The sequence below is a fragment of the Mycolicibacterium sediminis genome, from assembly GCF_010731735.1.
Lineage (GTDB): Bacteria > Actinomycetota > Actinomycetes > Mycobacteriales > Mycobacteriaceae > Mycobacterium > Mycobacterium sediminis.
Genome location: NZ_AP022588.1, coordinates 5,192,043 through 5,422,728, shown reverse-complemented (window position 1 = coordinate 5,422,728; position 230,686 = coordinate 5,192,043). Strand labels below are relative to the sequence as shown.

Genomic DNA, 230,686 nt, shown 5'->3' with positions numbered 1-230,686 from the left:
GATGTTCCCCTGGTACATCCAGTGGCTGCCCAACGCCATCTGGAAGACGTTCGACCTCTTCGTCGGCCTGATCCAGGCCTTCATCTTCTCGCTGCTGACGATCCTGTACTTCAGCCAGTCGATGGAGCTGGAGCACGAGGATAGCCACTAGCGGCTCGCACCACCCGATACCCGCAGGACTACACAAACCACTGGTAGGAACCACTACCAGCTATCAAGGAGGATGGAAAATGGATCCCACAATTGCTGCCGGCGCACTCATCGGCGGTGGACTGATCATGGCTGGCGGTGCCATCGGCGCCGGTATCGGTGACGGTATCGCCGGTAACGCCCTGATCTCCGGCATCGCGCGTCAGCCCGAGGCTCAGGGTCGACTGTTTACCCCGTTCTTCATCACCGTGGGTCTGGTCGAGGCGGCGTACTTCATCAACCTCGCCTTCATGGCGCTGTTCGTCTTCGCCACCCCGGTCGGCTAAATCAGCGACATGGGTGAATTGACCGCAACGATCCTCGCCGCCGAAGAAGAGGGCGGGGGAAGCAGCAACTTTCTGCTGCCCAACGGCACCTTCTTCGCCGTGCTGCTCATCTTCCTGATCGTGCTCGGCGTGATCACGAAGTGGGTCGTGCCGCCGGTCAGCAAGGTTCTCGCCGAACGTGAGGCCATGCTGGCCAAGACTGCTGCGGACAACCGCAAGTCTGCGGAGCAGGTCGCGGCCGCCGAGGCCGACTACGAGAAGGCTATGGCGAATGCACGCGGCGAGGCCTCCGCGATCCGCGACGAGGCCCGCAACGAGGGCCGGCGCGTGATCGAGGAGAAGCGGGCCGAGGCCGGTGGCGAGGTCGCCGACACCGTGCGATCAGCGGACGAGCAGCTGTCGCAACAGGGTTCGGCCGCACAGTCCGAACTCGAGTCATCGGTCGACAGTCTCTCGGCCAAGCTGGCCAGCCGAATCCTCGGTGTCGACGCCAAGACGGGCGGGAATTCCTAAGTGTCAACCTTCATCGGACAGCTCATCGGGTTCGCGGTCATCGCGTTCATCATCTACAAGTGGGTCGTCCCACCCGTGCGCAACCTGATGCAGAAGCAGCAGGACGCAGTTCGCGCAGCGCTCGCCGAGAGCGAGGAGTCGAGCCGCAAGCTCGCCGACGCCGATGCCATGCACGCCAAGGCGCTGCAGGACGCGAAGGCCGAGTCGGAGAAGGTCACCGACGAGGCCAAGCACGACTCGGAGCGCATCGAGGCTCAGCTCAAGGAGCAGGCGTCCGCCGAGGCGGAGCGCATCAAGGCTCAGGGCGCACAGCAGGTTCAGTTCATGCGTCAGCAGTTGATCCGTCAGCTGCGGGCCGGCCTCGGTGACGAGGCCGTGCAGAAGGCGGCGGAGTTGGTGCGCGCACACGTCTCCGATTCAGAGGCGCAGGCGGGCACCGTCGATCGCTTCCTCGGTGAACTCGAGGAGATGGCGCCCTCGGAGGTCTCCCTGGAGACCGGCGCCTCGGCTCGGCTGCGTGCGGCCAGCCGCGATGCCCTGGAGGCGCTGACCAACGAATTCGACTCGGTGGCAGCCGATCTCGATGCCGACGGTCTCACCACCCTGGCGGACGAGCTGGTGTCGGTGGCACGGCTGCTGCTGACCGAGCCGACGCTCAACAAGCACTTCGCCGGGCCGTCCGACGACAACTCCGCCAAGGTGGCGCTGGTCGATCGACTGCTGTCCGGCAAGGTGGGCGACCCGGCACTCGCACTGCTTCGTACCGCCGTCTCGCAGCGGTGGTCGGCCGTGGGCGATCTCGTCGACGGCATCGAGCACACCGCACGGTTGGCGCTGCTCAAGCGTGCCGAAGCGGCCGGAGAGGTCGACGAGGTCGAGGATCAGCTCTTCCGGTTCGGCCGGATGCTCGACTCCGAGCCGCGACTGTCAAGCCTGCTGAGTGATGACACGACCCCGGTCGACGGTCGGATCGAGCTGCTCGACAAGGTGCTGACGGACGGCGCGGACGTCAACGCGACCGCCGTTGCGCTGCTGAAGCAGACCGTCGGACTCCTCCGCGGCGAGCGTGCCGACGGAGCCGTCATCGATCTCGCAGAACTGGCGGTGGCTCGTCGCGGCGAGGTCGTCGCGCACGTCACCGCCGCCGCAGAACTGTCGGATGCCCAGCGCACCCGGCTCACCGAGGTGCTCACCCGGATCTACGGGCACCCCGTCGCCGTTCAACTCACCGTCGACCCGGAACTGCTCGGCGGTCTGACGATCGCCGTCGGCGACGAGGTCATCGACGGCTCCATCGCATCGCGGCTGTCGGCCGCGGAGACGCAGCTTCCGGACTGACGGGCGCTCGCGCGAGACCGATGGCACTGACTCACACGCTTCATCAAGGACAAAGGTAGGAAGACGAGAACATGGCAGAGTTGACAATCTCCGCTTCTGACATCGAAGGCGCCATCGAGGACTACGTATCCTCGTTCACCGCCGACACGGAGCGTGAAGAGATCGGCACCGTGATCGACGCCGGTGACGGCATCGCCCACGTCGAGGGCCTGCCCTCGGTCATGACCCAGGAACTCCTCGAGTTCCCCGGTGGTGTCCTCGGTGTGGCGCTGAACCTCGACGAGCACAGCGTCGGCGCGGTCATCCTCGGCGACTTCGAGAAGATCGAGCAGGGCCAGCAGGTCAAGCGGACCGGCGAGGTCCTCTCTGTTCCCGTGGGCGACGGCTTCCTCGGCCGCGTCGTGAATCCGCTGGGGCAGCCGATCGACGGCCAGGGCGACATCGAGACGGACAAGCGCCGCGCGCTCGAACTGCAGGCACCGTCGGTGGTGCAGCGTCAGGGCGTCGAGCAGCCGCTGCAGACCGGCATCAAGGCCATCGACTCGCAGACGCCGATCGGCCGCGGCCAGCGTCAGCTGATCATCGGCGACCGCAAGACCGGCAAGACGGCAGTCTGCGTCGACACGATCCTCAACCAGCGTCAGAACTGGGAGACCGGTGATCCCGAGCAGCAGGTGCGCTGCGTGTACGTCGCGATCGGTCAGAAGGGCACGACGATCGCCAGCGTCAAGCGCGCGCTCGAAGACGGTGGCGCGATGGAGTACACCACCATCGTGGCGTCGCCGGCCTCCGATCCCGCCGGCTTCAAGTGGCTCGCGCCCTACACCGGTTCGGCCATCGGCCAGGAGTGGATGTACGACGGCAAGCACGTCCTCATCGTGTTCGACGACCTGTCCAAGCAGGCCGACGCCTACCGCGCGATCTCGCTGCTGCTGCGCCGCCCGCCGGGCCGCGAGGCGTTCCCCGGTGACGTCTTCTACCTGCACTCGCGTCTGCTCGAGCGGTGCGCCAAGCTGTCCGACGAGCTGGGCGGTGGCTCGATGACCGGCCTGCCGGTGATCGAGACCAAGGCCAACGACATCTCGGCGTTCATCCCCACCAACGTCATCTCGATCACCGACGGTCAGTGCTTCCTGGAGTCGGACCTGTTCAACCAGGGCGTGCGTCCGGCGATCAACGTCGGTGTCTCTGTGTCCCGCGTCGGTGGCGCCGCGCAGATCAAGGCGATGAAGGAGGTCGCGGGTTCGCTCCGCCTCGATCTGTCGCAGTACCGCGAACTCGAGTCGTTCGCCGCCTTCGCATCTGACCTGGACCCCACGTCCAAGGCCCAGCTCGAGCGCGGTGCCCGCCTGGTCGAGCTGCTCAAGCAGCCCCAGTACAGCCCGCTGTCGGTCGAGGAGCAGGTCGTCGCGATCTTCCTCGGCACCAAGGGACACCTCGATTCCGTTCCGGTCGAGGACGTGCAGCGGTTCGAGACCGAGTTCCTCGAGCACGTGCGCGCATCGCACGAGGACACCCTCACGCAGATCCGGGAGACCAAGAAGTTCCCGGAGGATGCGCAGGAGGCGCTCGAGAAGATCGTCAACGAGTTCAAGAAGGGCTTCTCCGCCACCGACGGCAGTTCGGTCGTCGTCAACGAGTCGGAGACCGAAGCCATGGACCCCGATGACGTCGAGAAGGAATCGGTCAAGGTTCGCAAGCCGGCTCCGAAGAAGAACTAGGTAACCGATGGCAGCCACACTGCGCGAGCTACGCGGGCGCATCCGTTCCGCCGGGTCGATCAAGAAGATCACCAAGGCCCAGGAACTGATCGCGACGTCGCGAATCGCCAAGGCGCAGGCCCGAGTCGAAGCGGCTCGGCCCTACGCCAGCGAGATCACCAACATGCTCACCGAGCTGGCGGGTGCCAGTGCACTCGATCACCCACTGCTCGTCGAGCGGGAGTCACCCAAGCGCGCAGCCGTGCTGGTGGTGTCCTCTGATCGCGGGCTGTGCGGCGCGTACAACGCGAACGTGCTGCGCCGCTCGGAGGAACTGTTTGCACTGCTGCGAGACGAGGGCAAGCAGCCGGTCGTGTACACCGTGGGCCGGAAGGCGCTCGGGTACTACAACTTCCGTGGTCGCGACGTCATCGAGTCGTGGAGCGGCTTCTCGGAGCGCCCCACCTACGAGCAGGCCAGGGAGATCGCGGAGGTTCTCGTCTCGGCGTTCATGTCCGGCCAGGACGACGACGGCGACGACGCGGGCGACGACGGCATCCTTGGTGTCGACGAGTTGCACATCGTCTTCTCGGAGTTCAAGTCGATGCTGTCGCAGTCGGCGGAGGCGCGCCGGATTGCGCCGATGGTCGTCGAGTACGTCGAGGATGCACCGGACGAGGGCCCACAGACCCTGTTTTCGTTCGAGCCCAACGCGGAGTCCCTGTTCGACGCGCTACTGCCGCGGTACGTCGCCACCCGCGTCTACTCGGCGCTGCTCGAGGCCGCAGCGTCCGAATCCGCTTCGCGCCGTAGGGCGATGAAGTCGGCCAGTGACAATGCCGACGACCTGATCAAGGCACTCACGTTGGAAGCCAACCGCGAGCGCCAGGCCCAGATCACCCAGGAAATCAGCGAGATCGTCGGTGGCGCCAACGCGCTCGCCGACGCCAAGTAAGCCCCCGAGGAAGCGAAGAAGAGAAATGACTGCCACCGCAGAAGATTCCAAGACCGCAGGGCGCGTGGTCCGCATCACGGGCCCGGTCGTCGACGTCGAGTTCCCGCGCGGCTCCGTGCCGGAGCTGTTCAACGCGTTGCACGCCGAGATCACCTACAAGGAGATGGCGAAGACGCTGACCCTCGAGGTCGCGCAGCACCTGGGTGACAACCTCGTGCGCACCATCTCGATGCAGCCGACCGACGGACTGGTCCGGGGCGTCGACGTCACCGACACCGGTGCCTCGATCTCCGTACCCGTCGGCGACGGCGTCAAGGGTCACGTGTTCAACGCCCTCGGCAACTGCCTCGACGAGCCCGGCTACGGCGAGGACTTCGACCACTGGTCGATCCACCGCAAGCCGCCGTCCTTCGACTCCCTCGAGCCGCGCACCGAGATGCTCGAGACCGGTCTGAAGGTCGTCGACCTGCTGACCCCGTACGTCCGCGGCGGCAAGATCGCGCTGTTCGGCGGCGCGGGCGTGGGCAAGACGGTGCTCATCCAGGAGATGATCAACCGCATCGCCCGCAACTTCGGTGGCACCTCGGTGTTCGCCGGCGTGGGGGAGCGCACCCGCGAGGGCAACGACCTCTGGGTCGAGCTCGCGGACGCCAACGTGCTCAAGGACACCGCACTCGTGTTCGGTCAGATGGACGAGCCGCCGGGCACCCGTATGCGCGTCGCGCTGTCGGCGCTGACGATGGCGGAGTACTTCCGCGACGAGCAGGGCCAGGACGTGTTGTTGTTCATCGACAACATCTTCCGCTTCACGCAGGCGGGCTCCGAGGTCTCCACGCTGCTCGGCCGCATGCCGTCCGCCGTGGGCTACCAGCCCACGCTGGCCGACGAGATGGGCGAGCTGCAGGAGCGCATCACCTCGACCCGTGGTCACTCGATCACCTCGATGCAGGCCGTGTACGTGCCCGCCGACGACTACACCGACCCGGCGCCAGCGACCACGTTCGCCCACCTCGACGCCACCACGGAGCTGTCGCGCGCGGTGTTCTCGAAGGGCATCTTCCCGGCGGTGGACCCGCTGGCGTCCAGCTCGACGATCCTGCACCCCAGCGTCGTTGGCGACGACCACTACCGGGTCGCGCAGGAGGTCATCCGAATCCTGCAGCGTTACAAGGACCTGCAGGACATCATCGCCATCCTCGGTGTCGACGAGCTCTCCGAGGAAGACAAGCAGCTGGTGTACCGCGCCCGCCGCATCGAGCGCTTCCTCAGCCAGAACATGATGGCGGCCGAGCAGTTCACCGGTCAGCCTGGTTCGACGGTTCCGCTGAAGGAGACCATCGAGGCGTTCGACAAGCTCACCAAGGGCGAGTTCGACCACCTGCCGGAGCAGGCGTTCTTCCTCATCGGTGGCCTCGACGACCTGGCGAAGAAGGCCGAGAGCCTCGGCGCCAAGCTCTGATGAGCGCACGAATCCTCCGGAAGGCGGTGCGGCATGGCTGAGATACACGTCGAGATCGTGGCCGTGGAGCGTGAGCTGTGGTCGGGTGACGCGACGTTCGTGTTCACCCGCACCACGGCGGGCGAGATCGGGATACTGCCGCGGCACATCCCGCTGGTGGCTCAACTCGTCGACGACGCGATGGTTCGCGTCGAGCGCGAGGGCGAGGACGACCTGCGCATTGCGGTCGACGGGGGATTCCTGTCCGTCACCGACGAAGCGGTGCGAATCCTGGTCGAGAACGCCCAGTTCGAGTCCGAGGTCAACGCCGACGAGGCGAAGCAGGACTCGGAATCCGACGACGAGCGCACTGCGGCCTGGGGCCGTGCGCGGCTGCGTGCCGTAGGCCAACTCGACTAGCCGCCGATGAGCGCGTCCATGTGGTTCATGGTCGCGCTGGTCGGCGTGCTGCTCCTGGTCGTCGCTGCGCTGTCCTACCGGCTGTGGAAACTCCGTCAGGTGGGCGGCACTGCCGCCATCCTGCGTGATACCCCTGCCGTCGGCGGTCACGGCTGGCGCCACGGCGTCATGCGGTACAAGGGCGGCGAGGCGGGCTTCTACCGGTTGTCGAGCTTCCGCTGGTGGCCGGATCGACGGTTGCCACGTCGAGGACTCGAGGTGGTCGCCCGACGGGCGCCTCGAGGCGACGAAACCGACATCATGAGCGACCAGATCGTCGTGCTCGAACTACGCGACACGGGCACGGACCGCGGTCGGGGCTACGAGATCGCACTCGACCGCGGAGCCCTGACCGGGTTCACGTCATGGCTGGAATCGCGTCCCTCGCCGCGCGCCCGCCGTCGGTCGAACTAGGTCCGCTTCCCGCCCGGTTGCCACAGGACGTCACCGTCCGGGTTGGTGACCCGCGACAGGATGAACAGCAGATCCGACAACCGGTTGAGGTACTTCGCCGGCAGCACGCTGATCGACTCGCCGTGCCGCTCCACCGCACGCCACGCCGACCGCTCGGCTCGCCGCGTCACCGTTCGTGCGACATGCAGTAGCGCCGACAGCGGTGTCCCGCCCGGCAGGATGAACGAGTTCAGCGCAGGAAGTGCGTCGTTGAACTCGTCGCACCAGCCCTCGAGGCGGTCGACGTAGTCCTGACGCACCCGCAGCGGCGGGTACTCGGGGTTCTCGACGACGGGCGTCGACAGGTCAGCGCCCGCGTCGAAGAGGTCGTTCTGGATCTGGCGCAGGACCGCCAGTACCCGGTCGTCCGGGGCGCCGAGCGACACCGCGACGCCGATGGCGGCGTTGGCCTCGTCGCAGTCCGCATAGGCCTCGAGCCGCGGATCGTTCTTCGACACCCGGCTGAAGTCACTCAGACCGGTCGTGCCGTCGTCGCCGGTCCGGGTGTAGATGCGGGTCAGGTGGACTGCCATGGTGAAACCGTACCGCCGGGCCTGCGTCGCGCGGATCGCCGACGGCGCTCGGCACCGGCTGGGCTGCCCTAAACTGAGCCCCGTGACCGAGCGATTCGTGGTGACCGGTGGCCACCGGTTGTCTGGCCAGGTCGCCGTCGGAGGGGCCAAGAACAGTGTTCTGAAGCTCATGGCGGCGGCGCTACTGGCCGAAGGCGTCAGCACCATCACGAACTGCCCCGACATCCTTGACGTGCCACTCATGGCCGAGGTACTGCGTGGCCTTGGTGCCACCGTCGACCTGGACGGGTCGACCGTCACCATCACCTCACCCGACGAGTTGAAGTACGACGCCGACTTCGCCGCGGTCCGCCAGTTCCGCGCGTCGGTGTGTGTCCTGGGCCCGCTCGTCGGCCGGTGCAAGCGGGCGCGTGTGGCGCTCCCCGGCGGCGACGCGATCGGGTCGCGCCCGCTGGACATGCACCAGGCCGGCCTCCGCCAGCTGGGGGCGCGCTGCAACATCGAGCACGGGTGTGTGGTCGCCGAGGCCGACCATCTCCGTGGGGCGGAGATCCAACTCGAGTTCCCCTCGGTGGGGGCGACCGAGAACATCCTGATGGCGGCCGTCCTCGCAGAGGGCGTGACGACGATTCACAATGCCGCGCGCGAACCCGACGTCGTCGACCTGTGCGAGATGCTCAACCAGATGGGTGCGCAGATCACCGGCGCCGGTTCGCACACGATGGTGATCACCGGGGTCGACAAGCTGCATCCCACCGAGCACCGGGTGATCGGGGACCGCATCGTGGCGGCGACGTGGGGGATCGCCGCGGCCATGACGCGTGGCGACATCTCGGTGACCGGCGTCGATCCACAGCACCTGCAGTTGGTCCTGCACAAGTTGCACGACACGGGCGCGACCGTCACCCAGCACGACAACGGGTTCCGCATCGTGCAGTACGAGCGTCCGAAGGCGGTCAACGTGGCGACGCTGCCGTTCCCCGGCTTTCCCACGGATCTGCAGCCGATGGCGATCGGACTGGCGTGCATCGCCGACGGCACGTCGATGATCACCGAGAACGTCTTCGAGGCGAGATTTCGCTTCGTCGAGGAGATGATCCGCCTGGGTGCTGATGCACGGACCGACGGTCACCACGCGGTGGTGCGTGGTCTGCCGCAGCTGTCGAGCGCTCCGGTGTGGGCGTCGGACATCCGTGCCGGCGCCGGCCTGGTGCTGGCCGGTCTCGTCGCCGACGGTGACACCGAGGTGCACGACGTCTTCCACATCGACCGGGGCTATCCGTTGTTCGTGGAGAACCTGGCGGCCCTCGGCGCCGAGATCGAGCGCGTTCACTAGCACGCGAAACAGCTGTCTCTCAGGGGTTTTGGGACTTTGGACTTCTGTGTGTAAGGTTGTGTTCAAGCCCAGCGGCCCGGACCTCACGGAAAGGAGCCAGGGGGCTTGACTCCGCTGAGTCCGAGGTAATAGACTGGCGGGGTTGCCCGAAAACCGGGTGTGTTGTTTGAGAACTCAATAGTGTGTTTGGTGGTTTTTGTTTGTTGTTTTGCTGTGTCTCCTTTTTTCTCGTTTAGGGGGGCATGGTTTTTTGGATGCCAGTTTGTTTGGTGTTCTGGTTTGTTGATCGGATTTTTCTGATTGCGAATTCACCTGACCTGTTGGGTTGGGTTGTTTTTGTTTGGAGAGTTTGATTCTGGCTCAGGACGAACGCTGGCGGCGTGCTTAACACATGCAAGTCGAACGGAAAGGCCCTTCGGGGTACTCGAGTGGCGAACGGGTGAGTAACACGTGGGTGATCTGCCCTGCACTTTGGGATAAGCCTGGGAAACTGGGTCTAATACCGAATACACCTCATTGACTGCATGGTTGGTGGGGGAAAGCTTTTGCGGTGTGGGATGGGCCCGCGGCCTATCAGCTTGTTGGTGAGGTTACGGCTCACCAAGGCGACGACGGGTAGCCGGCCTGAGAGGGTGACCGGCCACACTGGGACTGAGATACGGCCCAGACTCCTACGGGAGGCAGCAGTGGGGAATATTGCACAATGGGCGCAAGCCTGATGCAGCGACGCCGCGTGGGGGATGACGGCCTTCGGGTTGTAAACTCCTTTCAGCACAGACGAAGCGCAAGTGACGGTATGTGCAGAAGAAGGACCGGCCAACTACGTGCCAGCAGCCGCGGTAATACGTAGGGTCCGAGCGTTGTCCGGAATTACTGGGCGTAAAGAGCTCGTAGGTGGTTTGTCGCGTTGTTCGTGAAAACTCACAGCTTAACTGTGGGCGTGCGGGCGATACGGGCAGACTTGAGTACTGCAGGGGAGACTGGAATTCCTGGTGTAGCGGTGGAATGCGCAGATATCAGGAGGAACACCGGTGGCGAAGGCGGGTCTCTGGGCAGTAACTGACGCTGAGGAGCGAAAGCGTGGGGAGCGAACAGGATTAGATACCCTGGTAGTCCACGCCGTAAACGGTGGGTACTAGGTGTGGGTTTCCTTCCTTGGGATCCGTGCCGTAGCTAACGCATTAAGTACCCGCCTGGGGAGTACGGCCGCAAGGCTAAAACTCAAAGAAATTGACGGGGGCCCGCACAAGCGGCGGAGCATGTGGATTAATTCGATGCAACGCGAAGAACCTTACCTGGGTTTGACATGCACAGGACGCTGGTAGAGATATCAGTTCCCTTGTGGCCTGTGTGCAGGTGGTGCATGGCTGTCGTCAGCTCGTGTCGTGAGATGTTGGGTTAAGTCCCGCAACGAGCGCAACCCTATCTTATGTTGCCAGCGCGTCATGGCGGGGACTCGTAAGAGACTGCCGGGGTCAACTCGGAGGAAGGTGGGGATGACGTCAAGTCATCATGCCCCTTATGTCCGGGCTTCACACATGCTACAATGGCCGGTACAGAGGGCTGCGAATCCGTAAGGTGGAGCGAATCCCTTCAAAGCCGGTCTCAGTTCGGATCGGGGTCTGCAACTCGACCCCGTGAAGTCGGAGTCGCTAGTAATCGCAGATCAGCAACGCTGCGGTGAATACGTTCCCGGGCCTTGTACACACCGCCCGTCACGTCATGAAAGTCGGTAACACCCGAAGCCGGTGGCCTAACCCCTCGTGGGAGGGAGCCGTCGAAGGTGGGATCGGCGATTGGGACGAAGTCGTAACAAGGTAGCCGTACCGGAAGGTGCGGCTGGATCACCTCCTTTCTAAGGAGCACCACGAGACTCGGCCCCGCCCACATCGTGTGGGGGTTCGGTGCGCCGGGCGATTCGTTGGATGGCCCCCAAGACTCGACATTCCGTTGGGTCGTGCCTGTAGTGGGTGGGGGTCTGGTGCACATGGCAAGCAGTGCGGGTACCGGTAGGAGAAGATGCCGGCCCGCGAATCACCAACACACTATTGGGCTTTGAGACAACAAGCCCGCGGCGCGTGTACGCCACCCCGAATGTAAGACCGTTCCCTGTGTGGGGATGGTCGGGGGTGGGGTCGGGGCGCCGGCTCGCACGAGAGTGTGGGTGGTTTGGTTGTTGCCCCAGGTTTTGGTGGTGGGGTGTGGTGTTTGATTCGTGGATAGTGGTTGCGAGCATCAAGCTGGCATGCGTCGTGGGTTCCGTTCCCGTCATGGGGGTGGCGCCTGCACTGAGTGTGTCGGTTTGTTGTGGTGTGATTTTTTCTTTGTTTATGGTTTTGTGCTTTGTAAGTGTTTAAGGGCGCATGGTGGATGCCTTGGCATCAGAGGCCGATGAAGGACGTGGGAGGCTGCGATATGCCTCGGGGAGCTGCCAACCGAGCGTTGATCCGAGGGTGTCCGAATGGGGAAACCCAGCACGAGTGATGTCGTGTTACCCGTATCTGAATACATAGGGTGCGGGAGGTAACGCGGGGAAGTGAAACATCTCAGTACCCGTAGGAAGAGAAAACAACAGTGATTCCGTGAGTAGTGGCGAGCGAAAGCGGAGGATGGCTAAACCGCATGCATGTGATACCGGGTAGGGGTTGTGTGTGCGGGGTTGTGGGACCCATGTTTCCAGTTCTATCCGACTGGAGGGCAGTGAGAAAATGTCGTGGTTAGCGGAAGTGGCTTGGGATGGCCTGCCGTAGACGGTGAGAGCCCGGTACGTGAAAACCCGATGTCTGCCTTGTGTGGTGTTCCCGAGTAGCAGCGGGCCCGTGGAATCTGCTGTGAATCTGCCGGGACCACCCGGTAAGCCTGAATACCTTCTGATGACCGATAGCGGATTAGTACCGTGAGGGAATGGTGAAAAGTACCCCGGGAGGGGAGTGAAATAGTACCTGAAACCGTGCGCCTACAAGCCGTCAGAGCCTTCGATTCGTCGTGGGGTGATGGCGTGCCTTTTGAAGAATGAGCCTGCGAGTCAGGGACATGTCGCGAGGTTAACCCGTGTGGGGTAGCCGCAGCGAAAGCGAGTCTGAATAGGGCGTATCCGCACAAGAGTGTGTGGTGTAGTGGCGTGTTCTGGACCCGAAGCGGAGTGATCTACCCATGGCCAGGGTGAAGCAGCAGTAAGATGTTGTGGAGGCCCGAACCCACTTAGGTTGAAGACTGAGGGGATGAGTTGTGGGTAGGGGTGAAAGGCCAATCAAACTCCGTGATAGCTGGTTCTCCCCGAAATGCATTTAGGTGCAGCGTTGCATGGTCCTTACTGGAGGTAGAGCTACTGGATGGCGGATGGGCCTCACAAGGTTACTGATGTCAGCCAAACTCCGAATGCCGGTAAGTCAACAGTGCGGCAGTGAGACGGCGGGGGATAAGCTCCGTGCGTCGAGAGGGAAACAGCCCAGATCGCCGGCTAAGGCCCCTAAGCGTGTGCTAAGTGGAAAAGGATGTGCAGTCGCGAAGACAACCAGGAGGTTGGCTTAGAAGCAGCCACCCTTGAAAGAGTGCGTAATAGCTCACTGGTCAAGTGATTGTGCGCCGATAATGTAGCGGGGCTCAAGCACACCGCCGAAGCCGCGGCATCCGCAAGGATGGGTAGGGGAGCGTCCTGCACGCCGATGAAGCAGCCTAGTGATGGAGCTGTGGAGGGTGTGGGAGTGAGAATGCAGGCATGAGTAGCGATAAGGCAAGTGAGAACCTTGCCCGCCGAAAGACCAAGGGTTCCTGGGCCAGGCCAGTCCTCCCAGGGTGAGTCGGGACCTAAGGCGAGGCCGACAGGCGTAGTCGATGGACAACGGGTTGATATTCCCGTACCCGTGTATGCGCGCCCGTGATGAATCAGCGGTACTAACCGCCCAAAACCACGATCACCGATCACCTTCGGGTGTGAGGGTTCGTGGGGCTGCGCGGGACCTTCGCTGGTAGTAGTCAAGCGATGGGGTGACGCAGGAAGGTAGCCGTACCAGTCAGTGGTAATACTGGGGCAAGCCCGTAGGACGACATCTAGGCAAATCCGGATGTCACACAAGTCCGAGAGGTGATGCATAGCCGATTGAGGCGAATTCGGTGATCCTATGCTGCCAAGAAAAGCCTCTAGCGAGTGCAGACACGGCCCGTACCCCAAACCAACACAGGTGGTCAGGTAGAGAATACCAAGGCGTACGAGTGAACTATGGTTAAGGAACTCGGCAAAATACCTCCGTAACTTCGGGAGAAGGAGGACCCCTTACTGTCATGGCCCTCGCGGCCGGCAGCGGTGGGGGGTGGCACAAACCAGTGAGAAGCGACTGTTTACTAAAAACACAGGTCCGTGCGAAGTCGCAAGACGATGTATACGGACTGACGCCTGCCCGGTGCTGGAAGGTTAAGAGGACCGGTTAATGCCCTTCGGGGTGTGAAGCTGAGAATTTAAGCCCCAGTAAACGGCGGTGGTAACTATAACCATCCTAAGGTAGCGAAATTCCTTGTCGGGTAAGTTCCGACCTGCACGAATGGCGTAACGACTTCTCAACTGTCTCAACCATAGACTCGGCGAAATTGCACTACGAGTAAAGATGCTCGTTACGCGCGGCAGGACGAAAAGACCCCGGGACCTTCACTACAACTTGGTATTGGCGCTCGGTACGGTTTGTGTAGGATAGGTGGGAGACTGTGAAACCCGCACGCCAGTGTGGGTGGAGTCATCGTTGAAATACCACTCTGATCGTATTGGGCTTCTAACCTCGAACCGTATATCCGGTTCAGGAACAGTGCCTGGTGGGTAGTTTAACTGGGGCGGTTGCCTCCAAAAAAGTAACGGAGGCGCCCAAAGGTTCCCTCAACCTGGACGGCAATCAGGTGTTGAGTGTAAGTGCACAAGGGAGCTTGACTGCGAGACGTACATGTCGAGCAGGGACGAAAGTCGGGACTAGTGATCCGGCACCCCCGAGTGGAAGGGGTGTCGCTCAACGGATAAAAGGTACCCCGGGGATAACAGGCTGATCTTCCCCAAGAGTCCATATCGACGGGATGGTTTGGCACCTCGATGTCGGCTCGTCGCATCCTGGGGCTGGAGCAGGTCCCAAGGGTTGGGCTGTTCGCCCATTAAAGCGGCACGCGAGCTGGGTTTAGAACGTCGTGAGACAGTTCGGTCTCTATCCGCCGCGCGCGTCAGAAGCTTGAGGAAACCTGTCCCTAGTACGAGAGGACCGGGACGGACGAACCTCTGGTCTACCAGTTGTCCCACCAGGGGCACCGCTGGATAGCTACGTTCGGACAGGATAACCGCTGAAAGCATCTAAGCGGGAAACCCCCTCCAAGACCAGGCTTCTCACCCATTAAGTGGGATAAGGCCCCCCGCAGACCACGGGATTGATAGACCAGACCTAGAAGCCCAGCAATGGGTGCAGGGAACTGGCACTAACCGGCCGAAAACTTACACACACAACCACCCCCACGGGGGTTCAAAGGAAACGTGTAAGTCACACCACAACACGCGTACGCAACCACGCATCCACACGAGGATCAGACAGACCACACCCCACCACCAAATAACACCAAAATACGGGGCTGAAAATAAAATAGAGTTACGGCGGTAATAGCGGCAGGGAAACGCCCGGACCCATCCCGAACCCGGAAGCTAAGCCTACCAGCGCCGATGATACTACCCCTACGGGTGGAAAAGTAGGACACCGCCGAACACCTTTTAAGTCCCGTGGCCCCCAATTTCGATTGGGGGCCACGGGCATTTTCTTGTGTAATTGCAATATCCGGCGCGACGCTCAATCGAAGAGCGTCGCAATAGGTGCCATTCGATTGCGTTCCATGTCGAGTAGGTGTCGTTTCTTTTCTATTCCGCCGCCATATCCGGTGAGTCCGCCATTCGCGCCAATGACGCGATGGCACGGCACGATGATTCCCACGGGATTACGGCCATTGGCGAGACCGACAGCGCGAAAGGCGCCGGGCGAGCCGATCTGATCGGCAATCTGGCCGTACGTGCGCGTATCGCCAAGCGGAATGGTGAGCAGAGCGCTCCAGACCTTCTGCTGGAATTCGGTTCCCGGGAGATCGAGGGCTACGTCGAAGTCGACCAGGCGGCCGGCGAAGTACTCTTCGAGCTGAGAAACCACGTCTGCGAATGCGTCATCATCGCTCACCCAGCCCTCGCGGCTCGGCTCGTGCGTTTGATCGACCATCCGGAGGTGCCGAAGCCGGCCATTGGACCCGGCCAGGGTCAATGGGCCGACGGGACTGTCGACCGTCCGGCACAGGATTGCGCTCATGACGTCTCCTTCGGTGGCCACACGTTGACGTCGTGATCCAGCGCCGTCCACAGATGCTGGGTGGCGTATGCCCGCCAGGGGCGCCAGCGGGAACTGTGCGCGACCAGGGCGCGTGCGTCGAAGGGCAGATCGAGCTGCTTGGCGGCGCTGAGCACGCCCAGGTCGCTGGCGGGGAACGCGTCGGGATCCCCGAGTCCCCGCATCGCTATCACCTCCGTGGTCCACGGCCCGATGCCGGGCAGCGCCAGCAGCTGCTCGCGTGCAGTGTTCCAGTCACTACCGGGCCCCAGGGAGACGAATCCGTCGAGGAGGCCGCGGACGAGGCCCACCAACGTGCGCTGCCGCGACTTGGGAAAGGCCATGAGTGCAGGGTCGATGTCCGCGAGTTGCGTCGAGTCCGGGAAGACGTGGGTGAGGCCGCCCTCCACGTCGTCGATGGGCGATCCATACGCCTCCACCAGCCGCCGGGCATGGGTGCGGGCCGCCTTGACGGACACCTGCTGGCCGAGCACGACCCGCACGGCCAGTTCCTCGGCATCGACTGTCCCGGGAAGCCGCTGGCCCGGAGCCTTGGCGACCACCGCGGCCAGGTGCTGGTCGGCGCCGAGATGGTCGACCACCGCCTCCGGATCGGCGTCGAGATCGAGCAGTCTGCGGGTGCGGGCGATGGCCGTGGACAGGTCCCGGACGTCGTCCAGCATCAGGTCGCACCGGACGTGGTCGGGATGCGGCCGCAGGGAGACCACCGCATTGCCCGACGGCAGCCGCATGGTCCGGCGATAGGCGCCGTCCCGGAACTCTTCGACACCGGGGATGCCACTGGCGGCGAGGTGCCCGAACAGTCCCTCGTAGGCGAACGGCCGACGCACGGCCAGTTTGACCGACATGAACCCCGCCCCGGTCGTCGTCCCCGCGCGCCTCGGCGTCCGCGCCTGCAACCGAAGCTCGGTGGGGGTTGATGCGCACGCGGCGCGCACGGTGTCGTTGAACTGCCTGATGCTGGCGAACCCGGCCGCGAACGCCACGTCACCGAATGGCATGTCCGTTGTCTCGATGAGCATCCGCGCCGTCTGCGTGCGCTGCGCACGCGCCATCGCCAGCGGGTTGGCGCCCACCTCGGCCTGCAGCAGCCGTTCGAGTTGGCGGGTGGTGTACCCGACCCGGGTCGCGAGGCCGGTGACACCCTCCCTATCGACGGTGCCGTCCGCGATGAGGCGCATCGCCCTCGCCACCGCGTCCGTGCGGACGTTCCACTCGGGGGAGCCTGGCGAAGCGTCGGGCCGGCAGCGTTTGCAGGCGCGGAATCCGGCGCCCTGAGCGGCAGCAGCCGTCGGCAGGAACCGGACGTTGCGTGCTCGGGGCGGTCGTGCCGGACAACTCGGTCGGCAATAGATGCCCGTCGTCAGCACCGTGGTGACGAACCAGCCGTCGAACCGGCCGTCCTTCGATTGGACGGCTCGGTAGCAGCGGTCGAAGTCGTCGTACATGCTTCGACGATTACACGATGGCACCGACAGCACTGGCGGAAAACCGACATCGCGGCTCGATGGCCACCTGAGCGGCAGAGAGCCGAGTACGCAAGCGCGAGCGGCGGTCGGGTGCTCGTGGGTATGGTGCGGACCATGAGGCTCTCGAGAGCCACCACACCGCGCCGCCGCAGGGCCGTGTGCGTGCTCTCGGTCGGGCTGCTGGTGATCGCTCTGGGGTGCGGGTCGAACTCTCCCGGACGGTTGCATACCCGTGGCGGCGCGGCGGGGGACGATCCCCAGCACCGGCTGGGAGTCCACGGTACGTCGCTGACGCTCGACGGCAAGCCGTGGTGGCCTATCGGAATCAACGCGTACCAGCTGGGGACCGACTGGAAGATCAACGCCGGCTGCGGCGCCGAGGTCGACCTGGAACGCTACTTCGGAAGCCTTCCATCGGGCTCACTCAGCCGCGTCAACGTGTACTCGGCCTTCGCCGTCAACAAGCACACCGGGCAACTCGACTTCTCCCGGCTCGATGCGATCTTCGCCGCCGCGGAACGTCACGACCAGCTGCTCATCGGCGTCCTGACGGGCGGCGACGGTGGTTGCGAGAACGACTACTTCAAGAACGAGGATTGGTACCGGTCGGGATGGCGTTCCGAGGTATCGCACGGACTGCCGATGCCGTTCGAGGCGTGGCTGAACGTCGCCGTGCAGCGCTGGAGTTCGTCACCGGCGCTCGCCGGTTGGACACCCGTCGGAGAGCCCGAGCCGTCGTCGTGCACCGACGCGTCCTGCACCTGGCAGACCCGGCTCTGCCCGCCGGACGCCGCCCTGGTGCTACGGACGTTCTTCGACGAGGTCGGATCGCGGATCCGAAGCCTCGACCGCGACGTGCTGACCTTCAGCGGACACACCGGCGGGAGCCAGTGCGGATCCGCCGCTGACGAGTACCAGATGGTGGCGGCCTCCGCCGGGATCGACGTCGTCGAATACCACTTTTACGAGGCCTCCGACTACGTCCCCGGCAACCCGCGAGACGGCCTGCGACGACGGGTCGAGCAGGCGCGGGCGGTGAACAAACCGCTGTTGGTCGCCGAGATCGGCGTGGCGGCGGGGGCCTGCAACACGTTGGAGGACCGCAGGCGGGAGGTGTCGTCCCTCGTCACCGCTGCGCGCACGCACGGCGCGGCCGGCGTGATGTTCTGGTCGTACGTCCCCGATCCGCGTCTCGACCAGTGCACGTTCGACATCGGACCCGACGACCCACTGCTGGACATGGTCGGAACCGGCGCGTGACCGTCCGATGCGACACCGCCGACGGACGGATTGGTCGTCGCCGTCCGCGGCGGCCATGATTGACCCATGAGCATCTTCCCGGCGCCGACCCGCGTCCTCAGCGACTACGAGGTGGCCTGCGTGCTGGCCCGCGCCGTCGGCATCATCAATCCGCTGTTGGACCTGCTCGCATCCGACCCGGTCGGCCTCAAGGAGCGCACCCGTGACCTGGCTGCGGACGGCGCGGCGGGCAAGGTGCTGGACGCCGCGGCGTGGGTGCTCGACGCCGCGGACGTGCCGGGAACCAAGGCGTGGGAGGACATGGACACCGACGCGCGGGTGCACTGGTGGGTGCGACGGGTCGGGGCGGTCGACACGATCATCGTGGCGTTCCCGGGAGTGCTCGGCGTGATCGCCGACCGACTGCCGCTGCAGGACTTCCTCGGGTTCGCCAATCAGGCGGTCATCCTGTGCGCGGTGGCACGCGAGCATGGCATCACCGACCGACGCCAGCAGGTGCGACTGCTGGCCTCCGTCATGTGCGACCGGGAGGTGAGCCCCGACGAGGACGTCGCGGTGCCGGCCGAGCCGGAACAGGATGCCGTCGAGTGGTCCTTCGCCGGGGTGGGCAAGGCGCTGTGGCAGCTCGCCGGGTTGATGCGCGCCATCGGCGACGAGCTGGTCAAGCGGCACCGACCCAGGGGCATCTACCGGTACCTCGGCATGCTGCCCGGTGCGGGCGCGGTGGCCGACTACTTCGGTGAGTTCGGCGCGCTGAACCGCGCCGCCAAGGAGGGGCGCGGCTGGATCGACCGGCATCCCGCGGTCACTACCTGATCTTTCGGGTCTCGACGACCTGAGGCTGCCGCCTAGACTCCCGAGTCGTGGCTCTACTGGTGCAGGAGTACCTCGACCGCATCCGCGCGGAGCACGCCGACGCCGCCGATGGCGCCCTCGCGGACTACATCCCCGAACTGGCTCGGGTCGATCCGGCGGGGTTCGGTGTGAGCCTGTCGTCGTCGGACGGCTTCGTCTACGAATCGGGTGATGCCGGAGTCGAATTCACGATCCAGTCGATCTCGAAGGCCTTCACGTACGCGCTGGCCCTCGACCGGATCGGCGAGGTGGCGGTCGACGCGCGCATCGGGGTCGAGCCGTCGGGTGAGGCCTTCAACGAGATCAGCGTCGACGAGACGACGCGGATGCCCAAGAATCCGATGATCAATGCGGGCGCGATCGCGGCGGTGTCGCTGATCCCCGCCGGATCGGCCGACGAGCGGTTCGCGCTCATCCACGACTTCTACTCCGCGTGCGCGGGCAGGAGGCTCGACCTGGACGTCGACGTGTACGAGTCGGAGAAGGCCACCGGCAGCCGCAACCGCGCGATCGCCTACATGCTGCAGAGTTTCGGCGTCCTCGACGACGATCCCGACGAGGTGCTCGACGTCTACTACCGACAGTGTTCGCTACGGGTCACGACCACCGACCTGGCGCGGATGGCGGCCACCCTGGCCCGCGGCGGCTCGAACCCGATGACCGGACGGCGGGTGACCACGTCGGCGGTGGTCAAGAGGACGCTGTCGGTGATGGTCACCTGCGGGATGTACGACGCTGCCGGCGACTGGGTGAGCGCGGTGGGGATGCCCGCCAAGAGCGGTGTCGGCGGAGGCATCGTGGCCGTCCTGCCGGGACAGCTGGGGATAGGGGTGTACTCGCCGCTGCTCGACGACAAGGGCAACAGCGTGCGTGGAGTCCGCCTGTGCCGCAGCCTGTCCGAGCAACTGGGGCTGCACTTCCTGGCCGTGTCACGTGAGTCGCGGGCGGCCATGCGAGCGGTCTACGAACCGCTCGAGGGCGTGCGGGTGTACGAGACGCACGGCGACCTGTCGTTCTGTGGCGCCGAGCAGGTGGTACGCACGGTGGACCGAGAGATGAGAGGCTTCGACGTCGTCATCCTCGACGTGTCGCGGGTCGACGACATCGACGACGCCGCGCGCGGTCTGCTGTCCGGTATGTCGAAAATTCTGCGCGCACAGGGCAAGACCGGTTACGTCGTGGATCCGGGCGGCATCATGACCGACACGGAAGCGGAGTCCGACGGCGTCCGCTTCCGCACCGTCGACGACGCCGTGGCGGCTGCCTCGTCGCGCTGACGTCAGGCGCGTTGACGTCAGGCGTGCTGGATCGGGCAGGCGATGTCGACGGATACAGGACTGGTGGTCGTGGGATCCGACGACGGATCGCCCGGATTGTGAATGGTGGTCACGACGCAGGTCGTCAGCAGCGACGTGTCGCCACTGGGGAGACCATTGACCGTGACGTCGAAGCCCTCTTCCCGCAACTGGTCCACCACGGCTGCGGCCGACTCGCCGTCGATGTCGGGATCCGTTGTGGCCGTTGGCGCAAGCGTGATTGCCGCAGCAACGGCGATGAACATCGGCGCGAGGTATCGCGGTGTGCGTGACATGTCGGAGCCTTCCCGCCCGCTCAGGTTCCTGAGTCGTGCCTGTGAGAACGCTCAGACGCTAACCGTCGGTGGAACCCGCGTCGGCGTTCTCGACGGGCGTGGCGAGTGTCGTTGCCTCATCGTGACCGCGCAGTGTCACACTCTTGCCCAACGTCCACTTGGCGCTCTCCTCGTCGCCCGCATTGGTGACGGTCTCGGCCGATGCGACGAGGTTGCCCTCGATCTCCTTGGACAGTTCGCACAGACGTGCGGCTTCGTTGACCGGTGCGCCGATGACGGTGTACTCGAACCGTGCCTTGGCGCCCACGTTGCCCGCGACGACCTGACCCGCGGCGACGCCGATGCCCGCCTTGCACTCCGGTACCTCGGCGCGCAGCCGGCGCGCCATGGCACGGGCCGCCGACAACGCTTCCTCCTCGGCGTTGTCCAGCGACACGGGCGCCCCGAAGACGGCGAGGACCGCGTCGCCCTCGAACTTGTTGACCAGGCCGTGGTGCAGGTCGACCTCGTCGACGATCACGGCGAAGAACCGGTTGAGCAGTTCGACCACCTCGACGGCGGGCCTGCTGGTGACCAGTTGGGTCGAACCGATGATGTCGACGAAGATGACTGCCGCGTGCCGTTCCTCGCCGCCCAGCTCGGGGCGTTCCTTCTCGGCGAGCAGCGCGACCTCGCGACCGACGTGCCTGCCGAACAGGTCGCGCACCCGCTCCCGTTCGCGCAACCCGTGCACCATCCGGTTGAAACCACGTTGCAACTCGCCGAGTTCGGTGCCGTCGAACACCACGAGGTTGGTGTCCAGGTCCCCGCGCTCCACGCGGTCCAGCGCGTTGCGCACGGACCTGACGGGGGTCGCGGTCAGCCACGACAGGATCCACATCAGGATGAAGCCGAAGGCCAGCGCGAATACCGCGAGGATCATGACGGCGACGGTGAACTGGGTCGGCGACACGATCTGCAAGGTCAGCGTGATGATCGCGGCCAGCAGGATCCCCAGCACCGGGACGCCCGACCCCACGGCCCACACCGTCAGGGTGCGGCCCATGATCCCGGGGGCGAAGCGTCGTGGCGGCGGCCCCACCTCCAGTGCCTGCGCGGCCACGGGCCGGAGGGCGAACTCGGTGAACAGATAGCAGCTGGCGGATACGACGATGCCGGGAAAGCTGATGCCCAGCAACACCTTCGGAATGTAGTCGGTGTTCTGCAGGCCGTAGAGCAGCGTCAGCAGGATGGTGCCGCCGCTCCACAGCACCAGCAGGACGCGCGTCAGGCGCCACGGCGCGAAGAACGTGTTGCGCTGATCCTTCGGCGTGGGGATGCGCTCCTCGATGGACCACCGGACGTTGCGGATGACGCGACTGGTGGCCCAGATGACGCCGACGATCAGCGCGGAGCCGATGTACGCCGGAGCGACGGCGGCGGTGATCCACAGCACCCCGGAGTCGAAGACGCTGGGCACCGGGAAGGTCACGGTGATCACCAGCAGGGCGACGCCGATGCCGATGAGGTTTGCGATGACGACGAACGTGGTCAGGATGAGCTGGATGCGGATGCGCCGACGATGCTGGCTCTCCGAGACGCGGCCCAGGATCCACGACCCGTACTCCGCGGACGCCGATCCATGACTGCTCTGACTGGTCACCCGCGCGAGGACCCCGCCGAGCCGTTGTGCGGTGCTCTTCTGATGCCTCATCGTGGCGTCAGCCTAGTGACCCCTGCTCGGCAATCTATGGTGGTTCGGTGCGGCTCGTCATTGCTCGGTGCACCGTCGACTACGTCGGCCGGCTCACCGCCCATCTCCCCTCGGCTCGGCGACTGCTGCTCATCAAGGCGGACGGGTCGGTCAGCGTGCACGCCGACGACCGCGCCTACAAGCCACTGAACTGGATGAGTCCACCGTGCTGGATCGTCGAGGAGAACGACGGACCGGCACCGGTGTGGGTGGTGGAGAACAAGGCCGGTGAGCAGCTCCGCATCACCCTCGAGGACGTCGAACTCGACTCCGTGCACGAACTCGGCATCGATCCCGGACTGGTCAAGGACGGCGTCGAGGCGCACCTGCAGGAGCTGCTGGCCGAGCACGTCGAGCTGCTGGGCGTCGGTTACACGCTGGTGCGCCGCGAGTACATGACGGCCATCGGTCCGGTCGATCTGCTGTGCCGTGACGAGACGGGTGGATCGGTGGCCGTCGAGATCAAGCGCCGTGGCGAGATCGACGGCGTCGAACAGCTCACCCGCTATCTCGACCTACTCAACCGGGACAGCGTGCTGGCCCCCGTGGCCGGGGTGTTCGCCGCGCAGCAGATCAAGCCGCAGGCCCGCACGCTGGCGGTCGATCGTGGGATTCGTTGCGTCACCCTGGATTACGACGCGATGCGGGGCCTGGACAGCAACGAGTTCCGGCTCTTCTGAGGGAGTGGGAACACACCTCGTGCCCAGACGCCGCCCCGAACCCCGACGTCGGCCGTCCCTGCCGCCGACGTTTCAGCGACGACTGGAGACGGGGCCGGACGGCTTCGAGTACGAGGTGAAGGCCGTTCCGGGATCACGCGCGGTGAAGACCTACCGCTGCCCCGGGTGCGATCACGAGGTCAGGCCCGGCACGCCGCACGTGGTGGTGTGGCCGGCCGATCACGGTGGCGAGGTCGACGACCGTCGACACTGGCACACGCCCTGCTGGACGAACCGCGGCAACCGGGGCCCGACGCGAAGGTGGTCCTAGGCGCTCAGTGCGCCTCGGCCTCCGCGGGCTCGACCAGTTCGACGAGGACGCCGCCGGCATCCTTCGGGTGGATGAAGTTGATCCGGGAGTTTGCCGTGCCACGCCGGGGCTCGTCGTACAGGAGCCGGGTGCCTTGTTCGCGGAGACGCTCGGTGAGTGCGTCGATGTCGCTGACCCGGTACGCGAACTGCTGCAGCCCCGGACCGCGCTTGTCGAGGAACTTGGCGATGGTCGAGGTCTCGTCGAGCGGGGACATCAACTGCACCTGAGCGCTGCCCTTGGGCGCGCCGCGCACGGCGAGCATCGCCTCGCGAATGCCCTGCTCCTCGTTGACCTCTTCGTGCAGCACGATCATGCCGAGGTGGTCGTGATACCACTTGATCGCGACGTCGAGGTCGGGGACCGCGATGCCCACGTGATCGATGGCCGTGACGAGTGCGCTCGCGAGCGTCGGACGGGCGTCTACGTGCTCGGTGGTCATCTCCTAAAGGTAACCTTCAGGGGAATGTCTACGGAATGTGTGATCGGCCACACACCCCGGAAGTCCACACCTGGAGGTATCGCATGACGACGTCGGTAATCGTTGCTGGAGCCCGCACTCCCGTGGGCAAGCTCATGGGTTCGCTGAAGGACTTCTCGGGCAGTGACCTCGGGGCGATCGCCATCCGGGGTGCGCTCGAGAAGGCCGGTGTGGCGGCGTCGGCGGTCGACTACGTGATCATGGGCCAGGTGCTGACGGCGGGTGCGGGTCAGATGCCCGCCCGTCAGGCCGCCGTCGACGCGGGCATCGGCTGGGACGTGCCGTCGCTGACGATCAACAAGATGTGTCTGTCGGGCATCGACGCCATAGCGCTGGCAGATCAGTTGATCAGGGCCGGCGAGTTCGAGGTCGTCGTGGCCGGCGGCCAGGAGTCGATGACGAAGGCGCCGCACCTGCTGATGGACAGCCGGTCGGGTTACAAGTACGGCGACGTGACGGTGCGCGACCACATGGCCTACGACGGACTGCACGACGTGTTCACCGACCAGCCGATGGGTGCGCTCACCGAGCAGCGCAACGACGTCGACCAGTTCACCCGCGAGCAGCAGGACGAATTCGCGGCGCGCTCGCACCAGCTGGCGGCCGCGGCGTGGAAGGACGGGGTGTTCGCCGACGAGGTGGTGCCGGTCTCGATCCCGCAGCGCAAGGGCGACCCGATCGAGTTCACCGAGGACGAGGGGATCCGGGCCAACACGACCGCCGAATCGCTGTCGAGCCTGAAGCCCGCGTTCCGCAAGGACGGCACGATCACCGCCGGGTCGGCGTCGCAGATCTCCGACGGCGCATGCGCGGTCGTGGTGATGAGCAAGGCCAAGGCCGAGGAGCTGGGTCTCGAGTGGCTGGTGGAGATCGGCGCGCACGGCGTGGTCGCCGGGCCCGACTCGACGCTGCAGAGCCAGCCCGCCAACGCGATCAAGAAGGCGATCGCCAAGGAGGGCATCACCGTCGACCAGCTCGACGTGATCGAGATCAACGAGGCGTTCTCGGCCGTGGGGCTGGCGTCGACGCGGGAACTCGGCATCGACGCCGACAAGGTCAACGTCAGCGGGGGTGCGATCGCGATCGGACACCCGATCGGAATGTCCGGTGCCCGCATCACGCTGCACGCGGCGCTGGAACTCGCGCGCAAGGGCTCCGGTTACGCGGTGGCGGCGCTCTGTGGCGCCGGCGGACAGGGCGACGCGCTGATCCTGCGCAGGCCCTGAGGCCGGGTTGGCGCCGGCAGTCAACGACGCCGCGTAGTAGCTTCGCGCGGCGTCCGGCACAATGGCAGGCATGACAGGCACGTTCAGCGTCCAGCGCAACGGGGCGAAGGTCGCGAGTTGGTTCCGGGTGATCGCGTTCGCGGAGGCGGTCAGTTGGGCCGGCCTGCTGGTCGGGATGTTCTTCAAGTACGCGGGCTCACCTCGTACGGAGGTCGGGGTGAAGATCTTCGGCCCGATCCACGGCGGCGTGTTCGTCGCCTTCGTGATCGCGGCGATCCTCGTCGGCATCGCCCACCGGTGGCGTCCGGGCACGTGGGTCCTGGCGTTGCTGGGCAGCATCGTGCCGCTGGGCAGTGTGATCTTCCTCATATGGGCTGATCGGACGGGTCGGATGAGTGCTGCCGGAGCCTCTCCGGCCGCCACCTCGGTTCCCGAATCGACGTGACAGAATCGTGGACGTGACGCGTCCACGACCCATAGGGCCCGCGCTGGCCGGAGCGATCGACCTGTCGGCCCTCAAACAGCCACCTCCTTCACCCGCAGCCGCGGACTCCGCTGCCGCGGTTCCCGGCGCCGTTGAGGTCACCGAGGCGAACTTCGAAGCCGAGGTGCTCGCGCGGTCCAATCAGGTGCCGGTGGTCGTCCTCCTGTGGACGCCCCGAAGCCCGTCGAGCGTTCAGCTCGCCGAGGTGTTCGCCGCACTCGCCGCCCAGGACGGGGGCACGTGGGCGTTCGCGCGAGTGAACGTCGACGTCGTGCCCCAGATCGCGCAGGCCTTCGGGGTGCAGGGCGTCCCGACCGTCGTGGCGCTCGCGGCCGGTCAGCCGCTGTCGAGTTTTCAGGGCGCGCAACCACCCGACGAGCTGCGGCGCTGGGTCGACTCGCTTCTCGAGGCCACCGCGGGCAAGCTCGCGTCCGGAGAGGAAGGCGAACCCGAGGCCGTCGACCCCGAGGTCGAACGTGCGCGTGCCCTCATCGACGCAGGCGACTTCGATGGGGCGCTGGCCGCCTACCAGGCCATCCTGGAGTCCACGCCGAATGACGAGGAAGCCAAGGGTGCGGTCCGTCGGTTGACGTTCGAGAAGCGCGCGGGCTCGCACCCCGAGGATGCGGTGGCGCGCGCGGACGCTGCTCCGGACGACGTGGCAGCGGCCTTCGCGGCCGCCGACGTCGAGGTGCAGCAGTGGAACCTGGCCGCCGGGTTCAACCGGCTCATTGCGCTGGTGAAGCGCACGGCAGGAGACGACCGCACCGCGGTTCGGACGCGCCTCATCGAACTGTTCGAACTCTTCGACCCGGCCGACCCGGACGTCGTCGCGGGCCGGCGCAACCTCGCCAACGCGCTGTACTGAGCCGCGCGAACAGACACGAAATCCCCTGATTACCGAATAATCAGGGGATTTCGCGTCTGCTCGCCGGGACTAGCCCGCGGCCTCCGGTGGGGCAGGCTCGAACCAGAGCGCAGCCAACGGTGGCAGCACCATCAGCGCCGACGCCGGCCTGCCGTGCCACGGTTCGTCGGTCGCCTCGACGGCGCCGTAGTTGCCGATGCCCGAACCGTTGTAGTTCGACGCGTCGGTGTTGAGCACCTCGCGCCACGTCCCCGCGTGGGGGAGGCCCAGGCGGTAGCGGGCGTGTTCGGACCCGGAGAAGTTGAAGACGCACGCCAGCGTCGACCCGTCGTCGCCGAAGCGCAGGAAGCTCAGGACGTTGTTCCCGGAGTCGTTGGCGTCGATCCACGAGTAGCCCTCATGGCTCGGGTCGCGCGACCACAGTGCGCGCCGGTCCTGGTAGACGGCGTTCATGTCCCGGACCATCCGCTGGATGCCGCCGGAAAAGCCCTGCTCCTCGAGCTGGAACCAGTCGACTCCGCGTTCCTCGGACCACTCGGCGCGCTGGCCGAACTCCTGGCCCATGAACAGCAGTTGCTTGCCGGGGTGTGCCCACTGGTAGGCCAGCAGGCCGCGCAGGCCCGCGGCCTTCGCGTGGTCGTCGCCCGGCAACCGGCCCCAGAGCGTGCCCTTGCCGTGTACGACCTCGTCGTGACTGATCGGCAGCACGAAGTTCTCACTAAACGCGTAGATCATCGAAAAGGTGATCTCGCCGTGGTGGAAGCCGCGATAGATCGGGTCACGCGCGACGTACTCGAGCGTGTCGTTCATCCAGCCCATGTTCCACTTCATGGAGAACCCGAGGCCGCCGAGATTGGTGGGCCGGGTGACGCCGGGCCAGGACGTCGACTCCTCGGCGATGGTGACGATGCCCGGCGTCACCTTGTGCACCGTCGCGTTCATCTCCTGCAGGAACTGCACGGCCTCGAGGTTCTCCCGGCCGCCGTAGACGTTGGGAGTCCATCCGTCCGCTGGACGGGAGTAGTCCAGGTACAGCATCGAGGCGACGGCGTCGACACGTAGACCGTCGACGTGGAACTCCTGCAGCCAGAACAGCGCGTTGGCCACGAGGAAGTTGCGCACCTCGGCCCGGCCGAAGTCGAAGACGTATGTGCCCCAGTCGAGTTGCTCGCCGCGACGCGGATCGGAGTGCTCGTAGAGCGGGGTGCCGTCGAAGCGACCCAGCGCCCATGCGTCCTTGGGGAAGTGCGCGGGGACCCAGTCGACGAGCACGCCGATGCCGGCCTGGTGCAGTGTGTCGATCAGGAACCGGAGGTCGTCGGGAGTGCCCGGACGGGGCATCGGCGCGTAGTACGAGGTCACCTGGTAGCCCCACGACCCGCCGAACGGGTGCGCGGCCACCGGGAGCATCTCGACGTGGGTGAAGCCCTGTTCGAGGACGTACTCGGTGAGTTCGACGGCCAACTCGCGGTACGTCAGTCCGGGACGCCAGGAGGGCAGGTGCACCTCCAGGGTGCTCATCGGCTCGAACACGGGGTTCTTGAGCGCGCGCTGGGTCATCCAGTCGTCGTCGCTCCAGGTGTAGTCGCTCACGGTGACCCGCGACGCGGTCTGCGGAGGCACCTCGGCGGCGAAGGCCATCGGGTCGGCCCGGTCGGTGACCGAGCCGTCGGCGCCATGGACGCGAAACTTGTACAGCCCGTCGGCGGGGAATTCGGGCCAGAACAGCTCCCATACGCCCGAGGAGCCGAGGACGCGCATCGGGGCGTCGTTGCCCCAGTGGTTGAACTCGCCGATGAGGTTGACGCCCTTGGCATTCGGCGCCCACACCGCGAACGAGACGCCCGTCACCGGGCCGTCGGGGGTGGTGTAGGTGCGCGGGTGGGCACCGAGGACGTCCCAGAGCCGCTCGTGTCGGCCCTCGGCGAAGAGATGGAGGTCCATCTCGCCCAGCGTCGGCAGGAACCGGTACGGATCGGCGACGGTGTGGGAGTGAGGGGTGTCGCTGCCGGACGGATAGCTGACCTCGAGGCGATAGTCGATCAACCCGGTGACCGGCACCGCGACGGCGAAGAGCGCATCCTCGACGTGGTCGAAGGTGTGGCGTTCACCGCCGATCAGGGCGGTGACCTCGAGCGCGTTGGGCCGCAGCACGCGGATCACAGTGTGATCGGCGTACTCGTGCGCGCCGAGGATGGAATGGGGGTCGTAGTGCTCGCCGGCGAGGAGCCGGCCCAGGTCGGCGGCGTCGGGCCGCAGGTTCTCGCTGGTGAACGGGTTCGTGCGGGTCATGGTGTTCACTCCCTCCGCAACAGGTTGAGTCTCTGGTCATAGGGGATCGAGGGCATGTTCAGCACGTGGGCCACGGCTCGCGCCGGATCGATGCGCACGTAATTCGCCTGCCCCCACTGGTATTCGTCACCGGTTATCTCGTCGCGTACCCAGAATCGGTCCCAGTCCGACATGCCGAGGGCCGCCATGTCGAGCCAGAGGGTGCCGTCCTCGGGGCCGAACGCGTTGAGTGTCACGACGACCAGCACGCAGTCACCGGTGATCGGGTCGAACTTGCTGTAGGCCAGCAGTGCGTCGTTCTCGACGGCGTGGAACTTGATGGTGCGCATCTGCGCCAGTGCGGGATGCAGACGCCGGATCTCGTTCAGGCGGCCCAGGAACGGTTCCAGCGACTGGCCGCTGGCCAGTGCGCCGTCGAAGTCGCGGGGCCGCAGCTCGTACTTTTCGGAATCCAGGTACTCCTCGCTGCCCTCGCGGACCGCCCGACCCTCGAACAACTCGAACCCGGAGTACACGCCCCAGGTGGGACTCATCGTCGCCGCCATCACGGCCCGGATGGCGAACATCCCCGGCCCACCGTGCTGCAGGCTCTCGTGCAGGATGTCGGGGGTGTTGGTCCACAGGCTCTGACGGGCGTAGTCGGCATGCTTCGCCAACGACTCCCCGAACTCGGTCAGCTCCCACTTCGCCGTGCGCCAGGTGAAGTAGGTGTAGGACTGCGTGTAACCCAGCTTGGCCAACCCGAACAGGCGGGCGGGACGGGTGAACGCCTCGGCCAGGAACAGCACGTCGGGGTCGTCGCGCTTGACCTCGCCGATCAACCAGGCCCAGAAGTTCGGCGGCTTGGTGTGCGGGTTGTCCACGCGAAAGACCTTGACCCCGTGCGAGACCCAGAACCGGACCACGCGCAACACCTCGGCGTACAGCCCCGCGGGATCGTTGTCGAAGTTCAGCGGATAGATGTCCTGGTACTTCTTCGGCGGGTTCTCCGCGTAGGCGATGGTCCCGTCCGGTAGCACGGTGAACCACTCCGGATGGGTGGCCGCCCACGGGTGGTCGGGTGCGCACTGCAGAGCCAGGTCGAGTGCGACCTCCAGGTTCTGCTCCCGTGCCGCGGCGACGAAGGCATCGAAGTCGTCGATGGTGCCGAGGTCGGGATGGACCGCGTCGTGGCCGCCCTCGTCGCTGCCGATCGCCCAGGGCGATCCGACGTCGTCGGGTGCGGCGGTGACGTTGTTGTTCTTGCCCTTGCGGTGCACCTTGCCGATCGGATGGATCGGCGGCAGGTAGACGATGTCGAAACCCATCCGTGCCACGCGGGGCAACGCCTGGGTGGCGGTCGCGAACGTGCCGTGCACGGGCCTGCCCTCGTCGTCCCACCCGCCGGTCGAGCGGGGGAACAGTTCGTACCAGGCGCTGAACCGCGCGAGCGGCCGATCCACCCACACGCCGTGCTGCTCACCACGGGTGACGAGTTCGCGCAGCGGATACTGCTCGAGCAGGTCGGTCACGTCGGACGCCAGTGCCGCACCGGCCCGCGCGAACGGGTCGCCGGGTTCGCGCAGCCGTGCGGCCGCGTCGATCAGCGGGAACCGATCCTGACGGGGGACGCCGGTGGCGGCCCGCTCGATCAGCTGCGCGCCGATGACGAGGTCGTTGTCCAGTTCGGCCTCGGTCTGGCCGGCGTCGAGCTTCGCGATGACGGCCTTGCGCCACGTGCTGATGGGGTCGCCCCAGCCGTCGACGCGGAAGGTCCATAGCCCCACGGCGTCGGGGGTGAACTGACCGTGGAACACGTCGGGCGCGCGCCCGGGCAGCATCGCGAGGTGCTGTCGTCGCACCTTGTTCGCGGGGGGAGCGACGACGTCCTCGATGGGTACGGGCGTGGCCTCGGACGATACGCCGGGGGGCGCTGCGGCCAGGGCCGGATAGTTGGTCCCGTGGTAGCGCACGACCAGGGTCGCCGCCACCGCGTCGTGGCCCTCTCGCCACACCGTCGCCGAGACGGGAAGTACCTCGCCGACCACCGCCTTCGCCGGATATCGTCCCCCGGACACCACGGGTTCGACGTCGTCGATACCGATACGACCGGCCACCAACCAGCTCCTCGCGTTGGCGCAGCCCCACTGGGCCGCGCGGTAATCGTCTGCTCCGTTACAGCCTCGTCGCTCTATACCCACCGTAGTGTCCGACTGAACCCCAGGAGGGGGATGCATCCGTCGCAGGGCACTCTTTCGCCCCTTTCGCACCACGGGTGGGTCAGTAAGGTCGGATCACGTGAAAGCACTTCGTCGGTTCACCGTGCGTGCCCACCTTCCCGAACGTCTTGCCGCGCTCGAGCGCCTCTCCGTCAACCTGAGGTGGTCCTGGGACGCACCGACCCAGGAACTGTTCGCCGCCATCGACCCGGAGCTGTGGACCCAGGCCCACGGCGACCCGGTGGCGCTGCTTGGACTGGTCAGTCCGTCGCGTCTCGACGAGCTCGCCGAGGACCAGTCGTTCCGCGACCGGGTCAACCAGGTGGCCGCCGATCTGGACGACTATCTGAGCCGTCCGATGTGGTACCAGCAGCGCGGCGCGGACGGTGAGGTGCTGCCCACCGGAATCGCCTACTTCTCCATGGAATTCGGCGTCGCCGAGGTGCTGCCCAACTATTCCGGCGGACTCGGGATCCTTGCCGGCGACCACCTCAAGTCGGCGTCCGACCTCGGCCTGCCGCTCATCGCGGTGGGCCTCTACTACCGGAGCGGCTACTTCCGGCAGTCCCTCACGGCAGACGGCTGGCAGCACGAGAACTACCCGTCGCTCGACCCGCAGGGCCTGCCGCTGCGGCTGCTGACCGATGCGGAGGGACGGCCCGTCCTGGTGCCGCTGTCGTTGCCCGGAGCCGGTGAGTTGAACGCCCGCGTCTGGATCGCCCAGGTCGGGCGGATCCCGCTGCTGCTCCTCGACTCGGACACACCCGAGACCGAACACGACCTCCGCGGCGTGACGGACCGGCTGTACGGCGGCGACCAGGACCACCGCATCAGGCAGGAGATCCTGGCCGGAATCGGTGGGATCAGGGCGATCCGGGCGTTCACCGCCATCGAGGGTTTGCCCGAGCCGCAGGTGTTCCACATGAACGAGGGCCATGCGGGCTTCCTCGGACTGGAGCGCATCCGCGAACTCGTCACCGACGGCGGACTCGACTTCGACACCGCGCTCGCGGTGGTCCGGTCGTCGACGGTGTTCACGACTCACACCCCCGTCCCGGCGGGCATCGACCGCTTTCCCGTGGACATGGTGACCCACTACTTCGGGACCGCGTCCGGCGGCGACGACGCCGACGCCGCGGATCCGGCCGAGGAGTCACGACTGCTCCCCGGTCTGCCGTTGGACCGCATCCTGGCGTTCGGTGCGGAGGACGACCCGACGAAGTTCAACATGGCGCACATGGGATTACGGCTGGCGCAACGCGCGAACGGCGTGTCGCTGCTGCACGGTCAGGTCAGCCGGGGAATGTTCAACGAGCTGTGGCAGGGCTTCGACGAGGACGAGGTGCCCATCGGGTCGATCACCAACGGCGTCCACGCCCCGACGTGGGCGGCGCCGCAGTGGGTGGAGCTGGGCCGGGAACTGCTGGGTTCCGACGACCTCGGATCGCTGAGCGAGCCCGACACGTGGCAGCGTCTACAGCAGGTCGACCCGGGCCATCTGTGGTGGATCCGCTCGCAGCTGCGCGCGCTGCTCATCGACGACGTCCGGGCGCGGCTGCGCCGGTCGTGGCTCGAGCGCGGCGCCTCGGAGGCCGAACTGGGTTGGATCGCAGGGGCATTCGATCCCGACGTGCTGACCATCGGCTTCGCCCGCCGGGTGCCCACCTACAAGCGGCTGACGCTGATGCTGCGTGATCCGGAGCGGCTCGAGCAGTTGCTGCTCGACGACGCCCGGCCGGTGCAGCTCATCGTGGCCGGCAAGTCGCATCCCGCCGATGACGGCGGCAAGGCGCTGATCCAGCAGGTAGTGCGCTTCGCCGACCGGCACGAGGTACGGCACCGCATCGCGTTCCTGCCGGACTACGACATGTCAATGGCACGGTTGCTGTACTGGGGTTGCGACGTCTGGCTGAACAATCCGCTGCGGCCGCTCGAGGCGTGCGGGACCTCGGGGATGAAGAGCGCGCTCAACGGCGGGCTCAACCTGTCGATCCGCGACGGCTGGTGGGACGAGTGGTACGACGGCGAGAACGGCTGGGAGATCCCGACCGCGGACGGACTGGCGGACGAGACGCGTCGGGACGACCTGGAGGCCGCCGCGCTCTACGGTCTGCTGGCCAACTCCGTCACCCCGAAGTTCTACGACCGCGACGAGCACGGCGTGCCGACGCGCTGGGTCGAGATGGTGCGGCACACGCTGCAGGTGCTCGGCCCGAAGGTGTTGGCGTCACGCATGGTTCGTGACTACACCGAGAAGTACTACGCGCCCGCCGCCAGGTCGCTGCACCGCACCATCGAGGCGCTCGACGGCGTACCGTTCGGCGCCGCCCGGGACCTCGCGGACTACCGCAGGCGCGCCGAGCAGGCCTGGCCGGGCATCAGGATCACCGACGTCGACAGTTACGGCCTTCCCGACACCCCGCTGCTCGGTTCGGAGTTGACCCTCACCGCGACCGTCGACCTGGCGGGAATGGGTGCCCACGAGGTGGCGGTCGAGGCGGTCGTCGGCCGCGTCGACGCCACGGACGGCCTGGTCGAGCCGTCGACGGTGCAGATGGAGCACGTTGGCACCGCCGACGGTGGGCGGGAGCTGTTCTCGACCACGACGCCGCTGCCGGTGGCAGGGCCGGTCGGTTACACCGTCCGGGTGCTGCCGCACCATCCACTCCTCGCGGCGGACGACGAACTCGGCCTCGTCACGCTGGCGTGAGCAGGATCCTGGAGGTCCCCGTCGAGGGCGGGCCGTACGGCCTCGCGGCGGGGTCCGACGGAGCGATGTGGGTCACGCTGGTGCACGGCGGTGCCGTGGCGCGCGTGACACCCACCGGGGAACTGCGCACGTTCGCGGTCGCCGCGGACGCCAAGCCGTCGCAGATCACGGCCGGGCGTGACGGGGCGATGTGGTTCACCCGCTCCGGTGACGACCGCATCGGGCGGATCACCACCGACGGTGTCCAGTCGGTCGTCGAATTGAGTTCCGGCAGTGCACCGTTCGGCATCACGGTCGGGCCGGACGGGGCCATCTGGTTCACCACGATGAGCGGTGGCACGGTCGGCCGGATCGACGACGACGGGGGAGTCGACGAGTGGCCCGTCGGCGGTCGACCGTCCATGATCACCGCCGGCCCCGACGGTGCGCTGTGGTTCACGATGAACGGCGCCAACGCCATCGGCAGGCTCGACGCCTCCGGCGGGCTGACCACGCGAGAGCTGCCCACCCGGGGTTCCGGTCCGGTCGGCATCACCGCGACGCACGACGACGCCGTCTGGTTCACGGCGATACTCGCCGACAAGATCGGCCGGATTCCCATGAACGAAGCGATCCAGGAGTTGGACCTGCCCGGCAAGCCGCACGCCATCGTTGCGGACCCGACCGGCGGGGTGTGGGTGAGCCTGTGGGGCGCCGATCAACTGGCGTGGGTGAGCGCCGACGGCGAGCTGTCGACGATCGACCTGCCCGCGGGAAGCGAGCCGCACGGCGTCGCCATCGACCGCGAGGGTGCGCTGTGGGTCGCCCTCGAGGCGGGTTACGTGCTGCGGATGCCGTTGTGACGACGATTCGACGCCGTTTCGCAACCTGACCCGGCGAGGTGTCGCCTCGTCGGCCGAGTTCGGCGGCGATAGGTTCGGCCCCAACCACAACCCTGGGGGTCCGTCCGTGCCGGCTCGTCGCTTCGCCGTGCTCACCGCGTGCGTGGTGGTCGGTGTGTTCGGCGTGCCGTCGGCGGCGGCCGAACCCGGGCCGGTGCCCCCCGACTCCGCGCCGGGCGGCGACGGGCGGGTCCCCTCGGCGCCGATGGCGGTTCTCAACACGCCCGACGGGTGGACACTCGCCCTCGCCGCGAAGGACGAGACGCAAGTGGCCAATGCGCCCCTGACCACCGCGCTGTCCTCCCGTGAATACGTGGTGGGCGGCACCTTCGACGGCACGCTGCGCGGACCCGCCGACCCCGAGGAACCCATCGGGACCATGGAGGTCGGCTACCAGATCGGGTGCGGCATCGACATGAGTACCTCCAACGGCGTCTCACTGACCGGCACCACGGGCATCTCGCCGTCGGTGGGCTTCGCCGGCGTCGACGTCGCCTCACCGTTGCCCGAGGGGCTGATACCGGTGGTGACCACACCGGTCACCGGCGGCGTCACCGTCGGCCTCAAACCGGGGATCATCAACGTCGTCCCGGTCACCAAGAAGGACTTCTCGGGCTTCGACCCGTGGGTCATGATCAGCAACTTCCACGTCAAGATCGACGGCTGCGTCGGTCAGTCCTTCATCCGGTCCTACGCGTTCCTCACCCGCTCGACCAAGTCGTCCGACGCCATCCTGGCCTGGTACGGCATCACCACGGTCGTCTAGTCGAAGCGCCTGAAGCACCGGTCGGTGTCGCCGAGGACACCGACCCGGAAGGCGTCGATGCGCGAGAAGCCCGAGGGCACCGACTCGCCGTTGACGTCGCTGGCCACCAGGCCATTGAGCAGGATGCCGGACACCGCCTCGTCGACGTCACCGGCCGTCAGCGCAATGGTGTCGCCGTCCGGCGTGGTCACCGACTCGGTCATCCGGGACGTCGCGACACCCGTGAGGCACGCGGTGCGCAGGGCGGCCTCGGCGTCGTCGAGCGTCACACCGCCGCGCTCGCGCTGCAGCGCCTGCATGTAGCGGGAGACGAGGATCGAGTAGGCGGTGTTGTCACCGCTGGCGAGCCCGCCACCGTCCTCGTCCTCCGAGGGGACGCCCACCGCCTGCAAGGCAGGTAGGTCGACGACGATCGTGTTGGTGGCGGGACAGTACGCGGCGGGCGGATGCATGCGGGCGTCGTCGCACGGTTGGTCGTCGAAGGTCAGCGCGGGCGGGTTCGCCGGCTCGAACAGGATCGTCATCGCATCGACGATCGACCGAACCGAGTCCCCGGTGACGGCGAGTTCGCCGGTCTCGTCCTCGGGCAGCAGCACCGGCAGGTCGCCACGCCGCTGCTCGATCTCCTGGGAGTCGATGGCGGCGCACGAGGTCGGGCCGTCGGTGAAGCCGAACTGGAACGCCGACACCCGCTCGAACGCCGAGCCGTGTTCGTCCTCCGTGGCCTCGGGATCGTCCTCGTTGACCAGCGGGTCCCGGAACGCGATCATCGCGGCCAGCAGGTTGTTCAGGCCGTCACCGGTGTTGAGGGTGAACCGGGCGGAATTCCCCTCGGCCACCCAGCGCATGTACGAGCCCGCCAGGCAGTCGGCCTGCTGTTCGCCCACCAGCGTCGGGGTGTCCGGTTCGATGAGGCCGGCCTGGTGCTGCACGGCGTGGCCGTACTCGTGCGCCAGCACCATCGGGACGGCCATGTCGCCATTCGCGCTTCGCAGCGACGGCAGCAGTTCGCCGCGGTCCCATCCGATGGTCTCGTCGTCGAAGCAGTAGCCGGCGTTGACCAGTGCGAAGGTCTCGGATCCGCAGAAGACGCCGTCGAATCCGTTGCTGTCCCAGGAGTACACCTCCCGAACGGGGGTGAACGCACCGCCGAACGCGTCACCGTAGGCCGAGCCCCAGAACTCCTCGATGTCGCTGATCGCCTGCTCGCCCAGGTGGTCGATGTCGCTGCCGTCGGTGCCGACGGCGACGCGCGTCGGTTGGGGTGCGTCGTCCCGCAGCCCCGTGGGCCCGTCGGTGGCGGGCATGCCCGCGACGCTGAACGGATCGCTGAACACCGAGACCGCGGTGCCCTGCAGCGTGCTGGTGCAGGCGGACAGCAGCACCGCTGCGCAGGAGACGATGCCGATCGGCAGGAGATGACGTCGACGCATGGACGCTGCCTTTCGGGTCGCCCTGCGGCCGGCGGCGCGCACACGAGGATGGGTGTCGAGACTAGTGACCCGGCGGGCTCCGCAGGACGGTAACGGGCGTCAGCCGTCGCGGAGCCGCTCCAGCGCGGCGCGGACGCGCACGCCGTCGGTGGTGGCCCAGTACGGCGGGAGGGACGCCCGCAGGTAGCCGGCGTAGCGTGCCGTCGCCATCCGGGAGTCGAGGACGGCGACGACACCGCGATCGTCGACGCTGCGCAGCAGTCGGCCCGCGCCCTGGGCGAGCAGCAGCGCGGCGTGACTCGCGGCCACGGCCATGAACCCGTTGCCGCCGTGCGCCGCGATCGCACGCTGACGGGCGGTGACGAGGGGGTCGTCCGGCCGTGGGAACGGGATGCGGTCGATCAGCACCAGGGTCAGCGACGGGCCGGGGACGTCGACGCCCTGCCACAGCGACAGGGTTCCGAACAGCGACGTCTCGTCGTCCTCGGCGAATCTGCGCACCAGCGCCGACGTGGTGTCCTCGCCCTGGCAGAGCACCGGCGTGTCCAGTCGGCCGCGCATCGCCTCCGCCGTCGCCTTCGCCGCGCGCATCGACGAGAACAGACCCAGCGTCCGGCCGCCCGCCGCGGTGACGAGCCCGGCGATCTCGTCGAGCTGCTCGGCGGATCCAACGCCGTCACGACCGGGCGGCGGCAGGTGTGCGGCGACGTAGAGGATGCCCGACTCGGCATGCGAGAACGGCGATCCCACGTCGAGGCCGCGCCACTTCGCCCCCTCGTCGTCGTCGCCGAACTTCAGTCCCCACGACCTCGCCATCGCGTCGAAGGTGCCGCCGACCGTGAGCGTCGCGGAGGTGAGGATGACCGTCGACTGGTCGAAGATGCGGCCGCGCAGCAGGCCCGCCACGGACAGCGGGGCCACCCGCAGCACCACCCTGACCTGCCCCCGAATTTCGTCGCGATCCAGCCACACCACGTCGGTGCGGTCGGGAATGGCCGGACCGTAGGACGACAGGACCCGCGTCGCGATGTCACTGACGTCGGACAGCGCGGTCACCGCCTCGTTGCGGGCGGACGCCGCCTTCGGATCGCTCGGCGAGGTGTCGATCGACGAGCGGACCTTGTCCGTCGCGTCGCGCAGCACCACGAGGTAGGCGGTCAGCTCCTCGTCGAGATGGTCCTTGCGGCCGGGCTCCTCGTCGTGCAGCGCGGACGTGAAGGTTGCGATGGCGGCCTCCAGTCGCTGTGCCACTTCGGGATCCACCAGTCGCGAGGCTCGTCGGTGCGCGATGCCGAGCGAGGTGGCGGACAGCTCACCGGTCGCAACGCTGGTGACCCGGTCGACGAGTTCATGTGCCTCGTCGACGACGAGCATGTCGTGCTCGGGAAGCACGTTGACGTCGGCGATCGCGTCGATCGCCAGCAGGGCGTGGTTGGTCACGACGACGTCCGCGGTGCCCGCCTTCGCACGTGCCTTCTCGGCGAAGCAGTCGGTGCCGTAGGTGCAGCGGGTCGCGCCGATGCACTCGCGCGCCGACACGCTGACCTGACTCCACGAACGGTCGGGCACCCCTGGGGTCAACTCGTCGCGGTCACCGGTCTCCGTGTCGGACGACCAGTCGTTGAGTCTCTTGACGTCGCGGCCGAGCTGCGTCGACGCGACGGCGTCGAACAGCTCCTCCTGCGGTCCGTCGTAGGACTCGCGGCCGGCCCCACCGTGAATCTTGTTCAGGCAGAGATAGTTTCCGCGCCCCTTCAGCAGGGCGAACTCGGGTCGACGTGGCAACTCGGCGGCCAGTGCGTCGGCCAGGCGGGGCAGGTCGCGGTCGACGAGCTGACGTTGCAGAGCGATCGTCGCCGTGGAGACCACCACGGGATGGTTCGACTCGACCGCATGCGAGATGGCGGGGACCAGGTACGCCAGCGACTTGCCGGTCCCGGTGCCGGCCTGCACGGCGAGGTGCTCACCGGACGAGAAGGAGCGCTCGACGGCCTGCGCCATCTGGACCTGACCGTCTCGCCGGGCGCCGCCCAGCGCCGTGACCGCGGCCGCCAACAGGTCCGAGACGCGTGTCGGGGCCGTGGTCGGTTCAGTGTCTGCGGCCACGGATCACCCGGCCCCCACCATCCGGGTGGGCACGGCCGGCTCGCCCGCGGAGAGTTTGAGGCCATCCCACGGCAGGCTGCGCAGCCCGGCCGCGACGCGGGCACGCGCGTCGGCCAGCGACGGCTCGCCGACGACTCGACCCTCGCGGACCAGGGGGATCGCCAGCTCGCGGGCCACCAGACCGTCGGGCGCCTGCGGCGCCGTGCCCGCCGGATGGATCACTTCCTCGACGATCGTGCCGGACTCCTTGGCGAGGCGCAGCGCATGCTTGCGACCGCCGTGGGATTCCTTGTGGCTGCTGCGCTTGGCCACCGGGATCCCGTCCACCTCTACCAGCTTGTAGACCATGCCCGCCGTCGGCGCACCCGAGCCCGTGACCACGGACGTGCCGACGCCGTAGCTGTCGACCGGGACGGCGCTCAGCGAGGCGATCGCGAACTCGTCGAGGTCGCTCGACACGACGATCCGGGTGCCCGTCGCCCCGAGTCCGTCGAGTTGGCTGCGGACCTGCCGGACCAGGACGCCGAGTTCGCCGGAATCGATGCGGACGGCCCCGAGTCCGGTCCCCGCGGCGGCGATCGCGTTCTCGACCCCGGTGGTGATGTCGTAGGTGTCGACGAGCAGCGTGGTGTCGACGCCGAGCGCCTCGACCTGCGCGGTGAAGGCCGCTCTCTCGTCCGGACCGTCGACGCCCGTGTGCAACAGGGTGAACGCGTGTGCACTGGTACCCAGCGCGGGCACGCCGTGACGCCGTTCGGCGGCGAGATTCGACGATCCGGCGAAGCCGGCCAGGTAGGCGGCGCGCGCGGCGGCGACGGCCGCCTCCTCGTGGGTGCGTCGCGAGCCCATCTCGATGAGCGGCCGGCCCTCGGCGACGCTGACCATGCGCGCCGCGGCCGAGGCGATCGCGCTGTCGTGGTTGAGGATGGACAAGGCCAGGGTCTCGAGGATGACGCACTCGGCGAACGTGCCGTGCACCGACAGCACCGGTGAACCCGGGAAGTACAGCTCGCCCTCGGGATAACCGTCGACGTCGCCGCCGAACCGGTAGTCGGCGAGGAACGCGAGCGTGTCGGGGTCGAGGAAGCCGCCGAGCAGCTCGAGCGCGGCCTCGTCGAACGTGAACTGCGGCAACGCTTCCACCAGCCGACCCGTACCTGCGACGACACCGTACCTGCGGCCGGCGGGGAGCCGGCGCGCGAACACCTCGAAACTGGTGCGGCGATGGGCGGTGCCATTGCGCAGGGCAGCCGCGAGCATCGTCAGTTCGTACTTGTCGGTCAGCAACGCCGGAGACAACGAGGTCACCCGCCAACCGTAGCGGCTGGGCGTCGCCCCGGGTCGCAGCGATGCGACGCGCCGTGCGCTCCCACCCGTCGTTTCCCACCCCGGGTCGCCGCGCTCCTGCCGCGCACGCGTGGACAGCCCGCAGAACCCCACTCGCTATCCTTGGCTCCATGGTCACCCCAGCGCGGACCCGTCCGGGTACCAGCGAGGAGAGCGTCGTCGACGCTGCCGAGGCCACCGAGAGCCCCTGGGTCACGATCGTCTGGGACGATCCGGTGAACCTGATGTCGTACGTGACCTACGTCTTCCAGAAGCTGTTCGGCTACAGCGAGCCGCACGCCACAAAGCTGATGATGCAGGTCCACGAGGAGGGCAAGGCGGTCGTGTCGTCGGGAACTCGCGAGTCGATGGAGGTCGACGTCGCCAAACTCCATGCTGCGGGCCTCTGGGCGTCCATGCAGCAGGACCGCTGAGGGCTGGGGATCGACGGGTGCGGAAGTGGAAGCGCGTCGACACGGCCGACGGTGCGCGGTACCGATCGGCGCTCGCGGCGCACGAGTCGGCGCTGCTGACCAATCTGGTCACGTCGCTGATCGAGATGCTGACCGATCGCGAATCCGATTCGCCGAGAGACGCACTCGAAGAACTCACCGGGATGAAGACGGGCAACTCGACGCCGCCCGAGGACGACACCATGCGTCGTCTGCTGCCCGACTTCTACCGTCCCGCAACCGAACACCCGGCGGGGTCGAACACCGCCGACAGTCTCAACTCGGCGCTGCGCAGCCTGCACGAACCGGCGATCATCGACGCGAAACGCGAAGCCGCGCAACGGCTCCTGGACACCGTTCCCACCTCGGGTGGGAAGTTCGAATTGACCGAGGAGGACGCCCACTGCTGGGCGGCGGCGGTCAACGACGTGCGGCTCGCGCTCGGCACCATGCTGGAGATCGGCGCGGACGGGCCGGACCGGCTGCCCCCGGAGCATCCGATGGCCGGCCATCTCGACGTGTACCAGTGGCTGACCGTGCTTCAGGAGTACCTGGTGCTGACGCTGTTGAACTCGGCGCGGTGAGCGGGTCGATCACCGACGTGGCAGGCATCCTCGTCGGGCAGCATCACCGCCTCGACGACGACGCGACGCTGGGCTCGGGCTGGGCGAGTGGCACCACCGTCGTGCTCGTGCCGCCGGGGACGACCGGCGCCGTCGACGTGCGCGGTGGGGCGCCGGGGACTCGCGAGACCGATCTGCTCGACCCGTCGAACAGCGTCCGCTACGTCGATGCGGTCGTGCTGACCGGCGGCAGCGCCTACGGACTGGCCGCCGCCGACGGCGTCATGCAGTGGCTCGAACGGCAGGACCGCGGCGTCGCGATGGACGGCGGAGTCGTCCCGATCGTGCCGTCGGCGGTCATCTTCGACCTACCGGTCGGCGGGTGGCAGTGCCGGCCCACCGCCGAGTTCGGTCGGCTGGCGGCCGAATCCGCGAGCCGCGACGTCGCGGTCGGCACCGTCGGCGCGGGCGTCGGCGCGCGCGCCGGAGTGCTCAAGGGCGGTCTCGGGACCGCGTCCATCCGGCTGGACGACATCGGGGTGACCGTCGGCGCGATCGTCGCGGTGAACTCGGCGGGCAACGTCGCCGATCCGCGCACCGGTCTGCCGTGGATGGCGGAGTTCGCCGCCGAGTTCGGCCTCATCCCGCCACCGGCGGAGGAAGTCGCGGCGTACGCCGCCCGGGAGGCGGAACTCTCGCCGCTCAACACCACCATCGCCGTCGTCGCCACCGACGCACTGCTCAGCCCCGCCGCATGTCGCCGTGTCGCCGTCGCCGCGCAGGACGGTCTGGCGCACACCATCCGGCCCGTGCACACCCCCCTCGACGGCGACTCCGTGTTCGTGCTGGCGACGGGCGCCATCGAGGTGGAACCGGCCGCCGACACCCCGGCGGCGATGTCCCCGGAGACCGCGCTGACCACCGCCGTCGGTGCGGCCGCCGCCGAGTGTCTGGCCCGTGCGGTCATGGTCGGCGTGCTCGCGGCCACCTCGGTCGCCGGAATACCCACCTACCGGGACATGGTTTCCGGAGCGTTCCCGAGCGGAGGTGACGCCTGACGTGCTGGTGATTCGCAACGACCTGGTCGACGCCATGGTCGCTCACGCGCGCGCCGACCATCCCGATGAGGCATGCGGCATCATCGCAGGCCCCGAGGGTTCGGACCGACCGGAGCGCTTCGTCGCGATGGTTAACGCCGAGCGGTCGCCGACGTTCTACCGGTTCGACTCCATGGAGCAGTTCCGGGTGTGGAAGGCGATGGACGAGGCCGACGAGGTCCCCGTCGTCGTCTATCACTCGCACACCGGCACCGAGGCCTACCCGAGCCGGACCGACGTCTCGATCGCCGCGGAACCGGACGCGCACTACGTCCTGATCTCGACCAGGGACCCCGACCGCCACGAACTGCGCAGCTATCGGATCGTGGACGGGACCGTCACCGAGGAGCCCGTGGAGATCGTCGAGCAGTACCAGAGCCCGCACCGAGAGGATCGACCATGACCGTCAACGTCTCCATCCCGACCATCCTGCGCACCCACACCGGTGGCGAGAAGCGCGTGACCGCCACCGGGGACACCCTCGGCGCCGTCATCGCCGACCTCGAGGCCAACTACTCCGGCATCACCGAGCGCATCGTCGACAAGGAGAACGCGGGCAAGCTGCACCGGTTCGTCAACGTCTACGTCAACGACGAGGACGTCCGCTTCTCCGGTGGCCTCGACACCGCGATCTCCGACGGTGACTCGGTGACGATCCTGCCCGCCGTCGCGGGTGGGTCCGTCGGGGGCTGATCCATGGCCCGCTACGACTCCCTGCTCCAGGCTCTGGGCGGCACGCCGCTGGTCGGGCTGCAGCGCCTCTCGCCGCGCTGGGCGGACGGGCCGGACGGTCCGCACGTCCGACTGTGGGCGAAGCTCGAGGACCGCAATCCCACCGGCTCGATCAAGGACCGGCCGGCGTTGCGGATGATCGAGCAGGCCGAACGGGACGGGCTGCTCGCGCCCGGTGCCACGATCCTGGAACCGACGAGCGGCAACACCGGCATCTCGCTGGCGATGGCGGCCGTGCTCAAGGGCTACCGGCTGATCTGCGTGATGCCGGAGAACACGTCGATCGAGCGGCGCCAGCTGCTGGAGCTGTACGGCGCGGAGATCATCTACTCGCCTGCCGAGGGCGGCTCCAACACCGCCGTCGCCACCGCCAAGGAGTTGGCGGCCGAGCACCCCGAGTGGGTCATGCTCTACCAGTACGGCAACCCGGCCAACGCCGCCGCGCACTACGACGGCACCGGTCCCGAACTGCTGGCCGACCTCCCCGAGATCACGCACTTCGTCGCCGGGCTCGGGACCACCGGGACCCTGATGGGCGCGGGCCGGTTCCTGCGCGAGCACGTGCCCGGCGTCCAGATCGTCGCCGCCGAACCGCGCTACGGCGAAGGCGTGTACGCGCTGCGCAACATCGACGAAGGTTTCGTACCCGAGCTGTACGACCCCGAGGTGCTCACCACCCGGTACTCCGTCGGGGCGTTCGAGGCGATCAAGCGGACGCGCGAGATCGTGGAGGTGGAGGGCATCTTCGCGGGCATCTCGACGGGCGCGATCCTGCACGCCGCGCTGGGGATGGGCGCGAAGGCCATCAAGGCCGGCGAGCGGGCGGACATCGCCTTCACGGTGTGCGACGCGGGATGGAAGTACCTCTCGACCGGCGCGTACACCGGTAGCCTGGACGATGCCGAGGACTCGCTGGAGGGGCAGCTATGGGCATGACGGTGAGGTACGACTCGAGCGTGGGCCGCCCGTGACCATTCCGGGGTATCCGCCGCCCGCGTCGCCGGGGCCCACGAAGCGCCCCACGTGGCTGGTGGGCGGAGCGACCATCGTCAGCTTCGTCGCCCTGCTCTACGTCATCGAGGTCTGGGACAACCTGACCGGGCACCGACTGGACTACAACGGCATCCGGCCGCTGGAGAGCGACGGCCTGTGGGGCATCGTGTTCGCGCCGCTGCTGCACTCGAACTGGGAACACCTCATCGCGAACACCGGCCCGGCCCTGGTGCTGGGCTTCCTGATGACGCTCGCCGGAATGGCCCGCTTCATCTACGCCACGGCGATCGTCTGGATCCTCGGCGGCTTCGGGACTTGGCTGATCGGCAACTCGGGTGCCCCTCCGGGGGTGGAGACCAATCACATCGGAGCGTCGGGGCTGATCTTCGGCTGGCTGACGTTCCTGATCGTGTTCGGGTTCTTCACCCGCAAGGTGTGGGAGATCGTCGTCGGGGTGATCGTGCTCTTCGTCTACGGCAGCGTGCTGCTCGGCGTCCTCCCGGGGACGTTCGGCGTGTCGTGGCAGGGCCACCTCTGCGGTGCGATCGCGGGCGTCGTCGCCGCCTACCTGCTCTCCGGGCCCGAACGCGAGGAACGGCAACGGCGCAAGGGCTCGGCGGCACCCCGACTCGGTGTCTGAGGAACCCTCGCGGTAATTTGCTGAAATGACGCGCACCGCACCACTCCGCGAGGCGCGATCGGCCGCTTCGTACGCCCAGACGCCACGTGCGAATTCGCCGAGGCGGCAATTCCCGGGACTCGCCGCAGAAAGCGATGATGTTTTCGTCACACGCCGTCGGGGCATGGCAAGCTAGTGGGCGTGCGAATCACCGTACTGGGCTGCTCCGGAAGTGTGACCGGGCCTGATTCGCCTGCCTCGGGGTATCTGCTGACCGCCCCCGACACACCGCCCCTGGTCCTCGACTTCGGTGGGGGAGTCCTCGGTGCGCTGCAGCGTCATGCGGATCCCGGGACCGTCAGCGTGCTGCTCTCGCACCTGCACGCCGACCACTGCCTCGACCTGCCCGGTCTGTTCGTGTGGCGTCGTTACCATCCGACCCCGCCGCAGGGTCGCGCGCTGATGTACGGGCCCGAGGCGACATGGGCGCGACTCGGTGCGGCGTCGTCGCCCGAGGGACGCGAGATCGACGACTTCACCGACATCTTCGACGTCCGACGGTGGGTCGACGCCGAGCCCGTACAGATCGGGACCCTCAGTGTCCTGCCGCGACTGCTGTGTCACCCGACCGAGTCCTACGGCATGCGGTTCACCGATCCCGACGGCGCGACCTTCGTCTACAGCGGCGACACCGGATACTGCGACGAACTGATCGACCTGGCCCGTGACGCCGACGTCTTCCTGTGCGAGGCGTCGTGGACGCACACCCCCGACAGGCCGCCCAAGCTGCACCTGTCGGGCACCGAGGCCGGTCGCGCCGCGGCGAACGCCGGCGTGAAGGAACTGCTGCTCACGCACATCCCGCCGTGGACGTCGCGCGAGGACGTCATCGGTGAGGCGAAGGCGGAGTTCGACGGCCCGGTGCACGCCGTGGTGTGCGACGAGACCTTCGACGTCGTCGCGCACTGACCCGTCCGCCCGATTCCGGCGCGCCGCCGTGCCGGGCCGCCCGATAGGGTTGGCGCGTGTCCAGACGAGAAGACGGCCGCCTCGATGACGAGCTGCGCCCGGTAACCATCACCCGCGGGTTCACGACGCATCCGGCGGGGTCGGTGCTGGTGCAGTTCGGCGAGACGCGGGTCATGTGCACCGCCTCCGTCACCGAGGGCGTGCCGCGGTGGCGCAAGGGATCCGGGCAGGGCTGGCTCACCGCCGAGTACGCGATGCTGCCCGCCGCCACGCACGACCGCTCCGACCGCGAGTCGGTCAAGGGCCGCGTCGGCGGCCGCACCCAGGAGATCAGCCGCCTGATCGGCCGGTCGCTGCGCGCCTGCATCGACCTCGGTGCGCTGGGCGAGAACACCATCGCGCTCGACTGCGACGTCCTGCAGGCCGACGGTGGGACCCGCACCGCGGCGATCACCGGCGCCTACGTCGCGCTGTCCGACGCGGTCACCTACCTGGCCGCCGGCAACAAGCTGTCCGATCCGCGGCCGCTGTCGTGCGCGATCGCGGCCGTGTCCGTCGGCGTCGTCGACGGCCGCGTGCGCGTCGACCTGCCCTATACCGAGGATTCGCGCGCCGAGGTCGACATGAACGTCGTCGCCACCGACACCGGCACGCTCGTCGAGATCCAGGGCACCGGCGAGGGTGCCACCTTCCCGCGGTCCACGCTCGACAAGATGCTGGACCTCGCCATGGCCTCCTGCGAGCAGTTGTTCGTCATCCAGAACGCCGCGCTGGCACTGCCGTACCCGGGCGTGCTGCCCGAACCGACGGGACCGACCAAGAAGGCGTTCGGAAGCTGACCGCCCTGCTGGTCGCCAGCCGCAACGCCAAGAAGCTGGCCGAATTGCGCCGCGTGCTCGATGCCGCGGGCGTCACGGGTCTGCACCTGCTCCCGCTGGACGACGTGCCCGCCTTCGACGAGGCGCCAGAGACCGGCGCGACGTTCGAGGAGAACGCGCTGGCCAAGGCGCGCGACGCCTTCCGGGCCACGGGCCTGGCCGCGGTGGCCGACGACTCGGGCATCGCGGTCGACGCACTCAACGGCATGCCGGGCGTCCTGTCGGCGCGGTGGTCCGGCGTGCACGGCGACGACGCGCGCAACACCGAGTTGCTGCTGGGGCAGCTGCGGGACGTCCCCGCCGAGCGGCGCGGGGCGGCCTTCGTCTCGGCCTGCGCGCTGGTGTCCCCCGCGGGGGAGACGGTGGTCCGTGGCGAATGGCCGGGTGCGGTCGGCGTCGAACCGCGCGGCTCGGGCGGCTTCGGCTACGACCCCGTGTTCGTCCCCGAGGGCTCGTCGCGGTCGGCGGCCGAACTGACCCCGCAGGAGAAGGACGCGGCATCGCACCGCGGCCGCGCCCTGGCGTTGCTGGTTCCCGCACTGCGCGCGCTGGTGTGACGCGGCGCCGCCGTTTTCCATAGTTCGACTAACGATGTAGTGTCGCGACGTGGCTGGTCGCGGTGTCCTTCGGTCGGCGATGTCGCCGTCGTCGGTCCACCCGTCGCTGCTCATCGCGGTCCTGGCCGCGGCGGGCATCAGCGTCTCGCTGATGCAGACGCTCATCATCCCGCTGCTTCCCGAGCTGCCGAAGCTGTTGGACAGCAGCGCTTCCGACGCATCGTGGGCCATCACGGCGACGCTGCTCACCGCGGCCGTGGCGACGCCCGTGTTCGGTCGGCTCGGCGACGTGTACGGCCCCAAGCCGATGCTCGTCACGTGCGCGCTGATGCTCATCGCCGGCTCGCTGATCGCTGCGACGACGAGTTCGCTCGTCCCGCTGGTCGTGGGCCGCGGCCTGCAGGGGTTCGGGATCCCGATCATTCCGCTGGGCATCAGCGTCCTGCGCACGTGCGTGCCCGCCGAGCGCGTGGGAAGCGCCATGGGACTGATGAGCGCCTCGCTCGGGGTCGGCGGCGCACTCGGTCTGCCGCTCTCCGCGGTCATCGCGCAGCACTACGACTGGCACATGCTCTTCTGGTTCGCCACCGCACTCGGCGTTCTCGCGCTGGCGATGTTCACCTTCCTGGTCCCGCACGTGCCGTCGCGGTCGACCGACCGGCTCGATCCGCTGGGCGCGCTGCTCCTCGCGGGCGGTCTGGTGACGCTGCTGCTGGGCATCTCGAAGGGGCAGACGTGGGGGTGGACGAGCGGTCCGACGCTCGCCATGTTCGGGTCGTCGGCGGTGATCCTGGCGGTGTTCGTGTGGTGGCAGCTTCGGGTGGCGTCGCCGACCGTCGACCTGCGCACGACGATGAGGCGACCGGTGCTGGCGACCAACGTCGCGTCGATCGCGGTGGCCTTCGGCATGTTCGGGCTGTCGCTGGTGGCACCGCAGATCCTCGAGATGTCCATCGACACCGGCTACGGCTTGGGCCAGTCCATGCTGGCGACGGGTCTCTGGATGGCGCCGGGTGGGCTGGCGATGATGGTGACGTCGCCGATCGCCGCCCGGATCGCCGCGGTGCGCGGTCCCCGGTTCACCCTGGTGATCGGCGCGGCGGTCATTTCGGCCTCCTACGCCGCCGGTCTCTTCCTGCTCGCCGCGCCGTGGCAGGTGATGGTGCTCAACGTGCTGGTGTCGGTGGGCGTCGGCTTCGCCTACGCGTCGATGCCGGCACTGATCATCGCGGCGGTCCCCGTGTCCGAGACCGCCGCCGCGAACGGGATCAACGCGCTCGCCCGGTCACTGGGGACCTCGATCTCCAGCGCGGTGATCGGAGCGATCCTCGCGGGGATGACGGTGTCCCTCGCGGGCCGCGACGTGCCGTCCATGGCGGGTTTTCGCACGGCGCTGGTGGTGGCCGCGGTCGTCGCGGCACTGGCCGCCGTCCTCGCGCTGCTGATCCCGGTCACCCGGGCCGAGGTCGAGGCGGCCGAGTCGTGGGAGCCGTCCGATCCCGGCACGGCTTCGTCGCTGATACTGCTGGGCCGACATTCCGACGCCGAGGCGATCGACACGGCGTCGCTCGACGGACACTCGAACCTCGTGATGCGCCGCATCGACGAGGCGGGCTCGCTCTCGCTGCACCAGTTGGCCACGGCGACCGGCCTCGACGTTCCCACGGCGGGCAGACACGTGACGGACCTGCTTCGGCACGGCCTCGCCTCGGGCACCGGTCGGGTCCAGCCGGGGGGTTCGCCGGTGTTCTACCTGACGCCACGGGGATTCGAGCGGCTCCATCGCCTGCGGGATACGAACCACGATGAAGCGCAGGGCTGGTCGGCGTTCGACGTCGAGGCGTTGTCCGCGTACGCCGACCGTCTGGCCGTCAGCATCGACGCCGACCATGGTCGCGTCGGCGGGGCGGCGCCGCCCGTCGCCCAGCCCTGACCTGTCGTACCCCCTTGCCACAATGGCCGGACGAGGACGACGAGGGGGAGACCATGGCCATCGTGCTGCAGGACGATTCGATCGAGTTCCACTTTCCGGAGGTCCATCCGTCCGCGCGGATGGAGGTGACGTTCCATCGCACCGTGCGCGTGCCCGACGACGGCGTCGGGTACGGCCTGCCCGCCGGACTCGGCCACTTCCCGCTCCGGCGGGTTGCCGACCTGCCGGCGGCGCCGGGTCCGTTTCAGCGCACCGGGGGTCTGGTGATGCCGATGTGGCAGTCCGAGGCGTGCTGGCTGAGCTTCTCCGCGCGAGGCGGATACCCGTTCGCGGTCACGGTCGGCGCGGGCGGGGTGAACGCCGTGACGGGCGGAACCTGGTCGCCGACGCCCGATTTCGAGGCCGAGGACTACTTCGAGGTGCCCGAGCAGCCGTGGCTGGACGGATTCTGCACCGGTAGCGGTGTCGTGCGCCAGTTCGTCGCCATGCCGCTGGGTTCCGGCTACACCGTGGAGGAGCAGGTCACGCGGACCGCCGCCGTCGGGGGGATCCAGATCGCGGTGATGCCGTTGAAGGGCTCGGTGTACGACGAGCGCTACGTCGAGCCGGATGCGGATTGCTTGGACGGCAGCCTGTGCATGGCGGCGCCGGCCGGAGCTGCCATGGGGATGGGCGCGGGCGGGTCGATCACGCAGTCGATCGCGACGCCCGTGGAGCCCTCGGAGAACTGGGAGTCGACGAGCGCCTCTAGCGTGTCGGTGCACCTCGCGAACAGTGTGCACTGGCTGGAGATGACCGGTGAGGAGCCGCCGACGTTGCCGCTCAGCGCGGCGGATTACACCCGGCAGGGGATGCCGTGGTTCGACTGGTACGACGACACTCTGGCGCGTGCGGGGTCGGCCACGCTGGCCGGCGTCGTCGGCGTCGCGGAACTGGGGCGCGAACTGGGCGAGCGGCCGCTGCCCGAGAACGAGTCGTTCGAGCCGCCGGAGCCGGTCGTGCTGGGCCCCGCCCTGACCGCCTGACGGCGCTCACACGCCGAAGTCGGCCTTGATCCTCTTGGTCTGGAAGTGCTCGACGACGATGCCGAGCAGCGGGATCGTGCCGGCGAGCAGGACGCCGACGGTCTTGCCGATGGGCCAGCGCACCTTGACGGCGAGGTTGGCGGCGAAGAGCAAGTAGACGAAGTACACCCAGCCGTGCACGACGGCGATCCAGCTCAAGGAGTCGTCACCGAAGCCGTACTTCAGCACCATCTCGTAGCAGAGGGCGATCAACCAGACGCCCGTCACCCAGGCGAAGATCCGGTAGCCCTTCAGCGCCTTCCGGATCGAGTCCGTGGAGGCGGACGTGACCGTCGCGGGCGTCGTGTCGGTGCGGGACTCGGGCTCGGGAGTGGTCATGGCGTAGTCCTGTCGTCGGCGTCGCGGTCGGATTGGGCGGCGAGTTCGGCCAGGTAGGCGTTGTACTCGGCGAGGGTCGGGTCGTCGTCGGTCTGCGTCGGTTTCGGCCGCTCGGGAAGCAGCCCCGCCGGGATCTCGGTGATGCCGTCGCGGTGCGTGCTCGGCGGCGGGGCCTCTTCGTACCGCACGAACTTGAAGTAGGCGTAGAAGCAGAAACCAGCGAACATCGGCCACTGCAATGCGTAGCCGAGGTTCTGAAAGCTGCCCGAATTGGACTCGTAGCGGGTCCACTGCCACCAGGCGAGGGCCATGCAGCCCGCGGCGCCGAGGCACACCAGCAGGATGAGTGCCGGCCTCCTACGCCGTGTAGTGGACATCCGTCCACGGTACCGCGAGGGCCTTCGGTCCGATGAACGCGTCGAGCGCGGTGGTGTCGGCCTTGCGATAGATCGAGACGGTGTGGTCGTCGGATCTCGTCCAGTGAATGCCCAGCCGGTCCAACGCCGCGGTGAACAGCCCGATGATGTCCTCGGAACGGTTCGAGAAGTGATAGCGGACGCTTGTCACGCCCCGGTCGTTGGCGACGACCCGGCATCCGTCGCTGTGGATGAGGCCGCGGACGAACTCCTCGGTCGCCTGATCGACGAGGTCCTGTTGCCACGGCTCGAGGGCTATCAGGCGGGTGTGCTTCCGCCCGGGGCCGTGTTGCGGGAACAGGCACGGCCAGTGCTTGGAGTACATCGAGACCTGCACGCAGTTCTTCGGAAGTCGTTGAACTGCCGCCCGTTGGCCCGGCATCACCAGATTCATCGACGTGCGACACAGATCGATGATGCCCGGGTACTTCGCGTCACATGCGATGCGCAGACGCCAGACCCGTCGTGCCCGCGATATGCAGCCGTCCCCGAGATAGACGCCCAGAAGATACGCGTATTGCGCAGCGGGCAGCGTCGAAAAGTCATGGCCTACACCGCATGGCGACGATCCACGGGGACGGCGAACAGACAGTGGTGGTCGCGTGCGCCATCCATGGACCGTCGTTCTCGGGATGCCGGTCGCGCGTGAGATGTCGTCGTCGCTCTGCCCAGCCGAGATGAGACGCTGCACCTCGTCGAATTCTTCAGCTGACCGCATGCGCCCCCGGTAGTTCGTCGACCCAGGCTACGAACGGGCACCGACGAGCCCCGCTGAACGATTGACGGGGTACGCTTTCCGGGCTGCGGGCGTGGCGCAATTGGCTGACGCGCCGGCTTTAGGTGCCGGTGTTCGAGAGAACGTGTGGGTTCGAGTCCCATCGCCCGCACTACCGATGTTCACCGGCCTGCTCGAGTGTGCGTCTGGCGACGCGACACGCGGGTCGGGCGTCGTGAGATTCACACTGAAGCCGTTTCCTGGCCGGGAGACCCACTCGAGTGTGCATCTGGCGACGCGACACGCGCATGAGGCGTCGCGAGAGTCACACTCGGGACGAGCCAGCCTCAGTCGTCGGCTGCGGCGACCAGCGAGCCCAGTTCGATGTCCGGGTTGTCGCGTTGGAAGCCCTCGAGCCGCCACTTCGTCGAGAACAGCGCGAGCATGACCCCGTCGGTCCGGGTCATCACCTCGGTGGAGTGCTGCCGCTGCATGAACTCGGCGTCCTTGGGATCGATCACCCGGGCGACGGTGTAGGGCAGTGATTCCAGCTCGATCGGCGCGCTCAGCTCGCTGGCCATCCGGTGGGTGGCGACCTCGAACTGCATCGGCCCGACGGCGGCCAGCACCGGCGCCTGGTCACCGCGGCGGTCGGAGCGCAGCACCTGCACCACGCCCTCCTGCTCGAGCTGTTCGATGCCGCGGCGGAACTGCTTGTGCTTGCTCGGGTCCTTGCCGCGGGCCACCGAGAAGTACTCCGGCGAGAAGCTCGGGATCGGCGGGTACACCACGGGGATGTCGCGGTACAGCGTGTCGCCCGGGCGCAACGCGTTGGCGTTGGCGAGGCCGATGACGTCACCGGGCCAGGCGGTGTCGAGCGTGGTGCGCTCCCGGCCGAAGACCGACTGCGCGTACTTGGTGACGAACGGCTTGCCAGTGGTGGCGTGCGTCAGCACCTCGCCACGCTCGAACGTTCCCGAACACACCCGCGCGTAGGCGATGCGGTCGCGGTGCGAGGAGTCCATGCCAGCCTGCACCTTGAACACGAACGCGCTGAATGGCGCCGCGGGCGGACGGCGGGTGCCCTCGACGGAGACCTGACCGCTGGGCGGCGGGGCGATCTGCACCAGGACGTCGAGCAGCTGGTTCACGCCGAAGTTGAGCGCCGCGGATGTGAACAGCAGCGGCGACGACTCGCAGCCGAGGAAGGTGTCGCGGTCGTAGTCGGCGCCATCGGCCTCCAGCAGTTCAGACTCCTCGACCGCGCGGTCCCAGTCGATGCCGGCCGATTCGTGCGCCTTCTCGGGCGTGAGGTGCTCCTCGGGCGCCGCGGTCGCGCCGCCCGCGGTGCGGGTGAACCGGATGAAGTTGCCGGTCCGCCGGTCCAGGACGCCCTTGAAGTCGCCGGCGATGCCGACCGGCCACGTCAGCGGGGTGGGACGCAGCCCGATCCGCTCGTTGATCTCGTCGATCAACTCCAGGGGGTCGCGGCCGGGGCGGTCCCACTTGTTGATCACGGTGATGATCGGGATGCGGCGGTGGCGGCAGACCTGGAAGAGCTTCAGGGTCTGCGGCTCGAGGCCCTTGGCGGCGTCGATGAGCATGACCGCGCAGTCGACGGCCGTGAGCACGCGGTAGGTGTCCTCGGAGAAGTCCGCGTGGCCCGGCGTGTCGAGGAGGTTGATGACGCAGTCCTGGCCGGCCGTGGCATAGGGGAACTGCAGCGCCGTCGAGGTGATGGAGATGCCGCGGGCCTTCTCCATGTCCATCCAGTCCGACACGGTGGAGCGGCGGCCGGACTTGCCGTGGATGGCGCCGGCCTCGGTGATGGCGTTGGCGTGCAGGACAAGGGCCTCGGTCAGCGTCGACTTGCCCGCGTCGGGGTGGCTGATGACGGCGAAGGTCCTGCGGCGGCGCGCCTGGGCGGCGACGCGCTCGGCGGCCGGTCCGTCGACGGCCGGAGCATCGGCAGCGATATCTGTCATGGGTACTTCCATGATATTGGCGGCCGGCGTCAAACCCGTAATCGTCGTACCCGGACGGATCAGATGCGGCGCCGGATCCTTCCGACGACCTCGCGGACCAGCGACTCGGGTACGGCCGGCCTGCGGTCGACGTACGGCCACGGCCGGTTGCGCTCGGGCACGGACTCGGCGCGGGACTGCTTCAACCGGGTGCGCAGATGACGGCGCACCTCGAACAGGTCGGGGTCGGTCCAGCGGTTCTGCGCCTCGACGGCGTCGTCGGTGAGGTCGTACAGCTCCCACTGGTCGTCGAGCGGCTCGGTCCGGTATGCCTCGCCCGCCAGGCCGTTGGCCTCCAGGTGGCGGACTCCGGGTTCGGTCCACGTCGACGGGTCGTCGAACGTGCGGACCAGCTTCCAGAGGTGGCCCGCCCCGCCGGGGGCGTCGGCGTCGTCCACCCGCACCACGAGTCCCTCGAAGTTCGCCGCCACGTAGGCGGGGACCTGGATCCGCAGCGGCGCCGGCGGACTCTTCTCCAATCCCAGCTGACGTGCCCCGGCCGAGGCGCCGGTGTCTCCTTCGAGCACGTTGTCGCGCGTCATCAGGTACACGGCGCGGTCCTCGTCGGCCGATGCGCCGTCGACGACGGGCATGAGGTCGCGGCCGGGTAGTCGGTGGACCTCGGTGAAGGACGCGGCGAGGCCCGCGGCCACCGCGTCGACGTCCACCCCGGCGGCGCCAAGCAGGGTCGGCACCAGGTCGACGTGCGAGGTGGGTGCGGTGACCCGCCGGGCCGTCGTCGCGCCGTCGCCAATCCTGGCGATCACGAACGGGACCCGGGTGGCCTCGTCGTACAAGTTGAACCACTTCTGGTGCAGTCCGCCGTGGGCGCCGAGCAGGTCACCGTGATCGGCGGTGCGGACGAGGACGGCCCGCTCGGAACCGCCCTCGGTCACGGCGCGACGCACCCGGTCGATGGGGTCGTCGACCTCGGCGTGCAGCCGGTAGTACAGATCGCGGTAGCGCTGGGCGTTGCGGGTGTAGGCCCGTTCGACCATGGGGCCGGCGCCGTAGCCGGTGTAGTACGCCTCGCGGAACGCGATCTGCGCGGCGGGCTTGCCCGCGAGGTCCTCGTCGGCGGTGGGTGCGGGCGGAACGTGCGGCGGTTCGGCGGCCGACGGCGGCAACGGGTTGCGCCGCAGCCACGCAGGGAACAGCACGATGTCGTGCGGGTTGACGAAGCTGGCGACCAACAGGAACGGGCGCCGGGCGTCCTCGTCGCCCGTGCGGCGGCGCTCGTAGCGATCGGAGAGCCACGCGACCACTCGGTCGGCGATCAGTGGATCGCGTCGAAACCCGCTGTTGGACAACAGCGCACCGTGCGGCTCGGGACCGACCCAGCCGGCGAAGCCGAAGTCCGCCAGCGGGTCCGCGTCGAGGTAGCGCTGAACGGCCGCGGCATCGACGACGCCGTCGTCGTCGTTGGTCGCCAGGGATCCGCCGGTCTCGGGGTCGGTGAGGTCGGCGTGCGAGACGTGCCACTTCCCGTCGTAGTGCGTGTCGTATCCGGCGGCGCGGAACCAGTTGCCCAGCGTCGGCACCTCGCCGCGGCGCAGCCACCGCAGCCGGGAGTCGTCGAAGCGCTTGCCGATGCCGTCGGTCTGGGTGACGCCGTGCAGGTCGGGGTAGTGACCGGTGAAGATCGTGGGGCGGCTCGGCACGCACGCCAGCGACCCCGTGTAGTGCCGGTCGAAGCGGACGCCGTGCTCGTCGAACCAGCGTCTCCCCGGCAGTGCGCGTTCTCGCCAGGCCAGCACGTCGGCGGACTCGTAGGGCGGCGTCGCCCTCTCCTCGTCGGTCATGATGATGACCACGTCCGGGGCGTCGTGGAAGTCAGCCATGATTGTCCTCCAGTCGGCGCGCTAGGCCGTCGAGCATCGCGTCGGACTTGCGCGCCATCACCCGGCTGACGGCGGCGGCCACGATCCGGCCGAGCGGACCGCCGACGGGAGAGACGGTGGACGTCAGCGTCACCTCGGTGGCCCCGGTCGACGGTCGCAGCGTCCAGCGGTTGTTCAGCCGGCCGGCGAGGCTGGGCAGTCCGACGATGTCGTAGCCGATGGTGTGTGGCGCGTCGGCGACGGTGATGGTCTCCACCAACGCGTTTCGGCCCATCTGGACGCGCCGGGACGTCCCGAGGAGCCCGTCGGCACCGTGGCGGAGGATCGACGAGTGGTCGGCGTCGTCCACCCAGGTGGCCAGCGCACCGAAGTCGGCGAGGACGTCCCAGACGTCCTGCTGCGACGCGGCGATGGTTCGGCGACGACTGATCTCGGCCACGCAGTCATCCAAGCACCACCGGCTGTCGCCCGGCGCGGATTGCCCGTGGACGGGGTCAGATCATGTCGTTCTTGGTCAGCCAGCGCATGACGGGCCACCCGATGAACACCGGCAGCCAGCAGGTGAGCACGCGGTACAGCAGGACCGACGGCACGGCGATCGCCGCGGGAACGCCGAAGGCGGCGAGGCCGCCGATGAGTGCCGCCTCGACGGCGCCGACGCCACCGGGGGTGGGAGCCGCCGACGCCAGCGTTCCGCCGATCATCGTGACGACGGTGACCGTGACGAACGACGTGTCGCCTCCGAACGCCTCGATGCTCGCCCACAGGGCCAGTGCGGCACCGAGAGTCGTTGCGCCACAGCCGAGGACGATCAACGCCAATCGCTTGGGTTCACTCGCCAGCTCGACGAGGTCGTGGGCGACCTCGCTGAGCCGAGGCCGGACGGCGGTGGCCAGCCACCGGCGGGCGGTGGGGAGGAAGAGGAAGGTGCCGACGATGCCGAGTGCGGCGCCGCCGATCAGGTACAGCACCGTCGTGGACGGCACGAAGTGCGACAGGTTGGCCGACGCGCCCGCGACGGCGGTGAAGAAGACGAGCAGCGTCAGGTGCGTGATGACCTGGACCGACTGCTGCAGGGCGACGGCGGCGGTGGCCCGCAGCGCACCGAGTCCGGACTTCTGCAGGAAGCGGGTGCTGAGCGCGAGTCCGCCGACGCCCGCGGGGGTGGTGGTCGCGGCGAACGTGTTGGCCACCTGCATGATCGTCAGGTTCCGGAAGTTCACCTTCTCGGATGCACACGCCCACAGTGCCGCCGCCGCGCCCACGTACGTCAGCGCGGACACCGCGAGGCCCAGCAGTGCCCACCACCAGTTCGCGGTGCTCAGTTCGGAGAAGAACGCGGGCACGGTGCTGATGAACGGGTAGGCGACGTAGACCAGGGCGACGAGCAGCACCATCTGGATAAGCTGGCTGCGGCTGAACCTGGTGATGGTCTCGGCCCGGATGCGATCGGCCCCGGTCTGTCCCTTCACCTCGTCGCGGGCACTCGACATGACTGTCTTGACGTCCGGCACGGACTGCCGGAGGCGTTGCGGCATGGCCGATTTCGACAGCCGGGCGGATGCGTCGAGCACGGCGTCGCGGCCGAACGTCTCGATGGCCGAGGTGACCGTGGGTTCGGCGCCCCACAGCGCGGTCGAGGTGACGAGCAACTGCGCGACGTCGGACTGGAGTTGGGTGTCCGACGCGCCGTACTCGGCGTTGCCGAATCCGCCGAACAGCGCCGTGTCGTCGGAGACCGTGATCGCGACGGCACGCAGATCGCCGTGGGAGATCTGGTGCTCGTGCAGTCCCCGCAGCGACGTCCACGCGGCCGCGACGGGGGCGGCCCGGCTCAGCACCTCGCCACGGGCCTCGCTGTGCGCGTACAGCGTCCAGCCCCGGTCGAGTGCGGCCACCGCGAGCGTCCTGGTGTTGGACAGCCCGAGGTCGTCGACGGCGATCGCCATCAGTGCCCGGTGTTCGACGGCACGGCGCATCGACGTCTGCAGGGGTGCCGTCTCGTCGTTGCGCAGCGTCAGGAACCGCCACAGCTGCCGGAGTGCCCCGCCGCTGCGCTGATTCGGCCCGTACAGTTCGACGACCGCGGACGAATCGCCGTCCATGCAGTCGGCGGACAGCACCAGCGGTCCTGGCCCCGCGGGTCGCACGACCCGTAGCGCGGACACGGTGCACGCGCGGCGGCCCAGCGCGCGGACGGCTCCGACGAGTGGCACCTCCAGCGCGGGTGTTCCGACGATCAGCACCGTCAGCGCGCCGACGAACCATCCGACGGACAGCCCGAGCAGTGTCCGTGCCGGTACGACGGCGCTGACGACGAGGTGGATGGGCACGAACGCGAGCAGCAGCGTCCACCACCAGCGGCGCCAGCGGGCGGGCACCCATGGCCCCGACACCGTGAGGACGGCGGCCAGCATCGCGATCCAGCGCGGGTCGTCGAGGAACTGCGACAGGGTCGTGTTCAGCCGGTCGGACAGGTCGAAGTGCCAGCGCGGTGCGGCGATGCCGTTGGCGGTGATCGACAGCGCGAGGATCGCGATCAGCCCCGCCGCCGCGTAGGCGCCGAGCAGCTTGTACTGCCGCGTGACGATCAGCCCGATGAGGATGACGAACGGCAACGCCATGATGGCGATGCCGTAGACGAGGTAGACCAGGTTGGACTGGGTGGGCGTGAGGACGCCGACGATGTCGGAGATCGATCGTTCCAATGCCACCCAGTCCCGGCGGGTGACGAGCGAACTGGTCACGATGACGACGAGGAAGACCAACGCGAACGTCAGCCGCAGGATGTCGTTGGTGCGTCGGTGCAGCGGTTGCAGCAGGCTGCCGGAGACGATGATGTCCCGGCCGTCGACGCGCATGGCCCCCAGCTTCCCCGGCCCGGCGCCGCGCAGCCGCGCGAAACGCCGCTCAGCCGGCAACGGCGGGCCGTAGGAAGTCGCCGGTGATCGTGACGGCGGGCGTGGACGTGTCGCCGCCCACGACCAGGGTCGCGAACGCGATGTCCCCGACGATGCCGGCAAACCAGCCGTGTGAGCTGGTGTTGTCGCCGAACTCGGCGGTGCCGGTCTTGCCGCCCAGGCCCGGCACGTCGCGCAATGCGGTGGCGGTGCCGTCGGCGACGGTCTGGGTCATCATCGCCCGCAGGCTGTCGACGACGGTGGGCGGGATCGGCTGGGACTGGGTGTCCGCGGTGGTCTTCTCGTCGACGACCAGGGTCGGTGTGATCGTGGAGCCGTGGCCGAGACTGGCCTCGGCCACGGCGAGCCCGAACGGGCTGACGGTCACGGTGCCCTGGCCGATGCCGTTCTCGACCTTCTGGGCAGGGGTGTCGGCGTTCGGCACGGTGCCGGTGATGGTGGTGAGGCCGGGGACGACGTAGTCGACGCCGATGCCGAAGAGCTTCGCCATCTTCGGCAGGGCGTCGGCGGGTAGTTCGTCGGAGAGCACGGCCATGGTGGTGTTGCACGACTTCGCGAAGGCGGTCGTCAACGGCACCGTGCCGAGGTCGAACTCGTCGTCGTTGGGGATGGTCCGGTTCTCGACGGTGACGCGGCCGGGGCAGGCCTGCGGGCTGTCGGGTGTGGCGATGCCCGCCTCGAGGGCGGCCGCGGTGGTGATGGTCTTGAACGTCGAGCCCGGCGGGTAGGAACCGGAGAAGGCGATGGGGCCCTGCGCGTTCGCCGCCGCGTTCTGCGCGGCGACGAGGATGCCGCCGGTGCCGGGGGAGATCGCGACGATGACCGCCGGGCGGGGTTCGGTGGCGACGGCCTGCTGCGCGAGGAGTTGCATTCGGAGGTCGAGGGTGGTCCGGACGGGTGGCGTGTCCCTGGGCGGCGTCGAGGCGAGTTGGTCGGTGGGTCGGCCCTCCTCGTCGACGAGCATCACCGACCACCCGGCGGCCGCGTCGATCCTCTGCTGCCAGATCTCCTGCAGACCGGCGATGGCCGGTGATGACAGGTCCCGGTTGTCGGTCAGCAACGCACCCTGCTCCGCGACGGTGACCCCGGGGATCTGCGCCAACTGGTCCCGCACGACGTCGAGGTCGGTCTTGCGCAGCCGGACGACGGTGACCGCGTCGTCCTGGGTGCCCGCGAACTGCTCGGCGATGGTGGCGTCGGTGATGGTGGGGGCGAACTGCTGCAGCAGCGGTGCCAGTTGAGCCGCCGACGCGAGGTTTGCCCGGGTGAGGGTGACGACGCCGACCGTCTGCCACGACATGAGCGGTTGGCCGTCGCGATCGGTGACCGGGGTCAGGTAGTTCTTGTCGTCGCTGTACTGGAACGTCTTGCCGGGCGCCAGGTCGGGGTGCAGCACCGTCGGTGTCCACTGCACCCGCCAGTCGTCGCCCTGCTGCGTGGCGGTGGCGTTCACGTCGTACCGCAGGCTCTTGTCCGGTCCGAACGTCCACGTGTAGGTGAGGGTGGCGCGGTTCTCGTCGTCTCCCGCCTCGGCGGACTGGACGGTGAGGGTCGCGTTCTTGCCCATCCCGTCGAACATCCACGTGATCACCGGTGCCGCCGCGTTCGGGTCGCTGGTGTCGGCCGCGGCGGCTCCCGCGTCCTTGCGCTGCACCGCGTCGGCGAATGCGGCGAACGCGTCCTGCGGACCCTTGCCGCCGAAGAGCGAGCACCCCGCCGAACCAAGGAGGAGGGCACACAGCAGCAGGGTCGAGAGGCAGCGTCGAGTCATGTCCTCCCGAGGGTAACGACGCCGACGCCTCTCACCCGGGTGGCGCGACCCGGGTGTCGGGGGTCAGGAGCCGGTCGGTGTCAGCGGGTCGCTTCGGGGACGGACCGTCCCGGCCTGCCCGCGACCAGGTAGGCGGCGACTGCCAGCGTGCTGGTGCACAGCATGACGATCGCGGCGGGGACGGCGGTGTGCTCGCCGGCGATGCTCACCAGCGGTGAGACCGCTGCGGCGACGCCGAACTGGAGGGCGCCCAGCACGGCCGAGGCGGTCCCGGCGGCTCGCGGCGCCGCGCCGAGCGCCAAGGCGGTGACGTTGCCGAAGACCAGGCCCATGCTGCCGACGATCACGAGCAGCGGGAGGGCCAGCCATCCGGCGGGGACGCCCGACAGCGACAGTGCCAGCAGCACGACCGTGGCGATGGAGATCGACGCGACGCCGACCGCCGCCACCCTGCGCACCTCGACCCGCGACGCCAGTCGCGCCGACAGTGCGCTCATCGCCAGCAGCGCAAGCGCATTCACACCGAACATCGCCCCGTACTGACCGGCGCTGAGACCCATCATGGTCTGGTAGATGAACGGTGAGGCCGAGATGTAGGCCATCATCGTCGCGAAGGCGCCGCAGAACGCGAGTGCGTGACCCAGATACGCCCTGCCGAGGAGGTCGCGCAGCGGGGATCCCAGCGTGGACCGTGACTCGCGCAATGCCGCGCGGCGGTGTTCGGTGTGGGTCTCGCGGACGACGAGGAGCACGGCGAGCAGCATCAGGGTGGACAGGACGAGGATGACCGCGAGCGCGCCGCGCCACCCGATCGGCCCGACCAGGAAGCCGCCGGCCAGCGGTGCGATCACCGGCGCGACACCGCCGACGATCATCATCAGGCTGAATGCCCGCGCCGCGGCCTTGCCGGTGGCGAGGTCGGCGATGATCGCGCGGCCGATCACCATGCCCGCGGCGCCTGCGACGCCCTGCGCGAAGCGGGCGCCGATCAGCACCTCCACGTTCGGCGCGAACACGGTTGCGGCACTGGCGAGTACGCACACCGCCGCGCCGGCGAGCATGGGTCGGACCCGGCCGTAGCGGTCGGACAGCGGGCCGAACAGCAGCTGTCCGACGGCCAGGCCGAGCAGGAAGGCGGTGAGCGTCAGCTGCACGGCGGTCGCGGACGTGTCGAGGTCGGCGACCATGGCCGGGAAGGCGGGGAGGTAGAGGTCCGTCGCGAAGGGTGCGACCGCCGACAGCAGGGCCAGCGTGACCAGCAGGGCCGGCGTGATCGCCTGGGTGGCGTTCGGCCCGGTCCGCGTGGGTGCGGGGTGGGCGTCGAGCGGGGTGTCCACGGGCACGGAACTCCTCGAGTAGTTATCAAAGGATATTTATTAGACTACAACCATTTTGCTAGGATGCACCAGATGAGCGCGAGCGACGATGATCACATCGACGGCAGGTACGCAGACCTGGCCGACGTCGTCCTGGCGCTCGCCCGCACCATCAGCGCGGACGCGCACGCCGACCCCGGGGTCGTCGACCTCACCGCGACGGAGATCAACGTGATGCGCTTCGTCGATCGCCATCCCGGTGCCTCGCCCAGCACCGTCGCGGCGGCCACCGGCCTGCATCGGAGCAATCTCAGTCGTGCGCTGCGCGACCTCGAGGCCAAGGGCATGATCGACCGGGTCGCCGACGCGGCCGACGGCAGGCAGGCCCGACTCGTCCCCACCGACCGGGCGGCGCGCAATCTCGCACGGCTGCGCGCGAGTTGGTCACGGCTGCTGTCCTCGGCGGGTGCCGACGACGACGACCTCGGGTCGGCCCTGCGCCTCCTGACCCGGCTCGAGACCGGGCTCGCGCGCTCAGCGCAGCGTGAAACCGGCGTCTAGCGGCCACGACGTCCCGGTGATGAACCGCCCCGAGTCCGACACCAGCCACGCCACCGCCGCCGCGATCTCCTCGGGTGCCACCAGGGCGATGGGCAACGCGTTCTGCTGGGTCCCGAGCCACGGGTCGTTGGCCGCGGCCAGCGCCATGGTCGCCTCGTTGAGGATCATGTCGGTGGCCACTCCGCTGGGGTGAATGGTGTTGACCCGGATGGAATGTGGCGCCAACTGCATGGCCCAGCCCTGCATGAGCGCCACGAGCGCGCGCTTGGACGCCGCGTACGCCTGCAGGCCCGGACGGTCGGTGCCGGACGCCTTGATCCCCTGGGTGGAACTCGTCAGCACGATCGATCCGCCGCGTCCGCCGTCGACCAGCGCGGGGATGCAGGCGTCCACGGTGTTCCACACGCCGACGAGGTTGACGTCGACGATCTCGCGGAACGTACTCCGTCGGTCGTCGGCGTCGGTGACGCGAATGATGCCCGCGTTGGCGATGACGACGTCGAGGCGGCCGAATTCGGCGAGTCCGTCGGCGACGACCGAGTCGACGGCGTCGACGTCGCGAACGTCCGCCTGCCGGGCCAGGATCCGCCGACCCAGGCGTTCGACGAGTTCCACGGTGGTCGCCAGGTCGTCGGCGGTCGCCCCGTGGTAGTCGGTGGAGTCGAACTCCGCGCAGACGTCGAGGGCGATGACGTCGGCGCCCTCGCCGGCCAGTCGCACCGCGTGCGCCCGACCCATGCCGCGGGCGGCACCGGTGACGAAGGCGACCTTGCCGTCGAGAGTGCCCGCCGTCACGACGGCCTCGGGAAGTCGACGTCCTTCGTGACGGACTCCCACTCGTCGATCGAGGCGGAGAACGCGGCGAGCTTGTCGCGCACCGCCTTCAGGACGTCGCGGCCGAGCAGCAGGCGCAGCGGCGGTTCGTCGAGCGTGGTCACCATCAGCACGGCCTCGGCCACCTTGCGTGGATCGCCGGGCAGGTGGTTGGCGAACTCCTTGATCAACGTCTTGCGGGCACCGACGTTCTCGTCGTAGGCGGAGATCGGGGTCGACGACTCCCACATGGACCGGGCGGCCCAGTCCGTGCGGAAGGCGCCCGGCTCGATGGCGGTGACCTTGATGCCCAGCGGCTCGACCTCCTGGGCCAGCGCTTCGGTGAGCGCCTCGAGCGCGAACTTCGTCGACGAGTAGTAGGCGTTGGGCGGATTGGCCACCAGACCCGTCATCGACGAGATGTTCACGATGTGCCCGGACCTTTGGGCGCGCATGCCGGGCAGCACGGCTTTGATCGTGTCGACGACCCCGAAGTAGTTGGTGTCGAACAGCTTCCGGACGAGATGGTCCTCGCCCTCCTCGATCGCCGACAGGTATCCGTTGCCGGCGTTGTTCACCAGCACGTCGATGCCGCCGAACGCGTCCTCGGCGGCGCGGACCGCCGCGGCGATCTGGCCGGAGTCCGTGACGTCGAGCGCGACGACGACGGCGCGGTCGCCGAAGTCGTCGGCGAAGTCCGACACCGACTCGGTCCGTCGTGCCGTCACCACCACGGAGTGACCGGCGTCCAGTGCGGCGCGCGCGATCTCGCGACCGATTCCGGTGGAGCATCCGGTGATCAACCAGCGGGCCATGTCAGGCCGTCCACTCGGGTAGGCGGCGCAGATAGGCCGCGCGACGGTCGGCCAGTTCGGTCTGCCGTTCGGACGGCGACACCCGGCGCAGGCCGGGCACGTCGCGCTCGAGGTCGTCGAGTCGGACCACTCGTCCGCGGGCACCCAGGTCCTCGGTCGGACCTTCCGGGCCGAACTCGGCCATCCGCAGCGTCAGGATCCCCTCGGTCATCCCGTCGGAGTCGATCCAGTTGGCGACGCCGGGGTCGGTGGGGGAGATGACGTAGGTGTACCCGCCGTCCTCGCCGGCGACCGACTGTGCCTTGTTGAGGCTGCCGGTGCGGTCGACGACGTCGAGCGTCGTGCCCCAGACGTTGCTCAGCGGGACCGTGAAGTACTCGGCGCCACCGTCGTGGACGTCGACGACGAACGCCTCTCCCGGAGCGAGGTCGAATCGTCCCATCACGTAGACCTGGTTGCGCATCGCGCCCACCGTGTCCGCCGACCACGCGAGGTCGAACTGGTTGGGCGCCATCTTGTACACGCCGTGGCTGAGCTTGCCGGTGAAGTTCGCGAAGTACGCCATCATGTCGGCGGTGGCGTCGGCCTGCTCGTCGACGGTGCGTGCCGGTCGAGTCGGTGCGCCACCCAGTCGACGAACCGACAGGTGGTTGGGGTCGTCGCGGCCCCAGTCGAGGAGGACGTCGCGGATGTAGAACTCGCGCGCCTCCGGCGTCGACTGGACGTGGTTCGGTCGATCGCCTGCGGGGTCGGAGTCCACGGTGACGGTGAAGCCGCCGTCGGAGTCGACCTCCATCGTCCGTCCGTCGAGGACCGCGACGGTACCCATGTTCGCGTCCCAGAGGGTGAAGTAGTTCTCGGTCATCCGGTGCTCGCCGACGCTGCCGTGGATCTCGTAGCGCTCGTCGCCGGAGATGGGGATCACGCGGTAGACGCTGTCGGGATTGTCTATGCCCCAGCGTGATCCGGGGATGCGACGGCCGTCCAGGGGGTGGCCCAGGCGGGTGATGCAGCTGACCTTGGGCCGCAGCTCGTCCTGATTGGACGACCAGACGGCCGCCGAGAACATGACCTCGGCGAACGCCGCGTCGAAGCACGACCGCATCTGGTCCGACGCCTTCGCCCGGCCCAGCCAGGTCTCGGCGACGCTGCGGTAGGCGGCCGTGACCGTCGGGTGCTCGATCAGTTCGAGCGCCGCGATCTCCTGCTCGTGCTGTGACGCCGTCGCGACCGGGTGATCGTCGTGCGGATTCATCGTCGTCTCCTCGAAGAGTGTGCAGCGGTGCGGAATCGGGCGTCGTAGGCGGTGAAGCGGTCGTCGATCATGCCGTCGGTGAGGCCGAAGTCCGATGCGGTGTACGGCGCTCTCGCGGGTTCGCGTGGCCGCTCCTCGAGCCACCGCCGCATCGCGGCCTCGGCCTCGGCGGTCAGGGGTACGCCGATCGCGTCGTAGACGCGGCGCACCTGACCGATCGGATCGGCGACGGCGTCGGCGAAATCGACGTCGGTGCATCGCCGGGCCTCGTCGGACCAGGCGTCGCGCGCTGCCATCGCGCGGTCGTTGGTCCAGGCCATGCGCCCGAGCCACTGCGCGCCGACGCGGTCGCGGTCGACGTGGTCGGAGTGCATGGCGTGCAGGGTCGCGTTCAGACCCGCGCCGGACGGGATGGTCTCGCGGGGATCGCGGTGCATGTGCACGACGTGCAGGTCGGGGAACCGTGTGCGCAGGGTGTCGAGGTAGCCGAGGTGCGCGGGAGACTTGAGCACCCAGCGCCGTGCGGTACCACACACTTGCTTCTTCTGCCACTGCAGGAATTGGAGCATCCGGTGCAGGTGGTCGTAGGCCGGCGTGAAGTCCTGCTCGTCGAGCCACGCGCGGTAGGTCGGCAGGTGCGCACCCGACTCGGGGACGTGGGACAGGAATGCGTCGGACAGGAAGACGATCTCCTCTTCGGGCTCCCTGGCGTACATGGGGTGTATGGCGAACAGTTCGGGGGCCATCTCCCGCGTCGTCGACTCGCGCTTCTCGCTGATGGCGATGCGGGGATCCTCCAGTCCGGACCACCGGTGGTCGAGCTTCGGGGCGACCTCGACGACCTCCCACCCGTACGCGCAGTGGAAGCGACGGTCGGCCGCGAGCAACCGCTGCAGCAGTGTGGTGCCGCTGCGCATCATGCCGACGACCACGACGGGCGCCACGATCCGCTCGTCGGCGATCTCGGGGTGACGCCGGAACCACTCCTGGGCGCGCAGTCGCATGCGCAGACCGTGGACCAGACCGGAGCGCAGGATGTGTCCGCCGACGTCGGTGAGGTCGGCGACCGTGTAGTCGTCGGTCAGCACCGACAGCGGCGTCTCGAAAACCGTTGTGCCGAAGTCTTCTAGGCCCTCCTTCGTCTGCGCGGCGTTCATCAGCGTCCGGGCGTCGAAGGGATGGCGCACGCGGTCAGAACTTCAGATGCCGGGTGGTGTCGCCGACCTGGTCGACGTACATGGTGCGGGAGTCGAACCACCAGGCGCCGTCGATGCGGTGGAACGTGTCGCGGTAGTGGCCGGTCACGATGATCTGAAGCGGCAGGTCCGGAGTCGCCTGTGTGACGCAGTAGTAGGCGCTGCCGTGCGCCGTCTCGAATCCCTCGTCGACGTAGATCTGGACGTTGCTGGTGAAGTGCTTGGTCTTCGGGGTGCCGTCGTCGTACAGCCGGGTCGCCATCTCGTACATCTGGCGTACGCGGGTGGTGCCCTCGAACACCGTCTCCGGCGGACCGTCCTCCATGCCGCAGATCCGGCCGTGCGCGAACAGTTCCGCCACCCCGTCGAGGTCGCCCGCGTCGATTCTGTCGGCGTACCGGTACACCAGGTTCTCGATATCACGGGCGTGATCGGTCACGCTGCCCCCGCATCGACGTCGACGTCATTTGCCGTAGACAACCAGTCGACCTGACGGATGTCAACGGTGCGCGCGGGTCAGCCGGCGTCGCTCCTGTCGAGGACCCAGCGGATGCCGCCGACGAGCGTTCTGCCTGCGACGCGGACGGCGGTGGCTTCGACGGGGGGAAGGTAGGGCAGTCGCAGCGGTGCCCGGGCCCAGGCGGGCAGCATGGCCACCGAGGTCGCCGCCAGTACGCCGTAGGGGGGCCTGGCGAGCAGGGGCAGCGGCGGCGTCAGCAGCAGGAACTTCGCGGCGTCACGGGCGGCGGCGGTGCCGTGCAACTCGGGCCGGTAGTCGGCGATGCGTTGCTGCAATTCCCGCTCGGTGCGCGGCGGGTCGGGCACCCCGAGAGCCTCGGCGACGCGGGAGGTGTCCGCCACGTACCCGTCGCGCCCCTGCTGATCGAGCGGGTTGGCCCCGTACCGCTGGTGGGCCAGCAGGAAGCTGTCGATCTCCGCGATGTGCACCCACTCCAGGAGGTGGGGGTCGGACGCGTCGTACGGACGTCCATCGGCGGCGATGCCGCGCACCCGGTGGTGGATGCCGCGCACCTTGTCGACGGCGCGCTGCGCGTCCGACGCGGGCCCGAACGTCGTGACGGCGAGGAAGGTACTCGTGCGCTGCAGCCGTCCCCACGGATCGCCGCGGTAGTCGGAGTGGCCCGCGACGCCCGCCATCGCCAACGGGTGCAGCGACTGCAGGAGCAGCGCGCGCAGTCCGCCGACGAACATGGAGGCGTCGCCGTGCACCCGCCGAATCGGGCGGTCGTCGTCGAACCAGCGGGGACCGGGGGTGTCGTGGATGCGGGCGCGGTTGGCCGGGCCGTCGGGGCCGGCGACCATGCCGAACAGCCGCTGGCTCAACCCCTCGCGCACACTGGTCAAACCGGGCAGGGTCACGTATTCGACAGTACGCGCGCGGTTGCCGGGTGGGACGTCGGTCGCGCCTCAGCCGTACCGCGTCGCCAGCGTCCTGCGGTGCTCGGCCGGTGACCCGTAGAGGGATCGATTGAGCGTGGCGCGCTTGAGGTAGACGTGCACGCCGCTCTCCCAGGTGTAGCCGATTCCGCCGTGCAACTGCATGGCCTTGCCGACGACGTCGACCGCCATCGACGTCGCGTAGGACTTCGCCATCGCGCTGGACGTCGACGCATCCCGCCCGGTGGCCAGGTCCGCGGCAGCCGCCGCCACGAGCTGCCGGGCCACGGCGATCTGAACCAGCATGTCCGCGCAGGCGTGCTTGACCGCCTGGAAGGATCCGATCGGTCGGCCGAACTGGTGGCGCACGCTGGTGTAGTCGACGGTCCGCGCCAGCATGGCCTCCGCAAGTCCGAGGCTGTCGCAGGCCACGGCCACGGCGGCGCGCTGCAGGATGACCCGACCACCGTCCGGCAGTGGCCACGACTGCGCTATCCGGGACCCGTCGGCGATGACGGCGGCGAGCCGGCGGGTCTCGTCCACGACGGGCTGCGGCGCGACGTCGACACCCGTCGCGATCATCACGGCGTCGCCGCCGACCAGCAGCAGGTGGTCGGCGCCGTCCGCATCGGGCACGAACTCCGCCCTGCCGGAGACGACGCCACCGTCCGCGATGAAACCCGTGGCGACCGAGGCGGTCTCACCCGCCGCGAGCCGCTCGAGGAGGTCGTCACGTGAGTCGGTGGGGGACAGCTGGGCCAGGACGCCCATCGCCAGCGTCGACCCGAGGTAGCGGGTGTCGGCGGCGGCGCGGCCCAGTTCCTCGAGGACGATGGCGGTCTCGACGAAGGACGCGCCCGAGCCGCCCCGGTCCTCGGGCGCCTCCAGGCCGGTCCACCCTGCGTCGACCACCCGGCGCCAGTCCGGCGTGCCGTGGGAGAGGACGTCGCGTGCCACCGCACGCAACTCGTCGTGGAGGTCACCGAAGTCGGTCACGTCGCCACCGGATCCCGCGGCAGCCCGAGGCCGCGTTCGGCGATGATCGTCCGCTGGATCTCGCTGGCCCCGCCGGGAATCGTCCACTCCCACGAGCCGATGAAGTCGAGCACCCAGGCGCCCGATTCCCAGCCGCTCGACATGGGCTTGGTCAGCACGGCGTGGGCGTCGAGCCCGCCGATCTGGACGCCGAAGTCGGTCATCCGTTGCAGCAGTTCGCTGTAGAACAGTTTGACGATCGACGGGTCCGCCGGCCCCACCGCGCCGCCGTCGTGTCCCTCGACGACGTCGCGGCACAACCCGCGAAGACCGCTGATCTCGATCTCGAGGCGGGCCAGTCCGTCGCACACCACCGCGTCGTCGAGGGGTCGGGTTCCGTCGGCACGCGTCCGGCCGCATTCCTCGACGAGCCACCGGAAGCCCGCGTTGCCGAGCCGCTCCGCCAGTTCCAGCATCGTCATGCCGCGCTCGGCGCCCAGCGTCGCCTGCGCCACCTGCCAGCCGCCGTTCTCGGTGCCGATGAGGTTGGCCTCGGGAACGACGACGTCGTCGAAGAAGACCTCGCAGAAGTGCGAATCGCCCACGGCGTTGCGGATCGGCCGGACGTCGATACCGGGTGATGCCATGTCCAGCAGAAAGTACGAGATGCCCTTGCGCTTCGGGGCATCCGGGTCGGTGCGAGCGAGCAGCAGGCACCAGTCGGCGTGCATGCCGCCGCTGGCCCAGAGCTTCTGCCCGTTGACGACGAACGCGTCGCCGTCTCGTCGGGCCGTGGTGCGCAGCGCCGCGAGGTCGGATCCCGCCTCGGGTTCGGAGAAGCCCTGCACCCAGATCTCGCCGTCGAGAATGGCAGGCAGGTGCCTGCGGCGCTGCTCGTCGGTGCCCGCCACCAGCAGCGTCGAGGCCGCGTGGTGGATGCCCACGAACGCCAACACGAGCCGCGGCGCATCGTGGGCGGCGAGTTCCTGGTACAGCACGATCTGTCGTCCGACGGACATCCCGCCGCCCCACTCGGCCGGCCAGTGCGGGACCGCGAAATCCGCGGCGTGCAACTGGGCGAACCAGTCCTTCTGGAAGGCGACGAACCGTTCGTCCGTCGCGCCGGTCTGGGCCGTACGCCACTCGGCGGGAACGTGTTCCGCGCACCACTGCCGCACGTGGGCGCGGAACTCCGCCAGGTCCTCGGTGTCTTGCTCTTCGCGCGAGCGCTCATCGGTGCTCACCGCGCGGCCTCCCGTTCCGGGGTGTACAGGCCGGCCAGCCCACGCCGGTCGATGCGCGCGGTCAACTGGTCGCGGGTCGCCGACAGGCCGAACGGTAGGCGCCGCGGCGGCTGGCTGTAGCGCGACAACCACGACAGGGTGGTTTCGTCGCAGAACCCGACGGCGCCGTGCAGTTGGTGCGTCACGCGGAACACGATCTCGGCGGCCTCGAGTGCGGCCATCCGCAGAGCGAGGGCGTCGTCCAGGGCGTCGGGGCTGCCGGTGCCGACGCTCCACAGCGTGTACTTGGCGAGCACGTCCAGACCCGCCCGCTCGACCTCCGCGTCGGTCAACTGGAACTGGACGCTCTGGAACCGCGCGAGCGGCTGGCCGAACTGCTGGCGCATCTGGACATGGGCGATGGTGAGGTCGATGGCCCGGTCCAGCATCCCCAGCAGCGTCCAGCACGGCAACGTCAGCGCCAGGGGCAGATCCGAGATGCCATCGGCGTCCAGCGGCTCCAGGTCGAGGGTGCTGACGAACGCCGGTCCGGGATCCGACACGCCGGTCACGCGATGCCGCGTGCCGTCGGAAGCGACTGCGATCCAACGACCTTCGAGGCCGCCGATCGCCGCCGACGGCCGCGTCGAGGACACCACCAGCAGACCGTCGGCGTCGAGCCCCGTCGGCACGGCGAGCCGTTCGGCGACCGGGTAGGGCAGCGCCCAGTAGCCCGCGCTGCGACAGAGGGCGGCGGCGGCCTCGAGGGAATCCGCGTCCTGCGCCGGTTCGAGGTCCCACGCCCCGAGGTCGGCGAGCACCGGTCCGGCGAGCGCCTCGCGCGCAGTGGGATCCACTTCGGCACGCTGGAGCAGGTCGTCGCCACCGGCGGCCTCGAAGGCACGCCGCGCCGCGACGCCGAACTCGATGGCTTCGGGGCTGAGGTCGACGTTCATCGTGCCGCCAACAGGTTTCGGGAAAGCAGAATCCGCTGCATCTCGATGCTGCCCGAGGACACGGTGGAGGCCTGTGAGTACTTCCAGTGGTCCTCGACCTCGCGTCGGAACACCTCCGCGACACCGGCCGTCGTGACGGGCAGGTCGGCGGCGATCTCCGTCAGGACCTCGGCGCTGTCCTGATCGAGCTTGGTCACCGCGATCCGGTAGGCCGCCGCGTCGGTCGGCGTCACCCGACCGGTCGCCTGCAGTGAGACGACGCGGTAGGCGAGGAGGCGGGCCCGGCGACAGTGGGTCAGCATCCGTGCCCATCGGCCGCGGAGTTCGGCGGGCAGCGAGTCCCACCGGTCGCCGAGCGCGCCGGGCGCCATGTGCAGCAGGCGTTCACAGCGCGCGTAGCGGGCGATCCCCACGCGTTCGAAGGCGAGCACGTTCTGCACGATCGACCACCCGTCGTCGACGGTGCCGAGGACGTCGGCCTCCGTCACGCGTAGGTCGTCGAAGAACACCTCGTTGAGATGGTGCGGTCCCATCATGCATCCGATGGGGCGCACCGTGATCGCGGGATCGGACATCGGGACGAGGAAGATCGTCAGCCCCTGCTGCTTCTTCTCCCCGCGGGTGGTGCGGGCCAGCAGGAAGCACCACTGCGCCATGGTCGCGTAGGAGGTCCAGATCTTCTGTCCGTTGATCCGCCAGCCGTCGCCGTCCCGCGTGGCGGTGGTGCGCAGCGACGCGAGATCCGAACCCGCCTCCGGCTCGCTGAAGCCCTGGCACCAGATCACCTCCCCGCGTGCGATCGGTGGCAGGTGGGTGCGCTGCTGCTCTGCGGTGCCGTGGCGCATCAGGGTGGGGCCGACCCAGTTGACGCCCATGTACTGCGCGCCGCGTGGTTCGTGGTGGGCCCACATCTCCTCGCGGACGACCGTCTGCTCCCATGCCGACGAACCGCGTCCACCGAACTCCGGCGGCCACGACATGCACAGCAGCTCCCGCTCGGCGAGCAGCCGGCAGAACGCCTGTGCCGTCTCGAGATCGGCGGGGTCCGAGGTGAAGGCGCCCAGGAAGTCGTCCGGCACGTGCTCGCGCACCAGGTCGCGAAGCTCACCGCGCAGCGTCGTCGCAGCAGCGGTCATTTCGAAGTCCACGGCTCGATCGTAGGGCAATCCTTATAAGGATTGCTAGCATTGGATCATGACGCCTCCAGGGCACACCCCGCAGCAGCGGATCGCCGAGACGGTCGCGGCCGAGTTGCGGGAGCGCATCCTCGGCGGATCCGACGCCGATCGGCTGCCCACCCAGGACCAGTTGGTCAGGGAGTTCGGGGTCAGCTACCCGTCGGTGCGGGAGGCGTTGCGAATACTGGAGACCGAAGGCCTCGTCACGGTGCGCCGGGGCAGCGTCGGTGGCGCCGAGGTGCACCGTCCCGACCAATCGTCGGCCGCCTACCACCTGGGCCTGGTGCTGCAGGGCGCCCGCGTGACCCTGGGGGATCTCGCCGAGGGTCTGCTGCGGCTCGAACCGCTGTCGGCCGCGGAGGTGGCGCGTCGGCCGGATCGGATGACGGCGGTGGTGCCGGTGCTGCTGGCCAACGTCGAGGCGTCGGCGGAGGCGGTGTCCGACGGCGTCGCCTTCACCCGTACCGCGCGCGAGTTCCACGATCTGCTGGTGGCATTCACGCCCAACGACACCATCCGCTACGTCGTGCGGAGTCTGGTCGCACTGTGGTCGGCGCAGGAGCAGCAGTGGGCTGCCCTGGTCACCCGCCGCGGCGAGTATCCGTCACCAGCGGAGGCTCGGGGCGCGGTACGCACCCACCGGAGGTTGGTCGAGGAGATCGCCGCAGGACGTGCCGACGAGGTGCAGCGCCTCGTCCGGCGGCATCTCGCGGCGACGCAGGCGGTCCTGCTCGAACGCTTCGCCGGTGACGTCGTCGCGGCCAGCCCCGCCAGGACCGCGCGGGTCCGCGCCTGATCGACTCGAGTCAGTCGCTCGCGGGCAGCGGCTTGGCTTCCTTGATGGACAGGGGCGTCGTGCCGATGCTGAGGGTGCCCTTGCCCGCCTTGGTCACCAGCACCTCGGCGCCGCCGTCGTCGACGTAGCGCTTGCCCATCAGGTTGCCGCCGGCCAACGAATCGTCCAGCGACAGAGCGGCGTCGGCGTCGTCCCCGATCGGAATCATGGGCGCGCCCCCCGCCCGCAGGTCGTCGAGGCCGTCGGCGCTGCGCACCACGATCACCTGGGTGTCGCAGACCTGGCTCTGCAAGCGGCTGCCGTTCTTGATCACAGTGACTCCTTCGTCGTCGCGTTCAGTTCACCGACCAGATCGCGGCGCAACACCTTGCCGGTCGCATTGGTGGGCAGCTCGTCGCGGAACACCACCCGGTCGGGGGTGCGGCTGCCACGCAGTTGGGCGCGGACGTGGGCCCGCAGGTCGTCGACGTCGGGATCGGCGCCCGGCTGCGGGACGACGACGGCGACGATGATCTGACCCCACTCGGGATCGTCGGCGCCCACCACCGCGCAGTCCCGTACGTGCGGATGCTCGACGAGGACGTCCTCGATCTCGGCCGGCGCGATGTTCTCCCCGCCGCGGATGATGGTGTCGTCCGAGCGGCCGCCGATGAACAGGTAGCCGTCCGCGTCGAGATGGGCGACGTCCCTGGTGGGGAACCAGCCGTTCTCGTCGAGCACCGAGCCGACCCCGGTGTAGCGGCCGGACACCTGCTCGCCGCGCACGAAGAGTTCGCCCGGCTCGCCGGCGCCGAGCACGGTGCCGTCCTCACCGCGAATCTGCACCTCGATGCCGGGAACGGGCTGGCCGACGGATCCGAGCCGGCGGATTGCCGCGTCGTCGGCGGCCGACAGGGCGGCGCGGTGGTCGTCGGGGGTCAGGACGGCGATGGTCGAACTCGTCTCGGTCAGGCCGTAGGCGTTGACGAAGCCGACGTCGGGCAGCAGCGAGAGCGCCCTGCGAACCAGGGGGAGCGCGACCTTGGAACCGCCGTAGGCAAGGGTGCGCAGCGACGGCAGCGCCACCTTGTCGGCGTCCAGGATGGTGACGATGCGGTCGAGCATGGTGGGTACCACGGTGGCCGAGGTGACGTTCTCGGTGCCGACCAGACGGATCCATTCGCCAGCGTCGAAGTTGGTGAGGTACACCATCTTCCGGCCTGCGTACAGGTTGGACAGCGCGGCGCTGACCCCGGCGATGTGATAGGGCGGGACGCAGATCAGCGCGGCGTCACCGGGATCGGCCGCGCCGAACTCGACGGTGCCGGTGATGTAGCTGGTGAGGTTCGCGTGCGTCAGCTCGACGGCCTTGGGAGTGCTCGTCGTCCCCGAGGTGAACAGCACCACCCCGACGGCGTCGGGATCGGCGAACTCGGCGACGGGCTCGGCCGTGCGCGCCCCGTCGAGGAACTCGGTGGAACCCAGCACGCGATAGCCGTCGCCGACGGCGTCGCGATACTCGTCGTCGACCACCACCAGGGGGTCGGGCAGCCGGTCGAGCAGGGCCCGCAGGCCATCGGCCGACAACCGGTAGTTCAGCGGGGTGACCGGGACGGCGGCGCGTGCGGACGCGAACAGCAGCAGCGGCAGCATGGCCCCGCCCGTGCCGACGTAGGCCACGTGCTGGGCGCCGGATCCGGTGATGATCCCCGCGCCACCGTCGGCCAACGTACTCAATTGCTCTGTGGTGAGCCGGATGTCGTCGGCCACCACCGCCGTCCGATCCGGATCGGACGAGGATGCCATCTCCAGCAGCAGCGAGATACTCATGACTTGTCCAGGAAGATATCCCACATGGGGTCGTCGCCACCGCCGTACGGGGACAGGTCGGTCACACCGGCGGCGGCGAGGACGTCGGCGTCGACGAAGCACTGGCCGTTCACCTCGGCGGCGGTCCTGGTGAGGATCGCGACCGCGGCGTCGGACATGACGTCGACGCTGCGCGACCGCGCGACGAGTTCGTCGCCCGCCCGAAGGTTGGTCACCGCCGACGTCGCGATGTAGGTCTGTGGCCACAGGCAGCTGAAACCGATGTCGCTCGTGGCGTACTCGCTCGCCCAGCCGAGCGACAGCAGGGTCATCCCGTACTTCGACAGGGTGTACGACGGATGTGCGCCCAGCCAGTGGGCACTGAGGTTGAGCGGCGGCGCAAGCGTCAGCACGTGGGCGTGGGGCGACCTCCGCAAGTGGGGCAGCGCAGCCTTCGTCAGGAGGAAGGTGCCACGGACGTTGACGTCCATCATCAGGTCGAACTTCTTCGCCGACAGGTTCTCGGTCGAGTCGGTGGCGATGGCACTGGCGTTGTTCACGACCACGTCGACGCCGCCGAAGCGTTCCACCGCCGCATCGACCGCACGTGCGACGTCCTCCTCGTTGCGGACGTCGCCGACGACGGCGAGGCCCTTGCCGCCGGCGGCCTCGACCTCGGCGACGGCGGTGTGGACGGTCCCGGGCAGCTTCGGATGGGGCTCGGACGTCTTGGCGAGCAGGACGACGTTGGCCCCGAGTCGCGCCGCACCGAGCCCGATGGCCAGGCCGATCCCACGGCTGCCGCCCGACACCACCACGGTCCGGTCGGCCAGCGGGTGCTGATCAGTCACGCGCGCTCACACCCCGCTCGTCGGTTCCCCGTCATGACCCCTCCTCGGTGGCATCGATGATACGCGAATGACAGTGGCATTCTCATTTTTGGCAAGTGTCATGCTCGCACATCCCACAGGTGTCCTGGTTAGCGGATACGAGACCTCGGACCGATCCGGCCCGGACGACGACCGATACCGCTCGATCCATGGTGTTTCCGCTGTGCGGTATTGGCATTCTCATTTTTAGCAAGTACGTTATCGACTGATGAACGACGCCGTCCGGACCCCGTCGGGTCTCCCACTGCAGCCCGTCTACGGTCCCTCCGACCGTTCGGGCGAGCCGCCGGCGCCCGGCGAATACCCCTTCACCCGCGGCAACTTCGCGTCCGGGTACCGCGGGAAGACGTGGACCTTCCGCCAGTATTCGGGCTTCGGGACCGCCGAGGAGTCGAACCAGCGATATCGCTATCTGCTCGGTCAGGGCGGCACGGGGCTGTCGGTCGCCCTGGACCTTCCCACGCAGTGCGGGTACGACTCCGACGACGCCGAGTACGGCGAGGAGGTCGGCCGGGTCGGCGTGGCCGTCGATACCCTCGCCGACGCCGAGATCCTGTTCGACGGCATCCCGCTCGATCAGATCAGCACCAGTTTCACCATCAACGGCACTGCCGCGATCCTGCTGGCCTTCTACGTGGCCGCCGCCGAGAAGAAGGGCGTGCCGCGGGAGAAGCTCACCGGCACGATCCAGAACGACATCCTCAAGGAGTACGCGTCCCGGGGGACCTGGATCTGGCCGCCGGAGCCGTCGCTGCGGCTCATCGCCGACACCATCGAGTTCTGCGCTGCCGAGGTCCCGCGGTTCAATGCGATCTCGGTGGCGGGAGCGCACTTCCGCGATGCCGGCGCCAACGCCATCCAGGAGATGGCGTTCACACTGGCCGACGGCGTAACCTATTGCGACACCGTCGTCGAGCGCGGCCGGATGACCATCGACAAGTTCGCGCCGCAGATCTCGTTCTTCTTCTACACCCACGGCGACTTCTTCGAGGAGATCGCCAAGTACCGGGCCGGACGGCGCCGCTGGGCCACGATCGTGCGGGAGCGGTACGGCTCCACCAGTGACAAGGCGTCGATGTTCCGGTTCGGCTGCGTCTCGGGTGGGGCGTCGCTGTATGCGCCGCAGGCCCAGAACAACCTGGTGCGCGTCGCCTACGAATCCCTGGCGTCGGTGCTCGGCGGCGTGCAGTCGATGTTCACCGCCGCCTGGGACGAGCCGTTCGCGCTCCCCAGCGAGGAGTCGGCGACGCTGGCACTGCGCACCCAGCAGATCCTCGCCTACGAGACGGGGGTGGCCAAGGTCGCAGATCCGCTCGGGGGGTCCTACTTCGTGGAGGCGCTCACCGACGCCACCGAGGAGAAGATCGTCGAGATCATGGCCGACCTCGAAGCGCACGGCGGCATGGTGCGCTGCATCGAGGACGGCTACCTGCAGGGCCTGATCGCCGACGAGGCCTACAAGATCCACCGCGAGGTCGAGTCCGGCGAGCGGCCCGTGGTGGGCGTCAACAAGTTCGTCGTCGACGAGCCGGCGCCCGACCTCGCCACCTACGAACTCGACGCCGAGGGTCGTGACCTCCAGCTCAAGCGGCTGGCCCGGGTGAAGGCCGAGCGCGACGACGTCGAGGTGAAGGATGCGCTTGCAGCGCTTGCCCGTTCGGCGGAAGGCGACGACAACCTGATGCACCGACTGATCGACTGCGCCAACGCGTACTGCACCGTCGGCGAGATGGTCACCACGTTGAAGTCAGTGTGGGGCGAGTTCCAGCAGCCGGTGGTGTTCTAGTGAGCGACACCGCCTCTCCGGCGCGCGTACTCGTCGCCAAGCCAGGCCTCGACGGACACGACCGTGGCGCGAAGATCGTCGCGCGCACGCTGCGCGACGCCGGCTTCGAGGTCATCTACACGGGTATCCGGCAGCGGATCGAGGACATCGTCTCCATCGCACTGCAGGAGGACGTCGCGCTGGTCGGGTTGTCGATCCTGTCGGGAGCGCACGTCGCGTTGACCGCACGGACCGTCGACGCCCTGCGGGCCGCCGACGCGGGCGACATCGCCGTCGTCGTGGGTGGCACGATTCCGGGCTCCGACGTGCAGAAGCTGCTCGATGCCGGTGCCGCAGCGGTGTTTCCGACCGGCACGCCGCTCGACACGCTGGTGAGCGACGTCCGGGCACTGACGGAGAAGGCGCGACGATGACCGGCCGATTGTGAGCCCACTGCGGAATCTCACCGGAATCGTCGCAGTGGCGTCACGCTCGCGGACCGAGGAACTGGAGTACGCATGAGACTGGGCGTGATGATCGGGGCCGAGCGCGGCGACATGGCGCGCAAGGTGGCCAAGCTGGTGGCCGACGTCGAGTGGGCCGACGCCGCGGGCATGGACACCGCGTGGATGCCGCAGGTGCCCGACGACTTCGACTGCCTGACGATGGTCGCGCTGATGGCGGCGCACTCGTCGCGCATCGAACTGGGCACCGCCGTCGTTCCGCTACAGGCTCAGCACCCGATCGCACTGGCGCGCCAGGCACTCTCGGTGAACGCCGTCGCCGGTGGCCGGCTGGCGCTGGGGGTCGGCCCGTCACACCACTGGATCATCCGGGACATGCTCGGGCTGCCCTACGAGAAGCCGGCCGGCTACACCCGGGACTACCTCGAGGTGCTGAACGCCGCGACCGCCGGACCGGGTGCGGTGGACGTCGAGAACGACTCGTTCACCGTCCACAACCCGACCGCACTGGGCGTGGCGACGCCGATGCCCGTCCTGGTCGCCGCGCTCGGACCGGTGATGCTGCAGATCGCCGGCGCGCACGCCGACGGCACGGTCCTGTGGATGGCCGACGAGAAGTCGATCGGCGACCACATCGCACCCAGGATCACCAAGGCCGCCGCCGAGGCGGGCCGCCCGGCGCCGCGCATCGTGGCCGGCATCCCCGTGTGTCTGTGCGCAAACTCCGAGATCGACGCCGCCAAGGACCGGGCCAATCGCATCCTGGCCGAGGCCGAGACGTCGCCCAACTATCAGAAGCTGCTCGACCGTGGCGACGCGCGCAACGTGGGAGACCTCTGTGCCGCGGGTGACGAGGAGTCGATCCTCAAGCGCTTCAAGCAGTTCGCGGACGCCGGCGTGACCGACCTGTCGGTACGGCTGCTGCCGATCGGCGACACCCGCGACGAACTCGTCGCGTCGAAGTACCGCACGCGCGAGGTGATCGCCGAGCTCGTCAAGGCCGTCAAGTGACGTCGGTGGGCCCGCTTGCCGGCATCCGCATCCTCGAGGTGGGCGTCATGCTCGCCGGTCCCTACGCGACCATGATGCTGGCGGATCTCGGCGCCGAGGTGATCAAGGTGGAGCCACCCGGCGGCGAGATCTCGCGTCAGGTCGGGGCGAGTTACTTCGCCAGCCTCAACCGCAACAAGCGGAGCGTCTGCCTCGACCTCGCCTCCGACGACGGACGTCGGCGACTCGGCGAACTCGTGACCGAATCCCATGCGCTGCTGGTCAACATGAAGCCGTCGGTGATCCGCAAGCTGGGCCTGACGTACGAGGCGCTGTCGGAGTTCAATCCGAAGATCGTGTGCGTCGCGCTGACCGGCTACGGCCTCGACGGCGGCGACGATCCGGCGTTCGACTACGTGGTGCAGGCCGCCACGGGGGTGGCCGCGATGACCGGTGACCCGGACGGTCCTCCGACGCTGCCGGGGTACTCGTCGGCGGACAACTCCACGGGTCTGACCGCGGCGCTGGGTCTGCTCGCGCAGATCGTGTCGGGACGCGGTGGTCAGGTCGACGTCTCGCTGCGCGACGTGATGCTCTCGCAGCTGAACTACCGCGCGTCGGCGTACCTGAACGATGGGGTGGTGCCGCGACGGCATCCGCACGGCGCGCACTCGTACTACGTTCCGGCGCAGCTGTTTCCGACCAAGGACGGCTACCTGGCGCTCTTCATCACCCACGACGGCTTCTGGAGGTCGTTCGCGCAGGAGGCCGGCCTCGGCGGTTTCGGACTGATGGCGGAGCGGTCGGCGCGCCGGGACGAGGTGCTGGCGCTGGTGACGGTGGTGCTCGCGACGGATACCGCCGTCGGCTGGCAGGAACGGCTTGCACCTCTGGGGATTCCCGCGGCAGCCGTCCGGTCACTACCCGAGGCGCTGGAGGCGACGCCCGACGCGGTGGTCACGGCAGGCGACTTCCGTCTGGTCGGGGGCTCGGTGAAGGTGGCCGGGTACGAGCCGGAGTACCGGGCCGCACCCGAACTCGACGAATACTCGGCTCAGTCTCAGTCGTCGTAGGAGACGTAGACGTCCGTGGTGTCGGGGACCGCCTGGCAGGTCAGTACGTACCCGTCCTCCACCTCGTCCTCGTCGAGTGCGTCGTTGACGCGCATCGTCGCCCGGCCCTCGACCAGCTTGGCCATACAGGTGCCGCAGTTGCCCGCCTCGCAGGAGAAGGGCGGTCCCATCCCGGCACGCCGGGCGGCTTCGAGCAACGTCTCGCCGGGCACCATCTTGACCGACGCAGTCTTCCGGTCGAGGAGGATCTTGACCTCGCCGGCCTCGCCCGACGGCACCGGATCTGCACCCATCACACCCACTCCTGGTATTGAGATTCTGTTCTTGCGAGAATACTATTCTCCATTATTGATAGGCTATTCTCAACCAACGTCTGCGAGCCATCGTCCACTGTCGGGCGACCAGCGGGAAGGGCCGAGCAGTGACCGAGACCGCCCTCCTCGCATACGGCGACCGGCAGTACACCCGCGCCGAACTCGACGCCCTCACCAGCGGCATGGCAACCATCCTGGAGCAACGCGGCGTGCGTACCGGTGACCGGGTGGCGTTGATGTCGTCCAACCGGCCCGAATTCGTCGTCGCGATGCAGGCCATCTGGCGCCTCGGCGCGGCCGTAGTGCTGCTCAGCACGTCGTGGAAACGCGCCGAGGTGGACCACGCCCTGGCGCTGACGACGCCGTCGCACGCGGTGGGCGACAATCCCGTGCTCGCCGAGGCCATGCCGATGCTCGACCTCGACTCCCCGGTCACCCCGGGCCGTCGCGAATTCGACACGCCCGCGCCCGGTTCGGACGCACTGTTCGTCTTCAGTTCGGGCACCACCGGCATGCCCAAGGCCGTCCGGCACACGCATGGTGGCTTCGCGGCGGCCGTCGCACATTGGCGGGCGGCGTTGGGGCTGACGCCGAACGACCGGATGCAGATCCTGACGCCGCCGTCGCACATCCTCGGACTCCTCAACATCGCCACCGCCTTCGACGCCGGGGCATGGATCCGGCTGCACCCCCGCTTCGACGTGGAGACCATGTTGCGGCACATCGAGGCCGACCGCATCACGATTGAGATGGCCGTGGCGCCCATCGCGCTGGCGCTGGCAGCACATCCCCGCCTCGAGGACTACGACCTGTCGTCACTGCGCTACGTCGTGTGGTGCGCGACGCCCGTGACCCGAAGCGTCGCCGACGAGGTGACACGCCGGGCGGGCGTCACCTGGGTGACCGCCTACGGCGCCAGCGAGCTACCCGTGATCACGTGCAACGTCCTGGACGGCGCGGAACTGGACACCGTCGGCCGAGCCGTGCCCGGGGTCCGGCTGCGCATCACGTCGCCGGAGACCGGCGAACCCGTGCCGATCGGAGACGACGGCGAGATCTGGGTGTCGTCGCCCTCGGCGATGGCGGGTTATTTGCCCGACGACGCCACCGAGTCCGCCTTCGTCGACGGCTGGTACCGCACGGGCGACGTCGGGCACCTCGACGCCGACGGCTGGCTGCGGATCACCGACCGATCCAAGGAGATGATCAAGGTCCGCGGATTCCAGGTGGCGCCCGCCGAGATCGAAGCGGTGCTGCACGGCCATTCCGCCGTCGCGGACTGCGCGGTGTTCGGGGTGCCCGACCCGGTCAGCGGCGAGGCGATCGTCGCCGCCGTGTCTCGTTGCGGTGCAGTCGAATCAGACGAGTTGACCGGCCTCGTCGCCGATTCATTGGCGTCGTACAAGCGACCGAGCCGGGTCGTCTTCGTCGAGGAGATCCCTCGACTTCCCTCCGGAAAGGTGTTGCGCCGAGTGCTGAAGGACCGCGTGATGAGCGACTCCGCCAAGAGCGAAGCGATCTGATGGACGTCCGTCTGACGTCCGAGCAGCGGCAACTGCGCGACGCTGCCGCCAAACTGGCAGACGACCTCGGCCCCGGGTCGGTCGCCGACCTCGACGACGGTGGCCGCGTCGCCCGACTCGAGAAGAACGTCGACGCCACGGGTTGGCGGACCCTGCGCTCGGACGAGGCGTCGGGAGTCGAGGTCGCCATCGTGGCGGAGGAGTTCGCCCGAGGCTTGGTCGACGTGCCCTTCGTCGGACCGGTGCTGGCCGACGACCTGTCGCGACGGCTCGGCCGCGAGGTGGCCGTGCCTCCGTCCGATGGACCGTCGATCGATCTGACGCACGGCCTGGCCGGTGTGGCGGAGTCGCCGGTGGAACTCGGAGACCTGGCCGACGAGGACGCCGCCCGCTGGTACGCGCTCGCCCTCGCCGCGACGACGGCCGATCTCGTCGGTGCGGCGCGGGGAACGCTGGCGCTCGCCACCGAATACGCGAAGGTGCGCGAGCAGTACGGCGCGACCATCGGCTCCTACCAGGCGGTGCGACATCTGCTCGCCGAGAGCCTGGCGCTGATCGAGGGTTCGATCAGCGTGTTGCGGCACGCCGCATGGGCCGTCGACGAGCTGCCCGTGGTGGAGGCGGTCGAGGCGGGCAGGGTCGCGAAGATCTATTGCGCCCGTTCTGCTCTCACCGTCTGCGAGACGTCGATCCAGGTGCACGGCGGCATCGGCAACACCTGGGAGTGCCTCGCGCACGTCTACCTGCGTCGCGTCCTGACCGCCACCGAGACGTGGCCGGTGAAGCTGGAGGAGTTGACCGTTGGACTTTCGTGACTCACCGGAGGAGGCCCAGTTCCGCGCGAAGCTGCGCACCTGGTTGCTCGAGCAGAAGGGCATGTTCCCGACCTCGGGGGACGAGTACTGGGCGGCGCAGGGTCGGTGGCACCAGGCGCTGTTCGCGGCGGGGTTCTTCGGGACCACCTGGCCCGCCGCCTACGGTGGACGGGACCTGCCCGCGGTCTACGACGTCATCGTCGACGAGGAGATCGCCAAGGCCGGCGCACCCGCACGTCCGAGCCTCGGGTACCTGGTCGTCGGCCTCAGCCATCACGGCAGTGAGCAACTGCGCCAACGGTTCCTGCCCGGCATGATCGACGGGTCCGAGCGGTGGTGCCAGGGCTTCAGCGAGCCGGGCGCCGGGTCTGACCTCGCGTCGCTGACGACGACGGCCGTCGCCGACGGGGACGAGTACGTCATCCATGGTCACAAGATCTGGACCAGCTACTCCGACGTCGCCGACTGGTGTCTGGTCCTCGCGCGGACCGACCGGGACGTGCCCAAGCACAAGGGGATCTCGGCGTTCATCGTGCCGATGCACGAGGAGGGCATCGTGCAGCGACCGCTGAAGATGATCAGCGGTGTCACCAAGGAATTCGGGCAGGTCGAGTTCGACGGTGCGCGGGTGTCCGCCGACAACATGGTCGGTGCTCCCGGCGACGGGTGGAAGCTCGCCATGACGGTCGTCAGCCACGAACGCGAGCCGTCGACCCTCGGGTTCTCGGCGCGCTACGGAAAGCTGGTGCGGCAACTGGCCGGCCGGGTCGACGGCACGCCGCCCGACGAGTTGTCGTGGGCGTGGGTGCAGACCGAGATGTTGCGCCTGCACGTGCGGCGGCGTCTGTCCGAGCAGTTGGACGGGATCGTGCACGGGCCGGACGGTTCGCTGGACAAGCTGCTGATGACGTGGGTCGAGCAATCGGTGGGACATGCGACGCTCGCGACCCTCGGCACCAGCGACGAGGAACTCTTCGGCGCCTACCTGTACAGCCGCGCGCAGAGCGTCATGGGCGGCACGTCGCAGATTCAGAAGAACATCATCGCGCAACGCATTCTTGGATTGGGAGCCTGACGTGTACGACATGCCGGACGAGATCGACGTCAAAGCCGATGGCGCGTTGCGGATCATCACGCTCAACCGCCCCGATGCGCTGAATGCCGTCAACGACGATCTGCACGTCGGGCTCGCCAAGATCTGGGAGGCGCTCAACGAGGACGCCGGTGCGCGCGTCGCCGTGATCACCGGAGCGGGCCGCGCGTTCTCGGCGGGCGGCGACTTCCACTACCTCGACGAGTTGCGCAGCAATGAGGCGTTGCGGCAGAAGACGATCAAGCACGGTCGGGACCTCGTCATCGGCATGGTGAGGTGCCGCATCCCGGTGATCGCCGCGGTCAACGGGCCGGCCGTCGGCCTGGGTTGCAGCCTGGCCGCGCTGTCGGACATCGTCTACATGGCAGAGACCGCGCACTTCGCGGATCCGCACGTGCAGATCGGGCTCGTCGCCGCCGACGGGGGACCGCTGGTGTGGGGCTCGCAGATCAGTCTGCTGCTGGCCAAGGAGTTCGCGCTGACCGGCGTGCGGATCAAGGCGCCGCGGGCTCTCGAACTCGGTCTCGCCAACCACGTCGTCGCCGATCCACTGGCCGAGGCCATCGCGGCGGCGAAGAAGATCCTCGAGCTGCCGCAGCAGGCCGTCGAGGCCACCAAGCGTCTGATGAACATCCAGCTGGAGCGTTCGGTGATGGCGTCGCTCGACTACGCCAACCTCGCCGAGTACGTGTCGTTCGGCACCGCTGACTTCAACCGCATCGTCGACGGCCTGATCGCGAAGGGCTAGGGGCCGACCTCCGGCGAGCGTGCGTGTCTGCAGACGACACGCCGGTCCTGAGCGGGAGTTTGCGCACGCTCGCGAGGATGGGCACGCGGTCGTGTGCCGTCGCCCCGGTGATCACGGCGGCAGCCAGCCTCACCGACCGTGCGCTAACTCGGGTTCTAACTCGGCGTGTCGGCCGCAGACACGCACGCTCGCGGAAGACGTTGAGGCGCTCAGGCGGGCAGGGACTCGGAGCGCTGGACGGTTCCGGTGATCCCGGAGGCGTCCTGGCCGGCCAAGAGCACGGCAGCCCTGCCCATCGCCTCGGGCGGCTCGACCATCTCGGGTGGGATCTCCATGGCCATGCCACCGGCCTGCCACCCCTCCGTGAGGACGACGCGTGACGGGCTCAGGCAGTTGACGGCGACGTTGTCACCGCGAAGGTCCGCGGCCAGGCCGAGGTAGAGGCGTTCGGCGGCGGCCTTCGACACCCAGTAGGCGTTGGCACCGGAGTCGACCATCCCGACGCCGGTGGTCGTCACCGCGATCAGCGATCCGCCGGCGCGCGCCCGCACGTGCGGGATGACGGCCTTGGTGACGAGGAAGACGCCGGTCAGGTTCACGTCGAGGCACAGCTGCCAGCGTTTGAGCGGGGTCGACTCGATGGGGCCGAACCACAGCACGCCCGCGTTCGCGACCAGCACGTCGATGCCGCCGAACTCGGTCACCGTCGCTGCCACCGCGGCGTCGACCGACTCCTCGCTGGTGACGTCGCACGCCACCGCGAGCGCCCGCCCGCCGGCGTCGGTGATCTCCGCGGCGACCGAGCCGATCGTGCCGGGCAGCTTGCCTCGCTCCTCGGAGCGCGCAGCCACCGCGACCGCTGCGCCCGCGGCGGCGAGGTGGCGGGCCACCGTCGCACCGATGCCGCGGCTGGCACCGGCGACGAACGCAACCTTGCCGTCGAGCGGCCCGCCCGTCGTCACGGGATCACCTGGGTGGGAAGCGCAGAGCACCGTCGAGGCGGATGACCTCGCCGTTGAGGTAGTCGTTCTCGATGATGCTCTGCGCCAGCTGTGCGTACTCGGTCGACCGTCCCATCCGCTTGGGGAACGGGACCTGCGGCGCCCAGTACTGCTCGAGTTGATCGGCGGCCTTGCCGTACGCGGGCGTGTTGATCGTGCCGGGAGCGATCGACACGACGCGGATGCCGAGCGGGGACAGGTCCCGCGCCGCGACCAGCGTCATCCCCAGCACGCCGCCCTTGGCTGCGGCGTAGGGGAGTTGACCGACCTGGCCCTCGTAGCCTGCGATGGACGCGGTGTTGACGATGACGCCCCGGGCACCCTCCTCCAGGGGCTCGGTGGTGGCGATCGCCGCGGCCGACAGGCGCATCACGTTGAACACCGCCGTCAGGTAGAACTCGATGGTCTTCTTGAAACCGTCGAGGTCCAGCGGCGAACCGTCCTTGCCGACCAGTCGCCCCCCGCTCGCGGGGCCACCGTGGGTGTCCACCGAGATGCGTAGCGGCGCAAGGGCTTGCGCTTCCGCGATCGCGGCGTTGACCGACTCCTCGGACGTGGCGTCCGTGTGGACGTAGCGCACGCCCAGCTCGGACTCGAGTTCCCTGCCCTTGTCGTCGGCGACGTCGGCGACGACCACCTTGGCCCCCGCGGCGTGGAGGCGGCGGACGGTGGCCTCCCCGAGTCCACCCGTTCCACCGACGACGATCGCCGAGCTTCCTGCGATCTGCATGACGCCCTCCTTGCAACGTTGACTCTCGAAACGAGAGAATAACATTCTCATGAGGACGGGAAGGGGTATGCCGATGCGCCGCCGGAGCCATGCGCCGTCACTAGTGTGAGCGGCGAGATGACCATCGCCGAACTCCTCGCCAACGCGCACAACGGATCCACGCGTGCAGTCGGCCGCCTGCTCAGCCTCGTCGAGAGTGACCGGCGTGACGAGGTGCTGGCGCTGCTCGGTGACCGGACCATGCGCGTCATCGGCGTGACCGGTCCGCCCGGTGCCGGCAAGTCGACGACGATCGCCGTGCTGGTGTCGGCCTACCGGCGACGCGGGCTTCGCGTCGCGGTGCTCGCGGTCGATCCGTCGTCGCCGTACAGCGGGGGAGCGTTGCTCGGCGACCGCATCCGGATGGCCGCGCACATCGACGACGCGGACGTGCTGATCCGATCGGTGGCCACCCGCGGTCACCTCGGAGGACTGGCGGCCGCAGTGCCCGCGGCGGTGCGTCTGCTCGCCGACCTGTCCTACGACGTCGTGCTTCTCGAGACGGTCGGCGTCGGACAGTCCGAGATCGAGATCTCCGCAGTTGCCGACCCCGCCGTCGTCATCCTCAACCCCGGTGCGGGCGATGCCGTTCAAGCCGCCAAGGCTGGGCTGCTCGAGGTCGCCGACATCGTGGCGATCAATAAGGCCGACCGCGACGGCGCCGATCAGACGGTTCGCGACCTGCACGCCGAGACCGCCGCGCCGATCCTGAAGATCGTCGCCGCCCGCAACGAGGGCATCGACGAACTCGTCGAGGCGATCGAGGCGCACCACCGGGCGGACGACCCCGTGCGGCGGGCGGCCCGTGCGCGTGCGCAGATCCTGTCGCTGGCGCAGAGCGCGTTGCGCGCGCACGGTGGGCTCGACGAACTGGCCGGTGCCGTGGCCGAGGGTCGCCTCGACGTGTATTCCGCCACCCGCGCGCTGCTCTCCGATGCGGGCCAGGAACCGCCCGCCGGCCCGCCGGACGACCGCCTCGATCCGTCCTGACGGACCGATGAGAATGATCTTTCCGCTTTTCGCAAACCGTGTTGTACTGTTTCGTGAACGTATTCTTGATCCGCGATGTCTCAGTGCCGAGGAGCCCCGATGCAGAAGGCGATCGATCCGACGATCTCGACCTGGCCGGACGAGAGTCCACAGCTGATCGGCAGCACGTGCGGAGCTTGCGCGGCGACCGTGTTCCCGCGACAGTCGCACTGCCCCAAGTGCAGCCGGGCGCAGATGACCGACGCCCTGCTGCCGCGCCGCGGCACGGTGGTGGCCTGGACGACGCAGGGATTCCCGCCCGGAGCGCCCTACGCGGGGCCGACGGGCAAGGACTTCGTGCCGTTCGGCGTGGGCCTCGTCCAGCTCGGTGACGACATCCGCGTCGAGGGTCGGCTCACCGAGAACGATCCCGCCAAGCTCGGATTCGGCATGGACGTCGAGCTGACCTTCATCCCGTTCGCCACCGACGCCGAGGGCAACGAGATCGTGACGTTCGCCTTCCAGCCGATTTCCCGATGAGCGCTTGCGCGAAGAGCCACAGGTAAGGGGCACCGACATGACCAACGACGTAGCCATCATCGGCGTCGGCATCCATCCGTTCGGCCGGTTCGAGAAGTCAGCCGTCGAGATGGGCGCCGAGGCCATCCACGGCGCGCTGGCGGACGCCGGTCTCGAGTGGCAGGACATCCAGTTCGGCTTCGGCGGAAGCTACGAGGTCTCGAACCCCGACTCCGTCACGCGCCTGGTCGGACTCACCGGCATCACGTTCACCAACGTCTTCAACGCCTGCGCCACGTCGGCGAGCGCCATCCAGCAGACCGCCGACACGATCCGGCTGGGCAAGTACGACATCGGCATCGCGGTCGGACTGGACAAGCACCCGCGCGGCGCGTTCACCGACGACCCGGCCAAGCTCGCGCTGCCCCAGTGGTACGCCGAGAACGGACAGTTCGTCACCACCAAGTTCTTCGGGATGAAGGCCAACAAATACCTCCACGACCACAACATCAGCGAGGAAACCCTCGCCAAGGTGGCGGCGAAGAACTTCCGCAACGGGGCACTGAACCCCAACGCGTTCCGGCGCAAGCCGATCTCCGAAGAGGACATCATGGCGTCGCCGGTGCTCAACTACCCGCTGCGGCAGTTCATGTTCTGCGCGCCCGACGAGGGTGCGGCGGCCGTCATCATGTGCCGCGGCGACCTGGCGCACCAGTACACGGACAAGCCGGTGTTCGTGCGTGCCAGCGAGATTCGCACCCGCCGGTTCGGCGCCTACGAGGTGCATGCGACGTCCGCTCCGCTGGACGCGGATTCGTCGCCCACCGTCTACGCGGCGAAGGCGGCCTACGAGGCGGCGGGCATCGGGCCCGAGGACGTCGACGTGGCACAGCTGCAGGACACCGACGCCGGTGCGGAGGTCATCCACATGGCGGAGACGGGCCTGTGCGCCGACGGCGACCAGGAGAAGCTGCTGGCCGATGGGGCCACGGAGATCGGCGGCTCGATGCCGGTCAACACCGACGGCGGCCTCATCGCCAACGGCGAGCCGATCGGCGCGTCCGGGCTGCGGCAGATGCACGAGCTGGTCCGCCAGTTGCGCGGCGAGGCAGGAGAACGTCAGGTTCCGGGCAACCCGCGGGTCGGTCTGGCGCAGGTCTACGGAGCGCCGGGAACGGCCTCGGCGACCATCCTCTCGCTCTGAGTCGACGGCGCCACCCCGTCCGGTAACGCCGTTCTCCAAGGAATAGAGTGCGCTCCATGGCCGACTACCGCTTCGTCACCTACGAGACCCTCGACGAGGGCACCATCGCCCGGATCATGCTGAACCGTCCCGAGCAGCGCAACGCCCAACAGCGCGGCCTGCTGGTCGAATTGGGCGACGCCTTCCTTCGGGCCGAGGCCGACGACGACGTGCGCGTCGTGATCCTCGGGGGCAACGGGCCGATGTTCTCCTCGGGTCACGACCTCGGTTCCAAGGCGATGATGCAGGAGTACCAGCCGGGACCGGATCAGCACCCGAGCTTCCGCGAGAACGGGGCGACGCGCGCGGGCGCCGAGAAGCTGCTCCTGCAGGAGTGGCACTACTTCTTCGAGAACACCCGTCGCTGGCGCGATCTGCGCAAGATCACCGTGGCCTCGGTGCACGGTGACGTCTACGCGGCGGCACTGATGCTGATGTGGTCCTGCGACCTGATCGTGGCCGCGGACAACACGACCTTCGCCGACGTCGTCGGCACCCGCCTGGGGATGTGCGGCGTCGAGTACTTCGCCCACCCGTGGGAGTTCGGTGCGCGAAAGACCAAGGAACTCATGCTGACCGGTGATTCGCTGTCGGTCGAGGAGGCGTACGCCCTCGGCATGGTGTCCAAGGTGTTCCCCGCCGACGAGCTGGCCGACAAGACGCTCGACTTCGCGCGGCGGATCGCCAAGGTCCCCACGATGGCTGCGCTGCTCATCAAGGAGTCGGTCAACCAGACCCAGGACAACCAGGGCTTCCACAACTCCCTCAACGCCTGCTTCACGATGCATCAGCTCAACCACAGCCACTGGTCGCAGGTGCACGGCGGCGGGTTCCCGGTCGCCAACGAGTCCGACGGCCTGCCGAACTGGCGCGAGGCGCCGCCCATTCAGCCGTCGGTCAGGGACCAGCCCTAGACCGTCCGCGAGACTGCGGAAGATGACGGAGAACCGGCGAAATCCGTCACCAACCGTGGTGTCGGCGCAAGACTCTCACGTACTGAGCGCTCGGCCCGCCCGATAGCCGAACACCATCGCGGGTCCGAGCGTGCCACCCGCGCCGCCGTAGGCCTTGCCGGTGACGCCGGCCATCGCGTTGCCGACGGCGAACAGCCCGGCGATCGGTTCGCCCGACACGTGCAGGACCCGCCCGTCCCCGTCGGTGCGCGGGCCGCCCTTGGTGCCCATGGCGCCGACGGTCACCGGGACCGCGTAGAACGGCGCGGTGTCGATCGGACCGAGGGTCTGGAGCGCGGGCGAGGACGCGGAGGTGTCTCCCCAGTAGCCGTCGTATGCGCTCGATCCGCGGTGGAAGTCGGGGTCGTGTTCCTCGGCGACGGCCTCGTTCCAGCCGTCGAGCGTGCGTGCGAGGCCCTCGGCGTCGATGCCGGTCTGCTCGCCGAGTTCGGCGAGGTCGGCCGACTTGCGGAACCACTCGGGTGCCTCCGCGTCGGGGTCGACGCCGAGGAAGCCGTACTTCTTGAGGTGTAGCGAGTCGAAGACGATCCACGCCGGGTCGTTGAGGTAGCCGAACCGCGGGTCGAGGTGGTGGAACGGGCCGGCCATCGAGTTGTACTCTCCGGCCTCGTTGAGGAAGCGCTTGCCCGCGCGGTTGACGATGATGCTGCGCGGCCGGGTGCGTTCGAGTCGCACACTTCGACTGCGCGGGTGGCCGTCGATGGTGTCGCCGGGGATCTGGACGATCGGCACCCACCACGCCTCGCCCATGTTGGCGAGGTCGGCGCCGTGGGCCATCGCCATCCGCAGGCCGTCGCCGGTGTTGTTCGGCGGCGAGACCGGCCCGTGCATCGGACCGCGCAGATACGCCTCGACGAGCGTCCGGTCCCATTCGAACCCGCCGGTGGCCAGCACCACGCCGCGCCGCGCGCGGACGTGAACGTCGTTGCCATCGAGTGACAGTCGCACCCCTCCGATCCTGCCGTCGACCACCAGCAGCTCGACCGCCCGCGCCCCCGTGACGGGCTCGACGCCGCGGTCCAGGAGGCCCTTGAGCAGGCCGGCGATCAGCGCGGTACCCGCCACGCACGGCTCGGCGAGCGACGCGTCCACGTTGGCATGGATGCGTGCCCGCGTCTCGGCGTCGATGCCGACGTTGCTGAAGTCGACCGGGAAGGAGGTGATCCGCGAACCCCACTCGCCGAGGCGGGCGAGGTCGACGGGTCGGGCGTTGTGGGAGCGGCCGCCGGACGGGCGACCGCCGGGCAGTTCCGGCTTGTAGTCCGGGAAGCCCGCGGCGATCTCGAACTGCAACTCGCTGTGCGCTTCGACGAAGTCGAGCATCTCGGGACCGGTGCGCACGAAGGTCTCGACCAGGTCGTCGTCCATCGCACCGAGTGACTGCGCCTCGAGGTAGCGCATGGCGTCCTCGATCGTGAGTTCTCCGTCGGGGGAGCGGTGGTGTGCCGGTATCCACACGATGCCGCCGGACACCGCGGTGGTGCCGCCGACGGTGGCCGCCTTCTCGTAGACGGCGACGGTGGCCCCGCCCGCGGCAGCGGTCAGCGCCGCGGTCAGTCCCGCGCCTCCCGTGCCGAGGACGACGACGTCGACGTCGCGGTCCCACGTGAACTCCGAATCGGTCGCCATCGCAACCCCTTCCGTCAACCGAGGATGTTCGACAGCTGCCTGGCCGCCGCGATCACCGCATCGCGCCCCTCGATGAGGACGTCCTGGCGGTGCGAGATGAGGTTGATGCACGTCGGCGGCGACGGCGGCTTGCGCCGGACGGGCACGGCCAGACCGTAGGTATCGGGTTCGACCTCGCCGTGGGTGATGACCCAGCCCTGTTCCCGGGTCTGTGGCACCAGGTCCCGCTCGCCCGGCCGGGGCGGCATGCTGGCCAGCAGTGCGAGGCCCGCCGACCCGCGCTCGAGCGGGTAGCGGCTGCCCTCGTGGAACGACAGCTGATAGAAGACGAGCGTCGGCACGATGACCGCGACGGCCACCTGCTGGTCGCCCTCCGCCACGAGCAGTGACACCGTGGCGCCGAGATCGTCGGCGAGGGTCCGCAGGGTGGGTACGGAGAGCGCGCGCAAGTTGTTGTCGAACGATGCGCCGAGCACCGCGAGTGCGGCCGCCGGCCGATAGCGTCCGTCCTCGGCCTTCACGATGAACCGTTGCTGCGCAAGGGTGCTGAGCAGCCGGTAGGCGATGGTCCGGTGCACCCCGACGTGTTCGGCGACCTGTTGCGCGGTGATGCCGGCCGGAGAACTCGCCACGGCCTGCAGCGCCGACAGGCCGCGGGCCAGTGTCTGTGATCCCGCCGCGACCCTTTCGGCGGGTCCGCCGTCCTTGACAGACATCATCGCGGAAGTGATGCTCTATGGATAGTGCACATTGTTGTGCGATATTAGCACACATTGATTGCCGCACAAGAGAATGACATTCTCAACGGTGAGCCGGGAAGGGGCCTCGTGGCGGAGTTCGAAAGCGTGTGGAGCGATCTACAGGGCGTCCCCTTCTCGCAGGGCTTCCTGGACGCCGGAGGAGTGCGGACGCGCTACCTCCACGCAGGCGACGCGGACTTGCCGACGCTGGTGCTGCTGCACGGGTCCGGCGGCCACGCCGAGGCGTACGTGCGCAACCTGGAGGCGCACGCCGAGCACTTCTCGACCTGGTCGATCGACATGCTGGGGCACGGCTACACCGACAAGCCCGGCCACCCACTCGAGATCCCGCACTACGTCGAGCATCTTCTCGCCGTCTTCGACGCGATCGGCAGCGACCGGGTGCTGCTGTCCGGCGAATCGCTCGGCGGCTGGGTCGCCGCGCGCGCCGCGTCGGACCACCCCGACCGCATCGACCGGCTGGTGCTCAACACCGCCGGCGGATCCCAGGCCGACCCCGAGGTGATGAAGCGGATCATCACCCTGTCGATGGCCGCCGCGGAGGACCCGTCCTGGGAGACCGTCGGTGCACGCATCAGGTGGCTGATGGCCGACAAGTCCAAGGACTACGACGACATCGTCGCCAGCAGGCAGCGCATCTACCGTCAACCCGGCTTCGTCGCCGCGATGAGCGACATCATGGCCCTGCAGGACCCGCAGATCAGAGCGCGGAACCTGTTGGGACCACGGGAGTACGGTGCCATCACCGCGCCGACCCTCGTCCTCTGGACCAGTGACGACCCCACCGCAGACGTCAGCGAGGGTAACCGAATCGCCTCGATGATCCCCGGCGCGCGATTCGAGGTCATGCCCGACTGCGGGCACTGGCCCCAGTACGAGGACGCCAAGACCTTCAACCGGCTGCACGTCGACTTCCTCCTGGGGCGGACCGATGGCTGAGCGCGTCGACGTCCTCGTCGTCGGCGCCGGACCCGTCGGCCTCACCCTGGCCAACGTCCTGGGCGCACAGGGAGTCCGGACGCTGGTGGTCGACGAGCGCGACACCCTGATCGACTACCCGCGCGGTGTCGGCCTGGACGACGAGGCGCTGCGCACCTTCCAGTCGATCGGCCTCGTCGAGCGCGTCCTGCCGCACACCGTGCCCAACCAGATCCTGCGGTTCTACGACGGCAACCGGAAACTCCTCGCCGAGATGGCCCCGCCCGACGCACGATTCGGCTGGCCCAAGCGCAACGGCTTCGTCCAGCCCATGGTCGACGCCGAACTCCTGCGCGGCCTCGACCGCTACGAGGCCGTCGAGGTCGCCTGGAACACTCGGATGGAGTCGTGCACGCAGGAGGCGGACGGCGTGACGGTCGGCCTCGACGGCAGACCTCCCGTGACCGCCCGCTACGTCGTGGGATGCGACGGCGGCCGCAGTGCCACCCGGCGTCTGGCGAACGTGACGTTCGAGGGCACCACCTCGCCGACGCGGTGGCTCGTCATCGACGTCGCGACCGACCCCCTCGGGCATCCGAACAGCGAGGTGGGCGCGGACCCGGCCCGGCCCTACGCGTCGATCTCCATCGCACACGGAATTCGCCGCTTCGAGTTCATGATTCACGCCGACGAGACCGACGAGCAGGTCGAGCAGCCGTCCTTCATCACGCGGATGCTCGAACCGTTCCTGCCGCACCCGGACCGCGTCGACGTCATCCGGCACCGCGTCTACACCCACCACTCCCGCATCGCGAGCGCGTTCCGGACCGGTCGGGTGTTCCTCGCCGGCGATGCCGCGCACCTCATGCCGGTCTGGCAGGGGCAGGGCTACAACAGCGGCATCCGGGACGCGGCCAACCTCGGCTGGAAGCTGGCCGCGGTCATCAACGGGCATGCGGGGGACGCGTTGCTCGACACCTACGACGCCGAACGCCGCAAGCATGCGAGGGCGATGATCGACCTGTCGACCATGGTCGGACGGGTGATTTCGCCGACCAACCGGCACGTGGCGACGTTGCGCGACAGACTGATCCGATCGGCCTCGGTGGTACCGACCCTGAAGCGCTACGTCCTGGAGATGCGCTTCAAGCCGATGCCCCGCTACGACCAGGGTGCCGTCGCGCACCTCGACGGCGTCGCGCGCGACGCCACGTCTCCCACCGGGACGCTGTTCATCCAGCCGCGCGTGGACACCCGCACCGAGCAGAACGTGCTGCTCGACGACGTGCTCGGTACCGGCTTCGCGGTGCTCGCCTGGAACAACGACCCACGCCGGCTGCTCGGTGACGTGGCGTTCCAGCGGTGGAGGACTCTCGGCGCCAGGTTCGTCGCCGTGCGGCCGCAGACCCAGCTGCACTGGACCGGACACGACGACCCCGACGTCGTGATCGTGGGCGACCGCACCGGTGCGCTCAAGTCCTTCTTCGACGCGCACACCGAGTCGGTCCTCTTCGTCCGGCCCGACCGGTGCATCGCCGGCGCCTGCATCGCCCAACTCGCCCCCGAGATGAGCACCGCACTGTTCGGAGTCCTCCACGTGACGAAGGGAGGACCGCAATCCCATGAACACCGAGACGTCGCTGGCGCTGTGCTGCATGTCGCACAGCCCGCTGCTGAATCTGCCGGGACCGTCACCCGAACTCCTTGACGACGTCGAGGCCGCACTGACGACGGCGCGAGAGTTCGTGCGCGCCTTCGATCCCGAATTGGTGGTCATCTTTTCGCCCGACCACTACAACGGGTTCTTCTACCGCCTGATGCCGTCGTTCTGCATCGGCACCGCGGCCACCGGCGTCGGCGACTACGGCACCCACGCCGGGCCCCTCGACGTGCCCACGGACGTCGCGACCGCCTGCGCCGAAGCGGTCTGGGCGGCCGACGTCGACGTCGCGCTGTCGTCGAGCATGGACGTCGACCACGGCACAGTACAACCGCTCGAGACGCTCTTCGGCGCAGTCGATTCGGTGCCCGTGATCCCGATCTTCATCAACTCCGTCGCCACCCCGCTGGCCCCGATCCGACGCGCGCGGGCGCTGGGCACCGCCGTCGGCGACTTCCTCGCCACCCTCGGCAAGCGCGTCCTGATCGTGGGATCCGGTGGGCTGAGCCACGATCCGCCGGTGCCCACGCTGGCAACCGCGCCGCCCGCGGCGCACGGCCGCATCGTGCACGGCGAGCCGATGTCGGCCGAACAGCGCGCGGCCCGGCAGAGCGCCGTCATGGCGGCTGCCCACGACTTCGCGCACGGCGCGAGCGCACTTCGACCCCTCAACCCGGACTGGGACGACGCCTTGCTGGAACTGCTCGACACCAACCGCGTCGCCGACGTCGACGGCTGGACCAACGCGTGGATCGCCGCCGAGGCCGGAAACTCGGCGCACGAGGTGCGGACCTGGATCGCGGCCTTCTCGGCGATGGCGGCCCGTGGCCGGTACGAGACGGGTTCGCGGTACTACCGCGCGGCGCCCGACCTGATCGCGGGCTTCGCGGTGCGGACGGCGGTGCACGTCCAGTGAGCACCGACGCAGCCTTCGACCACGAGATCGACGTCCTCGTCGTCGGATCGGGCGGCGGCGGCATGACCGCGGCGCTGACGGCGAACGCCGACGGCCTCGACACGCTGGTGGTCGAGAAGTCCTCGCGGTTCGGTGGGTCCACGGCGCTCTCCGGTGGCGGCATCTGGGTGCCCGGCGCACCGTCGCAGCGCCGGGCGGGCTATACGCCCGATCCCGACGGCGTCTTCGACTACCTCAGGACGATCACCGGCGGGCTCGTCGGCGACGCGCGGTTGCGCCGGTACGTGGACGCCGCGCCGGAGATGATGGAGTTCCTCGAGCGGTCCAGTCCCTGGTTCGACTTCGTGTGGAAGCCGGGATATGCCGACTACTACCCAGAGTTGCCCGGCGGCTCCGAACGTGGCAGCACCATCAACGTGCCGGAGATGGACCTGCGGGCACTCGGCGACGAGGAGGCCAACATGCTGGCCCCGTTGGCGCTGGCGCCCAAGGGCATCTGGTTCGCCCCCAAGGACCTGCGGCTGTTCTACCAGGTGCGCCAGAACTGGCGCGGCAAGGCCGTGATGGTCAAGCTCATCTGGCGGATGGTCCGCGCGCACGTCTTCGGCGACCGCATGGCGGCCATCGGCCAATCACTGATGGCGCGGATGCGGCTGGCGCTGGCCGAACACGACGTGCCGCTGTGGCTGGACTCGCCGATGACCGAGCTGATCGCCGACGTCGACGGCCGCGTCGTCGGCGCCGTCGTCGAGCGCGAGGGCCGGACGCTGCGGATCCGGGCGCGACGCGGTGTGATCATCGCCAGCGGTGGGTTCGACCACGACATGGCGTGGCGGCGCGAGCACCTGCCCGAACTCGAGAAGGACTGGAGCTTCGGCAATCCCGCGTCGATGGGCGACGGGATCAGGGCGGGGGAGAAGGTCGGCGCGGCCACCGAACTCCTCGACGAGGCGTGGTGGTTCCCCGCGATGTGCTGGCCGGACGGCCGACTGCAGTTCATGCTCAACGAGCGGATGATGCCGTCGCAGTTCGTCGTCAACGGGGCCGGTGAACGGTTCGTCAACGAGGCGGCTCCCTACATGGACTTCGCCCACGCGATGATCGACGGGCAGCGCACCGGCGTGGACCACATCCCGTGCTGGCTGATCACCGACATCCGGTCGTTCCACCGCTACGTCGTGGGCGGCCACCTGCCGATCCCCAAGATCCCGTTCGCGCCGGTGCCGACCGGACGGAAGGTCCCCGAGGCCTGGCTGGAGTCGGGAATCGTCAAGCAGGGCGACAGCTTCACCGAACTCGCGCATCAGATCGGGGTCCCCGCCGCGACGCTGCGGGCGACCGCGGAACGCTTCAACGAGTTGGCCCGAACGGGTCACGACGACGACTTCGGTCGCGGGGACAGCGCGTACGACAACTACTACGGCGACCCGACACTGCCGAACCCGAACCTGCACCCGCTGGGCAAGCCCCCGTACTACGCATTTCAGATCATCCTGGGCGACCTCGGGACGTCCGGCGGGCTGCGCACCGACGAATTCGCGCGGGTGCTGCGCGACGACGACTCGGTGATCGACGGTCTGTACGCGACGGGCAATGCCAGCGCAGCGGTGATGGGCCGCAGCTACGCGGGCGCCGGCGCCACGATCGGGCCGGCGATGACCTTCGGGTACGTGGCCGCCCGCCACATCGCGGCCGAGGAATCCACGACGGTGCCCTACTCCCCATGACGTCCAACACCTATCGGAGGTAATGATGAAGATCTCACTGTTCTACGAGTTCCCGCTTCCCCGGCCGTGGTCGGACGGCGACGAGCACCAGCTCTTCCAGCACGGTCTGGACGAGGTCGAGGCGGCCGACAAGGCGGGGTTCTCGACCGTGTGGCTGACCGAGCACCACTTCCTCGAGGAGTACTGTCACTCGACCGCGCCGGAGATGTTCCTGGCCGCGGCGAGCCAGCGCACCAGGGACATCCGCCTGGGCTTCGGCGTCATGCACCTGCCGCCCCCGATCAACCACCCGGCGCGCATCGCCGAACGGGTCGCCACGCTGGACCACCTGTCCAACGGCCGGGTGGAGTTCGGCACCGGTGAGGGGTCCTCGGTCGCGGAGCTGGGCGGCTTCGACATCGACCCCGCCGACAAGCGCACGATGTGGGAGGAGGCGCTCGAGGTCTCCATCCGCTGCATGACCGAGGCGCCGTTCACCGGCTTCAAGGGCGAGCACGTCCAGATGCCCGCCCGCAACGTGATCCCCAAGCCGCTGCAGTCGCCCCACCCGCCGGTCTGGGTCGCGTGCACCCGCCCGTCATCGGTGCAGATGGCGGCCCAGAAGGCCATCGGCGCACTGAGTTTCGCCTACACCGGACCGGAGGCGCTGAAGGACCGCGTCGACGGCTACTACCGGACCTTCGAGGACGAGGGCGCGCCGGTGACACCGGCCATGAACCCCAACATCCTGGCCATCGGTGGCGACCTGTCGATGATGGTGGCGAAGTCCGACGACGAGGCCCTCAAGCGTCTCGGAACCGGTGGCGGCTTCTTCTCGTTCGGGATCATGCACTACTACCTCACCGGGATGCACACCCCCGGCCGCACCGGCGTCTGGGACCTGTACCAGGAGGCGGTCAAGGAGGACCCGACACTCGCCTACGGGCCGGGCCGCGGTGCCATCGGATCCCCGGACACCGTGCGCGAATTCCTGCGCGGCTACGAGGCCAGTGGTGTCGACGAGATCATCCTGCTGCTCAACCCGCGCAGCCACGAGGGCACGATGGAGTCCATCGAGATCATGGGTCGCGAGGTGCTGCCCGAGTTCATCGAGCGCGACGCGAAGGCCGTCGCAGCCAAGGCCATCCGGCTCGCACCGGTGATCGAGAAGGTGGAGGCGCGCCGTCGCCCGTCGGAGGCGCCGCTGTTCGACGAGACGTACGCGTTCGGCGGGCTGCCGACGGGCAAGGGCGGGAAGTTCACCGCCGGTGAGATCCCCGAGGCGATGGCAGAGATCAACGAGGGCCGGGTGAAGGCCGCCCAGCAGGAGAAGGACGCCCGGGAAGCCGTGAGTTCCGCGGGCTCGTGACGGCATCGGAGGATCTGCTGGGGTACGCCGGCCGGCGCATGGTCGTCACCGGCTGCGCGTCGGGTATCGGCGCGGCGCTGGTCGGTCAGCTCACCGGGCTCGGCGCCCACGTCGTGGGTCTGGACGTGCGGCCGCCCTCGGTCGAGGTCGACGAGTTCCATCCTTTGGACCTGTCGGACACGGCGTCGATCGACGACGCCGTCGTTGCGGCCGGCGGTCCGGTCGACGGTCTGTTCAACGTGGCCGGGGTGTCGTCCGGGATCAAGAATCCGTTGCGGGTGGTGACGATCAACTTCCTGGGCACCCGTCGGTTCACGGAGGGGATGATCCCGTCGATGCCGCCGGGTTCGGCGATCGCCGGCGTCTCGTCGCTCGCCGCATCGCGGTACCTCGAGAACGCCACGGTGACCGCGGGTCTGCTGGGCACCAAGACCATGCCCGACGGCGTGGCCTGGTGCGAGCGCAATCCGGATGCGCTCGCCGACGGCGGCTACCGACTGTCCAAGGAGGCGCTGATCCTGTACGGCATGGCGAACGTCGGCATGCTGGGAGCCAAGGGAATCCGCATCAACTGCACGGGACCGGGCGTCACGGACACGCCGATCCTCGATCAGCTGCGGGCCGCCTACGGGCAGGACTTCCTGGATTCCTTCCGGACCCCGCTGGGCCGGGTCGCGGGACCCGACGAGCAAGCCGCCGCGCTGGTCTTCCTCAACAGCGCCGCGGCGAGTTACGTCACCGGCCAGGTGCTCTGGGTGGACGGCGGTACGGTCGCGGAGAACGTGTTCGGCGATCTCGCCGACGCCCGCGCACTGACGGAGGGACCCGACCATGGCGACGCTTGACGACTTCCGCCGAGTCGCCGACGACGTCCGCAATTGGGGCCGGTGGGGAGACGACGACGAACTGGGCACGCTCAACCTCATCACCGCCGAGAAGGTCGCCGAGGCGGCCGCGACGGTCACGAAGGGCACGGTCATCCCGCTCGGCGGCGACTTCGGCTCGTCGGGACCGCAGGGGGCGTTCAAGTTCCGGCAGAATCCGGTTCACGTGATGACCGTCGACGGCGGTGACGCCGAGACCCTGGTCCGGTACGGCCCGCAGTGGCTGCGCAACGCGGTCGCGGCCGACGTCAGTGCATTCTTCGCCGACAATCCGTTCCGCTTCAACGACGACATGATCGTCATGCCGCTGCAGGCGGCCACGCAGTGGGACGCGCTGTCCCACGTGTATTACGAGGACAAGCTCTACAACGGATTTCCCGCCGACTCGGTGACCAGTTTCGGCGCCTTTCACTGCGGCATCGACAAGGTCGACGTCAAGGGCATCACGTCGCGAGGAGTGCTGCTGGACGTGGTCGCCCACCGCGGCGAGGACGTGTTCTGCCGGCCCGGGACTCCCATCACGCCACAGGAATTGGACGACGTCGCCGCCGCGCAGGGCGTGTCGATCGGCTCGGGCGACGTCGTCGTCGTGCACACCGGATGGTGGACGCGGTTCCTCGACACGGGCGACGGCGCCGAGCCCGGCGCGGGTCTGGACTGGACGTGTGCGTCGTGGCTGCACGACCTCGACGTCGCCGCCGTCGCCGCGGACAACCTGATGGTCGAGGACCCCGACCCGGCCAACGGGGTCGAGGGCACGTTCCTGCCGATGCACATGCTGTGCCTGCGCGACATGGGTCTGATGCTCGGCGAGTACTGGAACCTCGCGGGACTCGCCGCGGACTGCCGCCAGGACGGCGTCTACGAATTCCAGCTGATCGCGCCGCCGTTGAAGGTGGTCGGCGCGGTCGGCGCGCCCGTCAACCCGATCGCGATCAAGTGAGGCACACGTGACACCTCGACCTCAGCCCCTCATCGTCGGACTCGGCGGCACGCTCCGGACGAACTCGTCGACCGAACGAGCGCTGCGCCACTGCCTCTCCGCGGTCGAACAGCGTGGTGGACGGACCGCGCTCTTCTGCGGCGACGACATCGATCTGCCCATGTACAACCCGCACGAGCCGGCCCGCACCGACAAGGCCACCGCGCTGGTCGCCGCACTGCGCGACGCCGACGCCGTCGTGGTCGGCTCGCCCGGGTACCACGGCGGGGTGTCCGGACTGGTGAAGAACGCCCTCGACTACATCGAGGATCTGCGCGGTGACGCCAGGGTCTACCTCGACAACACGCCGTGGGGGTGCATCAGTTGCGCCTACGGATGGCAGGCCGCCGTCGGGACGCTCGGCCAGCTGCGGGTCATCGGCCATGCGCTGCGGGCGTGGCCCACCCCGCTGGGCGTCGCGATCAACTCGGCCGACCAGATCTGGGGCGAAGCCGGGGAACTGGTGGACGACGCCATCAGCGGCCAGCTGGACATGCTCGCGATGCAACTCGTGGCCGGCGCGGCGCGGGCGGCGTGACCACACCACTGCGCCGAACGTGCCGGTACGGCGAGGAATCGGCGAAATACGCGCCACCACCGCGCGTTCGACGTCGTCGCCGGTGTCCGCGGTGACGAGCACGTTCGAGCGGAAGTCGATCGTCGTCGACGGTCTGATCACCGGCTACCTCGAGGCGGGCTCGGGTGACACCGTCGTCCTCCTGCACGGCGGCGAGTTCGGTGCCAGCGCAGACCTGGCCTGGGAGTGCACGATCGGCGCGCTGGCGAGCCGGTACCGCGTCCTCGCCCCGGACATGCTGGGCTACGGCCACTCCGCCAAGGTGGTGGACTTCGTCGACGGCCGCGGCCTGCGCATCCGCCACGTCGCCCGCTTCTGCGCGACGATGGGCGTGACGTCGGCGCACTTCGTGGGCAACTCGATGGGCGCGATCAATCTGCTCGTCGACACCACGTCGGCGTCTCCGGCACTCCCGGTCCGCAGCCTGTCCCTGATCTGCGGCGGCGGTGCGATCCAGCGCAACGAGCATGCCGATGCCCTCTACGACTACGACGGCACGGTGGCCGGCATGCGCCGCATCGTCACCGCGTTGTTCGCGGGCCTGCAGTGGCCCGACGACGACGCCTACGTCACGCGCCGCCACGAGTCGAGCGCCATGCCGGGAGCGTGGGAGGCGATCGCCGCGGCCAGGTTCCGTCGTCCGGGTGCGACGGCGCCGCCCACGCCGTCGACCGACCGCGCGTACGGGCGCATCGGAGTGCCCACGCTCGTCGTCGAGGGAGCGGGGGACAAGCTGCTCCCGTCCGGGTGGGCCGCCGACGTCGCGGGACGCATCGGCGGGGCGCGCTCGGTCGTCGTCGACGACGCCGGGCACTGCCCCCAGATCGAACGGCCCGAGGCCGTCAACCACCTGCTGTTGGACTTCCTGGAGGGGAGCACCGTGTCGTGAGCGCGGAACTGGAGGGCAAGGCCACCATCGTCACCGGTGGCGCGTCGGGCATCGGCCGGGGCATCGTCGAGCGGTTCGTCGCCGAGGGCGCGCACGTCGTGATCGCCGACGTGCAGACCGAATTGGGCGAGGCGCTCGCCGCCGACCTCGGTGACGCCGCGATCTTCCAGCGGACCGACGTCGCCGACCAGGACGACGTCGCGCGGGTGGTGGCGCGCGCCGTGGACGAGTTCGGCGGCCTGGACGTGATGGTGAACAACGCGGGCCGGTCGAGTCCGCTCAAGAAGGGTCTCTTCGACGAGGACTTCGCCGAGTTCGACAGCGTGATGCGGGTGAACCTGCTCGGCGTGATGGCGGGTACGCGAGATGCCGGCCGGTACATGGCCGACCATGGCGGCGGTGCGATCGTCAACATGGCCTCGATCGGAGGCATCCTCGCCGGCGGAGGCGTCGCCAGCTACCGCGCGTCCAAGGCCGCCATCATCCAGTTCAGCAAGTCCGCCGCGATCGAGTTGGCGCATTACGACATCAGGGTCAACTGCATCGCGCCGGGCAACATCCCGACCCCGATTCTGCGGTCGGCGGCCACCGACGAGGACCGGGAGCGGCTCGAGAAGTTCGAGGCGCGCATCCGGCAGCAGATGCGCGACGACCGGCCGCTCAAGCGCGAGGGCGCCGCGAGCGACGTCGCCGAGGCGGTGCTGTACTTCGCCACCGACCGCTCGCGCTACGTGACCGGCACGGTGCTCCCCGTGGACGGCGGCACCGTCGCGGGAAAGGTCATGGTGCGCAAGCCGAATCGGGACGGGTCCGGCGCGAGGTGATCGACCGCCCCGGTGCGGTGTCCAACCACCGCGAACGATTAAATCAATCGCTTGACTTAATACCTCGAGCCGCGTTGACTGGACACGTGACGGTGATCACCAGCAAGGCCCCGCGGGCCGACCGTGCCAGCACCACGCGCGAGGCCATCCTGACCGCCGCCGAACGGCTCTACGCCGAGCACGGTGTCTTCGCCGTCTCCAACCGGCAGGTGAGTGAGGCTGCGGGACAGGGCAACAACGCCGCCGTCGGTTACCACTTCGGCACCAAGACCGACCTGGTCCGCGCCATCGAGCAGCGCCACCGCGCCCCCGTCGAGAAGCTCCGCGACGAGATGGTGGCGGCGGCAGGCGGCTCCACGGATCTGCGCGACTGGGTGGCCTGCCTCGTCCGTCCCCTCACCGACCACCTCGAGGCACTCGGCAACCCGACGTGGTACGCGCGGTTCGCCGCGCAGGCGATGACGGACCCGGCCTACCACGGCATCGTCGTCAAGGATGCCCTGAGTTCGCGCTCGCTCGTCGAGGTCGTCGACGGCATCAACGCCTGCCTGCCGGACCTGCCACTCGACATCCGCTTCGAGCGCAACATCATGGCCAGGAACCTGCTGATGCACAGCTGCGCCGACCGTGAGCGCGCGCTGGCCAACGGCGCCACCGTCGCCCGATCGTCCTGGCGGGCAGCCGGATCCGGACTGATCGACGCCATCGTCGGAGTGTGGCTGGCGCCCGTGACCGGAGAGGGCGACACCCCGTGAGGGTCACCGTCGATCAGGACAGGTGCGTCTCGTCCGGCATGTGCGTCATGAACGCCCCGGACGTGTTCGACCAGCGCGACGACGACGGCGTCGTGCAACTGCTCACCGACAGCCCCGGTGACGACCGGACGCAGGACACCCGTAGCGCCGCCACGGCATGCCCCGCCCTGGCCATCCACATCGAGGAGTGACGATGACCGACACGCTCGCCAAGGACCACGTGTCCGCCGAGGTGCCCGAGTATCCGATGGAGCGTGCGGCCAGGTGCCCGTTCTCGCCCCCGCTGGAGATGCTCGAGATGAACCACGCCGCACCGCTGTCGCGGGTGCGGATCTGGAACGGCAGCACGCCCTGGCTGATCACGGGACATGACGTCGCGCGCACGCTGTTCGCCGACCCCAGGGTCAGCGTCGACGACCGGATCGACGGCTTCCCGCACTGGAACGAGCACATGCTCTCGACGGTCGACAAGCGGCCGCGCTCGGTGTTCACCTCCGACGCCGAGGAACACACCCGATTCCGCCGGATGCTGTCGAAACCGTTCACCTTCAAGCGCGTCGAAGGGCTCCGGTCGGCGATCCAGGCGGTCACCGATGAGTGCATCGACACGATCCTGGCGGGGCCCCGACCCACCGACGTCATCACCCAGCTCGCACTGCCGGTGCCCACCACGGTGATCAGCGAGATGCTCGGCGTCCCCTACGCCGACCACGAGTTCTTCCAGCATCACGCGAACGTCGGGCTGGCCCGCTACGCCTCTGCCGAAGACGGGCAGAAGGGTGCGATGAGCCTGCACAAGTACCTCATCAACCTCGTCGAGCAGAAGATGGCCGACCCGTCCGAGGACGCGGTGTCCGACCTCGCCGAGCGGGTCACCGCGGGCGAGATCAGCGTCAAGGAGGCCGCGCAGCTCGGAACGGGCCTGCTCATCGCCGGCCACGAGACCACCGCGAACATGATCGGCATCGGGGTGCTCGCGCTGCTCGAGAACCCCGAACAGGCGGCGCTGCTGCGGGATTCCGACGACCCGAAGTTCATCGCGAACGCCGCCGAGGAACTCATGCGCTACCTGTCGATCATCCAGAACGGACAGCGACGCGTCGCCACCGCCGACATCGAGATCGGCGGCGAGACCATCCGCGCCGGCGAGGGCATCATCATCGACCTCGCGCCGGCCAACTGGGACGGCGCGGCCTTCGCCGAACCGGACCGGCTCGACTTCACCCGCAATGCAGGTCAGCAGTTGGGGTTCGGGTACGGACGCCACCAGTGCGTCGGCCAGCAGCTCGCGCGCGCCGAGCTGCAGATCGTGTTCCACACGCTGCTCCGTCGCATTCCGACTCTCGAACTCGCCATCCCGTTCGATCAGGTGCCGTTCAAGCACGACCGCCTCGCCTACGGCGTGTACGAACTCCCGGTCACCTGGTGACCACCACACAGCCACGTTCCACCAGCCCAGCCCGATTGGAGTGTCAACGATGACCGCGACCACCGAAGCGCCGTCCCTGTATCCGCCCGAGGGTTTCGGGGCGCCCAAGCACCGCAAGGGTCACGCGACCGGCGATTTCGGACTGCCAGCGGGCACCGTGGTCTTCTCGGCCGACAATCACATCTCCGTCGCCGACGACATCTTCTACGACCGCTTCCCCGAGGACATGAAGGGAGCGGCGCCGCGCATCTGGTACGAGAACGGCGCCTACATGGTCGGCATGAACGGCAAGGCGTGGACCGGTGGTGACTTCGGTCGCGTGCTCATGCAGTACGACGACCTCGCCGGTGCGGCCACCAACGACATCGAGGCGCGGATCCGGGAACTCGCCGAGGACGGCATCGAGAAGGAACTGGCGTTCCCGAACGCCGTACTCGCGCTGTTCCACTACCCGGACAAGGCGCTGCGCGAGCGTGTGTTCCGGATCTACAACGAGGTCATGGCCGACCTGCAGGAGCGGTCGAACGGACACTTCTACGGGGTGGGCCTCATCAACTGGTGGGATCCCAAGGGCACCGAGAGCACGCTGACCGAGCTGAAGTCGCTCGGCCTCAAGACCTTCCTGCTGCCGCTCAATCCCGGCAAGGACGACGACGGCAACATCTTCGACTACGGCAGCACCGACATGGACGCGGTGTGGGACGTCATCGAGGACTCCGGCGTGCCGGTCACCCACCACATCGGCGAGACCCCGCCGAAGACGCCGTGCCAGAACAACAGCGTGGTGGTCGGGATGATGGTCAACGTCGACTCGTTCCGCGAACAGTTCGCCAAGTACGTGTTCTCCGGCATCCTCGATCGTCACCCCACGCTGAGGATCGGGTGGTTCGAGGGCGGCATCGCCTGGGTGCCGACGGCGTTGCAGGACGCCGAACACATGCTGGCGTCGTACCGGCACATGTTCAACCACCAGCTCGAGCACGATCCTCGCTACTACTGGGACAACCACATGAGCGCCTCGTTCATGGTGGATCCGCTGGGGCTGCGGCTGATCGACGAGATCGGCGTGGATCGCGTCATGTGGTCCAGCGACTACCCCCACAACGAGAGCACCTACGGCTACTCCGAGAAGTCGCTGGCATCGGTGGTGCGGGCGGTGGGGCCGGAGAACGCGGCCAAGATCGTCAGTATCAACGTGCAGAAGTTCCTGGGGATCGCGTGACGGCGACCATTCCCGGCACGATCGGCTCGGCGATCGACATCCCGGAGCTGCCCGACCGCGCCCGGATGTACCGCGAGTGCGGCGACCGACTGCGGAACTTGATGCGAGACAGAGGTATTGCCGCACTGGTCCTGCTCGGCAACGGCAACGTCGTCTACGCGACGGGTGTCAGCTGGCCGCTGCTGGACGCCGGCCTGTCCCACGTCGAGCGGCCGGTGGCGGTGGTCCTCGTCGACGACCCGCACCCGCACGTCTTCATGCCGCTGCGCGAGGGGTCGAACTCCCACCTCGAGGTGCCCGCCGATCACGTCCACCCGCCGCTGTACCTCGAATTCGACGAGGGCGTCGAGCGTCTCGAGCGGGCACTGGCCGACCTGGTGCCCGCCGGCGGCGCGGTCGCCGTCGACGAACTGACCGGTGCGATGCGACGCGCGCAGGCGCGACTGTTCCCCGCCGGTCCGCCGTCGGACGCAGCTCAGGTGGTCGGGCCGGCCAAGCTGGTCAAGACCCCGGATCAGGTGTCCTGCATCCGAAAGGCCTGCCGCATCACCGAGGAGGCGGCGGCCGAAGTGCAGCGGTCGCTTGCGCCCGGCGTCCGGCAGGTCGACCTGTCGGCGGCGTTTGTCCGCAGGGCGTTCGAACTCGGCGCCACCGCCAACATGCTGGAGGCCATCTGGCAGGTCATGCCGACGACGCGGGTGAGCGGCAACGTCTGGACGACCACCGGCGACCTGGCGCTGCCACTGCTGACCACCGAGCGCGAACTGCTCGACGGCGACGTCCTGTGGACCGACGTCAGCATCACCTATCAGGGGTACTGCTCGGACTTCGGTCGCACCTGGGTGGTCGGTGACCGGGTCACCGATCGGCAGCACGCCCAGTTCGAGCGGTGGCGCGAGATCCTCGACGCGGTGCTCGCCGTGACGAAGGCCGGCGCGACCTGCGGCGATCTCGCGCGTGCGGCGATCGCCGCCAACGGTGGCACCAAGCCGTGGCTGCCGCACTTCTACCTGGGCCACGGCATCGGCACCAACGCGGCCGAGATGCCCATGATCGGAACGGATCTCGGTGCCGAGTTCGACGACAACTTCGTCTTCCCCGCCGGGATGATGCTGGTGCTCGAACCGGTCGTCTGGGAAGACGGCACCGGCGGCTACCGCAGCGAGGAGATCGTGGTCATCACCGACGACGGCTACCAGTCGATCACGGACTACCCCTACGCGCCGTACGGGAGGAACTGACCGATGGCTATGCAGATCCTGCCCGATCCGGCCGCGCTGCGCAGGGGACGCCGCGACCGTGCGCTGGCCCAGATGGACGCCCACGACATCGACATCCTGGTACTGGGACGTCAGGCCAACGTCCGGTACGTGACCGGCGCCCCGCAGCTCTGGGTGGCCGGTACCCGCCCGTTCGGACCCATCTGCGAGGTGATCCGGTCCACCGGTGAGATCCACCTGAACAGCACGTGGGACGAGGGCATCCCCGACGAGATCAGCCACGACCACCTGTACGGCCTGGCGTGGAATCCGATGACCCTCGTCGACGTCCTCAAGGCCCTGCCCGGGGCGGCGACCGTACGACGGGTCGGAACCGACTCGCTGACACCCACGTTCGCGCAGTTGCTGCCGCTGGCGTTCCCCGACGCCGAGTTCGTCGACGCGGAGCCGGCGCTGCGGGTGGCCCGCCGCATCAAGACCCCCGACGAGATCGCCGTGCTGCGAGGCGCTCTCGGGATCGCGGAGACCGCACTGGAGGTGGCGCGGCGCGAACTCGCGCCCGGCATCACCGAGCAGTCGCTGACCGGCGCCATGATGGAGGCGATGGCGGCCGGTGGCGTCACCACACCGGCCACCCAGGACGGTGCGTGGATCACGCCGAGGCAACACTCGTGGCGCCGTGACGAGAGCGACGGCCGCGTCCGCGACGGCGACCTGGTCGCGCTCAGCGCGGGGGCGCTGGCGGACGGCTACGTCGGCGAGGTGGGCCGGACCTGGCCCGTCGGCGACGCGCCGGGATCGGCCGAATTGTTCGACCGGTCGGATGCGCTGTGGGACAACCTGTTGCGGGTCTGCAGGCCGGGATCTGCCGGCGCCGACCTGCTCGGCGCCTACGAGGCGTCCGGTGAGGCGTTGCCCGCCACCCCCGTCGCGCACGGGCTCGGGCTGGGCTTCGACCCGCCCGTGATCTCGGCCGACCTACCAGTCACGAATGCCGCCGAGCGATTGGAACCGGGGATGGTCCTCGCGGTCACCGGGTACGTGTGGGAGGCCGGCGTGGGCGCCGTCTTCACCAGGGACGCGGTGCTGATCACCGAGGACGCCCCGGAGGTGCTGACGTCCGGCATCGCGCGCAGCCGTGCGTCCGTCGGATCGAACTGAGGACGGCGATGTCGAAGAGCAAGCGGCCGGCGGCCGACGAGATCATCCGGTACGAGAAGGACCGCAAGACCCGGATCGCGACCATCACGTTCGACCGGCCCGAGTTCCTCAACGCCCCGACGTCCGACGCACGCCTGCGGTACGCCGACGTCATCCGCGCGGCGAGCGTGGACGACGACGTCAAGGTGGTCGTCATCCGCGGTGTCGGTGACGATCTGGGCAGCGGGGCGGATCTGCCCGAGTTCATGGAGGGCATCGACGAACCGGAGAAGCGGTTGCGCGAACTCCGCGTCGACGATCCCGGACTCGGCGTGAACTACCCACCGAAGAACACGTTCCGCAACGGCGCCACGATCAGCGGCTGGTATGCCAACGTGCAGGCGGGCAACCGGCCGCTGCAGGAACTCAAGAAGATCAGCATCGTCGAGGCCAAGGGGTACTGCTACGGCTGGCACTTCTACCAGTGCGCCGACGCCGATCTCGTCGTCTCCTCGGACGACGCACTGTTCGGGCACCCGTCGTTCCGCTACTACGGGTGGGGTCCGCGGATGTGGACCTGGGTGCAGATGATGGGGCTGCGCAAGTTCCAGGAGATGGTGTTCACCGGTCGACCGTTCACCGCCGAGGACATGGAGAAGTGCAACTTCCTCAACAAGGTGGTCACGCGCGACCAACTCGAGGCCGAGACGCAGAAGTACGCGCTGGCGTGCGCCAGGAACCGTCCCGTCGACACCGTGTACATGCAGAAGGTGTTCTTCGAGATCTACAAGCAGCACCAGGGCGAGTACATGGGCAGCCTGCTGAGTGCGTTCTTCGAGTCGATGGGCAGCGGCGTCGCCAACGACGACAGCGGAGACCTCGACATGATGGAATCCATCGACAGCGGCCTGGCCGCTGCTGTCAACGCCAACGACGACAAGTTCCCACCGGACTTCCGGCTCAGCAAGAAGAACCGCAAGAAGCCCAAGTAGTCTCGACGTGACGGCCCCCCTGGACGGCTACGTCGTCGTCGACCTGTCCACCGGCGTCGCCGGCGCCTACTGCACCAAGCTGCTCGCCGACGGCGGCGCTGACGTCGTGAAGATCGAACCGCCCGAGGGCGATCCGCTGCGCCACTGGTCCGCCTCGGGCGCGGACACCGCGGGTGACGGTGCGCTGTTCGCCTTCCTGTCCGGCGGGAAGCGAAGCGTGGTCGCCGATCCCGTCCGGGAGGCCGACGTCGGGCTCGTCGAGAAGCTGATCGCCGCGGCCGACGCGGTCGTGTGGTCCCGCGGATCCGCGGTGGCCGAGCACGACCGGTTCGGCCCCGCGGCCGTTCGCGCCCGGCACCCGCACCTCGTCGTCACCTCGATCACGTCGTTCGGCCTCGACGGTCCGTGGCGGGACAGGCCGGCCACCGAGTTCACCCTGCAGGCGTGGTCGGGCGGCGCAATCGGCATCGGCCGGGGCTCCCAGGACCGGGCGCCGGTACACGTCGGCGGCCAGGTGGGGGACTGGCTGGCCGGTGCCTACGCGGCGGCGATGACGCTGGCGTTCCGGCACCGCGCACTGCGTGACGGCCACGGCGAGCTGATCGACCTGTCGATGCTCGAGGCGCAGATCCTGGGCCTCACCTACTATCCGGTGACCTATCACGAGATGCTCGGTCGCCCGTGGCGTACCGAACGCAGACCGACGGTCCCCGGGGTCGCGCAGGCGGCCGACGGGCTCGTCGCCCTCGGCTGCGGTACCGCGCAGCAGTGGTTCGACCTGTGCGCCATGTCCGGCCACGACGAGTGGATAGACGAGACCTCCTCGCTGACGATCACCGAGCAGGCCAACCTGCACGCCGATGACCTGTACGCCTGGCTGCGCAATCAGAACGTCGACGACGTCCGCGACCTCGCGTCGGCGTTCCGGATCCCCAACTCGCCGGTGGGCAACGGCGCCAACGTCACCGGAATGGACCACTACGTCGCGCGCGGCACGTTCGTTCCCAATCCGCGCGGACACTTCGTCCAGCCCGGCCACCCGTATCGGCTGAGCGGCGTCACCCTGCGGCCGCCCGCGCCGGCGCCGACACTGGGCGAGCACACCGAGGCGGCTCGCGCCCTACCCGCTGCGCCCAGGCAGGCTGCTCCCACGAACGAATCACCGCGGGACCCGTTGCCGTTCAGTGGTCTTCGGGTACTCGACATGACCACCTTCTGGGCGGGCCCGTCGTGCACCCACGCGCTCGCGATGCTCGGCGCCGAGGTGATCCACCTGGAGTCGACACCGCGCCCGGACGGCACGCGCCTGATCGCGGGCATCCCGGCGACCGTCGAGCAGTGGTGGGAGCGGTCCCCGATCTTCTCGGCCCTCAACACCAACAAGCTGGGGATCACCCTCGACTTCCAGACCGAGGCCGGCCGAGACCTGCTGCGGCGTCTCATCGCTACGTGCGACGTGATCGTCGAGAACTTCACGCCCCGGGTGATCGACCAGATCGGGCTCGACTTCGACTCCGTACGAGAGTTGCGCCCCGACGTCATCATGCTCCGGATGCCCGGCTTCGGACTGGACGGACCCTGGCGGGACAACCCGGCGTTCGCCTACATCATCGAGGACGCGTCCGGATTGAGCTGGCGAACCGGGTATCCCGATCGCAACCCGTACGAGCCGTACTCCATCGGCGATCCCAACGCGGGCATCCATGCGCTGACCGCGGTACAGCTGGCCCTCGAGCATCGACGCCGCACGGGTGAGGGAGTGCTCGTCGAGGCGGCCATGGTGGACGCGGCCCTCAACGTCGCCGCCGAACAGGTCATCGAGTACACCGCCTACGGCGCGCTGTTGCAGCGCGACGGGAACCGCGGGCCCGCCGCGGCGCCGCAGAACGTCTACAAGGTCTCCGGCGTCGACGAGTTCGGACGCGAGGACTGCTGGGTTGCGATCGCCGTCGCGACCGACGGGCAGTGGGATTCGTTGTGCGAGGCCCTCGGGCGTCCGGCGTGGGCCGCGGATCCGGCACTGCATGACGCGGCCGGCCGGCGCGGCAGTCACGACGCGATCGACGAACACCTCGCGGCGTGGTGTTCGTCCCGCAGCGGCGACGACGTGGTCGAAACGCTGGGCGACGCCGGCGTTCCCGTCGCCAAGGTGATGCAACCGCACCGGCAGACGGAGATCGACCAGCTGACGCACCGCGGGTTCTTCGAGCGGGTGGAGCATCCGGTGAACCCGACGGCGTCGCACAGCACGCTGCCGATCCGCCTCGACGACGGGCCGGCGTCGTTCCACCGGTCCCCGGCGCCTCTGCTCGGCCAACACACCGGTGAGCTGCTGATGGGCCTCGGCCTCACCGACGACGAACTGCGCGTACTGGTCGAGGAGCGCGTGATCGGTACCGCGCCGGGGCCGGGCGGTCGTCGGTCGACGGCGTGACGCGGCCGCATCTGGCAAACTGCGAGCGGGTGCTACCGATGAGGTGGCGGTCATGGCAACCATTTCATGCCGAATGCACAGAAGGGGCCAAACCCGATTCATGCCGACTTCACGGAATGTCGCCAATCGGTCGCCGAATGGGTTCCATTCCAAGAATGCGAAAGAGCCGCGGAATCGTCCCCGATGGGAACGGCTCCGCGGCTCCGGGTTCGCGGTGGGGGTCTAAGACCTCCCACGTGCCGCGGCTCAGTCAAAGAACATGAACGGTGCCGGGGACGAGAACTGGCCGTAGCTCCGAGGCTCGGACACCACCGGTGGCCTGGCATCGATGTGCACGTGGCCGTCACGCTGAGTGATCGTCGAACCCGTGGGGGCCGTGTCGGCGATCGGTGCGGCGGCGGCGGCCGGGGCGGCTGCGATCGCTGCGGCGGCGGCACCAGACGCGAGCAGTGTGGCGACGTAACGCAATTTCATCTTCTTCTCCTATGTGGCGTTGCATTGGTCTGCGAGTGCCTCCGGTCGAATTCCCCGGTGGCTACGAATTCCAATGTATTCGCATTCTGGACGAAAGCCAGTTCCTCATAGGAGACGCACATGACCGCGGTGTAGACCGCCTGAGCGATCGGTTCTGGCAAACGATGAATGCCGGGGTCAGGTCTCGAGTGAATCGAGCATCTGACCGAGGCCGTGGGTCTCCCACAGGTTGAGCACGTTGGTCAGCATCTGCAGCCGGCAGCGCACGCTCTCCACGTCGCGGATGGCGGCGTCCATCCGGGTGGTGGCCGCGCTCAGGCCGGGCACTGCGGAGCGCACGTGGGCGGGGACGTCGAGCAGCCACGTCATTCCCATGACCGATGCGTAGAGCAGCACGTGCCGGATCATGCGATCGACGTCCAACGACCCTCCGCCGGACCGGACGAACTCGTCGCCGAACGCCGCGCACAGCTCGGGGAGGTGGTCGTCCCACATCGCGGTCTCGGCGCCGGACATCGCACCCCAGACCGCCATTGCCACGTTCATGGGCCCGACGCCACCCCAGTCGAGCAGCCCGCACCGCAGCGTCCCGTCCGCGTCACGCCAGAACCAGGCGTTGTCCACGTTGGCATTCCAGTGGCACAGCGCCACGAGTTCCGGGTGTGCGCCGAGTTCGCGCGAGACACGTGCCTCGGCGGCCAGCAGACGCGGCAGGTGGTCGTGCAGGCCCGACAGGAACGATGCGGTCCGTACGTTGGCGGGGAGCAGACCCGGATGGTCGGATGCGAACTCGGTCAGGCGGTCGAGCCGGCGATGCAGGCGGTCCGCGTCCAGGTTCGGCCGGTCACCGACGGCGGGCGCATCGCCGCCCAGGTCGTGGGTGATCGCACCGGCGCGGTCCGCGGCCGCCAGTCGGGCGACGGCGGTGAACAGAGCGCGATAGTGCCCCAGCTGATCGTCCATGTCGTAGTCCGCGCACTTGACGTGCTGCGGCTCGATGCCGTTGCGGCCGAACGTGATGCGCTCCGTGACGAGGATGCCCGTCCCGGACTCGCGCTGGTAGTCGGCGAACATGGTCGTGGGCACGGTGATCGGGAAGCCGGGGCGGGTCGAGAGTGTGGCGAAGGCGACTTCGGGTGCCATCTGGGTGCGGCCGTGGTCGCGAGCGGGATCGGTCGGGTCGCGGGAGAACTTCACGAACAGTTCCGTCTGCGGGCCGGGACGGCGGTAGGCGACCGTCAGCGTCAGCTTGCGGCCGGTACTGCCGCCCACCACCTCGACGCACTCGGTGATCGCGGTGACCTCGTTCGTCGGCGGCAGTGAGCCGAACCGGCGGAACGCGTCGGTGAGGAAGCGCGGACCGCCGTCGATCAGGGCGGCGGCGTCGGCGGGGATGGGAGCCGACGTCCCGTCGCCGAGAACCCACACGGGGTCAGCCGATGACCGGGAAGCGGCGTTTGCGGGCCAGTTCGTCGAGCGCCGACTGCATCATCGACCGCACGTACACGTCGACCTCGGCCACGTCCGGGTCGGGCCCGAACCGCGCGATGAGATCGATCGGCTCCAGGACCTGCGTCACGATCTTCGTCGGCAGCGGGAGATTGGGCGGGATGAGGACGCTCAGACCGAAGGGGAAGCCGAACGTGACGGGCAGGATGTCCATCCGGATCTTGGGCAGTCCGAGCAGCTTCGCGAGCCGATTGCCGCGGGTGAGGAACAGCTGGCCTTCCTGGCCGCCGATCGACACCGCCGGGACGATGGGGACGCCGGCGTCGATCGCGGTGCGGACGTACCCCGTGCGGCCGCCGAAGTCGATGACCGCATCCTGGTGGGTCGGACGGTAGGAGTCGTAGTCCCCACCCGGGAAGACGAGCACCACACCACCGAAGGCCAAGGCGGCCTCCGCATTCGACGGACTTGCCTCGATCACCCCGACCTTGGGCATGAGGTCGCCGAGGGGGCCCATCACCACGCCGTAGTGCGCGAGCGTGACCAGTGGCCGGTCATAACCGAACCTGCGATAGAAGGCGGTGCCGAACAGCAGCACGTCCGGCGTCAGCATCCCACCGGAGTGGTTGGACACCACCAATGCTCCGCCGGTCGCGGGGAAGGCGTCGAGACCGTGGGTCTCGGCGCGGAACCAGGTGCGCAGGAGCGGGCCCGCCCGCTCGACGACCCGTCGGGTGACGGCCACGCTGAACTTCTCGAGTCCACCGGGCTGCGGGTCGTCGGCGGGCATGGGATGACGCCGCTACTTCAGGCAGCTGCCACCGTCGACGGGCAAGGTGACACCGGTGATGAACCGCGCCTCGTCGGAGGCGAGGAACAGCACGGCGTTCGCGATGTCCTCGGGCTCCACCCAGCCGATCGGCAGCGTGTGCATCATCTGGCCGACGACCTTCATGTCCTCGGGTCCCGGGTTCTCGAGATCGGGCCGGAAGAGCCGCATCGTCGGCTCGTTCATGAACAGCGGCGTGTTCACGTTGGTCGGGTGCACCGAGTTCACGCGGATGTTCTGGGCGCCGAGCTCCACGGCGAAGGTGCGCATCAGGCCGACGACGCCGTGCTTGGCGGCGACGTAGTGGCCGGTGTGCGGGTAGGCCTTGAGGCCGCCGACCGAACTCGTCAGGATGATGGACCCGCCACGGCCGCCCTCGATGATGTGCGGCACACCGGCTTTGACGGTCTTCCACACTCCGGAGAGGTTGACGGCGATCATGTCGTCCCAGTCGCCCTCGCTGGTCTTGTCGAGGGTCTGACCGCCGTTGCCGATGCCGGCGTTGGCGACGATGACGTCGAGCCTGCCGAATTCCTCGACGCCGGCGTCGACCGCGGCCTTGAGGGCATCGAAGTCGCGGGTGTCCACCTCGGCGGTGAAGACGCGGCGGTCGAGATTCTTGACCAGATCGGCGGTTTCGGCGAGGTCCTCGGGATTGGCGAGCGGGATCAGCACGCTGTCGATCTGCTTGCAGATGTCGACGGCGATGATGTCGGCACCCTCCTGGGCCATCCGGACCGCGTGTGCGCGGCCCTGTCCGCGCGCTGCGCCGGTGATGAACGCGACCTTGCCCTCTAACCGCCCTGCCATGCGAAACCTCTGCTCTATGTGGGGTCGTCAGATGCTGTGCATCTGCTCAGCACTCTGTCATCGCGCATCCCATTGTGTCAACGGCCGTCGTCGAGCGTGCCGTTTGTACCGACCGCTTAGAAGTCATGTCCGATCGCGTCGCCGACGCGGAAGGTGAAGTACCGACGCACATTCCACGGGTGTTGGTGACGCGAGCGGCCAGTTACCGCGCGCCACCGGGGCGACGCCGCCAGGTACGTGGCCGGTCGGGGCCTCGAGCGACCGGCGCGAGTCGTTGTGCGACGGCGAGAACGGAGTTCTCGGCTACTCGGCGGCGAAGCCCCGAGCGCAGAAGTCCCAGACCTCGTCGGCCGAGATCGGCTTGTTGGTGCCGTCGTCGGTACCGCTCGATTGCGCCACGAACATGACGGTCTGCATCGTCATCGCGGCGATGCGACGCGGACTGACCTCGGGTCGCAGGGCGCCCGCCTTCGACGCCTCCTCCATCAGCTCCGTGAGCAGTATGACGAGGGGGGCATGTGCGATCTTGACCTCGGCGGGATGCGACACCAGCAAGCGCGGGGCGAAGTCGGTGAACAGCGGCCGCTTGGCGGCCGGATCCGGTCGTGAGGACTCGAACAGGAGTTGGACGGCGACCTTCAGTCGCTCCATCGGGTCGGTGTGCCCTGCGGTGGCCGCCCGGATCTGTTCGGCGGACCGGCTGAGCGCGTCCTCGAAGAGGGCGAGCAGCAACTCGTGCTTGCCGTCGAACTGGAGGTAGAAGCTGCGTAAGGACTGGCGCGAACGGTCGACGACCTCCTGCACGGTGAAGTCGGTGCTGCCCTTCTCGATGATGATCGCCTGGGCGGCGTCGAGGAACCGCTGAACCCGCTGAGCGGCGCGCAGCTTGGCCGTCTTGATCGACCGCTCGACCGCTCGCTGCTTCCAGGCCGGCTCTTCGCTGGGGCTCGTCACCAGCGGCTCGTGCGCAGGGCGGTCGGGTAGAGCATGGAGAAACTGTACCGGAGTCCGGCGGGGCATAGTGGTCCAAGACCCCCTCTCGACCGACGTGTCTGAGATTGTAACTTCCCCATGATGAGAATAGTATTCTCATCTACGCCTTTTATGAAGGGCTACGTGGAAGGCGCGTTCCCGCCCGACGACGGCGGACTGCAGGCCGCGTCGCGTGTGTCCACCCATACCCGGGGAGTGCCGTGCAACTCGTGTTCGATGCCGATCTCGAGGCCTTCCGAGCGGAGTTCGTCGCGTTCCTCGACGACCATCGACCCACCGACGCGGAGGCGCTGGAACGCCCGCGGTCGTCGTCTCACCTTCCGGACTGGGCCCGGCGGTGGCAGCGACTGCTGTTCGACGCCGGCTGGCTCGTACCCGGCCATCCGCCCGAATTCGGCGGTCGCAACGCCACGATGCTGGAGCAGTACGTCCATCAGATCGAACTGTCGCGCCGGCGGATGGTGCCCAGCTTCAACTCTCAGGGCGTCGGCATCATCGCCGCGTCCCTCATCACGTTCGGCACACCCGAGCAGAAACGGGACTGGGCCATCCCGATCCTGCGCGGCGACATGACCGCAGCGCTCGGCATGAGTGAGCCGGGCGCCGGTTCGGACCTCGCGTCACTGCGCACGTCCGCGGTTCGCTCGACGGATGCCGACGGCGACCACTTCGTGGTGAACGGCCAGAAGGTGTGGACGTCCGGCGCGCACGACTCCGACGTGCTGCTGACCTTCGTGCGCACGAACCCCGACGCGCCCAAGCACCGGGGCATCAGCGTGCTGCTGATCCCCACTGCCGCAACCGGTGTCACCTGCCGACCGTTCGCCTCGGCCGCCGATCGCGACGACATGGACTTCAACGAGGTCTTCTTCAGCGACGTCCGCGTACCCGCCGCGAACCTCGTCGGCGAACTGGACCAGGGGTGGACGGTGGCGAGCGGGTCGCTCGGGCACGAACGGAACATGCTGTGGCTCAGCTACGCCGACCGTCTGTCCGACCTGCTGGAGGACTGGCACCCGGGGTCGGACGTCGAGCGAGGCCACTTCGCCACGCTGGCGATGGACGATCAAGCGCTGCGACTGCTCGGTTCGGCGGCGGTCGCACGTGCGGCCCGCGGTGAGGAGGACGTCGCCGCGCTGTCGGTGCTCAAGCTGATGGGCGCCGAGGCCGGACAGGCCGCCGCCGACCATGCGCTACACGCGCACGGCCACGATGGTCTGACCCATCCCGCGATGTCCACGCCGTTCGTGGCGCTCAACCACGATGGGTATGCGGGCAGCTGGTTCGATCGCTACATCCGTACCTTCGCGGGCACGATCGCCGGCGGCACCTCGGAGATCCAGCGCAACATCATCGCCCAGCGGGTGCTCGGCCTCCCTCGCGGGTGAGTTACGGAGCGGTTGCTCTGTTACTGTTTCCCGGCATGGCCCGCCCGCGTCTGCACGACCCCGACGCCGTCCTGGACGCCGCCGAGTCGCTGGCCGCCGAGGCGGGGCCCGCAGCGGTGACCATCCGTGCCGTCGCCGCGTCCGCCGGCGTGTCCAACGGAGCCATCTACCACAGCTTCGGATCCCGAGCTGCGCTCGTCGCCCGCACCTGGCTGCGGGCCGCCCATCGGTTCCTCGCGATGCAGACCGAGTCGGTTGAGTCGGCCCTCGCGACGGGTGATCCGACGGATGCCGTCGTGGCCGCCGCCGACGCGCTCGCCGTGTTCGCGGACCGGTCGCCGCAGTCGGCTCGACTCCTGTCGACGGTCAGCCGCGACCAGCTGATCGGCGCCGACCTGCCCGCCGACCTGGCCGCGGAACTGATGGCGACGGACCGGGTGCTCGTCGACCTGATGATCCGGCTCGCCAGGGCCACGTGGGACCGCGGGGACGCCGCGGCCGTCGACGTCATCACAACGTGCGTGGTCGACCTGCCGACGGCCATCCTGCTCGCGCGCAGGCGCCTCGACGACGCGACCGCCCGCACACAGCTTCGGGAGGCGGTAGGCGCCGTCCTCGCCGTCGGACCACCAGCACGCAGACAGTCAAGGAGCCAACGACGATGACCATCACCCTCAGCATCACCGACGACGTCGCCCATCTGGATCTCGGGAACGACGAGAACCGGTTCTCGCCGGACTTCCTCGACCACGCCGACGCGATCCTCGACGAGGTGGTCGCCTCCGACGCCCACGCCCTCGTGACCACGGCGTCCGGGAAGTTCTACTCCAACGGTCTCGATCTCGACTGGCTGATGGCGCACGGTGATCAGACGACCACCTACGTCGGCCGCGTCCAGGCCCTGTTGGCGCGGATGCTGACCCTGCCGATGCCCACCGCGGCCGCGGTGACCGGGCACGCGTTCGGTGCCGGCGCCATGCTCGCCATGGCCCACGACTACCGCGTCATGCGCGCCGACCGCGGGTACTTCTGCTTCCCCGAGGTCGACATCCACATCCCGTTCACCCCGGGGATGGCGGCACTGATCCAGGCGAAGCTGTCTCCCCGGGCCGCGGTCGCGTCCATGACGACGGGTCGCCGATTCGGCGGCGACGACGCTGCGGCCATCGGGATCGTCGACGCCGCTGCCGCCGAGGGAGCCGTCGTGGGTTCGGCGACCGCACTGCTGACGGCCATCGGTGCGAAGGACCGCGGCACGCTGGGAGCCATCAAGACCACCATGTTCGGCGCCGCGGTGACCGCGCTGACCGTGTAGCGACCTACAGCGTGGCGAGGCGAGGTGCCGACCCGCGGGCACGCAGACCCGCCCCGGCCCGCTTCGTCAGTTCCCGTGAGCTGCCCAGCAATCCGTCGAGCACCAGCGCACGCTGCACGTGGAGGTGCAGCTCGTGCTCGGCGGTGAAACCGATTCCTCCGAGCACCTGCTGGCAATTCTTGGCCGCGGTCAGAGCGGCCCGCCCCGCGGCCGCCTTGGCCAGCAGGGCGGTCAGGTCGGGATTGTCCACACCGGACAGGTTCAGCGTCGCCTCGGCGCCCTCGATGGCCACCAGCGTCTCCGCCAGCCGGTGCCGGACGGCCTGGAACGACGCGATGGGCTTGCCGAACTGGACTCGGTCCAGGGCGTGCCGGCGGGCCAGCGTCAGCATCGCCCGCGCCGTGCCGACCAGCCACCAGCCCACCGCCCGGCGCGCATCGGGTAGCCGGAGGTGACCGCCCTCGTCGACGGGGTGCAGGGGCAACCCGCCCAGCGCGGTGCTCGCCGGCTCCCTGGCGTAGTCCCACTCCACCCAGCCGCCGCCGGCGAAGGGCAGCGCCGGCGTCAGGCCCTCTTCGCGACCCGCGGTCAGGAGGACGACGTCGTTGAGAACCGAGGCGTGCGAGCCGGTTTCGCCGAGGAGCCGGAACACCAGGGGGATGGCCTCGTCGAACGCGTCCGACAGCATGTCGGCCCAGCCCAGCTCGGCCAGTGCGGCGTCCAGCTCGGGACCCGACGTCGAGGACATGCTCTTGCGCAGTGCGTCCTCGAGCATGCCGAGGGAGTGCGAATCCGACACGGTCACTCCCTTCCGAGGTCGAGTAGGCGCCGGGCGATGATGTTGCGCTGTACCTCAGCGGTACCGCCGTAGATGCTCGCCGCCCGCGAGTAGAGGTACTCCGTACGCCACGACGAGTCGTCGAGTTCCACCGCGCCGGGCAGCAGGTCGTGAACCGTGTCGTACAGGGTCTGTTCCGCGCCGGCCAGCAGCACCTTGTCGATCGATGTCTCGGGTCCGAGTTTCTCGCCGTCGCCCAGACGGTGCTGCGTGGCCCGCGAACGGCAGCGCAGCGTGTGCAGCGCCAGGTAGGCCTCGCCCATCTCCGCGTCCGCGGCCGCGCCGAGTTCCCTGACGTCGGTGATCAGCGCGTCGAGCCTGGAGTACAGGTGTGCGATGCGCTGCCAGAAGCACGTCGATCGCTCGTACGGCAGCAGGTCCATCGCGAGCTGCCAACCATCACCCGGCTTTCCGAGCATGCGGTCGGCGGACACCTCGACGTCGTCGAAGTAGACCTCGCAGAACTCGTCGACCCCGTGCATGGTGCGCAGTGGGCGGACGTCGATCCCGGGGGAGTCCATGTCGACGAAGAACGCGGTCAGGGCCTCGTGGTTCGGCGTGGATCGATCGCCGGTCCGGGTGAGCAGGATGCACCGCTTCGCGTACTGCGCGTAGCTGGTCCACACCTTCTGCCCGTTGACGATCCAACGATCACCCCGCTGCTCGGCCTTGGTGGTCAACGAGGCCAGGTCGCTTCCGGATCCTGGTTCGGAGAAGCCCTGACACCAGGTCTCTCGTCCGGAGAGCAAGAGGGGAACCATCTCGGCGGCCAGTTCCGGTCGGGCGTAGTCGATCATCGTCGGAGTGAGGACCTCGAGCATCGAGTACGGCCCGGGATCGTCGAGTCCACGGCCGACGATCTCCTCGCCCACGATCGCGCGCAGGATCATCGGCCCGCCCAGTCCACCAGCGGATTCCGGCCAGCCCCAGCGCATCCAGCCCGCGTCGTTCAGGGCGCCGAGGACGCGTTGGTGCTGGGCCAGGTGAGCGTCGAGTGAGTGATCACCGGGCGGGGTCAGGTCGTGTTCGCCGAGCCACGCGACGAGGCGGGCGCGGAAGTCGGTGGTGGTCGGGACGTCGGTGCTCGTGTCGGCGGTCATCCTGCCTCTGGCCTTCCGATCGCGTGCGGGCGACCGGAGTCGTGGTCGCCGTTGCGTCGGATGAACGTCATGGCCCTGGTCTTGAGTCGCCAACCGTCGTCGGTGCGCAGGTACTCGTCGCGGTAGTAGCCGATGCGCATGTCGTGCGAGGAGTGCTCGACGAAGCACAGCGGCTGCGTGCCGGTCGCGCGGTCCGGATCGTCAGCGTCGAGGTTCACCAGCGACGTGCCCGTCATGAACAGGCCGCTGGGAGCGGCTGCGACGAGTTCGGGAAACCGTGCCAGGGTGTAGGTCGAGCCGAAGGCGCTGTACGTGCCGTCGGGGGTGAAGACCTCGACGAGGCCCTCGACGTCGCCCTGGGTGATGGTCACCGCGTACTTCGCCAGGAGCTGCTGGATGTCGACGAGGTCCTCGGTGCGGGTCGTGCGCTGACTGTTAGGCACTGTCATGTCGGTAGACCTTACCGCCCTTCATTACAAAGTTGACATGCTGTGTAACGGAGATGTCCTCGAGCGGATCGCCGGGCACCGCAATGACGTCGGCGAGGTACCCCTCGGCGATCCGGCCGAGGTCGGTCCGGTTGATCAGATCGGCAGCCACGACCGTGGCCGCCCTCAGCACCGCGGCGGCAGGCATGCCCCAGTCGACGAGGGTGACGAGTTCGTCGGCGTTCTTGCCATGCGGGATGGCAGGTGCGTCGGTGCCGACCGCGATCTTCACGCCCGCCTCGTACGCGGCCTTGATCGACGTCTTGGCCTTCGGGAACATCTCGGCGGCCTTGTCCTGCAGCACCTTCGGAGCCTTGGACACGTCCATGGCCTCGGCGAGGCGGCGGGTCGTCACCAGGAAGCGCTCGTTGTCGACGAGCATCTGGATGGCCTCGTCGTCCATCAGGAAGCCGTGCTCGATGCAGTCGATGCCGCACGCGACGGCGTGCTTGACGGCCTCGGCGCCATGGGTGTGGGCGGCCACCCGCAAGCCACGGCGGTGCGCCTCGTCGACGATGGCGCGCAGCTCGTCGTCCGAATAGTGTTGTGCACCGGCCTCTCCGGTCAGTGACATCACCCCGCCGGACACGCACACCTTGATGAGTTGGGCACCGTGCTTGATCTGGTATCGCACGGCCTTGCGGACCTCGTCGACACCGTTGGCGATGCCCTCCTCGACCGTCAACTCCAGGGCGCCCGGCATGAAGGCGGCGAACATCGTCGGGTCGAGATGGCCGCCGGTCGGGGTGATCGCGTGTCCGGCCGGGACGACGCGGGGTCCCTCGATCCAGCCGTCCTCGATCGCCTTGCCGAGCGCGACGTCGAGCAGGTACCCGCCGGTCTTCACGAACAGGCCGAGGTTGCGCACCGTGGTGAAGCCGGCGCGCAGCGTGCGGCGGGCGTTGCCGACCGCGCGCAGCACGCGGGTCGGCGGATCGTCCTGGACCTGGGACAGGCCAGGAGATTCGCCGCGCCCACCCATGAGGAGGTTGACCTCCATGTCCATGAGCCCGGGCAGGAGGATCGCGTCGCCGAGGTCGATGACGGTCGACGACTCCGACGGATGGTCACCACCGATGCCCACGATGACACCGTCGGCGACGTGCACGACGCCGGGACGGACGATCTCGCCTGCGTCGACGTCGACGTAGCCGGCGGCCTTGAGCGTTGTCGGCGGTTGAGGGGGCACGCCTAGACCACCGGCTCCTTGATGAGGTCGATGTAGGCGGCGCCGCTGTCGAGGACCCGCGGCTGCTTCCACACCTCGATCGGGAAGCTGACCATCACGATCGACTGACCCAGGTGGACCAGGGCCTTGGCGTCCTCCGGCATCGACGCGAGCGGAAAGCGGGCGTCGACATAGACCATGATGTCCTCGAGTCGCGCCATGCCTGCGTCGTAGAACTCCTGCATCTCGGCCATCGTCGAGTTCAGGCGCTTCTGGTAGCGCTCCTCCTCGGTGGGCAGGCACCAGTCGGCGAACCGCTCCAGGTCGGCGAACTCCTCGGGCAACTTAGACACGTGCGGCGTCCTTCACGTCGGTGGTGGCGGCATGCTTGCCGTTCTGGGAACCGTTGGCCAGTTCGGCCTTGTACCTGTCCACGTACTGGTGCGCGGTCATGTGCAGGTGACGCAGCAGGATCTCCTGATCGCACAGCGGGAAGTCCTTGACGATCCTGGTGCCGATCTGGGTCTGCGTGGCCTCCAGGGTGTTCGCGTCCTGGAAGGCGTACTCCTTGAAGGTGACCGCGGCGAGTTCCTGACTCAGTCGCTCACGCAGGTTCTTCGGTGGCACGAAGTACAGATCGGCCTCGAAGATGTGCTTGTTCACGGCCGTCGGCCAGTAGTTGTAGGTCAGGTACCAACCCGGTGCCCAGAACAGCAGCGTGAAGTTGGGGAAGAACTCGAAGGAGTCGGTGCCCCAGCTCTTGTGCCGACCCGGATTGATGGCCGGCGGCAGTTCGTCGACCTGGATGCCGTCGATGTCGGGACGGTCCCACGGGCCGAACAGGCCACTGTGCAGAATCTGTTCGATCGGCTTGACCATGTTGATGTCCTTCGGCGGCGACATGCCGCCCCACGACGAGACCATCGAGTGGTCGCCCTTGATGTCGTAGGCCAGCGCTTCGAAGCCGAACTTGGCCAGCTTCTCGGCCTCCTCCTTCTCCGCCTGCTTCATGTGCAGGATCGGTGCGTGATAGAACTCGGTGAAGGCGTCGATGAAGAGTTTCCAGTTCGCGTTGATCTCCGAGCGGTAGCTGTAGTGCTCCGTCATCTCGTGATACGGGTAGCCCTCCAGGCCCTCGGCGAACTCGCCCAGGTACTCGCGCAGCGGCGCCGCGTCGTCGTCGAGGTTGACGAAGATGAAGCCCTCCCACACCTCGCAGCGCACCGACACCAATCCGTAGTCGGCCTTGTCGACGTCGAAGAACTCGCCCTCCTGCTGGATGAAGGTCAGGTCGCCCTTGAGCGAGTAGCGCCAGGCGTGGTACTTGCAGGTGAACTGACGGCAGGTGCCGGACACCTCTTCGCCGGGAAAGTCGGTCCACACCAGCTTGTTACCGCGATGGCGGCAGAAGTTGTAGAAGGACCGGATCTGCTCGCCGTCGTTGACGATGATGATCGACACGCCCGCTCCGGCCGACGGCAACTCACGGGTGACGTAGTTGCCCTTCTTGGGAATCAGCTCCACCCGGCCCATCTGGAGCCAGGTCCTCTTGAAGATCGCCTGCTGCTCGAGCAACCAGTGCTCGGGATCGACCGAGTCGGTGTAGTCGACCGGCGCCGTGCCCAGCTCCGGCCAGTGCTCGGTCCAGCTCCCCGCATCGGGTTTCTTGAAGAAGGCCATGTCGTCAGTTCTCCTGTTCCGGTAGTACGCCAAAGGTGTTGAACGCCATGGCCAGCAGGCCATAGCAGCCGACGGTGAAGACGAAGTCCATGCGTTGCGGCTCGTCCAGGTGCTGCGAGAGGATCGACCAGCTCGCGTCCGTCATGTTCGACTTCTCCTCGAGTTCGTCGACGGCGGTGATCACCGCCTGGTCGAACTCGTCGAGCCCCTCCCCACGAGTGACGGCCTCGATGGACGCGGAACTCAGGCCCACCTCGGTCCCCATCTCGACGTGGTGGATCCACTCGTAGTCGCAGCCGCGCCGGTGCGCGACGCGCAGGACGGCGAGTTCGCGAACGCGTGCGGGCAGCGTCGACCCGAACAGCAGGTAGACGTTGAAGCGCAGGAACGCTCGCGTCAGCTTGGGATTGCGCGCCAGGGTGGCCAGGGCCGTGCCCGGGTCACGCCGCTCCAGACGATCGGGGGACAGCATGACGGACATCGCCTTGACCACGTTCTCGTCCCAGTCCTCGGGCCCGATCGGTGTGACTCGCACGACGTCCTCCCTCCGGTCCTCGGCGCCATCTCGCGGTTATGAGAATCAGATTCTCATATTTGACCAATAGATTTCCACTTCTGGGCCGAATCGTCAACGAGACGGTCCGTCCGGGGCCGTGTGCAGGCAGTTCACGTTGCCGCGAGAAGGTCATCGGTGCAGCATCGATGACCTTTCCTCGATGCGAACACGTTGATTCTCGTAAGGTGAGAGGATAGTTTCCATAGAGAGAGAACGCGTGCTGATTCGACCGTTGCGCGGGTGTTCGAGCGTCGACCGAAAGGAACGTCCGTGAACAAGGACGACATGATCTTGATCAGCGTGGACGACCACATCGTCGAGCCGCCGGACATGTGGGCGAATCACCTGCCCGCCAAGTACCGCGACGAGGCGCCGCGACTGGTGCACAACGCGGACGGTTCCGACACGTGGCAGTTCCGCGACATCGTCATCCCCAACGTCGCGCTCAACGCCGTCGCGGGCCGGCCGAAGGAGGAGTACGGGCTCGAGCCGCAGGGCCTCGACGAGATCCGCAAGGGCTGCTTCGACGTCGACGAGCGGGTCAAGGACATGAACGCCGGCGGCATCCTCGGCTCGATGTGCTTCCCGTCGTTCCCCGGTTTCGCCGGACGCCTGTTCGCGACCGAGGATCCGGAGTTCTCCCTGGCGTTGGTGCAGGCCTACAACGACTGGCACGTCGAGGAGTGGTGCGGCGCCTACCCGGCGCGCTTCATCCCGATGACGCTGCCGGTGATCTGGGACGCCGAGGCGTGCGGGGCCGAGGTGCGGCGCAACGCGGCGCGCGGCGTGCACTCCCTGACGTTCAGCGAGAACCCGGCGGCGATGGGGTATCCCAGCTTCCACGACGACTACTGGACGCCACTGTGGGAGGCGCTGGTCGACACCGAGACCGTGCTGAACGTGCACATCGGGTCCTCCGGCCGCCTGGCGATCACGGCGCCGGATGCGCCGATGGACGTGATGATCACGCTGCAGCCGATGAACATCGTGCAGGCGGCGGCCGACCTGCTCTGGTCGGCGCCGGTGAAGAAGTACCCGACGTTGAAGATCGCCCTGAGTGAAGGCGGCACCGGCTGGATCCCGTACTTCCTCGAACGCGTCGACCGCACCTACGAGATGCACTCCACGTGGACGCACCAGGACTTCGGGGGCAAGTTGCCCAGCGAGGTGTTCCGGGAGCACTTCCTGACGTGCTTCATCGCCGATCCGGTCGGGGTGACGCTGCGCAACCAGATCGGCGTCGACAACATCTGCTGGGAAGCGGACTACCCGCACTCCGACTCGATGTGGCCGGGCGCCCCGGAGCAGTTGCACGACGTGCTGACCGAGAACGCCGTGCCCGACGACGAGATCAACAAGATGACCTACGAGAACGCGATGCGTTGGTACAACTGGGATCCGTTCACCCACATCAGCAGGGAGCAGGCCACGGTCGGCGCGCTGCGCAAGGCCGCCGAGGGACACGACGTGTCCGTCCAGGCGCTCTCCAAGCACGAGAAGAGCGGCACCAACTTCGCCGACTTCGCCGCCAACGCCAAGGAACTCACGGGCAACAAGGACTAGGCCTGAGGAGTGCTCGCCGGTGCGGGGGACCGCGCCGACGAGCGCTCTCGTGCGTTGTGATACATAGTCATTCGATGTTTCTAGGATGAGGAGAACACCGTGTCCGGTGGCATGAGCTTCGAGCTGAGCGACGACCAGGAACTGATCCGGAAGTCGGTCGCCGAGTTGGCCGGCAGGTTCGACGATCACTACTGGATGGAGAAGGACCAGAACCACGAGTTCCCTCGCGAGTTCTACGACGCCATCGCCTCGGGCGGCTGGCTGGGGATGACGATCCCCGAGGAGTACGGCGGTCACGGACTCGGCATCACCGAGGCCACCCTGCTCCTCGAGGAGGTCGCCCGCTCGGGTGCGGCGATGAACGGCGCCAGCGCCATTCACCTCTCCATCTTCGGCATGCAGCCCGTCGTCAAGCACGGATCCGAGGAGCTGAAGGCCGCGACGCTGCCGCGCATCGTGGACGGCGACCTGCACGTGTGCTTCGGCGTCACCGAACCCGGTGCAGGCCTGGACACCTCGCGGATCACGACGTTCGCCAAGCGCGAGGGCGACTCGTACCGCGTCAACGGCCGGAAGGTGTGGATCTCCAAGGCCATGGAGTCCGAGAAGATCCTGCTGCTCACCCGTACCGAGTCGCCGGAGTCCCTGGCCGCACGCGGCGCCAAGAAGACCGACGGGATGACGCTGTTCCTCACCGACATCGACCGCGACCACGTCGACGTGCGGCCGATCAAGAAGATGGGCCGCAACGCCGTCAGCTCCAACGAGGTGTTCATCGACGACCTGATCGTGCCGATCGAGGATCGGGTCGGCGAGGAGGGGCAGGGCTTCAAGTACATCCTCGACGGCCTCAACCCCGAGCGCATGCTGATCGCCGCCGAGGCGCTGGGCATCGGTCGGGTCGCCCTCGAGAAGGCCGTCAAGTACGGCAACGAGCGCGTCGTCTTCAACCGGCCCATCGGCATGAACCAGGGGCTGCAATTCCCGCTCGCCGATTCGCTGGCCCACCTCGACGCGGCAGAACTGGTGCTGCGCAAGGCGACCTGGCTCTACGACAACGGCAAGCCCTGCGGCCGGGAGGCCAACACCGCCAAGTACCTCTGCGCCGAGGCGGGATTCGGCGCCGCGGACCGGGCCCTGCAACTCCACGGCGGCATGGGGTACTCCGAGGAGTATCACGTGTCCCGGTACTTCCGTGAGTCGCGACTGATGAAGATCGCCCCGGTGAGCCAGGAGATGATCCTGAACTTCCTGGGCGAGCACGTGCTCGGGATGCCGAGGAGCTACTGATGGGGTCGGGCTACTTCGACCTGACCGGCCGCACGGCGATGGTCACCGGCGCCGGGGCCGGCGGCGGCATCGGTGCCGCCGTCGCCGCGGCGCTCGCACAGGCCGGTGCGGCCGTGCTCGTCACCGACATCGACGGCGATGCTGCGGCTGCGGTGGCCGAGGGGATCCGGGCCGGTGGCGGCACCGCCGACAGCGCCGCCCTCGACGTGGGCGACCGCGGTGCCGCGGACGCCGCCGCGGCGAAGGCCGCCGAACTCGGCGGCGGCGCCCTGCACATCCTGGTCAACAACGCGGGTGTCACTGCGCCGGCGATGTTCCCGAAGCTGACCGACGAGACCTTCCGCCTCACCTTCGACGTCCACGTGATGGGGACGTTCCACTGCACCCAGGCCGCACTGCCGTACATCCCCACCGACGGCACCGGCCGCATCATCAACGTGACGTCGGCCGCGGGGCTCACCGGGACGCTCGGTCAGGTCAACTACTCGGCGGCGAAGGCGGGCCTGATCGGCTTCACCAAGTCGCTGGCCCGCGAACTGGCCGCCAAGAACATCATGGTGAACGCCCTTGCGCCACTGGCCGCGACGCCGATGACCGAGACCATCCGCACCAACGAGAAGTTCGCGGCGAACATGATGAACCGCATCCCGCTCAAACGCTGGGCCGGCCCCGCCGAGATCGCCGGCGCGTTCGTGTTCATGGCGTCGGACGCCGCGTCGTACGTCACCGGGCAGGTACTGCCGGTCGACGGCGGAATGGTGATGTGACGGCGCACGATCCGCAGCGTCGGGCCGCACCGCTGGCGGGGGTCACGATCGTCGCGATGGAGCAGGCCGTCGCCGCACCCATGTGCACGCGGGTACTCGCCGACTTCGGCGCACGGGTCATCAAGGTGGAGAACCCCAACGGGGGTGACTTCGCCCGCGCCTACGACGACGTCGTCAACGGGCCCGGCGGGCTGGCCGCGCACTTCGTGTGGTGCAACCGCGGCAAGGAATCCGTCACGCTGAACACCAAGTCACCGGCAGGGCTCGACGTGCTGCACCGGTTGCTCGATCGCGCCGACGCGTTCGTGTCGAACCTGGCACCGGGAGCCACCGCGCGGCTGGGGCTCTCGCCCGCCGACCTCGCGACGCGGCATCCCGGAGTCATCCCCGTCGAGATCGACGGGTACGGCCCGGGCGGTCCGATATCGCACAAGCGCGCGTACGACCTTCTGGTGCAGGCGGAGTCGGGTTCGTGCGCCATCACCGGCCATCCCGGCATGCCGGCGAAGCCCGGCCCCGCGATGGCGGACTTCACGACGGGGCTCTACGCGGCGATCTCCATCCTCGCCCTGCTGTTCGCCCGCGGTGGCAAGCCGGCCGGGGCGGCGGCACCCTCGGTCGAGCTGAGCCTGTTCGACGTCATGACCGACGTGATGGGCTACGCGCTCACTTACACCCAGCACTCGGGCGTCGACCAGCAGCCGCTCGGGGTGGGGTCGCCTGCCGTCGCGCCCTACGGGGCGTTCCCCACCAGGGACGGGCAGACAGTCGTGCTCGGCACGACCAACGACCGGGAGTGGCAGCGCGTCGCGCGCGAGATCATCGATCGGCCGGACCTGGCCGACGATCCCCGGTTCGCGACCAACGGCGACCGCTGCGCCCACCGGGACGTCCTGGACGAGGCGATCGGCGCGTGGTGCGCCGAGCACGACCTCGCCGACGTCCAGGCCATCGCCGACGCGGCCGGGATCGGCAACTCCCGCTACAACCTGCCGAGCGAGGTCGTCGTGCACCCGCAGCTCGCCGCACGCGACAGATGGCGCACGATCGGCACGCCGGCGGGAGACGTCCCGGCGCTGCGGCCGCCACCGGTGATCAGCGACTTCACCCAGCCGATGGGTGCGGTACCCGGACTGGGCGAGCACACCGACGCGGTGCTGCGCGAATTCGGGCTCACCGACGAGGACGTGGCGCGGCTGCGTGCCGACGGCGTGATCGGCCCGGTCTACGGTGACTGACTCCGGCTCGCTGCTGTCCGAGGATCGCGGCGGCGTGCGGACGCTGACGCTGAACCGGCCCGACCGCAGGAACGCCCTCGACGCCGGGCTCTGGGTGGCGCTGGCCGACGCGCTGCGCGACCTCAAGCGCGACCGCGACGTCCGCGCGCTGATCCTCACCGGGGCCGGTGGCGCGTTCTGCTCCGGCGCCGACATCTCGGTGCCCGAGGACGTGCATCCGCGCTACAAGCTCGACCGGTTGACCGACGTCGCACTCGCACTGCACGAACTCGCCGTGCCGACCATCGCCAAGGTGACCGGCATCGCGGTCGGCGCCGGATGGAACCTGGCCCTGGGCTGCGATCTCGTGGTGGCGACGCCCGAGTCCAGGTTCTGCCAGATCTTCGCCAAGCGAGGTCTCTCGGTGGACCTCGGTGGTTCCTGGCTGCTGCCGAAACTGGTTGGGCTGCAACAGGCCAAGCGCCTCGTCCTGCTCGGAGAGATGATCGACGCCGAGGAGGCTCGCGCGCTGGGTCTGGTGACGTGGGTGGTGCCCGCCGACGGGATCGACGCCCACGTCGACGATCTCGCCGACCGGCTCGCCGCGGGCCCGCCGTTCGCGGTCGCGCAGAGCAAGGCCTTGCTCAACGACGGCGCGGACGCCACGCTGCGGCAGGCGCTCGCCAACGAGGCTCGGGCGCAACCGGGTAACTTCGCGACGGCGGATGCCGCGGAGGCCTATGCCGCGTTCGCCGCCAAGCGTGACCCGGAGTTCAGCGGGCGGTGGGCGATCCGGCCCGCAGGCACCGCGAACTCGGACAGAGGAACGGAGTAGTGGACATGCGGGAGACCGTCATCGTCGGAGCCGTGCGCACGCCGGTCGGCAAGCGCAACGGCGGGCTCGCCGACCAGCACGCCGCCGATCTCTCGGCCCTGGTGCTCAACGAACTCCTGGAGCGCACCGGTGTCGATCCCGAGGTCGTCGACGACGTCGTGTGGGGATGCGTCTCCCAGGTGGGGGACCAGTCGAGCAACATCGGCCGGTACGCCGTGCTCGCCGCGGGGTGGCCCGAGACCATTCCGGGCACGACGGTGAACCGCGCCTGCGGATCCAGCCAGCAGGCACTCGACTTCGCCGTGCAGGCCGTCATGTCCGGTCAGCAGGACGTCGTGGTGGCCGGCGGCGTCGAGGTGATGAGTCGCGTGCCGCTCGGTTCGGCGCGCGCCACGGGCATGCCCTACGGTCCGAAGGCCCTTGCCCGGTATGACGGATTCGGCTTCAACCAGGGCATCTCGGCGGAGATGATCGCTCGGCAGTGGAACCTGTCCCGATCCCGACTCGACGAGTACTCGGCCCGGTCGCACGAACTGGCGGCCGCGGCCCAGGACGCCGGCGCCTTCACCGACCAGGTCGTGCCGGTCTTCACCGAAGCCGGTGTCGTGACCGAGGACGAGGGCATCCGTCGGGGCACGACGCCGGAGAAGCTGGCCGGCCTCAAGCCCGCCTTCACCGACGACGGCGTCATCCACGCGGGGAACTCCTCGCAGATCTCCGACGGCGCCGCCGCACTTCTCGTCATGACCGCGGAGAACGCCGTGGCGCTGGGGCTGACGCCGCTGGCGCGCTACCGAGCGGGAGCGGTCACGGGTGCCGACCCGAAGCTGATGCTCACCGGGCCGATCCCCGCCACCGCGAAGGTGCTGCACAAGGCGGGAATCGACCTGTCCGAGGTCGGTGTGTTCGAGGTCAACGAGGCCTTTGCGCCAGTACCGCTGGCCTGGTTGGCCGACACCGGTGCCGACGAGGCGAAGCTCAACCCACTCGGTGGTGCCATCGCGCTCGGCCACCCGCTGGGAGCCTCGGGTGCGGTGCTGATGACGCGGATGATCCACCACATGCGGGACAACGGGATCCGCTACGGACTGCAGACGATGTGCGAGGGCGGCGGCACGGCCAACGCCACCGTGGTCGAACTGCTGCCCTGATCCTCGGCCGGCCGTTTCGACGGCCTGCGCGGGACGGTCGGTCCCGAAATTGATCCGGTGAGACCCTTGTCACAGGCGCGCAACCTACCTACTGTGTGTTCAGTTGGTTGGTTGACCGAAGGGGTCCAGTGTCCGCACCACAGGCAAGCGACGGGTCGTCGGTTCCCCGACCGTACGAGTCGCTGCTCGCCAAGGGGGAGGACCGCAAGGTCCGGATCCTCGCGGTCGCCGAACGGTTGCTCGCCCGTCACGGCTGGCGCAACACGTCGCTGGCGCAGATCGCGAAGGAGGCGGGAGTCAGCCCGGCCGGGCTCCTGCACCACTTCGAGTCCAAGGAGCAGCTGCTCAACGCGGTGCTCGACGCCCGGGACACCGATGACGACCTGCACGCCGACCGCTCCGGCGACCTGGTCACCGAGATCTGCCGGGTGGCCGAGCGATTCGACAGGGCACCGGAACTCGTCGGCACGTTCACGGTGCTCCTCGTCGAGAACATCGCTCCGGATGCCCCGCTGCACGGCCGGTTGCTGCAGCGGCAGCAGGCGGCAGTGGACATCGTGGCCGAGCTGATCCGCAAGGGGCAGGCCGCCGGCCGCTACCGCACCGACTTCGACGCGGCCATCAAGGCCGTCGAGATTCTGGCGTTCGTCAATGGAATGGAGACCGCATGGCTGCTCGATCCTTCGATTCCCCTCAACGACGTGTTCAAGGGTTACGGCGAGTCGCTGGCCCGCGACTTCACGCCGCAGGAGGCCGGGCGGACCACTCGGCTGGCGCGGAGTACGCCATGAGGTACCGACTCGACGTCGTCGCCACCGACATCCCCGAGGTGGTTCGCTACGCGGGCGGCTGGCTGGTCGACCGCGTGATGGCCGGATGGGACGTCACCGTCCTGCTCTCCGGTAGTGGCGACCTGCGCCCACTGGAGATTCTCGGCGTCGACGTGGCCGACCTCGAAGGGGCGCTGGAGATGTGGGCCGAGCGACCGCATCCGCAGACCGTCGCCGTCTCCTCGTGTCTGTTCGGTTCGGACGCACGCGTGCGGGAGGGCGTACTCAACGCGCTCGATCAGGGGATGACCGAGGTGACGCTGTGGGGTGAGCACTGGCCCGCCGAACTCGACGCGGTCGGTTCGGTCGAGCATCGGCTCAGCGCGGCGGCGCGGGCGTTCAAGGCGCAGGCACTGGCGGCCGCCGACGTCGCCGACTCGGTGTCCGTCGATGGCGCCGAGACGTTCCTCTGCGGTGTCATGGCGTGTCCGTCGGTGGCGGCCGACCTGGTCCCCGCCAGCTGACCCGGCGACGTCAGCCGCGGACGTCGATCAGCACCTTGCCGATCGCGCGGCCCGCGGCGACGTGCCGAAGCGCGGCCGACGCCTCGTCCAGGGGGTAGGTCGCGCCGACGTGCGGCATCACGCGCCCCGTCGCCAGCAGCTCGTGCAGTTCGCGTTCGTTGCGCGTGAACTCGTCGGGGTCGACGTCCTGGAACTGGAAGCCCAGGATCGCGATTCCCTTGACCAGCACCAGGTTCAGGGGGATGCGCGGGATATCGCCCGAGGCGTATCCCATGGTGACGAACCGACCGCCGCGGCGCAGCGACCGCAGCGCCGGCTCCGACAGCGTGCCCCCGACCGGGTCCAGCACCGCCGCGCATCCGTGCGGTAGGACGTCGCGAAGTGCCTGGCGCAGGTCGCCGTTGCGGTGGTCGATCGCGTGGGATGCGCCGTAGGACGTCGAGACGGCGAGCTTCTCGGCCGACGACGCGACCGCGGTGACCGTTGCGCCCATGATCACCCCGAGCTGGACCGCGGCCAGACCCACCCCGCCGCCTGCGCCGAGGACCACGAGGTCGTCGCCGGGTGCGATGCGCGCGACCGACCGCAGCGCGTGGTGGGCGGTGCGATGACCCACTCCTCCGGCGGCCGCGCGCGCGGCGTCGACGCCGTCGGGGGTGCGGACCAGCCCGGTCGCGGGTGCGGCGACCAGTTCGGCGAACGCGCCGACCATGCCGGTGCCCGTCACGCGGTCGCCGACCGCGAGACTGCCGGTGTCGCCGCGGGTTTCGACGACCACGCCGGCGTACTCACTACCCGGCACGAAGGGCGGCGGCACCCTGATCTGATACGTGCCCGCGATCAGGAGCACGTCGGGAAAGTTGACGGCCGCCACGTCGACCCGGACGAGCGCCTCACCGTCGGCGAGGGTCGGTGCCGGCATCTCCTCGATCCGCACGACGTCGGGTGGCCCGTGGGCCGGGCATACCGCAGCTCGCATCACCCGGTGTAGTCGGTTGACTCGGCCAGCTCGGCCGCCGACGCCATCAGATCGGTGACGACCGGGCCGAAGGCGAGCAGCTTCTCGTCGTCGCCTGCCCGCTGGAAGCCCTGCTCCAGCACGATCGCCAGCTTCCACTTGGCCAGCACCAGGTAGTAGTCGAGGTCGTCCACCTGTCGGCCGGACACCTCTGCGTAGTGCGCGACCACCCGGTCGCGGCTGGGCATCCCGCGCATGTCGACGTAGTTCATGTCGCCGGGCTCGGGCGCGTCGCAGTCCGTGGGCCAGCTCTGCACCATCCACGCGAGGTCGAGCTTGGGATCACCGACGGTGCCCATCTCCCAGTCGACGAGCGCTGCGAGACGGGCGGGTGCGCCGTGTCGGTACATCACGTTCGCGAACTGGTAGTCGCCGTGCATGAGGCCCGGCACGAAGTCGAGCGGTTGGTGAGCCTTCAGCCAGCTCGTCGCCACCTCGAGGCCGGGTAGGTCGCGTGCTCTGATCCGCTCGAGGAAGCCGGTCCACCGGTCGACCTGCCGCTCGTGGAAGCCGTCCGGGCGGCCCAGGTCGTGCAGGCCCCTGGCGCGCCAGTCCACCCGCGACAGCAGCGCGATGCCCTCGGCCAGTTGATGGCTCAGGCCGGCCCGGGCCTCGAGGTCGTTGTCGAAGGGCGCCGGCCACCGGCCTGGCTCGTCCATGGGTGACCAGCCGTCGACGAAGCCCATCAGGTAGAACGTGCGCCCCAGGACGCCGGCGTCGTCGCACACCGCGATCGCCGTGGTGTGCGGCACGTCGGAGCCGTCGAGTGCCTCGATGATGCGCCACTCACGCAGAATCCCCCTGTCCCGGTCCGGCGGTGCGCCGGGCGGTGGCATGCGGATGACGCACTTCTGGTCGCCGCGGGTGAGTTCGTAGATCACGTTCTGGGTGCCGCCGGAGAGGAAGCGGGCCGTCAGGGGTTCGCCGACACCGGGGAGGCCGGCGTCGTCCATCCACGCGGCCAACCGGGTGACGTCGATGGCCGGATCGCTCACAGTTCGGCCGCCGCGAGGTCGAGGAACTCCGCGAACCGCTGTCGGGCCTCGTCGCGCTTGCGGGGCAGCCACTCCGAGGGCCATACGTCGTCGGTGGCACGGTAGTCGCGCAGCACCTGCTTGGCGACGGTCGTCTTGTGCACCTCGGTGGGACCGTCGGCCAGTCCCATCACCGCGGCGCCGGTGACCATTGCCATGAACGGCATCTCGTTGGTGACGCCGAGTGCCCCGTGCACCTGCATGGCGCGCCACGCGATGTCGTGCAGCACCGTGGGCATCACCACCTTCACCGCTGCGATGTCCTTGCGGACCCTCTTGTAGTCGTTGAATTCGTCGATCTCCCACGCGGTGTGCAGCACCATCAGTCGGAACTGCCGCAACTGTGCGTAGGAGTCGGCGACGTACCCCTGCACCACCTGCTTGTCGGCGAGCAGGGTGCCTGCGGTCGTCCTGCTCAGGGCGCGCTCGCACATCATGTCGATCGCCTTCTGCGCCAGGCCGATCGTCCGCATCGCGTGGTGGATGCGGCCGCCACCCAGTCGGGTCTGGGCGATGACGAACGCCTGCCCCTCGCCGCCGAGCAGCGCCGTCTCGGGCACGCGCACGTCGTCGTAGTGGATGAGCGCGTGGCTGCCCTCGCCCTCGGCTTCCCCGTAGAGACCGCTGTTGCGCACGATGCGCACGCCCGGGGTGTCGGTCGGCAGCAGGAACATCGACATGCCCTGGTACGGGCTGACGTCGGGGTTGGTGACGACCATGACGATCAGGAACGACGCGGTACTGGCGTTGGACGAGAAGTACTTCCAGCCGTTGATCACCCAGTCGTCGCCGTCGCGGACCGCGCGGGTGGTGAACTGCGTGGGGTCGGCGCCACCCTGCGGCTCGGTCATCGAATAGCTGGAGAACAGCTCGCCCTCGAGCAGCGGCCGCAGGTAGCGGTCCTTCTGCTCCGGGGTGCCGTAGTGGGCGATGATCTCCGCGTTGCCGGTGTCCGGGGCCTGGCAGCCGAAGACGATCGGCGCCCATTGCGAGCGGCCGAGGATCTCGTTCAGCAACGCGAGCTTGAGCTGGCCGTATCCTTGGCCGCCGAACTCGGGGCCGAGGTGTGTCGCCCACAGACCCTTCTGACGGACCTGCTCCTTCAGCGGATCGACCACGGCACGTCTGGCGTCGTCGAGCGGTGTGAACTGCAGGTGCGGCCAGATGAGGTCGAGGGGCTCGACCTCGGTGCGCACGAAGTCATCCGCCCAGTCCAGCTGTGCCTGGTAGTCGGGGTCGGTCCGGAAGTCCCACATGGCGCCTCCTCGGCGGTGATCGGGTTCTAGTGGCAGTGCGCGTAGCCGTCGACGAGCATGACGATGTCCGCGGTGACGACGTCGGCGAAGGACCTCTCACCGAATGCGCCTGCGGCCCAGTGTCGTGCGCCTTCGCTCACCAGCGTCTGTGCGAGATAGGCGAGGTGTGCGACGTCGGCGTCGTTCGGCGCCGAGCCCAGCCTTCCGTCGGCGGCGGCACGGGTGAACAGCTCGGTGAACATGTCGGTGTCGTGTCCGAGACGGACACCGTCGGCGAGCAGTCGGTGCTCGTGGCGATAACCCTCGAGGATTGTCTCGATGATCAGATCGCGCGGGTTGCGCGCCATCGACTTCTCGAATGCCCGGAGCGCGGCGGCGATCACCGCACCGATCTCGTAGTCTCCGTCGAGCAGCGCGTGGATCGCGCGGTGCGCGGTCTGAGTGGACACGACGCCCACCTCGAACAGGACGTCCTCCTTGCGGGGAAAGTAGAAGTAGAACAGCGCCTTGGAGACCCCGGCGGCCGTGCAGATCTCGGCGACCGTCGTGTGCGAGTAGCCCTTGGTTCGCCACAGCGCCATCGCGGCCTGCACCAGCATCCGCTTGGTCTCGTGCGACTTGGCCCGCTGGAACGTTGCGCGCCGCTGACCGTGGTCAGCACCATTGCCGCGGTGAGTGGTGGGCATCTTCGGACCATAGCGCGGTTCGGCGAAGCTGACCAGAGTCAGACCAACCGGCAGCGCGCAAATCCACGGCAGACTCGTGGCATGACGACGGCACTGCGTGTGGCAGCACTGGCGTTCGGGCTGCTGGCACTGGTCGCGGGAGGCCTGCAGCTGTGGGCATACGTGGCGAGCGATGGCGTCCGCCACCTGATCGTCGGCATCTTCGCGGTGGCGGTGGGGCTCAGCGTGTTCGTCGCCGTTGGCTCGAAGGCACGCGGCCGCCGGCGGTGAGTGCCACTGCTACGCGACGGGCGGATCGAGGGGACCGGCCCTGCGCGTCAGATGGTCGATCTGGAGGTAGGTGGCGTACAGCACCAACGGGGGCAGGACGATGAACGGGACGTTCTCGGCGATGAACTTGAACCCGAGGCCGAAGGCGCCCTGTCCGATGTCGGCGAAACCGGCGCCCACTTCCGAGATGAAGTAGACCGCCGTGCTGCTCATGAGGATCGCCACGCCCGCGAACGTCACCCAGAGGCAACGGATCCGTGCCTCGGTGGCCAGCTGGGGACGGATCAGACGCGTCCACATGACGAACACCGTCGTCCCGGTCAGTACGCCGACGATCTCCAGCGCGAAGATCCACGGGTTGCCGCTGACGTAGCGGGTGTCGGCCAGTCCGTACTGCCACCACAACCACTTCCAGCCGGGATCGGTGGTCGGCGCCCAGAGGCCCAGCGGGTGGCCGATGAGGAACATCAGCTCGTAGCCGATCTGGCTGCCCGCCGTGTACGGCAGGTAGAACAGCGTGAGTTCGGCAGCCCGGTCGAGACGAGTTCGCTTCTCGCCGGGTGCATCCCACAGGATCACCAGGGGGAGGAGCAGCACGGGAACGCCGAAGATCAGATTGACGACCACGTCTGTGGTGAACGTCGGGGGGATGAGATCGATCTGCACGCCGATGGTCATCAACAGGAACACCGCGAAGGTGAACAACCCGGTGTACAGGTAGATGCGCCCACGGTGGGGTGCGACCGGCCGAGCGAAGTTCGTCTCGTGCTGCTGCACAGTCGTCATCGACGTCCACCTCCGCGGTCCGGAATGGCAATCTCACCTACTTGCCACGTGGCAGCATATCGACGGGACACCGTCTGGGGAACCGTATGGCCGACCGAGGTGTCAACGCCGGGCACGAGGTGCCGCGAGTTCCTGCAGTGCCGACACGAAGAGCTCGTCCATCCGAGGGCTGAGCGCGGCGAGCGTGGCGGCGTGGGCATGACTCGCCGGACCGAAGACCCGTCGCAGCGATTCTCCATCGGTGGCGGCGCCGATCGACAGACACAGGCAGCCCATGCCGTCTGCCCGAAGTTCGTCGAGGGCCCTGCGCACGTCCGCCTCTGCGTACCGATCCTCGTAGCCGTCGTCGTAGGGGTGACCGTCCGACAGCACCAGGAGGAGTCGATTGGGGGTTCCGGAGTCGCGCTGCAGGATCGCGGCGGCGCCGCGGATGCCGGCACCGAGGCGGGTGTATCCCGCGGGCTGCAGGTGATCCAGGCGGGCCCGGCTGAGCGCTCCGAAGCGCTGCCCGAACGTCTTGATCGCGGGCAGGTGCACGGCGTTGCGCCCGTGGGAGCGGAACCCGTACACCGCGACGCGGTCACCGAGTTCTTCGAGTGTCGCTGCGAGTGTGGCAGCCGCGCGGCGTTGATGTTCGTGGACGGCGAGGCCCTCCAGATCGGCGTCGGTCGCCGAGCCCGATGCGTCGAGCAGGACGAGCACGCCCAGATTTCGGGCGACCCTGCGGCGTTCGGTGTAGACGTGCTCGTCCGGTGAGTGTCCGGATCTGAGATCCACGGCGAGGTTCACGAGCGCCTCGGTGTCCACATCGTCACCGTCGGGTCGGGCACGCAACGCCCTGGGGCCCAGCCCGACGCGCGAGAGTCGTTGCCGCAACACGGCGTCGCAGAGTACGCCGGCACCCGGGACGTCCGCACCGGTGATGACCGGGAAGTCGACGACCCGGCACCAATCCTCGCGATATCGGTTGCCGTACACGTCCCACTCCGGGTACCGGGCGCCGCGAACGCCGAGGGCGCTGCCGGATCGCTCGTCACCGGTGAACACGATCGGGGTCGGCGACGGCCGTGCGGCCCCGCCGGTGGCCGATGCGCGCCGGATCGAACCGACGCTCAACTCGCCGCCGGCGCCGTCGCTCCCGGGGGACCGCGAGCTGCCGAACAGCGCGCGCAGGAACCGTGCCGGTGCCTGCGCCCCGACCGGAAGCTCGAACAGTCTCAGGATCCGGCTCTTCCCGGACGGCTCGTCGTCCTCGTCGCCCTCGTCCACGCCGGCGGCGTCCGCGGGGTCGAACGTCAGCCGGGGACCTCCCTCGGCGGCGGAGGAGCCCGCCGGCGTCGGTGCGCGCATCAGCACCGAGGGACGGATGGTGCCGAACCACTCGGGCGCGGCCGCGATCGACGTTCTGCTCGAAGCGATGTCGAGGGACTCCTCGGCGGAGCACGTTCGGGCGTCGCCCTCGCACACGGCGGCTGCCAGAGGCAGGCGCGGCACGAGGTCGACCAGCACGCGGCGGCCCTCCAGTGCCAGGTAGCGCCGTGCCACCGCGGGCCGTCCCCGCAGGTGCCGCAAGTGCCGACGATCGAAGCTGCCCGCACCCAGCAGAGCGCTCTGCACCAGGACCTCGCGACGCTGGTGGTCGGCGCTGCGGTCCGCCGAGACGAAGATCACCTGCCCGTCGGTATGGGCGGACTGACCATCAGCGGCTGCCGCGACGTCGACGTGCCGTCCTGCGACGACGCTCGCGAGGAAGCGGAACCGTTCGGGCCCCATGGAATTCACGGCCGTGGCAGGACCGCATCGGCCAGCTCACCGAGGGCGCGGATCACGTCCGGGTCGTCGGACAGCACCTCGACGACGGCCGACTGGACCGCGTCCCGCAGGCCGAGCCCCTCGGCGACGAGGCCGCCCGCGAGGATCAGGATCCGCGTCGATGCGACCTCGTTGAGCGCCGACCCGTCCAGACCGCGGATGGCAGCGCCGAGCGCGACCAGCGATCGCGCGGTCGACTCGTCGATGCCCGCCTCGCGGGCGACGACGTCGGTCTCGACGTCGGCAGTGGGAAAGCCGAGGGTGATCGCGACGAATCGCTGACGCGTCGACTCCTTGAGGCTCTTGAGGATGCTCTGGTACCCGGGGTTGTAGGAGACGACGAGCTGAAAGCCCGGGGCGGCGGACAGGGTGATCCCCAGGCGATCGATGGGCAGCTCGCGGCGGTGGTCGGCGAGCGGATGGATGACGACAGTGGTGTCCTGGCGGGCTTCGACGATCTCGTCGAGGTAGCAGATGGCGCCCTCCCGCACGGCCCGGGTCAGCGGACCGTCGGCCCAGACGGTCTCACCACCCTTGAGCAGGAACCGGCCGACGAGGTCTGCCGAGGTCATGTCCTCGTGGCCGGCCACGGTGATCAGTTCCCGTCCGAACTCGTGGGCCATGGCCTCGACGAAGCGGGTCTTACCGCACCCGGTGGGTCCCTTGAGCAGTACCGGTGAACCTCGCCGCGCCGCCGCCCGGAAGGTCTCGACCTCCTTGCCGACGGCACGGTAGAACGGTGCCGGTGAACCGCTCTCGGCCGGCGGCCGGAGACTATCGACCGTCATCGGCACGTTGGATCGGCACCACGGATGGCATCGTCACGCCGTCGGGCAGTACCAGCTCGCCGTCGTGGTCGACGAACCCCGAGTGCTTGGTCGTTAGCGGCAGAACGGGATTCGGACACGGTCGGTCGGTTCCCTCGCCGCAGATGCCGGGGTTGAAGTACGAGCGCTTCTGCACGTCTTCCGGCCACGGGTCGCCGTGCATGCCGAGCCAGGTCGCGGGCACGTTGTAGAAGAGGAAGAAGCAGGCGCTGACACCGCCGAAGATCGCCAGGAAGCGGATGAACTGCTGCTTGACGACCCCGCCGCGCACACGGTCCAGGCCTCGCTCGACGACGGTGCGTCCCCGGTCGTCGGTGAAGAAACGCAGGCAGCACAGTGCCGCCTGAACGCCACCCCACATCAAGCCCTCGTAGATCGGCCACTGGTAGTACGTCCCGGCGTTGAACGACAACGACTGGATGGCACCGGGATAGGAGTAGAAGCCGATCGGCAGCATGACCAACGCCTCCATGACGAAGTCGAGCACGAACGTGATCGCATAGGTGACCAGAACAAGTCTCAGATTGGACATCGCGGGCCAACGGTTCTTGATCCTTCGCATGAGCCAACACCCGACGATGGTGATCAGCAGCACGCCGTACATGTAGCCGGGGATGTTGGTCAGCAACGGTTCGGGGACGGTGTGGCCCGGCTCCTCGTGTGCCACCCAGCCCGGGATGTGCGGTGCCCAGGAACCTCGGTTCCACAGCCATGCGTTGTAGGTGCACCAGGTGCTGTAGTAGTTGAGCATCGGATCCTGGAACATCATCAGGCCCATCGACACCAGCAGCATGCCGTCGAGCGTGATGCGCCTCTCCCGCAGCCACGGCCGGACGAGGAAGAACCACAGCGCGAACGGCAGGCCGATCCACAGTATGACGGCGTTGGCCATCAGCGGGATCTGCATGTACATCGGCGGCTCGCTCGGTCCCCCCTCCACCGGTTCGAAGAAGGGGCCGGTGACCCAACGGACGAACACGTAGAGCGTGTAGGCCAGGAACACGGCGCCCACCGTCGCCCAGACCTTGAAGGCGCCCGACGACGGCGGCCTCTCTCGCCCCAGGTCGGTTGTCGCACTGACCGACTCGGTGATGGCGGACTTCTTGAACGGGTCACTCATGATCGGATTCCTCCCGGCGATCTGACAGCGGTCACCCGCCGCGCACCTGGCGTCGGCGACCCAATGCGCTCGAATATACTCATCGGTATCTGAATAGCCAATGGGTATCTGAGAATCTGTGACAGACTTTCGCCATGGTGGAGCGGTGGACCCGCGAACGGCGGCTCGAGCACACCCGCGCGCTGCTGCTCGACGCCGCCGAAGACGTCTTCGCCGAAAAGGGTTTCACATCAGCGACTCTGGATGACATCGCGCACGCGGCCGGCTACACCAAGGGCGCCATCTACAAGCACTTCGCGACCAAGGAGGAGCTGTTCCTGGCGGTCAGCGATCGCTACTGGCGACGCTACTTCGACAACTTCGCCGAGGTCATGTCGGACGCAAACCGCGTCGGGGGACGTGAACTCGACGAGATCGCCGAGCGCTGGCGCCAGCTGAGCATCGACCGCGGCGCCGAGCATGCCGCACTGGGCCTCGAGTTCACGCTGTACCTGGTCCGTAATCCGGAGGCTCGAGACCGAGTGGCCGCCAAGCGGTCAGAAGTGGTGGACGCCTTGGCGACGTTCATCGTGGAGGGCATCGAAGCGCTCGGGGGCAGCCTGTTGATCCCGCCGCTGACCTTCGCCCGGGCGTTGGTCGCCACCAGTGACTCCGTGGTCCTCGGCAGCCAGCTCGACGACGTGGATCTCTTCAGGCCCGTCGTGGAGATGTACCTGTCGGCGATCAAGCTGCCGGACTGAACCCACGTGGGCGACGGCACACCGGCCGAATCAGGTTTGCGCCACCGAGATCGACTTGGTATCGGCGTACCCGTCGATTCCCTCGCGGCCCAGCTCGCGGCCATATCCGCTGTTCTTGACGCCGCCGAAAGGAGCGAACGGGTCCATCGTGTAGCCCTGGTTGACGCCGAACGTGCCGGTGCGGATGCGGTGGGCTACAGCGAGTCCGCGGTCGGAGTCGGCGGTGAACACGGAGCCGGCCAGGCCGTAGTCGGAGTCGTTGGCGATGGTCACGGCGTGGTCGTCGTCCGTATAGGGGATGACGACGAGCACCGGACCGAAGATCTCCTCGCGGGCGATGCGCATGGAGTTGTCGGCCTCCGCGAACAGCGTCGGACGGACGTACCACCCGCGGTCGATGCCGTCGGGCATGTCGGGGCCGCCCACGACGAGGCGGGCGCCCTCGCGCCGACCGACGTCGATGTACTCGCGGACCCGGTCCTGCTGGCGTTGCGCGACGAGCGGACCCACTTGCGTCGCGTCGTCCCAGGGGTCGCCGACGGTGAGGCCGGCGACCTCCGCGGCGAGCGCGTCGGTGAATTCGTCGGCGCGGCCGGCAGGCACCAGCACGCGAGTCAGCGCGTTGCAGATCTGCCCACTGTTCGACAGGCTCGCCGACCGGATGCCCGTCGCCACGGTGGCGGGGTCCGCGTCGTCGAGGACGATGGCCGCGGACTTCCCGCCGAGTTCGAGGCTGACGCGGCGTAGATCGGTGGCGCAGGCTGCGGCCACCGCCTTGCCGGCGCCGGTCGAACCGGTGAAGGACACCTTGTCCACACCCGGGTGCCCCACCAGGTACTCGCTGAGTTCACGGCCGCCGGGAAGCACGCTGACCACGCCCGGCGGCAGGTCCGCCTCGGCGATGAGTTCGGCGAGCAGCAGTGCGTTCAGGGGTGTCTCCGGTGCGGGTTTCACGATGACCGAGCATCCGGCCAACAGGGCGGGCACCAGCTTGGTGATGATCAGGAACTGCGGCATGTTCCACGGCACGACGGCCGCAGCGACGCCGATTGGCTCGCGAAGAACGTGGAGGTCGGAGCCGTACCGCCCCGGCCGCACCTCCCGCCACGGGTACGTTTCGGCGAGATCGCAGAACGCGGTGATCATGCTCCACGGCAGGGCGACCTGGGCACGCCTGGCGAAGCCGATCGGAGCCCCCAGCTCGGAGGTGATGAGTTCGGCCATCTCCGTGCGCCGTTCGCCGTAGCACTCGGCCAACCGGCGGATGGCGGCGATGCGCTCTCCGGGGTCCAGTCTCGGCCACGGCCCGGTGTCGAACGCCGCCCGGGCGGCGGCCACCGCGTCATCGACGTCCGCAGGTGCCGCGGCGGCCACCCGTGCCACGGGGGTTTCGGTGGACGGCGATACCACCTCGATGCGGGCATCGGTGCCGGGTGCCATCCACGCACCGCCGATGAAGAGCCTGTCCTGATGCAATCGACGATCTCCTTCGTGCAACGGCACTCATTATCAACTACTTGTGATTGATGCGCCGAGCATATACCGTCGAGGGAGCGGGTTCTCGAGATTGCGTCGAAAGGCCACGTTGCTCGAAAGGCCTTGTTGCGAGGCTGATTGCGCATCGCACGACGCAGACCTCGTGCGACGACGTGCAGCCCGAGTCGACAGGAGACGCCCATGCCTCGCTTCCCGAAACCGGCGGAGGGCAGCTGGACCGAGCACTATCCGCAGCTGGGCACCGCTCCGGTCTCCTACGAGGACTCCATCGATCCCGAGCACTACGAGGTCGAACGTCAGGCGGTCTTCAAGCGTGCCTGGCTGAACGTCGGTCGCGTGGAACGCATCCCGCGCAAGGGCAGCTACTTCACCCGCGAACTCAAGGTCGCCAACACGTCGATCATCGTGGTGCGCACCGGCACCGGCGAGATCGAGGCGTTCCACAACATCTGCAGGCATCGCGGCAACAAGCTGGTGTGGAACGACATGCCGCTGGAGGAGACCAGCGGTGTGTGCCGGCAGTTCACCTGCAAGTACCACGCGTGGCGCTACGACCTGGACGGCAACCTGACCTTCGTGCAGCAGGAGGGGGAGTTCTTCGACCTGGACAAGAGCCGGTACGGACTGGTCGGCGTGCACTGCGAGGTGTGGGAGGGCTTCATCTTCGTCAACTTCGCGCCGGAGCCCGAGCAGACGCTGCGCGACTTCCTCGGTCCGATGATCACGAATCTGGAGGGCTACCCGTTCGGGCAGATGACGTCGCGCTGGCACTACCAGTCGGAGGTGAAGGCCAACTGGAAGCTCTACATGGACGCCTTCCAGGAGTTCTATCACGCGCCCGTACTGCACGCGAACCAGTCGCCGACGGCCTACTCGAAGGCGGCCGCGGAGGCGGGGTTCGAGGCGCCGCACTACCGCATCGAGGGTCCGCACCGGCTGGTCAGTACGTCCGGGGTCCGCGCCTGGGAAATGGCCGACGAGATGCGCAAGCCGATCGAGGACATCTGCCGAAGTGGTCTGTTCGGGCCGTGGGACAACCCGGACATCGGCGAGATGCCCGTGGGCTTGAACCCCGCGAAATGCGATCCCTGGGGCCTGGATTCGTTCCAGTTGTTCCCGAACTTCGTCATCCTGTTCTGGGGTCAGGGCTGGTACCTGACCTACCACTATTGGCCGACGTCGTACAACACCCACGTGTTCGAGGGGACGGTCTACTTTCCCGAACCACGCACCCCACGGGAGCGCATCGCGCAGGAACTGGCGGCGGTCTCGTTCAAGGAATACGGATTGCAGGATGCGAACACCCTCGAGGCCACGCAGAGCATGATCGAGTCACGCGTGCTCGACGACTTCGTGCTGTGCGACCAGGAGGTGCTGATCCGGCACCTGCACCAGGAGACGGCCGCCTGGGTGGACGACTACCGCCGCAAGACTGCGGAGGCGTGACGTGACGACGACGCGAATCGGCATGCTGCCGACGGAGTTCGCCGATCTGGAGCCCTTCTCCGAGTGGTGCCTCGGCTCCGAGAAGGAGCGGTACGCGAAGCGACTCGGCAGCACGATGCGCGACATGCAGGCGTTCTACGACGCGATCACGCCGCGAGCCGAGGAGGCGATCTCCTACTGCGACAAGTTCACCCTCGACGAACTCCCCGAGGACGTCCTCAACCTGATGCACCTGCTGTACTCGATGATCATGGTGTCGTTTCCGGTGGAGTGCTGGAAGCAACCCCGGGTGCCCGACTCCGGCGCCACGTCGCTGGATTGCGACTCCGAGCCCGTGCCGTGACGACGACGATCCTGCGGGCCGCACGGTGGGCCGACGTCGAGGCGGGTCTGGTCCGGTCGCCTGCCGTGGTCGTCATCGAGGACGACAGGATCTCGGCGGTCGATCCCGAGGTGCCACCGGAGAACCCCGACCAGGTCATCGACCTCGGGGACGTGACGCTGCTCCCCGGTCTGATGGACATGGAACTCAACCTGCTGATCGGCGGGCCCGGCGGGCCGGAGGGGCTGCCGAGCCCGATGCACGGAGTGCAGGACGATCCGGCCTACCGGACGCTGCGCGGCGCAGTCAACGCACGCTCGACCCTCGAGGCCGGCTTCACCACCGTCCGCAACCTCGGCCTGATGGTGAAGACCGGCGGCTATCTGCTGGACGTCGCGCTGATGCGGGCCATCGATCAGGGTTGGCACGTCGGGCCGCGGATCTACCCGGCGGGTCACGCGGTCACCCCGTACGGCGGTCACCTCGACCCGACGGTGTTCCAGAGGCTCGCCCCCGGGATCATGCCCCTGTCGGTGGCCGAGGGCATCGCCAACGGTGTCGACGAGGTCCGCGCCTGTGTGCGCTACCAGGTTCGGCACGGCGCCAAGCTCATCAAGGTGTCGGCGTCGGGCGGCGTGATGTCGCACAGCACCGCGCCGGGTGCGCAGCAGTACTCGGACGACGAATTCGCCGCGATCGCCGACGAGGCCCACCGCGCCGGCGTGCGCGTCGCCGCACATGCGGTGGGCGACAGTTCGATCAGGGCGTGCATCAGGGCCGGCATCGACTGCATCGAGCACGGCTTTCTGGCCTCGGACGACACGATCAAGCTGATGGCGGACACGGGCACGTTCCTGGTCTCGACCACCTACCTCACCGAGGCGATGGCGATCGACCGCATCGCACCCGAGCTGCGAAAGAAGGCCGAGGTGGTCTTCCCGCAGGCGCAGGCGATGCTGCCGAAGGCGATTGCCGCCGGCGTCCGGATCGCCTGCGGAACCGACGCGCCGGCGATCCCGCACGGTGACAACGCGAAGGAGATCGTCGCGCTGGTCCGCCGCGGCATGACTCCCATGGAGGCGCTGCGGGCGGCCACCATCACCGGCGCGGAACTCATCGCGGCCGACGACGAGCTGGGTCGGCTCGCGCCGGGCTACCTCGCCGACGTCATCGCCGTCCCCGGTGATCCCTCCGTCGACATCGCCAACACCCTGGACGTGCGGTTCGTGATGAAGAATGGCGTGGTCTACAAGAACTGACGTCGCGTGGGGAGAAGCGGGCATGGAACAGAAGGACAACATCCTCTGGCTGCTCAAGCAGGCCTGGTACTTCTCGCTGACCTCGGTGAACGAGTCGGTGAGCGAGCACGGCGTCAGCACCGCGCAGATCGGCATGCTGCGGCAGCTCGCCTCTGAACCCGGGCTGTCCGGGGCCGAACTGGCCCGGCGCATGCTCATCAGCCCGCAGGGCGTCCAACTCGGCCTCAAGGAACTCGAGCGCCGCGAACTGGTGGAACGCAAACAGGATCCACAGCACGGCCGCATTCTGCAGGCGTTCCTCACCGAGAACGGACGGAAGGTCGCCGAGGCCGTCGTCAGTGATGCCATCACCGCGCAGGACAAGGTCTTCGGCGTTCTGAGCGACGCCGAGCAGGCCACGCTCCGGGAGCTGCTGGGTCGGATCATCGAGCAGGGCACCGGGCACGAGCTGCACCACGATCACATCGGACCCGAGTAGTCCCGGTTCCTTCGTCGTCGTGCCCCTTGCCATCAATGACAAGTACTTGATAATGTCGAGGCATCATGGCCTCGGAGACCGAAGTGGACGGGTTCGCCCCGCTGCGCATCGCGCGCGTCGTACGCGAGACGGCCGACGCGGTGTCCCTGGTGCTCGACGTGCCCGAGCACTGTGCGCGTCGATTCCGTTATCAGGCAGGCCAGTTCCTCACGCTCCGCGTCACCGTCGGCGGGCGTGACCTCCGACGGTGCTATTCGATGTCGTCGGCGCCGGTCGAGGACGAACTGCGCATCACGGTCAAGCGCGATCCCGGCGGCGTCGTGTCCAACTGGATCAACGACACGGTCGTCGAGGGCGACGAGGTACACGTGGGCCCGCCGGAGGGACGGTTCGTGCTGCGGGGAGACCTCAGCGGCGCAACGGAAGTGGTGGCGTTCGCCGGGGGCAGCGGGATCACCCCGATCATGTCGCTCGCGCGTGCGGCGGTCGACGACCCCGATCGTCGCGTCCGGGTGTTCTACGCCAACCGGTCGCGCGAGTCGGTGATCTTCGCGCGACCGCTCGACCGGCTCGTCGCCGAACACGGGGAGCGGGTGCTGGTACACAAGCACTTCGACGAGGACGACGGTGTCGTCACCCCCGCCGCGATCGAGGCCTTCATCGAACCCGCGGGCGACGCCCACTACTACGTCTGTGGGCCTGGACCGTTCATGGAAGCCGTCGAGGAGAGTCTGCTCGCGGCGGGTGTGAAGGAGTCGCGCCTGCACCTCGAACGCTTCACGGTCGCCGTCCCGGAGCCGAACGCGATGGACGAGTCATCCGTCACCGAGGACGTGGTCATAGAACTCGACCGGAAGAAGGTCGTCGCGTCCTATCGACGGGGCGACACGCTGCTGCAGACGGCCAGGTCTGCGGGGCTGCGCGCGCCTGCGTCGTGCGAAACGGGTTCGTGCGGAACCTGTATGGCCCGCATCGTCGAGGGTAGTGCCCGGATGTTGAACAACGATGCGCTGGACGACGACGAAGTGGACGAGGGCTGGGTGCTGACGTGTCAGTCACTGCCCACCAGCCGGAGGGTTCGGATGACCTATGAGTAGTCCGACGGGCCGGGTCGCGGTGGTGACCGGCGGCGCATCAGGCATGGGCGAGGCGACCTGTCACGAGCTAGGCCGACGTGGCCACGCGGTCGCGGTGCTGGACCTGGACGAAGGCGCCGCGCAGCGCGTCGTCGACGCGTTGCGGGCCGATGGCGTGACCGCGCTGGCGGTGGCGGCCGACGTCAGCGATCATGCGGCCGTCACGGGGGCGTTCGCGAAGGTGCGTTCCGAACTCGGACCGGTGCACGTTCTGGTGACCAGTGCGGGCGTCGTCGGTTGGTGTCCCTCGGTCGATCTGACGCCGGAGGCATGGCAACGGGTGATCGACGTCAACCTGACGGGCACCTTCTTCTGCGCGCAAGCGGCACTGCCCGACATGATCGAGGCGGGTTGGGGCCGCATCGTGATGATCTCGTCGTCCAGCGCACAGCGGGGGTCGCCGGGCATGGCCCACTACGCCGCGTCGAAGGGCGCGCTCATCTCGCTGACCAAGTCCCTCGCGCGCGAATATGGACCGATCGGCATCACCGTCAACAACATTCCGCCGTCGGGCATCGAGACGCCCATGCAGCACCACGGGCAGGCGACCGGCAACCTGCCCCCGAACGAACAAATGGCGGCCAGCATTCCGCTGGGTCATCTGGGCACGGGCGACGACATCGCGGCGGCAGTGGGTTTCCTGTGCTCGGAGCAGGCCGGCTTCATCACCGGACAAACGCTCGGTGTCAACGGTGGGTCGGTGATGTGATGACGGATGACGGCGAGAGGCAGGGGATGTCAGGTGCGTAAGTGGCCGAAGCCCAGCGAGGGCAGCTGGACCGAGCACTATCCCGAACTCGGTACGGGACCGGTGTCCTTCCGCGACTCGATCTCGCCCGAGTTCTACGAACTCGAACGCGAGGCCGTCTTCAAGCGGGCCTGGCTGAATGTCGCGCGCGTCGAGGAGTTGCCGCGGACGGGTAGTTACCTCACCAAGGAGATCGAGGTCGCGAAGTCGTCGGTGATCGTGGTGAAGGATCGCGACGGTCGCATTCGCGCCTTTCACAACATCTGCCGCCATCGCGGAAACAAGCTGGTGTGGAACGACTTCCCGAACGACGAGACCAGGGGCACGTGCAGGCAGTTCACCTGCAAGTACCACGGCTGGCGCTACGGACTCACCGGTGAGCTGAACTTCGTCCAGCAGCCGGGTGAGTTCTTCGACCTCGACCGGAGTGAATACGGGCTCGCTCCGGTCGCGTGCGACGTGTGGAACGGGTTCGTCTTCATCAACTTCGACCCGGAGCCGCGGCAGAACCTGCGCGAGTTCCTCGGCCCGATGATCACCGCGCTCGACGACTATCCGTTCGAGCTGATGACCGAGCGCTATGACTTCGTGGCGCACAACGACAGCAACTGGAAGGTCTTCGCCGACGCCTTCCAGGAGTACTACCACGTGCCGTCGCTGCACAGCCAGCAGATCCCGACCGAGGTGCGTCAACCCGATGCGACGTTCGAGTGCGGGCACTTTCAGATCGACGGGCCGCACCGCCTGGTGTCCACGGCGGGCACCAGGAGGTGGCTGCTCGCGCCGGAGTTCATGTATCCCGTCGAGCGCGCGACGCGCAGCGGCTTGGTGGGACCGTGGCGTACGCCGGAGACGCATCAATCCGAAGGCCTCAACCCCGGCGGCATCGAGCCGTGGGGCATCACCAACTTCCAGATCTTCCCCAACCTGGAGATCCTGATCTACCACGGGTGGTACCTGCTCTACCGGTACTGGCCGACCTCGCACAACACCCACAGATTCGAGGCGTACAACGCCTTTCACCCGGCTGCCACGGTGCGCGAACGGGTCGAGCACGAGGTCGCCTCGGTGGTGCTGAAGGAGTTCGCGCTGCAGGACGCGGGCATGCTCGGCGGCACGCAGGCCGCCCTCGAGTACGACGTGGTCGACGAGTATCCGCTCAACGACCAGGAGATCCTGGTGCGCCACCTGCACAAGGTGTCGGTCGACTGGGTCGAGGACTACCGGCGCGAGCACGAGGCGGTGAAGGTGTGACCATGCTTCCCAGCTCGTTCGCCGAGTACGAGCAGTACGCCGAGAAGTGGTGCCTGGCAACCGAGCCCGAGCGCTGGGCGATGCGCCTGTCGACGCCGATGCCGGTGATACGGGAGTTCTACGATGCGTTCACGCCACGGTTCGAAGAGGCGATCGACTACTGCGACAAGTTCCCGCTCGAGGAACTGCCCGACGACGTGCTGAACCTGCTGCACCTCGTCTACTCGATGATCCTGGTGTCGATGGCCGTCGAGGTCTTCGGGACGCAGAAGCCCGCCGACTCCGCCGACGCCGTCATCGACCGCGTCAGCGCGCCGGTGCCCTGAGAAAGGCTCGCACATGACCGTATTGACGATCACCAAACTCACCGCGTCGGTGGGCGCCGAGGTCACCGGCGTCGACTCCGACCGACTCGCGAGCGACGACACGCTGGGTGCGGACATCCTGGACGCGCTGGAGGACAACGGAGTCCTCGTGTTCCCCGGCCTCGCCCTCGAGCCGGAGGCGCAGGTGGCCTTCTGCCGGCGGCTGGGCGAGATCGATCACTCCTCGGACGGCCATCATCCCGTGGCCGGCATCTATCCGGTGACGCTCGACAAGTCCAAGAACTCGTCGGCCGCCTACCTGCGTGCCACCTTCGACTGGCACATCGACGGCTGCACCCCGCTGCGGGACGAGTGCCCGCAGAAGGCCACAGTGCTGTCCGCCAAGCAGGTGGCCTCCAGCGGTGGCGAAACGGAGTTCGCGAATTCCTACGCCGCCTACGACGCGTTCACCGACGCCGAGAGGGAGCGCTTCGGCGCACTGCGGGTCGTGCACTCGCTGGAGGCGTCGCAACGTCGGGTCACGCCCGACCCGTCGCCGGAGGAGTTGGCGCGGTGGCGTGCTCGGCCCACCCACGAACATCCGCTGGTGTGGACCCACCGCAGCGGTCGCAAGTCGCTCGTCCTGGGAGCCTCAGCCGACCACGTCGTGGGCATGGACCCCGACGAGGGTCGGGCGCTACTCGCGGACCTGCTCGACCAGGCGACGCGGCCCGAGCTCGTCTACGGCCACCGGTGGTCGGTGGGGGACACGGTCATCTGGGACAACAACGGCGTCCTGCACCGCGCAGCGCGGTACGCGCCCGACTCGCCGCGCGAGATGTTGCGCACGACGGTCCTCGGCGACGAGCCCATTCAGTAGGTGAGGCAGCCGAGGATCGAGCCGCTGCGGCCCGAGGAGTGGGACGACGGCACGCCAGACGCCCTGAGCCCGCTGCTGCCCGCCGAGCGCGCCAACCCGGACGACGCCGGTGCGCTGCTCTCGACGCTGCTGCGGCACGAGTCGCTGACGCGGGCCTACCTGCACTTCAACGCCCATCTCCTGTTGCACTCGACACTGTCGCCGCGGGTGCGGGAGATCCTGATCCTGCGCGCCGCGGTGCATCGCGGCTGCGACTACCTCTGGGACCACCACGTGCCACTCGCGCGCCGCGCCGGACTGACGGACGACGAGATCGCGGCGGTGCGAACCGGCGGGGGCGTCGCACTGGGTGACCTGGACCTGCTCGTCGCGGCCGCCGCCGACGAACTCGACACCCACGACACCCTCTCGGAGTGGACGTGGGCAGCGCTGAGCGAGCCGTTCGACGAGCGACAGCGGATGGATCTGGTGTTCACCGTCGGCGCGTATCACCTCCTGGCGCTGGCCGTGAACGCGTTCGGCATCGTCGATGACTGACCGCCGTCGTTGACGGAGGTTGGCCGGTGTGAAAACCTGATACGCAAAGATGAGAATTACGTTCTCGTCTGACGAGATCGTCTCCCGAAGGAGCAGCGCATGACGGAGGACCTCACCACGGTCGACTTCTTCCGGGACGGGCGGTTGACCGACGACCCGTACCGGTTCTACGAGGCGCTGCGCGACAAGTGCCCGGTGAGTCGCGAGGACCACTACGGCGTGACGATGGTGACCGGCTGGCAGGAGGCCGTCGACGTCTACAACGACTCCGACACCTTCTCGTCCTGCATCTCGGTGACCGGACCGTTCCCCGGCTTCCCGGTGCCGCTCGACGGTCTGGCGGACGGGGACATCACCGACCTCATCGTCGAGCACCGCGACGAGATCCCCTTCAGCGATCAGCTGCCCACGCTCGACCCGCCGACGCACACCAACCACCGCGCGCTCCTGATGCGCTTGATCACCCCCAAGCGCCTCAAGGAGAACGAGGACGCCATGTGGCAGCTGGCCGACGACATCCTCGACGGCTACCTCGCCCCCGGCAAGGGCGAGTTCATCAAGGGCTTCGCCGCCCCGTTCACCCTGCGCATCATCGCCGACCTGCTCGGCGTGCCCGAGGACGACCGGGCCGAACTCCTCGACCGTCTCGCCCGCGGCACTCATGGCAGCGCGGTCGGCAACGCCGACAAGACGATGAACAAGACGCCGCTGGAGTACCTGTACGAGATCTTCGCGACCTACGTCGAGGAGCGGCGGGCCGAACCCCGCGACGACGTCCTGACCGGCCTGGCGACGGCGGCGTTCCCCGACGGGACGATGCCCGAGGTCGCCGACGTGGTGCGCGTGGCCACGAACGTGTTCTCCGCCGGCCAGGAGACGACGGTGCGGCTGCTCAGTACCGCGTTGAAGGTGCTGGGCGACCGTCCCGACGTCCAGGCCCAGCTCCGTGCGGATCGCAGCCTGCTGCCCAACTTCATCGAGGAGTGCCTTCGCATCGAGAGCCCCGTCAAGGGCGACTTCCGGCTGTCCCGGGTCCCGACGACCGTGGGGGAGCAGGCGCTGCCCGCGGGGTGCACGGTGATGGTGATCAACGGTGCGGCCAACCGCGATCCCCGCCGGTTCGAGAATCCGGACGACTTCGATCCCGAGCGCAAGAACGCGCGTCAGCACCTGGCCTTCGGACGCGGCATCCACAGCTGCCCGGGTGCGCCGCTGGCTCGCGCCGAGACCAGGGTGGGTCTCGAGCGGATCCTCGACCGCACCACGGACATCCGCATCTCGGAGGACGAGCACGGGCCGGCCGGCGATCGCCGCTACCAGTACATTCCGACCTACATCCTGCGCGGACTCACCGAGCTGCACCTGGAGTTCGACCTGCGATGAAGGTTTTCGTCGATGAGGACCGGTGCGCGGGGCACGGCATGTGTCTGACGCTGTGCCCCGAGGTCTTCGACATGAGTGACGACGGTTGGGCAGTCGCCGATCCCGGTGACGTTCCGGTCGAGCTGGAACCCGCCGCCCGCGAGGCGATCGCGAACTGCCCCGAACGGGCCATCCGCGAAATCAGTTGACGTCAAAGGAGATGCAGTGGCCAAGGGATATGTGATCATCACCGAGGACATCAAGGATCAGGCCGGCATGGGCGAGTACGCCAAGCTGGCCAGTCAGACGATGGCCACCGCCACCGTGCTGGCGTTCGGTCCCGTCGTCGAGACCCTCGAGGGGGAGTGGCACGGCACGCAGACCGTGCTCTTGGAGTTCGAGTCCGTCGAGGCGGCCAAGGAGTGGTACCAGTCCGACGCCTACCAGGAGGCGCTGAAGCTGCGCCAGGCGGCGGCCGACTGCAACGGCGCCATCCTCACCGGCTTCTAGATTCTCCGCCGCTGGCCTACCGGCGAGCAGACGCGAACTCTCCTGAATCGTCGCGTACGAGGGGAGTTCGCGACTGCTCGCGGATGACTGAGCAGCGGATCACTCGTCGACGATGGCGATGGCCTGTCGCGGGCACTGTCGCACGGACTCCCTGACCTGTTGCTCGTTGTCGGGCGTGACGTGGTCGGTGAGTACGTGCAGGTAGTCGTCGTCGTCGAGGTCGAATACCTCGGGGATGATGCCCATGCACACCCCGTTGCTCTCGCACAGGCCGAAGTCGACCTCGATCTTCTGTGTCATGGCTACCTCAGCACCCGCACCGGCACGTGGTGGTAGCCGGCGACGTTCTGCATGTTCACCCGCTGCAGCCGGTCGAAGTCGACCTCGTAGCGCGGCATGAAGTCGAGCAGGTGCTCGAGCGCGATAGCGGTCTCCATGCGGGCCAGCGCAGCGCCCAGGCAACTGTGAATCCCATAGCCCAGCCCTAGATTCTGGGCCTCCGTGCGGTCGCGGTCGATGTCGAAGGTCTCGCCGTCGGTGAAGGCCCGCGGGTCGCGGTTGGCCGACGCTCCCATCAGGAAGACCGGCTTGTTCGCCGGGATGAGGCCGCTCGGTACCTCGACGTCCTTGACGCTGTAGCGCACGTTGTACTGCACGGGTCCGACCCAGCGCAGCAGTTCCTCGACGGCGGCGGGGATCTTGCTGCGATCGTCGAGCAGCTTCTGCCACTGGTCGGGATGCCGCGCGAACTCGACCACGGCGCTGCCGACGAGCTTGGTGACGGTCTCGGCGCCGGCGCCACCCAGAAGGATGGTGAATCCGGTGATCTCGACGTCGTCGAGTTTGCGCATCGTGCCGTCCTCGCACGGGATCTCCGCGGCGATCAGACGGCTGATCATGTCGTCCCGAGGATTCTCCCGGCGCTCGAGGACCAGGCCGTAGTAGTAGATGCCCGAATCGATGTTGGCCTGCATGTTGTCGTCGTCGCCGTCGATCTGACCGGGCTTGCGGTGCAGGCTCTTGTCGATCCAGTGGCGGACCTGCTGGCGGAAGTCCTCGGGTACGCCCGCCATGCGGGTGATGACCTCGACGGGGAAGGGGCCCGAGAAGTCCTGCACGACGTCGAAGTCGTCGGGGTTCGCCTTCCCCAGGTAGTGCTCGACGAGTTCGACGACCGTCTCGCGCTGCGACAGGATGGCACGCGGCGTGAAGGCCTTGTTGAGCAGGCTGCGCATGTGCCGGTGATCCGGTGGATCCATGAAGATGATCGACTTCTGCGGCGGCTCGTCGGAGCGCACCATGCCCAGGTCGCATCCGCGCGCCGACGAGAAGGACTCGTGATCCTTGAAGGCTGCCGCGACGTCCTCGTGTCGGGTCAGCGCGTAGAAGTCCTCGACCTCGTCGTAGTAGAGGGGGGCTTCGTCGCGCATCCGCTGGTAGACGTCGTACGGGTTGTCGAAGTACTCCTGCGCGAATGGATGGAATACCAGCTTGGGCTTGGTCACGAGGTCCTCCTCGGCGCTGGACGGGCAGATGGCGCAGTTACGGAAGGCTGCGGGTTTGTAACGGCAACAGTATGGGCCACGGCGTCGGGGAATTCAGCCGAATCGCCAACCGGTCGAGCCTCGGTCACCGGGCTGCGCCCGCGTCCACGAGGGCGTCCAGCACGCCGAGGTCACCACCCAGTTCGGCGACGGTACGACGCACCACCGCGACGTCCTTGCCGATGAATTCGCCGACCGCGGAGATGAACGCGTGCGCCGAGCCGGCCGAGGCGATCAGGTCGAGCGCGCGGCTTCCAGCGCTGCCGTGCACGAGGGCCTCAAGCAGCGGGGTCTCGTCCATCCCGAGCCGCGCCGCCAGGCGGACGGCCTCCGCGACCAGACCGATCTGTGCGGCGAACATCGTGTTGTTCAGCAGCTTCACCAGTTGCCCGGCACCCGTCGTCCCCGCATGCAGGACGGGGTCACCGTATGCACCGAGCACCGGCCCGACGCGGCCGACGGCGTCCTCGGAGCCGCCGACGAACAGCGTGACGTGGCCCGCGGCGATGTCGTGCGGGCCGCCGCTGACGGGTGCGTCGACGACGTCGACCGCTGGGAAGCGGCTCGCGATGGCCCGTGCGGTGTCCGGACTGCCGGTGGTGTGCACGACGAGCGTCGCGCCGGGCGTCATCCGTTCCACCAGGTCGCCGTTCAGGCAGAGATCGGCCACCTGGTCGTCGGTGAACACGCAGACGACGACGACGTCGGCTCCGGCGGCGACGTCGGCGATCTCGCGGACCGGCGTGGCCCCCAGATCAGCGATGGCGGAACGCTTCTCGTCGGTGCGTCCGAGCGCGCGCACGTCGTGGCCGGCCTCGGCGAGGCGGTGCACCATGGGTGCCCCCATGCGGCCCGCGCCGACGAAGCCGACCTTCACCGCGCGTGGTCCATCGACGCCAGCGCGGTGTCCGCGGCGGCGAAAACGCTGCCCTCCGGTACCGACGCGTGCTCGGCGAGGCTCGCCGCGTGCCGAACGTCCTTCTGCAGCAACGCCCCCGCGATGGGCGCCAGGCCTTCCAGCGTGCCGCCGAACATCGTGATGCTCCCGATTGCCTTGCTCGTCGCGGAGCCCCGGTTGAGTACCTCGCACAGCCGGTCGCGCGGGATGCCGAGCGCATCGCCCAGCTGCAGTGTGCTGATCGCGCTGCCGAGATTGGCGCTGAACTGCAGGTTGTTGAGGATCTTCGCGACCTGTCCGGCGCCCAGTTCACCGAGGTGCACGATGGCGTCGGAGTAGGTGGCGAAGACCGGCCGGACCTTCTCTACGACGGCCTCGTCACCGCCCACCATCACCATCAGAGTGCCCGCCTCGACCGCGGGCCCGCCCCCGCTCACCGGCGCGTCGATCAGGATCAGCCCCTTGGTGGCCGCCAGGCCCGCGAGTTCACGGCAGGTGTCCGGGTGCACCGTGCTGTGGACGGCGATGATGCCCCCGGGCGCCATGCCCGCCAGCACCCCCGTCTCCCCGTCGAGGACCTGCCGGACGTCGTCGTCACCCACCACGCACAGGCAGACCAGGTCGCTCGCCGCACCGAGTTCCGCGGGCGTCTCCGCGACCGTCGCCGCGGTGTCGGCATAGGGCTCCAGGGATTCGGGCCGGCGGGCCCACAGCGTCAGGTCGAACCCGCCCTCGACGATCCTGCGCGCCATCGGCCCGCCCTGACTCCCCAGCCCGATGAATCCGACCCGCATCACTCCGCCTCCACCTTCGATTCGACGCGACCGCCCCGTTTGGCGGCCACGCATCCGTCCAAGAACGTCAGTACGCGCTGGTGATAGCCGCCTGCGGTGCGCCCGACGCTGAGATTGTGTCCGCTGTCGGCCATCTCGTTGACCGCCACCGTCGGCGCGTTCGAGAACCCCGAAGCGATCGCCGCCACCGCGTCGGCTGACGACTCCCAGACGGCTTCGTGGTCGGCGACGCTGAACTCGACCGGAACCGAGACGCGCGCAGCCAGTTCGGAGAAGTCGCGGCGCGTCCACCCAGCGGTCACCCGGCCCTCGTAGGCCACGCCCGGCGCCGACAGCGCGCCCGTCAGCACCTCCGGCGGGTAGAACTCGGTGGGTTGCCACAGCAGGTCGCGCAGTCCTGCCGGACGCGAGGTGACGGTGGCCGCCTCGATCAGCGCGAGCGCCTCGGGCCGGTAGCGCAACCCGGTACCCGCCAGCTCGAGGCCGATGACGTCGCCACCGCGGTCGTCGACCGCCATCCGCAGTGCCAGTTCGCAACCGGCGGAGTGTGCGACGAGGAAGAGTCCGGCACCTCGCTGCGTCTCGCCGAGAGTGCGGTCGACCGCGCCGTAGGACAGCGCCACCCGTCGGTCCGGCTCGGTCATCTCGTCGGCCCACAGCGCGGATGCCCCGTAGCCGGGCCGGTCGAGCGCGATCGCGGTCACGCCGGCGGCCGTGGCGGCCCGCAGCAGCGACAGTTCCGGGTGGCCGGGGCAGTCGAAGTACGCCGACGACGTGGCACCACCGTGGATCGCGACGACGACCGCGCGGGGGTCGGCGACCTCGGCCACGAGGGCGGACATCGGAATGCCGTCGACCATGACGACGCGGGGGGTCGGGATCACGCGTCGGACCGAAGGAGCATCACGCCGCTGGGCGTCAGCCCACCGCTACTGGTGACGGCGACCCGTGCCCCCGCCACCTGCCGGTCACCGGCCTCGCCGCGCAGCTGGGTGACGGCTTCGTGGATCAGGCCCATGCCGTGCGTGCGGCCGTGCGACAGCTGTCCGCCGTGCGTGTTGAGCGGAATGATGCCGTCGCGGGCGATGTTCCTGCCGCCGTCGAGGAAGTCCTTGGCCTCGCCGATGCCGCAGAAGCCGAGGCCCTCCAGCCACGACAGGCAGTTGAACGTGAAGCCGTCGTACAGTTCCGCCACGTGAACGTCGCTCGGACGCAACGACGTTCGGGACCACATGTGCGCGCTCTGGCCGAGTACCTGTGGCTCGTGGGTGAGGGTGGTCTGGTCCCAGTCGAGCCGCTCGATGATCTGCGTGCCCACGGCCTCGAACCGGATCGGGGGCTTCGCGAGATCCTTCGCGGCGTCGACGGCCGAGACGATGACGGCGACGGCACCGTCACACGGGACGTCGCAGTCGTAGAGCCCGAACGGCGTCGTGATCATCCGGGCGGAGAGATAGTCGTCCATGGTCATCGGGTCGCGATAGATGGCCGTCGGGTTCAGCGCGGCGTTGGCACGCTGGTTCAGCGCGATCCACCCCAGGGTCTCGCGCGTGGTGCCGTAGCGGTCGAAGTGGCGACTCGCGTTCTGCGCCAGCACGTGCGCCGCCGAGACCGCGCCGAAGGGATGCTGGAAGCTGGCGGTGCGGGCACCCATCGGAGGGGCCATCCTGCCCTCCTTCATCAGCTGCTGAAACGTCGCCTCCCACAGCGTGCGGAAGCACAGCACGTGGCGGGCCATCCCGGTGGCCACCGCCATCATCGCCGCGATGACCGAACCGCCGGGACCGAACGTGTCCATGCCGCCGTTGATCCACGTCGGACGCAGACCGAGCGCACCCTCCAGCGCGCTGACGCCACCTTCGCCCATCCCCGCCACGTCGAGGCCGGGATAGGTGGACAGGCCATCGATGTCGTCGTAGGTGAGGCCCGCATCGGCGATGGCCTCCTCGCACGCCTGGATCGTCAGCGACAGCGGCGGGACCATCTGCCTGCGGCCGATCGTCGACATGCCGATGCCGGTGATGGCCGAGTGGTCCTCGAACTTCGCCGTCGTCAGCATCGGCCGTACGTGGTCGGCGAAGCGCTCGGGCGGGATCAGATCCGCCGGCATCGCGGTGGGGGCGTCCGCGTCGGGCGCCGGCCTGAACAGCGGGAGCCAGACGTCCTCGATCTGCTGGAACGTCACCTCGACGGGTTGGCCGATCGCCAGGTCGTCGGGATCGGCGTCGATGACGTTGGTGGTCAATCGGACTCGCGGGTCCTCGAGGATCGCGACCTCGGCTACTACGTAAGGCGGAGGCAGGTCGGGAAAACCGAAGCGGTGGTTGACGGACAACCCCGCGAGCGTGGCCTTCCCCGACACGACGCGGACGCCCATCTCGGTACGACGGCAGTACCGGCACACCGGTGCGGGCGGGTGGATCAGCGCCCGACAGTTGAGGCACTCCTGGATGCGCAGCCGGCCGTCGGCGCCCGAGGTCCAGAAGAACTCGTTCTGTGCGGTGAGCTGGGGCAGCGGGCGTGTCACCGGACGAACTCCGAGATCGCTTCGTTGTCCTCGGTCGAGGGGTGCGGCTCGGGAGCCTCGTCCGGAACGGCTTGCGGGCGTGCGCGAGAAGGTGGCTGCCCGCCCATGTCGATGATCGCGTGTACCGGGCAGTCGAGCAGTGCCCGCACCACGGCTGGACGGTCGGAATCTCGTACGGTGCCGTCGCCGATGAGCGACGCGTAGCCCCAGTCGTCGAGCGAGAAGTACTCGGGCGCGTGCTTGGCGCAGATCCCGAATCCATCGCACATCGTGCGGTCGAGCCTGATGCGCATCGGATCACTCACGACACCGCCTCCACTTCGTAGGGCCGGGCGGCTGCGTACGCGTCCGTGCGGCACGGCTCGCAGGCGCCGGCCAGGTGGCGGGCGACGTCATTCGGAAACGCCCTGAGCAGGCTGGCTGCCACGTTGGTCGCCGCGTCCAACGTCGCGCACGCCCCACGTCCGCGCAGCACCACCGACCACCGCTCGAGCCTGCCGAGATCCTCGGGCGTCGCGGCGCCGTCCCGCAGCGCCCCCGCGACTGCGGCCATCGCCGCGGTGCCGTTGAAGCACGAACCGCACTGGCCGGCGTTCTCGCGGTCGAAGTACGACAGGACCGACGCCGCGACCGCGACCGGGCACTCGTCGGAGATGACGGCCACCGCTCCGCACCCGAGTCCGCTGCCGAGCCGTCGCATGGTCTCGTGGTCGAGCGTGACGTCCAGCACCTCGCGGTTGAGCAGCCCCGCGAAGTACCCACCCATCAGTACGCCGCTGACGTTCTCGATCGAAACACCATGGTGGGTGAGCAGTTCGGTCACCGACGTGCCGTGCGGCAACTCGTACAGCGCGGGTGGTCTGTCCCCACCGGTCACCGTCGCGAGGAACGTGCCGGGGGAGGCCGACGTGCCCTGCGCGCGGTACGTGTCGCTTCCGTGGCGCAGGATGAACGGCAGGTTGGCCAATGTCTCGACGTTCGAGACGAGGGTGGGCAGACCGCGGACTCCCTCTTGGAATGGGCGGGGCGGTTTGTCGGTGGGCTTGGCGGGACCACCGTTGACGGCGCGGACCGCGGCGGTCTCCTCCCCGGCGACGTAGCCGGGATCGACCGTCACCACCGCGACCGCGAGTCCCGTCGAGGGGACGGAGTGCAGAGCGGCGTTGACCGCCTCGGCGGCCAGCACGTCGGACAGGTACACGTGCGCATGGTCGGCGCCGACGATCCGTGCGGCCAACCGGATGCCGTCGAGCACGAGGTGGGGTCGGTTGCGCAGCAGCCACTTGTCCTTCACCGAGGCGGGCTCACCCTCCTCGCCGTTGGCCAGCACCACCGTCGGCACGCCGCCACGTCCCGCGTCGCGCACCGTCCGCAGTTTCACGGCGAGGGGAAAGGCGGCGCCGCCCCGCCCCAGCAGTCCACTGCGGTCCACCTCGTCGAGCAGGGCGTCCGGATCATCGAGGTCCTGATACCCGCCGGCCTCGACGTAGGTCGCGTAGTCCTCGGCCGTCTGCTCGAGGCGCAGCAGGCGGGGTTCGAGTCCGGGCCAGACCGCGGCGGACACGAGGGCGGTCGACCCGTTCTCCATCGTGGTCACGATCGAGCCCCGTCGCCCGGGCATAGGCTGCGAGACATGAGGACTGCCGTGGTGCGCGTCGACGTCGATCCCTCGGCGTCGCTGAGCGCCGCCCAGCTGCGCGACGGCATGGCGAGGCTCGCGGAGTTGGCGGCCGATCTCGGCGCAGACGTCGTCGCAGCGGATCTCGCGTCGATGCCCGCCGATCGCCGGCAGGTCGAGGTCCTGATCTCCGGCAACGACCCGGACGCACTGCAGCGCACGGCGATGGGACTGTGCGTGCGGGCGTTCGGCGACTTCGGCGCGGAACCGTCACCGGGAGTTCTCACGTACGTCAGCAGGGGAACCGACGACGATGCACACGGCGTCCTCGCCGGCATGGGCCTCAGCGCGGAGGTCGAGCGCACCGCCACCGACGCCGGCTGGGACCTCGTGACGGTGACGCTGACGAGGTCCGACCTGACGCGGGTGCCCGAGAGTCGCGTGCACACGGCACTGGAGGCATCCCTGAACTGCGAGGTGCGGATCGTCGTGACGTGAGCGGCCGGGAGGGTCACGTCGACGTCTTCAGGAAGTCGAGGATCGCCGGCGCGGCCTGCACCCAGGTGTCGAACATGTTGAAGCGCTTGACCTTGCCCGAGGCGCGCGCCTCTCCGGCCCGCTCCCACGCGTCCTCCGGCCACGGCGGGTCGATCAGCGTGGAACCGTTGATCAGGCAGCTGATCTCGAGCGAGGTCCGCTTGGGATGGTCCATGTCGTTCTCGCCACCACGGATGATGAGCGTCGGAACGGTGATGTTGTCGAACAATTCGTCCTCGACGCCTGGGATGGTCTGGCCGGGCTTCGGGACGAAGGCGTTGAGCCAGCGCAGCATCAGCTTGAGGAACTGCGCGGGATCCTGATCCAGGATCCGCTGCTCGTTGTCCGGGTTCTCGGCGATGCGCTCCTGCCACTCGCCGACGCGGGCGACGTCCTTCATGCCGCCGCCGCGCACCGCGAGGATGCTCGGCACGATGTAGTAGGAACCCAGCACGAACGAGCCGTACACGCCGCCCACGATGTTCCACACCACCAGCTTCGTGACGAGTTCGGGATAGAGCATGGTGGTCAGCATCGAGTCGCGCGCGCCGCCGGAGCCGCCGGCGATGATGCACGGCCCGATGTCCAGCGCCGTGATCAGCTGCCGCAACGTGTCCGCGCGCATGTGCGATTCGCTCTGCCCGGTGAACTGGACGTCGGACTTGCCGCAGTTGGGCCGGTCCCACAGCAGCACCCGGTAACCGCCCTCGACGAGCTTGCGCGCCAGCGGCTTGAGGCCCGGGATGTCCTTGCTGAACCGGCCACCGGGCGTGAGCGCGATGAAGTCGCCCTCCTTGCCGAGGATCTCGTAGACGACGTTGCCGCCGTTGATCTCGATCTTCTTGTTGGGCAACGCGTCTCCTATGACGTCAGGCTTGAACCAGGACGTCGTTGCCGACGACCCGGACGGGATAGGTGCGGATGCTCCACTCCGGCTTGACGGCGGTGGTACCCGTCGCGAGTTCGAACCCCCACTGGTGCCAGGGACAGAAGATGAACTCCTTGTCGCGCACCATCACGGCGTCGCCGGGAACGTCGGGGTCCACGACGTTGAGGCCACGTGCGCGGCCCGAACACAGTGGACCGCCCTCGTGGGGACAGTAGTTCGCGATCGCGTAGAAGGTCCCGTTGACGTTGTAGACCCCGACACCGTGGCGTCCGATCGGCACCAGCTTGTGCGTGCCCGGTGCGATCTCGTCGACGGTGGCCACGACGTGTTCGCGCCCCTGGGCGAGCCGGGGCGTCTTCTCCTGGTCCATCTAGCTCGCGGTCCCCGGTCGCTCCGCTCCTGCCTGCCGCATCAGAAGACCCGGACCTGGCCCTCGAGTGCCGGCACGGTGTCCGGCAGCTTGTACGTCTCGATGCCGTTGCGGAACATGATGGCCTCGCGCGCGTGCTCCGGCAGATGCTTCACCAGCCAGCGTGGGTCGTCGAACGTCCAATGCGGGTAGTCGCTGCTGAACAGGAGGATCTTCTCGCACTCCATCCACTCGAACGCGCGGGACAACTCCGTCTTGTCCTCGGGGTAGTCGAGCGGCTGGGTGGTGAACTTGATGTGGTCCTTGACGTACTCGCTGGGCTTGCGCTTGATGTCCATCCACGACTTGCGCGCCGCATAGATGGCGTCCATCCGCCACATGAGCGGCAGGATCCAGGTGAATGCGTGCTCGACGAACACGATCTTGAGGTTGGGATGACGGTCGAACGTCCCGTCGAAGATGAGGCTCATGACCTGGTTCGCCGCGAGCAGCGAGTACGTGACCATGAAGTCGTGGTTGTAGCTGGGCAACCCGACCGGGGGCATCGGTAGCTCGTCGTAGTGGCTGCGCGACAGGTGGCAGCTGACGGTGATGTCGTGCTTGGCGGCGGCCGCCCAGATCGGGTCGTACTTGGGGTTGCCCCATGACGGCCGGGGTTCGGCCTTGATCAGGATCTGCGCCATGTAGGGGTGGCCGGCCCAGCGTTCGATCTCGGCCACACTGTCCTCGGGAGCCTCGATCGCCAGGCAGATGGAGCCACGCCACCGCTCGTGCCAGTTGTTGTGCGGGTCGAGCCAGTGATTGGCCTGCCAGTCGTTGATCGCATACGACATCGCGTGCTGCGCCTCGGGAATCCGCGCGGGATACGCGGCGGGTTCGAGGATGGCGATGTCCGCGCCGGCCTCCATGATCAACTGCTTGAACGCCAGATCGGGATCACTGCAGGCGAATTCGCCGTCCGGCGGAAACGAGTCGAGGCGCATCGCGTACGAGTGGGCGTAGTCGGGGGCGTCGTAGTAGATCTGGTCGCCGACCTTGTGCGTGCCGAAGTACTTGCTGCGCCACGGTTCGGGGATGTACTGCCCCAGTTCGCCGCTGCGGGGCGCCGGATGGACGTCGGAGTCGACGCACCGCACGGCGACGCGTTCTGCAGCTGGTACTCGCGGGTTGGCGGTGACGGTCACGAGGGCCTCCTCTACTGAGCCGGGATCGCGGATGCGGTGGCCGGTATGTCGATGCCGTACAGCTCGGCGGCGTTGCGCCAACACAACCTGTCACGCTGTTCGGCGCTGTAGGAGCTGGGCACCGACAGCTCGTTGAGCTGCCAGTGCGGGTAACTGGAGCCGTACATGACCATGTCGTCCTTGCCGGTGAAACCCGCCCACTCACCGGCGAAGTCGACGTCGCCGGGACCGTCCAGGCTGCCCTGCACGAAGAACACGTGGCCGGGCAGGTAGTCGCTCGGCATCTTCGGCGCCCACGGGGTCTGCTCCAGGTGGGGCCGGCCGAAGCAGTCCATCCGCCACATGAACGGCGTCAGCATGTCGGCCGCTCCGTCGGCCCAGACGAACTTGAGGTCCGGGAGACGCTCGAACACGCCCTCGGCGATCATGTTCATCTGGTGGTACAGGAAGTTGAGCGCCGTGAACCCCAGGAACTGCTCGTAGGTTCGCGTCAACCCGTTCGGTGTGGGCGGCAGCATCACGCCCGACCCGACCTCGAAGTGCACGGCCACGGGCAGATTCGCGTCCACCGCGGCCTCCCACAGCGGCCAGAACTGCGGCTTGCCGTACAGCTCGCGCGATTGCAGCGGGATGCCGATCTGCACCACCCGCGGGTGGCTCCGGTACTTCTCGATCTCGCGGAGTGCGCCGGTGACGTCGTCGGGATTCACGCGGATGGTGCCGCGAAACCGCTCGCCGAATTCGGAGTGGTCCAACCAGCGGGTCACCAGCATCTCGTTGTGGCCGGCGGCGATCGCCGTGCCGAGGTGGCGGTCGGGCATGATGCCGCGGGTCATCGGGTGCAGGACCGCGACGTCCACGCCGCGATCGTCGAACAGGTGCCCGGCGACGATCGCAGGATCAGAGCCCGGGTATTCACGGTCCGGTCCCTCCGTGCCCTTGGCGTATTCCCCGCCCGGTGCGCCGTACCAGTCCATCTCGTAGTCCGGGAAGCCGCGGCTGGAGAACGGTTCGCGCATGAACGTCTTGCGTAGTTCCTTCGTCGATTGACAGAAGACGTGCACGCTGGCGTCGATGACGGGGGTCGTGACGACGTTCCCGTCTCCGTCGGTCAGTTCCTTCACCGAGACTCGTCCTCCGATGGTCCGCTCAGGGGTGCGACGACGGTGGTGTGGGTGGGCCGCGCGCAGGCACCACCGACGTCGGTCATGTCCCCAGTGTAGATCGAAGTTCTTCTTTAGCAAGAACAATGTTCTCGCGGCGGCGCGAACGCGTCTGTGCTGGTGAGCCTGTCTGCTGGTCAGTCGCGCAGCGTGCTCGCGCCAGAACGCCATGCGTGCTTCGAGAGAACGTCGGCGACACAACGTGAGAATGATATTCTCGCTCCAACCACTGGTCGATCGTCGGGAGGCGGCTGAATGCTACTGGAGTTCGACGCTGATCAGCGCCTTTGGCAGGAGACGGTCCGCGACGCGGTCGGCAAGCAGTGTCCTGCCTCGTTCGTCCGCAACGTCGCCGAGGACGGAACCGACCCGACTCCGCTCTGGAAGTCCTACGTCGACGCCGGGTGGACCGAGCTGACCGACACCGAGAACGCCGTCGAACTGGCGATCGTGCTCGAGGAACTCGGCCGCGCCACCGACCCGACGCCGTTCCTCGCCACGCTCACCCAGTTCGCACCGCTCGTCGGCGACCGCTTCGACCCGCAGGGGTCCGGCAGTGCCGTGTACTCGGGGATCAGCGCCTACCGCGACGCCGACGGATGGGTACTCAGCGGCACCGACCGCTTCGTCCTCGACGGTGACCGCGCCGATCGGTTCGCGGTCGTCACCGACGCGGGTGTGTTCCTCGTCGGCGCCGATGCGGTGACGACGCGGCGAGCGGCGACGTTCGATCCCGTACTGCACGTCGCGGAGGTGTCGCTCGCGGGCGCCCACGTCGCCGACTCCGACCGGCTCGAGGTGGACACCGAGCGCGCGCGCCACATCGCGCTGCTGGGCATCTCGATCACGATGGTGGGTGCGTGCCAACGCATCCTCGACCTGGCGCTCGAGCACGCCAAGAGCCGCTACCAGTTCGGCGTGCCGATCGGCTCCTTCCAGGCCATCCAGCACAAGGCCGTCGACATGCACGTCGCCATCGAGCGGGCCCGCGCCCTCTCCTACTTCTCGGCCCTCACCATCGCCGCGGACGATCCGCGCCGGCGGCTGGCGGCCGCGATGGCCAAGGCGTCCGCGGGGGAGTGTCAGGCACTCGTCTTCCGGCACGGCCTGCAGACCTTCGGGGCCATGGGATTCACGTGGGAGAACGACCTGCAGTTCGCACTCAAGCGGGCGAAGGCCGGAGAACTGATGCTCGGCGGCGCCGCAGAGCACCGCGCGATGATTGCGGAGGAGTTCGATGCAACTCTCATTTGATTCCGACGTCGACGAGTTCCGTGCGGAGTTCTCCGCGTTCCTCGACGACCACCTGCCGTCGGCCGCCGAGACCCTCGAGCGGCCGCGCTCGGTGTCCCACATGCCGCAGTGGGCGAGGGACTGGCAGCGACTGCTGTTCGACAACGGCTGGCTACTCCCCGCGCAGCCGCCGGAGTTCGGCGGTCGCAACGCGTCGGTGCTGCAGCAGTACGTGCACCTCGAGGAACTCTGTACCCGCCGGATCTACCACAGCTTCAATCCGCAGGGCGTGAACATCGTTGCGGCATCGTTGATCACGTTCGGCAGCGACGAGCAGAAGCACGAGTGGGCGGTGCCCGTGCTGCGCGGTGAGCGCACGGCGTCGCTCGGCATGAGTGAGCCGAGCGCAGGCTCCGACCTGGCGTCGCTGCGGACCAAGGCCGTACGCGACGGCGACGACTTCGTGGTCAACGGTCAGAAAGTGTGGACCTCCGGTGCCCACGACGCGGACTGGTTGCTGACCTTCGTGCGGACCGACCCGGATGCGCCCAAGCACAAGGGAATCAGCGCGCTCATCATCCCGACCGACCTGCCCGGTGTGGTGTGCCGCCCGTTCGCCGACCTCTGCGGCGAGGAGAACACCGACTTCAACGAGGTGTTCTTCAGTGACGTCCGGGTGCCCGCGGCGAACCTCGTCGGTCCGCTCAACGGCGGTTGGAAGGTCATCAACGGGTCGCTCGGCCACGAGCGCACCATGATGTGGCTCGGGTTCGCCGACCGGATTGCGAACTCGATCGCCGACTTCCGGCCCTCCAACGCGCTCGAGCGCGACGAGTTCGCCAGCACGATCATGGACTACCAGGCGCTGCGTCTACTCGGCTCGGTCGGCCTGGCGCAGGCGTCGCGTGGCGAGGTCGACGTGGCCGCGGTGTCCATCCCCAAGCTGCTCGGGGCCGAGGCCGAGATGCGCGCCGCGGCAAACGCTCTCACGGGCGCAGGGCCCGACGGGCTCATCCACCCGTCGACGTCGGGCCCGTATGCCCACATGAACCTCGATCACTACTTCGCCAGCTGGTTCGAGCGGTATGCCCGCAGCTTCTCCGGCACCATCGCCGGCGGCACGTCGGAGATCCAGCGCAACATCATCGCCCAGCAGGTCCTGGGTCTGCCCCGCGGCTGAGCAGGTCCTTCCGCGAGCGTGCGTGTTTGCGGGCGACACGCCGGTCCGGAACGGGAGTTCGCGCACGCTCGCGCAGGTTCGGACCAGCGGACAAGTGCCGGCGGCCCGTGCGAAGGCGGCGTTCTCGCCGACCGTCGCCCTCGGCTGAGGGCCGCGCTGGGACGCTTCATCAACTTATGACGCGGCGGGGCGACACACCGCCTCGCCGCTGGATCTGCGCACTGCGTCGTCGTCCAGGCGACCCCGCCGACCGACCGCCCGCGAGCGTGCGCAAAGTCGGTTTTCCCGGCGGCGTGTCGCCCGCAGACACGCACGCTCGCCGGACAAAAAGCCCGCTACCAGTCGATGACGACGGCGTCCTTGTGCTCGGTGATGGGCCGCGCGGACTGCTGCTCGTCGACGACCCGCTGCAGGCGCTGGAGCGTCTCGTCCAGACCCGGACCGAGACGCTTGCCGGGTGTGAAGTCGGCGGGCAGGTGCTTCATGCCCTGGATGACGCCGATGGTCTCGTAGTGCTCGGTGCCCGCGGGGTCGCACACGTAGTCCGGCATGCGGTCCAAGACGGCGGTGAGCATCGCCTTGAAGACGGTGCGCGCCACGTTCGACCCGACGCAGCGATGCACGCCGATGCCGAAGCTGAAGTGCCGGTTGCCCTTTCGGTCCAGGATGATCTCGTTGGGATCGTCGAAGACCGACGGATCACGGTTGGCCATGGCCCAGGAGATCCAGAGCCGCTCGCCTTCCTTGAAGCGGTGGCCCTCGACTTCGACGTCCTCGGCGAACGTCCGTCCGTCACCGGGGGCAGGCGTGTAGAAGCGTAGGAACTCCTCGGTGGCGGGGTTCAGCAGGGTGTCGCGTTCGCGGCTGAGCAGTTCGCGCTTGTCCGGGTTCTCCGACAGCCACTCCAGCGAATGCGCGGTGAGGGCGGTCGTGGTGTCGAAACCGCCACCGATGATCAGCCCGAGGTTGCCGACGATCTCGAGATCGGGAGCGGGCTCTCCATCGATGCGCAGTTGCAGAAGTGCATTGATCAGGCCCGGGCGCGGGTTCTCCTTCATCGCGAACATGGTGGTGAGCATGTCGATGCCCATCTGTCTGCTCATCTCGGCGACCCGCGCCGCGTCGGGCGAGTGCTCGGGGGTGGACACCGAGAGGTGCGCGGGCTCGCTGTAGACCGGCCACTTCTCGAGTTCGATCCCCATCATCGCCAGCGTCAGAACTGCGGGCACGATGTTGGCGAGGTCGTCGACGAAGTCGATGTGACCGGACTCGATCTTCTCGTCCAGTGAGGCGCGGACGACCTCGTCGACGAACGGCTGCCACCGCTTGATCGCCGCGGGGGAGAGGTACGGGTTGAGCGCACCGCGGTAGGTGCTGTGCTCGGGCTCGTCCATCTCCAGGATGCCACCGCGCACGACCGTGGCCCGCTGTGCCTTGGGGATCGTGATGCCCTGATACGGCGTTTCGCCGGTGAGGTCGTGGTGATTGGAGACCACGGGACAGCGCGCCAGTTCGAAGACGTGCTTGCTGTCCGCGGCGACCCAGTGCCCGTCGTACGTATCGGACCAGGCGACCGGGCACTTCGCCTGCATCTCTTCGGTGATCTTGCCGAACTGTTCGCGGTACTCCGGGGTGTGCCGGTCGAAGTGGTACGTGTTGATCTTGCGGTCGTCGTCGATGCTCACGGCCGTGGCTCCTAGTGGTTCAAGGTCATTCGATGACGATGGCCTGCTCGGGGCAGGAGTGGACGGCTTCGGTGACCTGAGACTCCTGATCGGCCGGCACCTCCTCGGAAACCGGTGAGGCATGACCGTCGACGTCGTCGAGTTCGAACGAGTCGGGCGCGATCATCGCGCACAGGGTGTGGCCCTGGCAACGCGTCCCGTCAACCGAAACCTTCACTGTCGCACTCCTTGTCGATCGAGAGGGTCAGTTGTGGTAGTCGTACCACTTGAGATAGCCGCCTGCGTCGATCCGCAGTTGCGCCCCGGTGACGAACCGCGCCTCGTCGGAGGCCAGCCACAGCACGGCGTTGCTGATGTCCTCGGGCTCGACCCACGGAACCTTCATGGCCTGCTGGACGTAGAAGACGGGCTCGGCGTCCTTGAGTTCCGGCTTCTCGAGGTCGGGTCGGAACGACCGGTACATCGGCTCGCTGCGGAGCATGTCGGTGTTGCAGTTCGTCGGGTGCACGACGTTGGCCCGGATGCCGCGCGGCGACAGTTCGGTCGCGAGATCGTGGACGAAGTTCGAGAGCGCGCGCTTGGAGTGCACGTACGCCATGCCACCGGGATCGTTGCCCGGGTTGTCCTTCTTGCTGGTGTCCATCAGTGCCGCAGTCGATCCCGTGGCGATGATCGACGCGCCTTCCTTCAGGTGGGGCAGGGCGACCTGGATGGCGTTTATGGTGCCGATCAGGTTGGTGTTGATGACGTCGATCCACGCCTGCAGCGGCGGCTGACCCTTCATGCCCGCGACACCGGCCTGGGCGACGACGATGTCGAGCCCGCCGAGCTGGGCCATGCCCTCCTCGAGCGCCTGCCTGAGCTGAGAGGCCTCCCGGACGTCGGCCTTCGCCGTGTAGACGCGTTGACCGGTCTTCTCGATGAACGCCGCGGTCTCGTCGAGATCCTCCTGCGTTGCCATCGCGTAACCGATCGAGTCGACGTTCTCGCAGATGTCGACGGCGATGATGTCGGCGCCCTCTTCGGCCAAACGGACCGCATGGCTGCGGCCCTGACCGCGTGCGGCGCCGGTGACGAATGCGACCTTGCCTGATACGCGTCCCACTGGTTGTCCCTTCATTGCGCAATCGGTGGTGTGAGGGTGGAGACGGCTCAGGTGTTGCGCCCGCCGTTGACCCCGAGGATCTGGCCCGTGATGTAGCCGGCCTCCTCGGAGATGAGGAAGGCGCACGCCGCGGCGATGTCCTCGGGCCTGCCGATGCGCCGGACCGGGGTGGCGGCGATGGTCTGCTCGATGTCGCCGAGGAAGCCCTTGTCCGCGGCCGCCCGCAGCATCGGGGTGTCGATGAAACCGGGTGGCACGGCGTTGACCGTGATGCCGCTGGGTCCGTACTCGAGCGCCAGCGTCTTGGTGAGGCCGTTCACGGCCGACTTCGCGGCCACGTACGGCGCCATGTAGGGCGCGCCCGAGTGCGTGCTCGACGAGGAGATGTTCACGATCCGGCCCCAGCCGGCCTCGAGCATGTCGGGCAGCACGGCCTGGATGCAGTGAAAGACGCCGTGAAGGTTGACGTCGATGACGCGCAGCCAGCGCTCGAAGGACACGTCCTGGAACTTCTTGAAGCTGTCCAGGCCGGCGGCGTTCACCAGAATCGACACGGGACCGAGCTGCGCGCGAATTCCCGTCAGCGCTTCGTCGATTGCGGCCCGATCGGTGACGTCGGCGACGAAACTGAATTCGGTGTCCGACGCGGTGAGGTCCAGGATCGCCACGTTGTACCCGTCGGCGCGCAGCCGGTTGGCGATGGCCTGGCCGATTCCCGAACCGCCGCCCGTGACGACGGCGTTCTTCACGCGGCCGCCTTGGTGCACAGTGTCGCCTCGTCCATCAAGAATCTCCCTTTCGATTATGAGAACCGTACTCTCGAAGTCGACGGAACCGCAAGATCGAACGCCCCCCGTCGCGTTGCCTGTCGTATGCCGACCGGCCTCTCCGGCAAGCTGACTAGGTCATCTAGTCATTGTTGTGTTCTCACCGGGCGAATGTAAGATTCGCCGTCGATGAGAATGAAATTTCCATCACAGTGCGAACAGCGCGCCAGAACCCATAGCCAGGAGGCTGGATGTCCCAGACGCCGACCATCTCCGAAGGCGAATCCGCGCCGTCCGTCGAGCACGCGTCGCAGCGCCGGATGCTGATCGACGGCGAGCTGGTCGGGGCCACGGACGTCTTCGCGTCCCGCAACCCCGCGACCGGCGACGTCCTCGGATACGCCCCGGACGGCACCGTGGCAGACGCCGAGCGGGCCATCGCCGCCGCACGCCGCGCATTCGACGCCGGCGACTGGGCCACCGACGTGGCGTTCCGGGTGCGCTGCCTCGAGCAGTTCCACGCCGCACTCGTCGAGCACCGCGACGAGCTGGCGGCGCTCACCACCGCCGAGGTCGGCGCGACGCCGGCGCTGACCCAGGGCGCCCAACTCGACCAGCCGATCGCGATCGTCGAGTACTACGCCGACCTGCTGCGCGACTACCCGCTGACCGAGGACCTCGGGAACATCGAGAGCCGTGGCATGCAGCACCACCGCTGGGTCGAGAAGGAAGCCGGCGGCGTGGTGGCGGCCATCATCGCCTACAACTACCCGAATCAGCTGGCGCTGGCCAAGCTGGCACCGGCGCTCGCCGCCGGGTGCACCGTCGTGCTCAAGGGTGCACCGGACACACCCCTCATCACCCTGCGGCTCGGCGAGCTGATCGCCGAACACACCGACATTCCGGCGGGCGTCGTCAACGTGCTCAGCTCGTCGGATCCGGACGTCGGCGCCGTGTTGACGACGAGTCCGGACGTCGACATGGTGACCTTCACCGGATCGACGCCCACCGGTCGGCGCATCATGGCCGCCGCGAGCGACACGTTGAAGAAGGTGTTCCTCGAACTCGGCGGCAAGTCGGCGGCGATCGTGCTCGACGACGCGGACTTCGGCACCGCCGCGATGTTCTCGGCGTTCAGCATGGTGACCCACGCCGGTCAGGGCTGCGCGCTGACGTCTCGCCTGCTGGTCCCGCGCGCGCATCACGACGAGATCGTCGAGATGGTGAAGACGAACTTCTCCCACGTGCGCTACGGCGATCCGACCGACCCCAAGACCTACATGGGTCCGCTGATCAGCGAGAAGCAGCGCGACAAGGTCGACGCCATGGTGCGGCGCGCCGTCGAGGCGGGTGCGACCCTGGTGACCGGCGGAGAGAAGAAGGATCCGGGCTACTTCTACACGCCCACCCTGCTGACCGACGTCGACCCCGACAGCGAGATCGCGCAGGAGGAGGTCTTCGGACCGGTCCTCGTGGTCATCGCCTACGAGGACGACGACGACGCCGTGCGGATCGCGAACAACTCGATCTACGGTCTCTCGGGCGCGGTGTTCGGTGACCAGGAGCGTGCGTTGGGCGTGGCGCGCCGCATCCGCACGGGGACCTTCTCCATCAACGGCGGCAACTACTTCAGTCCCGACAGCCCGTTCGGCGGGTTCAAGCAGTCGGGCATCGGCCGCGAGATGGGTGCAGCCGGGCTCGAGGAGTTCCTGGAGTCGAAGACATTCGCGACGGTGGTCGGCTGATGAGCGCTCGTGCGGAGAGGGGATGGCGCTAGTGGCCGGGCCGCTGGACGGCATCCGCGTCCTCGAGGTCGCGATGTACGGGTTCGTCCCGTCGGCGGGCGCCGTGCTCGCCGAGTGGGGCGCCGAGGTCATCAAGGTCGAGCACGCCGTCACCGGGGACCCGCAGCGTGGGCTGCGTCAGACCGGGCCGTTGCGGGTCGAAGGCGATCCCAACCCGAACATCGAGCACGCGAACCGGGGCAAGCGGAGCATCGGTCTGGACGTGTCGAAGCCCGAGGGTCTCGAGGTGCTGCTGGAACTCGCGCGTAAGGCCGACGTCTTCCTGACCAGCTTCCTGCCCGGGCATCGCACGCGGTTCGGCATCGACGTCGACGACATCCGAGCCGTGAACCCGACGATCGTCTACGCCAGGGGCAGCGCGCTCGGGCCGCGCGGTGCGGAGTCGACCAAGGGCGGGTACGACATGACCGCCTTCTGGTGTCGCGCGGGCACCGCCGCCACGATCACCCCGCCCGGTATCGAGGGCATGATCGGCCCGCCCGGACCGGCCTACGGCGACACCATCTCCGGCACCAACCTCGCCGGTGGCATCGCCGCGGCCCTTCTCAAGCGGGAGCGCACCGGCGAACCGTCCGTGGTCGACGTGTCGCTGCTCGGCAGCGGCCTGTGGGCCATGGGCCACACCGTGGCGCTGACGTCCCACCTCGATCAGCTGATGGTTCAGCCGCCGCCGGGGGTGCACGGCTCGCCGATCAACCCGCTGGTCGGCGTGTACCGCACCAAGGACGACCGCTACATCTCCCTGGTGATGATGCAGCCGACGAAGTTCTGGGCCGACGTCTGCAGGCACGTCGACCGCGAGGACCTCGTCGACGATCCACGGTTCGGCACCGCCGAGAGCATCGCCGAGCACACGGCGGAGGCCGTGGAGATCCTGCGCGAGGTCATCGCGACTCGCACGCTGCCCGAATGGACCGAGAGGTTCGCAACGCTGGCGGGGCCGTGGGCTCCGGTGCAGGACACGCTGCAGGCCGCCCAGGATCCGCAGATCAGGGCGAACGAGTACATCGTCAGCACCGGTGAACTGGAGCTGGTGGCCAACCCGGTGCAGTTCGACGTCGGTGCTCCCAGCACCGGGCCGGCACCCGGATTCGCCGAGCAGACCGACGAAATACTCGTCGAACTCGGGCTGGACTGGGACCGGATCATCGAACTCAAGACGGCCGGCGCCGTCACCTGAGCGGCCGAGGGAGCGAAGACACCACGATGCCGATCGACGCGGCGAGCGGCGCACGGCCACCGGCCGGGCGTTCGACGGCGTGCGCCGCCGTGCGGGTGCCGTTACACGAAGCGGTCGGGGTGTATGGGCGTCGTGGAGCGGTCGGTTCCACGGTTTCGGTTGCCGTTCGGGCCGCGACCGTGGCGAACTCGAACCGGGTCCCGCCCGCCGCAGGGGCTCGACCCACGCCGGTCCGTGACGTCCGGCGGGCGACCGGGCGCACCGTGCGCGTCGTCGGACCCGTCCCCGGCGCGGACGTCGCCGCTCCCGCCGCCGGCAGGTCACGCGGGCCGGACGGACGGCTCGGCCCGGTGAGATCGCCTGTCGGGCAGATCATCCCGAGAACATGGGACAGCGCGCCGCCCCGCACGTCGACCGCCGCCGAGGCCGGATGCGCCGGTTGTCGCATGGGTGCCGACGCCACCCGCGACACGTCCGCAGGGGTGATGCGTGCCGACGCGCGTCGAAGCGGCCAGGCCGGATCCGGGCATGCCCGAGACCACCTCGGCGACCGATACCGTCAGTCTCGGAAAGTGTTTGCCACGAAACCCGGTTCCGGATTTCCCGTCAAAGGCCACCCGCGGGGTGGCATTGATGTGACACAGTGCGTCGAGTCGTTCCACCCGCTCCGGAGAAGCACCGTCCACAAGCCCGACGGTCAGCCAAATGCTCTGGCGCACAACCCGGACGGTCCGATCGCGGTATCGACGACGACGAATGAGAAGGGATCCCGTTCGCATGGCGGTTAAGGGACCGGAGCGGTGGTCGCCGGGCATCTCGCTGCCGAAGGGCCTCGGGGCGCCCATGCAGGCCGTGGGTGGGCTGTTCTCGATGGGCGTGGACGCATTCCGGTTCGTGTTCGTCCGGCCGTTCCAGTGGCGGGAGTTCCTGGAGCAGTCGTGGTTCGTCGCGCGCGTGTCGCTGGCGCCGACACTGCTGGTCGCGATCCCGTTCACCGTGCTGGTGAGCTTCATCCTCAACATCCTGCTGCGCGAACTCGGTGCGGCTGACCTGTCCGGCGCGGGTGCGGCGTTCGGCGCCGTGACCCAGGTCGGGCCGTTGGTCACCGTGCTCATCGTGGCCGGTGCGGGGGCGACGGCGATGTGTGCCGACCTCGGCTCGCGGACCATCCGCGAGGAGATCGACGCGATGGAGGTGCTGGGCATCAACCCGGTGCAGCGTCTGGTCACCCCGCGGATGCTGGCCTCGGGCCTGGTGGCGTTCCTGCTCAACAGCCTGGTGGTCATCATCGGGATCCTGGGCGGCTACTTCTTCTCCGTGTTCGTCCAGGACGTCAACCCCGGAGCGTTCGCGGCCGGCATCACACTGCTGACCGGTGTGCCCGAGGTGATCATCTCCTGCATCAAGGCCGCCCTGTTCGGGCTGTTCGCCGGACTGATCGCGTGCTACCGCGGCCTCACGATCACCGGCGGCGGCGCCAAGGCGGTCGGCAACGCGGTCAACGAGACCGTCGTGTTCGCGTTCATGGCGCTGTTCGTGATCAACGTCGTCGTCACCGCCATCGGCATCCAGTTGACGGCGAAGTAGGGGGTGCGCTGATGGGCACCATGCAGGTGGTTCGCAGCCGCTTCCCGCGTGCCGCGCGAACCGCACGGCGTCCGGTGGACGTGCTGGGCCGCATCGGCGACCAGACCCTGTTCTTCGGTCGTGCGCTCGCCGGCACCCCCTACGCCGCGGCGCACTTCCGCAAGGAGATCGTGCGGCTGATCGCGGAGATCTCCATGGGTGCGGGGGTGCTGGCGATGATCGGCGGCACCCTGGTGATCGTCGGCTTCCTGACCCTCGCCACCGGCGGCACGCTCGCGGTGCAGGGCTACTCGAGCCTGGGCGACATCGGCATCGAGGCCCTCACGGGATTCCTCGCGGCGTTCATCAACGTGCGCATCGCCGCGCCGGTGGTCGCCGGCATCGGCCTGGCCGCCACGTTCGGCGCCGGCGTGACCGCACAGCTGGGCGCGATGCGGATCAACGAGGAGATCGACGCACTGGAGTCGATGGGGATCCCACCGGTGCAGTACCTGGTCTCCACCCGCATCGTCGCCGGGATGATCGCCATCACCCCGCTCTACTCGATCGCGGTGATCCTGTCGTTCCTGGCGTCCCGCTTCACCACGGTGATGCTGTTCGGGCAGTCCGGTGGGCTCTACGACCACTACTTCAACACCTTCCTCAACCCGATCGACCTGCTGTGGTCGTTCCTGCAGGCGATCCTCATGGCGGTGTCGATCCTGCTGATCCACACCTTCTACGGCTACTTCGCCACCGGCGGCCCCTCGGGAGTCGGTGTCGCAGTGGGCAATGCGGTGCGCACCAGCCTCATCGTCGTCGTCTCGGTCACCCTTCTGGTCTCGTTGGCCGTCTACGGTTCCAACGGCAACTTCAACCTGTCCGGATAGGAGGAGCGGGTCGATGTCCAACTCAGCGGTTCGGCCGCTCGCCGGTCTCGTGACCGTCGTGGTGCTCGCCGGCATCGTGTTCTTCTCGATCGGGCTGTTCCGAGGCGGATTCGGCACCACGGTGCCGGTCACCGTCGTCTCCGAACGTGCCGGCCTGGTGATGAACCCCGAGGCGAAGGTCAAGATGCGGGGCGTCCAGGTCGGCCAGGTCGAGTCGATCGAGAACCGGCCGGACGGCACGGCGGTCCTCAAACTGGCCATGGATCCCGAACAGCTCAAGGACATTCCGGGCAACGTGACGGTCGACATCGCGTCGTCGACCGTGTTCGGCGCCAAGTCCGTCGAACTGGTGGCGCCGCCCGATCCCTCGTCGGTCCCCTTGGCGAGCGGTCAGCAACTCGGCGTGCAACGCGTCACCGTCGAGACGAACACCCTGTTCCAGCAGCTCACCTCGGTGCTCAAGGCCGTCGACCCGGTGAAGCTCAACGAGACCCTCGGTGCACTCTCGGGTGCGCTCAAGGGCCGCGGCGAGAAGCTGGGCCAGACGGTGACCGACTTCTCGGCGCTGCTCGACAAGCTGAATCCCAGCCTGGGCAACATCAATCGTGACCTCGAGGTCGTGCCGGTCGCCATCAGCGGCTACGCCGACACCGCCCCCGAACTGCTCAACGTGCTCGACAGCACCACGAAGGTCGGCGACACCCTGGTCGACCAGGAGCAGAACCTCGACGGATTCCTGGTCAGTGCAATCGGTTTGGCCGACGTCGGCAACGACGTCGTGGGGGAGAGCCGGCAGCCGCTCACCGACCTGCTGCGCATGCTGGTGCCGACGCTGTCGACCGCGAGCCAGTACCAGGAGAACCTCCGCTGTGGCATCCAGGGCCTGATCCCGTTCCTCTACACCCCGGCGCTCGACCGACCCGGTGTCGACGTGACCGCGAACTTCACCCTCGGCGTCGAGCGTTACCGCTATCCGCAGGACCTGCCCAAGGTGGCCGCGAAGAGCGGACCGTCCTGCAAGGACCAGATGCTGCCGATCGTGCCGAGCAACAAGCGCCCGCCGTTCCTGGTCGCCGACGTCGGCGCCAACCCGTGGAGTTACGGGAACCAGGGCGTGCTGCTGAACTCCGATGGGCTGAAGCAGGCGCTGTTCGGTGACATCGACGGGCCGCCCCGCAACACCGCGCAGATCGGGCAGCCCGGATGAGCGGCTCGGTGCGCATGATGCTCAAGTTCGGTGCCTTCGCCGTCGTCATGTGCGTGCTGACCGTGTTCCTGTTCTTCACCTTCGGGCAGTATCGGACCGGATCGACGAACGACTACTCCGCGGTGTTCACGAACGCGTCGCGGCTGGCGGTGGGCGACACCGTGCGGGTGGCGGGCATCCGGGTGGGCACCGTGACCGACGTGTCACTGCAGTCCGATCGCAACGTGCTGGTCGGCTTCGACGCCGACGAGAAGGTGAAGCTGACGAGCGGCACCCAGGCGGCGATCCGCTACCTCAACCTCACCGGCGACCGCTACCTCGACTTGATCGACGGGCCCGGTTCCACGATGCTGCTTCCGGCCGGTGCTCAGATCCCGGTCGACCGTACGCAGCCGGCGCTCGACCTCGACCTGCTCCTCAGCGGTCTCAAACCCGTCATCCAGGGGCTCAACCCGCAGGACGTGAACGCGCTGAGCGCGTCGCTGGTGCAGGTGTTCCAGGGGCAGGAGGGCACGCTCGACTCCCTGCTCTCACGCACCTCGTCGTTCTCGAACACGTTGGCGGACAACAACGAGACGGTCCAGCAGCTCATCGACAACCTCAACGCGACGCTGGCCACGATCTCCAAGGACGGCGACCAGTTCTCCGGCGCGATCGATCGGCTCGAGAAGCTCATCTCCGGCCTGTCGACGGACAGGGACCCGATCGCCACCGCGATCACCTCACTCGACAACGGCACCGCCTCGCTGGCGGACCTGCTGACGCAGGCGAGGCCGCCGCTCGCCGGCACGGTCGACGAACTCAACCGTCTGGCACCCAATCTGGAGAGCGGGAAGGGATATCTCGACGGCGCGCTGATGCGGGCTCCCGGTAACTACCGCAAGCTCGCCCGCATCGGTTCCTACGGCGCCTTCGTGCAGTACTACATCTGCGAACTCTCGATCAGGGTGACCGACCTGCAGGGCAGGGCCTCGTTCTTCCCCTTCATCAAGCAGGAAAACGGAAGGTGCGCTGAGCCGTAATGCTCAAATACCGCGGAGCGAAACTGGCGCGCGCCGGCTTCATGGGCGTCGTCCTCGCCATCCTCGTCATCGCCGTCGGCCTGCAGCCGGAGCGGCTGATGTCCTACGCGACGTCACTGCAGTACCGGGCGCTGTTCGCCGAGGCAGGCGGGATCGGCGTCGGCAACGACGTCACCCTGTCCGGCATCAAGATCGGATCGGTGACCGACGTGACGCTGGACGACGGCGAGGCGCTGGTCGCCTTCACCGTCGCCAGCAAGTACCCGCTCGGAGCCGAGACCACCGCGCAGATCAAGACGGGGACGCTGCTCGGCGAGCGCGTACTCACCCTCGAGTCCGCGGGCAGCGGGTCGCTCAGCCGCACCGAGACCATCCCCGTGGCGCGAACGTCGTCGCCCTACTCGCTCAGCGATGCGGTCGGTGAACTGACGAACAACACCGCGGGCACCGACACCGCCGCGCTGAACCAATCGCTGGACACCCTGTCGACGACGCTCGATCAGATCTCCCCACGCCTCGGTCCGACCTTCGACGGATTGTCCCGACTGTCGCAGGCGCTCAACAGCCGTGACGGCAACCTCGGCGAACTGCTCAAGACCGCGGCGAGCGTCACCGGCATCCTGTCCGAGCGCAGCGCGCAGGTGAACAGCCTCATCCTCAACGCCAACGACCTCCTGGCGATCCTGGTGGAGCGCCGCCAGGCCATCGTCGACCTGCTGGCCAACACCTCGGCGGTGTCCAAGCAGCTCGTCGGTCTGGTGAAGGACAACGAGGCGGAACTCGCCCCGACCCTCGAACGGCTCAACAAGGTCAACGAGGTCCTGGTGCGCAACCGCGACAACCTGGCCAAGGCGATCCCCGGCGCCGCGAAGTACCAGACCATCCTCGGTGAGGCCGTCTCGAGCGGCTTCTACTACACCGCCTACGTGCCGAACTTCCAGCCCGCGCAGCTGCTGCAGCCGTTCCTCGATTACGCGTTCGGCTTCCGTCGCGGTGCCTTCGGTGCCGGCGTGCCGCCCACCACGCCGGAGACGGGGCCGCGTGCAGAAGTCCCGTTGCCCTACAACGCCATTCCGGGAGGTTCGCGGTGATGGCGACGTCCCGGAGCTGGCTGAAGCCGGCCGTGGCGACCATGCTGGTGGTCGCGCTCGTCGCCGGCGGGTTTCTCGTCCTGCGGGCGATGTTGTTCGCGCCCACGACGATCACCGCGTACTTTCCGGCCGCCACGGCGATCTATCCGGGTGACGACGTCCGCATCTCGGGCGTCCGGGTCGGCACCATCGACTCCATCGACCCCGAGGGCACGCAGACGAGGCTGACCCTGTCGGTGGACCACGGCGTACCCGTGCCTGCCGACGCCAAGGCGATCATCGTGGCGCAGAACCTCGTCGCCGCGCGCTACGTTCAGCTCACCCCCGCGTACCGCACGACCACGGGCGGCCCCGAGATCGCCGATGGCGCCGTCATCCCGATGGATCGCACGGGGGTGCCCGTCGAGTGGGACGAGGTCAAGGAACAGCTCGAGCGGCTCGCCACCGACCTCGCGCCCACCGGGGACACGTCGACGAGTTCGGTGGGGCGGTTCATCGACAGCGCGGCGAACTCGCTGGCGGGCAACGGGGACAAGCTCCGCCGAACGCTCGCCGAGCTGTCCGGCGTGGGCCGCGTGCTGGCCGAGGGCAGTGGCGACTTCGTCGGCATCATCAAGAACCTGCAGATCTTCGTGACCGCCCTACGGGACAGCAACGAGCAGATCGTGTCGTTCAACGATCGGCTCGCAACGCTGTCGAGCGTGCTCGACGGAAGCCGGTCCGACCTCGACGCGGCCCTGACCGACCTGTCGGTCGCGATCGGAGAGGTGAAGCGCTTCGTGGTCGACACCCGCAGCCAGACCGTCGAGCAGCTCGAGGGACTGCGCCAGGTCTCCCAGACCCTCGTGGACGTCAAGACCGATCTCGAACAGGTTCTGCACGTGGCGCCGAACTCCTTCGCAAACGGCTACAACATCTACGACCCCGACACCGGAACCCCGCGCGGCGGCTTCTCGATCCCCAACCTCGCCAGCCCCATGCAGTTCGTCTGCGGCATGATCGGCGCGACCCAGAACACGACCGCGCCCGAGACGGCCAAGCTGTGTCAGCAGTACCTGGGCCCCGCCCTGCGGTTGCTCAACCTGAACTACATCCCGGTGCCGCTCAACCCGTACCTCGCGAAGTCGGCCAGCCCGGAGAACATCGTGTACGCCGATCCCAAGCTCGCTCCCGGTGGTGCGGGTGGTGAGCCCAGGGTGCCCGAGAACCCACCGGAGATCTCGGCCTACACCGGACTCGACGGCGACGTGCCGCCGCCGCCGGGAATGGGACCGCCTCCGCCAGGCCCGTTCTCGGCACCGGACCGGCCGAACATCGCGCCGTTCCCCGCGCTGTACCCGGGAGCGCCGGTGCCGACGGACCCTCCTCGCATCGGACCTCCAGTCGCGCCACCCGCATCGGGGACGCCGCCAGCCGACCCCGGGCTGCCCGACCTGATGCTCCCCGCCGAGCCGCCACCGGCCGGTCCCGTTCCGGGACCGCTGCTACCCGCCGAGGGGACGCCACCATCATGATGAGCGGAGCACCGATGCGTCGTCCTCGAGGAGCGCTGACCCGACTGCTCGCGGTGGGTACCGCCGTGGCGGTCTCCGCGTCGGGGTGTGCGTTCCAGGGCATCAACTCACTGCCGTTGCCGGGTGCCGTCGGCCGCGGCCCGGACGCGGTGACCTATCACGTCCAGATCGCGAACGTCGCCACGCTGGAGTCGAATTCGCCGGTCCTCATGAACGACGTGGTGGTGGGCAGCGTCGGCAGGATGGACGTGCAGGACTGGCACGCGAACGTGGAGATCTCGGTCAAGCCCGACGTCGTGGTCCCCGCCAACGCGGTGGCCAGCGTGGGTCAGACCAGCCTCCTCGGATCCATGCACCTGGCCCTCAACCCGCCGCTCGGTCAAGCGCCCGAGGGCGCCCTGCCGCCCGGTTCCACCATCGGACTCAACGAGTCGTCCACCTACCCGACGACCGAGGAGACGCTGTCGTCGCTGTCGGTGGTCGTCAACGCCGGCGGTCTGGGCCAGATCGGTGACGTCGTCCACACCTTCAACCAGGCGTTGTCCGGCCGCGAGGAGGACTGGCGCAACCTCCTCACCCGCCTCGACGAGTTCATCGGCGTCCTCGATCAGCAGCGCCAGAGCCTGGTGGCCACCATCGAGGGACTCAACCGCGTGGCATCCAACTTCGCCGACCGGCGCGACGTCATCGACCGTGCACTGCAACGCATTCCGCGGGCGCTCGAAGTGCTGGACCGGGAACGCCCGCAGCTGACGACGGCGCTCACCAAACTCGGCCAGTTCAGCGACGTCGCAACCCGGCTCGTCAACGACTCCGGAGACGACCTGGTGAAGAATCTGAAGAATCTCCAGCCGACCATCAAAGCCCTCGCCGACGTCGGACCCGACCTCGACGCGAGCCTCGCGTATGCCACGGTCTTCCCCTACGGCCAGAACCTGATCGACCGCGCGGTGCGCGGCGACTTCATCAACCTCTTCGCGACGGTCGACATCTCCGGGCCGCGATTGCGCAAGTCGATCTTCCTCGGATCACGTGCCGGCCAGGAGGGCCGCGACCTGGTTCCGCTCCCGGGCGAACCGTTCTTCCAGCGGTACACCTTCGATCCGCTGGGCCGGCCGCTGGCCCCTCAGCCGCCAGGTGGCCCATTGTCCGCGCTGCCCGGCAACCCGCCGACCGCCGGACTGACCGCGGACCCGCCCGGCGCGGACCGGAGCCTGCCGGGTCCGGGGTCGCTGCCTCAGGCCCCGCCGCCACCGCCCATCACCGGACCGGTGCTGCCGGTCGTCCCGCAGCAGAACGCGGACGGGGCGCTGGTCGACAGTCCACCGCCGCCGGCCGGAGGCGGACCGATCTTCGCCGGTCCGTACGGGGGAGGTAGCTGATGCTGACGAGATTCATCAAGGTGCAGCTGGCGATCTTCACCGTCGTGTCGATCATCGGCGTGACGTGGATGGCGTTCACCTACGTGCAGCTGCCGACCCTGCTGGGCATCGGGCGTTACGAGGTGACGCTGAAGCTGCCGAGTTCCGGTGGCCTCTACCGGTTCAGCAACGTCACCTACCGTGGTGTGGAGATCGGCAAGGTCACCGACCTCAAGCTCACGGAAACCGGTGCGGTGGCGACGTTGTCGATCGCCACGTCGCCGAAGGTGCCCGCCGACCTGGAGGCTCAGGTCCGAAGCGTGTCGGCGGTCGGCGAGCAGTACGTCGACCTGCGGCCGCGCACCGACTCGGGCCCGTTCCTCGGGAGCGGCTCGGTCATCGAGGGAGGGAACGTCTCGCTGCCGCCCGCGGTCGGGCCGGTGCTCGACAAGGTCAGCAGGCTCGTCGGCACCTTCCCCTCGGATCGTCTGAGCGACCTGCTCGACGAGACCTACAAGGGCTTCGACGGGGCGGCATTCGACTTCGGCTCCCTGCTGGACTCCGGCGCCACCCTCAGTTCGGAACTCGAGGGTGTCGCGGATCAGACCAAGGCGCTCGCCGACGACAGCCGTCCGCTGCTCGAAGGCCAGGCCGCGACGTCCGACTCCATCCGGACGTGGGCCCGGAGCCTCTCCGGCTTCACCGAGCAACTCGCCGCGAACGACCCGCAGGTCCGCACGGTGTTGCAGACGTTCCCGGGATTCTCCGACGAGGTGTCGAGCTTCCTGACCCAGCTCAAGCCGACCCTGCCCGTCCTGCTGGGCAATCTGGGCACGGTCAGCGAGATCCTGATGACGTACAACGCATCGCTCGAGCAGCTGCTGGTGCTCCTGCCGCCGTACTTCGCCCAGCAGCAGTCGTATTCGTCGGGCTCGGATTCGACCGGTGGCGCCCGAGGTGACTTCGCGGCAACCGTCAGCGATCCACCCGCGTGCACGGTGGGCTTCCTGCCCCCGTCGTCCTGGCGGTCGCCTGCCGACGAATCGGACATCGACACCCCGGACGACATCTACTGCAAGCTGCCTCAGGACTCGCCGATCTCGGTACGCGGCGCCCGCAACTTCCCGTGCATCAGGAAGCCCGGGAAGCGCGCGCCGACCGTGCAGATCTGCAACAGCGACAAGCCGTTCCAGCCCCTGGCGATGCGCCAGCACGCGACGGGTCCCGCCCCCTTCGATCCGAGTCTCGTCGCGCAGGGCATCCCGATCGACGACCGGGCCACCCTCGGCGACGACATCTACGCGCCCGTGGAGGGCACCCCGCTGCCGCCGGGAGCGGTTCCGTCGGGAACGCCGCCGGGCCCCGTGCCGCTCGGGACGCCCGTGTCGCCGCTGGAGGCGCCGATCGCGACGGCGATCGCGCCGCCGCCCCCCGAGGGCAACTCGCTGAACGGTCAGCCCATCGCGCCCCTCGGCCCACCGCCGGGACCGGCTCCCGACGTGGCCCCCGCGCAGCCCGTGTTGCCGGCCGCCCAGCCCGTGGCGCCGGCGCCCCCGAGCGAGATCGTCGCCCCGCCGGCCGACGGCGGCGCGATACCCGCCGCACCCAGCGCATTCGGGACGCGGGGGAGCGGCAAGGGTCCCAGTGTCGCGTTCGCGCAGTACAACCCGCGAACGGGCGAGTACGTGGGATCTGACGGGAAGTTGTACAGGGTGACGAACCTGGTGGCGGACAAGCCGCTGGTCACCTCGTGGAAGGACCTGCTGCTGCACTGAGACCAGCCCGGGCGTCCCGTCGAGGACGGGGCGCCCGGAGTTCGGTTGCCGCTCAGGCGATCTTGCTGATCTTCACCGGCAGGTTGAGCACGAGGGACTTGTTGCGGCCGCAGTTTCCGCTCTCGCCGGTCGTCTGGTCTTCGCCGACCCACAGGTCGGAGATCCGCTTCGACAGACCCTCATCGGTAGACGGGTAGAACCGGTACACCTGGAGACCCGGCGCCCGGGTGCCGTCCGGGCACGGAATCCAATCCGGCACATAGTGCTTCACGTACCACATGTTCCCGGTGCCGGTGTACACGTTCTCCGTCCACCCCAGGCTGCTGGTCACGGTGCCGGAGCACGTGATGGCCGACGTGCACGTCGTCGAGACGTCCCAGGTGCTTCGGACCGTGGGCTCGTCCTGGTACCGATCGTTCATCCGGGCCCACTCGCCGTTCGACACGACGGAGTAGGTGCCGTTCATGGCGTATTGCTCGTACTCGGCCGCCGCCTGTGGCGCGCAGGGCATTCCGAGCGTGGCACCCAGGGTCACCGTGCCGGCGAGCGCCCGGAATCGGCCCACGATCTGCTCCTCGGTTCGGCTGGCCGGCGGCAATGCCGTTCTCGAGTCGAAGAATAACACTTCGGCACCGGTCGGCGGACGGGTTCGGACGGCTGACGCAGGCGGTCCGCTCGTTCATCTTCTCGGATCCGGAGAATTTCGCTCTCCGTTGTGCGACAGTGGGTGTCGTGCGCATCGCCCTGTCCGCAGTCGCCGCCGGCCTGCTGGCCGTCGGAGTGCTGTCAGCGCCTCCCGTCGCGGCCGAACCGCCGCCGGCTCCTCCGGCACCCGAATGCAACGACCCGTCGTGCGTTCCCGGGATTCAGCCCGGTGCGGTGCTGGGCGCCCCCTGCACGAACACCACCTACTACGTGTTCGGCGTGACGTCGTGGGGGCGGATCGTGTTCTGCGGCTCACCACGTCGCAAGGAACCGCGGTGGTTCCGGTCGCTGGAGTTGCGGGGCATCAAGATCGAAGGCGCCAACTGTTCCGGGCGCGACGGCGAGATGGCGCAGGCCCCGGACGGTCTGTTCCTGTCGTGTGACACCCGCAACGGCGCCGCCACGTGGACTCGCGGCGACATCTGAGCCACCGCCGCTCCGGGACCTAGAACGGGATCAGCGAGAAGTCGTACGTACTCGTACCGCCGGGCGCTCCAAGGCATCCCGCGTCGTAGGTCGACGTGATGGTGCCCGCGAGCGAGACCGCGTCCCACGAGTAGACGTCATGCGACGGCAGGTTGTACCCGATGCATCGCACCCCGTCGATGACGTCGACGGTCACGGTGTAGCGACCGTCCTGGTGGTACGCCGTGTTCTGGAACCGCTGACTCTTCAGCGGCCGCGGGATCGCGATGACGTTCAGGTTCCCGTCGTCGGGGTTGATGACCGGATCCACGAAGTAGGTACCGCAGTCGGGGGCGCCGCAGGAGTGGGTGACCGACCACACGAACGAGTGATCGTTCCAGCGGTTGTTCGCCACCTCGTAGTTGCCGACCTTCATCTTCGGTCCCTCACCCGCGCTCGCCGTGGGTGCGAGGGCCGTCGCCGACAGGAGCAGGGCGACGGCGATCCCAGCACCCCTGGCCGTCGCCTCAGCGGTCGTGGCCACAGCAGTCTCCCGTCGTCGCGAGCCCATCATTCGGCACAGCCTATCCTCTGGTCGTACCGCCGTCAGTCGCTTCGGTCCGACGGTTTCGCCGTTGCCACAACGGAACTGCGTCGTGGCCCGCTAGCCGGTCGGGGTGAACTCGATGTTGATCTCGGTCAGACCGCGCAGGATGAACGTGGGTTCGTAGGTGAAGTTGCGCTGCCCCTCGGGGCCGTGCTTCTCGTCGTCGATCCTGATGTCGCCCATGCGATCCAGGATGCGTTCGATCGACACGCGACCCTCGACGCGGGCCAGCGGGCCACCGGGGCACGAGTGCACACCTCGGCCGAACGCGATGTGCTCCCGCACGTTCTTGCGGTCCAGGTCGAACACGTGGGGGTTGTCGAAGCGGCCAGGGTCGCGGTTGACGGCACCGGGGCACACCATCACCGTCGTGCCGGCGGGCACCATGGTGTCGCCCACCTTGGTCGGCTTCTTGGCGAGTCGGAACTGACTCTTCACCGGAGCGTCCATGCGCAGAGACTCTTCGACGAAGACCGGGATGCGGGTGCGGTCGTCGCGGAGCGCCTGCTGGACGTCCGGACGCTCACCCAGCACCTTCATCGACGCCGACAGCAGCTTGGTGGTGGTCTCCTGCCCGGCGGCGAAGAGGAACGTCGCGGACCGCGCCACCTCGAGCACCGGCGGCACCGAGCCGTCGGGGTACATGGCGGTGGCGAGCGACGTGAGCACGTCGTCGCGCGGCGACTCGCGACGCTCCTCGAGGTAGCCGACGAACTTGTCGTCGAGCCATGCCAGTGGGTTCAGGCCCACGAGGTCGCCGTCGAGGGAGCCGACCTGCGCGCCGGGCCGAGGCGCACCGAGAACGATTCGGAACTCCTCGTGGTCCTCCTGGGGCACGCCGAGCATGTCGGCGATCACCAACAGCGAGAAGGGCTTTGCGTAGGCGGTGAGGAACTCGCACTTCCCCGCCGCGACGAAGTCGTCGAGGCATTCGTCGGCGAGGCGCCACATGAAGTCCTCGTTCTCCTTCAACCGGCGCGGCGTCAGCAGCCGGTTGAGCAGAGAGCGGGCATTGGTGTGATCGGGCGGGTCCATCGTGACCATGTGCTCGAACATCGGCATCTGGGGCCGGTGCACGGTGATCTGGTCCGTGATGTCGTCGCCCTCGGGGGTGAACGGCAGCGGCGGGAACGGACCCGCCACCGCGATGCACGACGAGAAGGTGTCGGTGTCCTTCAGGACCTGGCCCGCTTCCTCGTACCCGGTGATGGCCAGGACGCCGTAGTGCGGTTCCTGAACGATCGGGCACTTGCTGCGGAGGTGGTCGAAGTACGGGTGTGGGTCGGGAACCAGCGACTGGTCGGTGAAGTAGTCGACGGCGTCGAAGTCGGTGGTCATCGAGGGGAGTTCCTTCCGGAGCCGCTAGGCAGGGAGTCGGATCGCACGCCGGCGAGCTGTCCGGCGGCAGTTGAGGTGAAAGTGCTGAGCACCTGCTTAGCATGGCGTACTGTCGCGGTCAAGGTTCGCGGGCCCGACCAGCGACTACGATCTGCGTGCATACCCGAGGCGCTACGGCTGTGGAAGAAGGAAGTGTGGGCATGGCATCGGACCGGAGGATCGGTGCGCCGGAGGCCAAGAACCGTGGGGTGCTGCTGGACGCCGCTGAGCAACTGATGCTCGAGGACGGGTACGCGGCCGTGACGTCGCGCCGCGTCGCCGAGCGCGCGGGCCTCAAACCGCAACTGGTGCACTACTACTTCCGCACCATGGACGACCTGTTCATCGAGGTGTTCCGGCGGATGTCCAAGCTGGGCCTCGAGGCTCACGCGGAGGTGCTCAAGTCCGATCAGCCGCTCTGGGCGATGTGGGAGTTCGGCAGCGATCCGCACGTCGCCAGACTGACCATGGAGTTCATGGGTCTCGCCAACCACCGCAAGGCACTGCGCGCCGAGATCGCCGTCTTCGCCGACCGCTTCCGCGAGCAACAGGTCGAGGTGATGACCGCCGCGCTCAAGCGCTACGGGCAGGAGAGGTCCGACGTGCCGGCCGTGGTCTGGGCGGTCTTCGCGACCAGTGTGTCGCGGGTGCTGGTCCTGGAGCAGTCGCTCGGCATCTCGTTCGGCCACGAGGAGATGCTGTCGTTCTGCGAGGAGTGGTTGCGCCAATTGGAGGGCGAGCGAGCGCCGGTCGACGCCTCCGCGTCGGCCTGACGGAACGATCCTCGAGGTCACCAGTTCCGGATGGAGCAGAGTGCTCCCCTGGGCCCCTGGTCGGTCACCACCACCTGGCCGTCCACGGCGATGACGCAGTGGAAGTTGGGTTGCTGCGGGGAGTCGAGGCTCGTCGCGGTCACCATCGCCCACTGATCCGGGTTGGCCAGCATCACGTCGAGGGTCCACATCTGGCTGGGCCCCAGGTCGGCCTCGACGTTCGGGCTGAAGGCGTACGGATTGTGGCTGTACTCGGCGAAGTTCGGGGGATCGACGTCGCGGTAGTAGATCTCCGCCTGCGCAAACGGGCTCTCGGTGAAGACGGTGTACTTCACGTGCCGCAACGGCGGCCCCTCGGCGGACGCCGTCGCAGCCGTCGACGTCAGACCGCCCAGCAGCAGGACCAGAACGGGCGCAGCCGTCACCAAGCGCTTCATGGTCGTCGTCGTCCTCCCGGGCGGAAACATCGTTACCGCAATACTAGAACGACGTTCGCAATGGCCGCCGGTGTTTCCGCGGAAGGTGTTAGCGTCCGACGGGTGGACCCCGACATCGCCCAGATCAGCGACGTACTCATCCGCTACGCCACCGGCATCGACTCCAAGGACTGGCCGCTGTTCCGGACGTGCTGGGCCGACGAGGTGGAGGTCGACTACGCCGAAGTGGGCCGGTTCACCGACCCGGATGCGTTCACCGAGCTGATGTCCGAACTGCACGGGTCGATGGGGCCGACCTACCACCGTCTCACCAACCTCGTCGTCGACGTGGACGGCGACCGGGCAACGGCGAGGTCCTACGTGCATGCGGTGCTGCTACTCACCCCCGGCGACGCCGACAACTGGATCGACGTCGTCGGTCACTACGACGACGTGCTCGTCCGGACCGACGCGGGTTGGCGGATCTGGCGGCGCTCGACCCACATGGCACGGATGCTGACCGGTGGCGCCAGGGCGGGTGCCGCCACCGCGGCGGGCGCCGACCGTGACTGACGTCGCCGAGCGGTACGGTCCGTGGGCGGTCATCGCCGGGGCGTCCGAGGGCATCGGCGCCTGTCTGGCCGACGAATTGGGCTCGCGCGGAGTGCATCTGGTGCTCATCGCCCGCAATGCCGTGCTGCTGGAGGAGGTCGCCGCAGGCGTGCGCGAGCGGCACGGCGTCGAGGTCCGGTCGGTCGTGCTCGACCTGACGGTCGACGACCTCGAGCAGCGCGTCGCATCGGCCACCGACGGACTCGAGGTCGGTCTGGTCGTCTACAACGCGGGGGCGTCGGACCGAACGTCCGATTTCCTCGACAACGAACTCGACTACTCGCTGCACCAGATCGCGCTCGACTGCGTCGGACCCGTCGTCCTCGCTCGCCACTTCGGACCGGCGATGCGAGGACGGGGCCGGGGTGGCATCGTGCTCGTCGCCTCGCTCGCGTGCGTCGCCGGGTCGGCGACGCTCGCCATGTACTCCGGCGTCAAGGCGTTCCAACACAACTTCGGCGAGGGTCTGTGGGCGGAGCTGGAACCACACGGCGTCGACGTGTGCGTGATGCCACTCGGGATGACGTACACGCCGGCGCTGCGGCGGATGGGCCTCGAGTACGACCCCCGGGCTCACATGACGTCGGAGGACGTGGCCCGCGAGATCGTCGAGAACGTCGGGAACGGTCCCGTGCACGTCGTGGGGGAGAACAACCGCGCGGTGGCGGCACAGGTGTGGACCATCGACCGACGCGCGCTCGTTGAGATGATGAGCATCGCCTCGAAGGACTTCGCGGACAAGCGATCGACCAGCTGACCGGCTCGGCTGGCGCGAATTACGTTGCGCGACATGCCGTCTGCGGAAGATCGCTTCACTCGTGACATACGACTGCGCCGCCCGCTGATGACCCCGAGGGGACACCGTGCGAGCGGCGCAGAAGAGTGAAGCTCAGTTACAGCGTGGTGACGCCAGTTGCCTGGGGTCCCTTAGCGCCTGGGGTGATCTCGAACTCGACCCGCTGGTTCTCGTCGAGTGTGCGGTAGCCCTGAGACTGGATCTCCGAGTGATGGACGAAAACGTCTTCACTGGCTCCGTCCGGGGTGATGAAGCCGAAGCCCTTTTCCGCGTTGAACCATTTGACAGTGCCCTGCGTCATACAGATATTCCCATTTCTTGGTATTCACAGATGTCATCAGACAGACATCCAAGCCAAACCCTAGCACGGTGTTTGCCTCGTGAGCCCAGTTCTGCTCAATGTTCTCCGGTCCGACTCCACGTCGGCCCGAACTGGTGGCCGGGTCTACCGGCGACGGTTCATCACCGCGTCGGCGGCCACCCAGTGCGCGTCGTCCACCCACAGCCGGGCGAACGCCGCCACCGCTTCATCGGGCGAGGCCCCGGACATGACCCGCTTCACCTCGGATGCCGCGCGGTGGGCCAACTTTCGTGCCACGGCTCGCCACTCGTCCTCGAACGCGTGCCGCGGAACAACGCGCTGGACGAGCCCCACCCGCTGGGCCTCGGTGGCGTCCAGGACGACGCCGGTGCCGGCGAGCAGCAGGGCCTGGCTCCGTCCGACGAGGGCGGCGAGCCGCTCGGCGCCACCCCACGCGGGCATGATCTCGAGTGCGACCTGGTTGAAGCCGATCCGCACGTCGTCGGCGGCCAGGCGGATGTCGGCGGCGACGGCGACCTCCGCGCCGCCACCCAGTGCGTGTCCGTTCAACGCGGCGAGGACCGGACCCGGGAAGCTCGCGATCCGGTCGCACACGCGGCGCATGCGCCACGCCATCGCCCGGGCGTCCTCCTCGGTGCGCAGGGCGGCGAGTTCCTTCAGGTCGCCGCCCGAGACGAACGCCTTGTCGCCGGCGCCGGTGATCACCAGTGCGCGTGCGCCGGCGGCGCCGTCGAGTGCCTCGTCGAGTCGGTCCATCGTCGTCAGAGAGATGGCGTTCCGCGCATGGGGGCGGTCGATCGTGATGACGGCCAGTCCGTCGTCGACGGTCAGGTCGACCATGCGGCTGTCGTCGGCCACGTTCTCTCCTTGCGGTATTGGCATTCTCGCGGACGGAGAATAGCATCCCGGGGACATCCGGCCGGCCCAGCGAAAGGACCGAGCAAGCCATGCGGAAGATCCCCGAGGCGCTGGTAGAACACTACGAGAAGCAGGGCTGGTGGACCTCGGAGACGCTGGGCGACCTGATCGCCCGAGGTCTGCTCGCGGCTCCCGAGCAGACCTTCGTCGTGCACTCCGAGGTGCGTCCGTACGTGGGCACCTGGCGCGACGTGGAACACTCCGCCCGGCGGTTGGCGGCCGGTCTGCGCGACCGCGGCGTGGGACCGGGCGACGTCGTGGTGATGCAGTTGCCGAACTGGATGGAAGCGGCGGCGACGTTCTGGGCGTCGGCCCTGCTCGGCGCCGTCGTCGTTCCGGTCGTCCACTTCTACGGCCGTAAGGAACTCGGGCACATCCTGAGCACGTCGGCGCCACGGGTGTTCGTCACCACCGAGAAGTTCGGTCGGATGACCCTCCATCGCGACGTCTGCGCGGACGTGCCGCTGGTGGCCCTGGTCGGCGGGACGGGAGACGCGACCGGCGTGCTCGACTTCGAGGACCTGCTCGCCCCCGAACCGCTGGAGGGCGTGCTCGCCGCCGACCCCGCCGGCGCCGCGCTCATCGCCTTCACCTCCGGGACGACCCGAGATCCCAAGGGCGTGATCCACACTCACCAGACCCTGAACTTCGAGACCCGCCAGCTGCTGGCCAACTATCCCGAGGACCGCGGCCGACAGCTCACCGCGACGCCGGTCGGACACTTCATCGGGATGCTCAGCGCATTCCTGATACCCGTCCTCGACGGTGCGCCCATCGACCTGTGCGACGTGTGGGATCCGGGTCGCGTGCTCGCCCTCATGACGTCCGACGGCCTGTCCATCGGCGGTGGGCCGCCGTACTTCCTCACCAGCCTCATGGACCATCCCGACTTCACCCCCGATCACATGGCGCTGATCAGGACCGCCGGGCTGGGCGGATCCACCGTTCCGGCCACCGTCACCCGACGACTGTCCGACGAAGGCGTGCTCGTCTACCGCTCCTACGGGAGCACCGAACACCCGTCGATCACCGGGTCGAGCCCGTCGGCACCCGAGGGCAAGAGGTTGTTCACCGACGGGAACTGCCGGCCGGGCGTCGAGATCCGGCTCACCGACGACGGGGAGATCCTCAGTCGGGGCCCGGACCTCTGCCTGGGCTACACCGATCCCGCCCTGACCGCCGCGGCCTTCGACGACGACGGGTGGTACCGCACGGGCGACGTCGGGGTGCTCGACGAGGACGGCTACCTGACCATCACCGACCGCAAGGCCGACGTCATCATCCGGGCCGGCGAGAACATCAGTGCCCTCGAGGTCGAGGAGGTCCTGCTGGGGATGCCCCAGGTGGCCGAGGCGGTCGTCGTCGCCGCACCCGATGCCCGGCTGGGCGAGCGGGCGGCGGCGGTGCTACGTCTGCGGCCGGGCACGGTGATGCCGTCCATGGCCGAGGTGCGCAGCCACTTCGAGGCCGCCGGCGTCGCACGCCAGAAGTGGCCGGAGGAACTGCACGAGGTGGCGGAGTACCCGCGTACGGCGAGCGGGAAGGTGCAGAAATACGTCGTCCGCCGGAGCCTCGTGGACTGAGCCGCAGTCGGGTGATCCTGCTCCGGCCCTGCGGAACGTCATTACCGGTGAGCCTCGGAACGCCCGAGAGGATTGCCACCCGTGATAAATGAGAATAAGATTCTCGCGAGACGATAAGGAGTTTTCCATGGGTCAGCTTTCCCACCGGGTCGACATTCCGTTTCCGCTGTTCGACGCGGACAACCACCTCTACGAGCCGCCCGAGGCGATGACGAAGTACCTGCCGAAGGAGTACAAGGACGTCGTCCAGTACGTCGAGATCAACGGCCGGACGAAGATCGCGCTCAAGGGACAGATCAGCAACTACATCCCCAACCCCACCTTCTCCGTGGTGGCTCAGCCGGGTGCGTGGGAGGAGTACTTCAAGTTCGGCAACCCCGACGGCAAGAGCAAGCGCGAGCTGTTCGGTGAGCCCATGCGCGCCATCCCCGCCTTCTTCGAGCCCGAACCGCGGCTGGCGAAGATGGACGAGCTGGGCCTCGACCGGTCGCTGATGTTCCCGACGCTGGCCAGCCTGATCGAGGAGCGGCTGTCCGACGACCCGATCGCGATCCACGTCATCGTGCACGCGCTCAACGAATGGCTGCACGAGGTGTGGGGCTTCAACTACAAGAACCGGATCTTCACGACGCCGGTGATCACCCTGCCGATCGTCGACAAGGCGATCGAGGAACTGGAGTGGGCGGTGAAGCGTGGCGCCCGCGCCATCCTGATCCGCCCGGCACCGGTGCCCGGCTTCCGCGGGCCGCGGTCGTTCGCGCTGCCCGAGTTCGACCCGTTCTGGCAGAAGTGCGTCGAGTACGACATCTTCGTCGGCATGCACTCCAGCGACAGCGGCTACTCCCGCTACACCTCGGAGTGGGACGGCGGCGCGCAGGAGATGCTGCCGTTCCAGACCAACGCGATGTCGATCCTCAACGAGTGGCGACCCATCCAGGATGCGGTGGCGTCCTGGGTCATCCACGGCGCGCTGTTCCGGTTCCCGACCCTCAAGGTGGGCATCGTCGAAGCCGGCTCGAAGTGGATGTTCCCGCTGCTCGACTCCATGGCCGAGGTCTACAAGAAGGCGCCGGAGGCCTTCCTCGGCAACCCGATGGAGGAGATCAAGAACCGCATCTACGTCAGCCCCTTCTACGAGGAGGGCATCGACGACCTGATCAACCTGATCGGCGTCGAGCAGGTGCTCTACGGTTCTGACTGGCCGCACCCCGAGGGCCTGGCGGAGCCGACCCACTACGTGACCGCGCTCGAGCACCTCGCCGTGGAGGATCAGGCAAAGATCATGGGCGGCAACCTGGGTCGTCTCGTCACGACGTGACCTACCGGAAGCGCTGGGACACCATCCCCGAGATGGTGCTCAGCGCAGCCGACCGCTTCGGTTCCGCCGAAGCGGTGGTCGACGGTCCGTTGCGGCTGTCCTACGTCGACCTCGCCGACCGCATCCGCAGCGCCGCGGGTGCGTTCGGCGAGTTCGGCGTTTCCAAGGGTGACCGGGTCGCCATCTGGGCGCCGAACTCCGCCGAGTGGATCATCGCCGCCATCGGCCTGCTGGCCGCAGGCGGCGTGCTGGTCCCCGTCAACACCAGGTTCAAGGCCGAGGAGGCCGCCGACGTCGTGTCGCGCAGTGGCGCGAAGGCGGTCATGGTCCAGCCCGGATTCCTCGGGCAGGACTTCACGACCGGACTCGACGTGCCGTCGATCGATCTGACGTCCGACTTCCTCACCAGCGCAACGGCATTCGACCGCGAACCCCGCGAGTGGCTCAACGGTGACGACGTCGCCGACGTCATCTACACCTCGGGGACCACCGGCAGGCCCAAGGGCGTCATGATGAATCACGCCCAGACGCTTCGGCTCTATGAGGAATGGTGCGATCTGGCGGACCTGCGGGAGGGCGACCGGTACCTGGTCGTCAATCCGTTCTTCCACACCTTCGGCTACAAGGCGGGTTGCCTGGCGTCGCTGATCCGTGGGGCGACGATCCTGCCGGTCCCGGTGTTCGACCCCGACGCCGTCGTCGATCTGATCGACGCCGAGCGCGTCACGATGCTGCCCGGCCCTCCGACGCTGTATCACTCGCTGCTGGCGGTGTCGGACAAGACCAGGCTCTGTAGCCTGCGAGCGGGCGTCACCGGCGCATCCGACATCCCGGTCGAATTGGTCCGTCGGGTGCACGCCGAACTTCCCTTCCAGACGCTCGCGACCGGCTACGGACTCACCGAGTGCGGCACCGCGACCCTCTCCCGGCCCGGTGACTCCTTCGACGACGTCGCGACAACGGTGGGGATGCCGTGCGACGGGGTCGACGTGCGCATCGCCGACGACGGCGAGGTGCTCGTCCGTGGCTACAGCGTGATGCAGGGTTACCTCGACGATCCCGACGCCACCGCCGAGGCGATCGACGCCGACGGTTGGCTGCACACCGGCGACCTCGGCGACGTCACAGGCGGCGGCAGACTCCGAATCCTCGGGCGCAAGAAGGACATGTTCATCGTCGGCGGCTTCAACGCCTACCCCGCCGAGATCGAGGGGTTCCTCCTCGAGCATCCGGCGGTTGCGCAGGTCGCCGTTATCGGCGTGCCCGACGACCGCCTCGGGGAGGTGGGCAAGGCGTTCGTCGTGGTGCGGTCCGGCGTCGAAACCCCGTCGGCGGCGGACCTGCTCGAGTGGAGTCGCGCGCGAATGGCCGGATTCAAGGTGCCGCGGTATGTACAGTTCCTCGACGAGCTACCAACGAACGCCACCGGCAAGGTCGTGAAGAGCAGACTGCACTGAGCGAACGCACAGCGTGAGAACGGCATTTCCGCAGGCAGCTGACGGTAAACTGGCGGTCGAAGCCATGCGGTAGGGTCGGTTCTTATCGCCTGCTGACAATGGCATTCTCATGAGCGCGACGGATGAAGGGGAGGTCTCGTGTCACCCAGCGAGCGCACCTCGCCGGGGTCCGACGGCGATGCCGTCACCTCCCCGGACGCGACGACGCCCGAAGACGTCCTGTCCTTGGCCGAGGAGGCCGAGGCCGAAGCTGCCGAAGCCGACGCCGTTGCGGCCGCCGCTCGTGCGCGAGCCAGGGCGCTTCGACTGCGCAGGGAGGCCAAGGCAGCCGAGGCCGCCGCGGTCGCCGTTCCGGAACCGACGCTCGTCGATGACGACGTGCCGACGGATGAGCCCGTGGCGACCGAACCCGGGGCGACCGAACCCGTGCCGACCGACGACGTCCTCGCCGGTGGCGCGACGGAGGACCCCGAACCCACTCCGGACGACGGCGTGGTCCCCGACGACGAGAGCGGACTCGCGGCCCCGGGTGCGCGGTTGCGTGTCGCGATCGGGGCCGTGGCGATCGTGCTGACCGTGGGCTTCGTCGCGGCCAGCGGCTTCATGCTCTGGCATCACCGCCAGGTGGTCGCCGAGCAGCAGCGATCCGCGGAGTTCGTCGCCGCCGCGCGACAGGGCGTCGTCACCCTGATGTCGCTGGACTTCACCCGTGCGGAGGAAGACGTGCAACGCATCCTCGACAACACCACTGGTGACTTCCGCAAGGAGTTCGCCGGGCAGGCGGAGAACTTCACCGAGGTGGCACAGCAGTCGAAGGTCGTCACCGAGGCGACCGTCAATGCGATCGCCGTGCGGTCGATGACGGCGGACGCCGCGAACGTCCTCGTCGCGGTGACCACGCGCGTGTCCAACGCCGCCGCCAACGAGCAGCCCCCACGATCGTGGCGTCTGAGCGTGGACGTCGCCCGTGACGGCGGCCAGATCAAGTTGGCCAAGGTGGAGTTCGTGCCGTGACCGAGAAGAACGACGACGTGACCCGTGACGAGCCCGGCGGCGCCGAGGTCGGATCGACCGCCGAGGAGCTGGACCGGCCGACCGTCGAGGAGTCCGGTACGGCCCTCGAGGCACGTCGCCGGACCGGTGGCGCGCGGGGCGTCCTGGTGCCGGCCGTCATCGCCATCCTGCTCGTGGCGTCCGCCGCGTTCGCGTCGTGGGTCTACCTCAGCCAGTACCGGCCGGACCAGCAGACCGACGCCGCCGTCGCCGCGGAGGCGACGAAGGCGGCCACCGACGGAACCGTGGCGCTGCTGTCCTACACGCCGACCACGCTCGATCAGGACTTCACCAACGCCAAGTCCCACCTGACCGGCGACTTCCTGAACTACTACACGCAGTTCACCAACGACATCGTCACCCCGGCGGCCAAGACCAAGGACGTCAAGACCACCGCCACCGTGGTGCGGTCGGCGGTATCCGACCTACACCCCGACGCCGCGACCGTGTTGGTGTTCATCAACCAGAACACCACCAGCAAGGAGAATCCCGACGGCTCCTTCACGGCGAGCGCGGTGAAGGTCGGCCTGGTGAAGTCCGGCGACACCTGGCTCATCGCCGCGTTCGACCCCGTCTGACCCCGCCCGGGTACTGTTCGGCCGTGTCACTGAAACCCGTCGACCTGGTCCTGTCCGGTGGCGGCGTCAAGGGCGTCGGTCTGGTGGGCGCGGTCGTCGCCCTGATGGATGCGGGATACCAGCCGCATCGGGTGTCGGGAACGTCCGCCGGGTCGATCGTCGGTGCCGTCGTCGCCGCCGCGGCCCGTGCCGGAAACCTGACCGGAGCGCAGGTCAAAGACCTTGCGCTGCAACTCGACTACTCGAAGTTCCTGGACCCGGGCCCAGTCGAACGGCTCCCGATCCTCGGGCCGTCGCTGGCGATCGTCCGCGGCTCGGGCATCTACCGCGGCGACTACGCGCACGATTGGGTGCGCGGCCAGCTGGCGGACCTCGGGGTACGGACGTTCGGCGACCTCGCCCTGCCCGACGAGGACCTGCCCGCGGAGCAGCGGTACCGGCTGGTGGTCACCGTGGCCGACACGACGACGGGCCAACTGGTCCGGCTGCCGTGGGACTACCGCCGCGTCTACGGTCTGGACCCCGACGAACAACCGGTCGCCGACGCCGTCCGAGCCTCGATGTCGATCCCGTTCTTCTTTCGTCCCGTCACGTTGACCAGCGCCGCCGGGTTGGAGTCGACGCTCGTGGACGGCGGTCTGCTGTCGAACTTCCCGATCGACTCGCTCGACCGAAGCGACGGCAAGGCGCCCCGCTGGCCGACCTTCGGCGTCACGGTGCTGCCCAATCTGCCGAACGGAAACGACAAGGTGATCCCCGCGCTGGCCGCCCTGCGGTTGCCGCCCTTCATCGGGGCGCCGCATCTGCTCGAGGACGTCATCACCACCGTCCTCGTCGGCCGGGATCAGGCCTACCTGAATCAACCGTGGGTCAGCGCTCGAGCCATCCGGGTCGATTCGACCGACGTCGGGTTCCTCGACTTCGACATCACCGACTCCGAGGTCGAGGCGCTCTACGGCAACGGCTACGCCGCCGCGCAGCGCTTCCTGACGGACTGGGACTGGGCGGCGTACCGGCGCCGGTTCCGATGACGCCGACCGCACCTGCCGCGATCCTGCCGCTGGACGCGACGGTCGCGGCGGCTTCGGTCGTCTGTCCGATCGCCGGGCGGCGAGCGCTGGTGCGGGTGCTCGACTCGCTCCTCGGGCCCGCGCGCGTACCCGCCGGCCGCGTCGTCGTGGTCGCCGCGGCCGGCATCCTCCTCGACGTCGAGCAGGCGGTGGCCGAGGCCGGGCCGATCGGCGCGAGCGTCGTCGGCTGCGATCCGACCGCGTCCCGAAGCCGTTGTCTGACAGTGGGACTGGCGCATCTCGACCCCGAACCGGATGGCGCGATCCTCGTGCACGACCATCGCCACCCGTTGGCGTCCGGCGCCGTGACGGAACGCGTCCTCGCCGGCCTCGCCTCCGGGCACGCCGTGGTGGTGCCCGCGTTGGCGATGACCGACACGGTCAAGGAGACCGACGACGAAGGTGCGGTGCTGCAGACCGTCGACCGGCAGTCGCTGAGGACCGTGCAGTACCCACGCGGCTACCGCGCGGACGTCCTCCGCGCACTCCTGGCGCCACCCGATGAGGACGAGTTCGCCGCCGCCGTCGCGGCGGGCCACCCGATCGAGATGGTGCCGGGCGATGCCGACGCGATCACGGCGGCGCTGCCGGCGGACACGGCGCTGCTCGAGGCGATCCTCGGATCCCGACGCGGCTAGCCGGCCCGGGAGTCCAGCAGCCGGGCGGCCACGTCGACGTCGTGGGGGAAGGTCACCTTGAAGTTCGCCGCGGCGCCCGGGAAGCAGTGGACGTCGACGTCGGTGAACCGTTGGATGCACGCCGAGGTATCCGTGCCGTCGAAGCCGGCGGCGTCGGCGGCGCGGTAGGCCGCGAGGAGCGGCCCCGCGTGGAACGCCTGCGGAGTCTGTACCCGGACCAGCGTGCCGTCGACCGTCGTCGCGCGTCCGTGGCCGTCGTCGCGGACCACGTCGCCGGCGGGGAGGCCGGGGATCGCGCCGCCGAAGCGTCGCGCCGTCGTCAGGGCGGCGCGCATCAGGTCCGGACCCGCCAGTGGTCGCGCGCCGTCGTGGATCAGCACGACGTCGACGAGGCCCGCCCCGACGTCGTCGGCGAGGTAGGTGAGGACGTTGAACTCCGAGCCGTGTCGGGTGTCGCCTCCCTCGACGAGTTCGACGACGAGAGAGGGTAGTTCGGTGTTCAGCATCGTCTCGGCGAGATCGCGTTCACCGGCCCGGTGAACCAGCAGCGTCCTGTCGATCTCGGGGGTGGACGCGACGGCCTCGACCGACCACGACACCATGCTGCGGCCCGCGAGCGGCAGATAGGCCTTGTTGCCGTCGGCGCCGACACGGGTGCCCATCCCCGCGGCGAGGACGACGCCCACCGCCACGGGTCCGCTCGACGTGCGCATCCGCTCACGCTAGCGCGGCCGGACACGTCGCCGACTGATGACCGCGCCGCGCGCGACGGCTCCCCACCCGGTACGGTCACGGCCGTCGGAGGAGGCAGGTCGGGATGAACGAATCGACGCCGCGGGCGGCTCGCACGCACCGGGTCCGCAGGATGGCGGGTCGCGACCCGCACGAGTCGCACCGGGCCGCCACCCCGCTCGAGCTGCTCTTCGACCTGACGTTCGTCATCGCCTTCGGAGTCGCGGCATCGGAGTTGGCGCACGCACTCGCCGCGGGGCACGTCGGGGTGGGGTTGATCGGCTTCCTGTTCGCGACGTTCGCCACCTGCTGGGCATGGATCAACTTCACGTGGTTCGCCTCGGCCTACGACACCGACGACTGGATCTACCGCGTCCTGACGATGGTGCAGATGGTCGGCGTCCTCATCCTGGCGCTCGGCATCCCGCCGTTCTACGCGTCGATCGAGCACGGGGGGCACCTCTCCAACGAGATGCTCGTCGCCGGGTACGTGGTGATGCGGGTCGCGATGGTGGCGCAGTGGTTGCGCGCCGCTCGGCAGGATCCCGCCCGACGGTCGGCGAGCCTCACCTACGCCGCGGTCATCACGCTCGTCCAGATCGGCTGGATCGGCGCGATCTTCCTGCCGGTGTCGGTGCCCGTCGGCCTGGCGATGTTCGCCATCCTCGCCGCCGCGGAGATGTTCGGCCCGTGGCTTGCGGAGAGCCGCAAGGGTGGCACGCCGTGGCACGCTCATCACATCGCCGAACGCTACGGGCTGCTCGCCATCATCGCGCTCGGCGAGGGCGTGGTCGGCACGGTGGCATCCCTGACCGCGGTCGTCAGTGAGCACGGGTGGACGCCGGACGCCGTCATCCTCGTCGTCGCAGGCACCGGACTGACGTTCGGGATGTGGTGGATCTACTTCTCCGCCATCCCCGGCCCCGACGTGCTGCACGCCCACCGCGAACGGTCGTTCGAGTTCGGCTACGTGCACATCGCCGTCTTCGGGGCGATCGTCGCGACCGGCGCGGGCCTGCACACGGCGGCATACTACGTCGAGGACCACTCCGAACTCGGCGCCGTGGGAACGGTGCTGTCGGTGGTGGTGCCGGTGGCCGTGTTCGTCGCACTGGTCGTGCTGCTGCACGTGCTGGTGGTGCGGAAATGGGCGATGGTCCACGTCGTGCTGGCGGTGCTGACCGGCCTCGTCCTCGCGGCGGCCGTGGTGGCGGCGGCGATGGGCGTCCCCATGACGGCGTGCCTGTTGATCGCGACGTTCGCTCCGGCCGTGAGCGTCGTGGGCCTCGAGGTCCTGGGCCATCGCGGGAACACCGCCGAACCGGATCTCGCCTGAACGACGGACGATTCGGTCGCCCGGCCGTGGGTACCCGAAGTCAGGCCCAACGCCCGACCAGACGGGAGCACATCATGCCCAAGACCAACCGTGACGGATCGGCGAAGAAGTCCGAGCTGCCCAGCACGCTGAAGAAGTCTCCGAAGAAGGCGCAGCGCACGTTCGCCAAGGCTCACGACTCCGCGGCGGAGGAGTACGGCGAGGGGGAGCGCGCGCACCGTGTCGCCTACAGCGCCGTCAAGCACAGCTTCGAGAAGGTCGGCGACCACTGGGAGCCGAAGGACGAGAAGGGTCCCTCCGATCAACGTGCGCGCAGCGGCGGACCCGACGCACGCGGGGAGACCGCGGAGGGCGTCGATGCGAACGCCAGCAAGAAGCACCTGATGGACGTCGCTCGTCGTCTCGACGTCTCCGGACGCTCGACGATGTCCAAGGACGAGCTGGTGACGGCGATCAAGAAGGCGAACCGCCGCGAGACCGCGGCGAAGCGGTAGGCGTCAGCTGGCCTCGAAGGTCTCCAGCAGCGAGCGTTCCTGCTCCGCCCTCATCTGCCGCCTGGCCTTGCCACGGGTGATCAGGATGCCGGTGACCGCCACCGCCCAGACGACGTACTGGACCGTCCAGGCCACCCGGAACGCGTCGAAGGAGTAGCCGCCCCTCGCGTCCAGGATGGCGCCCATCGACTGCATGACCAGCAGGGCGGCGAGGAAGCCGCCCATGTTAACCATGCCCTGGGCGGTGCCCAGCGTCGCGCTCGGATTGAACGTCCGCGCGAAGTCGAACCCGACCATCGACCCGGGGCCGCCGACCGAGATCACCACGACGAGCACCACCAGCAGCCACAGCGGGGCGCGGTCGGGGAGTGCGAGCACGACGGTCCAGATCAGCACGTTGCTGGCGATGATGATCAGGACGAACCACGACCGTCGATGGGGCAGCCGGCCGGTGAGGATGCCCAGCACGACCCCGGCCGAGATGGCGGCGACCACCGAGACGGTGAGCAGTGCGCCCGCGGCGTGTGTCGAAAGACCCTGTGCGACCGTCAGGTAGGGCACACCCCACATCAGCGCGAACACGGTGACCGAGAACTGCGTACCCATGTGGGTGAAGAACCCCAACCGGGTGCCCGGACGGAGCCACACCGTCTTGACGCTGGCCAGTGTGCCCCGCACCGTCAACGTCTCGGTCGCCCGGACCCGGCCGCGCGGGGTGTCCCGGACGAGAGCGAAGGCAAGGACCATGGCCAGCGCGCCGAAGGCCGTCACCGAGACGTACGCCGTCGCCCAGCCGGCGCTCGCCAGGATCGCGAGGAAGGGGATCGCCGACAGGACCTGCCCGAACTGCCCGCAGATGCCGGTCAATTGGGTGAGCAGCGGTACCCGCCGCGGCGGGAACCAGTGCGGGACGAGCCGCAGCACCGAGATGAAGGTGACGGCGTCGCCCAGTCCGACGATCGCACGGGCGCCGAGCGCCAGGGGGAGCGAGTCCGTCAGCGCCAGCGTGACCTGCCCGGCCGCCATCAGCGCCGCGCCCGTGACGATCAGGACGCGCGACCCGTAGCGGTCGAGCAGCAACCCCGCGGGGACCTGCGCACCGGCGTAGACGACGACCTGCAGCACCACGAACGTCGACAGGACGCTGGGTCCCGCGGAGAAGCGGTCGGCGGCGTCGAGGCCGGACACGCCCAGCGTCGTGCGGTCGAGGACGGCGACGATGTAGGCGAGGAGCCCGGTCGACCAGATGATCCAGGCGCGCACTCTTCCCATCGTCTCGCACCGACGGCGGTTCGGGCGAATCGAGGTCGCCGACGTGATGGACGCCTCAGAGGCGGGTCGTCGCCGGGTCACCGCCGATGCGCTGAGCCAGCCACACCGGCACGATCGCCACCAGTGTCAGGGCCGCGGCCACCACGTTGATGACGGGCGCCTGGTTGGGGCGGAACAGGTTCCCGAAGATCCAGATCGGCAGGGTCTGCACCGCAGGGCCCGCGGTGAAGGTGGTGACGACGATCTCGTCGAAGCTCAACGCGAAGGCCAGGATCGCGCCGGCGACCAGTGCGCCGCGCATCATCGGGAACGTCACGTAGCGGAACGTCTGCCACGTCGACGCGCCGAGGTCCGCCGAGGCGTCCTCGAGATGGGTGCCGAGCCGTCGGAGGCGGGCCTGGGTGTTGTTGAAGACGATCACGATGCAGAACGTGGCGTGGCCGACGACGACCGTGGCCATGCCAAGGGTCACGCCCAGGGCGGAGGTGAACGTCGCGTTCAGCGCGATGCCGGTCACGATCCCCGGCAGCGTCAACGGCAGGACCACCAGGAAGCTGATCGTGTTGCGGCCGAAGAAGTCGTAGCGCTGCACGGCGAAGGCAGCCATCGTGCCGAGGACCAGTGCGATCGCGGTCGCGGCCAGTCCGACGACGACCGAGTTGGCCAGCGAGGTCCACATGCCCTCGCTGTTGGCCGCAGCGCGCCACCACTGAAGGGTGAACCCGCTGGGCGGGAACGCGAACGACCGTGACGCGTTGAAGGCGTTCACGAGGACCAGAAGCAGTGGCGCGTACAGGAACACCAGAACCAGCACGGTCCACGCGCGCAGCCCTCGCCGGGCGGAACGGGACAGCATCAGACGTTCTCCAGGGCACCGGTCCGGCGCATGGCGAGCAGGTAGGCGATGATCGCGAGGAGCGGGATCGCCGAGAGCGCCGCGGCCAACGGCTGATTGTTGGCGGTCACGAGCTGGCCGTAGATGACGTTGCCCAGCAGTTGACTCTTGCCGCCCACGATCGTCACCGCGATGTAGTCACCCATCGACAGCGAGAACGTGAAGATCGAGCCGGCAGCGATGCCGGGGAACACCAGGGGCGCCATCACCATCCGCATCGTCGAGAGATCCGAGGCGCCGAGGTCGGAGCTGGCGTCGATCAGCGAGTCGGGCACCCGGTCGAAGGCCGCGAACACCGGAATGATCATGTACGGCAGCCAGAGGTAGGTCAGGGTGATCACGGTGGCGGCGAGGCCGTACCCGGGGGAGTAGCCGGTGGCCCAGTCCAGCGGACCCTCCGGCGACAGCAGCATGCGCCAGGCGTAGGCCTTGACCAGGTAGCTGGCCCAGAGCGGCGTGGTGACCGCCACGACCAGGACCAGCCGCATCCGCGGCGTCGCCACCTTCGCCATGAACAGCGCGAGCGGCACGGCGAGCGCCGCGCAGATGACCGTGACGAGCAGCGCCACGCCCACCGTGCGCAGCGTGACCGCCCGGAACAACTCGTCGGTGACGACCCGGACCACGTTGTCGGTCGTGAACTCGTGCAGGACGGCGCCGGTGAACGAGCTCCTGGTCCAGAACGCCGAGACCAGCAGCACGGCAAGCGATCCGAGGTAGGCCACCACCAGCCACGCCAGCGGCGGGACCAGCAGGACCGCGAGGCCCGCGCGACGGCCGAGCCCGCGCCGGCCGGCGCGCGCGGGAGGTGGTGGTGCGTCCGTGGTGGCTGCCGTCACCCCTTGATCTGCTGCCACTTGTCGACCCACTCGTCGTAGGTGGTGCAGTTGTCACCGCTGCCGTCGACGCACTGCTTCTGCGGGGTGGTCCAGTAGTGGATCTGGGCCGCGAACTCCTGGTCGGTGGCGTGGTAGATGTCGCAGTAGTCCTTCTCGGTGGTGAACTCGCAGGCCTTGGTCTGGCCCGGCGCCTCGCCGAAGTACTCGGCGGCCTGCGCGTTGACCTGGGGTGAGGTGATCCAGTTCATCCACTCGTACATGCAGTTCGGGTGGGCGGCCTTGGACGACACCATCCACGTGTCCGACCAGCCGGTCGCACCCTCCTTGGGCAGCACGGTGTTGACCTGGACCTTGTTCTCGGAGCCGATGGTGTTGGCGATGACCTGCCACGTCGTACCGATCACCGACGTGCCGGACTCGAAGGCCTGCACCTCCTTGGTGTAGTCCGACCAGTACTCCCCGATGTTCTCGCGCTGCGCCTTCAGCAGCTCGACGGCGGCGTCGAGCTGCTCGGCCGTCAACGAGTACGGATCCTTGATTCCCAACTCCGGCTTGCTCTTCGACAGATACAGCGCGGCATCGGCGATGTAGATCGGCGAGTCGTAGGCCGTGACCTTGCCCGCGTACTTCCCGGCGTCGGTGAACACCGCGCCCCACGAGTTCGGCGCATCCCGCACGACGTCGACGTTGTACATCAGGAGATTGGCACCCCAGCCGTGCGGGATGCCGTACATCTGGCCGTCGACGGAGTTCCACGGCTTGTCCTTGAGGAACCCGGAGATGGTCTCGTAGTTCGGTACCAGCGAGGTGTTCACCGGCGCGACGTCACCGGCGTACAGCAGCCGCAGTGTCGCGTCACCCGACGCCGAGACCCCGTCGTACTGGCCGCTTCTCATGAGCTGCACCATCTCGTCGGACGTGTTGCCGATCTTGATGTTGACCTTGCAACCGGACTGCTTCTCGAACGGCGTCACCCAGTCGACGGCCGGGTCGTTCGATCCGTTCTCCGCATAGCCCGCCCACGCGATCAGGTTGAGTTGGCCCTCACCCGCGCCGAGTGCGCCCAGGGGCTCGATCTTCGGCGGCTCCTCGCCGGTGCCGCCGCCGGAGCCGCTCGAGCAGGAGGCGACGAGGGCGACGCACGCGGTCAGCGCCAGTCCCAGTCGGATGACGTGGCTTCTCATGAGGGCTCTCCTCCGTAGTGATGGTTCGGTCGGTCGTGGCGTCAGGTGGACAGGTCGTGCACGGCGTTCTCGGGCCAGGCCAGCGTGATGCGGGTGCCGTGGTCGAGGTCCCGTGCCCACGTCGCGCTGGCGCTGAGCACCGTGGCGGTGAGCGTGACCCCGGGCGCCGTGATCGCCGCGACCCGCGTGGTGGCGCCGGAGTAGATGACCTCGGCGACCGTCGCCTCGACGGTGCGCATGCCCGCGGCGCCGACGTCGTCGGCGGGGAGGACGGCGATGTTCTCGGGACGAACGGAGAACGATCCCGACCTGCCGATCAGGGCGCGGGCGTCGTCGCCGTCGAACACGTTGGACGTCCCGACGAAGTCGGCGACGAAACGGTTGGCGGGATGCTCGTACACCTCGCGGGCGGCACCCACCTGCTCGATGCGGCCGTCGTTGAACACGGCCAGGCGATCGCAGAGGGTCAGCGCCTCGTCCTGGTCGTGGGTGACGATCACGAAGGTGATGCCGATCTCGCGCTGGATCGCCTTGAGTTCGACCTGCATCTGCTCGCGCAGCTTGAGGTCCAGCGCGCCCAGCGGCTCGTCGAGCAGCAGCACCCGTGGCCTGCCGACCAGCGCACGAGCCAGGGCGACGCGCTGACGCTGACCGCCCGACAGCTGAGTCGGCCGCCGCGGCCCGAAGTCGGCGAGTCGCACCAGCTCGAGGACCTCCGCGGTACGGGTCCGGCGTTCGGACCTCGACACGCCCTTCACCTTCAAGCCGTACTCGACGTTCTCCGCCACGGTCATGTGCGGGAACAGTGCGTAGTCCTGGAACACCGTGTTGACGTCGCGCAGGCGTGCGGGCACCCCGACGACGTCGGTGCCGCCGAGGCGGATGGTGCCTGCGGTCGGTTCGTCGAATCCGGCGATCATGCGCAGCACGGTGGTCTTGCCCGATCCCGAGGGGCCGAGGATGGCGAACAACTCGCCGTCGAAGACGGTCAGGTCGGCGCCGTGGACGGCCACGACCTCGGCGCCGCGTCCGTTCCCACGATCCGCGAACACCTTTCGCACCCCGACCAACTCGATCTGCGGTTCGGAGGTTCGGGTGTCGGTGCCGGCGGTGGTCGACGCGTCGGTCCGTCCGGAGAGCATGGCTGATCCTATGAATTCGGTGGCGATCCTGCAGCGTCATGTCCGATTACGCATGTTCGATGCCTCTGACCCACGGGTTCCGCAGCGGCGCTCACAGTCGTCCTACAGCGATCGGGTGCCGCCGGACGGGTTGTGCGGTCGCTCAGCCTAGGCTCGGCGGCGTGGACGACGGAGGCATGGTCGCGGGTCGCCGACCCAGGAAACTCGTCATCGGGGCGAGCGGCTTCCTCGGTTCGCACGTGACGCGCCAACTCGTCGCCGCGGGCGAGGACGTCAGGGTCATGCTGCGCCGGACGAGTGCCACCCGCGGCATCGACGACCTCCCGGTCGAGCGCTGTTACGGCGACGTCTTCGACGACGCTGCGCTCGCCGCCGCGATGAGCGGCTGCGACGTGGTCTACCACTGCGTCGTCGACGCCCGCATGTGGCTGCGTGACCCGGCACCGCTGTTCCGCACCAACGTCGACGGTCTACGGCACGTCCTCGACGCCGCCGTGACGGCGCGACTCCGACGGTTCGTCTACACCAGCACGACGGGCACGTTGGCGATCAACCGCACCCGGCCGGTCACCGAGAACGACCCGCACGACTGGGACGGCGGTGGGCCGTACGTCCAGGCGCGCGTCGAGGCCGAGAACCTGGTGCTGAGCCATGCACGGGACAGGGGATTGCCGGCCGTCGCGCTCTGCATCTCCACCACCTACGGTCCCGGGGACTGGGCACCCACTCCGCACGGTGACCTGATCGCCCGTGTCGCCGCCGGGCGCTTTCCGTTCTACCTCGGTTTCTCGTCCGAGGTGGTCGGCATCGAGGACGCCGCCCGAGCGATGCTGCTGGCAGCCGACCACGGCTCGCCCGGTGAGCGGTACATCGTCTCGGACCGCTACCTCAGTTCCCGGGAGGTGCACGCCGTCGCTGCCGAGGCCGTCGGCAGACGGGCGCCGCGCATCCCGCTGCCGCTGCCGCTGCTGTATTCGGCGGCCCGGATCAACGACGCGGCGTCCGCGGTGCTGCGACGCGACCTGATGTTCGCTGCCGTCGGCATCCGCATGGCGGACCTGATGTCACCCCTGGATCACACCAAAGCGGAGCGGGAACTCGGATGGACGCCGCGGCCGGTCGAGGAGTCCATCGCGGCGGCGGCCCGGTTCTTCCGGGACCGGGCGCGCTGACGGTCGCCGGCGCGCCCTGTGCCGCCGGGAGGCGATCGGAAGGCGACCAGGATTCGAATGTTACCGATCAGTAAGATTGCCCAGCAAACAACCGGCAGCGGCTGCCCGTCATGACTAGACACTCGGCCGTCCGATGTCCTGTTGCGCCGTCGAGGGTCGGGACGAATCGAAGGGTTCGAAAGCTAGATAACGATTTGATAACAATACCGCCGTGATCAGCGCCGTTGTGGTTACTCGACCGTAACCACGTTCCAACAGGACATTTGTCCCGGAAGGTCGACGGGCGCCGTCTGGCCCGCGTTACGCATTGGGTGGTTACTCGAGCGTAGAACTCGTCAGTAACCATTTTCGGCCCGAAGTCCGCCTTGCCTCTTATGACACTCTTACAAGGGCTGACACGCACGCCAGGTCCTCGACGAGAGGCCCCGGATGGCGTCCCCGGCGCCGGACCACGGCACCGGGTCTCAGCTTCGATTCGACGCCGAATCGCCCCTCGCAGAGCAGCGAGGTCCGCAGCCGGGACGACACGCCGCAGACGAGAAATACGCGCGACAGCGCACGAGGAGATGGCAAGACGTGACGATCAACGAACACAGGATCTCGACCGGACGCAAGGCTGCGGCCACCGACAGGTCGGCGCATGGCGCCCAGGCGCTCGTCGACCTCCTCAACGCCGGCGAGCCCTACGCCGTGGCGTTCGGCGGCCAGGGCGGCGACTGGCTGGAGAACCTCGAGGACCTGATCAGTTCGGCCGGGATCGAATCCGAACTCAGCGAGGTCGTCGGCGAGGCGGAGCTGCTGCTCGAGCCCGTCGCCCGTGAGCTGGTGGTCGTCCGACCGATCGGCTTCCAGCCCATGCAGTGGGTGCGCGCCCTCGCCGCGGACGAGCCGCTGCCGAACACCAAGCAGTTGGTCACCGCCGCCATCTCGGGCCCCGGCATCCTGCTCGCCCAGATGGCCGCCATGCGCGCCGTCGAACGCCAGGGCCTCGACCTACAGGGCACGCCGCCCGTCGCGGTGGCGGGCCACTCGCAGGGCATCGTGGCCGCCGAGTCGCTCAAGGCCGGCGGTGCACGCGACGCAGAACTCCTCGCGCTGCTCCAACTCATCGGCGCCGCCGGATCACTGATTTCGCGCCGGCGCGGCATGGTCGGCCGCGGCGACAAGTCGCCGATGGTGTCGGTCACCAACGTCGACCCCGACCGCATCGTCGAACTCCTCGAGGACTTCGCGACCGACGTCCGCACCGTCCTGCCGCCCGTGCTGTCCATCCGCAACGGCAGGCGCTCCGTCGTCATCACCGGCACGCCCGAGCAACTGTCCCGTTTCGAGCTCTACTGCTCGAAGATCACCGAGCGGGAAGAAGCCGAGCGGAAGGCGAAGCTCCGCGGCGGCGCCGTCTTCAGCCCCGTGTTCCACGGTGTCCAGGTCGAGGTGGGCTTCCACACGCCGCGCCTCGCCGACGGCATCGACGTCGTCGACGGGTGGGCCGCCCGCACCGGGATCGATGCCGACCTCGCGCACGCCATGACCGAGGCGATCTTCGTCAAGCCGATCGACTGGGTCGCGGAGGCGGACCGCCTGCACGACGCCGGCGCCACCTGGATCGTCGACCTCGGCCCGAGCGACACCCTGACCCGCCTCACCGCGCCGGTGATCCGCGGTCTCGGCATGGGCATCGTGCCGGCCGCCACCCGCGCCGGTCAGCGCAGCCTGTTCACCGTGGGCGCCGCCCCCGAGATCGCCCCGAAGTGGTCGAGCTTCGCCCCGTCGGCGATCGAACTGCCGGACGGCAAGGTCAAGCTGTCCACGAAGTTCACCCGCCTCACGGGTCGCTCGCCCATCCTGCTCGCCGGCATGACGCCGACCACCGTCGACGCGAAGATCGTCGCGGCGGCGACCAACGCCGGACACTGGGCCGAACTTGCCGGTGGCGGACAGGTCACCGAACCCATCTTCGACGCGCGCATCGAGGAGCTGACGCAGCTCCTCGAGCCGGGCCGCGCCGTGCAGTTCAACTCGCTGTTCCTCGATCCCTACCTGTGGAAGCTGCAGGTGGGCGGCAAGCGCCTGGTGCAGAAGGCGCGCCAGTCCGGCGCTCCGATCGATGGCCTGGTGGTCACCGCCGGCATCCCGGAACTCGAGGAGGCCACGGCCCTCATCGAGGAACTCAACGACATCGGCATCACCTACGTCTGCTTCAAGCCCGGCACCGTGGACCAGATCAAGTCGGTCATCAAGATCGCCGCCGAGGTGCCCGAGCGTGACGTCATCGTGCACATCGAGGGCGGTCGGGCCGGCGGTCACCACTCCTGGGAGGACCTCGACGACCTGCTGGTGTCCACCTACGGGGACCTGCGGAAGTCGTCCAACATCACGATCTGCGTCGGCGGTGGCATCGGTACGCCCGAGCGGGCCGCCGAGTACCTCTCCGGCCGCTGGGCCACGCAGTACGGCTTCCCGCTGATGCCGGTCGACGGCATCCTCGTCGGCACCGCCGCCATGGCCGCACTCGAGGCCACCACCTCGCCGGCGGTCAAGCAGCTGCTGGTCGACACCACCGGCACCCCCGCATGGGTGGGCGCCGGCAAGGCGCAGGGCGGCATGGCCTCCGGCCGCAGCCAGCTCGGCGCCGACATCCATGAGATCGACAACGCCGCGTCCCGCTGTGGCCGTCTGCTCGACGACGTGGCCGGCGACGCCGACGCGGTCGCCGAGCGACGCGACGAGATCATCACCGCGATGGCCAGCACCGCCAAGCCCTACTTCGGCGACGTCGCCGACATGACGTTCCTGGGCTGGCTGCAGCGCTACGTCGACCTGGCCGTCGGTGACGGCCAGAGCACCGCCGACACCTCGAAGCCCGGGTCGCCGTGGTTGGACGTCAGCTGGCGTGATCGTTTCGAGGAGATGCTCAAGCGTGCCGAGGCGCGTCTCAACCCCGCCGACTCGGGTCCGATCCCGACGCTCTTCGGTGCGGACGCCGAGGGCGAGGCGCTCCTCGAGGACCCGCGGCGAGCCATCGCCGTCCTGCTCGAGAGCTACCCCGACGCCGAGACGGTCAAGCTGCACCCCGCCGACGTGCCGTTCTTCTTCACGCTCTGCAAGACGCTGGGCAAACCGGTCAACTTCGTACCCGTGATCGACAAGGACGTCCGCCGCTGGTGGCGGAGCGACTCGCTGTGGCAGGCGCACGACGCCCGCTACACCGCCGACGAGGTCTGCATCATCCCGGGCACCCAGGCCGTCGAGGGCATCACGCGCGTCGACGAGCCGGTCGGCGACCTGCTCGATCGCTTCGAGCAGGCCTCGATCGACGAGGTGCTGTCCGCCGGCGTCCGACCCGTCCCCGTGGTATCGCGTCGGCAGGCGCGCCGCGACGTGACCGGTCCGCTGGCGGTCGTCCTCGACTCGCCCGACGTCCTCTGGGCCGGCCGGACCGCGATCAACCCGGTGCACCGGATCGGTGAGCCGCGGGAGTGGCAGGTCAACGAGAACCGTTCGGCCACACACCCGTCCACGGGTGCGCGACTCGAACTGGCCGGAGACGGGGCGGTCACGCTCAGCCTGCCGCTGTCCGAGGTGTGGATCACCATCCGGTTCACACTTCCCGCGACCACGGTCGACGGCGGCATGCCCGTCGTCACGACCGAGGACGCCTCGGCAGCGATGCGCGCCGTCCTGGCCATCGCCGCCAACGTCGAGGGGCCCGAGGCGCTCCCGCCCGTCGAGAACGACAGCACCACCGTCACCGTCTCCTGGGATCCCGAGGAGGTCGCCGACCACACCGGCGTCACCGCCACGTTCGGTGCGCCGTTGGCCCCCGGGCTCACGCTGGTTCCCGATGCCCTGGTCGGCCGCTGCTGGCCTGCCGTGTTCTCCGTGATCGGTTCCGCGCTCACCGAGACCGAATTCCCGGTCGTCGAGGGTCTGCTCAGCCTGGTCCACCTCGACCACGCCGCCCACCTGCTCGCGCCGATGCCGAATGAGCGGGCCGAGTTGACCGTCACCGCAACGGCTTCCGCTGCGGTGGACACCGAGGTCGGTCGCGTCGTCCCGGTCGACGTGACCGTCGCGGACGCCTCGGGCACCGTGCTGGCCACGCTGGCCGAGCGCTTCGCCATCCGTGGCCGCAGTGGCTCGGTCGAGCTGGCCGATCCGGTCCGCGCCGGTGGAGCGATCACCGACAACGCCACCGAGACGCCTCGTCGCCGGCGTCGGGACGTCACCGTCACCGCGCCCACCGACATGAGCGCCTTCGCGGTCGTGTCCGGTGACCACAACCCGATCCACACCGACCGGGCCGCGGCACTGCTCGCCGGGCTGAAGACGCCGATCGTGCACGGCATGTGGCTCTCAGCCGCCGCGCAGCACGTCGTCACCGCCACCGACGGGCGGGCGACCCCGCCGGCCCGCCTGGTCGGCTGGACGTCGCGCTTCCTCGGCATGGTCCTACCCGGTGACGAGATCGAGTTCCGCGTCGACCGCGTCGGCATCGACCGCGGCGCCGAGATCATCGAGGTGACGGCAAAGGTCGCAGGCGAACTCGTCATGGCCGCGACGGCGCAGCTCGCCGCCCCCAAGACCGCATATGCCTTCCCCGGCCAGGGGATTCAGTCCAAGGGCATGGGCATGGAGGTCAGGGCCCGGTCCAAGGCCGCACGCAAGGTGTGGGACACCGCGGACAAGTTCACCCGCGAGACGCTCGGCTTCTCGGTGCTGCACGTCGTCCGCGACAACCCGACCAGCCTGATCGCCAGCGGCGTGCACTACCACCACCCCGAGGGCGTGCTGTACCTGACGCAGTTCACCCAGGTCGCCATGGCGACGGTCGCGGCGGCCCAGGTCGCCGAGATGCGCGAGCAGGGAGCCTTCGTCGAGGGCGCGATCGCCTGTGGCCACTCGGTGGGCGAGTACACCGCCCTGGCCTGCGTGTCCGGCGTCTACCCGCTGGAGGCACTGCTCGAGGTGGTCTTCCACCGCGGCAGCAAGATGCACGACATCGTGCCGCGCGACGAGAACGGCCGGTCGAACTACCGACTGGCCGCCATCCGGCCGTCCCAGATCGACCTGGCGGACGACGACGTCACCGACTGGGTCTCCGAGATCGGCGAGCGCACAGGCGAATTCCTGCAGATCGTCAACTACAACCTGCGTGGCTCGCAGTACGCGATCGCCGGCACCGTCCGCGGGCTCGAGGTCCTCGAGGAGGAGGTCGAGAAGCGTCGCGAGATCTCCGGCGGCAAGCGCTCGTTCATCCTGGTGCCCGGCATCGACGTGCCGTTCCACTCCGAGGTGCTGCGGGTCGGCGTCGCCGACTTCCGCCGCTCGCTCGAGCGGGTCATGCCGCGTGACGCGGATCCCGAGCTGCTCGTCGGCAAGTACGTCCCCAACCTGGTGCCGCGGCCGTTCACCCTCGACCGCGACTTCATCCAGGAGATCCGGGATCTGGTGCCCGCCGAGCCGCTCGACGAGATCCTCGCCGACTACGACACCTGGCGCACGGAGCGGCCGCGCGAGCTGTGCCGCAAGATCGTGATCGAGCTGCTGGCATGGCAGTTCGCCAGCCCGGTGCGCTGGATCGAGACGCAGGACCTCCTGTTCATCGAGGAGGCCGCCGGCGGACTCGGCGTCGAGCGCTTCGTCGAGATCGGCGTGAAGTCCGCGCCGACCGTGGCGGGCCTGGCCACCAACACGCTGAAGCTGCCCGAGTACTCGCACAGCACCACGGAGGTGCTCAACTCCGAGCGCGACGCGGCGGTGCTGTTCGCTACGGACACCGACCCGGAGCCCGATGACGAACCCGCCGAGGACGGTCCGGCCGCTGCAGCGCCGGCCGCCGAGGCTGCGCCCGCCGCTGCCCCGGTCGCCGCACCCGCGGCGCCGTCGGGTGGACCGCGTCCCGACGACCTCGGATTCGACGCCGCGGACGCGACCGTGGCGCTCATCGCCCTGTCGGCCAAGATGCGGCTCGATCAGATCGAGGCGCTCGACTCCATCGAGTCGATCACCGACGGTGCGTCCTCCCGCCGCAACCAGTTGCTCGTCGACCTGGGCTCCGAGCTGAACCTCGGCGCGATCGACGGTGCCGCGGAAGCGGATCTGGCCGCGCTGAAGGGCCAGGTCTCCAAGCTCGCCCGCACCTACAAGCCGTTCGGCCCCGTGCTGAGCGACGCGATCAACGATCAGCTGCGGACGATCCTCGGGCCGTCGGGCAAGCGTCCGGCCTACGTGACCGAGCGCGTCACCAAGACGTGGGAGCTGGGTGCCGGCTGGGCCAAGCACGTCATCGTCGAGGTGGCACTCGGAACCCGTGAGGGGTCCAGCGTGCGTGGTGGCGGACTCGGTGGGCTGCACGACGGCGCCCTGGCCGACGCCGCAGCCGTGGACAAGGCGATCGACGCCGCCGTCACCTCGGTGGCCGCCCGCAAGGGCGTCGCCGTGACGCTGCCGTCCGCCGGTGGTGCGGCAGGCGGAGTCGTGGACTCGGCGGCTCTCGGCGAATTCGCCGAGAAGGTCACCGGTCGCGACGGCGTACTGGCCTCCGCGGCCCGACTGATCCTCGGCCAGCTCGGCCTGGACGCCCCGGTGAACACCGCCGACACGGTGTCCGACACCGAACTGATCGACCTCGTCAGCGCCGAGCTCGGCTCGGACTGGCCGCGCCTGGTGGCGCCGACGTTCGACAGCCGCAAGGCCGTGGTGTTCGACGATCGATGGGCAAGCGCGCGTGAGGATCTCGCGCGGCTGTGGCTGGCCGACGAGGCCGACATCGATGCCGACTGGTCGACCCTGGCCGAGCGGTTCGAAGGCGCAGGCCACGTCGTGGCCACCCAGGCGAACTGGTGGCAGGGCAAGGCCCTCGCGTCGGGTCGCAACGTGCACGCGGCGCTGTACGGCCGCGCGGCAGCAGGAGCGGAGAACCCCGCCACCGGTCGCTACGCCCACGAGATCGCCGTCGTGACGGGGGCCTCCAAGGGGTCCATCGCGGCATCGGTCGCGGCGAAGCTGCTCGGTGGCGGCGCGACCGTGATCGCGACTACCTCCCGGCTGGACGACGACCGGTTGAGCTTCTACAAGACGCTCTACCGCGAGCACGCCCGGTTCGGTGCGACCCTGTGGGTGGTGCCGGCCAACATGGCGAGCTACTCCGACATCGACGCCCTGGTCGACTGGGTCGGCAACGAGCAGGTCGAAAGCCTTGGCCCGCAATCGATCCACCTGAAGGACGCCCTGACGCCCACGCTGCTGTTCCCGTTCGCGGCGCCGCGCGTGGCAGGTGACCTCTCCGAGGCGGGGTCTCGCTCCGAGATGGAGATGAAGGTCCTGCTGTGGGCCGTCCAGCGGCTCATCGGTGGGTTGTCGCACATCGGCTCCGAGCGCGACATCGCCTCACGGCTGCACGTCGTCCTGCCCGGTTCGCCGAACCGCGGCATGTTCGGCGGAGACGGCGCGTACGGCGAGGCGAAGTCGGCCCTCGACGCGGTCGTGTCGCGGTGGAAGGCCGAGACGTCGTGGTCGCAGCGAGTCAGCCTGGCGCACGCCCTTATCGGCTGGACCAAGGGCACGGGTCTGATGGGCCACAACGACGCCATCGTCGGTGCGGTCGAAGAAGCCGGTGTGACCACCTACAGCACCGAGCAGATGGCAGCCATGCTGCTCGACCTGTGCGACATCGAGTCGAAGGTCGCCGCCGCGCGTTCGCCGATCAAGGCCGACCTCACCGGTGGTCTCGGCGAGATCGACATCGACATGGGTGCGATCGCCGCCAAGGCCCGCGACGAGATGGTCGCCGACACGGCGCCGGACGAGACCGACGACGACTTCGGCACCATCCGTGCGCTGCCGTCGCCGCCCCGCGGTTACACGGCGGCACCGCCGCCGGCGTGGGACGACCTCGACGTCGACCCCGCCGACCTCGTGGTGATCGTCGGTGGAGCCGAGCTGGGACCGTACGGCTCGTCGCGGACCCGCTTCGAGGTCGAGGTGTCCGGCGAACTCTCTGCCGCGGGCGTTCTCGAGCTGGCCTGGACCACCGGTCTGGTCACGTGGGAGGACGACCCGAAGCCGGGGTGGTACGACACGCAGACCGGTGACATGGTCGACGAGGGCGAACTGGTGGAGCGCTACCACGATGCCGTCCTCGAACGGGTCGGCATCCGCGAGTTCGTCGAGGACGGTGCAATCTCGGCGGATCACGCCTCCCCGCTGCTGGTTTCGGTGTTCCTCGAGAAGGACTTCTCCTTCGTGGTGTCGTCCGAGGCCGACGCACGTGGCTTCGTGGGCTTCGATCCGGAGCACACCGTGATCGCGCCGGTGGCCGACAGCGGCGACTGGCAGGTCACCCGCAAGGCGGGCACCGAGATCCGCGTGCCGCGGAAGGTGGAGCTGTCCCGGACGGTCGGGGCGCAGATCCCGACCGGCTTCGATCCGGCCGTCTACGGCGTCAGCCAGGACATGATCAACTCGATCGACCGCCTCGCGCTGTGGAACCTCGTGACCACGGTGGACGCGTTCCTGTCCTCCGGCTTCACGCCCGCAGAGCTGATGCGGTGGGTGCACCCCAGCATGGTCGCCAGCACCCAGGGCACCGGCATGGGCGGCATGACGTCGATGCAGACGATGTACCACGGCAACCTGCTCGGCAAGAACAAGCCGAACGACATCCTGCAGGAGGTCCTGCCGAACGTCATGGCGGGCCACGTCGTGCAGTCCTACATCGGCAGCTACGGCGCGATGATCCACCCCGTCGGCGCGTGCGCCACCACGGCGGTGTCGGTCGAGGAGGGCGCGGACAAGATCCGGCTCGGCAAGGCCGAGTTCGTCGTCGCCGGCGGTTACGACGACCTGACGCTGGAGGCCATCATCGGCTTCGGTGACATGTCGGCCACCGCCGACACGGCGAGCATGCGCGCCAAGGGGATCAGCGACTCGAAGTTCTCCCGTGCCAACGACCGGCGCAGGCTCGGCTTCGTCGAGGGCCAGGGTGGCGGCACCATCCTGCTGGCACGCGGCGACCTGGCGCTGGAGATGGGTCTGCCGGTGCTCGCGGTCGTCGGATACGTCGCGTCGTTCGGCGACGGCGTCCACACGTCGATCCCGGCACCTGGTCTCGGCGCGCTCGGCGCGGGTCGTGGCGGGCGCGAGTCACAGCTGGCGAAGTCGCTGGCGAAGCTCGGCGTCGGCCCCGACGACATCGCACTGGTCTCCAAGCACGACACGTCCACGCTGGCCAACGATCCCAACGAGACCGAGTTGCACGAGCGTCTCGCGAAGGCGATGGGTCGGTCCGAGGGCAACCCGCTGTTCATCGTCAGTCAGAAGAGCCTGACGGGTCACAGCAAGGGTGGTGCGGCGGCGTTCCAGATGATGGGCATGTGCCAGATGCTGCGCGACGGGGTCATCCCGCCGAACCGCAGTCTGGACTGTGTCGACGAGGAGATGGCGCATGCATCGCACTTCGTGTGGGTGCGCGAGACGCTGGAACTCGGTGACAAGTTCCCGCTCAAGGCGGGTCTGATCACCAGCCTCGGGTTCGGCCACGTGTCGGGTCTCATCGCGCTGGTTCATCCGCAGGCATTCCTGGCCGCTCTCGACGAGCAGCAGCGGGAGGACTACGTGCGGAGGTCCGGCGACCGCGTGCTGACCGGGCAGCGCAGGCTGGCCTCGGCCATCGCCGGCGGTCCCGCGCTGTACGAGAAGCCCGCCGACCGTCGCTTCAACCACGACGCCGCGGAGAGCGAGAAGCGGCAGGAAGCGGCGATGCTGCTCGACGTGGATTCGAGGCTGGGCGAGGACGGCTGGTACGCGAGGTGACTGCCCGCGTGGCGCTCCGACGGCACGAGCTAGCTTTCACGGAATGAGCATCGTGGGAGTCGGTATCGACCTGGTCTCCATTCCCGACTTCGCCGAGCAGGTGGACCAACCTGGCACGGTGTTCGCGGAGACCTTCACGCCGGGGGAGCGCCGCGACGCCGCCGACAAGAGTTCGTCGGCGGCGCGGCACCTCGCGGCCCGCTGGGCTGCCAAGGAAGCCGTCATCAAGGCGTGGTCGGGTTCGCGGTTCTCGAAGCGGCCGGTGCTGCCCGAGGGGATCCACCGCGACATCGAAATCGTCACCGACATGTGGGGACGTCCGAGGGTGCGGCTCACCGGCGCGATCGCCGAGCACCTCAAGGACGTCACGATCCACCTGTCGCTGACCCACGAGAACGACACCGCCGCGGCCGTCGCCATCCTCGAGACGGGTGCCTAGCCAGCGGTCTTCTTCGCCGAAATGGCATTCCCTGTCGTCAACCGTGCGGCTTGACGACTGTGCGTTCTGGTTCGGCGCAGCACGAGGCCGGCGAGCGTCGTGCCGCACCAGCGGCCCACTAGCCTGGCCGCTATGAGCGAGTTGGTGGAGAGCGTCCGCGAAGTCCTGCCGTCCGTGCGAGCCGATCTCGAGGATCTGGTGCGCATCGAGTCGGTCTGGGCCGACCCGGCCCGCCGCGACGAGGTGCACCGCAGCGCCGACGCCGTCTCGAAGCTGTTGTCCGCCGCCGGATTCGAGGACGTCCGCATCGTCAGCGAGGGCGGTGCCCCCGCTGTGATCGCGCACCATCCGGCTCCGCCCGGCGCGCCCACGGTGCTGCTGTACGCCCACCACGACGTGCAGCCCGAGGGGGACCGGGGGCAGTGGCAGTCGGCGCCGTTCGAACCCACCGAACGCGACGGCAGGCTGTACGGCCGCGGCACCGCCGACGACAAGGCGGGCATCGCCACGCATCTCGCGGCGTTCCGCGCACACGGCGGCAATCCGCCGGTCGGCGTCACCGTCTTCGTGGAGGGCGAGGAGGAATCCGGTTCGCCGTCGCTGTCGGCTCTGCTGGCCAAGCACCGGGAGGAGCTGGCCGCGGACGTCATCGTCATCGCCGACTCGGACAATTGGAGCACTGAGATCCCATCGCTGACCGTGACGCTGCGCGGGATGGCCGACTGCGTCGTCGAGGTCTCGACGCTCGACCACGGACTGCACTCCGGCATGTGGGGCGGGGTGGTGCCCGACGCACTCAGTGCGCTGGTGCGGCTGCTCGCAAGCCTGCACGACGACGACGGCAACGTCGCTGTCGAGGGTCTGCACGAGGCCGTCGCGGCCGACGTCGACTTTCCGCCCGAGCGGGTTCGCGCCGACGCCGGACTGCTCGACGGCGTCACCGAGATCGGCAGCGGTTCGGTGGTACAGCGGCTGTGGGCGAAGCCGGCGATCACCGTCATCGGGATCGACACGACGGCCGTTGCGTCGGCGTCGAACACGCTGACCCCGCGGGCCAAGGCCAAGGTGAGCATGCGGATCGCGCCGGGCGGTGACGCCCGCGAGCACCTCGACGCGCTGATCCGGCACCTCGAGCAGCATGCGCCGTGGGGCGCCCGTGTCACGGTGACGCCCGGCGACGTCGGCCAGCCCTACGCCATCGACGCGAGCGGGCCCGTGTACGACGCCGCGCGTGCCGCCTTCCGGCAGGCCTGGGGGGTCGACGCCGTCGACGCCGGGGTGGGCGGCTCGATACCGTTCATCGCCGAATTCGCTGCCGCATTCCCCGAGGCGAAGATCCTCGTCACAGGGGTGGAGGATCCGAACACCCAGGCGCACAGCATTGACGAGAGCCTGGATCTCGGGGTGCTCGAGCGCGCTGCGACGGCCGAGGCTCTGCTGTTGGAGTCCCTAGGTCAGACCGAGATGTCGCGTCGCAGCTTGGCGACGTGACCGGTGGCCTTCACGTTGTACTGAGCCACCTCGATCTTGCCCTGCTCGTCGACGACGAAGGTCGACCTGATCACGCCCTTGACCGTCTTGCCGTACATCGTCTTCTCGCCGAATGCTCCCCACGCCTCGAGCGTCGAGCGCTCCGGGTCGGACAGCAGCGGGAAGGTCAGTTCCTCGGCGTCGCGGAACGCGGCGAGCTTCTGCGGCTTGTCGGGTGAGATGCCGAGGACGTCGAGGCCGGCGCCGTTCAACTCGGCGAGGCTGTCCCGGAAGTCGCATGCCTGCTTGGTGCAGCCCGGGGTGGATGCGGCGGGGTAGAAGTAGACGATCACCTTGCGCCCGGCGAAGTCCGCGAGGCTGACGGTGTTGCCGTCGGCGTCGGGCAGGCTGAACGCGGGGGCGACGTCGCCAACCTCGAGACGTGCGGTGGGAGCCATGGTTGTCCCTCTCTGAACGGCTTCGCCGGTCCCCACGAGTCCGTGACGTGGCCGGGGCGCGCGAAGCGACGGGGTAGTGCCTGAACTAGGGTAGTGCGACAGGCGCGAGGCGAGTTGGAGGGCTGTTGTGGCGGATAGAGATCCGGACACCATCAAGCGGGAGATCGACGAGGCGCGTGATCAATTGGCGGTAACGGTCGACAAGCTCGCCGTGCGCGCCAACCCGCGTCGCATCGCCGACGAGGTCAAGGCCGGAATCGTGGGGTTCGTGAAGAAGCCTGCGGTGACGGTCACGCTCGCGGGCGTCGGAGCCGTGGTGTTCGTACTCTTCGTCAGGCGCGTCCGGAACCGCTGACCGTCGTGGGCAGACGCGCGATCAGCGACGTCGCCCGAACCTGAACCAGTCGAGGATCGAGAAGCGCGGCGGGTTCGCCGTCCGTCCGAGCCGGCCGCAGGAGAGCACGTTGATCGGCGTTTGGCCGGTCACGGCGTCGTCGTGCTCCGTGTCCGGAACCCGGGTCGGGGTGTGTGCGCTGAACGTTGTCATCTAGCTAATACCTCCCTTTCCCGTGTTGCCCGTTGGCGCGTACCGCCGCCGTTTGCTCTAGCTAATTTCGTAAGACTAGCAGGGATCTTTACTTTCGTGCGCACTAAACGATGCGAATGGCCTGCTGATGCCCATCTTGGCAGCCCATCGGTTTCGGATTGCCAGTCGAAATAGACGGGTATGCGCGGTTTCAGCACATGGTTGGAGTCTCAGCAGGATCGACGGGGTGACGTTCACCACAGTGCCCGCCGCAATCTCGCAAACGTCGCCTGGGGCCGAGTCGGCTGAAGCGGCGCGGCGTCCACCCCCCGGGTGAACGCCGCGCTACCACCGATCAGTTGTCGTTCGTGCTGCTGCTGCTGCCACCGGTGCTGCTGTTGGTCTTGCTGTTGCTGCTGTTGTTGCCGTTGTTGCTCGAGGAATTGGTGCTCGAGTTGTTGTTGGACTGGTTCCCGCCGGCGTTGGCCGAGGAGTTCGTGCGGGCGTTGCCGCCGACCGCAGTGCCGCCGCTTGCCGCGCCACTCCGGGAGGACCCGGTGTTGGTCGCTGCCCCGCCGCGGGCCCGTCCGCCCGTCGTGGTGCCGCCCTGAGCGGCTCCACCGGTGCCGCCTTCGGCGGTCTGGTCGCCGAGCGTTGCGTCGCCGCCCGTACCGCCGCCGTTCACCGCGCTGGCGGAGGTGTCACCGTTCGTCCCCGTGGCGGCAACCACTCCGCCGGTGGTCTGATCGCCAGTCCCCTGACCGCCGACGGCAGGAGCTCCGACACCAGCGCCGGCGCCGCCGACACCCGTCTGCGCGCCCGTCGCCACCTGCGTGGCCAGGCCGCCGAGCGCGACCGGGACCGCTGCCGCGACGGCGCCGATGCCGCCGACGCCGAGGCCGGCGATCGGCGCGGCGACGTTGGCACCACCGGTGGCCAGGCCGCCGAGTGCCGGGCTCAGGCCGACGGTCGCGTCGACCGCAGCGCCGCCGATCGGCACGCCGAGAGTCGTGGCTGCGCTGGTGGCCACGCCGCCGACGGCCGCGCCGCCGATGGCCGGCGCAGCGTTGGTCGCGATACCGCTGGCGATGTTCGGGCTCAGGATCGGAATGTTGTTCTGCGCGTTGCCGATGTTTCCGTTGGCGAAGCCGTACTGGCTGCTGTTGCCGTTGCCGTTGTTGCCGGCGATGTTGGCGTCGTTGCCGCTGAACAGCCACCAGCTGCTGTCAGCGGACGCGGTCGGTGCGAGTACCGCGGACAGGGCGCCCAGGCCGATGGCGCATCCCGCGAACGTGGACACGCCGATCGTGCGCATCCGCGACGAGGACCCGGGGGTTCTTTGGGAGATTTCCTTGCTCATTTTCAGTTCCTTTCAATTGCCGTGTAGTTCATGTCCGACGTCGGCCTGACACCGCTGTCGGGAAGATCTGTCTTGCTTCGAAGTAATGCGTTGTGCAACGTCGGGTGACACTGCTGGTCTGGTCACTGCATCCGCACCTCCCCAGGGCTCAGATATCTAGTCATCGGAACCGGGGGAGCCCCCGGTGTCGTTCGAAGGGCCGGAGCCAGTCGACGGGCTCCTCCCGGCCGGCTTGGCTGCCTGCGGAGCCTTCGTGGCACCACGGGAAACCGTCGTGCCCCCGCTGTTTCCAGCGCTTCCGGCGTTGGTGCCCGGTGCCGGACCCGCGGAGTTGGTGACACCAGCCGCACCGGCCGAGGCCGAGCGGAGACGTTGCTGTGGTCGATCCCGTTCCACGAGGATGGGATCTGCGTCATCGGTCCGTCCCCGTCGGGTAGTCGAGGCCGCTTGCGTGGTGACGTCGGTGCTTGCCGTGTCGTCCTGGCCCGAGTCGTCGTCTCCGTACACGCCGGGGTCGAGATCGTAGGGCTGTGGCTGCGGCGTGGTACCGCTCGGCCGCCGGCCGGTGCTGATACCGACGTTCCACTGATCGTTGTAGATGTTGCTCGAACCGGCGGCGGACTGCATGGTGTTGCCGTTGCCGGACATGCCGACGTAGAGGCCGGATGAACCGCCTGCCACGGTGCCCAAGGTCGTGCTGCCGTTGCCGTTCCGAGTCGCATCGTTCGTGGTTGCCGTGTTGTTGCTGGTGTTGCCGTTGCCAGTGCTGAATTGCGGGTTGATGATGTTCGAGGAGAGCGCGGCCGCCTGAAACGTGTTGCCGTTGCCGATCAGCCCGCCGAGCACGCCGTATCCGAGGGCCCCTGCTGTCACATGGGTCTCGGTGTCGCTGTCGTTGCCGTTGTCCACGGACAGGTTGGTGACGGCGACGTTGTTGCTGATGTTCTCGCCGCCGATGCTGAACTGCGGGTTGTAGATGTTCCCGGACCCGAATGCGAGCTGGACGACGTTGCCGTTGCCGATCATGGAGCCAAGCCAGGCTCCGCCGCCGGATGCGGAGCGGGCGCGACTGTTGTTGCCGTTGTCGGCCGCCACGTTGTTCAACGTCATGTTGTTACTGGTGTTGTTACCGCCGATGGCCACCTGCGGATTGAAGATGTTGTAGGACAGGACGTTCAGCTGCACCACGTTCCCGCCGCCCGCCGAGGCGCCGATGGCAGCCTCTGCGGCGCGTCTGCCGGACGTCACGCCATCCTCGCCGTCGTTGCCGTACCCGGTCGACACGTTCCCGACTATGGAGTTCTCGCTGATGTTCGAGTGTCCGATGCGGAACTGAAAGTCGAAGACGTTCCCCTCGAAGACGTTGATCTGGATGAGGCGCCCGTGGCCCTGCGCGTCGAGAGTCGGAATCGTGATCGTGATGGCGCCTGCAACGGGAGCGGCGAGTTCCATCCCGACCCCGATGCACGCCGCTGCGCCACCCACCGCGATGCCGCGCGTGAGGGCTGAATGCCTCCTGGGCGCGCGGTGCGCACCCCCTCTGCGCTGCCGCCGGTTGGCGCCGTTGCCATCCGGAGTCATCCCGGTCCCCTTGTCGACAGTGCAGATGTAAATTCGCGAATTGCTAAACGGAGAGTATGACTTTGCTGAGTGGTGTGTCAACTGTCACACTCAGGATTTCCTCAGTTTTTGGGAGGCGCGCCTGTCGCGTGGCAGTCGCAGTGTCGGCGGCCGGCCCCAGGCAGAGTCGAAGACCCGACAATAACCCGTCTTATCAGTGACAATGATCAACGTGAGCGATGCCGCGCACGGGTTCGCCGCGTCGATCATGCCGACCGTCTATGGCAGCGCGGGATCCGTGGTGGTGTCGACGTCGGCGAGTTACCTGGATTTGGCTAGATAGCTGATCTTGTGATGCTAGTGTGCTCAAAAATTTTTGTCTCTGACGGCAAATATGGCCAAGAACATCAGATGAGGTTTGCTCGCAGCGAACTTCGCCCAGCTCGATGGCGCCGAGGAATCTCACCGTTTTCCTTCGGCCCTCGGACCTGCAAGGAGGGTCGGACACGGGCCCACATCACAACGCAAAACGGGCCAGGCGATTGCCTGGCCCGCTGCGTATACGTGGTGCGCCGTCAGGGTTTCGAACCCCGGACCCGCTGATTAAGAGTCAGCTGCTCTACCAACTGAGCTAACGGCGCGCGTGGAAGACGATAACAGGCGTCGCGGCACAGGTGAAATCCGAACGGGCGACGATTCCGGGCCGACTGTAACGATCGCGCCCTTGTCTGCGGTTTCCCTTAGACTACTGCCAAGTAGTCGCGGCGAGTCGGTCGTTCATATCCGTAGGTAGAGGTGGGTTAAGCATGTGGCGAGTCCGTTCGGTGACCCGTCCGCGTAGGGGACCTACGGCGGTTGCGGCCCTACTGCTGATACCGGCCGTGGTGCTCGGGCTCAGCGCCTGCACCGGTTCGACCTCCGAAACCGCGCAGCCGCAGACGATCACCGACAAGGGCACGCCCTTCGGTGACCTCCTGGTCCCGAAGCTGACGTCCTCGGTGACCGATGGTGCGGTCGGGGTCACGGTCGACTCTCCGGTCACCGTCAGCGCCGAGGACGGCGTGCTCGGCGCCGTGTCCATGACCGATGCGAGCGGCACGGCGGTGGCGGGCGACCTGAGCAAGGACGGTCTGCGGTGGACCACGACCGATCCGCTCGACTACAACGCCCGGTACACCCTGAGCGCGCAGTCCCTCGGCCTGGGCGGGGTGACGAGCAGGTCGATGACGTTCCAGACCCACTCGCCCGAGAACCTGACGATGCCCTACCTGCTGCCCAACGACGGCGAGGTCGTGGGCGTGGGTCAACCGATCGCCGTTCGGTTCGACGAGAACATCCCCAACCGTGCGGCCGCGGAGAAGGCCATCAGCGTCGTCACGACGCCGAAGGTCGAGGGCGCCTTCTACTGGCTGAGCAACCGCGAGGTGCGGTGGCGTCCGGCGCAGTACTGGAAGCCCGGTACGACTGTCGACGTCGCCGTGAACACCTACGGCGTCGATCTGGGCGACGGCCTGTTCGGCCAGGAGAACGTCACGTCGAAGTTCACCATCGGTGACGAGGTCCTCGCTATCGCCGACGACGCCACGAAGACCCTGACCATTCGCCGCAACGGCGAGGTGGTCAAGACGATGCCGATCTCGATGGGCAAGAACAGCACCCCCACCAACAACGGCACCTACATCATCGGCGACCGGCTCAGTCACATGGTGATGGATTCGTCGACCTATGGCGTTCCGTCGAATTCGCCGAACGGCTACCGCACGGAGGTGGATTGGGCCACCCAGATGTCCTACAGCGGCATCTACGTGCACGGCGCACCGTGGTCCGTGGGTAGCCAGGGGTACAGCAACGTGAGCCACGGATGCCTCAACGTCAGCACCTCGAACGCCAAGTGGTTCTACGAGAACACGAAGCGCGGTGACATCGTCGAGGTGGTCAACACGGTTGGATCCGTGCTGCCCGGCGTGGACGGCCTCGGGGACTGGAACATCCCGTGGGAGCAGTGGAAGGCCGGCAACGCCACCGTCTAAGGCCGGTGACTCAGCGGCTGCGAAGGACGATGCGCAGCACGCCCTCTCGGCACGTCAGTTCCGCCCACGGATGCTGGGCGAGTTGTTCGTCCACTGCGTCGCACATCCGCAGGACGTGGGCCGGGAAGGCGACGTCCAAGTCGGTGGCGGCCTGTTCGATTCCGCACCCGAGCGTGATCCGGCCGTCCGCTGAGTCGGCGTCGAGGTAATCGCCGACCGCGCTGCGCCGCCGGGCTCCTCGCGCCCGCGGCAACCATTCGACGTGGCATCCGACGTCGTGGAACCCGGGAACGCGGGGCTGCGGATCGATGAACGGGCGAGTGTCGTACATGCCGAGGAGTGTCCGCCCAAGGTCTGACATCCGGTGCGGCGTCACACCCGTCCGGAAACGAGAAGTGGGAGGGCCCGGAGGCCCTCCCACTCACTCGGGTGGCTGACGGGACTCGAACCCGCGACAGCCAGGATCACAACCTGGTGCTCTACCAACTGAACTACAGCCACCATGCACCGCCGGCTCGGAAACGAGCACTGCGGCGTCGTAGATACTAGCCGCTCGTGGGCTCGCTGTCCGAATCGCTGGTGGCATGACCGCCGGCGGGTGGGCCGAGGGTGGCCGCGACGGCGGCGATGTCGCTGGTTGCGGGTCCCGGTTGGGGCACGAATGCGGTCTGCCGGTAGTACCGGAGTTCACGGATCGACTCGTGGATGTCGGCGAGCGCGCGGTGGGCCAGGCCCTTCTCGGGTTGGCCGAAGTAAATGCGCGGGTACCAACGCCGGCACAGCTCCTTGATGGAACTGACGTCGATCATCCGGTAATGCAGGTAGCCGTCGAGTTCGGGCATGTCGCGGGCGATGAAGCCGCGGTCGGTCCCGATAGAATTGCCACACAGCGGCGCGGTATTGGCCTGTTTGACGTGTTCGCGGACGTAGTCGAGGACCATCTTCTCGGCGGTACCGAGGTCGACCGTCGACGTCCGCACCTCCTCGGTGAGGCCTGACTTCCGGTGCATCGTCGCGACCACCTCGACCATCCCGTCGAGGGCGTCGTCGTCCGCGTGGATCACCACGTCGACACCGTCACCGAGGACGTTCAACTCTGAATCGGTGACCAGAGCCGCAATCTCAATGAGTCGGTCGGACCCCAGGTCCAAGCCGGTCATCTCACAGTCGATCCACACCAGTTCGTCGCGCACAACGATCAACAGTATTCCCACCCGTTCGCGGTGTCGCCGCAAGCATGCCGTTTGCGTCCGGCGCGACGACCGCCGTGCAGGTCCGAGAGGTAGGTTCGGCCCATGACAGCAGAGCCGACGGCCAGCCCCGCCCAGCAGATCGCCGTCGGTTACGCGTCCGAGGGACCTGCGCTGGAGTTGGGCACGGTCGACGTCGACGGGGTGGTCGACCCGTCGGCACGGGTGCGTATCCCGCTGGCGATGGTGAACCGCCACGGGTTGGTCGCCGGTGCGACCGGGACGGGCAAGACGAAGTCGCTTCAGGTCCTCGCCGAGCAGTTGTCCGCCGCCGGCGTACCGGTGCTGATGGCCGACGTCAAGGGCGACCTGTCCGGCCTGGCGCGCGAGGGCGCCCCCGGTGACAAGACCGCACAGCGTGCCACCGACACGGGTGACGCGTGGACGCCGACGGCCTACCCCGTCGAGTTCCTGTCCTTGGGCACCAGCGGGATCGGCGTCCCGGTGCGCGCGACGATCACCAGCTTCGGTCCGATCCTCCTTTCGAAGGTGTTGGACCTCAACGCGACTCAGGAGTCGACGCTCGGGCTGATCTTCCACTGGGCCGACCAGAAGGGTTTGTCGCTGCTGGACCTCAAGGACCTGCGTGCGGTGATCCAGTACCTCATCAGCGACGAGGGCAAGCCCGAACTCAAGAACCTCGGCGCCGTGTCCACGACGACGGCGGGCGTCATCCTGCGTGCGCTGGTCAACCTCGAGGCAGAGGGTGCCGACACGTTCTTCGGCGAACCCGAACTCGAGCCCAAGGACCTGATCCGTCTCGACGAGCAGGGCCGCGGCGTGATCACGCTCTTGGAGCTGGGCAGCCAGGCGGCGAGGCCGGTGATGTTCTCGACGTTCCTGATGTGGGTGCTCGCCGACCTGTTCACGACGCTGCCCGAGGTTGGTGACGTCGAGAAGCCCAACCTGGTGTTCTTCTTCGACGAGGCGCACCTGCTGTTCACCGACGCCTCGAAGGCGTTCCTCGAGCAGGTCGAGCAGACGGTGAAGCTCATCCGCTCCAAGGGCGTCGGCGTCTTCTTCTGCACCCAGCTGCCCACTGACGTGCCCAACGGCGTGCTGTCGCAGCTGGGCGCCCGCATCCAACACGCGCTGCGTGCGTTCACCCCCGACGATCAGAAGGCCCTCGGCAAGACCGTCCGGACCTACCCGAAGACGAAGGTCTACGACCTCGAGGAGGCGCTCACCGCGCTCGGCATCGGCGAGGCGATCGTGACCGTGCTGTCAGAGGAGGGTGCCCCCACCCCGGTCGCGTGGACGCGGATGCGAGCGCCGCGATCGCTGATGGACACCATCGGGCCCGACGCCATCACCGCGGCGGCCAAGGCGTCACCCCTGCAGGCGGAATACGGGCAGACCATCGACCGCGAGTCAGCGTACGAGCGGCTCAACGCCCGCGTCGCCGAGGCCGAGCCCGAGACACCGGACCTGCCGCCTCCGGTCGCCGTGCCGTCCCCGTCGGACGGTGCCACCGCGTCGGGAACCGGTCGCGCCAGGGGCGCCGTCGAACCCGGCATGTTCGACAAGATGATGGCCAGCCCGGCATTCAAGAGCGCGATGCGCTCGGCGGGGACGGTCATCGGCCGCGAGATCACCCGCAGCATCTTCGGCACCGGACGTCGTCGCCGGCGCTAGCGCGCCGCCCCGCCGCCTCTCACCGATGCGCCGAAATGGCATTCCCTGTCGCTGAGCGTGCGTCTCAGCGACAGGGAATGCCATTTCGGCGAAAGGGACGAGCGGGTTATTCGCCGCCGAGCTTCTTGTACACCGCACCCACGATCGGGGTGACGATCGAGCGCGGGGCGTAACCGCTCGCGACCGACATCGCCTTGGACGTCACGCCGGGGACGACGCGCATCTTGTTGCGTTCCAGCCCGTCCAGCGAGAGCTTCGCCGTGTGCTCGGTCGAGATCCACAGGAAGTCGGGGATGAGCTTCTCGACCAGCGACTGATCGTCGGGATCGGGTAGCTCGGTGCGGACCGGTCCCGGCGCCAGGACCGTGACGTGGATGCCCAGTGGTTTCACCTCGCCGCGCAGCGATTCGCTGAACGTGTTCGCGAAGGCCTTCGTCGCCGCGTAGGTCGCGTTGTGGGGGATGGGCGAGTTCCCGGCCGCCGACCCGGACGTCAGGATGCCGCCCGCACGTCGCGCCACCATGCCGGGTAGGACCGCCAACACCAGGTCGTGCACGCCGAGGACGTTGAGCTGCACCTGGTCCTTCTCGCCCTGGACGTCGAGGCCGGCGATCGGACCGAAGGTGGCGGTGCCGGCGTTGGCGCACAGGATCGACACGGTGCGGGTGGCGAGTTCGTCGCAGAACGCGCGGCGTGCCGCCGGATCGGCGAGATCGACGGCGCGGACCTCCACCGTCACGCCGTAGCGGTCCGTCAGCCGGGCGGCGAGAGCGGTCAGTACGTCCTCGCGGCGCGCCGTGATGATCAGGTGGTGCCCGCGTGCGGCGAGTTCCGTGGCGAGCGCCTCGCCGATGTTCTGCGAGGCGCCGGTGACGACCGCGCGCGCGTCGGGGTGGGGAGCGGGTACTGGCATGGCGCCAATCGTAGGGATCGGCGGTTGGGCAATAGAGTCGAGGTCATGAGCAGCCCCGGCCCGGCTGCGCCCCTGCCCGGTCGGTCGCGCGTCGTGGCGTGGGCGCTCTGGGACTGCGGCGCAACCGGGATGAACGCCATCGTCGTCACGTTCGTGTTCTCCGTATACCTCACTGGTCAGGTCGGAGAGGGGCTCGGCGGACCGACGACGCCCGCCGAATGGCTGGGCCGCGCGCTGACCTTCTCGGGTCTCGTCGTCGCCGTGCTGGCACCG

General features: G+C 68.3%; 220 protein-coding genes, 3 tRNA genes and 3 rRNA genes (2 of these 226 only partly in view). 130 read left to right on the top strand and 96 right to left on the bottom strand.

Going from position 1 to position 230,686, the window contains the following annotated elements:
* The 9 genes from atpB to G6N64_RS25780 form a co-directional block, all read left to right on the top strand.
* A protein-coding gene (gene atpB, locus G6N64_RS25820; RefSeq protein WP_409370806.1) for a F0F1 ATP synthase subunit A crosses the window boundary here: on the top strand, positions 1-151 show its 3' portion. Its footprint begins 623 nt before the window's first position; the window shows 151 of its 774 coding nt (coding positions 624-774); its start codon lies off the left edge, out of view; the stop codon is at positions 149-151.
* A 79-nt stretch (positions 152-230) separates the two neighbouring features.
* Positions 231-476, top strand: coding sequence for a F0F1 ATP synthase subunit C (locus G6N64_RS25815; RefSeq protein ID WP_011893196.1), 246 nt, complete (start codon positions 231-233; stop codon positions 474-476).
* Between the two features lie 9 nt (positions 477-485).
* Positions 486-989: a F0F1 ATP synthase subunit B gene (locus G6N64_RS25810; RefSeq protein WP_163800649.1), complete on the top strand. Its 504-nt coding sequence runs from the start codon at positions 486-488 to the stop codon at positions 987-989.
* Positions 990-2,327 carry a F0F1 ATP synthase subunit B/delta gene (locus G6N64_RS25805; protein ID WP_163800648.1) on the top strand — a complete coding sequence of 446 codons (1,338 nt, stop codon included), beginning with the start codon at positions 990-992 and terminating at the stop codon, positions 2,325-2,327.
* A gap of 71 nt (positions 2,328-2,398) precedes the next feature.
* Positions 2,399-4,048 carry a F0F1 ATP synthase subunit alpha gene (gene atpA / locus G6N64_RS25800; protein ID WP_163800647.1) on the top strand — a complete coding sequence of 550 codons (1,650 nt, stop codon included), beginning with the start codon at positions 2,399-2,401 and terminating at the stop codon, positions 4,046-4,048.
* Between the two features lie 7 nt (positions 4,049-4,055).
* Positions 4,056-4,982, top strand: a complete 927-nt coding sequence (locus G6N64_RS25795; protein ID WP_163800646.1) for a F0F1 ATP synthase subunit gamma — start codon at positions 4,056-4,058, stop codon at positions 4,980-4,982.
* A 25-nt stretch (positions 4,983-5,007) separates the two neighbouring features.
* Positions 5,008-6,441 carry a F0F1 ATP synthase subunit beta gene (atpD, locus tag G6N64_RS25790; RefSeq protein ID WP_163800645.1) on the top strand — a complete coding sequence of 478 codons (1,434 nt, stop codon included), beginning with the start codon at positions 5,008-5,010 and terminating at the stop codon, positions 6,439-6,441.
* A 33-nt stretch (positions 6,442-6,474) separates the two neighbouring features.
* Complete coding sequence (locus G6N64_RS25785; RefSeq protein ID WP_163800644.1) at positions 6,475-6,840, top strand: F0F1 ATP synthase subunit epsilon; 366 nt, start codon at positions 6,475-6,477, stop codon at positions 6,838-6,840.
* Positions 6,841-6,846: 6 nt separating this feature from the next.
* Positions 6,847-7,293: a DUF2550 domain-containing protein gene (locus G6N64_RS25780; RefSeq protein ID WP_163800643.1), complete on the top strand. Its 447-nt coding sequence runs from the start codon at positions 6,847-6,849 to the stop codon at positions 7,291-7,293.
* On the opposite strand, the gene G6N64_RS25775 is transcribed toward G6N64_RS25780, so the two are convergent.
* The gene (locus G6N64_RS25775; RefSeq protein ID WP_163800642.1) at positions 7,290-7,865 is read right to left on the bottom strand and encodes a cob(I)yrinic acid a,c-diamide adenosyltransferase; all 576 of its coding nucleotides are present in this window, start codon (positions 7,863-7,865) and stop codon (positions 7,290-7,292) included. The two genes, G6N64_RS25780 and G6N64_RS25775, sit on opposite strands and share 4 nt — an antisense overlap.
* A gap of 82 nt (positions 7,866-7,947) precedes the next feature.
* Here G6N64_RS25775 and murA point away from each other — a divergent pair, with 82 nt between their 5' ends.
* The 4 genes from murA (at position 7,948) to rrf (ending at position 14,927) form a co-directional block, all read left to right on the top strand.
* Positions 7,948-9,201, top strand: a complete 1,254-nt coding sequence (gene murA / locus G6N64_RS25770; RefSeq protein WP_163800641.1) for a UDP-N-acetylglucosamine 1-carboxyvinyltransferase — start codon at positions 7,948-7,950, stop codon at positions 9,199-9,201.
* Between the two features lie 337 nt (positions 9,202-9,538).
* Positions 9,539-11,056: ribosomal RNA gene (locus G6N64_RS25765) — 16S ribosomal RNA — on the top strand.
* Between the two features lie 488 nt (positions 11,057-11,544).
* Positions 11,545-14,670, top strand: a 23S ribosomal RNA gene (locus G6N64_RS25760).
* A gap of 144 nt (positions 14,671-14,814) precedes the next feature.
* A 5S ribosomal RNA gene (gene rrf, locus G6N64_RS25755) occupies positions 14,815-14,927 on the top strand.
* Together the 16S, 23S and 5S rRNA genes form the textbook arrangement of a ribosomal RNA operon.
* An 81-nt stretch (positions 14,928-15,008) precedes the next feature.
* Here rrf and G6N64_RS25750 read toward each other — a convergent pair.
* Together G6N64_RS25750 and G6N64_RS25745 are read right to left on the bottom strand one after the other, a co-directional pair.
* A complete protein-coding gene (locus tag G6N64_RS25750; RefSeq protein WP_163800640.1) occupies positions 15,009-15,512 on the bottom strand; it encodes a methylated-DNA--[protein]-cysteine S-methyltransferase in 504 nt (167 codons plus the stop codon).
* A complete protein-coding gene (locus G6N64_RS25745; RefSeq protein WP_163800639.1) occupies positions 15,509-16,999 on the bottom strand; it encodes a DNA-3-methyladenine glycosylase 2 family protein in 1,491 nt (496 codons plus the stop codon). The genes G6N64_RS25750 and G6N64_RS25745 overlap by 4 nt, the downstream gene beginning before the upstream one ends.
* Positions 17,000-17,134: 135 nt before the next feature.
* Here G6N64_RS25745 and G6N64_RS25740 point away from each other — a divergent pair, with 135 nt between their 5' ends.
* From G6N64_RS25740 to glsA, 3 genes are all read left to right on the top strand, one after another.
* Entirely contained in the window at positions 17,135-18,280 is a 1,146-nt protein-coding gene (locus G6N64_RS25740; protein WP_163800638.1) for a beta-mannosidase, read from the top strand.
* A 66-nt stretch (positions 18,281-18,346) separates the two neighbouring features.
* Positions 18,347-19,096, top strand: coding sequence for a hypothetical protein (locus G6N64_RS25735; protein WP_163800637.1), 750 nt, complete (start codon positions 18,347-18,349; stop codon positions 19,094-19,096).
* A 47-nt stretch (positions 19,097-19,143) separates the two neighbouring features.
* A complete protein-coding gene (gene glsA, locus G6N64_RS25730) occupies positions 19,144-20,412 on the top strand; it encodes a glutaminase A (RefSeq protein ID WP_163800636.1) in 1,269 nt (422 codons plus the stop codon).
* 17 nt (positions 20,413-20,429) lie between these two features.
* Here glsA and G6N64_RS25725 read toward each other — a convergent pair whose 3' ends face one another.
* Both G6N64_RS25725 and G6N64_RS25720 read right to left on the bottom strand, forming a co-directional pair.
* Positions 20,430-20,726: a hypothetical protein gene (locus tag G6N64_RS25725; RefSeq protein WP_163800635.1), complete on the bottom strand. Its 297-nt coding sequence runs from the start codon at positions 20,724-20,726 to the stop codon at positions 20,430-20,432.
* 58 nt (positions 20,727-20,784) lie between these two features.
* Positions 20,785-22,419, bottom strand: coding sequence for an adenylate/guanylate cyclase domain-containing protein (locus tag G6N64_RS25720; protein WP_163800634.1), 1,635 nt, complete (start codon positions 22,417-22,419; stop codon positions 20,785-20,787).
* A 47-nt stretch (positions 22,420-22,466) separates the two neighbouring features.
* On the opposite strand from G6N64_RS25720, the gene nucS reads away from it, so the two are divergent.
* Both nucS and G6N64_RS30330 read left to right on the top strand, forming a co-directional pair.
* Positions 22,467-23,138: an endonuclease NucS gene (gene nucS / locus G6N64_RS25715; protein ID WP_163800633.1), complete on the top strand. Its 672-nt coding sequence runs from the start codon at positions 22,467-22,469 to the stop codon at positions 23,136-23,138.
* 19 nt (positions 23,139-23,157) lie between these two features.
* Positions 23,158-23,448 carry an Rv1322 family protein gene (locus G6N64_RS30330; protein ID WP_163800632.1) on the top strand — a complete coding sequence of 97 codons (291 nt, stop codon included), beginning with the start codon at positions 23,158-23,160 and terminating at the stop codon, positions 23,446-23,448.
* Positions 23,449-23,452: 4 nt separating this feature from the next.
* On the opposite strand, the gene mce is transcribed toward G6N64_RS30330, so the two are convergent.
* A complete protein-coding gene (gene mce, locus G6N64_RS25705) occupies positions 23,453-23,929 on the bottom strand; it encodes a methylmalonyl-CoA epimerase (RefSeq protein ID WP_163800631.1) in 477 nt (158 codons plus the stop codon).
* Positions 23,930-24,012: 83 nt separating this feature from the next.
* Between mce and G6N64_RS25700 the strand changes: the two genes are divergently transcribed.
* From G6N64_RS25700 to G6N64_RS25690, 3 genes are all read left to right on the top strand, one after another.
* On the top strand, positions 24,013-25,194 hold the full coding sequence (locus G6N64_RS25700) for an acetyl-CoA C-acetyltransferase (RefSeq protein WP_163800630.1): 1,182 nt from the start codon (positions 24,013-24,015) through the stop codon (positions 25,192-25,194).
* Positions 25,195-25,255: 61 nt separating this feature from the next.
* Positions 25,256-25,639: a DUF3817 domain-containing protein gene (locus G6N64_RS25695; RefSeq protein ID WP_163800629.1), complete on the top strand. Its 384-nt coding sequence runs from the start codon at positions 25,256-25,258 to the stop codon at positions 25,637-25,639.
* 13 nt (positions 25,640-25,652) lie between these two features.
* Positions 25,653-26,546: a tetratricopeptide repeat protein gene (locus tag G6N64_RS25690; protein ID WP_163800628.1), complete on the top strand. Its 894-nt coding sequence runs from the start codon at positions 25,653-25,655 to the stop codon at positions 26,544-26,546.
* A 69-nt stretch (positions 26,547-26,615) separates the two neighbouring features.
* Here the strand turns inward: G6N64_RS25690 and glgB are convergent, their stop codons facing one another.
* Together glgB and G6N64_RS25680 are read right to left on the bottom strand one after the other, a co-directional pair.
* Positions 26,616-28,838 carry a 1,4-alpha-glucan branching protein GlgB gene (gene glgB, locus G6N64_RS25685; protein ID WP_163800627.1) on the bottom strand — a complete coding sequence of 741 codons (2,223 nt, stop codon included), beginning with the start codon at positions 28,836-28,838 and terminating at the stop codon, positions 26,616-26,618.
* Positions 28,839-28,843: 5 nt separating this feature from the next.
* Positions 28,844-30,934: an alpha-1,4-glucan--maltose-1-phosphate maltosyltransferase gene (locus tag G6N64_RS25680; RefSeq protein WP_220100558.1), complete on the bottom strand. Its 2,091-nt coding sequence runs from the start codon at positions 30,932-30,934 to the stop codon at positions 28,844-28,846.
* A 181-nt stretch (positions 30,935-31,115) separates the two neighbouring features.
* On the opposite strand from G6N64_RS25680, the gene glgP reads away from it, so the two are divergent.
* The 3 genes from glgP (at position 31,116) to G6N64_RS25665 (ending at position 35,393) form a co-directional block, all read left to right on the top strand.
* Positions 31,116-33,746: an alpha-glucan family phosphorylase gene (glgP, locus tag G6N64_RS25675; protein ID WP_163800625.1), complete on the top strand. Its 2,631-nt coding sequence runs from the start codon at positions 31,116-31,118 to the stop codon at positions 33,744-33,746.
* The gene (locus G6N64_RS25670; protein ID WP_163800624.1) at positions 33,743-34,588 is read left to right on the top strand and encodes a virginiamycin B lyase family protein; all 846 of its coding nucleotides are present in this window, start codon (positions 33,743-33,745) and stop codon (positions 34,586-34,588) included. The genes glgP and G6N64_RS25670 overlap by 4 nt, the downstream gene beginning before the upstream one ends.
* A gap of 106 nt (positions 34,589-34,694) precedes the next feature.
* A complete protein-coding gene (locus G6N64_RS25665; protein WP_409370814.1) occupies positions 34,695-35,393 on the top strand; it encodes an MspA family porin in 699 nt (232 codons plus the stop codon).
* Here G6N64_RS25665 and G6N64_RS25660 read toward each other — a convergent pair.
* The 3 genes from G6N64_RS25660 to G6N64_RS25650 form a co-directional block, all read right to left on the bottom strand.
* Positions 35,390-36,826 carry a neutral zinc metallopeptidase gene (locus G6N64_RS25660; RefSeq protein ID WP_163800623.1) on the bottom strand — a complete coding sequence of 479 codons (1,437 nt, stop codon included), beginning with the start codon at positions 36,824-36,826 and terminating at the stop codon, positions 35,390-35,392. The genes G6N64_RS25665 and G6N64_RS25660 overlap by 4 nt on opposite strands.
* A 99-nt stretch (positions 36,827-36,925) precedes the next feature.
* Positions 36,926-38,932, bottom strand: coding sequence for an ATP-dependent DNA helicase (locus tag G6N64_RS25655; RefSeq protein ID WP_246230802.1), 2,007 nt, complete (start codon positions 38,930-38,932; stop codon positions 36,926-36,928).
* 3 nt (positions 38,933-38,935) lie between these two features.
* Positions 38,936-40,231, bottom strand: coding sequence for a nicotinate phosphoribosyltransferase (locus G6N64_RS25650; protein ID WP_174267004.1), 1,296 nt, complete (start codon positions 40,229-40,231; stop codon positions 38,936-38,938).
* 158 nt (positions 40,232-40,389) lie between these two features.
* On the opposite strand from G6N64_RS25650, the gene clpS reads away from it, so the two are divergent.
* The 12 genes from clpS (at position 40,390) to G6N64_RS25590 (ending at position 50,076) form a co-directional block, all read left to right on the top strand.
* Positions 40,390-40,692, top strand: coding sequence for an ATP-dependent Clp protease adapter ClpS (gene clpS, locus G6N64_RS25645; protein WP_163800621.1), 303 nt, complete (start codon positions 40,390-40,392; stop codon positions 40,690-40,692).
* Positions 40,693-40,709: 17 nt separating this feature from the next.
* A complete protein-coding gene (aosR, locus tag G6N64_RS25640) occupies positions 40,710-41,294 on the top strand; it encodes an oxidative stress transcriptional regulator AosR (protein ID WP_163800620.1) in 585 nt (194 codons plus the stop codon).
* Entirely contained in the window at positions 41,291-42,331 is a 1,041-nt protein-coding gene (locus G6N64_RS25635; RefSeq protein ID WP_163800619.1) for a P1 family peptidase, read from the top strand. The genes aosR and G6N64_RS25635 overlap by 4 nt, the downstream gene beginning before the upstream one ends.
* Before the next feature lies 1 nt (position 42,332).
* On the top strand, positions 42,333-42,773 hold the full coding sequence (locus tag G6N64_RS25630; RefSeq protein ID WP_163800618.1) for a M67 family metallopeptidase: 441 nt from the start codon (positions 42,333-42,335) through the stop codon (positions 42,771-42,773).
* Complete coding sequence (locus G6N64_RS25625; protein ID WP_163800617.1) at positions 42,770-43,063, top strand: MoaD/ThiS family protein; 294 nt, start codon at positions 42,770-42,772, stop codon at positions 43,061-43,063. Before G6N64_RS25630 ends, G6N64_RS25625 begins: the two co-directional genes overlap by 4 nt.
* A gap of 3 nt (positions 43,064-43,066) precedes the next feature.
* A complete protein-coding gene (locus G6N64_RS25620; protein ID WP_163800616.1) occupies positions 43,067-44,038 on the top strand; it encodes a PLP-dependent cysteine synthase family protein in 972 nt (323 codons plus the stop codon).
* Between the two features lie 31 nt (positions 44,039-44,069).
* Positions 44,070-44,735, top strand: coding sequence for a rhomboid family intramembrane serine protease (locus G6N64_RS25615; protein WP_246230801.1), 666 nt, complete (start codon positions 44,070-44,072; stop codon positions 44,733-44,735).
* A gap of 174 nt (positions 44,736-44,909) precedes the next feature.
* A complete protein-coding gene (locus tag G6N64_RS25610) occupies positions 44,910-45,683 on the top strand; it encodes a cyclic nucleotide-degrading phosphodiesterase (protein ID WP_163800614.1) in 774 nt (257 codons plus the stop codon).
* 56 nt (positions 45,684-45,739) lie between these two features.
* Complete coding sequence (gene rph, locus G6N64_RS25605; protein ID WP_163800613.1) at positions 45,740-46,522, top strand: ribonuclease PH; 783 nt, start codon at positions 45,740-45,742, stop codon at positions 46,520-46,522.
* Positions 46,519-47,118, top strand: coding sequence for an RdgB/HAM1 family non-canonical purine NTP pyrophosphatase (gene rdgB, locus G6N64_RS25600; protein ID WP_163802121.1), 600 nt, complete (start codon positions 46,519-46,521; stop codon positions 47,116-47,118). The genes rph and rdgB overlap by 4 nt, the downstream gene beginning before the upstream one ends.
* Positions 47,119-47,167: 49 nt before the next feature.
* Positions 47,168-49,051, top strand: a complete 1,884-nt coding sequence (locus tag G6N64_RS25595; RefSeq protein WP_308206657.1) for an MFS transporter — start codon at positions 47,168-47,170, stop codon at positions 49,049-49,051.
* 14 nt (positions 49,052-49,065) lie between these two features.
* Positions 49,066-50,076 carry a hypothetical protein gene (locus G6N64_RS25590; RefSeq protein ID WP_246230800.1) on the top strand — a complete coding sequence of 337 codons (1,011 nt, stop codon included), beginning with the start codon at positions 49,066-49,068 and terminating at the stop codon, positions 50,074-50,076.
* A 6-nt stretch (positions 50,077-50,082) separates the two neighbouring features.
* On the opposite strand, the gene G6N64_RS25585 is transcribed toward G6N64_RS25590, so the two are convergent.
* The 3 genes from G6N64_RS25585 to G6N64_RS30325 are packed head-to-tail and all read right to left on the bottom strand — an operon-like array spanning position 50,083 to position 51,207.
* On the bottom strand, positions 50,083-50,454 hold the full coding sequence (locus G6N64_RS25585) for a DUF3817 domain-containing protein (RefSeq protein ID WP_163800612.1): 372 nt from the start codon (positions 50,452-50,454) through the stop codon (positions 50,083-50,085).
* On the bottom strand, positions 50,451-50,831 hold the full coding sequence (locus tag G6N64_RS25580) for a hypothetical protein (RefSeq protein ID WP_163800611.1): 381 nt from the start codon (positions 50,829-50,831) through the stop codon (positions 50,451-50,453). The genes G6N64_RS25585 and G6N64_RS25580 overlap by 4 nt, the downstream gene beginning before the upstream one ends.
* Complete coding sequence (locus G6N64_RS30325) at positions 50,812-51,207, bottom strand: LAGLIDADG family homing endonuclease (protein WP_246230799.1); 396 nt, start codon at positions 51,205-51,207, stop codon at positions 50,812-50,814. Before G6N64_RS30325 ends, G6N64_RS25580 begins: the two co-directional genes overlap by 20 nt.
* A gap of 466 nt (positions 51,208-51,673) precedes the next feature.
* Here G6N64_RS30325 and G6N64_RS25570 point away from each other — a divergent pair.
* A tRNA-Leu gene (locus G6N64_RS25570) sits at positions 51,674-51,757 on the top strand.
* 175 nt (positions 51,758-51,932) lie between these two features.
* On the opposite strand, the gene G6N64_RS25565 is transcribed toward G6N64_RS25570, so the two are convergent.
* The 6 genes from G6N64_RS25565 to G6N64_RS25540 all read right to left on the bottom strand — a co-directional run bounded on the left by G6N64_RS25565 (position 51,933) and on the right by G6N64_RS25540 (position 61,479).
* Entirely contained in the window at positions 51,933-53,570 is a 1,638-nt protein-coding gene (locus G6N64_RS25565; RefSeq protein ID WP_163800609.1) for a peptide chain release factor 3, read from the bottom strand.
* A 59-nt stretch (positions 53,571-53,629) separates the two neighbouring features.
* On the bottom strand, positions 53,630-55,450 hold the full coding sequence (locus tag G6N64_RS25560; protein WP_163800608.1) for a sulfatase family protein: 1,821 nt from the start codon (positions 55,448-55,450) through the stop codon (positions 53,630-53,632).
* Positions 55,443-55,889 (bottom strand): SRPBCC family protein, encoded by a 447-nt coding sequence (locus G6N64_RS25555; RefSeq protein ID WP_163800607.1) that lies wholly within the window; start codon positions 55,887-55,889, stop codon positions 55,443-55,445. The genes G6N64_RS25560 and G6N64_RS25555 overlap by 8 nt, the downstream gene beginning before the upstream one ends.
* Positions 55,890-55,944: 55 nt before the next feature.
* Positions 55,945-58,311, bottom strand: a complete 2,367-nt coding sequence (locus tag G6N64_RS25550) for a lysylphosphatidylglycerol synthase transmembrane domain-containing protein (protein ID WP_163800606.1) — start codon at positions 58,309-58,311, stop codon at positions 55,945-55,947.
* A 49-nt stretch (positions 58,312-58,360) separates the two neighbouring features.
* Positions 58,361-60,142, bottom strand: coding sequence for a penicillin-binding transpeptidase domain-containing protein (locus G6N64_RS25545; RefSeq protein WP_163800605.1), 1,782 nt, complete (start codon positions 60,140-60,142; stop codon positions 58,361-58,363).
* 80 nt (positions 60,143-60,222) lie between these two features.
* Entirely contained in the window at positions 60,223-61,479 is a 1,257-nt protein-coding gene (locus G6N64_RS25540) for a multidrug effflux MFS transporter (protein WP_174267002.1), read from the bottom strand.
* A 72-nt stretch (positions 61,480-61,551) separates the two neighbouring features.
* Between G6N64_RS25540 and G6N64_RS25535 the strand changes: the two genes are divergently transcribed.
* Positions 61,552-62,019, top strand: coding sequence for a MarR family winged helix-turn-helix transcriptional regulator (locus tag G6N64_RS25535; protein ID WP_163800603.1), 468 nt, complete (start codon positions 61,552-61,554; stop codon positions 62,017-62,019).
* Here G6N64_RS25535 and G6N64_RS25530 read toward each other — a convergent pair.
* The 10 genes from G6N64_RS25530 to G6N64_RS25485 all read right to left on the bottom strand — a co-directional run bounded on the left by G6N64_RS25530 (position 61,993) and on the right by G6N64_RS25485 (position 71,786).
* Positions 61,993-62,814: a mycofactocin-coupled SDR family oxidoreductase gene (locus G6N64_RS25530; protein WP_163800602.1), complete on the bottom strand. Its 822-nt coding sequence runs from the start codon at positions 62,812-62,814 to the stop codon at positions 61,993-61,995. The genes G6N64_RS25535 and G6N64_RS25530 overlap by 27 nt on opposite strands.
* Positions 62,811-63,647, bottom strand: coding sequence for an oxidoreductase (locus tag G6N64_RS25525; RefSeq protein ID WP_163800601.1), 837 nt, complete (start codon positions 63,645-63,647; stop codon positions 62,811-62,813). Before G6N64_RS25525 ends, G6N64_RS25530 begins: the two co-directional genes overlap by 4 nt.
* 1 nt (position 63,648) lies before the next feature.
* Entirely contained in the window at positions 63,649-64,902 is a 1,254-nt protein-coding gene (locus tag G6N64_RS25520; RefSeq protein WP_163800600.1) for a hypothetical protein, read from the bottom strand.
* Complete coding sequence (locus G6N64_RS25515) at positions 64,899-66,089, bottom strand: sulfotransferase family protein (RefSeq protein ID WP_246230798.1); 1,191 nt, start codon at positions 66,087-66,089, stop codon at positions 64,899-64,901. Before G6N64_RS25515 ends, G6N64_RS25520 begins: the two co-directional genes overlap by 4 nt.
* A 4-nt stretch (positions 66,090-66,093) precedes the next feature.
* Complete coding sequence (locus G6N64_RS25510) at positions 66,094-66,537, bottom strand: nuclear transport factor 2 family protein (RefSeq protein ID WP_163800599.1); 444 nt, start codon at positions 66,535-66,537, stop codon at positions 66,094-66,096.
* A gap of 77 nt (positions 66,538-66,614) precedes the next feature.
* Positions 66,615-67,421 carry an oxygenase MpaB family protein gene (locus G6N64_RS25505; protein WP_163802117.1) on the bottom strand — a complete coding sequence of 269 codons (807 nt, stop codon included), beginning with the start codon at positions 67,419-67,421 and terminating at the stop codon, positions 66,615-66,617.
* Positions 67,422-67,526: 105 nt separating this feature from the next.
* Entirely contained in the window at positions 67,527-68,492 is a 966-nt protein-coding gene (locus tag G6N64_RS25500) for an acyl-CoA dehydrogenase family protein (RefSeq protein WP_163800598.1), read from the bottom strand.
* Complete coding sequence (locus tag G6N64_RS25495) at positions 68,489-69,715, bottom strand: acyl-CoA dehydrogenase family protein (RefSeq protein ID WP_163800597.1); 1,227 nt, start codon at positions 69,713-69,715, stop codon at positions 68,489-68,491. The genes G6N64_RS25500 and G6N64_RS25495 overlap by 4 nt, the downstream gene beginning before the upstream one ends.
* On the bottom strand, positions 69,712-70,650 hold the full coding sequence (locus G6N64_RS25490; protein ID WP_163800596.1) for an acyl-CoA dehydrogenase family protein: 939 nt from the start codon (positions 70,648-70,650) through the stop codon (positions 69,712-69,714). Before G6N64_RS25490 ends, G6N64_RS25495 begins: the two co-directional genes overlap by 4 nt.
* Positions 70,647-71,786: an acyl-CoA dehydrogenase family protein gene (locus G6N64_RS25485; protein WP_174267001.1), complete on the bottom strand. Its 1,140-nt coding sequence runs from the start codon at positions 71,784-71,786 to the stop codon at positions 70,647-70,649. The genes G6N64_RS25490 and G6N64_RS25485 overlap by 4 nt, the downstream gene beginning before the upstream one ends.
* 58 nt (positions 71,787-71,844) lie before the next feature.
* Between G6N64_RS25485 and G6N64_RS25480 the strand changes: the two genes are divergently transcribed.
* Positions 71,845-72,624, top strand: coding sequence for a FadR/GntR family transcriptional regulator (locus G6N64_RS25480; protein WP_163800594.1), 780 nt, complete (start codon positions 71,845-71,847; stop codon positions 72,622-72,624).
* A gap of 10 nt (positions 72,625-72,634) precedes the next feature.
* Here the strand turns inward: G6N64_RS25480 and G6N64_RS25475 are convergent, their stop codons facing one another.
* The 3 genes from G6N64_RS25475 to G6N64_RS25465 are packed head-to-tail and all read right to left on the bottom strand — an operon-like array spanning position 72,635 to position 75,263.
* Entirely contained in the window at positions 72,635-72,937 is a 303-nt protein-coding gene (locus G6N64_RS25475; protein ID WP_163800593.1) for a hypothetical protein, read from the bottom strand.
* Positions 72,934-74,433: a class I adenylate-forming enzyme family protein gene (locus G6N64_RS25470; RefSeq protein ID WP_163800592.1), complete on the bottom strand. Its 1,500-nt coding sequence runs from the start codon at positions 74,431-74,433 to the stop codon at positions 72,934-72,936. Before G6N64_RS25470 ends, G6N64_RS25475 begins: the two co-directional genes overlap by 4 nt.
* The gene (locus G6N64_RS25465; RefSeq protein WP_163800591.1) at positions 74,430-75,263 is read right to left on the bottom strand and encodes an SDR family oxidoreductase; all 834 of its coding nucleotides are present in this window, start codon (positions 75,261-75,263) and stop codon (positions 74,430-74,432) included. The genes G6N64_RS25470 and G6N64_RS25465 overlap by 4 nt, the downstream gene beginning before the upstream one ends.
* A 247-nt stretch (positions 75,264-75,510) precedes the next feature.
* Between G6N64_RS25465 and G6N64_RS25460 the strand changes: the two genes are divergently transcribed.
* The 4 genes from G6N64_RS25460 (at position 75,511) to G6N64_RS25445 (ending at position 79,594) form a co-directional block, all read left to right on the top strand.
* Positions 75,511-77,088, top strand: a complete 1,578-nt coding sequence (locus tag G6N64_RS25460; RefSeq protein ID WP_163800590.1) for a methylmalonyl-CoA mutase family protein — start codon at positions 75,511-75,513, stop codon at positions 77,086-77,088.
* Positions 77,088-77,501, top strand: a complete 414-nt coding sequence (locus G6N64_RS25455) for a cobalamin B12-binding domain-containing protein (protein ID WP_163800589.1) — start codon at positions 77,088-77,090, stop codon at positions 77,499-77,501. The genes G6N64_RS25460 and G6N64_RS25455 overlap by 1 nt, the downstream gene beginning before the upstream one ends.
* 84 nt (positions 77,502-77,585) lie before the next feature.
* Positions 77,586-78,542, top strand: coding sequence for an LLM class F420-dependent oxidoreductase (locus G6N64_RS25450; protein ID WP_163800588.1), 957 nt, complete (start codon positions 77,586-77,588; stop codon positions 78,540-78,542).
* The gene (locus G6N64_RS25445) at positions 78,539-79,594 is read left to right on the top strand and encodes a CaiB/BaiF CoA transferase family protein (RefSeq protein ID WP_163800587.1); all 1,056 of its coding nucleotides are present in this window, start codon (positions 78,539-78,541) and stop codon (positions 79,592-79,594) included. The genes G6N64_RS25450 and G6N64_RS25445 overlap by 4 nt, the downstream gene beginning before the upstream one ends.
* Here G6N64_RS25445 and G6N64_RS25440 read toward each other — a convergent pair.
* Positions 79,582-79,887: a 2Fe-2S iron-sulfur cluster-binding protein gene (locus G6N64_RS25440; protein ID WP_163800586.1), complete on the bottom strand. Its 306-nt coding sequence runs from the start codon at positions 79,885-79,887 to the stop codon at positions 79,582-79,584. The genes G6N64_RS25445 and G6N64_RS25440 overlap by 13 nt on opposite strands.
* 128 nt (positions 79,888-80,015) lie before the next feature.
* Between G6N64_RS25440 and G6N64_RS25435 the strand changes: the two genes are divergently transcribed.
* The 4 genes from G6N64_RS25435 to G6N64_RS25420 are packed head-to-tail and all read left to right on the top strand — an operon-like array spanning position 80,016 to position 84,087.
* The gene (locus G6N64_RS25435; protein WP_163800585.1) at positions 80,016-81,431 is read left to right on the top strand and encodes a class I adenylate-forming enzyme family protein; all 1,416 of its coding nucleotides are present in this window, start codon (positions 80,016-80,018) and stop codon (positions 81,429-81,431) included.
* Entirely contained in the window at positions 81,431-82,246 is an 816-nt protein-coding gene (locus G6N64_RS25430; protein ID WP_163800584.1) for an acyl-CoA dehydrogenase family protein, read from the top strand. Before G6N64_RS25435 ends, G6N64_RS25430 begins: the two co-directional genes overlap by 1 nt.
* Complete coding sequence (locus tag G6N64_RS25425) at positions 82,233-83,321, top strand: acyl-CoA dehydrogenase family protein (RefSeq protein WP_163800583.1); 1,089 nt, start codon at positions 82,233-82,235, stop codon at positions 83,319-83,321. Before G6N64_RS25430 ends, G6N64_RS25425 begins: the two co-directional genes overlap by 14 nt.
* A 1-nt stretch (position 83,322) precedes the next feature.
* The gene (locus G6N64_RS25420) at positions 83,323-84,087 is read left to right on the top strand and encodes an enoyl-CoA hydratase/isomerase family protein (RefSeq protein ID WP_163800582.1); all 765 of its coding nucleotides are present in this window, start codon (positions 83,323-83,325) and stop codon (positions 84,085-84,087) included.
* Between the two features lie 209 nt (positions 84,088-84,296).
* Here G6N64_RS25420 and G6N64_RS25415 read toward each other — a convergent pair whose 3' ends face one another.
* Both G6N64_RS25415 and G6N64_RS25410 read right to left on the bottom strand, forming a co-directional pair.
* Positions 84,297-85,049 (bottom strand): SDR family NAD(P)-dependent oxidoreductase, encoded by a 753-nt coding sequence (locus G6N64_RS25415; protein WP_163800581.1) that lies wholly within the window; start codon positions 85,047-85,049, stop codon positions 84,297-84,299.
* 4 nt (positions 85,050-85,053) lie between these two features.
* Positions 85,054-85,818, bottom strand: coding sequence for an SDR family NAD(P)-dependent oxidoreductase (locus G6N64_RS25410; protein ID WP_163800580.1), 765 nt, complete (start codon positions 85,816-85,818; stop codon positions 85,054-85,056).
* 117 nt (positions 85,819-85,935) lie between these two features.
* Between G6N64_RS25410 and G6N64_RS25405 the strand changes: the two genes are divergently transcribed.
* The 4 genes from G6N64_RS25405 (at position 85,936) to G6N64_RS25390 (ending at position 89,502) form a co-directional block, all read left to right on the top strand.
* Positions 85,936-86,847 carry an ArgK/MeaB family GTPase gene (locus G6N64_RS25405; protein ID WP_163802116.1) on the top strand — a complete coding sequence of 304 codons (912 nt, stop codon included), beginning with the start codon at positions 85,936-85,938 and terminating at the stop codon, positions 86,845-86,847.
* Positions 86,848-86,946: 99 nt separating this feature from the next.
* Positions 86,947-87,366: a Zn-ribbon domain-containing OB-fold protein gene (locus G6N64_RS25400; RefSeq protein ID WP_163800579.1), complete on the top strand. Its 420-nt coding sequence runs from the start codon at positions 86,947-86,949 to the stop codon at positions 87,364-87,366.
* Positions 87,367-87,403: 37 nt separating this feature from the next.
* On the top strand, positions 87,404-88,549 hold the full coding sequence (locus G6N64_RS25395; RefSeq protein ID WP_163800578.1) for a thiolase family protein: 1,146 nt from the start codon (positions 87,404-87,406) through the stop codon (positions 88,547-88,549).
* Positions 88,550-88,605: 56 nt separating this feature from the next.
* A complete protein-coding gene (locus G6N64_RS25390; RefSeq protein WP_163800577.1) occupies positions 88,606-89,502 on the top strand; it encodes an enoyl-CoA hydratase in 897 nt (298 codons plus the stop codon).
* A gap of 75 nt (positions 89,503-89,577) precedes the next feature.
* Here G6N64_RS25390 and G6N64_RS25385 read toward each other — a convergent pair whose 3' ends face one another.
* Together G6N64_RS25385 and G6N64_RS25380 are read right to left on the bottom strand one after the other, a co-directional pair.
* On the bottom strand, positions 89,578-91,191 hold the full coding sequence (locus G6N64_RS25385) for an FAD-dependent oxidoreductase (protein WP_163800576.1): 1,614 nt from the start codon (positions 91,189-91,191) through the stop codon (positions 89,578-89,580).
* A 14-nt stretch (positions 91,192-91,205) separates the two neighbouring features.
* The gene (locus tag G6N64_RS25380) at positions 91,206-91,910 is read right to left on the bottom strand and encodes an IclR family transcriptional regulator (protein WP_163800575.1); all 705 of its coding nucleotides are present in this window, start codon (positions 91,908-91,910) and stop codon (positions 91,206-91,208) included.
* A 108-nt stretch (positions 91,911-92,018) separates the two neighbouring features.
* Between G6N64_RS25380 and G6N64_RS25375 the strand changes: the two genes are divergently transcribed.
* The 18 genes from G6N64_RS25375 to G6N64_RS25290 all read left to right on the top strand — a co-directional run bounded on the left by G6N64_RS25375 (position 92,019) and on the right by G6N64_RS25290 (position 111,869).
* Positions 92,019-92,891, top strand: a complete 873-nt coding sequence (locus G6N64_RS25375; protein ID WP_163800574.1) for an alpha/beta fold hydrolase — start codon at positions 92,019-92,021, stop codon at positions 92,889-92,891.
* On the top strand, positions 92,884-94,578 hold the full coding sequence (locus G6N64_RS25370; RefSeq protein WP_163800573.1) for a bifunctional 3-(3-hydroxy-phenyl)propionate/3-hydroxycinnamic acid hydroxylase: 1,695 nt from the start codon (positions 92,884-92,886) through the stop codon (positions 94,576-94,578). The genes G6N64_RS25375 and G6N64_RS25370 overlap by 8 nt, the downstream gene beginning before the upstream one ends.
* Entirely contained in the window at positions 94,526-95,446 is a 921-nt protein-coding gene (locus G6N64_RS25365) for a 3-carboxyethylcatechol 2,3-dioxygenase (RefSeq protein WP_246231329.1), read from the top strand. The genes G6N64_RS25370 and G6N64_RS25365 overlap by 53 nt, the downstream gene beginning before the upstream one ends.
* A complete protein-coding gene (locus tag G6N64_RS25360) occupies positions 95,443-97,173 on the top strand; it encodes an FAD-binding protein (RefSeq protein ID WP_163800571.1) in 1,731 nt (576 codons plus the stop codon). Before G6N64_RS25365 ends, G6N64_RS25360 begins: the two co-directional genes overlap by 4 nt.
* 25 nt (positions 97,174-97,198) lie before the next feature.
* Positions 97,199-98,521: an LLM class flavin-dependent oxidoreductase gene (locus G6N64_RS25355; protein ID WP_163800570.1), complete on the top strand. Its 1,323-nt coding sequence runs from the start codon at positions 97,199-97,201 to the stop codon at positions 98,519-98,521.
* Entirely contained in the window at positions 98,518-99,366 is an 849-nt protein-coding gene (locus tag G6N64_RS25350) for a coniferyl-alcohol dehydrogenase (RefSeq protein WP_174266882.1), read from the top strand. Before G6N64_RS25355 ends, G6N64_RS25350 begins: the two co-directional genes overlap by 4 nt.
* Positions 99,353-100,348, top strand: a complete 996-nt coding sequence (locus tag G6N64_RS25345; protein WP_163800569.1) for a cyclase family protein — start codon at positions 99,353-99,355, stop codon at positions 100,346-100,348. Before G6N64_RS25350 ends, G6N64_RS25345 begins: the two co-directional genes overlap by 14 nt.
* A gap of 7 nt (positions 100,349-100,355) precedes the next feature.
* Positions 100,356-100,925 (top strand): NADPH-dependent FMN reductase, encoded by a 570-nt coding sequence (locus G6N64_RS25340; RefSeq protein WP_163800568.1) that lies wholly within the window; start codon positions 100,356-100,358, stop codon positions 100,923-100,925.
* 91 nt (positions 100,926-101,016) lie between these two features.
* Complete coding sequence (locus G6N64_RS25335; RefSeq protein ID WP_163800567.1) at positions 101,017-101,853, top strand: alpha/beta fold hydrolase; 837 nt, start codon at positions 101,017-101,019, stop codon at positions 101,851-101,853.
* On the top strand, positions 101,850-102,677 hold the full coding sequence (locus G6N64_RS25330) for an SDR family NAD(P)-dependent oxidoreductase (protein ID WP_163800565.1): 828 nt from the start codon (positions 101,850-101,852) through the stop codon (positions 102,675-102,677). The genes G6N64_RS25335 and G6N64_RS25330 overlap by 4 nt, the downstream gene beginning before the upstream one ends.
* 86 nt (positions 102,678-102,763) lie before the next feature.
* Positions 102,764-103,432: a TetR/AcrR family transcriptional regulator gene (locus G6N64_RS25325; protein WP_264002381.1), complete on the top strand. Its 669-nt coding sequence runs from the start codon at positions 102,764-102,766 to the stop codon at positions 103,430-103,432.
* A complete protein-coding gene (locus tag G6N64_RS25320) occupies positions 103,429-103,623 on the top strand; it encodes a ferredoxin (protein ID WP_163800564.1) in 195 nt (64 codons plus the stop codon). The genes G6N64_RS25325 and G6N64_RS25320 overlap by 4 nt, the downstream gene beginning before the upstream one ends.
* 2 nt (positions 103,624-103,625) lie before the next feature.
* Positions 103,626-104,861, top strand: coding sequence for a cytochrome P450 (locus G6N64_RS25315; RefSeq protein ID WP_163800562.1), 1,236 nt, complete (start codon positions 103,626-103,628; stop codon positions 104,859-104,861).
* Between the two features lie 49 nt (positions 104,862-104,910).
* Positions 104,911-106,083: an amidohydrolase family protein gene (locus G6N64_RS25310; RefSeq protein ID WP_163800561.1), complete on the top strand. Its 1,173-nt coding sequence runs from the start codon at positions 104,911-104,913 to the stop codon at positions 106,081-106,083.
* Between the two features lie 65 nt (positions 106,084-106,148).
* Positions 106,149-107,324, top strand: coding sequence for a M24 family metallopeptidase (locus G6N64_RS25305; protein ID WP_163802113.1), 1,176 nt, complete (start codon positions 106,149-106,151; stop codon positions 107,322-107,324).
* Between the two features lie 3 nt (positions 107,325-107,327).
* The gene (locus G6N64_RS25300; RefSeq protein ID WP_163800560.1) at positions 107,328-108,464 is read left to right on the top strand and encodes a M24 family metallopeptidase; all 1,137 of its coding nucleotides are present in this window, start codon (positions 107,328-107,330) and stop codon (positions 108,462-108,464) included.
* A gap of 8 nt (positions 108,465-108,472) precedes the next feature.
* A complete protein-coding gene (locus G6N64_RS25295; RefSeq protein ID WP_163800559.1) occupies positions 108,473-109,435 on the top strand; it encodes an enoyl-CoA hydratase/isomerase family protein in 963 nt (320 codons plus the stop codon).
* 7 nt (positions 109,436-109,442) lie between these two features.
* The gene (locus G6N64_RS25290) at positions 109,443-111,869 is read left to right on the top strand and encodes a CaiB/BaiF CoA transferase family protein (RefSeq protein WP_163800557.1); all 2,427 of its coding nucleotides are present in this window, start codon (positions 109,443-109,445) and stop codon (positions 111,867-111,869) included.
* A gap of 246 nt (positions 111,870-112,115) precedes the next feature.
* On the opposite strand, the gene G6N64_RS25285 is transcribed toward G6N64_RS25290, so the two are convergent.
* The 5 genes from G6N64_RS25285 to G6N64_RS25265 all read right to left on the bottom strand — a co-directional run bounded on the left by G6N64_RS25285 (position 112,116) and on the right by G6N64_RS25265 (position 116,385).
* Positions 112,116-112,343 (bottom strand): hypothetical protein, encoded by a 228-nt coding sequence (locus tag G6N64_RS25285; protein ID WP_163794996.1) that lies wholly within the window; start codon positions 112,341-112,343, stop codon positions 112,116-112,118.
* Between the two features lie 177 nt (positions 112,344-112,520).
* A complete protein-coding gene (locus tag G6N64_RS25280; RefSeq protein WP_163800555.1) occupies positions 112,521-113,771 on the bottom strand; it encodes a phosphoserine phosphatase SerB in 1,251 nt (416 codons plus the stop codon).
* Positions 113,772-113,775: 4 nt separating this feature from the next.
* Positions 113,776-114,582 (bottom strand): lysophospholipid acyltransferase family protein, encoded by an 807-nt coding sequence (locus G6N64_RS25275; RefSeq protein WP_163800553.1) that lies wholly within the window; start codon positions 114,580-114,582, stop codon positions 113,776-113,778.
* Positions 114,583-114,594: 12 nt separating this feature from the next.
* Positions 114,595-115,431, bottom strand: a complete 837-nt coding sequence (locus tag G6N64_RS25270; RefSeq protein ID WP_163800552.1) for a mycofactocin-coupled SDR family oxidoreductase — start codon at positions 115,429-115,431, stop codon at positions 114,595-114,597.
* Positions 115,432-115,734: 303 nt separating this feature from the next.
* Complete coding sequence (locus G6N64_RS25265) at positions 115,735-116,385, bottom strand: TetR/AcrR family transcriptional regulator (protein ID WP_246230797.1); 651 nt, start codon at positions 116,383-116,385, stop codon at positions 115,735-115,737.
* A gap of 239 nt (positions 116,386-116,624) precedes the next feature.
* Between G6N64_RS25265 and G6N64_RS25260 the strand changes: the two genes are divergently transcribed.
* Genes G6N64_RS25260 through G6N64_RS25250 form a run of 3 tightly spaced genes read left to right on the top strand, consistent with a single transcriptional unit; the run spans position 116,625 to position 119,127 of the window.
* Positions 116,625-117,812, top strand: coding sequence for an acyl-CoA dehydrogenase family protein (locus G6N64_RS25260; protein ID WP_163800547.1), 1,188 nt, complete (start codon positions 116,625-116,627; stop codon positions 117,810-117,812).
* A gap of 35 nt (positions 117,813-117,847) precedes the next feature.
* Positions 117,848-118,477 (top strand): TetR/AcrR family transcriptional regulator, encoded by a 630-nt coding sequence (locus tag G6N64_RS25255; protein ID WP_163800546.1) that lies wholly within the window; start codon positions 117,848-117,850, stop codon positions 118,475-118,477.
* Entirely contained in the window at positions 118,474-119,127 is a 654-nt protein-coding gene (locus G6N64_RS25250; protein WP_163800545.1) for an enoyl-CoA hydratase-related protein, read from the top strand. Before G6N64_RS25255 ends, G6N64_RS25250 begins: the two co-directional genes overlap by 4 nt.
* A 4-nt stretch (positions 119,128-119,131) precedes the next feature.
* On the opposite strand, the gene G6N64_RS25245 is transcribed toward G6N64_RS25250, so the two are convergent.
* Genes G6N64_RS25245 through G6N64_RS25215 form a run of 7 tightly spaced genes read right to left on the bottom strand, consistent with a single transcriptional unit; the run spans position 119,132 to position 124,936 of the window.
* The gene (locus G6N64_RS25245; RefSeq protein WP_163802112.1) at positions 119,132-119,902 is read right to left on the bottom strand and encodes an acyl-CoA dehydrogenase family protein; all 771 of its coding nucleotides are present in this window, start codon (positions 119,900-119,902) and stop codon (positions 119,132-119,134) included.
* A 26-nt stretch (positions 119,903-119,928) separates the two neighbouring features.
* Positions 119,929-121,065 carry an acyl-CoA dehydrogenase family protein gene (locus G6N64_RS25240; protein WP_163800544.1) on the bottom strand — a complete coding sequence of 379 codons (1,137 nt, stop codon included), beginning with the start codon at positions 121,063-121,065 and terminating at the stop codon, positions 119,929-119,931.
* A complete protein-coding gene (locus G6N64_RS25235; protein ID WP_163800543.1) occupies positions 121,062-121,514 on the bottom strand; it encodes a nuclear transport factor 2 family protein in 453 nt (150 codons plus the stop codon). The genes G6N64_RS25240 and G6N64_RS25235 overlap by 4 nt, the downstream gene beginning before the upstream one ends.
* On the bottom strand, positions 121,501-122,742 hold the full coding sequence (locus tag G6N64_RS25230) for a metal-dependent hydrolase family protein (protein WP_163800542.1): 1,242 nt from the start codon (positions 122,740-122,742) through the stop codon (positions 121,501-121,503). Before G6N64_RS25230 ends, G6N64_RS25235 begins: the two co-directional genes overlap by 14 nt.
* 2 nt (positions 122,743-122,744) lie before the next feature.
* The gene (locus G6N64_RS25225; RefSeq protein WP_163800541.1) at positions 122,745-123,074 is read right to left on the bottom strand and encodes a hypothetical protein; all 330 of its coding nucleotides are present in this window, start codon (positions 123,072-123,074) and stop codon (positions 122,745-122,747) included.
* A complete protein-coding gene (locus G6N64_RS25220) occupies positions 123,067-124,401 on the bottom strand; it encodes an SRPBCC family protein (RefSeq protein WP_163800540.1) in 1,335 nt (444 codons plus the stop codon). The genes G6N64_RS25225 and G6N64_RS25220 overlap by 8 nt, the downstream gene beginning before the upstream one ends.
* Before the next feature lie 4 nt (positions 124,402-124,405).
* Positions 124,406-124,936, bottom strand: coding sequence for a carboxymuconolactone decarboxylase family protein (locus tag G6N64_RS25215; RefSeq protein ID WP_163800539.1), 531 nt, complete (start codon positions 124,934-124,936; stop codon positions 124,406-124,408).
* A gap of 291 nt (positions 124,937-125,227) precedes the next feature.
* Here G6N64_RS25215 and G6N64_RS25210 point away from each other — a divergent pair, with 291 nt between their 5' ends.
* The 8 genes from G6N64_RS25210 to G6N64_RS25175 all read left to right on the top strand — a co-directional run bounded on the left by G6N64_RS25210 (position 125,228) and on the right by G6N64_RS25175 (position 133,074).
* A complete protein-coding gene (locus tag G6N64_RS25210; protein ID WP_163800538.1) occupies positions 125,228-126,520 on the top strand; it encodes an amidohydrolase family protein in 1,293 nt (430 codons plus the stop codon).
* A gap of 111 nt (positions 126,521-126,631) precedes the next feature.
* Complete coding sequence (locus G6N64_RS25205; protein ID WP_163802111.1) at positions 126,632-127,810, top strand: acyl-CoA dehydrogenase family protein; 1,179 nt, start codon at positions 126,632-126,634, stop codon at positions 127,808-127,810.
* Entirely contained in the window at positions 127,810-128,577 is a 768-nt protein-coding gene (locus G6N64_RS25200) for an SDR family NAD(P)-dependent oxidoreductase (protein ID WP_163800537.1), read from the top strand. The genes G6N64_RS25205 and G6N64_RS25200 overlap by 1 nt, the downstream gene beginning before the upstream one ends.
* Positions 128,574-129,815, top strand: a complete 1,242-nt coding sequence (locus tag G6N64_RS25195) for a CaiB/BaiF CoA transferase family protein (RefSeq protein WP_163800536.1) — start codon at positions 128,574-128,576, stop codon at positions 129,813-129,815. Before G6N64_RS25200 ends, G6N64_RS25195 begins: the two co-directional genes overlap by 4 nt.
* Positions 129,808-130,629 (top strand): enoyl-CoA hydratase/isomerase family protein, encoded by an 822-nt coding sequence (locus G6N64_RS25190; protein WP_163800535.1) that lies wholly within the window; start codon positions 129,808-129,810, stop codon positions 130,627-130,629. The genes G6N64_RS25195 and G6N64_RS25190 overlap by 8 nt, the downstream gene beginning before the upstream one ends.
* Before the next feature lie 5 nt (positions 130,630-130,634).
* Entirely contained in the window at positions 130,635-131,780 is a 1,146-nt protein-coding gene (locus tag G6N64_RS25185; protein WP_163800534.1) for a thiolase family protein, read from the top strand.
* Between the two features lie 128 nt (positions 131,781-131,908).
* Entirely contained in the window at positions 131,909-132,571 is a 663-nt protein-coding gene (locus G6N64_RS25180; RefSeq protein ID WP_163800533.1) for a TetR/AcrR family transcriptional regulator, read from the top strand.
* Positions 132,568-133,074 carry a hypothetical protein gene (locus G6N64_RS25175; RefSeq protein ID WP_163800532.1) on the top strand — a complete coding sequence of 169 codons (507 nt, stop codon included), beginning with the start codon at positions 132,568-132,570 and terminating at the stop codon, positions 133,072-133,074. Before G6N64_RS25180 ends, G6N64_RS25175 begins: the two co-directional genes overlap by 4 nt.
* A 10-nt stretch (positions 133,075-133,084) precedes the next feature.
* Here G6N64_RS25175 and G6N64_RS25170 read toward each other — a convergent pair whose 3' ends face one another.
* From G6N64_RS25170 to G6N64_RS25155, 4 genes are read right to left on the bottom strand one after another with little or no spacing between them, the layout of a single operon-like run.
* Positions 133,085-134,053: an NADPH:quinone oxidoreductase family protein gene (locus tag G6N64_RS25170; protein WP_163802110.1), complete on the bottom strand. Its 969-nt coding sequence runs from the start codon at positions 134,051-134,053 to the stop codon at positions 133,085-133,087.
* Positions 134,053-135,045 carry a phosphotransferase family protein gene (locus G6N64_RS25165; protein ID WP_276018664.1) on the bottom strand — a complete coding sequence of 331 codons (993 nt, stop codon included), beginning with the start codon at positions 135,043-135,045 and terminating at the stop codon, positions 134,053-134,055. Before G6N64_RS25165 ends, G6N64_RS25170 begins: the two co-directional genes overlap by 1 nt.
* Before the next feature lie 38 nt (positions 135,046-135,083).
* On the bottom strand, positions 135,084-136,382 hold the full coding sequence (locus G6N64_RS25160) for an acyl-CoA dehydrogenase family protein (RefSeq protein ID WP_163800530.1): 1,299 nt from the start codon (positions 136,380-136,382) through the stop codon (positions 135,084-135,086).
* Positions 136,383-136,408: 26 nt separating this feature from the next.
* The gene (locus G6N64_RS25155) at positions 136,409-137,068 is read right to left on the bottom strand and encodes a TetR/AcrR family transcriptional regulator (protein WP_246230795.1); all 660 of its coding nucleotides are present in this window, start codon (positions 137,066-137,068) and stop codon (positions 136,409-136,411) included.
* Positions 137,069-137,149: 81 nt separating this feature from the next.
* Between G6N64_RS25155 and G6N64_RS25150 the strand changes: the two genes are divergently transcribed.
* Complete coding sequence (locus G6N64_RS25150; RefSeq protein ID WP_163800529.1) at positions 137,150-137,338, top strand: hypothetical protein; 189 nt, start codon at positions 137,150-137,152, stop codon at positions 137,336-137,338.
* 9 nt (positions 137,339-137,347) lie between these two features.
* Here the strand turns inward: G6N64_RS25150 and G6N64_RS25145 are convergent, their stop codons facing one another.
* From G6N64_RS25145 to G6N64_RS25130, 4 genes are all read right to left on the bottom strand, one after another.
* Complete coding sequence (locus tag G6N64_RS25145; RefSeq protein WP_163800528.1) at positions 137,348-138,124, bottom strand: emopamil-binding protein; 777 nt, start codon at positions 138,122-138,124, stop codon at positions 137,348-137,350.
* A 102-nt stretch (positions 138,125-138,226) separates the two neighbouring features.
* On the bottom strand, positions 138,227-139,897 hold the full coding sequence (locus G6N64_RS25140; RefSeq protein ID WP_163800527.1) for a nitric oxide reductase activation protein NorD: 1,671 nt from the start codon (positions 139,895-139,897) through the stop codon (positions 138,227-138,229).
* Positions 139,898-139,902: 5 nt separating this feature from the next.
* Entirely contained in the window at positions 139,903-140,724 is an 822-nt protein-coding gene (locus tag G6N64_RS25135) for a CbbQ/NirQ/NorQ/GpvN family protein (RefSeq protein WP_163800526.1), read from the bottom strand.
* Positions 140,711-141,883, bottom strand: a complete 1,173-nt coding sequence (locus G6N64_RS25130) for a spirocyclase AveC family protein (RefSeq protein WP_163800525.1) — start codon at positions 141,881-141,883, stop codon at positions 140,711-140,713. Before G6N64_RS25130 ends, G6N64_RS25135 begins: the two co-directional genes overlap by 14 nt.
* 134 nt (positions 141,884-142,017) lie before the next feature.
* Between G6N64_RS25130 and G6N64_RS25125 the strand changes: the two genes are divergently transcribed.
* A complete protein-coding gene (locus G6N64_RS25125; protein ID WP_163800524.1) occupies positions 142,018-142,623 on the top strand; it encodes a TetR/AcrR family transcriptional regulator in 606 nt (201 codons plus the stop codon).
* Positions 142,624-142,653: 30 nt separating this feature from the next.
* On the opposite strand, the gene G6N64_RS25120 is transcribed toward G6N64_RS25125, so the two are convergent.
* Complete coding sequence (locus G6N64_RS25120) at positions 142,654-144,063, bottom strand: aldehyde dehydrogenase (RefSeq protein WP_174266999.1); 1,410 nt, start codon at positions 144,061-144,063, stop codon at positions 142,654-142,656.
* Between the two features lie 237 nt (positions 144,064-144,300).
* Between G6N64_RS25120 and G6N64_RS25115 the strand changes: the two genes are divergently transcribed.
* From G6N64_RS25115 to G6N64_RS25055, 13 genes are all read left to right on the top strand, one after another.
* Positions 144,301-145,566 carry an aromatic ring-hydroxylating oxygenase subunit alpha gene (locus G6N64_RS25115; RefSeq protein WP_163800522.1) on the top strand — a complete coding sequence of 422 codons (1,266 nt, stop codon included), beginning with the start codon at positions 144,301-144,303 and terminating at the stop codon, positions 145,564-145,566.
* Between the two features lie 22 nt (positions 145,567-145,588).
* Positions 145,589-145,909, top strand: a complete 321-nt coding sequence (locus G6N64_RS25110) for a hypothetical protein (protein ID WP_163802108.1) — start codon at positions 145,589-145,591, stop codon at positions 145,907-145,909.
* On the top strand, positions 145,906-147,147 hold the full coding sequence (locus G6N64_RS25105) for a metal-dependent hydrolase family protein (RefSeq protein ID WP_163800521.1): 1,242 nt from the start codon (positions 145,906-145,908) through the stop codon (positions 147,145-147,147). The genes G6N64_RS25110 and G6N64_RS25105 overlap by 4 nt, the downstream gene beginning before the upstream one ends.
* Positions 147,148-147,169: 22 nt before the next feature.
* Positions 147,170-147,625 (top strand): MarR family winged helix-turn-helix transcriptional regulator, encoded by a 456-nt coding sequence (locus G6N64_RS25100; protein ID WP_163800520.1) that lies wholly within the window; start codon positions 147,170-147,172, stop codon positions 147,623-147,625.
* A gap of 65 nt (positions 147,626-147,690) precedes the next feature.
* Entirely contained in the window at positions 147,691-148,722 is a 1,032-nt protein-coding gene (locus G6N64_RS25095) for a ferredoxin--NADP reductase (protein ID WP_163800519.1), read from the top strand.
* Complete coding sequence (locus G6N64_RS25090) at positions 148,715-149,470, top strand: SDR family NAD(P)-dependent oxidoreductase (RefSeq protein WP_163800518.1); 756 nt, start codon at positions 148,715-148,717, stop codon at positions 149,468-149,470. The genes G6N64_RS25095 and G6N64_RS25090 overlap by 8 nt, the downstream gene beginning before the upstream one ends.
* A 33-nt stretch (positions 149,471-149,503) precedes the next feature.
* Positions 149,504-150,763 (top strand): aromatic ring-hydroxylating oxygenase subunit alpha, encoded by a 1,260-nt coding sequence (locus G6N64_RS25085; protein WP_163800517.1) that lies wholly within the window; start codon positions 149,504-149,506, stop codon positions 150,761-150,763.
* Between the two features lie 2 nt (positions 150,764-150,765).
* The gene (locus tag G6N64_RS25080; RefSeq protein ID WP_174266881.1) at positions 150,766-151,089 is read left to right on the top strand and encodes a hypothetical protein; all 324 of its coding nucleotides are present in this window, start codon (positions 150,766-150,768) and stop codon (positions 151,087-151,089) included.
* Positions 151,090-151,102: 13 nt separating this feature from the next.
* Positions 151,103-151,948 carry a TauD/TfdA dioxygenase family protein gene (locus G6N64_RS25075; protein ID WP_163800515.1) on the top strand — a complete coding sequence of 282 codons (846 nt, stop codon included), beginning with the start codon at positions 151,103-151,105 and terminating at the stop codon, positions 151,946-151,948.
* On the top strand, positions 151,949-152,485 hold the full coding sequence (locus G6N64_RS25070; protein WP_163800514.1) for a carboxymuconolactone decarboxylase family protein: 537 nt from the start codon (positions 151,949-151,951) through the stop codon (positions 152,483-152,485). It begins immediately after the preceding gene.
* Between the two features lie 99 nt (positions 152,486-152,584).
* Positions 152,585-153,868, top strand: a complete 1,284-nt coding sequence (locus G6N64_RS25065) for a cytochrome P450 (protein WP_163800513.1) — start codon at positions 152,585-152,587, stop codon at positions 153,866-153,868.
* A complete protein-coding gene (locus G6N64_RS25060) occupies positions 153,865-154,056 on the top strand; it encodes a ferredoxin (protein ID WP_163800512.1) in 192 nt (63 codons plus the stop codon). Before G6N64_RS25065 ends, G6N64_RS25060 begins: the two co-directional genes overlap by 4 nt.
* Before the next feature lie 16 nt (positions 154,057-154,072).
* Entirely contained in the window at positions 154,073-154,357 is a 285-nt protein-coding gene (locus G6N64_RS25055) for a DUF1330 domain-containing protein (RefSeq protein ID WP_163800511.1), read from the top strand.
* A 99-nt stretch (positions 154,358-154,456) separates the two neighbouring features.
* Here the strand turns inward: G6N64_RS25055 and G6N64_RS25050 are convergent, their stop codons facing one another.
* From G6N64_RS25050 to G6N64_RS25015, 8 genes are all read right to left on the bottom strand, one after another.
* The gene (locus tag G6N64_RS25050; protein ID WP_163800510.1) at positions 154,457-154,657 is read right to left on the bottom strand and encodes a ferredoxin; all 201 of its coding nucleotides are present in this window, start codon (positions 154,655-154,657) and stop codon (positions 154,457-154,459) included.
* A gap of 2 nt (positions 154,658-154,659) precedes the next feature.
* Positions 154,660-155,862, bottom strand: coding sequence for a cytochrome P450 (locus G6N64_RS25045; protein WP_163800509.1), 1,203 nt, complete (start codon positions 155,860-155,862; stop codon positions 154,660-154,662).
* Between the two features lie 124 nt (positions 155,863-155,986).
* Positions 155,987-156,778 carry an NAD(P)-dependent oxidoreductase gene (locus G6N64_RS25040; protein ID WP_163800508.1) on the bottom strand — a complete coding sequence of 264 codons (792 nt, stop codon included), beginning with the start codon at positions 156,776-156,778 and terminating at the stop codon, positions 155,987-155,989.
* Positions 156,775-157,593 carry an NAD(P)-dependent oxidoreductase gene (locus G6N64_RS25035; protein WP_163802106.1) on the bottom strand — a complete coding sequence of 273 codons (819 nt, stop codon included), beginning with the start codon at positions 157,591-157,593 and terminating at the stop codon, positions 156,775-156,777. Before G6N64_RS25035 ends, G6N64_RS25040 begins: the two co-directional genes overlap by 4 nt.
* Positions 157,593-158,477, bottom strand: coding sequence for an alpha/beta fold hydrolase (locus G6N64_RS25030; RefSeq protein WP_308206660.1), 885 nt, complete (start codon positions 158,475-158,477; stop codon positions 157,593-157,595). The genes G6N64_RS25035 and G6N64_RS25030 overlap by 1 nt, the downstream gene beginning before the upstream one ends.
* Positions 158,474-160,120, bottom strand: coding sequence for a thiolase C-terminal domain-containing protein (locus tag G6N64_RS25025; RefSeq protein ID WP_163800507.1), 1,647 nt, complete (start codon positions 160,118-160,120; stop codon positions 158,474-158,476). The genes G6N64_RS25030 and G6N64_RS25025 overlap by 4 nt, the downstream gene beginning before the upstream one ends.
* Positions 160,117-160,413: a ferredoxin gene (locus G6N64_RS25020; protein WP_163802105.1), complete on the bottom strand. Its 297-nt coding sequence runs from the start codon at positions 160,411-160,413 to the stop codon at positions 160,117-160,119. Before G6N64_RS25020 ends, G6N64_RS25025 begins: the two co-directional genes overlap by 4 nt.
* 8 nt (positions 160,414-160,421) lie before the next feature.
* Positions 160,422-161,708: an NADH-ubiquinone oxidoreductase-F iron-sulfur binding region domain-containing protein gene (locus tag G6N64_RS25015; protein WP_163802104.1), complete on the bottom strand. Its 1,287-nt coding sequence runs from the start codon at positions 161,706-161,708 to the stop codon at positions 160,422-160,424.
* A gap of 45 nt (positions 161,709-161,753) precedes the next feature.
* Here G6N64_RS25015 and G6N64_RS25010 point away from each other — a divergent pair, with 45 nt between their 5' ends.
* Positions 161,754-162,236, top strand: a complete 483-nt coding sequence (locus tag G6N64_RS25010; protein WP_163800506.1) for a hypothetical protein — start codon at positions 161,754-161,756, stop codon at positions 162,234-162,236.
* Positions 162,237-162,249: 13 nt separating this feature from the next.
* Here G6N64_RS25010 and G6N64_RS25005 read toward each other — a convergent pair whose 3' ends face one another.
* From G6N64_RS25005 to G6N64_RS24990, 4 genes are read right to left on the bottom strand one after another with little or no spacing between them, the layout of a single operon-like run.
* Complete coding sequence (locus G6N64_RS25005; RefSeq protein ID WP_163800505.1) at positions 162,250-163,128, bottom strand: alpha/beta fold hydrolase; 879 nt, start codon at positions 163,126-163,128, stop codon at positions 162,250-162,252.
* Between the two features lie 16 nt (positions 163,129-163,144).
* Positions 163,145-163,534: a Rieske (2Fe-2S) protein gene (locus tag G6N64_RS25000; RefSeq protein ID WP_163800504.1), complete on the bottom strand. Its 390-nt coding sequence runs from the start codon at positions 163,532-163,534 to the stop codon at positions 163,145-163,147.
* A gap of 41 nt (positions 163,535-163,575) precedes the next feature.
* On the bottom strand, positions 163,576-164,718 hold the full coding sequence (locus G6N64_RS24995) for an amidohydrolase family protein (RefSeq protein ID WP_163800503.1): 1,143 nt from the start codon (positions 164,716-164,718) through the stop codon (positions 163,576-163,578).
* A gap of 11 nt (positions 164,719-164,729) precedes the next feature.
* Complete coding sequence (locus tag G6N64_RS24990) at positions 164,730-165,842, bottom strand: amidohydrolase family protein (RefSeq protein ID WP_246230794.1); 1,113 nt, start codon at positions 165,840-165,842, stop codon at positions 164,730-164,732.
* Between the two features lie 294 nt (positions 165,843-166,136).
* Between G6N64_RS24990 and G6N64_RS24985 the strand changes: the two genes are divergently transcribed.
* Together G6N64_RS24985 and G6N64_RS24980 are read left to right on the top strand one after the other, a co-directional pair.
* Positions 166,137-167,135, top strand: coding sequence for an acyl-CoA dehydrogenase family protein (locus tag G6N64_RS24985; protein WP_163800502.1), 999 nt, complete (start codon positions 166,137-166,139; stop codon positions 167,133-167,135).
* A complete protein-coding gene (locus G6N64_RS24980) occupies positions 167,119-168,294 on the top strand; it encodes an acyl-CoA dehydrogenase family protein (protein ID WP_163800501.1) in 1,176 nt (391 codons plus the stop codon). The genes G6N64_RS24985 and G6N64_RS24980 overlap by 17 nt, the downstream gene beginning before the upstream one ends.
* Before the next feature lie 335 nt (positions 168,295-168,629).
* Here G6N64_RS24980 and G6N64_RS24975 read toward each other — a convergent pair whose 3' ends face one another.
* The 4 genes from G6N64_RS24975 to G6N64_RS24960 are packed head-to-tail and all read right to left on the bottom strand — an operon-like array spanning position 168,630 to position 171,833.
* Complete coding sequence (locus G6N64_RS24975) at positions 168,630-169,979, bottom strand: cytochrome P450 (protein WP_174266728.1); 1,350 nt, start codon at positions 169,977-169,979, stop codon at positions 168,630-168,632.
* Between the two features lie 25 nt (positions 169,980-170,004).
* Positions 170,005-170,196: a ferredoxin gene (locus G6N64_RS24970; protein ID WP_163800499.1), complete on the bottom strand. Its 192-nt coding sequence runs from the start codon at positions 170,194-170,196 to the stop codon at positions 170,005-170,007.
* 27 nt (positions 170,197-170,223) lie between these two features.
* Positions 170,224-171,084: a mycofactocin-coupled SDR family oxidoreductase gene (locus tag G6N64_RS24965; protein WP_163800498.1), complete on the bottom strand. Its 861-nt coding sequence runs from the start codon at positions 171,082-171,084 to the stop codon at positions 170,224-170,226.
* Positions 171,085-171,131: 47 nt separating this feature from the next.
* A complete protein-coding gene (locus G6N64_RS24960; RefSeq protein ID WP_163800497.1) occupies positions 171,132-171,833 on the bottom strand; it encodes an SDR family NAD(P)-dependent oxidoreductase in 702 nt (233 codons plus the stop codon).
* Positions 171,834-172,102: 269 nt separating this feature from the next.
* Between G6N64_RS24960 and G6N64_RS24955 the strand changes: the two genes are divergently transcribed.
* The 10 genes from G6N64_RS24955 to G6N64_RS24910 all read left to right on the top strand — a co-directional run bounded on the left by G6N64_RS24955 (position 172,103) and on the right by G6N64_RS24910 (position 185,262).
* Positions 172,103-173,596, top strand: coding sequence for an aldehyde dehydrogenase family protein (locus tag G6N64_RS24955; RefSeq protein WP_163800496.1), 1,494 nt, complete (start codon positions 172,103-172,105; stop codon positions 173,594-173,596).
* A gap of 22 nt (positions 173,597-173,618) precedes the next feature.
* Positions 173,619-174,836 carry a CaiB/BaiF CoA transferase family protein gene (locus G6N64_RS24950; protein WP_163800495.1) on the top strand — a complete coding sequence of 406 codons (1,218 nt, stop codon included), beginning with the start codon at positions 173,619-173,621 and terminating at the stop codon, positions 174,834-174,836.
* 777 nt (positions 174,837-175,613) lie between these two features.
* Positions 175,614-176,423: an MlaE family ABC transporter permease gene (locus G6N64_RS24945; protein WP_163800494.1), complete on the top strand. Its 810-nt coding sequence runs from the start codon at positions 175,614-175,616 to the stop codon at positions 176,421-176,423.
* A gap of 11 nt (positions 176,424-176,434) precedes the next feature.
* On the top strand, positions 176,435-177,292 hold the full coding sequence (locus G6N64_RS24940; protein WP_163800493.1) for an MlaE family ABC transporter permease: 858 nt from the start codon (positions 176,435-176,437) through the stop codon (positions 177,290-177,292).
* Between the two features lie 13 nt (positions 177,293-177,305).
* Complete coding sequence (locus G6N64_RS24935) at positions 177,306-178,499, top strand: MCE family protein (protein ID WP_163800492.1); 1,194 nt, start codon at positions 177,306-177,308, stop codon at positions 178,497-178,499.
* Positions 178,496-179,521: an MCE family protein gene (locus G6N64_RS24930; RefSeq protein ID WP_163800491.1), complete on the top strand. Its 1,026-nt coding sequence runs from the start codon at positions 178,496-178,498 to the stop codon at positions 179,519-179,521. Before G6N64_RS24935 ends, G6N64_RS24930 begins: the two co-directional genes overlap by 4 nt.
* Complete coding sequence (locus G6N64_RS24925) at positions 179,521-180,612, top strand: MCE family protein (protein ID WP_163800490.1); 1,092 nt, start codon at positions 179,521-179,523, stop codon at positions 180,610-180,612. The genes G6N64_RS24930 and G6N64_RS24925 overlap by 1 nt, the downstream gene beginning before the upstream one ends.
* On the top strand, positions 180,612-182,126 hold the full coding sequence (locus G6N64_RS24920; protein WP_163800489.1) for an MCE family protein: 1,515 nt from the start codon (positions 180,612-180,614) through the stop codon (positions 182,124-182,126). Before G6N64_RS24925 ends, G6N64_RS24920 begins: the two co-directional genes overlap by 1 nt.
* 14 nt (positions 182,127-182,140) lie before the next feature.
* Complete coding sequence (locus tag G6N64_RS24915; RefSeq protein WP_163800488.1) at positions 182,141-183,508, top strand: MCE family protein; 1,368 nt, start codon at positions 182,141-182,143, stop codon at positions 183,506-183,508.
* Positions 183,508-185,262 (top strand): MCE family protein, encoded by a 1,755-nt coding sequence (locus G6N64_RS24910; protein WP_163800487.1) that lies wholly within the window; start codon positions 183,508-183,510, stop codon positions 185,260-185,262. Before G6N64_RS24915 ends, G6N64_RS24910 begins: the two co-directional genes overlap by 1 nt.
* Before the next feature lie 52 nt (positions 185,263-185,314).
* On the opposite strand, the gene G6N64_RS24905 is transcribed toward G6N64_RS24910, so the two are convergent.
* Positions 185,315-185,827: an Rv2253/PknI dimerization domain-containing protein gene (locus tag G6N64_RS24905; protein WP_246230793.1), complete on the bottom strand. Its 513-nt coding sequence runs from the start codon at positions 185,825-185,827 to the stop codon at positions 185,315-185,317.
* A gap of 167 nt (positions 185,828-185,994) precedes the next feature.
* Here G6N64_RS24905 and G6N64_RS24900 point away from each other — a divergent pair, with 167 nt between their 5' ends.
* A complete protein-coding gene (locus G6N64_RS24900; RefSeq protein ID WP_163800486.1) occupies positions 185,995-186,393 on the top strand; it encodes a hypothetical protein in 399 nt (132 codons plus the stop codon).
* A gap of 19 nt (positions 186,394-186,412) precedes the next feature.
* On the opposite strand, the gene G6N64_RS24895 is transcribed toward G6N64_RS24900, so the two are convergent.
* Both G6N64_RS24895 and G6N64_RS24890 read right to left on the bottom strand, forming a co-directional pair.
* On the bottom strand, positions 186,413-186,916 hold the full coding sequence (locus G6N64_RS24895; protein WP_163800485.1) for a hypothetical protein: 504 nt from the start codon (positions 186,914-186,916) through the stop codon (positions 186,413-186,415).
* Positions 186,917-187,036: 120 nt separating this feature from the next.
* Positions 187,037-188,317, bottom strand: coding sequence for a cytochrome P450 (locus G6N64_RS24890; protein WP_163800484.1), 1,281 nt, complete (start codon positions 188,315-188,317; stop codon positions 187,037-187,039).
* A gap of 200 nt (positions 188,318-188,517) precedes the next feature.
* Here G6N64_RS24890 and G6N64_RS24885 point away from each other — a divergent pair, with 200 nt between their 5' ends.
* Positions 188,518-189,129 carry a TetR/AcrR family transcriptional regulator gene (locus tag G6N64_RS24885; protein ID WP_163800483.1) on the top strand — a complete coding sequence of 204 codons (612 nt, stop codon included), beginning with the start codon at positions 188,518-188,520 and terminating at the stop codon, positions 189,127-189,129.
* A 17-nt stretch (positions 189,130-189,146) separates the two neighbouring features.
* Here the strand turns inward: G6N64_RS24885 and G6N64_RS24880 are convergent, their stop codons facing one another.
* Positions 189,147-189,566, bottom strand: a complete 420-nt coding sequence (locus G6N64_RS24880; protein WP_246230792.1) for an Rv2576c family protein — start codon at positions 189,564-189,566, stop codon at positions 189,147-189,149.
* Positions 189,567-189,668: 102 nt separating this feature from the next.
* Between G6N64_RS24880 and G6N64_RS24875 the strand changes: the two genes are divergently transcribed.
* Together G6N64_RS24875 and G6N64_RS24870 are read left to right on the top strand one after the other, a co-directional pair.
* Positions 189,669-190,118 (top strand): nuclear transport factor 2 family protein, encoded by a 450-nt coding sequence (locus tag G6N64_RS24875; protein WP_246230791.1) that lies wholly within the window; start codon positions 189,669-189,671, stop codon positions 190,116-190,118.
* On the top strand, positions 190,111-190,914 hold the full coding sequence (locus tag G6N64_RS24870; RefSeq protein ID WP_163800481.1) for an SDR family NAD(P)-dependent oxidoreductase: 804 nt from the start codon (positions 190,111-190,113) through the stop codon (positions 190,912-190,914). Before G6N64_RS24875 ends, G6N64_RS24870 begins: the two co-directional genes overlap by 8 nt.
* A gap of 136 nt (positions 190,915-191,050) precedes the next feature.
* Here G6N64_RS24870 and G6N64_RS24865 read toward each other — a convergent pair whose 3' ends face one another.
* On the bottom strand, positions 191,051-191,254 hold the full coding sequence (locus G6N64_RS24865) for a cold-shock protein (RefSeq protein WP_163800480.1): 204 nt from the start codon (positions 191,252-191,254) through the stop codon (positions 191,051-191,053).
* A 144-nt stretch (positions 191,255-191,398) separates the two neighbouring features.
* Positions 191,399-192,115, bottom strand: a complete 717-nt coding sequence (locus tag G6N64_RS24860) for an enoyl-CoA hydratase/isomerase family protein (RefSeq protein WP_163802100.1) — start codon at positions 192,113-192,115, stop codon at positions 191,399-191,401.
* 107 nt (positions 192,116-192,222) lie between these two features.
* On the opposite strand from G6N64_RS24860, the gene G6N64_RS24855 reads away from it, so the two are divergent.
* The 7 genes from G6N64_RS24855 (at position 192,223) to G6N64_RS24825 (ending at position 199,890) form a co-directional block, all read left to right on the top strand.
* The gene (locus tag G6N64_RS24855; RefSeq protein ID WP_163800479.1) at positions 192,223-193,776 is read left to right on the top strand and encodes an AMP-binding protein; all 1,554 of its coding nucleotides are present in this window, start codon (positions 192,223-192,225) and stop codon (positions 193,774-193,776) included.
* A gap of 127 nt (positions 193,777-193,903) precedes the next feature.
* Positions 193,904-195,094, top strand: coding sequence for an amidohydrolase family protein (locus G6N64_RS24850; protein ID WP_163800478.1), 1,191 nt, complete (start codon positions 193,904-193,906; stop codon positions 195,092-195,094).
* 32 nt (positions 195,095-195,126) lie between these two features.
* The gene (locus tag G6N64_RS24845) at positions 195,127-196,551 is read left to right on the top strand and encodes a FadD3 family acyl-CoA ligase (RefSeq protein ID WP_220100574.1); all 1,425 of its coding nucleotides are present in this window, start codon (positions 195,127-195,129) and stop codon (positions 196,549-196,551) included.
* A 138-nt stretch (positions 196,552-196,689) separates the two neighbouring features.
* Positions 196,690-197,565: an Rv1363c family protein gene (locus tag G6N64_RS24840; RefSeq protein WP_163800476.1), complete on the top strand. Its 876-nt coding sequence runs from the start codon at positions 196,690-196,692 to the stop codon at positions 197,563-197,565.
* On the top strand, positions 197,562-198,182 hold the full coding sequence (locus G6N64_RS24835) for a hypothetical protein (RefSeq protein ID WP_174266880.1): 621 nt from the start codon (positions 197,562-197,564) through the stop codon (positions 198,180-198,182). The genes G6N64_RS24840 and G6N64_RS24835 overlap by 4 nt, the downstream gene beginning before the upstream one ends.
* A gap of 23 nt (positions 198,183-198,205) precedes the next feature.
* Positions 198,206-199,213 carry a patatin-like phospholipase family protein gene (locus G6N64_RS24830; RefSeq protein WP_163800475.1) on the top strand — a complete coding sequence of 336 codons (1,008 nt, stop codon included), beginning with the start codon at positions 198,206-198,208 and terminating at the stop codon, positions 199,211-199,213.
* Entirely contained in the window at positions 199,210-199,890 is a 681-nt protein-coding gene (locus G6N64_RS24825) for an IspD/TarI family cytidylyltransferase (protein WP_163800474.1), read from the top strand. The genes G6N64_RS24830 and G6N64_RS24825 overlap by 4 nt, the downstream gene beginning before the upstream one ends.
* Here G6N64_RS24825 and G6N64_RS24820 read toward each other — a convergent pair.
* Positions 199,887-200,603 (bottom strand): IspD/TarI family cytidylyltransferase, encoded by a 717-nt coding sequence (locus tag G6N64_RS24820; protein ID WP_163800473.1) that lies wholly within the window; start codon positions 200,601-200,603, stop codon positions 199,887-199,889. The genes G6N64_RS24825 and G6N64_RS24820 overlap by 4 nt on opposite strands.
* Before the next feature lie 104 nt (positions 200,604-200,707).
* On the opposite strand from G6N64_RS24820, the gene G6N64_RS24815 reads away from it, so the two are divergent.
* Together G6N64_RS24815 and G6N64_RS24810 are read left to right on the top strand one after the other, a co-directional pair.
* Entirely contained in the window at positions 200,708-201,958 is a 1,251-nt protein-coding gene (locus G6N64_RS24815) for a low temperature requirement protein A (RefSeq protein WP_246230790.1), read from the top strand.
* A 74-nt stretch (positions 201,959-202,032) separates the two neighbouring features.
* The gene (locus tag G6N64_RS24810; protein WP_163800472.1) at positions 202,033-202,452 is read left to right on the top strand and encodes a ChaB family protein; all 420 of its coding nucleotides are present in this window, start codon (positions 202,033-202,035) and stop codon (positions 202,450-202,452) included.
* A gap of 3 nt (positions 202,453-202,455) precedes the next feature.
* Here G6N64_RS24810 and G6N64_RS24805 read toward each other — a convergent pair whose 3' ends face one another.
* From G6N64_RS24805 to G6N64_RS24785, 5 genes are all read right to left on the bottom strand, one after another.
* Positions 202,456-203,715 (bottom strand): MFS transporter, encoded by a 1,260-nt coding sequence (locus G6N64_RS24805; RefSeq protein WP_163800471.1) that lies wholly within the window; start codon positions 203,713-203,715, stop codon positions 202,456-202,458.
* 64 nt (positions 203,716-203,779) lie between these two features.
* Positions 203,780-204,580, bottom strand: a complete 801-nt coding sequence (locus tag G6N64_RS24800; protein ID WP_163800470.1) for an ABC transporter permease — start codon at positions 204,578-204,580, stop codon at positions 203,780-203,782.
* Positions 204,580-205,458 carry an ABC transporter permease gene (locus G6N64_RS24795; RefSeq protein ID WP_163800469.1) on the bottom strand — a complete coding sequence of 293 codons (879 nt, stop codon included), beginning with the start codon at positions 205,456-205,458 and terminating at the stop codon, positions 204,580-204,582. Before G6N64_RS24795 ends, G6N64_RS24800 begins: the two co-directional genes overlap by 1 nt.
* Entirely contained in the window at positions 205,455-206,642 is a 1,188-nt protein-coding gene (locus G6N64_RS24790; protein ID WP_163800468.1) for an ABC transporter substrate-binding protein, read from the bottom strand. The genes G6N64_RS24795 and G6N64_RS24790 overlap by 4 nt, the downstream gene beginning before the upstream one ends.
* 41 nt (positions 206,643-206,683) lie before the next feature.
* Positions 206,684-207,784: an ABC transporter ATP-binding protein gene (locus G6N64_RS24785; RefSeq protein WP_163800467.1), complete on the bottom strand. Its 1,101-nt coding sequence runs from the start codon at positions 207,782-207,784 to the stop codon at positions 206,684-206,686.
* A gap of 176 nt (positions 207,785-207,960) precedes the next feature.
* Between G6N64_RS24785 and G6N64_RS24780 the strand changes: the two genes are divergently transcribed.
* From G6N64_RS24780 to G6N64_RS24765, 4 genes are all read left to right on the top strand, one after another.
* A complete protein-coding gene (locus tag G6N64_RS24780; RefSeq protein ID WP_163802097.1) occupies positions 207,961-208,956 on the top strand; it encodes an NAD-dependent epimerase/dehydratase family protein in 996 nt (331 codons plus the stop codon).
* Between the two features lie 576 nt (positions 208,957-209,532).
* Entirely contained in the window at positions 209,533-218,772 is a 9,240-nt protein-coding gene (locus G6N64_RS24775; protein WP_163800466.1) for a type I polyketide synthase, read from the top strand.
* 43 nt (positions 218,773-218,815) lie between these two features.
* Positions 218,816-219,211: a holo-ACP synthase AcpS gene (gene acpS / locus G6N64_RS24770; protein WP_163800465.1), complete on the top strand. Its 396-nt coding sequence runs from the start codon at positions 218,816-218,818 to the stop codon at positions 219,209-219,211.
* 132 nt (positions 219,212-219,343) lie between these two features.
* Positions 219,344-220,702, top strand: coding sequence for a dipeptidase (locus G6N64_RS24765; protein ID WP_163800464.1), 1,359 nt, complete (start codon positions 219,344-219,346; stop codon positions 220,700-220,702).
* Here G6N64_RS24765 and bcp read toward each other — a convergent pair.
* Positions 220,666-221,139 (bottom strand): thioredoxin-dependent thiol peroxidase, encoded by a 474-nt coding sequence (gene bcp / locus G6N64_RS24760; protein WP_163800463.1) that lies wholly within the window; start codon positions 221,137-221,139, stop codon positions 220,666-220,668. The two genes, G6N64_RS24765 and bcp, sit on opposite strands and share 37 nt — an antisense overlap.
* Positions 221,140-221,266: 127 nt before the next feature.
* Here bcp and G6N64_RS24755 point away from each other — a divergent pair, with 127 nt between their 5' ends.
* Positions 221,267-221,494, top strand: coding sequence for a DUF3618 domain-containing protein (locus G6N64_RS24755; RefSeq protein ID WP_163800462.1), 228 nt, complete (start codon positions 221,267-221,269; stop codon positions 221,492-221,494).
* Positions 221,495-221,515: 21 nt separating this feature from the next.
* Here G6N64_RS24755 and G6N64_RS24750 read toward each other — a convergent pair whose 3' ends face one another.
* The 3 genes from G6N64_RS24750 to G6N64_RS24740 form a co-directional block, all read right to left on the bottom strand.
* A complete protein-coding gene (locus G6N64_RS24750) occupies positions 221,516-221,686 on the bottom strand; it encodes a hypothetical protein (protein ID WP_163800461.1) in 171 nt (56 codons plus the stop codon).
* Between the two features lie 334 nt (positions 221,687-222,020).
* Positions 222,021-222,965, bottom strand: coding sequence for a hypothetical protein (locus G6N64_RS24745; protein WP_163800460.1), 945 nt, complete (start codon positions 222,963-222,965; stop codon positions 222,021-222,023).
* 216 nt (positions 222,966-223,181) lie between these two features.
* A complete protein-coding gene (locus tag G6N64_RS24740) occupies positions 223,182-224,309 on the bottom strand; it encodes a hypothetical protein (RefSeq protein ID WP_163800459.1) in 1,128 nt (375 codons plus the stop codon).
* A gap of 33 nt (positions 224,310-224,342) precedes the next feature.
* Between G6N64_RS24740 and G6N64_RS24735 the strand changes: the two genes are divergently transcribed.
* Entirely contained in the window at positions 224,343-224,534 is a 192-nt protein-coding gene (locus G6N64_RS24735) for a hypothetical protein (protein ID WP_163800458.1), read from the top strand.
* Between the two features lie 616 nt (positions 224,535-225,150).
* Here the strand turns inward: G6N64_RS24735 and G6N64_RS24730 are convergent.
* Positions 225,151-225,226: transfer RNA gene (locus G6N64_RS24730), tRNA-Lys, on the bottom strand.
* Positions 225,227-225,391: 165 nt separating this feature from the next.
* On the opposite strand from G6N64_RS24730, the gene G6N64_RS24725 reads away from it, so the two are divergent.
* The gene (locus G6N64_RS24725; protein WP_163800457.1) at positions 225,392-226,615 is read left to right on the top strand and encodes a L,D-transpeptidase; all 1,224 of its coding nucleotides are present in this window, start codon (positions 225,392-225,394) and stop codon (positions 226,613-226,615) included.
* 10 nt (positions 226,616-226,625) lie between these two features.
* On the opposite strand, the gene G6N64_RS24720 is transcribed toward G6N64_RS24725, so the two are convergent.
* The 3 genes from G6N64_RS24720 to orn all read right to left on the bottom strand — a co-directional run bounded on the left by G6N64_RS24720 (position 226,626) and on the right by orn (position 227,808).
* The gene (locus tag G6N64_RS24720; RefSeq protein WP_163800456.1) at positions 226,626-226,946 is read right to left on the bottom strand and encodes a hypothetical protein; all 321 of its coding nucleotides are present in this window, start codon (positions 226,944-226,946) and stop codon (positions 226,626-226,628) included.
* A gap of 97 nt (positions 226,947-227,043) precedes the next feature.
* Positions 227,044-227,116, bottom strand: a tRNA-His gene (locus G6N64_RS24715).
* 44 nt (positions 227,117-227,160) lie between these two features.
* Positions 227,161-227,808, bottom strand: a complete 648-nt coding sequence (gene orn, locus G6N64_RS24710; RefSeq protein ID WP_163800455.1) for an oligoribonuclease — start codon at positions 227,806-227,808, stop codon at positions 227,161-227,163.
* A gap of 102 nt (positions 227,809-227,910) precedes the next feature.
* Here orn and G6N64_RS24705 point away from each other — a divergent pair, with 102 nt between their 5' ends.
* On the top strand, positions 227,911-229,500 hold the full coding sequence (locus G6N64_RS24705) for a helicase HerA-like domain-containing protein (RefSeq protein WP_163800454.1): 1,590 nt from the start codon (positions 227,911-227,913) through the stop codon (positions 229,498-229,500).
* Positions 229,501-229,606: 106 nt separating this feature from the next.
* On the opposite strand, the gene cmrA is transcribed toward G6N64_RS24705, so the two are convergent.
* The gene (gene cmrA / locus G6N64_RS24700) at positions 229,607-230,413 is read right to left on the bottom strand and encodes a mycolate reductase (protein ID WP_163800453.1); all 807 of its coding nucleotides are present in this window, start codon (positions 230,411-230,413) and stop codon (positions 229,607-229,609) included.
* A 45-nt stretch (positions 230,414-230,458) separates the two neighbouring features.
* Between cmrA and G6N64_RS24695 the strand changes: the two genes are divergently transcribed.
* On the top strand, positions 230,459-230,686 hold the start of the coding sequence (locus G6N64_RS24695; RefSeq protein WP_163800452.1) for an MFS transporter. Its footprint extends 1,110 nt past the window's final position; 228 of the gene's 1,338 nt are visible here — the first part of the coding sequence; it begins with the start codon at positions 230,459-230,461; the stop codon falls past the right edge of the window.

Coding starts and splice junctions, on each gene's coding strand:
- G6N64_RS25815 (WP_011893196.1), top strand. CDS start 231: ATGGATCCCACAATTGCTGCCGGCGCACTCATCGGCGGTGGACTGATC.
- G6N64_RS25810 (WP_163800649.1), top strand. CDS start 486: ATGGGTGAATTGACCGCAACGATCCTCGCCGCCGAAGAAGAGGGCGGG.
- atpA (WP_163800647.1), top strand. CDS start 2,399: ATGGCAGAGTTGACAATCTCCGCTTCTGACATCGAAGGCGCCATCGAG.
- G6N64_RS25795 (WP_163800646.1), top strand. CDS start 4,056: ATGGCAGCCACACTGCGCGAGCTACGCGGGCGCATCCGTTCCGCCGGG.
- atpD (WP_163800645.1), top strand. CDS start 5,008: ATGACTGCCACCGCAGAAGATTCCAAGACCGCAGGGCGCGTGGTCCGC.
- G6N64_RS25785 (WP_163800644.1), top strand. CDS start 6,475: ATGGCTGAGATACACGTCGAGATCGTGGCCGTGGAGCGTGAGCTGTGG.
- G6N64_RS25780 (WP_163800643.1), top strand. CDS start 6,847: ATGAGCGCGTCCATGTGGTTCATGGTCGCGCTGGTCGGCGTGCTGCTC.
- G6N64_RS25775 (WP_163800642.1), bottom strand. CDS start 7,865: ATGGCAGTCCACCTGACCCGCATCTACACCCGGACCGGCGACGACGGC.
- G6N64_RS25750 (WP_163800640.1), bottom strand. CDS start 15,512: ATGAGCGCAATCCTGTGCCGGACGGTCGACAGTCCCGTCGGCCCATTG.
- G6N64_RS25745 (WP_163800639.1), bottom strand. CDS start 16,999: ATGTACGACGACTTCGACCGCTGCTACCGAGCCGTCCAATCGAAGGAC.
- G6N64_RS25740 (WP_163800638.1), top strand. CDS start 17,135: ATGAGGCTCTCGAGAGCCACCACACCGCGCCGCCGCAGGGCCGTGTGC.
- G6N64_RS25735 (WP_163800637.1), top strand. CDS start 18,347: ATGAGCATCTTCCCGGCGCCGACCCGCGTCCTCAGCGACTACGAGGTG.
- G6N64_RS25725 (WP_163800635.1), bottom strand. CDS start 20,726: ATGTCACGCACACCGCGATACCTCGCGCCGATGTTCATCGCCGTTGCT.
- G6N64_RS25720 (WP_163800634.1), bottom strand. CDS start 22,419: ATGAGGCATCAGAAGAGCACCGCACAACGGCTCGGCGGGGTCCTCGCG.
- mce (WP_163800631.1), bottom strand. CDS start 23,929: ATGACCACCGAGCACGTAGACGCCCGTCCGACGCTCGCGAGCGCACTC.
- G6N64_RS25700 (WP_163800630.1), top strand. CDS start 24,013: ATGACGACGTCGGTAATCGTTGCTGGAGCCCGCACTCCCGTGGGCAAG.
- G6N64_RS25695 (WP_163800629.1), top strand. CDS start 25,256: ATGGCAGGCATGACAGGCACGTTCAGCGTCCAGCGCAACGGGGCGAAG.
- glgB (WP_163800627.1), bottom strand. CDS start 28,838: ATGACCCGCACGAACCCGTTCACCAGCGAGAACCTGCGGCCCGACGCC.
- G6N64_RS25660 (WP_163800623.1), bottom strand. CDS start 36,826: ATGCGTCGACGTCATCTCCTGCCGATCGGCATCGTCTCCTGCGCAGCG.
- clpS (WP_163800621.1), top strand. CDS start 40,390: ATGGTCACCCCAGCGCGGACCCGTCCGGGTACCAGCGAGGAGAGCGTC.
- G6N64_RS25625 (WP_163800617.1), top strand. CDS start 42,770: ATGACCGTCAACGTCTCCATCCCGACCATCCTGCGCACCCACACCGGT.
- G6N64_RS25620 (WP_163800616.1), top strand. CDS start 43,067: ATGGCCCGCTACGACTCCCTGCTCCAGGCTCTGGGCGGCACGCCGCTG.
- G6N64_RS25585 (WP_163800612.1), bottom strand. CDS start 50,454: ATGACCACTCCCGAGCCCGAGTCCCGCACCGACACGACGCCCGCGACG.
- G6N64_RS25580 (WP_163800611.1), bottom strand. CDS start 50,831: ATGTCCACTACACGGCGTAGGAGGCCGGCACTCATCCTGCTGGTGTGC.
- G6N64_RS25565 (WP_163800609.1), bottom strand. CDS start 53,570: ATGACAGATATCGCTGCCGATGCTCCGGCCGTCGACGGACCGGCCGCC.
- G6N64_RS25560 (WP_163800608.1), bottom strand. CDS start 55,450: ATGGCTGACTTCCACGACGCCCCGGACGTGGTCATCATCATGACCGAC.
- G6N64_RS25550 (WP_163800606.1), bottom strand. CDS start 58,311: ATGCGCGTCGACGGCCGGGACATCATCGTCTCCGGCAGCCTGCTGCAA.
- G6N64_RS25545 (WP_163800605.1), bottom strand. CDS start 60,142: ATGACTCGACGCTGCCTCTCGACCCTGCTGCTGTGTGCCCTCCTCCTT.
- G6N64_RS25535 (WP_163800603.1), top strand. CDS start 61,552: ATGAGCGCGAGCGACGATGATCACATCGACGGCAGGTACGCAGACCTG.
- G6N64_RS25525 (WP_163800601.1), bottom strand. CDS start 63,647: ATGGCCCGCTGGTTGATCACCGGATGCTCCACCGGAATCGGTCGCGAG.
- G6N64_RS25520 (WP_163800600.1), bottom strand. CDS start 64,902: ATGAATCCGCACGACGATCACCCGGTCGCGACGGCGTCACAGCACGAG.
- G6N64_RS25505 (WP_163802117.1), bottom strand. CDS start 67,421: ATGGTCGCCGGCCCCGACGGCCCGGCCAACCGCGCCCGCATCCACGAC.
- G6N64_RS25490 (WP_163800596.1), bottom strand. CDS start 70,650: ATGAACGTCGACCTCAGCCCCGAAGCCATCGAGTTCGGCGTCGCGGCG.
- G6N64_RS25485 (WP_174267001.1), bottom strand. CDS start 71,786: ATGACCGCTGCTGCGACGACGCTGCGCGGTGAGCTTCGCGACCTGGTG.
- G6N64_RS25480 (WP_163800594.1), top strand. CDS start 71,845: ATGACGCCTCCAGGGCACACCCCGCAGCAGCGGATCGCCGAGACGGTC.
- G6N64_RS25470 (WP_163800592.1), bottom strand. CDS start 74,433: ATGAGTATCTCGCTGCTGCTGGAGATGGCATCCTCGTCCGATCCGGAT.
- G6N64_RS25460 (WP_163800590.1), top strand. CDS start 75,511: ATGAACGACGCCGTCCGGACCCCGTCGGGTCTCCCACTGCAGCCCGTC.
- G6N64_RS25450 (WP_163800588.1), top strand. CDS start 77,586: ATGAGACTGGGCGTGATGATCGGGGCCGAGCGCGGCGACATGGCGCGC.
- G6N64_RS25440 (WP_163800586.1), bottom strand. CDS start 79,887: ATGGGTGCAGATCCGGTGCCGTCGGGCGAGGCCGGCGAGGTCAAGATC.
- G6N64_RS25430 (WP_163800584.1), top strand. CDS start 81,431: ATGGACGTCCGTCTGACGTCCGAGCAGCGGCAACTGCGCGACGCTGCC.
- G6N64_RS25410 (WP_163800580.1), bottom strand. CDS start 85,818: ATGCAGATCGCAGGAAGCTCGGCGATCGTCGTCGGTGGAACGGGTGGA.
- G6N64_RS25405 (WP_163802116.1), top strand. CDS start 85,936: ATGACCATCGCCGAACTCCTCGCCAACGCGCACAACGGATCCACGCGT.
- G6N64_RS25400 (WP_163800579.1), top strand. CDS start 86,947: ATGCAGAAGGCGATCGATCCGACGATCTCGACCTGGCCGGACGAGAGT.
- G6N64_RS25395 (WP_163800578.1), top strand. CDS start 87,404: ATGACCAACGACGTAGCCATCATCGGCGTCGGCATCCATCCGTTCGGC.
- G6N64_RS25390 (WP_163800577.1), top strand. CDS start 88,606: ATGGCCGACTACCGCTTCGTCACCTACGAGACCCTCGACGAGGGCACC.
- G6N64_RS25385 (WP_163800576.1), bottom strand. CDS start 91,191: ATGGCGACCGATTCGGAGTTCACGTGGGACCGCGACGTCGACGTCGTC.
- G6N64_RS25380 (WP_163800575.1), bottom strand. CDS start 91,910: ATGATGTCTGTCAAGGACGGCGGACCCGCCGAAAGGGTCGCGGCGGGA.
- G6N64_RS25370 (WP_163800573.1), top strand. CDS start 92,884: ATGGCTGAGCGCGTCGACGTCCTCGTCGTCGGCGCCGGACCCGTCGGC.
- G6N64_RS25365 (WP_246231329.1), top strand. CDS start 94,526: ATGTCGCACAGCCCGCTGCTGAATCTGCCGGGACCGTCACCCGAACTC.
- G6N64_RS25355 (WP_163800570.1), top strand. CDS start 97,199: ATGAAGATCTCACTGTTCTACGAGTTCCCGCTTCCCCGGCCGTGGTCG.
- G6N64_RS25345 (WP_163800569.1), top strand. CDS start 99,353: ATGGCGACGCTTGACGACTTCCGCCGAGTCGCCGACGACGTCCGCAAT.
- G6N64_RS25315 (WP_163800562.1), top strand. CDS start 103,626: ATGACCGACACGCTCGCCAAGGACCACGTGTCCGCCGAGGTGCCCGAG.
- G6N64_RS25310 (WP_163800561.1), top strand. CDS start 104,911: ATGACCGCGACCACCGAAGCGCCGTCCCTGTATCCGCCCGAGGGTTTC.
- G6N64_RS25305 (WP_163802113.1), top strand. CDS start 106,149: ATGTACCGCGAGTGCGGCGACCGACTGCGGAACTTGATGCGAGACAGA.
- G6N64_RS25300 (WP_163800560.1), top strand. CDS start 107,328: ATGGCTATGCAGATCCTGCCCGATCCGGCCGCGCTGCGCAGGGGACGC.
- G6N64_RS25295 (WP_163800559.1), top strand. CDS start 108,473: ATGTCGAAGAGCAAGCGGCCGGCGGCCGACGAGATCATCCGGTACGAG.
- G6N64_RS25285 (WP_163794996.1), bottom strand. CDS start 112,343: ATGAAATTGCGTTACGTCGCCACACTGCTCGCGTCTGGTGCCGCCGCC.
- G6N64_RS25275 (WP_163800553.1), bottom strand. CDS start 114,582: ATGCCCGCCGACGACCCGCAGCCCGGTGGACTCGAGAAGTTCAGCGTG.
- G6N64_RS25270 (WP_163800552.1), bottom strand. CDS start 115,431: ATGGCAGGGCGGTTAGAGGGCAAGGTCGCGTTCATCACCGGCGCAGCG.
- G6N64_RS25255 (WP_163800546.1), top strand. CDS start 117,848: ATGGCCCGCCCGCGTCTGCACGACCCCGACGCCGTCCTGGACGCCGCC.
- G6N64_RS25250 (WP_163800545.1), top strand. CDS start 118,474: ATGACCATCACCCTCAGCATCACCGACGACGTCGCCCATCTGGATCTC.
- G6N64_RS25245 (WP_163802112.1), bottom strand. CDS start 119,902: ATGCTCGAGGACGCACTGCGCAAGAGCATGTCCTCGACGTCGGGTCCC.
- G6N64_RS25240 (WP_163800544.1), bottom strand. CDS start 121,065: ATGACCGCCGACACGAGCACCGACGTCCCGACCACCACCGACTTCCGC.
- G6N64_RS25235 (WP_163800543.1), bottom strand. CDS start 121,514: ATGACAGTGCCTAACAGTCAGCGCACGACCCGCACCGAGGACCTCGTC.
- G6N64_RS25220 (WP_163800540.1), bottom strand. CDS start 124,401: ATGGCCTTCTTCAAGAAACCCGATGCGGGGAGCTGGACCGAGCACTGG.
- G6N64_RS25205 (WP_163802111.1), top strand. CDS start 126,632: ATGAGCTTCGAGCTGAGCGACGACCAGGAACTGATCCGGAAGTCGGTC.
- G6N64_RS25200 (WP_163800537.1), top strand. CDS start 127,810: ATGGGGTCGGGCTACTTCGACCTGACCGGCCGCACGGCGATGGTCACC.
- G6N64_RS25185 (WP_163800534.1), top strand. CDS start 130,635: ATGCGGGAGACCGTCATCGTCGGAGCCGTGCGCACGCCGGTCGGCAAG.
- G6N64_RS25175 (WP_163800532.1), top strand. CDS start 132,568: ATGAGGTACCGACTCGACGTCGTCGCCACCGACATCCCCGAGGTGGTT.
- G6N64_RS25170 (WP_163802110.1), bottom strand. CDS start 134,053: ATGCGAGCTGCGGTATGCCCGGCCCACGGGCCACCCGACGTCGTGCGG.
- G6N64_RS25165 (WP_276018664.1), bottom strand. CDS start 135,045: ATGGACGACGCCGGCCTCCCCGGTGTCGGCGAACCCCTGACGGCCCGC.
- G6N64_RS25160 (WP_163800530.1), bottom strand. CDS start 136,382: ATGTGGGACTTCCGGACCGACCCCGACTACCAGGCACAGCTGGACTGG.
- G6N64_RS25155 (WP_246230795.1), bottom strand. CDS start 137,068: ATGCCCACCACTCACCGCGGCAATGGTGCTGACCACGGTCAGCGGCGC.
- G6N64_RS25150 (WP_163800529.1), top strand. CDS start 137,150: ATGACGACGGCACTGCGTGTGGCAGCACTGGCGTTCGGGCTGCTGGCA.
- G6N64_RS25145 (WP_163800528.1), bottom strand. CDS start 138,124: ATGACGACTGTGCAGCAGCACGAGACGAACTTCGCTCGGCCGGTCGCA.
- G6N64_RS25140 (WP_163800527.1), bottom strand. CDS start 139,897: ATGGGGCCCGAACGGTTCCGCTTCCTCGCGAGCGTCGTCGCAGGACGG.
- G6N64_RS25135 (WP_163800526.1), bottom strand. CDS start 140,724: ATGACGGTCGATAGTCTCCGGCCGCCGGCCGAGAGCGGTTCACCGGCA.
- G6N64_RS25130 (WP_163800525.1), bottom strand. CDS start 141,883: ATGAGTGACCCGTTCAAGAAGTCCGCCATCACCGAGTCGGTCAGTGCG.
- G6N64_RS25125 (WP_163800524.1), top strand. CDS start 142,018: ATGGTGGAGCGGTGGACCCGCGAACGGCGGCTCGAGCACACCCGCGCG.
- G6N64_RS25120 (WP_174266999.1), bottom strand. CDS start 144,063: ATGGCACCCGGCACCGATGCCCGCATCGAGGTGGTATCGCCGTCCACC.
- G6N64_RS25115 (WP_163800522.1), top strand. CDS start 144,301: ATGCCTCGCTTCCCGAAACCGGCGGAGGGCAGCTGGACCGAGCACTAT.
- G6N64_RS25110 (WP_163802108.1), top strand. CDS start 145,589: ATGCTGCCGACGGAGTTCGCCGATCTGGAGCCCTTCTCCGAGTGGTGC.
- G6N64_RS25100 (WP_163800520.1), top strand. CDS start 147,170: ATGGAACAGAAGGACAACATCCTCTGGCTGCTCAAGCAGGCCTGGTAC.
- G6N64_RS25095 (WP_163800519.1), top strand. CDS start 147,691: ATGGCCTCGGAGACCGAAGTGGACGGGTTCGCCCCGCTGCGCATCGCG.
- G6N64_RS25090 (WP_163800518.1), top strand. CDS start 148,715: ATGAGTAGTCCGACGGGCCGGGTCGCGGTGGTGACCGGCGGCGCATCA.
- G6N64_RS25080 (WP_174266881.1), top strand. CDS start 150,766: ATGCTTCCCAGCTCGTTCGCCGAGTACGAGCAGTACGCCGAGAAGTGG.
- G6N64_RS25075 (WP_163800515.1), top strand. CDS start 151,103: ATGACCGTATTGACGATCACCAAACTCACCGCGTCGGTGGGCGCCGAG.
- G6N64_RS25065 (WP_163800513.1), top strand. CDS start 152,585: ATGACGGAGGACCTCACCACGGTCGACTTCTTCCGGGACGGGCGGTTG.
- G6N64_RS25060 (WP_163800512.1), top strand. CDS start 153,865: ATGAAGGTTTTCGTCGATGAGGACCGGTGCGCGGGGCACGGCATGTGT.
- G6N64_RS25050 (WP_163800510.1), bottom strand. CDS start 154,657: ATGACACAGAAGATCGAGGTCGACTTCGGCCTGTGCGAGAGCAACGGG.
- G6N64_RS25035 (WP_163802106.1), bottom strand. CDS start 157,593: ATGCGGGTCGGATTCATCGGGCTGGGGAGTCAGGGCGGGCCGATGGCG.
- G6N64_RS25020 (WP_163802105.1), bottom strand. CDS start 160,413: ATGCGCATCAGGCTCGACCGCACGATGTGCGATGGATTCGGGATCTGC.
- G6N64_RS25015 (WP_163802104.1), bottom strand. CDS start 161,708: ATGGAGAACGGGTCGACCGCCCTCGTGTCCGCCGCGGTCTGGCCCGGA.
- G6N64_RS25010 (WP_163800506.1), top strand. CDS start 161,754: ATGAGGACTGCCGTGGTGCGCGTCGACGTCGATCCCTCGGCGTCGCTG.
- G6N64_RS25000 (WP_163800504.1), bottom strand. CDS start 163,534: ATGGACCAGGAGAAGACGCCCCGGCTCGCCCAGGGGCGCGAACACGTC.
- G6N64_RS24985 (WP_163800502.1), top strand. CDS start 166,137: ATGCTACTGGAGTTCGACGCTGATCAGCGCCTTTGGCAGGAGACGGTC.
- G6N64_RS24980 (WP_163800501.1), top strand. CDS start 167,119: ATGCAACTCTCATTTGATTCCGACGTCGACGAGTTCCGTGCGGAGTTC.
- G6N64_RS24955 (WP_163800496.1), top strand. CDS start 172,103: ATGTCCCAGACGCCGACCATCTCCGAAGGCGAATCCGCGCCGTCCGTC.
- G6N64_RS24950 (WP_163800495.1), top strand. CDS start 173,619: ATGGCGCTAGTGGCCGGGCCGCTGGACGGCATCCGCGTCCTCGAGGTC.
- G6N64_RS24945 (WP_163800494.1), top strand. CDS start 175,614: ATGGCGGTTAAGGGACCGGAGCGGTGGTCGCCGGGCATCTCGCTGCCG.
- G6N64_RS24940 (WP_163800493.1), top strand. CDS start 176,435: ATGGGCACCATGCAGGTGGTTCGCAGCCGCTTCCCGCGTGCCGCGCGA.
- G6N64_RS24935 (WP_163800492.1), top strand. CDS start 177,306: ATGTCCAACTCAGCGGTTCGGCCGCTCGCCGGTCTCGTGACCGTCGTG.
- G6N64_RS24930 (WP_163800491.1), top strand. CDS start 178,496: ATGAGCGGCTCGGTGCGCATGATGCTCAAGTTCGGTGCCTTCGCCGTC.
- G6N64_RS24925 (WP_163800490.1), top strand. CDS start 179,521: ATGCTCAAATACCGCGGAGCGAAACTGGCGCGCGCCGGCTTCATGGGC.
- G6N64_RS24920 (WP_163800489.1), top strand. CDS start 180,612: ATGGCGACGTCCCGGAGCTGGCTGAAGCCGGCCGTGGCGACCATGCTG.
- G6N64_RS24915 (WP_163800488.1), top strand. CDS start 182,141: ATGCGTCGTCCTCGAGGAGCGCTGACCCGACTGCTCGCGGTGGGTACC.
- G6N64_RS24910 (WP_163800487.1), top strand. CDS start 183,508: ATGCTGACGAGATTCATCAAGGTGCAGCTGGCGATCTTCACCGTCGTG.
- G6N64_RS24890 (WP_163800484.1), bottom strand. CDS start 188,317: ATGACCACCGACTTCGACGCCGTCGACTACTTCACCGACCAGTCGCTG.
- G6N64_RS24885 (WP_163800483.1), top strand. CDS start 188,518: ATGGCATCGGACCGGAGGATCGGTGCGCCGGAGGCCAAGAACCGTGGG.
- G6N64_RS24880 (WP_246230792.1), bottom strand. CDS start 189,566: ATGAAGCGCTTGGTGACGGCTGCGCCCGTTCTGGTCCTGCTGCTGGGC.
- G6N64_RS24865 (WP_163800480.1), bottom strand. CDS start 191,254: ATGACGCAGGGCACTGTCAAATGGTTCAACGCGGAAAAGGGCTTCGGC.
- G6N64_RS24860 (WP_163802100.1), bottom strand. CDS start 192,115: ATGGTCGACCTGACCGTCGACGACGGACTGGCCGTCATCACGATCGAC.
- G6N64_RS24855 (WP_163800479.1), top strand. CDS start 192,223: ATGCGGAAGATCCCCGAGGCGCTGGTAGAACACTACGAGAAGCAGGGC.
- G6N64_RS24850 (WP_163800478.1), top strand. CDS start 193,904: ATGGGTCAGCTTTCCCACCGGGTCGACATTCCGTTTCCGCTGTTCGAC.
- G6N64_RS24845 (WP_220100574.1), top strand. CDS start 195,127: ATGGTGCTCAGCGCAGCCGACCGCTTCGGTTCCGCCGAAGCGGTGGTC.
- G6N64_RS24825 (WP_163800474.1), top strand. CDS start 199,210: ATGACGCCGACCGCACCTGCCGCGATCCTGCCGCTGGACGCGACGGTC.
- G6N64_RS24820 (WP_163800473.1), bottom strand. CDS start 200,603: ATGCGCACGTCGAGCGGACCCGTGGCGGTGGGCGTCGTCCTCGCCGCG.
- G6N64_RS24815 (WP_246230790.1), top strand. CDS start 200,708: ATGAACGAATCGACGCCGCGGGCGGCTCGCACGCACCGGGTCCGCAGG.
- G6N64_RS24810 (WP_163800472.1), top strand. CDS start 202,033: ATGCCCAAGACCAACCGTGACGGATCGGCGAAGAAGTCCGAGCTGCCC.
- G6N64_RS24800 (WP_163800470.1), bottom strand. CDS start 204,580: ATGCTGTCCCGTTCCGCCCGGCGAGGGCTGCGCGCGTGGACCGTGCTG.
- G6N64_RS24790 (WP_163800468.1), bottom strand. CDS start 206,642: ATGAGAAGCCACGTCATCCGACTGGGACTGGCGCTGACCGCGTGCGTC.
- G6N64_RS24785 (WP_163800467.1), bottom strand. CDS start 207,784: ATGCTCTCCGGACGGACCGACGCGTCGACCACCGCCGGCACCGACACC.
- G6N64_RS24780 (WP_163802097.1), top strand. CDS start 207,961: ATGGTCGCGGGTCGCCGACCCAGGAAACTCGTCATCGGGGCGAGCGGC.
- acpS (WP_163800465.1), top strand. CDS start 218,816: ATGAGCATCGTGGGAGTCGGTATCGACCTGGTCTCCATTCCCGACTTC.
- G6N64_RS24765 (WP_163800464.1), top strand. CDS start 219,344: ATGAGCGAGTTGGTGGAGAGCGTCCGCGAAGTCCTGCCGTCCGTGCGA.
- bcp (WP_163800463.1), bottom strand. CDS start 221,139: ATGGCTCCCACCGCACGTCTCGAGGTTGGCGACGTCGCCCCCGCGTTC.
- G6N64_RS24750 (WP_163800461.1), bottom strand. CDS start 221,686: ATGACAACGTTCAGCGCACACACCCCGACCCGGGTTCCGGACACGGAG.
- G6N64_RS24725 (WP_163800457.1), top strand. CDS start 225,392: ATGTGGCGAGTCCGTTCGGTGACCCGTCCGCGTAGGGGACCTACGGCG.
- G6N64_RS24720 (WP_163800456.1), bottom strand. CDS start 226,946: ATGTACGACACTCGCCCGTTCATCGATCCGCAGCCCCGCGTTCCCGGG.
- G6N64_RS24705 (WP_163800454.1), top strand. CDS start 227,911: ATGACAGCAGAGCCGACGGCCAGCCCCGCCCAGCAGATCGCCGTCGGT.
- cmrA (WP_163800453.1), bottom strand. CDS start 230,413: ATGCCAGTACCCGCTCCCCACCCCGACGCGCGCGCGGTCGTCACCGGC.